Origin of the sequence: Acuticoccus sediminis (assembly GCF_003258595.1) — a bacterium.
Lineage (GTDB): Bacteria > Pseudomonadota > Alphaproteobacteria > Rhizobiales > Amorphaceae > Acuticoccus > Acuticoccus sediminis.
The window spans coordinates 576,451-767,540 of sequence record NZ_QHHQ01000004.1; the positions used below are offsets into that span (position 1 = coordinate 576,451).

Annotated in this window: 165 protein-coding genes, 2 tRNA genes and 1 pseudogene (1 of these 168 running past the window's edge); 74 read left to right on the forward strand and 94 right to left on the reverse strand. The window is 69.6% G+C overall.

The window, feature by feature from the left end:
• Nucleotides 1-845 carry the 3' portion of an alcohol dehydrogenase AdhP gene (gene adhP, locus DLJ53_RS20730; RefSeq protein WP_111348735.1) on the forward strand. Its footprint begins 184 nt before the window's first position, so the window shows 845 of its 1,029 coding nt (coding positions 185-1,029); its start codon lies off the left edge, out of view; the stop codon is at nt 843-845.
• 122 nt (nt 846-967) lie between these two features.
• Here adhP and cobU read toward each other — a convergent pair whose 3' ends face one another.
• The gene (cobU, locus tag DLJ53_RS20735; protein ID WP_111348737.1) at nt 968-1,501 is read right to left on the reverse strand and encodes a bifunctional adenosylcobinamide kinase/adenosylcobinamide-phosphate guanylyltransferase; all 534 of its coding nucleotides are present in this window, start codon (nt 1,499-1,501) and stop codon (nt 968-970) included.
• 64 nt (nt 1,502-1,565) lie between these two features.
• Here cobU and DLJ53_RS20740 point away from each other — a divergent pair.
• The 3 genes from DLJ53_RS20740 to DLJ53_RS36700 all read left to right on the forward strand — a co-directional run bounded on the left by DLJ53_RS20740 (nt 1,566) and on the right by DLJ53_RS36700 (nt 2,810).
• Nucleotides 1,566-1,640 (forward strand) — tRNA-Asn (locus tag DLJ53_RS20740).
• Nucleotides 1,641-1,824: 184 nt separating this feature from the next.
• Nucleotides 1,825-2,094, forward strand: coding sequence for a hypothetical protein (locus DLJ53_RS20745; RefSeq protein ID WP_146620047.1), 270 nt, complete (start codon nt 1,825-1,827; stop codon nt 2,092-2,094).
• Between the two features lie 428 nt (nt 2,095-2,522).
• The gene (locus tag DLJ53_RS36700) at nt 2,523-2,810 is read left to right on the forward strand and encodes a phage antirepressor N-terminal domain-containing protein (protein WP_425320971.1); all 288 of its coding nucleotides are present in this window, start codon (nt 2,523-2,525) and stop codon (nt 2,808-2,810) included.
• Between the two features lie 1,230 nt (nt 2,811-4,040).
• On the opposite strand, the gene DLJ53_RS20755 is transcribed toward DLJ53_RS36700, so the two are convergent.
• Entirely contained in the window at nt 4,041-4,271 is a 231-nt protein-coding gene (locus DLJ53_RS20755) for a helix-turn-helix domain-containing protein (protein ID WP_111348742.1), read from the reverse strand.
• A gap of 110 nt (nt 4,272-4,381) precedes the next feature.
• On the opposite strand from DLJ53_RS20755, the gene DLJ53_RS20760 reads away from it, so the two are divergent.
• Nucleotides 4,382-4,654 carry a hypothetical protein gene (locus DLJ53_RS20760; protein ID WP_111348743.1) on the forward strand — a complete coding sequence of 91 codons (273 nt, stop codon included), beginning with the start codon at nt 4,382-4,384 and terminating at the stop codon, nt 4,652-4,654.
• Complete coding sequence (locus DLJ53_RS20765; RefSeq protein WP_111348745.1) at nt 4,651-4,896, forward strand: hypothetical protein; 246 nt, start codon at nt 4,651-4,653, stop codon at nt 4,894-4,896. Before DLJ53_RS20760 ends, DLJ53_RS20765 begins: the two co-directional genes overlap by 4 nt.
• A 107-nt stretch (nt 4,897-5,003) precedes the next feature.
• On the opposite strand, the gene DLJ53_RS36130 is transcribed toward DLJ53_RS20765, so the two are convergent.
• From DLJ53_RS36130 to DLJ53_RS20825, 12 genes are all read right to left on the reverse strand, one after another.
• The gene (locus DLJ53_RS36130; RefSeq protein WP_111348747.1) at nt 5,004-7,628 is read right to left on the reverse strand and encodes a M15 family metallopeptidase; all 2,625 of its coding nucleotides are present in this window, start codon (nt 7,626-7,628) and stop codon (nt 5,004-5,006) included.
• Nucleotides 7,629-8,227: 599 nt separating this feature from the next.
• Nucleotides 8,228-8,404 carry a hypothetical protein gene (locus DLJ53_RS20780; RefSeq protein ID WP_162409433.1) on the reverse strand — a complete coding sequence of 59 codons (177 nt, stop codon included), beginning with the start codon at nt 8,402-8,404 and terminating at the stop codon, nt 8,228-8,230.
• 44 nt (nt 8,405-8,448) lie between these two features.
• The gene (locus DLJ53_RS20785) at nt 8,449-8,760 is read right to left on the reverse strand and encodes a hypothetical protein (protein WP_111348752.1); all 312 of its coding nucleotides are present in this window, start codon (nt 8,758-8,760) and stop codon (nt 8,449-8,451) included.
• Nucleotides 8,757-8,954, reverse strand: coding sequence for a hypothetical protein (locus DLJ53_RS20790; RefSeq protein ID WP_111348754.1), 198 nt, complete (start codon nt 8,952-8,954; stop codon nt 8,757-8,759). The genes DLJ53_RS20785 and DLJ53_RS20790 overlap by 4 nt, the downstream gene beginning before the upstream one ends.
• Before the next feature lie 256 nt (nt 8,955-9,210).
• Nucleotides 9,211-9,765 carry a hypothetical protein gene (locus tag DLJ53_RS20795; protein ID WP_111348756.1) on the reverse strand — a complete coding sequence of 185 codons (555 nt, stop codon included), beginning with the start codon at nt 9,763-9,765 and terminating at the stop codon, nt 9,211-9,213.
• A gap of 1,005 nt (nt 9,766-10,770) precedes the next feature.
• The gene (locus DLJ53_RS20800; protein WP_111348758.1) at nt 10,771-12,567 is read right to left on the reverse strand and encodes a DUF927 domain-containing protein; all 1,797 of its coding nucleotides are present in this window, start codon (nt 12,565-12,567) and stop codon (nt 10,771-10,773) included.
• 283 nt (nt 12,568-12,850) lie between these two features.
• A complete protein-coding gene (locus DLJ53_RS20805; protein ID WP_111348760.1) occupies nt 12,851-13,180 on the reverse strand; it encodes a hypothetical protein in 330 nt (109 codons plus the stop codon).
• Nucleotides 13,177-13,686, reverse strand: a complete 510-nt coding sequence (locus tag DLJ53_RS20810) for a hypothetical protein (RefSeq protein WP_111348762.1) — start codon at nt 13,684-13,686, stop codon at nt 13,177-13,179. Before DLJ53_RS20810 ends, DLJ53_RS20805 begins: the two co-directional genes overlap by 4 nt.
• A complete protein-coding gene (locus DLJ53_RS20815) occupies nt 13,683-13,937 on the reverse strand; it encodes a hypothetical protein (RefSeq protein WP_111348764.1) in 255 nt (84 codons plus the stop codon). The genes DLJ53_RS20810 and DLJ53_RS20815 overlap by 4 nt, the downstream gene beginning before the upstream one ends.
• Nucleotides 13,937-14,176 carry a helix-turn-helix transcriptional regulator gene (locus DLJ53_RS20820; protein WP_202913263.1) on the reverse strand — a complete coding sequence of 80 codons (240 nt, stop codon included), beginning with the start codon at nt 14,174-14,176 and terminating at the stop codon, nt 13,937-13,939. Before DLJ53_RS20820 ends, DLJ53_RS20815 begins: the two co-directional genes overlap by 1 nt.
• Before the next feature lie 56 nt (nt 14,177-14,232).
• Nucleotides 14,233-14,769 carry a hypothetical protein gene (locus DLJ53_RS34805; protein WP_146620050.1) on the reverse strand — a complete coding sequence of 179 codons (537 nt, stop codon included), beginning with the start codon at nt 14,767-14,769 and terminating at the stop codon, nt 14,233-14,235.
• Complete coding sequence (locus tag DLJ53_RS20825; protein ID WP_162409435.1) at nt 14,766-16,031, reverse strand: tyrosine-type recombinase/integrase; 1,266 nt, start codon at nt 16,029-16,031, stop codon at nt 14,766-14,768. Before DLJ53_RS20825 ends, DLJ53_RS34805 begins: the two co-directional genes overlap by 4 nt.
• Before the next feature lie 910 nt (nt 16,032-16,941).
• Between DLJ53_RS20825 and DLJ53_RS20835 the strand changes: the two genes are divergently transcribed.
• The 4 genes from DLJ53_RS20835 (at nt 16,942) to DLJ53_RS20850 (ending at nt 23,076) form a co-directional block, all read left to right on the forward strand.
• Complete coding sequence (locus tag DLJ53_RS20835) at nt 16,942-17,679, forward strand: GntR family transcriptional regulator (protein ID WP_111348769.1); 738 nt, start codon at nt 16,942-16,944, stop codon at nt 17,677-17,679.
• A 168-nt stretch (nt 17,680-17,847) separates the two neighbouring features.
• Nucleotides 17,848-19,686: a hydantoinase B/oxoprolinase family protein gene (locus DLJ53_RS20840; protein WP_111348771.1), complete on the forward strand. Its 1,839-nt coding sequence runs from the start codon at nt 17,848-17,850 to the stop codon at nt 19,684-19,686.
• Entirely contained in the window at nt 19,673-21,706 is a 2,034-nt protein-coding gene (locus DLJ53_RS20845) for a hydantoinase/oxoprolinase family protein (protein ID WP_211100634.1), read from the forward strand. Before DLJ53_RS20840 ends, DLJ53_RS20845 begins: the two co-directional genes overlap by 14 nt.
• Nucleotides 21,703-23,076: a M20/M25/M40 family metallo-hydrolase gene (locus DLJ53_RS20850; RefSeq protein ID WP_111348774.1), complete on the forward strand. Its 1,374-nt coding sequence runs from the start codon at nt 21,703-21,705 to the stop codon at nt 23,074-23,076. Before DLJ53_RS20845 ends, DLJ53_RS20850 begins: the two co-directional genes overlap by 4 nt.
• 174 nt (nt 23,077-23,250) lie before the next feature.
• Here DLJ53_RS20850 and DLJ53_RS20855 read toward each other — a convergent pair whose 3' ends face one another.
• From DLJ53_RS20855 to DLJ53_RS20865, 3 genes are read right to left on the reverse strand one after another with little or no spacing between them, the layout of a single operon-like run.
• Nucleotides 23,251-23,961 (reverse strand): GntR family transcriptional regulator, encoded by a 711-nt coding sequence (locus DLJ53_RS20855; protein ID WP_111348776.1) that lies wholly within the window; start codon nt 23,959-23,961, stop codon nt 23,251-23,253.
• Complete coding sequence (locus tag DLJ53_RS20860) at nt 23,958-24,974, reverse strand: NADPH:quinone reductase (RefSeq protein ID WP_111348778.1); 1,017 nt, start codon at nt 24,972-24,974, stop codon at nt 23,958-23,960. Before DLJ53_RS20860 ends, DLJ53_RS20855 begins: the two co-directional genes overlap by 4 nt.
• Nucleotides 24,974-26,143: a M20 family metallopeptidase gene (locus DLJ53_RS20865; RefSeq protein ID WP_244935128.1), complete on the reverse strand. Its 1,170-nt coding sequence runs from the start codon at nt 26,141-26,143 to the stop codon at nt 24,974-24,976. The genes DLJ53_RS20860 and DLJ53_RS20865 overlap by 1 nt, the downstream gene beginning before the upstream one ends.
• A gap of 111 nt (nt 26,144-26,254) precedes the next feature.
• Here DLJ53_RS20865 and DLJ53_RS20870 point away from each other — a divergent pair, with 111 nt between their 5' ends.
• From DLJ53_RS20870 to DLJ53_RS20900, 7 genes are all read left to right on the forward strand, one after another.
• Nucleotides 26,255-28,027, forward strand: a complete 1,773-nt coding sequence (locus tag DLJ53_RS20870; protein ID WP_111348782.1) for a M28 family peptidase — start codon at nt 26,255-26,257, stop codon at nt 28,025-28,027.
• Between the two features lie 11 nt (nt 28,028-28,038).
• The gene (locus DLJ53_RS20875; RefSeq protein WP_111348784.1) at nt 28,039-28,812 is read left to right on the forward strand and encodes an aspartate/glutamate racemase family protein; all 774 of its coding nucleotides are present in this window, start codon (nt 28,039-28,041) and stop codon (nt 28,810-28,812) included.
• A gap of 13 nt (nt 28,813-28,825) precedes the next feature.
• Nucleotides 28,826-30,412, forward strand: coding sequence for an ABC transporter substrate-binding protein (locus DLJ53_RS20880; protein WP_111348785.1), 1,587 nt, complete (start codon nt 28,826-28,828; stop codon nt 30,410-30,412).
• Between the two features lie 161 nt (nt 30,413-30,573).
• Complete coding sequence (locus tag DLJ53_RS20885) at nt 30,574-31,584, forward strand: ABC transporter permease (RefSeq protein WP_111348787.1); 1,011 nt, start codon at nt 30,574-30,576, stop codon at nt 31,582-31,584.
• Between the two features lie 4 nt (nt 31,585-31,588).
• Nucleotides 31,589-32,428, forward strand: a complete 840-nt coding sequence (locus DLJ53_RS20890; protein WP_111348789.1) for an ABC transporter permease — start codon at nt 31,589-31,591, stop codon at nt 32,426-32,428.
• A complete protein-coding gene (locus DLJ53_RS20895) occupies nt 32,425-33,420 on the forward strand; it encodes an ABC transporter ATP-binding protein (RefSeq protein ID WP_111348791.1) in 996 nt (331 codons plus the stop codon). The genes DLJ53_RS20890 and DLJ53_RS20895 overlap by 4 nt, the downstream gene beginning before the upstream one ends.
• Nucleotides 33,421-33,430: 10 nt before the next feature.
• The gene (locus tag DLJ53_RS20900) at nt 33,431-34,423 is read left to right on the forward strand and encodes an ABC transporter ATP-binding protein (RefSeq protein WP_162409437.1); all 993 of its coding nucleotides are present in this window, start codon (nt 33,431-33,433) and stop codon (nt 34,421-34,423) included.
• Nucleotides 34,424-34,435: 12 nt separating this feature from the next.
• Here DLJ53_RS20900 and DLJ53_RS20905 read toward each other — a convergent pair whose 3' ends face one another.
• The 10 genes from DLJ53_RS20905 to DLJ53_RS20950 form a co-directional block, all read right to left on the reverse strand.
• Nucleotides 34,436-35,452: an ABC transporter ATP-binding protein gene (locus tag DLJ53_RS20905; RefSeq protein WP_111348795.1), complete on the reverse strand. Its 1,017-nt coding sequence runs from the start codon at nt 35,450-35,452 to the stop codon at nt 34,436-34,438.
• Complete coding sequence (locus DLJ53_RS20910) at nt 35,449-36,468, reverse strand: ABC transporter ATP-binding protein (protein WP_111348797.1); 1,020 nt, start codon at nt 36,466-36,468, stop codon at nt 35,449-35,451. The genes DLJ53_RS20905 and DLJ53_RS20910 overlap by 4 nt, the downstream gene beginning before the upstream one ends.
• On the reverse strand, nt 36,465-37,325 hold the full coding sequence (locus DLJ53_RS20915) for an ABC transporter permease (protein ID WP_111348799.1): 861 nt from the start codon (nt 37,323-37,325) through the stop codon (nt 36,465-36,467). The genes DLJ53_RS20910 and DLJ53_RS20915 overlap by 4 nt, the downstream gene beginning before the upstream one ends.
• Entirely contained in the window at nt 37,322-38,326 is a 1,005-nt protein-coding gene (locus tag DLJ53_RS20920) for an ABC transporter permease (RefSeq protein ID WP_111348800.1), read from the reverse strand. Before DLJ53_RS20920 ends, DLJ53_RS20915 begins: the two co-directional genes overlap by 4 nt.
• Nucleotides 38,327-38,410: 84 nt before the next feature.
• Nucleotides 38,411-39,952: an ABC transporter substrate-binding protein gene (locus tag DLJ53_RS20925; RefSeq protein WP_111348802.1), complete on the reverse strand. Its 1,542-nt coding sequence runs from the start codon at nt 39,950-39,952 to the stop codon at nt 38,411-38,413.
• A 23-nt stretch (nt 39,953-39,975) separates the two neighbouring features.
• Nucleotides 39,976-40,875, reverse strand: coding sequence for a polysaccharide deacetylase family protein (locus DLJ53_RS20930; RefSeq protein ID WP_111348803.1), 900 nt, complete (start codon nt 40,873-40,875; stop codon nt 39,976-39,978).
• An 11-nt stretch (nt 40,876-40,886) separates the two neighbouring features.
• Nucleotides 40,887-41,645: an SDR family NAD(P)-dependent oxidoreductase gene (locus tag DLJ53_RS20935; protein ID WP_111348805.1), complete on the reverse strand. Its 759-nt coding sequence runs from the start codon at nt 41,643-41,645 to the stop codon at nt 40,887-40,889.
• Nucleotides 41,645-43,648: a hydantoinase B/oxoprolinase family protein gene (locus DLJ53_RS20940; RefSeq protein WP_111348807.1), complete on the reverse strand. Its 2,004-nt coding sequence runs from the start codon at nt 43,646-43,648 to the stop codon at nt 41,645-41,647. Before DLJ53_RS20940 ends, DLJ53_RS20935 begins: the two co-directional genes overlap by 1 nt.
• Before the next feature lie 4 nt (nt 43,649-43,652).
• The gene (locus DLJ53_RS20945) at nt 43,653-45,692 is read right to left on the reverse strand and encodes a hydantoinase/oxoprolinase family protein (RefSeq protein WP_111348809.1); all 2,040 of its coding nucleotides are present in this window, start codon (nt 45,690-45,692) and stop codon (nt 43,653-43,655) included.
• Nucleotides 45,692-46,534 (reverse strand): IclR family transcriptional regulator, encoded by an 843-nt coding sequence (locus DLJ53_RS20950; RefSeq protein ID WP_111348811.1) that lies wholly within the window; start codon nt 46,532-46,534, stop codon nt 45,692-45,694. The genes DLJ53_RS20945 and DLJ53_RS20950 overlap by 1 nt, the downstream gene beginning before the upstream one ends.
• Before the next feature lie 101 nt (nt 46,535-46,635).
• Between DLJ53_RS20950 and DLJ53_RS20955 the strand changes: the two genes are divergently transcribed.
• Both DLJ53_RS20955 and DLJ53_RS20960 read left to right on the forward strand, forming a co-directional pair.
• Nucleotides 46,636-47,382: an SDR family NAD(P)-dependent oxidoreductase gene (locus DLJ53_RS20955; RefSeq protein ID WP_111348813.1), complete on the forward strand. Its 747-nt coding sequence runs from the start codon at nt 46,636-46,638 to the stop codon at nt 47,380-47,382.
• Entirely contained in the window at nt 47,370-48,629 is a 1,260-nt protein-coding gene (locus DLJ53_RS20960; protein ID WP_111348815.1) for an MFS transporter, read from the forward strand. Before DLJ53_RS20955 ends, DLJ53_RS20960 begins: the two co-directional genes overlap by 13 nt.
• 48 nt (nt 48,630-48,677) lie before the next feature.
• Here the strand turns inward: DLJ53_RS20960 and DLJ53_RS20965 are convergent, their stop codons facing one another.
• Nucleotides 48,678-49,484 carry a polysaccharide pyruvyl transferase family protein gene (locus DLJ53_RS20965; RefSeq protein WP_111348817.1) on the reverse strand — a complete coding sequence of 269 codons (807 nt, stop codon included), beginning with the start codon at nt 49,482-49,484 and terminating at the stop codon, nt 48,678-48,680.
• A 325-nt stretch (nt 49,485-49,809) separates the two neighbouring features.
• Between DLJ53_RS20965 and DLJ53_RS20970 the strand changes: the two genes are divergently transcribed.
• The gene (locus DLJ53_RS20970) at nt 49,810-50,730 is read left to right on the forward strand and encodes an IclR family transcriptional regulator (protein WP_162409439.1); all 921 of its coding nucleotides are present in this window, start codon (nt 49,810-49,812) and stop codon (nt 50,728-50,730) included.
• A 57-nt stretch (nt 50,731-50,787) separates the two neighbouring features.
• Here the strand turns inward: DLJ53_RS20970 and DLJ53_RS34810 are convergent, their stop codons facing one another.
• The 7 genes from DLJ53_RS34810 to DLJ53_RS21000 all read right to left on the reverse strand — a co-directional run bounded on the left by DLJ53_RS34810 (nt 50,788) and on the right by DLJ53_RS21000 (nt 57,779).
• A complete protein-coding gene (locus DLJ53_RS34810) occupies nt 50,788-51,009 on the reverse strand; it encodes a hypothetical protein (RefSeq protein ID WP_146620051.1) in 222 nt (73 codons plus the stop codon).
• Nucleotides 51,010-51,162: 153 nt separating this feature from the next.
• Complete coding sequence (locus DLJ53_RS20975) at nt 51,163-52,359, reverse strand: CaiB/BaiF CoA transferase family protein (protein ID WP_111348821.1); 1,197 nt, start codon at nt 52,357-52,359, stop codon at nt 51,163-51,165.
• Nucleotides 52,352-53,872 (reverse strand): tripartite tricarboxylate transporter permease, encoded by a 1,521-nt coding sequence (locus DLJ53_RS20980; protein WP_111348823.1) that lies wholly within the window; start codon nt 53,870-53,872, stop codon nt 52,352-52,354. The genes DLJ53_RS20975 and DLJ53_RS20980 overlap by 8 nt, the downstream gene beginning before the upstream one ends.
• A gap of 1 nt (nt 53,873) precedes the next feature.
• The gene (locus tag DLJ53_RS20985; RefSeq protein ID WP_111348825.1) at nt 53,874-54,341 is read right to left on the reverse strand and encodes a tripartite tricarboxylate transporter TctB family protein; all 468 of its coding nucleotides are present in this window, start codon (nt 54,339-54,341) and stop codon (nt 53,874-53,876) included.
• A 3-nt stretch (nt 54,342-54,344) separates the two neighbouring features.
• Nucleotides 54,345-55,292 (reverse strand): tripartite tricarboxylate transporter substrate binding protein, encoded by a 948-nt coding sequence (locus tag DLJ53_RS20990; protein ID WP_111348827.1) that lies wholly within the window; start codon nt 55,290-55,292, stop codon nt 54,345-54,347.
• Entirely contained in the window at nt 55,289-56,605 is a 1,317-nt protein-coding gene (locus DLJ53_RS20995; RefSeq protein ID WP_111348829.1) for an acyl-CoA dehydrogenase family protein, read from the reverse strand. The genes DLJ53_RS20990 and DLJ53_RS20995 overlap by 4 nt, the downstream gene beginning before the upstream one ends.
• Nucleotide 56,606: 1 nt before the next feature.
• Nucleotides 56,607-57,779, reverse strand: a complete 1,173-nt coding sequence (locus tag DLJ53_RS21000) for an acyl-CoA dehydrogenase family protein (protein WP_111348831.1) — start codon at nt 57,777-57,779, stop codon at nt 56,607-56,609.
• Between the two features lie 520 nt (nt 57,780-58,299).
• On the opposite strand from DLJ53_RS21000, the gene DLJ53_RS21005 reads away from it, so the two are divergent.
• The 4 genes from DLJ53_RS21005 to DLJ53_RS21020 are packed head-to-tail and all read left to right on the forward strand — an operon-like array spanning nt 58,300 to nt 63,896.
• Nucleotides 58,300-59,973: an ABC transporter substrate-binding protein gene (locus DLJ53_RS21005; RefSeq protein WP_111348833.1), complete on the forward strand. Its 1,674-nt coding sequence runs from the start codon at nt 58,300-58,302 to the stop codon at nt 59,971-59,973.
• Nucleotides 59,974-59,980: 7 nt separating this feature from the next.
• Nucleotides 59,981-60,940: an ABC transporter permease gene (locus DLJ53_RS21010; protein ID WP_264194729.1), complete on the forward strand. Its 960-nt coding sequence runs from the start codon at nt 59,981-59,983 to the stop codon at nt 60,938-60,940.
• Nucleotides 60,937-61,815, forward strand: a complete 879-nt coding sequence (locus DLJ53_RS21015; RefSeq protein ID WP_111348835.1) for an ABC transporter permease — start codon at nt 60,937-60,939, stop codon at nt 61,813-61,815. The genes DLJ53_RS21010 and DLJ53_RS21015 overlap by 4 nt, the downstream gene beginning before the upstream one ends.
• Nucleotides 61,812-63,896: an ABC transporter ATP-binding protein gene (locus DLJ53_RS21020; protein WP_111348837.1), complete on the forward strand. Its 2,085-nt coding sequence runs from the start codon at nt 61,812-61,814 to the stop codon at nt 63,894-63,896. The genes DLJ53_RS21015 and DLJ53_RS21020 overlap by 4 nt, the downstream gene beginning before the upstream one ends.
• A 221-nt stretch (nt 63,897-64,117) precedes the next feature.
• Here the strand turns inward: DLJ53_RS21020 and DLJ53_RS21025 are convergent, their stop codons facing one another.
• Nucleotides 64,118-65,122: a LysR family transcriptional regulator gene (locus DLJ53_RS21025; RefSeq protein WP_111348839.1), complete on the reverse strand. Its 1,005-nt coding sequence runs from the start codon at nt 65,120-65,122 to the stop codon at nt 64,118-64,120.
• A gap of 104 nt (nt 65,123-65,226) precedes the next feature.
• Between DLJ53_RS21025 and DLJ53_RS21030 the strand changes: the two genes are divergently transcribed.
• From DLJ53_RS21030 to DLJ53_RS21050, 5 genes are read left to right on the forward strand one after another with little or no spacing between them, the layout of a single operon-like run.
• Nucleotides 65,227-66,558, forward strand: a complete 1,332-nt coding sequence (locus DLJ53_RS21030; protein WP_111348841.1) for an aromatic ring-hydroxylating oxygenase subunit alpha — start codon at nt 65,227-65,229, stop codon at nt 66,556-66,558.
• The gene (locus DLJ53_RS21035) at nt 66,555-67,820 is read left to right on the forward strand and encodes a cystathionine gamma-synthase family protein (protein WP_111348843.1); all 1,266 of its coding nucleotides are present in this window, start codon (nt 66,555-66,557) and stop codon (nt 67,818-67,820) included. The genes DLJ53_RS21030 and DLJ53_RS21035 overlap by 4 nt, the downstream gene beginning before the upstream one ends.
• A 37-nt stretch (nt 67,821-67,857) precedes the next feature.
• Nucleotides 67,858-69,429, forward strand: a complete 1,572-nt coding sequence (locus tag DLJ53_RS21040; protein WP_111348844.1) for an FAD-dependent oxidoreductase — start codon at nt 67,858-67,860, stop codon at nt 69,427-69,429.
• A complete protein-coding gene (locus DLJ53_RS21045) occupies nt 69,429-70,619 on the forward strand; it encodes an NAD(P)/FAD-dependent oxidoreductase (RefSeq protein WP_111348845.1) in 1,191 nt (396 codons plus the stop codon). Before DLJ53_RS21040 ends, DLJ53_RS21045 begins: the two co-directional genes overlap by 1 nt.
• Nucleotides 70,616-71,782 carry an NAD(P)/FAD-dependent oxidoreductase gene (locus tag DLJ53_RS21050; RefSeq protein WP_111348846.1) on the forward strand — a complete coding sequence of 389 codons (1,167 nt, stop codon included), beginning with the start codon at nt 70,616-70,618 and terminating at the stop codon, nt 71,780-71,782. The genes DLJ53_RS21045 and DLJ53_RS21050 overlap by 4 nt, the downstream gene beginning before the upstream one ends.
• Nucleotides 71,783-72,187: 405 nt before the next feature.
• Here DLJ53_RS21050 and DLJ53_RS21055 read toward each other — a convergent pair whose 3' ends face one another.
• Nucleotides 72,188-73,048 (reverse strand): helix-turn-helix domain-containing protein, encoded by an 861-nt coding sequence (locus DLJ53_RS21055; protein ID WP_111348848.1) that lies wholly within the window; start codon nt 73,046-73,048, stop codon nt 72,188-72,190.
• 199 nt (nt 73,049-73,247) lie between these two features.
• On the opposite strand from DLJ53_RS21055, the gene DLJ53_RS21060 reads away from it, so the two are divergent.
• The 5 genes from DLJ53_RS21060 to DLJ53_RS21080 all read left to right on the forward strand — a co-directional run bounded on the left by DLJ53_RS21060 (nt 73,248) and on the right by DLJ53_RS21080 (nt 77,759).
• A complete protein-coding gene (locus tag DLJ53_RS21060; protein WP_202913266.1) occupies nt 73,248-74,174 on the forward strand; it encodes a fatty acid desaturase in 927 nt (308 codons plus the stop codon).
• Nucleotides 74,175-74,328: 154 nt separating this feature from the next.
• Nucleotides 74,329-75,165: a phosphate/phosphite/phosphonate ABC transporter substrate-binding protein gene (locus DLJ53_RS21065; RefSeq protein ID WP_111348852.1), complete on the forward strand. Its 837-nt coding sequence runs from the start codon at nt 74,329-74,331 to the stop codon at nt 75,163-75,165.
• Between the two features lie 241 nt (nt 75,166-75,406).
• Nucleotides 75,407-76,114 (forward strand): ABC transporter permease, encoded by a 708-nt coding sequence (locus DLJ53_RS21070; RefSeq protein ID WP_111348854.1) that lies wholly within the window; start codon nt 75,407-75,409, stop codon nt 76,112-76,114.
• Nucleotides 76,107-76,886, forward strand: a complete 780-nt coding sequence (locus tag DLJ53_RS21075) for an ATP-binding cassette domain-containing protein (RefSeq protein ID WP_111348856.1) — start codon at nt 76,107-76,109, stop codon at nt 76,884-76,886. The genes DLJ53_RS21070 and DLJ53_RS21075 overlap by 8 nt, the downstream gene beginning before the upstream one ends.
• Before the next feature lie 42 nt (nt 76,887-76,928).
• On the forward strand, nt 76,929-77,759 hold the full coding sequence (locus tag DLJ53_RS21080; RefSeq protein WP_111348858.1) for an ABC transporter substrate-binding protein: 831 nt from the start codon (nt 76,929-76,931) through the stop codon (nt 77,757-77,759).
• A gap of 24 nt (nt 77,760-77,783) precedes the next feature.
• Here DLJ53_RS21080 and DLJ53_RS21085 read toward each other — a convergent pair whose 3' ends face one another.
• The 10 genes from DLJ53_RS21085 to DLJ53_RS21125 all read right to left on the reverse strand — a co-directional run bounded on the left by DLJ53_RS21085 (nt 77,784) and on the right by DLJ53_RS21125 (nt 87,767).
• Nucleotides 77,784-78,659 carry a helix-turn-helix transcriptional regulator gene (locus tag DLJ53_RS21085; protein WP_111349136.1) on the reverse strand — a complete coding sequence of 292 codons (876 nt, stop codon included), beginning with the start codon at nt 78,657-78,659 and terminating at the stop codon, nt 77,784-77,786.
• Between the two features lie 167 nt (nt 78,660-78,826).
• Nucleotides 78,827-78,961, reverse strand: a complete 135-nt coding sequence (locus DLJ53_RS36420) for a hypothetical protein (protein ID WP_264194708.1) — start codon at nt 78,959-78,961, stop codon at nt 78,827-78,829.
• A gap of 8 nt (nt 78,962-78,969) precedes the next feature.
• Nucleotides 78,970-80,337, reverse strand: a complete 1,368-nt coding sequence (locus tag DLJ53_RS21090) for a c-type cytochrome (protein WP_244935118.1) — start codon at nt 80,335-80,337, stop codon at nt 78,970-78,972.
• Nucleotides 80,321-81,601 carry a formate dehydrogenase subunit gamma gene (locus tag DLJ53_RS21095; protein ID WP_226580269.1) on the reverse strand — a complete coding sequence of 427 codons (1,281 nt, stop codon included), beginning with the start codon at nt 81,599-81,601 and terminating at the stop codon, nt 80,321-80,323. The genes DLJ53_RS21090 and DLJ53_RS21095 overlap by 17 nt, the downstream gene beginning before the upstream one ends.
• Nucleotides 81,602-81,699: 98 nt before the next feature.
• Nucleotides 81,700-82,296 (reverse strand): formate dehydrogenase FDH3 subunit beta, encoded by a 597-nt coding sequence (fdh3B, locus tag DLJ53_RS21100; protein WP_111348860.1) that lies wholly within the window; start codon nt 82,294-82,296, stop codon nt 81,700-81,702.
• Between the two features lie 10 nt (nt 82,297-82,306).
• Nucleotides 82,307-85,300, reverse strand: a complete 2,994-nt coding sequence (locus tag DLJ53_RS21105) for a formate dehydrogenase subunit alpha (protein ID WP_111348862.1) — start codon at nt 85,298-85,300, stop codon at nt 82,307-82,309.
• A gap of 87 nt (nt 85,301-85,387) precedes the next feature.
• On the reverse strand, nt 85,388-85,585 hold the full coding sequence (locus DLJ53_RS21110; protein WP_111348864.1) for a twin-arginine translocation pathway signal protein: 198 nt from the start codon (nt 85,583-85,585) through the stop codon (nt 85,388-85,390).
• A complete protein-coding gene (locus DLJ53_RS21115) occupies nt 85,582-86,256 on the reverse strand; it encodes a TorD/DmsD family molecular chaperone (protein ID WP_111348866.1) in 675 nt (224 codons plus the stop codon). The genes DLJ53_RS21110 and DLJ53_RS21115 overlap by 4 nt, the downstream gene beginning before the upstream one ends.
• 126 nt (nt 86,257-86,382) lie before the next feature.
• Complete coding sequence (locus tag DLJ53_RS21120; protein WP_111348868.1) at nt 86,383-87,177, reverse strand: DUF3306 domain-containing protein; 795 nt, start codon at nt 87,175-87,177, stop codon at nt 86,383-86,385.
• Entirely contained in the window at nt 87,174-87,767 is a 594-nt protein-coding gene (locus DLJ53_RS21125; protein WP_111348870.1) for a DUF3305 domain-containing protein, read from the reverse strand. The genes DLJ53_RS21120 and DLJ53_RS21125 overlap by 4 nt, the downstream gene beginning before the upstream one ends.
• 103 nt (nt 87,768-87,870) lie before the next feature.
• Here DLJ53_RS21125 and DLJ53_RS21130 point away from each other — a divergent pair, with 103 nt between their 5' ends.
• From DLJ53_RS21130 to DLJ53_RS21155, 6 genes are all read left to right on the forward strand, one after another.
• A complete protein-coding gene (locus DLJ53_RS21130) occupies nt 87,871-89,880 on the forward strand; it encodes a 4Fe-4S binding protein (protein ID WP_111349141.1) in 2,010 nt (669 codons plus the stop codon).
• Nucleotides 89,881-89,910: 30 nt separating this feature from the next.
• Entirely contained in the window at nt 89,911-90,135 is a 225-nt protein-coding gene (locus DLJ53_RS21135; RefSeq protein ID WP_111348872.1) for a DUF6494 family protein, read from the forward strand.
• A complete protein-coding gene (locus tag DLJ53_RS21140) occupies nt 90,125-91,246 on the forward strand; it encodes an Mrp/NBP35 family ATP-binding protein (protein WP_111348874.1) in 1,122 nt (373 codons plus the stop codon). Before DLJ53_RS21135 ends, DLJ53_RS21140 begins: the two co-directional genes overlap by 11 nt.
• The gene (locus DLJ53_RS21145) at nt 91,243-91,944 is read left to right on the forward strand and encodes a biotin/lipoate--protein ligase family protein (protein ID WP_111348876.1); all 702 of its coding nucleotides are present in this window, start codon (nt 91,243-91,245) and stop codon (nt 91,942-91,944) included. The genes DLJ53_RS21140 and DLJ53_RS21145 overlap by 4 nt, the downstream gene beginning before the upstream one ends.
• Nucleotides 91,941-92,414, forward strand: coding sequence for a DUF6505 family protein (locus DLJ53_RS21150; RefSeq protein ID WP_111348878.1), 474 nt, complete (start codon nt 91,941-91,943; stop codon nt 92,412-92,414). Before DLJ53_RS21145 ends, DLJ53_RS21150 begins: the two co-directional genes overlap by 4 nt.
• A 171-nt stretch (nt 92,415-92,585) precedes the next feature.
• The gene (locus DLJ53_RS21155; protein ID WP_111348880.1) at nt 92,586-93,785 is read left to right on the forward strand and encodes an NAD(P)/FAD-dependent oxidoreductase; all 1,200 of its coding nucleotides are present in this window, start codon (nt 92,586-92,588) and stop codon (nt 93,783-93,785) included.
• A gap of 51 nt (nt 93,786-93,836) precedes the next feature.
• Here the strand turns inward: DLJ53_RS21155 and DLJ53_RS21160 are convergent, their stop codons facing one another.
• Nucleotides 93,837-94,667 (reverse strand): IclR family transcriptional regulator, encoded by an 831-nt coding sequence (locus DLJ53_RS21160; RefSeq protein ID WP_162409441.1) that lies wholly within the window; start codon nt 94,665-94,667, stop codon nt 93,837-93,839.
• A gap of 225 nt (nt 94,668-94,892) precedes the next feature.
• Here DLJ53_RS21160 and DLJ53_RS21165 point away from each other — a divergent pair, with 225 nt between their 5' ends.
• The 5 genes from DLJ53_RS21165 to DLJ53_RS21185 all read left to right on the forward strand — a co-directional run bounded on the left by DLJ53_RS21165 (nt 94,893) and on the right by DLJ53_RS21185 (nt 101,844).
• The gene (locus DLJ53_RS21165) at nt 94,893-96,293 is read left to right on the forward strand and encodes a flavin-containing monooxygenase (protein WP_111348884.1); all 1,401 of its coding nucleotides are present in this window, start codon (nt 94,893-94,895) and stop codon (nt 96,291-96,293) included.
• 99 nt (nt 96,294-96,392) lie between these two features.
• A complete protein-coding gene (locus DLJ53_RS21170) occupies nt 96,393-97,892 on the forward strand; it encodes a phosphomannomutase/phosphoglucomutase (RefSeq protein ID WP_111348886.1) in 1,500 nt (499 codons plus the stop codon).
• A gap of 761 nt (nt 97,893-98,653) precedes the next feature.
• Nucleotides 98,654-100,015, forward strand: a complete 1,362-nt coding sequence (locus DLJ53_RS21175) for a leucyl aminopeptidase family protein (protein WP_111348888.1) — start codon at nt 98,654-98,656, stop codon at nt 100,013-100,015.
• Nucleotides 100,012-100,884 carry a C40 family peptidase gene (locus DLJ53_RS21180; protein ID WP_111348890.1) on the forward strand — a complete coding sequence of 291 codons (873 nt, stop codon included), beginning with the start codon at nt 100,012-100,014 and terminating at the stop codon, nt 100,882-100,884. Before DLJ53_RS21175 ends, DLJ53_RS21180 begins: the two co-directional genes overlap by 4 nt.
• Nucleotides 100,885-101,034: 150 nt before the next feature.
• Nucleotides 101,035-101,844 (forward strand): enoyl-CoA hydratase/isomerase family protein, encoded by an 810-nt coding sequence (locus DLJ53_RS21185; RefSeq protein WP_202913267.1) that lies wholly within the window; start codon nt 101,035-101,037, stop codon nt 101,842-101,844.
• A 35-nt stretch (nt 101,845-101,879) separates the two neighbouring features.
• Here DLJ53_RS21185 and DLJ53_RS21190 read toward each other — a convergent pair whose 3' ends face one another.
• From DLJ53_RS21190 to DLJ53_RS21250, 13 genes are all read right to left on the reverse strand, one after another.
• Entirely contained in the window at nt 101,880-102,137 is a 258-nt protein-coding gene (locus DLJ53_RS21190; RefSeq protein WP_111348892.1) for a YjiS-like domain-containing protein, read from the reverse strand.
• 284 nt (nt 102,138-102,421) lie between these two features.
• Complete coding sequence (gene fliQ, locus DLJ53_RS21195) at nt 102,422-102,688, reverse strand: flagellar biosynthesis protein FliQ (protein ID WP_111348894.1); 267 nt, start codon at nt 102,686-102,688, stop codon at nt 102,422-102,424.
• Between the two features lie 2 nt (nt 102,689-102,690).
• A complete protein-coding gene (gene flgD / locus DLJ53_RS21200) occupies nt 102,691-103,110 on the reverse strand; it encodes a flagellar hook assembly protein FlgD (RefSeq protein ID WP_111348896.1) in 420 nt (139 codons plus the stop codon).
• 52 nt (nt 103,111-103,162) lie between these two features.
• The gene (flbT, locus tag DLJ53_RS21205) at nt 103,163-103,771 is read right to left on the reverse strand and encodes a flagellar biosynthesis repressor FlbT (RefSeq protein ID WP_202913268.1); all 609 of its coding nucleotides are present in this window, start codon (nt 103,769-103,771) and stop codon (nt 103,163-103,165) included.
• Nucleotides 103,768-104,118, reverse strand: a complete 351-nt coding sequence (gene flaF / locus DLJ53_RS21210; RefSeq protein ID WP_111348900.1) for a flagellar biosynthesis regulator FlaF — start codon at nt 104,116-104,118, stop codon at nt 103,768-103,770. Before flaF ends, flbT begins: the two co-directional genes overlap by 4 nt.
• A 14-nt stretch (nt 104,119-104,132) precedes the next feature.
• Nucleotides 104,133-105,170: a flagellar hook-associated family protein gene (locus DLJ53_RS21215; protein WP_111348902.1), complete on the reverse strand. Its 1,038-nt coding sequence runs from the start codon at nt 105,168-105,170 to the stop codon at nt 104,133-104,135.
• Complete coding sequence (gene flgK / locus DLJ53_RS21220; RefSeq protein ID WP_111348904.1) at nt 105,170-106,555, reverse strand: flagellar hook-associated protein FlgK; 1,386 nt, start codon at nt 106,553-106,555, stop codon at nt 105,170-105,172. Before flgK ends, DLJ53_RS21215 begins: the two co-directional genes overlap by 1 nt.
• A 10-nt stretch (nt 106,556-106,565) precedes the next feature.
• On the reverse strand, nt 106,566-108,005 hold the full coding sequence (locus DLJ53_RS21225) for a flagellar hook protein FlgE (protein WP_111348906.1): 1,440 nt from the start codon (nt 108,003-108,005) through the stop codon (nt 106,566-106,568).
• Between the two features lie 121 nt (nt 108,006-108,126).
• Complete coding sequence (locus DLJ53_RS21230) at nt 108,127-109,473, reverse strand: FliI/YscN family ATPase (RefSeq protein WP_111348908.1); 1,347 nt, start codon at nt 109,471-109,473, stop codon at nt 108,127-108,129.
• A gap of 390 nt (nt 109,474-109,863) precedes the next feature.
• Entirely contained in the window at nt 109,864-111,978 is a 2,115-nt protein-coding gene (locus DLJ53_RS21235) for a molybdopterin-dependent oxidoreductase (RefSeq protein ID WP_111348910.1), read from the reverse strand.
• A gap of 125 nt (nt 111,979-112,103) precedes the next feature.
• Nucleotides 112,104-112,532 carry a DUF2141 domain-containing protein gene (locus tag DLJ53_RS21240; protein ID WP_162409443.1) on the reverse strand — a complete coding sequence of 143 codons (429 nt, stop codon included), beginning with the start codon at nt 112,530-112,532 and terminating at the stop codon, nt 112,104-112,106.
• A gap of 159 nt (nt 112,533-112,691) precedes the next feature.
• Complete coding sequence (locus tag DLJ53_RS21245) at nt 112,692-113,615, reverse strand: hypothetical protein (protein WP_111348914.1); 924 nt, start codon at nt 113,613-113,615, stop codon at nt 112,692-112,694.
• 112 nt (nt 113,616-113,727) lie between these two features.
• A complete protein-coding gene (locus DLJ53_RS21250) occupies nt 113,728-114,240 on the reverse strand; it encodes a GNAT family N-acetyltransferase (protein ID WP_111348916.1) in 513 nt (170 codons plus the stop codon).
• Nucleotides 114,241-114,281: 41 nt separating this feature from the next.
• On the opposite strand from DLJ53_RS21250, the gene DLJ53_RS21255 reads away from it, so the two are divergent.
• The 6 genes from DLJ53_RS21255 to DLJ53_RS21280 all read left to right on the forward strand — a co-directional run bounded on the left by DLJ53_RS21255 (nt 114,282) and on the right by DLJ53_RS21280 (nt 122,632).
• Complete coding sequence (locus DLJ53_RS21255; RefSeq protein ID WP_111348918.1) at nt 114,282-115,184, forward strand: AAA family ATPase; 903 nt, start codon at nt 114,282-114,284, stop codon at nt 115,182-115,184.
• A 696-nt stretch (nt 115,185-115,880) separates the two neighbouring features.
• Nucleotides 115,881-117,119, forward strand: coding sequence for a vWA domain-containing protein (locus tag DLJ53_RS21260; protein WP_111348920.1), 1,239 nt, complete (start codon nt 115,881-115,883; stop codon nt 117,117-117,119).
• A 413-nt stretch (nt 117,120-117,532) separates the two neighbouring features.
• The gene (locus DLJ53_RS21265) at nt 117,533-119,569 is read left to right on the forward strand and encodes a hypothetical protein (RefSeq protein WP_111348922.1); all 2,037 of its coding nucleotides are present in this window, start codon (nt 117,533-117,535) and stop codon (nt 119,567-119,569) included.
• A 177-nt stretch (nt 119,570-119,746) separates the two neighbouring features.
• Complete coding sequence (locus DLJ53_RS21270; RefSeq protein WP_111348924.1) at nt 119,747-121,177, forward strand: alpha/beta fold hydrolase; 1,431 nt, start codon at nt 119,747-119,749, stop codon at nt 121,175-121,177.
• On the forward strand, nt 121,174-121,443 hold the full coding sequence (locus DLJ53_RS21275; protein WP_111348926.1) for a DUF1294 domain-containing protein: 270 nt from the start codon (nt 121,174-121,176) through the stop codon (nt 121,441-121,443). Before DLJ53_RS21270 ends, DLJ53_RS21275 begins: the two co-directional genes overlap by 4 nt.
• A gap of 295 nt (nt 121,444-121,738) precedes the next feature.
• Entirely contained in the window at nt 121,739-122,632 is an 894-nt protein-coding gene (locus DLJ53_RS21280; RefSeq protein ID WP_111348928.1) for a sugar kinase, read from the forward strand.
• Nucleotides 122,633-122,691: 59 nt separating this feature from the next.
• On the opposite strand, the gene DLJ53_RS21285 is transcribed toward DLJ53_RS21280, so the two are convergent.
• Entirely contained in the window at nt 122,692-123,933 is a 1,242-nt protein-coding gene (locus DLJ53_RS21285) for a glycosyltransferase family 32 protein (RefSeq protein ID WP_111348930.1), read from the reverse strand.
• A 308-nt stretch (nt 123,934-124,241) separates the two neighbouring features.
• Here DLJ53_RS21285 and DLJ53_RS21290 point away from each other — a divergent pair, with 308 nt between their 5' ends.
• Both DLJ53_RS21290 and DLJ53_RS21295 read left to right on the forward strand, forming a co-directional pair.
• Nucleotides 124,242-124,856, forward strand: coding sequence for a flavin reductase family protein (locus DLJ53_RS21290; RefSeq protein WP_111348932.1), 615 nt, complete (start codon nt 124,242-124,244; stop codon nt 124,854-124,856).
• A gap of 413 nt (nt 124,857-125,269) precedes the next feature.
• A complete protein-coding gene (locus DLJ53_RS21295) occupies nt 125,270-126,685 on the forward strand; it encodes an MFS transporter (RefSeq protein WP_244935119.1) in 1,416 nt (471 codons plus the stop codon).
• A gap of 21 nt (nt 126,686-126,706) precedes the next feature.
• Here DLJ53_RS21295 and pqqE read toward each other — a convergent pair whose 3' ends face one another.
• From pqqE to pqqA, 4 genes and pseudogenes are all read right to left on the reverse strand, one after another.
• Nucleotides 126,707-127,774, reverse strand: a complete 1,068-nt coding sequence (pqqE, locus tag DLJ53_RS21300; protein WP_280525520.1) for a pyrroloquinoline quinone biosynthesis protein PqqE — start codon at nt 127,772-127,774, stop codon at nt 126,707-126,709.
• 70 nt (nt 127,775-127,844) lie between these two features.
• A pseudogene (gene pqqC / locus DLJ53_RS21310) lies at nt 127,845-128,881 on the reverse strand (pyrroloquinoline-quinone synthase PqqC).
• Nucleotides 128,878-129,798: a pyrroloquinoline quinone biosynthesis protein PqqB gene (pqqB, locus tag DLJ53_RS21315; RefSeq protein ID WP_111348938.1), complete on the reverse strand. Its 921-nt coding sequence runs from the start codon at nt 129,796-129,798 to the stop codon at nt 128,878-128,880. The pseudogene pqqC and the gene pqqB overlap by 4 nt, the downstream one beginning before the upstream one ends.
• Nucleotides 129,799-129,826: 28 nt before the next feature.
• Nucleotides 129,827-129,922 carry a pyrroloquinoline quinone precursor peptide PqqA gene (gene pqqA / locus DLJ53_RS21320; protein WP_111348940.1) on the reverse strand — a complete coding sequence of 32 codons (96 nt, stop codon included), beginning with the start codon at nt 129,920-129,922 and terminating at the stop codon, nt 129,827-129,829.
• Nucleotides 129,923-130,436: 514 nt separating this feature from the next.
• Between pqqA and DLJ53_RS21325 the strand changes: the two genes are divergently transcribed.
• From DLJ53_RS21325 to DLJ53_RS21335, 3 genes are read left to right on the forward strand one after another with little or no spacing between them, the layout of a single operon-like run.
• Nucleotides 130,437-131,147 (forward strand): response regulator transcription factor, encoded by a 711-nt coding sequence (locus tag DLJ53_RS21325; protein ID WP_211100635.1) that lies wholly within the window; start codon nt 130,437-130,439, stop codon nt 131,145-131,147.
• Nucleotides 131,148-131,193: 46 nt separating this feature from the next.
• Nucleotides 131,194-132,351, forward strand: a complete 1,158-nt coding sequence (locus DLJ53_RS21330; protein WP_111348942.1) for an FIST N-terminal domain-containing protein — start codon at nt 131,194-131,196, stop codon at nt 132,349-132,351.
• Nucleotides 132,348-134,567 (forward strand): hybrid sensor histidine kinase/response regulator, encoded by a 2,220-nt coding sequence (locus DLJ53_RS21335; RefSeq protein WP_111348944.1) that lies wholly within the window; start codon nt 132,348-132,350, stop codon nt 134,565-134,567. Before DLJ53_RS21330 ends, DLJ53_RS21335 begins: the two co-directional genes overlap by 4 nt.
• Nucleotides 134,568-134,718: 151 nt before the next feature.
• Here DLJ53_RS21335 and DLJ53_RS21340 read toward each other — a convergent pair whose 3' ends face one another.
• Complete coding sequence (locus DLJ53_RS21340) at nt 134,719-136,017, reverse strand: hypothetical protein (RefSeq protein ID WP_162409445.1); 1,299 nt, start codon at nt 136,015-136,017, stop codon at nt 134,719-134,721.
• A gap of 141 nt (nt 136,018-136,158) precedes the next feature.
• On the opposite strand from DLJ53_RS21340, the gene secG reads away from it, so the two are divergent.
• Both secG and DLJ53_RS21350 read left to right on the forward strand, forming a co-directional pair.
• On the forward strand, nt 136,159-136,602 hold the full coding sequence (gene secG / locus DLJ53_RS21345) for a preprotein translocase subunit SecG (RefSeq protein WP_111348948.1): 444 nt from the start codon (nt 136,159-136,161) through the stop codon (nt 136,600-136,602).
• Between the two features lie 220 nt (nt 136,603-136,822).
• Nucleotides 136,823-138,448: a CTP synthase gene (locus tag DLJ53_RS21350; protein ID WP_111348950.1), complete on the forward strand. Its 1,626-nt coding sequence runs from the start codon at nt 136,823-136,825 to the stop codon at nt 138,446-138,448.
• Nucleotides 138,449-138,600: 152 nt separating this feature from the next.
• Here the strand turns inward: DLJ53_RS21350 and DLJ53_RS34815 are convergent, their stop codons facing one another.
• Both DLJ53_RS34815 and DLJ53_RS21355 read right to left on the reverse strand, forming a co-directional pair.
• Complete coding sequence (locus DLJ53_RS34815) at nt 138,601-138,891, reverse strand: hypothetical protein (protein ID WP_146620052.1); 291 nt, start codon at nt 138,889-138,891, stop codon at nt 138,601-138,603.
• Nucleotides 138,892-139,032: 141 nt separating this feature from the next.
• Nucleotides 139,033-140,418 (reverse strand): TrkH family potassium uptake protein, encoded by a 1,386-nt coding sequence (locus DLJ53_RS21355; RefSeq protein WP_211100637.1) that lies wholly within the window; start codon nt 140,416-140,418, stop codon nt 139,033-139,035.
• A gap of 128 nt (nt 140,419-140,546) precedes the next feature.
• On the opposite strand from DLJ53_RS21355, the gene DLJ53_RS21360 reads away from it, so the two are divergent.
• Nucleotides 140,547-141,788, forward strand: a complete 1,242-nt coding sequence (locus DLJ53_RS21360; protein WP_111348951.1) for a Zn-dependent hydrolase — start codon at nt 140,547-140,549, stop codon at nt 141,786-141,788.
• Nucleotides 141,789-141,995: 207 nt separating this feature from the next.
• A complete protein-coding gene (locus DLJ53_RS21365) occupies nt 141,996-143,363 on the forward strand; it encodes an amidase (RefSeq protein ID WP_111348953.1) in 1,368 nt (455 codons plus the stop codon).
• Between the two features lie 45 nt (nt 143,364-143,408).
• Here the strand turns inward: DLJ53_RS21365 and DLJ53_RS21370 are convergent, their stop codons facing one another.
• Nucleotides 143,409-144,344, reverse strand: coding sequence for a LysR family transcriptional regulator (locus DLJ53_RS21370; protein ID WP_202913269.1), 936 nt, complete (start codon nt 144,342-144,344; stop codon nt 143,409-143,411).
• A 111-nt stretch (nt 144,345-144,455) separates the two neighbouring features.
• On the opposite strand from DLJ53_RS21370, the gene DLJ53_RS21375 reads away from it, so the two are divergent.
• Nucleotides 144,456-145,193, forward strand: a complete 738-nt coding sequence (locus tag DLJ53_RS21375; RefSeq protein ID WP_111348957.1) for an SDR family oxidoreductase — start codon at nt 144,456-144,458, stop codon at nt 145,191-145,193.
• A 67-nt stretch (nt 145,194-145,260) separates the two neighbouring features.
• On the opposite strand, the gene DLJ53_RS21380 is transcribed toward DLJ53_RS21375, so the two are convergent.
• From DLJ53_RS21380 to DLJ53_RS21400, 5 genes are all read right to left on the reverse strand, one after another.
• Nucleotides 145,261-147,534: a hypothetical protein gene (locus DLJ53_RS21380; RefSeq protein ID WP_146620053.1), complete on the reverse strand. Its 2,274-nt coding sequence runs from the start codon at nt 147,532-147,534 to the stop codon at nt 145,261-145,263.
• A gap of 97 nt (nt 147,535-147,631) precedes the next feature.
• Nucleotides 147,632-149,041 (reverse strand): dihydrolipoyl dehydrogenase, encoded by a 1,410-nt coding sequence (gene lpdA, locus DLJ53_RS21385; RefSeq protein WP_111348961.1) that lies wholly within the window; start codon nt 149,039-149,041, stop codon nt 147,632-147,634.
• A gap of 2 nt (nt 149,042-149,043) precedes the next feature.
• Complete coding sequence (locus DLJ53_RS21390) at nt 149,044-149,325, reverse strand: cupin domain-containing protein (protein WP_111348963.1); 282 nt, start codon at nt 149,323-149,325, stop codon at nt 149,044-149,046.
• Nucleotides 149,326-149,358: 33 nt separating this feature from the next.
• Nucleotides 149,359-151,539: a glycine--tRNA ligase subunit beta gene (gene glyS / locus DLJ53_RS21395; RefSeq protein ID WP_111348965.1), complete on the reverse strand. Its 2,181-nt coding sequence runs from the start codon at nt 151,537-151,539 to the stop codon at nt 149,359-149,361.
• Between the two features lie 37 nt (nt 151,540-151,576).
• On the reverse strand, nt 151,577-152,314 hold the full coding sequence (locus DLJ53_RS21400; protein WP_162409447.1) for a trypsin-like serine peptidase: 738 nt from the start codon (nt 152,312-152,314) through the stop codon (nt 151,577-151,579).
• 70 nt (nt 152,315-152,384) lie between these two features.
• On the opposite strand from DLJ53_RS21400, the gene DLJ53_RS21405 reads away from it, so the two are divergent.
• Nucleotides 152,385-153,590, forward strand: coding sequence for a glycosyltransferase family 4 protein (locus DLJ53_RS21405; RefSeq protein WP_162409449.1), 1,206 nt, complete (start codon nt 152,385-152,387; stop codon nt 153,588-153,590).
• Nucleotides 153,591-153,936: 346 nt separating this feature from the next.
• On the opposite strand, the gene DLJ53_RS21410 is transcribed toward DLJ53_RS21405, so the two are convergent.
• From DLJ53_RS21410 to DLJ53_RS21420, 3 genes are read right to left on the reverse strand one after another with little or no spacing between them, the layout of a single operon-like run.
• A complete protein-coding gene (locus DLJ53_RS21410) occupies nt 153,937-154,383 on the reverse strand; it encodes a DNA polymerase III subunit chi (RefSeq protein WP_111348969.1) in 447 nt (148 codons plus the stop codon).
• Between the two features lie 7 nt (nt 154,384-154,390).
• Nucleotides 154,391-154,999 carry a glutathione S-transferase family protein gene (locus tag DLJ53_RS21415; protein WP_111348971.1) on the reverse strand — a complete coding sequence of 203 codons (609 nt, stop codon included), beginning with the start codon at nt 154,997-154,999 and terminating at the stop codon, nt 154,391-154,393.
• 6 nt (nt 155,000-155,005) lie between these two features.
• Nucleotides 155,006-156,502 carry a leucyl aminopeptidase gene (locus DLJ53_RS21420; protein ID WP_111348973.1) on the reverse strand — a complete coding sequence of 499 codons (1,497 nt, stop codon included), beginning with the start codon at nt 156,500-156,502 and terminating at the stop codon, nt 155,006-155,008.
• 207 nt (nt 156,503-156,709) lie between these two features.
• On the opposite strand from DLJ53_RS21420, the gene lptF reads away from it, so the two are divergent.
• Genes lptF through rsmA form a run of 5 tightly spaced genes read left to right on the forward strand, consistent with a single transcriptional unit; the run spans nt 156,710 to nt 163,170 of the window.
• The gene (gene lptF, locus DLJ53_RS21425; RefSeq protein ID WP_111348975.1) at nt 156,710-157,879 is read left to right on the forward strand and encodes an LPS export ABC transporter permease LptF; all 1,170 of its coding nucleotides are present in this window, start codon (nt 156,710-156,712) and stop codon (nt 157,877-157,879) included.
• Nucleotides 157,876-158,976 carry an LPS export ABC transporter permease LptG gene (gene lptG, locus DLJ53_RS21430; RefSeq protein WP_111348977.1) on the forward strand — a complete coding sequence of 367 codons (1,101 nt, stop codon included), beginning with the start codon at nt 157,876-157,878 and terminating at the stop codon, nt 158,974-158,976. The genes lptF and lptG overlap by 4 nt, the downstream gene beginning before the upstream one ends.
• A complete protein-coding gene (locus DLJ53_RS21435; protein ID WP_111348979.1) occupies nt 158,977-161,301 on the forward strand; it encodes an LPS-assembly protein LptD in 2,325 nt (774 codons plus the stop codon). It abuts the gene before it with no gap.
• Between the two features lie 49 nt (nt 161,302-161,350).
• Nucleotides 161,351-162,256 carry a SurA N-terminal domain-containing protein gene (locus DLJ53_RS21440; RefSeq protein ID WP_111348981.1) on the forward strand — a complete coding sequence of 302 codons (906 nt, stop codon included), beginning with the start codon at nt 161,351-161,353 and terminating at the stop codon, nt 162,254-162,256.
• 11 nt (nt 162,257-162,267) lie between these two features.
• Entirely contained in the window at nt 162,268-163,170 is a 903-nt protein-coding gene (rsmA, locus tag DLJ53_RS21445) for a 16S rRNA (adenine(1518)-N(6)/adenine(1519)-N(6))-dimethyltransferase RsmA (protein ID WP_111348983.1), read from the forward strand.
• A 56-nt stretch (nt 163,171-163,226) separates the two neighbouring features.
• Here rsmA and DLJ53_RS21450 read toward each other — a convergent pair whose 3' ends face one another.
• The 15 genes from DLJ53_RS21450 to DLJ53_RS21520 form a co-directional block, all read right to left on the reverse strand.
• Nucleotides 163,227-164,240: a phytanoyl-CoA dioxygenase family protein gene (locus DLJ53_RS21450; protein ID WP_162409453.1), complete on the reverse strand. Its 1,014-nt coding sequence runs from the start codon at nt 164,238-164,240 to the stop codon at nt 163,227-163,229.
• A 151-nt stretch (nt 164,241-164,391) separates the two neighbouring features.
• Complete coding sequence (locus DLJ53_RS21455; RefSeq protein ID WP_244935120.1) at nt 164,392-165,027, reverse strand: MarC family protein; 636 nt, start codon at nt 165,025-165,027, stop codon at nt 164,392-164,394.
• A 273-nt stretch (nt 165,028-165,300) separates the two neighbouring features.
• Nucleotides 165,301-169,509 (reverse strand): DNA-directed RNA polymerase subunit beta', encoded by a 4,209-nt coding sequence (gene rpoC, locus DLJ53_RS21460; RefSeq protein ID WP_111348989.1) that lies wholly within the window; start codon nt 169,507-169,509, stop codon nt 165,301-165,303.
• Between the two features lie 328 nt (nt 169,510-169,837).
• Nucleotides 169,838-173,977 carry a DNA-directed RNA polymerase subunit beta gene (gene rpoB, locus DLJ53_RS21465; RefSeq protein ID WP_111348991.1) on the reverse strand — a complete coding sequence of 1,380 codons (4,140 nt, stop codon included), beginning with the start codon at nt 173,975-173,977 and terminating at the stop codon, nt 169,838-169,840.
• A 156-nt stretch (nt 173,978-174,133) separates the two neighbouring features.
• The gene (gene rplL, locus DLJ53_RS21470) at nt 174,134-174,526 is read right to left on the reverse strand and encodes a 50S ribosomal protein L7/L12 (RefSeq protein ID WP_111348993.1); all 393 of its coding nucleotides are present in this window, start codon (nt 174,524-174,526) and stop codon (nt 174,134-174,136) included.
• Between the two features lie 51 nt (nt 174,527-174,577).
• Nucleotides 174,578-175,132: a 50S ribosomal protein L10 gene (gene rplJ / locus DLJ53_RS21475; protein WP_111348995.1), complete on the reverse strand. Its 555-nt coding sequence runs from the start codon at nt 175,130-175,132 to the stop codon at nt 174,578-174,580.
• A 344-nt stretch (nt 175,133-175,476) separates the two neighbouring features.
• Nucleotides 175,477-175,767 (reverse strand): hypothetical protein, encoded by a 291-nt coding sequence (locus DLJ53_RS21480; protein WP_111348998.1) that lies wholly within the window; start codon nt 175,765-175,767, stop codon nt 175,477-175,479.
• Nucleotides 175,768-176,051: 284 nt separating this feature from the next.
• Complete coding sequence (gene rplA, locus DLJ53_RS21485; protein WP_111349001.1) at nt 176,052-176,753, reverse strand: 50S ribosomal protein L1; 702 nt, start codon at nt 176,751-176,753, stop codon at nt 176,052-176,054.
• The gene (rplK, locus tag DLJ53_RS21490; protein WP_111349003.1) at nt 176,746-177,177 is read right to left on the reverse strand and encodes a 50S ribosomal protein L11; all 432 of its coding nucleotides are present in this window, start codon (nt 177,175-177,177) and stop codon (nt 176,746-176,748) included. Before rplK ends, rplA begins: the two co-directional genes overlap by 8 nt.
• Before the next feature lie 136 nt (nt 177,178-177,313).
• Complete coding sequence (gene nusG / locus DLJ53_RS21495; protein ID WP_111349005.1) at nt 177,314-177,850, reverse strand: transcription termination/antitermination protein NusG; 537 nt, start codon at nt 177,848-177,850, stop codon at nt 177,314-177,316.
• A 43-nt stretch (nt 177,851-177,893) separates the two neighbouring features.
• On the reverse strand, nt 177,894-178,079 hold the full coding sequence (gene secE / locus DLJ53_RS21500; protein WP_202913270.1) for a preprotein translocase subunit SecE: 186 nt from the start codon (nt 178,077-178,079) through the stop codon (nt 177,894-177,896).
• 276 nt (nt 178,080-178,355) lie between these two features.
• A tRNA-Trp gene (locus tag DLJ53_RS21505) sits at nt 178,356-178,431 on the reverse strand.
• A 145-nt stretch (nt 178,432-178,576) separates the two neighbouring features.
• Nucleotides 178,577-179,359 (reverse strand): hypothetical protein, encoded by a 783-nt coding sequence (locus tag DLJ53_RS21510; RefSeq protein ID WP_111349009.1) that lies wholly within the window; start codon nt 179,357-179,359, stop codon nt 178,577-178,579.
• 195 nt (nt 179,360-179,554) lie between these two features.
• The gene (gene prpE, locus DLJ53_RS21515) at nt 179,555-180,400 is read right to left on the reverse strand and encodes a bis(5'-nucleosyl)-tetraphosphatase PrpE (protein WP_111349012.1); all 846 of its coding nucleotides are present in this window, start codon (nt 180,398-180,400) and stop codon (nt 179,555-179,557) included.
• Nucleotides 180,401-180,596: 196 nt separating this feature from the next.
• On the reverse strand, nt 180,597-181,133 hold the full coding sequence (locus tag DLJ53_RS21520) for a TetR/AcrR family transcriptional regulator (RefSeq protein ID WP_342353605.1): 537 nt from the start codon (nt 181,131-181,133) through the stop codon (nt 180,597-180,599).
• 228 nt (nt 181,134-181,361) lie between these two features.
• On the opposite strand from DLJ53_RS21520, the gene DLJ53_RS21525 reads away from it, so the two are divergent.
• The 6 genes from DLJ53_RS21525 to DLJ53_RS21550 all read left to right on the forward strand — a co-directional run bounded on the left by DLJ53_RS21525 (nt 181,362) and on the right by DLJ53_RS21550 (nt 188,611).
• Nucleotides 181,362-181,856: a (2Fe-2S)-binding protein gene (locus tag DLJ53_RS21525; RefSeq protein ID WP_111349016.1), complete on the forward strand. Its 495-nt coding sequence runs from the start codon at nt 181,362-181,364 to the stop codon at nt 181,854-181,856.
• On the forward strand, nt 181,853-182,923 hold the full coding sequence (locus tag DLJ53_RS21530; RefSeq protein WP_111349019.1) for an FAD binding domain-containing protein: 1,071 nt from the start codon (nt 181,853-181,855) through the stop codon (nt 182,921-182,923). Before DLJ53_RS21525 ends, DLJ53_RS21530 begins: the two co-directional genes overlap by 4 nt.
• A complete protein-coding gene (locus tag DLJ53_RS21535) occupies nt 182,916-185,168 on the forward strand; it encodes a xanthine dehydrogenase family protein molybdopterin-binding subunit (protein ID WP_111349021.1) in 2,253 nt (750 codons plus the stop codon). The genes DLJ53_RS21530 and DLJ53_RS21535 overlap by 8 nt, the downstream gene beginning before the upstream one ends.
• Before the next feature lie 663 nt (nt 185,169-185,831).
• A complete protein-coding gene (locus DLJ53_RS21540; protein ID WP_162409455.1) occupies nt 185,832-186,818 on the forward strand; it encodes a TRAP transporter substrate-binding protein in 987 nt (328 codons plus the stop codon).
• A gap of 15 nt (nt 186,819-186,833) precedes the next feature.
• Complete coding sequence (locus DLJ53_RS21545; RefSeq protein ID WP_226584029.1) at nt 186,834-187,325, forward strand: TRAP transporter small permease; 492 nt, start codon at nt 186,834-186,836, stop codon at nt 187,323-187,325.
• Nucleotides 187,322-188,611: a TRAP transporter large permease gene (locus tag DLJ53_RS21550; protein WP_111349027.1), complete on the forward strand. Its 1,290-nt coding sequence runs from the start codon at nt 187,322-187,324 to the stop codon at nt 188,609-188,611. The genes DLJ53_RS21545 and DLJ53_RS21550 overlap by 4 nt, the downstream gene beginning before the upstream one ends.
• 107 nt (nt 188,612-188,718) lie before the next feature.
• On the opposite strand, the gene DLJ53_RS21555 is transcribed toward DLJ53_RS21550, so the two are convergent.
• Complete coding sequence (locus DLJ53_RS21555; RefSeq protein ID WP_162409459.1) at nt 188,719-189,699, reverse strand: LacI family DNA-binding transcriptional regulator; 981 nt, start codon at nt 189,697-189,699, stop codon at nt 188,719-188,721.
• 388 nt (nt 189,700-190,087) lie between these two features.
• Here DLJ53_RS21555 and DLJ53_RS21560 point away from each other — a divergent pair, with 388 nt between their 5' ends.
• Nucleotides 190,088-190,966, forward strand: a complete 879-nt coding sequence (locus tag DLJ53_RS21560; RefSeq protein WP_111349031.1) for an isocitrate lyase/PEP mutase family protein — start codon at nt 190,088-190,090, stop codon at nt 190,964-190,966.
• Nucleotides 190,967-191,090 lie beyond the last annotated feature (124 nt).

Sequence of the window (191,090 nt, forward strand, 5' to 3'; positions counted from 1 at the left end):
TCCCCGGCCACGAGGGCGTCGGCTACGTCGCCGCCGTCGGCGCCGGCGTGACCACCGTCAGGGAGGGCGACCGGATCGGCGTCCCCTGGCTCCACACCGCGTGCGGCCACTGCGAGCATTGCCGCACCGGCTGGGAGACGCTCTGCTACGACCAGCAGATGACCGGCTACACGGTGAACGGCGGCTTCGCCGAGTACGTCCTCGCCGACCCGAACTACGTCGGCCACCTTCCCGATTCGCTGGAGTTCGGTGCGGCCGCGCCGGTGCTGTGCGCCGGCGTCACGGTCTACAAGGGCCTCAAGGAGACCGAGGCCCGGCCCGGCCAGTGGATGGTCATCTCCGGCATCGGCGGCCTCGGCCACATGGCGGTGCAGTACGCCAAGGCGATGGGCATGAACGTGGTGGCGGTGGACGTCGCCGAGGACAAGCTGGCGCTCGCGAGGAGCCTCGGCGCCGACGCGGCGGTCGACGCGCGCAACAACGACGCCGTCGAGGAGGTGCGCCGCATCACCGACGGCGGCGGCCACGGCGTCCTGGTGACGGCGGTCTCGCGCGCTGCGTTCGCGCAGGCGCAGGCGATGACGCGGCGGCACGGCACGATGTCGCTGGTGGGCCTGCCGCCGGGCGACTTCCCGCTGCCGATCTTCGACGTGGTCCTCAACCGCATCACCGTGCGCGGCTCGATCGTCGGCACCCGGCAGGATCTCGTCGAGGCGCTGCAGTTCGCCGGCGACGGCAAGGTCGCCTCGCACTACAGCTGGGACACGCTGGACAACATCAACGCGATCTTCGACCGCATGAAGGAAGGCAAGATCGACGGCCGCGTGGTGATGAAGATCGGCTAGACGCCGGCAATCCGCACCGGAACACGCCCTACGGGAGCAAAGAGGCCGCGGGACGACCGCGGCCCCGTTCACCCCGCCGGCCCCGAATCGTTACGCCGGCCCCGAACTGCCGCATTGCGTCGTCAGAGGACGATCGCCGGATCGGGCGCCGGTTTGACGACGAGGGGGCAGCCCGCGACCATTTTGACCACCGTCGTCGCGCGGCGCGCCATCTCCTGATTGAGGATCCCCTGTTCGTCGCGGAAGGCGCGGCCGAGCGGCGTGGCCGGGACGATCCCCTCGCCCACCTCGTTGGCGACGGCGATGACGTCGCGCGTGCGCGCCTCCAGCGCGTCCGCGAGCGCGGTGCGGTGCGCGGCGACATCGTGCTCGCCGAGCATGACGTTGGTGAGCCACAGGGTCAGGCAGTCCATCAGCAGCACGCCCTCGCCGGGGACGGTCCGGGCGAGGTCCACCGGCGCTTCCACCGTCGTCCAATGGGCGGGGCGCCGGACCCGATGCGCGGCAATGCGCGCCTTCATCTCCTCGTCGCGGGGCGGCCCTGCGGTGGCGACATAGGTCACCGGCCGGCCGGATCGGGCCGCGATCTCCTCGGCATAGCGGGATTTGCCCGACCGGGCGCCGCCGATGACAAGGATGAATTGGGGCTTGTTGATGACTGATCTCCCTGTTGCACGATCAGAATCAGCTTGCTATATCGCCCCAACGCGAGCGCGTCATTCCCCGGTAGCTCAGCGGTAGAGCAACCGGCTGTTAACCGGTTGGTCGCTGGTTCGAATCCGGCCCGGGGAGCCACTCGCATCAAGGGGTTAGACGCCACCCCTAAAATCCCTAAACCGAATGATCTACGCAGTTTCTACGGAAGAGCCCGTAGCTACGAGCAGATGCGATCACGGTGAGCGGATGCCGATCCAGCAATCTGCAGTCACCCTACCCGCGGCCACCAAGCTACGTTGTGGCTTGGCGAGTCTCCCGGCCCGTGATCGCCATCGACGCACCTCCTCCGATGCGGCACACTCAAAGCGCGCCGAACGCAATCGGATGGTGGAAACCAGTGATGGGATTTTCCAGGGGCGGCACAATCGCCACGAACGGTGACCTCAGCGTGGTCGAATGGGTCGGCAGCAATGTCGACCTGGGCTTTCAGAAGCCCTACGAGGGCCTAGTGAGTGGGCGCCGTGTCCAGGAGTTCGACACGAAGGAAGAGGCCCTACGCTGGCTCTATGGCGACGACACTGGCAACCGGTAGCCCACTTCAGCCGACCGTCATCGCAACGATCGGCGATCTGATAGACCACCGCTACACGCTGACTGCGCACTGCCGACACTGCGTGCGGTCAGCCCTACTCGACTTGGATGCGCTGGCTGCACGCTTGGATCGGGATCGATCCTACGTCGCCCCCATGCCGCTCAAATGCAGAGTTTGCGGAGCGCGAGATATTGCGGTGATCCTACATCCGCCGCGGCGGTGACGAGATCAGCGCGTAGCACAAAGTTGTGCTGAGCCTACATGAGGTGCTCCCCGAAACTGGGACAGCGGCGATCACCCAATGCCGTCCATCCGCCGGCGTCACTGAAGGCGCGAAGCCTATCGCAAGGCATGGGGGCGGGCCTTCAAATGCCTCCACCGAGCGGCCCCGGACCGGTGAGGCCCACTTTTCACGCTAAACCGTAACAATTCTAGTTGAAGCAGGTCGACTCGGAAGCGACCCCGCTCATGCGCGAGATCGGAACCGCGAGCCGCATGTCGCGCTGAAGCCGATCGTCGAGGGGATGGGGCTCCAATGGGAAGCCCAGCAAAAACGTGTCCGACGCGATCCGGTTCTCGGAACCTGCATGTCCATTACGAACATGCAGGTCGGAGGGCAGGGGCGCCAGGTCACGACGATTCCTTTGCGCTACCTCAACGGCTTCCTTTCCGGGATCGACGTGAACCGCGTGCGTCGCACATATGGTTGCACCTGACGGATAGCCTCTGGCCCCGCTGGCCCCGCTGCGGAAACGGCAAGCGGGGCCAGAAAACACCAATGATTTCAACGTGGCCCCGCTTGGCCCCGCTGGCCCCGCCTCAAAACTAGGGGTCGGGGCTGGGCCAGCGCTGGGCCAAACCCAGTCCCGCTTGGTCCCGGTCGGTCCCGGTCGGGAAATCCGAGTGGGACCGGAAAAACCTCAGGGTTTCTGCGGCCGGTCCCGCTGGTCCCGCTCGGTCCCGCTAAATTTCGATAGAAACCGCATTTCACTCGGAATTGCGCGCGAGAGACCCCCACCGGTCCTGGCCCGTTCTCGGGAAAGCTCAGACCCACTCCTCATTGCTCATGCGAACTACAGCAGTCTAGTCTTGCTTTGTCATGACCACCAAGGATCTGAGAATTGCCACTTTTCCTAAGGCCTCTCATTGCGTGTACGCGCGCTTGCATAGTCGCTTCGGTCGTTGCCGTCGCAACGTCGTCACTGGCACAGGAAGTCAAAACCCTTGGAGATTGGAGTGACGCTACAAAAGAATCCAGAGTGAAGTTGTCAGTCAGGTGGGCGCTGGCAGTGCTGTCGGAGACAGAGCAGCAAGAGCTTGGTCGCCTAGGTACAGCACTTTTTGCATCGCAAATTATGACGTGCGTCGACGAAGTCGCTACAGGTGACGAGTTCTCGACGATGAACTTAAACGACGTAGTGGTCGGGTGTGTTGTTCTGCTGCGACAGTAAATGGAAGTCGCCGCACATCGACCGCCATCGCAAGCGCTTTGAGGAACGGCGGAGTTCCTTCGCCTGTCCCGCGAGATACCTCTCGCCCCGGCTCCGAGGAAGGACCCCGTATCGAGCTTCGTGCCACGGATGACGTCCATGGCCTCTTGGGAGACCTTGGAGCCGCGCTCAGCGTCCCGCTGTACCTTGCGTTCGGACTGCCCGGTGGCGCGGGCGGTGTCGGCGGTGAAGCGGTCAGCCGAGGAGTCGCCAACTTGGCGACTCCTCGTGTGCTGGTTCTCCCCGTGCGTCGTCTCCGGGTGCATCCTCTCGTAGATCGCCTTGCGCCGCGCCGTAAGCTCCGCCCGTTCGGACGGAGAGAGTTCGTTGCGGCACAGGTTCTCGTCGATCTCCCACAGTTCGGCATCGACGCTACCGTCACGGACGATGAAGTCGGCTGACTCGGTGCCGAGTCGCTTCATCAGCCTCTCATTGGATTCGCCATTCATGGCTACGTCAGCGGCCCTTCTTCAGCCTCACCCCAGCCCCGCCACCGTTCTCGGCAATGAACTCGACGCCAGCGTCCTCAAGAGCGCGCTGGATCGCGACGAGATTGTTGATCGACGGCAGCCGCCGACCCTTCTCGAAGTCCCTGATGGTGCTCTCGCTCAGGTTGGAGCGCCGGGCAAGTTCAGCCTGGGTAAGGCCGATGAGCCCACGGGCGCCTCTTGATTGTGCCGGTGTCATCGATCCGTCCGCGTCTAACGTATTTCGTATAGCACAAACGAAAAGCGTTGACAGGTAACGAAATACTCGGATACCGTCACCTATCAACGAAAACCGTTGGAGGTATCGAGATGCCCAAGAGCAATGCAAGCGAAGCGGTCCTCGCCAAGGACGACACCGTCGAAGTGCCGACGCTGCTCGACCTAGTCACCGAATGGGACTCGCTGGAGGCGCGCATCAAGTTCTACACGGCGGGAGCGGAATCCGTCGCTGGAGATGGCACCCGCCACTCGTGCGGCGACGCGATGCTGCGCGCGAGCGACGACCTGATTGAGTTCGTCGACCAGTTCGAAGAGATGCTCAACGCTTACGCCGATGCGCATAAGGCGGAGGCGGCGCGATGACGACCGACCTGAACGGCATCGAAGATCTCCGCAGCGTAATCGCTGAGGTCCTGGACGAGCTTGAGGAGACGCGGCAGCGCGTGTTTCTCATCAGATTGGCGGTCACAAGTGATCTTCTGGGAAGCTACGGATCGGAGCCCATCGCTCAGGGCCTCGACGATCTTCATGTCGACATGGACCGCCACATAGCCTTGCTACGCAGCGCAAGGACGGTGGCGAGGCAAATTGCGCAGATGTCGTGACGGCTGACGTCGCCAACGCCGAAATCAAAGAGGGTGGGCGCCGAACTCGTGCCCACCCTTTACTATCTTAGGGCCAAGTAGAGACTGAGGCGGGATCGCCCCTCCCCTCAGTCAGGAACTCCCCACCCTCGCAGCGTGCGTGTCTTCCGGGTCTCTTTGTCGTGGCTTCTGGCGTCGGAGATGCTCGGAACGCTTCTGGCGACGCGGTCCGATGCCTTCCGGCTTTCCGCTCGGGCGATCGGCCCGGCTGTGCGCTCGACCGCGGAGTCGAAGCCGCCGTCAGCGTCGAAGCGGGATGCGATCTCAATCACCAGTTTCTCGATACCGCTCCCCGGCGCCGAGGCGGACGCTCCGGCCATCGACGGCGTCATCATCCGATCCATCATGGACTTGGTGCGGTTCGCGTCGAGGATCGTCCCGTTTGCGCCGGGGACGAACAGTTCCTTGCCCTGTTCGCCGACCATGTACGGCTGACCAGCGCGTACGGGGCCACCAGACGCTCGGCCTAGCAGTCCACCAAGAAGGCCACCGCCGAACAGGTTGCCGAGCGGCCCCTGACCGAACAGGGCGCCTTGCAGCACCATGTTGGCGATCTGCTTCGCGAGCTGCTTGAATTTCTCACCGGCATCCTCGGCGCCATCTCCAAGCGACAGGAGCGTGTCGAGGATCGGTTGCCCGATGGCCTGCGCCGCAGCCCCAACATCCTGCTGCGCCTGCTCCAGCTTCTGCTGTGCCGCAGCCGCTTGATCGGTCGCGTCGCGAAGTTCGAAGAGCTGCGAGACGAGCGCGCGGATCTTCTCTTCCTGCTGAGCGTCGACCTCGATGCCGGCAGCCTTGAGCTGGTTCAGCTTCTCTCGGACCAGCGCCTCTTCATCCAGGGCGTTGTTGATCGCATCTTGGTCGAACCCTGCCGCCTGAAGTTCGGCGCGCTTGTTCTCGATCTCCAACTCGCGGGCGAGTTCCTCGTTGACCCGCGCAAGCGCCTCGGCTTGGCGCATGGCATCGTCGGCGACCTTCGCACGATCGGTCTCCGCGGACTGAGCGGCCCGTTGCAGCTCACGCTCGGTCCCAGATCCCGGCGCCTCGAAGTGCATGGCGTCTTTTCGGGACTGCCAGCTTCCGCCCCATTCAAGGCCGTGCTTCCGCGCCAGCTCCGCAACGTTCACGGGCAGGTCCGTGACGAGCCTGTCACCCATCGGGTTCTGAGCCGGATTGATGTCGATCGCGTTGCCGAACGCATGGTTGGAGAGCGTGTTCGTGCCGGCGATGTTGCGGTTGTTGTACCCGCCGAGGCTTCGGATTTGGTAGCCCTGCCGCTCCAAGTCGTCGATCAGGCCCTGAAAGCTTCGCGCGTGCTCGGCGTTCACCATCGCCGATTGACCGCTCGCTGTGCTGATCCTCACGAGGCGCTGGCCATGCGCGCCCATGGTCCCCTCGATCGGCTGCGGCAGTCCTGAGGCCGTGGTGCTTCCAGTCGGCGATGGATGAACCGTGACAGACGTTGGCGCCGTCGTCGAAAGCTTCTGCAACTGGGCATTGGCACGGGACAACTCATCCGTCAGAAGCGCCGCCTGACGCCTCGCAGCATCGATCGCCGTCGCGCCGGCATCGGCATCTTCAAGGCGCTGGACTTCGTCGTTGGCCGCCTGCCATTGCGACTGAAGCTGCTCAACCCTTTCAGTCTGCTTCGCGACCGCCGTCGCCTTGAGATCCGGGTCCAGGAGTGTGACGCCCGAGGTGTCGGCTATCCCCATGGCGATGAGCCATTGGTTCAGGGAGCGGTTGGAGTCAGTGTTGCCGAGCGCCGAGAGGAACTTCTCGGCCGCGGCCTCCCACGTGGCGATGTTCCGACCGATCTTAAGCACCCAGCTCGAAGTGTTGGTCAGGGCGGCGTTCACCCGCGACTCGATGATCGCGGACATTTCGGTGAAGGCATTGTTCACCTCGGCGGCACGGTCGGCGACGTCACTGGACAGGACGATCCCGAGGTCGCGAGCGCGCTGGATGTTCGCGCGAAGCTTCCCCTCACCAGCATCCAGGAGCTGCACGAACTGCTCACCGCCGGTTCCGCCGAAGATTTCGTCCGCAATACGGATCTGCGCGGCGCGGTCGAAGCCTTCCAGCCGCTTGATGATGTCGAGAAAAAGTTCTTGCGGGTCCTTGAGCTTGGCCGCCAGCTCGTCTGCACCGTACCCGAGGCGGGTGAAGGCCTCAGCCGCAGAACCCTTGCCGGTGACCGCGAATTCGTCAGCGCGAAGCTGAAGCTCCTTGATGCCATCCGTCAACGCATCGATGCTGACGCGTTCGCGGGAGAATGCGTATCCGAGTTCCTGAAAGGCCTCGAACGAGATGCCGGCGCGCTTCGCCGCATCTGCCATGGCCGCGATGGCTGCGGTGGTGCGATTAATCTGTGAGATGGCGGCGCCGGCACCGACACCACCAGCAAGGCCGGCGAGGCCTGCCGCAGGGCCAAGACCCCCCAAGAGGTTCCGCGCATCGCCAAAACCGTTGCGCAGGGCCGCGAGCTTCCTTGAGACACCCGTCGTCGCCTGAGCGAATTCCCTCTCCATCACGTCAGCGGCACGCTTGGATGCCCGCTCGACACCCTTCATATTGTCGTTGACGCCCTTCCCCATCTTGTCGACCTTGCGCTCGACAGATTTGAGGGCTTTCTCGAAGTCGGCAACGCGGCCTTCGACGAGGATCGCTAATCTTTCGCTGTCGTCCGCCATGTCGTCTGTCTCCTCTGACGGTTAGTTGAAGTAGCAGGTAAGGGGATCGTCGTCGTTCTGCGGGATATCGACCCGGCTACGATCCGCTGGTGTCGCGCCCATAGCGCTAAGACACATTCGGAGCTGCGCTATCGCGTTCACGCTCATCGCCGGATCTGTCGCAAGCCGCGCACGAAGCGTCGAGGCAACCTCGACAAGCACGCGATCCGCTTCGGTCAGCCAAGGGATCTCGGCGCGGAACCTGTCCCAAGCCGCCCTCTCGACCTCGCCGAACCAACTTGGCGCCTCAGCCAACGGCTTGAGATTGGGTTCTGCTCGGTCTTTGAAGCGGGCCGGATTCTTTGCAGACGCCCCGGTGACCCGAGCTTTCCCAGTAGGTATTCTTGGACGAGGCATGTGCTGTTTGTCCTAAGATCTGAATTGCAGATGGGTGTAAAAGGGACCCCCGCCGGTCCGTGACTTGCGGGCTGCAGACCTCGAACATGCCCCCCCGGGGGGACTTGTTGCGGCGCTTCCGAAAACTTGCCAATTAGGGTGGGAAAGGACCCCCGCCGGTCCAGCGGATCGCGGCCCTAACCTTTGCCAATACCCCCCACCCGTCACTGATGTGCCATCCCGGGCCAGCACGTTCGGACGTGGGCTCGCATCGCCTCACGGGTTTCATCGAGCCATGCCTGCTGCTCATCGAGCATCACGCGGCGTTCTTCGGATGTTGCGCCCAAGCGATCGGCGAGGTCATCGACGCGGGACATCACGGTTTCCTCGTGATCGTCCATTCGAGCGTCCACCATATCCATGGCCTGAGCGAGAGTGCTGGGCTTCATCGGGCATCCTTCCCATCGCGGCCGGCCTTAACCGCCAGTTGCCAGTTGTTTGAGGCGCCAGGGGCCTCACCGGATCGGATGTCGGTCAGAGCGATCCACAGACTGCCCGAGGCGGTGACGGCATCGCCGCGGCTATAGTCGGCCGCCTTCTGATGGACGCCGCGGTACGCCAACCCCTTCGCCTCTGATGCTGCGACGCGCGCCTCCAGGACAGCGATCTTGCCAGCAAGGCGCGCCGTCTCTCGATCGACGTAGCCTTTGACGGCACTGACGATCTCGGCGCCGAACGCTTCACCATCGAACTTCATTGCAGGCCCTCGTGAATGGCCTTCACTGCCGTCTGCGCAGTGTGGGCGGACCAATGGTCATTCCGCACCTCGGCATCACGCTGCAGGGCGTCTAGACGAGCCGCGAGCGGGGCGATCTCATGAGCAACAAGCTCTTTGATCGGCGAAGCGATCCCTTTCACCAGGATCGCCAAATCGTCGTTTGTCAGCGGCATCTACGCAGTTCCTCTCCGAAACGACGGAGGTGACCGACAGCGATGAGGTCCACAACGGTCTGGCAGTCCCGGCGCTGCTCAGCGAGGGTGGCGCGCCTCAGGTTGTCTTCAGCACGCCGAAATTGAGCGATGCTCTCCGCTCTGGTCGGGGGGCCTGCGGTGCTTTTCGATGCGGCTCTGGTGCCCATCAGATGCTTCCGCGCCCGATCATTGGCGGCGAAATGTTCTCGACCCATCGATTTGTTCAGGATCATGTTCAGTCCTTCCGGCTTGTGTTGTTGAACTTCGGCTTGACGGCGCCGACGAGCTTCTCTGCCTCTTTGATCAGAGTCAGAACGTGAGGCGTAATTTCGAGAAGCTTGCTGTTGAGCGGAACACGGGAAGCTTTGCTCGTCTGGTTAAATACGGCCCCGACCAACAGCAGATCGCGTATATCTACGAGCCGACTTGCGAGGGCCTCGTGATACCGGGTCAACGGATCTTCGAGGTCCGCCTTCGTCGCCGCCACATAGTCGGCGCGGCGCTTATCGCGCTCGGTCTTCGCCGCCTTCTCGGCCTCGATCGCCGGAGCGAGACATTCCCCCAGTTCGTCGACCTCTCGGTGCGTTATTACGGGGGCTTGACCGAACTTGGTCGACGCGAGCGCACGCTGGGCATCTTCAAGGCGCTTCGCCGCCGCCTCGCGTGACGCCGTGGCGGCAGTCAGGGCGTCATGAGCTTCGGCGATCGACGCCGGCTCATCCGGGATACGGAGGTCCTTAAAGAAGGAATACCAGCCGTCGCTCGGCTCAACGATCTCTGTCAATGTCAACGTAGCACCCTCAGTGTTTACGTTGACGATTTTATCCGTATTAGCGCTAGTCTTTAAGTAACGCGTTACGAAGAAGCGTCGATATTGCCTTGGCTATACAATCTTCTTCTTCGCCAACCAAATCCCCTAACAGTCCGTCGTCGAACAATCGCTGTCTCAGCTCATCCGAAACCTCGACGGGTATGACGCTGACGCCCTCCTTTTGGCGCCTGCGCCAGCGCCTCTGACGCTCGGCGTTCGCGGCCTTGGCGCTACTCCCCATCGTTGCCGGTCCCGCTGGTCCCGCTCGGGAAATCAGAGTGGGACCAGCAAAAGCCCAGCGTTTCTGCGGCCGGTCCCGCTGGTCCCGCTCGGTCCCGCTCATTTTCAAGAGGGGGCAAATTTTGAACGACGTCCCAGACGTAGGCACCCTCACCTCCACGTCGGTCACGCCACACTCGGCGGGTGCCGTTGCGCGAGGATCGCAGGACCATTGCCTCATCGCTGATGGCTGCGACATTCGTTGCGAGGAAGGCGGCACCGATACGATCGAAGCGGAGCCACGGTGCACGAGGATCGACCTGGAATAGGCGCTCCAGCGTCCACCCGAGACTGAGAGCACGCTCAGCCCATCCGAGGCGGATAAATCCAATCGCGTTCTCGATATACCTTCGGCCAGCGCTGCAGAGATCGCCCTCCGTCGTCAGCCGTTCCAACTCGGCGAGCGGCTGACGAAGTTCCTCAGCGACCTTGGTCCCGAAACTGTTTTGGGCTCCTCGTTTTTGACCGGGACCAGCGGGACCAAGCGGGACCGCGTTGAAATCATTAGGGTTTTTTCGGTCCCACTCCGAATTCGCGAGCGGGACCAGCGGGACCGCGTTGAAATCATTGGTGTTTTCTAGTCTCGGCGTCCTATTCGGCACCGGTGCACTGTGATGTTCGGACACGGGGGTCTGGCACCGCCGCACCGCTAGGGGCGCAAGCGCGGCCCTGATCCGCTCCCTAATGTCAGGGCTGAGAAGCACTTCATACGTCATCGCCAGCTCCCAGGATCTGCGCGCGAACCGCGTAGGCTCGCGGCCTGTTAGGCACGGAATGGGGTGTGCGGCGCTTCAACCGCCCGTCAGTGTCGGCATCGAGCCAACCAGCCGAAATGAGGTACTTTGCGGCCCGGCTTGGGTCCGCCCCTGCGTGGATCTCGCGCCATGCATCTACGGCGATGTAGTAGTGCCTCTCCGTGGCCCAGCCGGCCCGGTTGAGGACCGGGAGGCGTTGTGCTGTGAATGAGTCGCCCGCGGTCCCGGAGTTGCTATCGGCTTCGTTGACGCGCTCGAAGCGGGACGGTCCATGCGTCGTCAGGAATGCGCGGGTCCGCTCGATGGCCTCGCGCGCTTCGTCGGAACCGGCCCCTCCCCGCCCATTGATCCAAAGTTCGAGGGCCGTCACAGCTGCGGCGAACGAGTCGCCCTCGTCCCATCCGGTCAGACCGAATTGAGTAGCCAACTCGCCCGCTGCCGCGACGATACCGAGCCGCTGAACTCCGCGTTCGGCCTGTCCGCTCTGAAGTGACTGCTGTGCGGTAGCTTGGGCACGAAACTCCTCGATCAAGGTCCGCGCTGTCGCCTTTACCCCCGTGGGGTCTTTAAGGATCTCGCCGATGAACGCAGGCCCGGCGGAGCCGAAGTGGCTGGCAGTTGCCGCCCGCAGTGCGTCCGCGAACTCTGCACCATCCGCCCGACCGTGCAGTTCGTCGAAAGCTCCGAACCGGCGCGTATCGGCAGCGATATCGAGAAGACGGACCTGCTGCCCAGCCTTCACCCGCCGGCCAGCCTCGGCCATCTTGTCGGCAAGTCCGATCTCGCCGCTGGACAAGAACATCACCCGCCAGCGGATCGGGCTGCGAGCGCGCCCGGTTCGGTCCGCCCGCTGCCTGCCGGAGCCGTTTGCCAGCATATAGCTACATTCACCAGCGTCGCGCCCGTTCACCTCGCCAAGTTCGTCAAGAACGAGGATCGTCGAGTTGCAGGACGCCGCGATGCCCTCGAGACCGTTTGAAGTACTTCGCCACGTTGAGACGAAGCGTGGGCTGCCCCAGACGGATGCGGCGAGACGCTGAGCAGAAGTCTTGCCGCTCGACGAGGCGCCTCGCAGATGAATACCACCACCGTCGAGACCGAGCAGTTCTAGCAGCGGACCGGCAAAGGCCGCAGAGACCGCCAACACCAGCAGCGGGTTGCCGCGGCAGAGCGAGGCGACGTTCTCAGTCCATTCGGCGACGGTTCCCGCCTCTCGCATCTCTGTGGCGGCAGCAACGTTGCCGTGCTCGTGCTGGAACACAATCCGAGCGTCACCCAGCGTGCGACCATCACCTAAAATGAACGCCTCGCAACTTTCATCCGTCCAACCGAGGCGGTCAGTCTTGAGCGCTCGGGCGGATGGTTCCCATCGTGATAGAAGGTCGGAGAACGCGGCCTTGGACCGGGCGCCGGATGCTAGACGGAGCCCGCGGTCGAGGAATTCGGCGCGCATCTCGGCCCCGTCCCCAGCGAGCATCCGAGCCGGGATAGACCATGTGTGCGTTCGGCCATCGGCATCGATGATCTCGGTGTGACGGCCCCAGCCTTCGCCGGAACGATCACGGGTCAGAGCGACCACACGAAGCGGCGAACAGAGCCATCTCCATTCGGTTGCGCCTTCGGCCGCCTCCTCCTCGCGGTCAACGCCGTTGGCCCGGACCTGAAAACCAGCCGGAAGACCATCAGGTTTGGTGTTGTCCGACACGAGACGCGCGGCCTTCTTTGGTCGACCAGTCATCGCGTTCATGCGGCGGCACCTCGTTCCCAGGCACCGCACCAGTCGCTGCGCGAGACGCTCGGCCAGACCGGATCTTCGGTAACGTCGAGCACTACCGGAGGGCGGCGCCGGCACAAACCGAACCGGCGAGGCGCGTCAGCAGCGGCGAACCATCGGCACGTCGCGCACGTCCCTTGTCGCGCATCGCTTGTCGCGTTACTTTTGCCGTCGGTACAAGTTGCCACTGTCAAAGAAGCGAGACTGGTCCGGCGGTCGTGGGCAGACGGCGCCGGGCCATTTTCGTTGTAGCCGCTCATTCGGCAGCCTCCCGTGCCGCGGGTTCCGCCGCGTAAACTGTCTCCATATGGCTTTCCGAGCGATCGAGGCGGCGCTCGATCGTCGAGGCAAGGTCCTCCTCGACGCCCAGCCGCTCCAGCATCAGTCGGACGCCATTGCGGTTCAGGCAGAGCGTGTTTCCGCACTCGTTGAAGTGGGTTCGGCGGACCTCGCCATTCGTGTCGACGATCCACCGGGCGACCTCGCTCCGGACGTCGTCGAAATCGACATCAGCAGCGGCGGCGAGCTGCTCTAGCGTCATCGCCGCCCCACCCTGAGTGACGTAGCATTCGAGGGCGAGGGTCATCGGGCGCCCTCCCCATCGGTGGGCGATGCGTCCAGCCGGAGCTGCAGCGCGATGGCTTCGGCGGTCAAACGCTGCAGCGCACGCAGTTCGAGCGAAGCGACGTCGGCAGGCGGCTCGCCTTCCAAGATGTCGCTCTTGAGCGCGTCAAACAGGGCGCTGAAGTACCGATCACCCAGGTCAGCAGTGTCGAAGCCGGCTTTGTTGAGAGCGCCGATGAGGGTGATCGCACCGCTGAGCGAGGCGACGGGCCGGACCTCCGGAAAACCATCGACCGTGCGGCCGGTCGGAGCGAACAGGATGCTGTCCGGATTGTTCGCAAGATCCTCTAGGATCGCTTGCGCGCTTTCGTCACCGAGGCCACCCGCGATTTCGACTAGCGAGTTAGCATCGACTGCCGGGCAGGCCTCGGGCAGCGACGGGATGCGCCAGAAGGACATCTCGCCGCCGTTGATGCGGCCGAGGTGAACGAATTCGAGCGGCCGTTCGTCTTCGACGATAAACATCATTCGCCCTCCCCGCGGAGGATGCAGAGCGCGGCTTCGAGATGGGGCCTCGCCTGCTCAAGCGCCGAGCGAAGGTGATCGTCCGGCGAGGGGATGGTGGAATTCTCGGAAGCCGCCTTGAAGGCGGTCGTACCGTGCTCGGATGCGGCCAATGCCATCTCGATGAAATGGGCGCATTTGCGATAGTTCGCGCCGGCCTCGGCGCTGAGGATGCGATTTTGCTCGCGGGTCGACGGCTGGATGTTGTCGTTCATCACGCAGCCCCCTCTTTGCGGGCCGCGGCGGCATGTTCGAGGAGCGCGACGATTTCGCTGCGGCGCCAACGGGACGTGCCGGCGCCAAGCTTCAGCGGCGCGGGGAACCGCCCACTTTTAACACCGCGGTAGAGGGTGGATGGGGTGATCGGCGACATCATGCCACCGATCAGCTCACATGCGACCTTCGCCGTAACGAGGTCGTCTTCGTCCGGGAGTCTTGCGTGTTGGGTCTGCACTTCCTTGCCTCGCATTGTGTTGCGACAAGGAGCAAGGTGGCCTGTTCGACGTCCGATTAATCCCGTTTGCCGGACAATTTCTTGAGCGCGCGGTCGATTGCTTTGATGGCACTCGAACGCTTGAGGTCATTCCTCTTACCGATTTGCGCCTTCAGTGCTGACGCCGAGCGGTGCCCGGCAGGGTCGTATTGGGCAAGAAACTCCCTCGCCATGGCCATATCTCGCGCATCATTTGCACCGGATGGCCTGCCGCCCCCTGAGTGGCGCACTTCTTGCCCAGTTCGAATATAGACCTGAAGATATTCTTGCTTTAGGTAGTCTAAACTCATTCGAAGTCGGCAGATATCTGTCGTGGCCTCCTGTTTTTGACCCGATAGGAGTCGATGTCGGGCACGAAAAAGGCACGCCCCAACGTTCTGCTCAGTAAATTCCTGCAAAAAGAAGTCTCGCCTTGCCCAATCTTGGCTTCTCGCAGCAATGATTTTCGCCGCTTGTCGAAACGCGGCGCCATTCCGAGAATATTCGGTCTCGACGGAGACAATCATGGCGTCGATCTGCTCGTCAGATAAATCGGTGTCAAACAGAACGCTCATTCAGTCAACTCCCCAGCGTTGAGGTGAACTATTCGACAAAGGTGATCTGACCAACTCTCAAGAGCTTCCCGTTTCTCGACGCTGTAGTCGTACCGGGCATAGACGCGGGTCGTAATGCTCGCCCGCGTCACGCTGATGTGGTTGAGGACGTGCCCGATCACGAACGGGTTAACCCCGAGTTCTTCCATCCCGGTCGCGGCTGATCGCCGGAGATCGTGGGGCGTCCATGGGGAAATTCCCAAAATCTCCGGCGCCGCGTCTGGTGTCTCGCCTGCCTCCTGACGCTTGACGGCCTTAGCGACCGCGGCCCCAGTAATTGATGCGCGAGCACCCGGCCCCGGAAACACGAACGGCGGAATGCCCCTACCCTTCCGTTTCGCCAAATCGGCTGATGCCTGCAGCTGTGCGTTGATGATCTCGCAGGCAAAGTCCGTGAGAGGGACAATGTGCTCGCGCTTGTTCTTCGATCTGGCGGCTGGGATTGTCCAAAGTCGCGATGCGAGGTCGACTTCGTCCAGCGTCATGCCGGAGACCTCGCCAACGCGCTGAGCAGTGATGAGGCAAAGTCGAATGATGCGCCGTGTCGCTTCCTGCATTTCGGAGACGGACAGGGCTTGCCACATCGTGCGGATCTCGGTCGCCGACAGAACACGGTCCCGTTCGATGACCACCGTCGGGCGCTTCATTCCCTCTGTGAGATTGCGATCGAGGTCGCCCCGCCCCTGAGCCCATCGCACCATTGCGCGGAGGTCCTCGAAAACACGGTTCGCCTCGACGCCAGCGCCGCGGTCCTTGACCGTGTCTATGCATTGAGTGAGGTCGCGTCGGTGCAATTGTTCCAGCTTCACCGAGCCGATAACCTCACCCACGTTCTTGCGCAGCCGGCGCGCAATTTCGTCAGCAGAGCGCTTTGTTGAAGCATGCCGCGTGAGATAGTTCTCAATCAGGTCGTCGACCGTCTGTGCAGCGGCTGCAGCGCGCTTCTCAATGATCGGGTCCGTACCTTCGCCGATGTCTGCACGCGTGTCCCGGGCCTTTGCTCGCGCCTTCGCAAGAGACAGTTCCGGATACCGCCCCAGCTTCAACCAAGCACGGTCCTTCGACCCAGGCTTTGTGTAGACGAGGTAAAAGGTCTTGGAGCCTCCGGCCGATACCTTAAGACAGAGGCCCTTGACGGTGGCGTCGAAGTGATTTGTCGAGCGCGCGCCGTCGACCACCTTCGCCGCTTGGCACGCTCGATCGGTCAATTCTGATACCGCCACGCACTGATCCCCTCGACCAACCGGTTCCCGTGTTCTACGGAATGATCTACGCGGCAACGTGCGCTTTGTCGATATCCCTCGCACTAGCTCGCAATGCTACGAGACACAAAACCCCAGAGATTTTGCGGCGTTCAGGAAGAAGAAGGGTGCGAGGCGTTGCAACGAATTGCAGTGGAAAACCTCTGTTAACCGGTTGGTCGCTGGTTCGAATCCGGCCCGGGGAGCCACTCGTTCGTGGCTGTGTTTCCTGAAAATGCAGCCGCAGTGGTCATCGCGCTCGATCCGCTGAACCATCAGCACTCCAGAACCTCACCCGGTCTCTGGCGCCTCACGCGGCGGCACCTCGGCTCGTCCGGAAACCGCCGTCGGCCAGCGCGAATCCCGGATGGCGAGGTCGGTGCTCGGCCTGTGGCCGAACGCTTCCGCTCCGCCTCGCCGCGATGGCCGCGAACGCGCTTCGCTGCACGATCCCGCCCTGCACCCGGAAGATGCCGCCGAAGCCGCGGTCCCTGCGCTCCGCCGTCATGTGGTGGCAGCCCGCAGTCGATCAGCTGAACCGCAGCCGCTGGCCCCCCCCGATGCACGCTGCCTTGCGGCGCGCCGCGCCGACGGGACCGCCCCGGCTCGCGGGCGCCGGCAGCGCGGCTGCGGCCGGCAACGTTGGAGTTGCACGCGGCCACCGGAACGAACGCCAGAGCATCAGCGCCCCTCCGCAGCTTTCCAGCACGGGGCGGCGCACTTCGGGTTGGAATGTATGTACATTTGGCGGATCGATCGCGTGATACGGCCGCTCCTGCTGTTGACTTTCCGGGCTCGATCGAGGGAAATCACCGGGCGTTCAGCGATATGATGCGGCTTTCCGCATCGCCTGACGCGCGACGTAAATGTACGAACATTTCGGCCGAGGTGCATGCCCGACGAAGCCGCCAGACCCGCCGGCGCGCCCCTCTACAAACAGGTCGAGGGCCTGCTGCGGGCGCAGATCGAGGCCGGGAAACACCCCGTCGGCACGGCGCTGCCGCCGGAACAGGACCTCGCCGCCTCCCTGCACGTCAGCCGCGCGACCGTCCGCAGCGCCATCCGCGTCCTCGCGGAGGACGGCCTCGTCAAGCCGACGCCCGGTGTCGGCACGCTCGTCGTGCGCAGCCGCACCCCGGCACGCAACTCCACCCTGCTGGGGCTGACTGAAGACCCCCGCCTCACCGGGCTGCCGTCCCGCGCGCGCACTCTCGTCGCCGAGCTCTGCACCCCGACCGCGGCGGTGCGCGACACGCTGGCGCTGCGCGACGGGGAGCGCGTCCTGCACCTCCTTCGCCTCAGGGACCTCGCCGGCGCGCCCTTCACCGTCATCCGCTCCTACGTGCCGGAGTGGGTCGGGCTGACCCCGAAGGACGACTTCAGCGGCGCGATCTACGACCTCATCGAGCGCTCGCGGAAACTCCACATCACCCACGGACACGACACCGTGGCCGCCCGCCTCGCCACCGCCGAGGAGACCGACGTGCTCGAGATCGCCCCGGCCACGCCCGTCCTCACCATCCGCCGCACCTCCTACGTGGAGCCGAACCGGCCGGTCGAATACGCCGAGGCGGCCCTGCGCAGCGACCTGTACGAGTACAACGTCACCCTCACGCGAGCCGGCCGATGACGCCGCCCGCCTCGTCCTGCCGTGCCCGGCGAGGCGCGGGGCCGTGAGCGACGCGCCAACGATGTACCGGCCCGCGCCATGACACCGCGCGCCGCTTCGGACCGCCCGGTCCAAGGCGGCCTTCCACGACCCTCCGTTCCCGACCTTCCGACCCAAGGACATCGCCCCATGCGCCACGACGCAGAAACAGGACCCGGCGGCACCCGCCGCCCCCCCGGGCAGCCGCCCGTCTGCGATCCTGTCACGCTGGAGATCGTGCGCGGCGCCATCTCCGCCGCGCAGAGCGAGATGGAGGCGCTGATCGAGCGGACTGCCATCTCCGCCTTCATCCGCGAGAAGAAGGACTTCTATACCGCGCTCTTCGACGCCGACGGCGTGATGGCGGTCGGCTCCAAGGTGCCGATCTTCGGCGACCTCACCGGGCCGGTCTTCGCCTCCTTCCCCAGGGAGACGATGCGGCCGGGCGACATCTACTGGTACAACGACTGCTACGGCTCGCGGGGCGCCGTCTCCCACTCCAACGACCAGGTGCTGCTGGCGCCGGTCTTCCGCGACGGCGCGCTGACCGCCTTCGTCATGTCCTGGGCGCACTTTGCCGACATCGGCGGCCTCCGCGCCGGGTCGATCAGCCCGGACGCGACGGAGATCTTCCAGGAAGGCATAATCGTGCCGCCGACGAAGCTCGTCGACGAAGGCCGCACCAACGAGGCCACCCTCGCCATCTTCCACCGCAACTCCCGCTTTCCCGACCAGAGCGTCGGCGACATGAGCGCGCTCGTCGCCAGCGTCGGGCTCGGCGTGACGCGCGTCGGCGAGATCGCCGAGCGCTTCGGCCGCGAGGTGTTCGCCGACGCCCTCGCCCAGCTCCTCCAGCGCACACGTACGCTGGTCCGCCAGCGCCTCGCCGAGACCTTCGACTACGGCACGCACCGCTTCACCGACGCCATCGACACCGACGGCCACGGCAACGGCCCCTTCAGGATGCGCTTCGCCCTCACCCGCGAGCGCGGCGCGGACGGCGAGGACCGGTTCATCTTCGACGCCACCGAGAGCGACGACCAGGCGGCCGGGCCGGTGAACCTCATCATGAACCCCGGCGTGCCCGGCGCCGCGCTCGGCCTCTACTATCTCGGCGGCGATCCGGCGCAGGTCTGCAACGCCGGCGGCCCCCTCGCCATCGACGAGGTGCGGCTGCGCGAGGGATCCATCGTCCAGCCCAAATGGCCCGCGCCGCTCGGCCTGCGCGGGCTCACGATGATGCGCATGCTCTCCGCCCTCAACGGTCTCGTGAACGTCGCCGGCGGCGGCGCGCCGGCGGCCCAGTCGGCCTACGTCGTCGCGATGATCCGCGGCACCGCGGCGAACGAGGACGGCACGCTCTCTCCCTACCTGCTGTCGGACGGCATCGGCGTCGGCTACGGCGCGCGGCCGACCGCCGACGGCATCGACGCGGTCTACTTCGTCGCGCAGGAGAACTACCCGATCGAGTTCCTCGAGCTCGGCTACCCGGTGCGCATGCGCTCCTACGGCATTGCCGTCGACTCCGGCGGACCGGGGCGCTACCGCGGCGGCTGCGGCATCGTGCGCGAGTACGAGATCCTCGCCGAGACCGCCATGCTGTCGATCCGCATCGACAGCGTGAAGAACCCGCCGTGGGGCTATGCCGGCGGCATGTCCGGCGGGCCGGGCCGCGTCGTCGTCAACCCGGGAACGCCGGCCGAGCGCGAGCTCGCGCCCCTTTCCGACGGCAACGCCATCAAGAAGGGCGAGATCCTGCGCATCGAGACCGGCGGCGGCGGCGGCTACGGCCATCCCTTCGACCGCCCGGAGGCGGACGTCCTCGAGGACGTGCTCGGCGGCTTCGTCACGGCGGAGGCGGCGGCGCGGCACTACGGCGTCGTCGTCGCGGACGGCACCCTCGACGCCGCCGCGACCGCGGCCCGCCGCGCCGAACGCCCTGCCGTCGCAGCCTTCCACCGCAATGAGTATGTCGATGTCCTCGTCTAGCCCGGGCCTCTCCGTCGCCGTCGATATCGGCGGCACCTTCACCGACGTCGCGCTGGTGGACCACGCGACCGGCGCCAAGTGGCGCGCGAAGACGCCGAGCGTCCCCGCCGACCCGTCCGAGGCCTTCCTCACCGGCATCCGCCTCGCCCTCGCCGACGCCGGTCGCGAGGCGCCGGCGCTGACGCAGGTGCTGCACGGTACCACCGTCGCCACCAACATGATCCTGGAGGACAAGGGTGCGAAGACGGCCCTCGTCACGACGCGCGGCTTCCGCCACGTCCTCGCCATCGGCCGCCAGGACATTCCCCGCTCCGCCAACCTCTACACCTGGGTGAAGCCCCGCCGGCCCGTGCCGCCGTCGCGCATCGTGGAGGTGGACGAGCGCATCCTCGCCGGTGGCGCGGTCGGCACGCCGCTCGACGAGGAGAGCGTTCGCGCCGCCGCCCGCGCGCTCGCGGCGATGGACGTCGCGGCCGTCGCCGTCTGCCTCATCCACGCCTTCGCCAACCCCGCCCACGAGCGCCGCACCGCGGAAATCCTCGCCGAGGCGCTGCCCGGCGTCGCCGTCACCACCTCGACCGACGTCCTGCCGGAGGTGCGCGAGTACGAGCGCTCGCTGACGACCGTCCTGAACGCCACCGTCATGCCGGGGATCACCACCTATGTCGGCCGGCTCGAGGAGCGGCTCAAGAGCGAGGGGATCGCCGCGCCCCTGCTGCTGATGCAGTCGAACGGCGGCGTCGCCGGCGCCGAGGCGATCCGCAAGGCGCCTGCGCTGACCGCCCTCTCCGGCCCGGCGGCCGGCGTCGTCGGCGCCGCTGCGGACGCGGCCGCCTGCGGCATCTCCGACATCATCACCGTCGACATCGGCGGCACCAGCGCCGACATCTGCCTCATCGAGGACGGCCGCGTCGGCCTCACCCAGAAGGGGTCGGTCGGCACCTGGCCGCTGCCGCTGCCGATGGTCGACATGGTGACGATCGGCGCCGGCGGCGGCTCGCTCGCCAAGGTCGAGCGGTCCACCCTCTCCGTCGGCCCCGAGAGCGCGGGTGCGATGCCCGGCCCCGCCGCCTACGGCCGCGGCGGCACCCAGCCCACCGTGACGGACGCGCACGTCGTCCTCGGCCACCTCCCCGCCCGCCTCCTCGGCGGCAAGATGGCGCTCGACGTCGAGGCCGCCCGCCGCGCCGTCGCCGAGCACGTCGCCGGGCCGCTCGGCCTCGACCTGACGACGGCGGCGCGCGGCATCCTCGCCATCGCCGACAACCACATGGTCGGCGCGGTGCGCGTCGTCTCCGTCGAGCGCGGGCACGACCCGCGCGACTTCACGCTGGTGCCGTTCGGCGGCGCGGGACCGCTGCACGGCTGCGCCCTCGCCGAACTCCTCGGCATCAGCCGGGTGATGATCCCGACCGCGCCCGGCGTCCTGTGCGCGGACGGCCTCCTCGCCGCCGACCTCAAGGCGGAGTTCAGCCGCACCCTGCCGAAGGCCGGCGCGGTCGAGGTCGGGACCGCCGGGAGCATCCTCGCCGAACTGAAGGCCCGCGCCGCCGCCTGGTTCGACGCGGAGGGCGTCGCCGACGCCGACCGCCGGACCGCGTCCGTCGCGCTGCTGCGCTACCACGGCCAGGGCAACGAGCTTCCCATCCCCTGGGACGCCACGCGCGAGGCGGTGGAGGCGCGCTTCGCCGAGCGCCACAAGGCCCTCTACGGCTTCGCCCTGACGGCCCCCATCGAGCTCGTCACCCTGCGCATCGAGGCGACCGGGACCGCCCCCGAGCCGACGCGCAATCCGCTCCCCGAAGGCGGCGCGCCGACCGCGACCGAGACCGTTGCGGTCCACTTCGCCGGCGGCGCGCGCGACGTGCCGGTCTACGACCGCGCCACCTTCGGCGCGGGCACGAGCTTCGACGGGCCCGCCATCGTCAGCCAGTTCGACACCACCACCCTCGTCCCGCCCGGCTGGAGCGGGCGCGTCCACGCCTCCGGCGCGATCCTCCTCACGAAAGAGCCCGCATGAGCACCGAACAGCCCCCCATCGACGGCGTCTTCGCCCACATCGACGCCAACCGCGACAGCTTCATCGCCCGGCTGATGGACTACGTCCGCCACCCGTCGATCAGCGCGCAGAACAAGGGGATCCGCGAGGTCTCCGAACTGCTGGTCGAGATGCTCGCCGGCCTCGGCATGGAGGTCGAGGCGGTTCCGACGAATAACCACCCGATGGTCCTCGGGCGCCGCGGCTCCGACCCGTCCAAGCCCACCGTCCTCCTCTACGGCCACTACGACGTCCAGCCGCCCGAGCCCTACGAGGAGTGGCTGAGCCCGCCCTTCGAGCCCACCATCCGCGACGGGCGGATCTACGCCCGCGGCGTCGGCGACAACAAGGGCCAGCACTTCGCCCAGCTCCTCGCCATCGAGTCCCATCTCGCGGTCAACGGAACGCTGCCCTGCAACGTGATCGTCCTGCTGGAGGGCGAGGAGGAGATTGGCAGCCCGCACATCGCCGAGTTCGTCGCCGAGCACGCCGCGCGGCTCAAGGCCGACCTCGTCGTCACCTCCGACGGTCCGCTCCACCCCTCGGGTGCGCCGATGGTCGTCTTCGGCGTGCGCGGCATGGCGAGCTTCGACCTCGTCGCCAGGACCGCGGGCAACGACGCCCACTCCGGCAACCACGGCGGACTGATGCCGAACGCCATCTGGACGCTGGTGCACCTCCTCGCCACCATGAAGCGCCCGGACGGGACGATCACCATCGACGGCCTCCACGACCCGGTCCTTCTCGTCTCCGAGCAGGAGCGGGCCGCGGCGGCCGCCCTGCCGCTGGACGTCGAGGGCTACAAGCGGGACATGGGCCTCACCGCCCTCGACCAGCCGGACGACCGGCCCTTCTACGAGCGGCTGATGTTCTACCCGACGCTCACCATCAACGGCCTCCACGGCGGCTACGGCGGCGAGGGCTCCAAGTCCGTCCTCCCGTGCGAGGCGACGGCCAAGTGCGACATCCGCCTCGTCGAGGCGATGACCCCGGATCAGGTCCTCGACGCCGTCGAGGCGCATGTGAAGCGCCACGCCCCCACCGTCCGGATGATCCGGCGCGGCGGGATGCTGCCGTCGAAGACGCCGATGGATTCGCCTTTCACCGCCCCGCTCGTCGACGCGGTCGTGGCCGCGCGCGGCGTGGAGCCGCTGCTCGTCCCGAGCCTCGGCGGAAGCCTCCCCGACTACGTCTTCACCAAGACGCTCGGCATCCCCGCCTTCGTCATCCCCTACGCCAACGCCGACGAATCCAACCACGCCCCCAACGAGAACCTGAAGATCGACCTCTTCATCGCCGGAATCCGGACCGGAGCGGCCCTGCTGGACCAGCTCGGGCGCATGTCGCGCTGACGGACCTGACCGGCGGCGTCCCTGCGGCGGCAACGCCGCGGGGCGCTCCGGTTCCACCAGGGAACAGGCTGAGGCACCGCCTTGCGTGGTTTCGGGAGGGGGTAGGCTTTGCGGGATCGGGGATTGGGACGGAGGATGCTGGGAGGGTTCGGGGTCGGCGGGCGGCGCGCCTGCTCAGTCCGGGAGCTGCTCCAGGGCGGCGTCCCGGGCGTTGGTCACGTAGTGGCGCACGCTGCGGACCGCCGCCTCCGGGTCGCCCGCCTCTACCGCCGCGACGATCGCCTCGATCTCCCCGAGGCTCGTCTCCACGCGCCCGGGCTTGGACATCGACGTCATCCTCAGCCAGCTGATGCGCGCGTTCACGTGGTCCAGGATGTCGTCGAAGATCTCGTGGTCCAGCGCGTGCACGATGTGCTTGTTGAAGCGCACCATCACGGCGACCAGCCCCGGGAGGTCCATGCGTCCGGCGGCCTCGGTCAGCTCGCCGAAGATCGCCCTGAGACCGGCCCTCTGCTCCGGCGTCGCCCGTGCCGCGAACGCCTCGATCAGGCGTTCCTCCAGCATGCCGCGCAGCTCGTAGATCTGCGCCGCCTGCTTGCGGTTGAGTACCGCCACCGTCGGCCCCCGCTTCGGCCCCATGTCGATGAGTCGCTCGGCCTCCAGCCGGCGGATCACCTCGCGGATCGAGGCGCGGCTGACCCCGAGCGCCTCGCACAGCTCCCGCTCGATCAGCCGCGTGCCGGGGCGCAGCTGGCCGTTGATGATCGCGTCGCGCAGCCGTTCGAACGCCTTCTCCCGCACCAGCGTCGGCGGGCCGACGGCGTCCAGCGCGTCGGCGACACGCACCTCGAGAACGCCCGCGTCGGTTCCGGTGTCGTCCTTCATGGATCGATTGCCACCACGATGTTGCCGATCGTCCGGCCCCCCTCCATCTCTTCGTGCGCCGCGGCGACCGCGCCCATGGAGTGCACCGAGGCGACATGGGGGACGAGGCGCCCGTCGTGCAGCAGGGCGGCAATCAGCCGCCCGCCCTCGCGCCGGACCTCGGGCGGCATCTTCCCGCCCTGCACAAAATGAAGCGTCACACCCTTCAAGGCAAACGCATAGTAGTCCAGCTCCGGCGTCCGGTTGCTGGTCGACGAGTAGGACGCGACGCGCCCGTTCTCGGCCACCGCCGCCGCGTCCACTCGCAGGTTCGCGCCGAAGTCGACGTCGACGACGAGGTCCGCGCCGCGCCCCGCCGTCACGGCTGCGACCGCGGCGGCGACGTCGTCGCTGCGGTAGTCGAGCACGTGGTGCGCGCCCGCCTCCCGCGCGATGGCGGCCTTCTCGGCCGAGCTGACGGTCGCGATCACCGTCGCGCCGCCGTAGCGGGCGAGCTCCACCGCGCAGCGCCCGACGCAGCCGGCGCCGCCGTGGATCAGCACCGTGCGGCCGGCGACCGGGCCGGCGTGCAGCACCGCGAAGTAGGCGGTGAAGGCGGGGATGCCGACCGAGGCACCCTGCTCCCAGCTCAGCGTCGCCGGCAGGGGGAAGGCGTTGTCGGCGCTCGCGACGGCGTACCGGGCGCAGGTCCCGTCCTTCGGCCCGACGCCGACCAGGAAGACGCGTTGCCCGATGCGGGTCTCGCAGACGCCCTCGCCGACCGCCACCACCGTGCCCGCCCCGTCGCTGTGCGGGATGACGCCGCCCCCGGGGAGCGGCACGCCTAGCCAGCCGGAGCGCTTCTTGGTGTCGTGCGGGTTGACGCCGGACGCCCGCATCTCGACGAGGAGCTCGCCGTGGCCGGGCGCAGGGACGGGGACGTCCTCGAGCCGCAGGGTCTCGCCGGCGGGACCGAAGGCGGTGTAGCGCACCGCCGTCATTCGCGCGGGGAGCGCCGGGTTCCGGCCGCCCATCAGGCCGTCTCCGGGCCCAGCCGCGAGATGGCGAGCGCCACCGCCTGCGCCCGCGGCACGACGGTGTCGATCTCGAGGTACTCGTCCGGCCCGTGGGCGTGGCCGCCGACCGGGCCGATGGCGCAAATTGTGGGCACGCCCTGCGCCGCCGTGAACCCGGAATCGGCGCAGGAGAGCGTGAACTCGCCGTCGAGCGCGATGCCGAGATCGCCCGCCGCCGCCCGGTAGTGCCGGAAAAGCGCGTCGCCCGCTTCGGTGGGCGCGACCGGCAGGTACTCGCCACGGATGGTGATCTCGCCGCGGGTGCCGTCGATCACCTGGGTGGTCGCGATCTCCTCGACGGCGGCCACCAGGTCGTCGCGGTCCTGCGGCGTCCTGTACCTGAGGTCGATCTCGCACCGCGCGTACGGCGCGACGGAGTTGACCGACTGGCCGCCGGAGACGAGGCCGACGTTGATCTGCATGTTGCGGTCGGCGAAGCGCTGGTTCATCGCGAACCAGCGGCCGATCTTGTCGGCGATCTCGGCGATCGCGCTGCGGCCGAGGTGGAAGCTGTTGCCCGAGTGCGCCGCCTTGCCGAACACCTCGGCGACGAAGAAGACGCCGCCGCGCCGGCCGGTGACGACGTTGCCGCTCATGCGCCCCGGCTCGGCGTTGAAGACCGCCCGCGCCCGCTTCGCCTCCGCCTCGATGATCGGGCGGGAGTGGAAGGTGGCGATCTCCTCGTCGCCCGTAAACAGCGCGGCGACGGGACCGGGCGCCCCGCCGAGCTCGGCAAAGGCGGCCAGGATGAAGGCGTTCTGCACCAGTCCCGCCTTCATGTCGCATACGCCGGGGCCGTACGCGCGTCCGTCCCTGGTCGAATAGGGCCGCTTCGCCACCTCGCCCTTGCCGAACACCGTGTCGCGGTGACCCATCAACAGGATCTCCCGTCCCGGCGCGTCCTTGTGGGTCACCGCGCGGATCGCGTCGCCACGCTCGGCGAGCGGGATCCACTCGCATTCGATGCCGCGCGCCTCGAGCCAGTCGGCCAGGACGCGACCGACCGCGTCGACGCCTTCCTTGTCGTAGCTGCCGCTGTCGATGTTCACGAGAGTCTCGGTCAGGGCCAGCATTTCCGGGCCTTTTTCCTCGAACCACTTCGCCAGTCGCTGTTCCTGTTCGGTCAGTGCCACGGCTCCGAAACCCTCGCGCTCAATCTTTGTGCAAGACCCAAATTGACACCAAATTGCGCACCCGTCAGTATTTTTATCAGACTGTCTGACAAAAAGGATCTGGCAATGGCCACGGTCGCGGTGATCGACGAGGTGAATGCAGCGAACGTGCGGCGGCACGTGGAGACGATCGTCACCGAGATACCGCACCGCGCCGCCGGCTCGGCGAACGGCAAGCGCATGGCCGAATACAGCTGCGCCGCGATGAAGGAGGCGGGCGTCGCCGACACCCGCGTCCACGAGCTGCCCGCCATCGTCAGCTTCCCCGAGCATGCCGACTTCGCCGTCAGGTCGCCGGCGCAGATCTCCATCCAGGCCAACACGCTCGGCCACAGCACCCTGACGATGCCCGAGGGGATCACCGGCGACCTCGTCTACGTCGGCTCCGGCGCCTTCGCCGACTACGAAGGCAAGGACGTTCGCGGCAAGATCATCCTGACCGAGCTCTCCTATTCGCCCGCCCGGCACGAGAAGCAGCGCATCGCCGCGCTCATGGGCGCCATCGGCTGCGTCATGATGAACTGGGGCCATCCGGAGAACGAGGCGGTCCCGTTCGGCTCGGTGAAGCCCGTCTGGGGCAACCCGACGCCGGAGAACTACGACACCGAGATGGCGACGCTGCCCTGCATCGGCATCTCGCGCGCCGCCGGGCTGAAGCTGAAGGACATGTGCGCCGAGGGACCGGTGCGCGTATGGCTGAAGACGCACGTCGAGAACGGCTGGCGCCCGGTGCAGATCACCGTCGGCGAGATCGCCCTCGACGAGAGCCCGGAGCCGGGCGACTTCGTCCTCGTCGGCGGCCACCAGGATTCCTGGCCGGGCGAGGCGGCGACCGACAACGCCGCGGGCAACGCGTGCATGATCGAGCTCGCCCGCGTCTTCAACCAGCACCGGGGCGAATTACGCCGCGGCCTCGTCTTCGGCTTCTGGACCGCGCACGAGACCGGCACCATGGCCGGCTCCTCGTGGTTCGCCGACCGCAACTGGGACAAGCTGCGCGACCACGCCGTCACCTACTTCCAGATCGACCAGCCAGCCTGCGTCGGCACCACCCGCTGGGCCACCGCCTCCAACGCGGAGCTGAAGAGCTTCCACGAGCGCATCGAGAAGCAGCTCCTCGGCGGTCGGGAATACTACTGGAAGCGCGCCGCCAAGAGCGGCGATTCCTCCTTCTTCGGCCTCGGCATCCCGATGTTCCACGGCCAGGGCGCGTTCACCGAGCAGGAGCTGAAGGACACCGCCCTCGCCACGCTCGGCTGGTGGCACCACTCCATCGAGAACAAGCTCGACAAGCTCGACTGGGACTGGATGCAGGTCCACCTGCAGGTCTACGCGGCGTACCTCTGGGAGCTGTGCACCGCGCCGGTGCTGCCGTTCGCCTACCGCCCGGTCGCCGACCAGATCCTCGCCCGCCTGGACGAGCTTGCCGCCGCGGGCGAGCCGGTGGGCCTCGCCAGCGTCGCGGCGAAGGCGAAGGAGTTCGCCGCCGCCACCGACCGGCTCGACGCCCTCGCCGAGAGCTGGCGGGCGAAGTTCGCCGCCGGCGACGGCGACGAGGACGCCGCGCGCGCCCTCAACGGCGCGTTCAAGAAGCTCTCGCACATGCTGGTGACGCTCCAGAGCAGCGCCAAGGGCACCTACGGCCAGGACACCTACGGCTACACGCCCCAGACGACGATGATCCCGTGCCTTTACGATATCCCCCAGCTCGGCAAACTGCCCGACGGGGAGGAACGCTGGATGCTGGAGACCAAGCTGGTACGCGACCGCAACCGCGTCGCCGACACGATCGCCGACGCGCTCGCCGTCATCGGCGACGCCGAACGCACGCTGGTCTGAGGCGGACGGGGATGGGCCAGCCGCACACCATCCTCTACCAGCTCGTCGCGCCGATGGAGGTGACGGCGGGGCCCGAGGAGATCGAACGCCGCCGCGCCTTCCTGGAACGCTACGCGGCAGCCGGAACGGCCATCGAGGTGCGCTCGGTCGCGAGGGGCACCGCCGGCATCGAGTGCCACTACGACGCGGCGCTCGTCGTGCCCTACCTCCTCGAGAGCATCGAGGCGGCCCGGACCCGGAACTCGGCCGACGCCGTCATCGTCGGCTGCTTCTCCGATCCCGGCCTCGACGCGGTGCGCGAGCGCCTCCCGGTGCCGGTCGTCGGCCCGGGCGAGGCGGCGATGGCCCTCGCGATCCAGCTCGGCGACCGCTTCTCGGTGATCTCTCCCGGCTCCGCCAATCCGGCCCGCATCCGCGCCCGCGTCCGCCACATCGGCCTCACCGAGCGGTACGTGTCGTGCCGCGGCATGGGGCTGAGGGTGCCGGACCTTGCGAGCCGCGCGCCGGGCGCGCTGGAGCGGATCGAGGCGACCGCCATCGCCTGCCTCGAGGACGGCGCGGACGTCCTCGTCCTCGGCTGCATGAGCATGGCCTTCCTCGGCCTGACCGACGAGCTGCAGGCGCGGCTCGGCGTACCGGTCGTCAATCCCGTCGTCGCCGGCCTCAAGACGGCCGAGGCGATGCTGTCCCACCGCATCACACCAAGCCGCCGGACCTGGCCGCAGCCGCCCGACAAGCCGCTGCTCGACCGCGCGACCCGCAGACAAACCACAACGACACCGTGAGGGGTAATCGGCAATGAAGACATCCCTGTTGAGGAGCGTGGCGCTCGCCGCGACGCTCATGGCGGCCCTGCCGGCGGGAGCGCAGGCACAGGACAAGCCGTCCGAGATCGTCTGGGGCGATACGCTGCCCAAGGGCCTCGACCCCCACGTCGTCTATGACGTGCCGATGCAGTTCATCCTGCTCAACAACTACGACGGCCTGTTCCGCTACGTCGGCAACCCGCCGGAGCTGCAGCCCTGGCTCGCCGAGGGCTACGAGGTCAGCGACGACGCCCTCACCTGGACGATCACGCTCAAGCCGGACGTCACCTTCCATGACGGCAGCGCGCTGACCGCCGACGACGTCGTCTACTCCTTCAAGCGCCTTCTGGAGATGGGCCAGGGTCCGTCCGGCGCGTTCAAGCCGGTGCTGAAGCCCGACAACGTCACCAAGGTCGACGACCTGACGGTGCAGTTCGTGCTCGACAAGCCGTACACGCCATTCCTCGCCGCGCTCCCGCTCGTCGCGATCGTCAACGAAGATCTCGTCAAGGAGCACGAGAAGGACGGCGACTGGGGCGCGGAATGGCTCGCCTCCAACGAGGCCGGCTCGGGCGCCTACTCGATCGACCCCTCCACGTATCGTCCGCAGGAGAACGTGGACATGATGCGCTTCGAGGATCACTTCTACGGCTGGGACGACAACGCGAACCCGGTCGACATCGTGCGCGCCGCGCCGGTGAAGGAGACCTCGACCCGCGTCCTCGCCCTGATCCGCGGCGACATCGACGCCACCGACTCCTACCTGCCGACCGACCAGGTCGAGCGCGTCGAGAAGGCGGACGGCGTCCACGTGGCGCAGGACGAGTCCATGCGCGTCATGCTGATCCGCATGAACAACCAGCGCCCGCCGTTCGACAACAAGAACTTCCGCAAGTGCGTCAGCCACGCCTTCAACTATGATGGCTTCATCTCGATCATCCTGAAGGACTACGCGATCCGCAACGCGGGGCCGATCCCCAACAACCTGTGGGGCGCGCCGGCCGATCTCGAGCCGTACAGCTACGACATCGAGAAGGCGAAGGAGTTCTGCGACGCCGCCCGCGCCGAGGGGGCCGACCTCGACCGGCCGATGGAGATCCAGATCCAGTCGGCGCTCGACCAGACCACGCAGTCCGCGCAGCTCCTGCAGGCGGGCTTCCAGGAGCTCGGCCTGACGCTGAACCTCGTCCCCTCGACCTGGGCGCAGCTCACCACCGACGCCGCCTCCGTCGAGACGACGCCTGACATGTGGGTCCACTGGGTCTCGACCTACTTCGTCGACCCCGAGAACTGGATCGGCCAGATGTACGACAGCCAGTTCCACGGCACCTGGAAGGCCTCGTCCTGGTACCAGAACGACAAGGTGGACGAGCTCCTGCGCGAGGCCCGCGCCGAGACCGACCAGTCCAAGCGCGCCACGCTCTACGAGGAGGCGTCCCGCATCGTCGTGGAGGATGCCGCCGACGTGTGGATCTACAACACCGTCCAGCTCCGCGGCCTCAGCGACAAGGTGCAGGGCTACAAGTTCTCCCCCGTCGGCTCGGGCGGCGACATCCGCTGGATCTCGATCGAGGACTGAGCTGGCGCTCGGATCGCACGTCCCGGCCGGTCACCGGCGGGGACGCCCATGACGGGCGCGCCGCCCCTTCCCGGCCGGCGCGCCTCGCCTGTTGTCGGATCCGCCGCGCCGCGGCGGCGCCATTCGGTGGGCGGCCGGGCCGCCACGAACCGGAGACGGTCATGTTTCGCTTCGTCCTTCGACGCATCCTCCTGATGGTGCCGGTCCTCTTCGGCCTGCTGCTCCTCACCTTCGTGATGCTGCAGATGGTGCCCGGCGACCCCGCCGCGACGCTGGCCGGCGAGAACGCCACGCCGGAGCAGATCGCCGAGATCCGCCAGAAGTTCGGCTTCGACGACCCGATCGTCGTCCAGTTCGGCCGCTACCTGGGGCAGATCGCGCAAGGCGACTTCGGCGTCTCGGCCTACTCGCGCCGGCCGGTCGGGGACGACATCGTGCTGCGCCTTCCGGCCACCCTCGAGCTGACCCTCGTGGCGCTCGGCATCGCCGCCGTCGGCGGCATCCTCGTCGGCACGCTGGCGGCGGTGTGGCACAACTCGCCGTTCGACCACGGGGTGCGCATCCTCTCCGTCGCGGGTCTCGCGGTCGCCTCGTTCTGGTTCGCGATCATGCTGCAGATGCTGTTCGCGATGGAGCTCGACTGGCTGCCGCTGCGCGGCCGCCTTCCCACCGGCCTCGCCGCTCCGCCGGACGTCACCGGCCTCTACCTCGTCGACTCGCTGGTCGCCGGCCAGTTCGGGACCTTCTGGCAGGCGCTGCAGCACCTCATCCTGCCCGCCTTCACGCTCTCCCTCGGCGGCCTCGCGACCATCGCCCGCTTCACCCGCTCGTCCATCATCGAAACCATGCAGCGCGACTTCGTCACCTACGAGGAGGCGGTCGGCTACCCCAAGAGGCGCATCATCCTGCCCTACGTCCTGCGCAACTCGCTGGTCTCGCCGGTGACGCAGATCGGCCTCCTCTTCGGCCAGCTCATCGCCGGCGCGGTCGTCGTGGAATCGATCTTCGACTGGCCCGGCCTCGGCTCCTACCTCGTCGAGGCGATCTTCACCTCCGACTACAAGGCGATCCTCGCCGTGACGCTGGTCGTCGGGGTCATCTACGCGGCGGTGAACATCGTCGTGGACCTGATCCACGGCATCATCGACCCGCGCGTCGCGGACCAGATGTAACGCGATGCTGGTCCTCAGGAAGCTCCTGCGCGACGTGCCGGCGGTGATCGGCCTCGTCATCATCCTCACCATCGTCCTGTCGGCGATCTTCGCCTGGCAGATCGCGCCCGACCCGGACGGCGTGTTCCGCGCCAACATCCTCGCCCGCCTCCAGCCGCCGAGCTGGGAGCACCCGTTCGGCACCGACAATCTGGGCCGTGACGTCCTCAGCCGCGTCATCGTCGGCAGCCGCACCGCGCTCACCATCGCGATCGGCGTCGTCGTCGTCTCGATGCTGATCGGCATCCCCCTCGGCCTCTACGCGGGCTACGTGTCGGGCTGGGTGTCGGAGGTGATCATGCGCCTCACGGACATCTTCCTCGCCGTGCCGCAGCTGATCCTCGCGCTCGCCGTGGCGCAGATCCTGTCGCGGGGGATCGAGAGCGCGATGCTGGCGCTCGCCCTCACCTACTGGCCCTTCTTCACCCGCACCGTCTATTCCGAGACGCGGCGGCTGCGCTCCTCCCTCTTCATCGAGGCGATGGAGGGGCTCGGCGCGAGCCGGCTGCGGATCATCGTGATGCACATCCTGCCCAACGTCGCGGCGCCGATCATCGTGCGCGCCACCATCGGCATGGGCTTCACGATCCTCACCGCGGCGACGCTCGGCTTCCTCGGCATCGGCGCGACGCCGCCGTCGCCGGACTGGGGCCTCGCCATCGCCGAGAGCCGGCAGTACCTGCCCGAAAGCTGGTGGTTCGCGACCTTCCCGGGCCTTGCGATCCTCCTCACGGTGCTCGGCTTCAACCTCTTCGGCGACGGCCTCAGGGACCTCGTCGACCCGCGCCTGAGGCGCTCGCGATGACCGCCGCCGCGCTCACCGTCGAGGGCCTCAAGATCTCCGTCCCGACCGACGAGGGCCGGGCAAGGATCCTCGACTACGTCGACTTCGAGCTGCCGCGCGGCCACGTCCTCGGGATCGCCGGCGAATCGGGGTGCGGCAAGTCCACCCTGATCAAGACGATCCTCGGCATCCTGCCGCGGCAGGCAGTCGTTGACAGCGGCAGCGTCTGGTTCCGCGGCAAGGACCTCCTGACCCTGCCGCGCAGGGAGATGCGCCGGCAGATCCGCGGCAGCGGCATCGGCTTCGTCCCGCAGGACCCGTACCTGGCGCTCAACCCGGTCTTCAAGGTCGGCAAGCAGCTCATGGAAATCCTGATGTGGAACGGGATGCCGGGCGAGGCGCCGGACGGGCGGATGACCCACGCCAGGCAGAAGCGCTACCGGGCCCACCTCGTCTCCCTGCTGCGCCAGGTCCAGGTGCCGGACCCGGAGGACGCGCTGGAGCGCTATCCGCACCAGTTCTCCGGCGGCCAGCGCCAGCGCCTGCTGATCGCCGCCGCGCTCGCCTCGCAGCCCGAGCTGATCCTCGCCGACGAGCCGACCACCGCGCTCGACGTGACGACGCAGATGCAGATCCTCAAGCTCCTCAAGGAGCTGGTGGAGAAGTTCCAGGCCTCGATGCTGTTCGTCACGCACGACTTCGGCGTGCTGGCGCAGATCTGCGACTCGGTGTCGGTGATGTACGCGGGGCAGACGATCGAGTCCGGCCGCGCCTCCAGCGTCATCGGCGCGCCGCTGCACCCCTACTCGCGGCGCCTGATCGGCTGCCATCCGGAGCGCTCGGAGGACATCGCCGGGATCCCGGGGCAGGTCCCCTCGCCGCTCGACCCGCCCGGCGGGTGCCGCTTCAACCCGCGCTGCGACTTCGCGAGGCCCGCCTGCTCCGCCGAGAGGCCGCCGCTGCGCCAGCCCGAGGCGGGCGAGAACCGCGTCGCCTGTGTCCTTTATGAGTGATCGTCCCGCCATGCGCGAACCCGTCCTTCAGCTCAGCCGCATCGTGACCGAGTTCCGCGGCACGAAGCGGTTCCTCGCGCCGGCGCCGCCGCCGATCGTCGCCGTCAACGACGTGAGCCTCGAGGTGAACGAGGGCGAGGTGCTGGGCCTCGTCGGCGAATCGGGCTGCGGCAAGTCCACGCTCGCCAAGACGATCCTCGGCCTTTACCGGGAGAAGTCCGGCGACATCCTGCTCAACGGCAAGGAGGTCTCCGGCGTCGAGCCGCGCCGCGCGCGCCGGCTGCGCAGCGACATCCAGTACGTCCACCAGGACCCCGGCGCGGCGCTCGACCCGTGGTGGCGCGTCGGAGGAATCCTGCACGAGTCGCTGCGCATCAACGGCATGACGGACCGCGGCGAGCGCGACCGGCTGATCGACGAGATGCTGGAGGCGGTCGGCCTCGCGCCGTCCTTCAAGCGGCGCTACCCGCATGAGCTCTCCGGCGGCCAGCAGCGCCGCGTGGGCCTTGCGAGGACGCTCATCCTGCGGCCGCGGCTCATCATCCTCGACGAGCCGACGTCGGGGCTCGACCTGTCGGTGCAGGCGACGGTGCTGCGGCTGATGCGCGACATCCGCGAGCAGTTCGGGCTGACGTACATCTTCATCAGCCACGACCTTTCCGTGGTGGAGCGCATGTGCGACCGGGTCGCCATCATGTACCTCGGCCGCATCGTCGAGCTCGGCACCACCGGGGAGGTCTTCGCCCGGCCGCGACACCCGTACACCCACGCCCTCCTGGAGGCGGCTCCCTCGCTCGAACCCGGTCAGCTCGACCGCGCGAAGATGATCGAAGGCGACCCGCCGAGCGTGCGCAAGGTGCCCGCCGGGTGCGCCTTCCACACCCGCTGCGACTACTCCGAGGCGGCGTGTGTCGAGGCCGTGCCGCCGCTGGAGGAGACCGACGGTCACCTCGTGCGGTGCATCCGCTGGCCCGAGCTGCGCGCCCGCCTCGCCACGGCCTGACCCGGATCGGCGTTACGCGGGCGCCTGAAGCGGCGCCCGTCCGGTGGCCGCGCCGCCGTCGAAATCGGTGTGGTGGCAGGCCGCGGACTGGGCGCCCTTGAGCTCCAGCGCCGGCTCGACGCGCCTGCATAGATCGTCGGCCCGCGGGCAGCGGGTGTGGAACCGGCAGCCCGGCGGCAGGCGGCTCGCATCCGGCGGCTCCCCCTCCAGCCAGAACGTCTCCGTCACGCGCCGCCCGCCGATCCGCGGGACGGCGTCGAGCAGCGAGCGCGTGTAGGGGTGCTGCGGGCGGTGGAAGATGTCGGCCGTCTCGCCGATCTCGACGATGCGGCCGAGGTACATCACGGCCACGCGGTGACACATCATCTGCACTACGGAAAGGTCGTGGCTGATGAAGATGTACGTGAGGTCGAACGTGTCCCGAAGCTCACGGAAGAGGTTGAGGACCGTCGCCTGAACAGAGACGTCGAGCCCCGATGTCGGCTCGTCGAGGATCACCACGCGCGGGTTCAGCATCAGCACCCGGGCGAGCCCGACGCGGCGCTGCTGGCCGCCGGAGATCTCGTGCGGGTAGAGGTCGAGGTGGCCGGCGGGCAGGCCGACGGCCGCGAGGATCTCCTCCACCTTGGCGATGCGGGCCCTGGCGGAGAGGTCGGTGTGGACGATGAGCGGCTCCTGCAGCGACCGGCCGATGGTCCAGCGCGGATCCAGCGAGGCGCCGGGATCCTGGTAGGCATACTGAAGGTGGCGCCGGACGCCGCGCGCGGCGCGGGGCGAGAGGCCGGCGATCTGCTCCCCCTCGAACCAGATCTCGCCCGCATCCGGCTGCTCGATCCCCATGATCGTCTTGCCGAGCGTGGACTTGCCGCAGCCCGACTCGCCGACGAGGCCGAGGATCTCCCCCGGTCGCAGGTCGAAGGTGACGTCGTCGAGCGCGCGGATCTCGCCGACGCGCCGGCCGAAGAGGCCCCGGACCGGGAACCAGCGGCGCAGCTTCTCGACGCGCAGGATGGAGGGCGCCGCGCTCATGCCGCCGCTCCCAGCGGCTGCACGGGGTGATAGCAGCGCACCCCGTGCCGGTCGGGATCGCCCGTGACGCCGGGGCGCACGGTCCGGCACTCCGCCGTCGCCCGCTCGCAGCGCGGGTGGAAGCGGCAGCCCGCCGGCGCGTCGGTCAGCGACGGCACGGTGCCGGGGATGCCCGATACCGACCCGTCCTCGGACGGAAGGCTGGCGAGGAGCGCGTTGGTGTAGGGGTGCGCCGGGCGGGCGAAGAACTCGTCGATGGGGGCGGCCTCCACGTCCTGCCCGGCGTACATCACCGTGATCGCGTCGCAGATCTCGTAGGCCGAGCCGAGGTCGTGCGTCGTCAGCATGACCGCGACGCCGTTGTCGTTGGCGAGGCGCCGCAGCAGGCCGAGGATCTGCGCCTGAATGGTCACGTCGAGCGCGGTCGTCGGCTCGTCGGCGATGATGAGGTCCGGCTCCGGCAGCAGCGCCATCGCGATCATCAGCCGCTGGCGCTGCCCGCCGGACACCTCGTGCGGGAACTTCTTCAGCAGCCTGTCCGGCTGGGGCAGCTGCACCTGCTCCAGCACCTCCATGAGCCGCGCGCGGTCGGCCTTGCGGCGACGTCGCGGATACGGCGCGAACAGCGGGAAGCGGACCGGGCCGGCCTTGCGCCGCGGCGACTTGAACTTCATCAGGTCCATGATCTGGTCGCCGATCCGGAACAGCGGATTGAGGCTCGAGAACGGGTCCTGCGGCACGAAAGTGACCGCCCGGCCGCGCAGGTCCGCGCTCGCCCCCGGCGACAGCATGTCGACGCCCCGGAAACTGATCCCGCCGCCGCGGATGCGGGTGGAATGCGCCGGCAGGACGCCCAGGATCGCCCGGGCGAGCGTGGTCTTGCCGCAGCCCGATTCGCCGACGACGCCCATGATCTGCCCCGGCCCGATGGAAAGGTTCACCCCGTCGAGGACGTGCGCGAAGCTGCGGTCGCCGGCAAAGCCCAGCGAGAGGTCGGTGACCGAGAGCAGGCTCATTTGACCCCTCCGCGCCGGAACTTCGGGTCGAGGATGTCGCGCAGCCCGTCGCCGAGCAGGTTGAAGCCCATGACGACGACGAAGATCGCGAGGCCGGGCGCCGTCGCGTACCACCACGCGTCGGGCAGGAACTCGCGCGATTCCGAGATCATGCGGCCCCACTCCGGCGTCGGCGGCGGCGCCCCGAGGCCGAGGAAGCCGAGCGCGGCGGCGGTCAGGATCGTCGCCCCCATGCCGATGGAAGTGCGCACGATGATCGCCGAGGCGATGTTGGGCAGGATGTGCAGGACGGCGATGCGCAGGTCCGACGCCCCCATCGCCGACGCCGCCTCGATGAACACCTCGTTCTTGACCGAGCGCGTCTCCGCGTAGACGAGGCGCGCCCAGAACGGCCAGTAGGTGATCGACAGCGCCAGGATGACGTTCTCGATCGACGGCCCGAGGGTCTGCGCGATGGCGATGGCGAGGACGATCTGCGGCACCGCAAGGAAGATGTCCGACACGCGCATCAGGAGGTCGGAGAACCAGTTGCGGTAGTAGCCCGCGAGGAGGCCGATGGGCACGCCGATGACGACCGCCGTCCCGACCGCGACCACGGCGATGGTGATCGTGATGCGCGCCCCGAAGAGGATGCGCGAGTAGATGTCCGCGCCCATCCGGTCCGTGCCGAAGAGGTGGGAAAGGGACGGCGCCTCAAGCCGCTCGGTCAGGTGGAAGGCCCACACGTCCTCGGGATGGGTAGCGAGGATCGGCGCCAGGATCGCGGCGAGGACCAGGAGGGCGATGAGGACCGCGCCGCCGGCGGCCGCGCGGTCGGCCATCAGGCGCCGGCCGAAATCGAGCGCTCCGCGGATCATCGCGTGCTCCTCGGGTCGATGAAGGTGTGCAGGATGTCGACGGCGAGGTTGGCGAGGATGAACACGACGCCGACGACGAGGGTGAAGCCCATGATCGCCGCGTGGTCGTTCTGCAGGATCGACTGGACCGCGTAGGCGCCGAGGCCCGGCCAGTCGAACACCGCCTCGACGACGACGGCGCTCGAGAACAGCACGCCGAAGATCAGCCCGATCTGCGTCACGGTGGAGACGAGCGCGTTGCGCAGCACGTACTTCCAGGTGATCAGCGCCTCCGGCATCCCCATCGCCCGCTCGTAGAGGACGAAGTTGGAGTTGATCACCTCGAGGACGCCCGAGCGCGTGAAGCGCAGGATGGTCGCCGCGGCGGGGAGCGCCAGCGTGATCGCCGGCAGGATCAGGTGGGCGAGCGCCGAGCGCAGCGATTCCCAGTCACGCGTGATGAGCGCGTCGATCACCATGAAGTCGGTGATCTCGTCCGGCCCGAAGCCGGACATGCGGCCGTTGAGCGGCGTCCACCCGAGGCGGGTGGAGAAGATCATCTGCAGCTCCATCGCCAGCCAGAAGCTCGCCACCGCGAGGCCGGCGACCGAGAGCACGCGCAGGAGGTGGTCGATCCACGTGTTGCGCCTGAAGGCGGAGATCACGCCCATCGGGATGCCGATGGCGATCGCCAGGATGATCGCCGCGAAGGTCAGCTCCAGCGTCGCCGGCAGGCGGTGGGCGAGATCGTCGGAGATCTGCCGGCGGGTATAGAGGCTGCGGCCCATGTCGCCCTGCGCGAGGTCGACGAAGTAGCGGTAGAGCTGGACCGTGAGGGGCTTGTCGTAGCCGAGCTCGACGCGGAGCGCCTCCACCTGCTCGGGCGTCGCATTCTCGCCGGCGATCACGCGCACCGGGTCGGTCGGCACGACGTGGCTGATCACGAAGACGATGACGACGAGCCCGACGAGGGTGGGCACGAACCAGGCGATCCGGCTGAGGACGATTTCGAGGCGACGCATGGGGGGCCCCTTTCGCGCAGGTCATGGCCGCGGCCGCGTCCCCGCGGCGCCGGCCGCGAGGACGGACCACGGGGACGGGAGACGTCAGTCGGCCGGGTAGGCCCAGCGCATGTCCTGCCCGTTGCCGATCGGGCAGAAGCGGATGCCGGCGACGCTCGTCGCGTAGGGACCGAACCACTTGGTGTTGTAGATCCAGATGCCGGCCGCATCGTCGTAGATCTGCTTCGTGGCGGCCTGGTAGAGCGGCGCGCGCTCGGCCTGGTCTGTCAGGGTGAGAGCCTTGTTCAGCTTCTCGTCGACCTCGGGCACGGAGTAGCCCGACACGTTGCGGATCGGGATGTAGCGCGAGCCGTAGAGCTCACCGACCCAGTTGTTGGGGTCGGCGTAGTAGGTCGATTTCCAGTACGGCACCATGTCGTACATCTCCTCAGGATTCTGCATCCGCGAGTTGACGACCGGCCAGGGCGCGGACTCGATCTCGATCGTGAGGCCGAGCTGCCGGCCCGCGTTCTGCAGGAGGGCGGCCGCCTGCTCGGTCTCGGAGAAGCCGGCGAGCGTGCCGATCTTCAGCGTGCGCATGTCGCCCTTGACCTTGCTGAGGTACTCCTTCGCCTTCTCGAGGTCGTAGTCGTAGCCCTCGACGTCCGGCGCACCCCACATCGGGTTGGGGATGATCGTCGGGTTGCGCACCACCGAGCCCTGCAGGATCTCGTTGATGAAGCCGTCGTAGTCGAACGCGTGCGCCAGGGCCTTGCGCATGTTGATGTCGTCGAGCGGCGGGCGGCGGTTGTTGATCGCGAAGTGGAAGACGCGCATCGACTCCTGCTCGATGATCTGCACGTCGTCGTCCCGCCGGAGGCGCGCGATCTGGTCCGGCGCGAGGTAGCCGTCGAGACCCTGGTACTCGCCGCTCATCAGCCCCTGCACGCGGGTGTTGGTCTCCACCACGGTCCGGAACTCGATCTCGTCGTAGTACTTGTCGCCCCAGCCGGCGAAGTGGTCCTCGAACCGGTCGGCGGAGAAGCCGATGGCGGGGTCGTAGCGGTCCAGCATATAGGAGCCGGTGCCCGCCTCGTGATCGATCAGGTAGGCCTGACCCCAGTCGCCGTCGACCTCGTTCTCCTGCACCAGGTCCTTGTTGACGACGTAGATGTCCGCCACCAGCGCGCCGAAGATGGCGGAGGGCTCCTTGAGGGTGAACTGGACGGTCGTGTCGTCCAGCGCCTTGGCGGTGCCCGGGTCCATCATCGGCAGGAAGAGCGTGCCGGCGCCGCGCTTCACGGCGAGCATCCGCTCCATGGAGTAGACGACGTCCTCGGCCGTCATCGTCGAGCCATCATGGAACTTCACGTCATCGCGCAGGGTGAAGGTCCAGGTGAGGCCGTCGTCGGAGACCTCGTGGCTCGTCGCGATCCAGGGGATGAGCTGGGGCGGATTGTCCACCCAGCGATAGAGCCCGTCGTAGAGATTGAGGCGTGTGGCAACGCGCGCCACGTCGAACACCGTATGCGGGTCCAGGGTGTCGTAGGCCGAGTTGTTGGCGTGAACGTACTTCTCGGCGTGACCGACCGTCGGGGCGGCGGCCGTGAGCGCAGCGACGAGGGCCGCTCCGATCCATCTCTTCATCGGCAACTCCTTAATCTCAGCGGTCAGAGGGAGGCGGTGTTGGCGTGACGCACGATGTCGGCGTGCGTCGCGAACCACACGTCGGCGTGGCCGCGGATGTGGTCGACGAGCGTGTCGAGGATCCACATACGGGAGCGGTAGCCGATCATGTGCGGGTGCATGGTGAGCTGGAAGAGGCCGCCTTCCTCGTAGGCAGCATCGAACTCACGACGGAAGATGTCGAAGACGGCGTCCGGCGGCGTGTAGGGACGCAGGCCCTGGAAGCGCGCCATCGCGAAGTAGACCGCGTCGTCGCGGATCCACTCCACCGGAAGCTCGGTGACGCCGGTGGGTACGCCGTCCAGCATCAGCTCGTAGCAGTCGACGTCCGCCATCAGCGAGGAATCGTAGAGGAGGCCCATCTCCTTCGTGATGGCGAGCGTGTTGGGGCTGAAGTCCCACGAGGGGGTGCGGATGCCGACCGGGCGCACGCCTGTCACCGCCTCCAGCGTGTCGGCGGCGCGCATCTGGAGGTCGCGCTCGGCCTCCAGCGGCAGGACCGAGTTGCGCTCGTGGATCCAGCCGTGGATGCCGACCTCGTGGCCGCCGTCGACGAAGCCCTTCACCTCGTCCGGATAGAGGAGCGCCACCACCGCCGGAACGTAGAACGAGGCGGGCACGCCGTGGCGCCTCAGGAGCGACAGGATACGCGGGATGCCCTGGCGGCTGCCGTACTGTCCCTGGCTCATGCGGCCGATGGAATGGCCGCCGTCGCGCAGCTCGTTGGTCTCGTGGTCGACGTCGAAGGACAGCGCCACGGCGCAGCGCGCCCCGCCCGGCCACGTCTCGGGACGCAGGGTCCGGCCGGCCCGCACCCGGCCGACGATCCGGCGCCACTGCTCTTCGGGCCACTGCCAGGGTTCGAGGTCGGGGGCGCGGTCCATGGGAGGCTCCTTTAGGGGAAGGGATGACCGGAGACGGGCAGGACCTGTCCGGTGATCCATCCGGCGAAGGGGGACGCGAGGAACATCACGGCGTGGGCGATGTCCTCCGGCGCACCGAGGCGGCGCATGGCGATGGCGTTCACCATCGCCTCCTGCCGCTCGGGGCCGTAGGACGCCCACTGGCGCTCGTAGTCGGGGCTGGTGCGCAGGAAGCCCGGCGCGACGGAATTGACGGTGATCCCGAACGGCCCCAGCTCCAGCGCGAGCTGGCGGGTGAGCCCGACGAGGGCGTGCTTGGCCGAGCAGTAGGCCTGGATGCCGGTGAGACTCGGCTTCAGGCCCGCGCCGGAGGAGATCGTCACGATCCGCCCCTCCCCGCGCGCCTTCATCGCCGGAACGAGCGTCGTCAGGACGTTGACCGCGCTCGTGACGTTCGCGTCGTAGATGTCGCGCCAGCCGTCCGGCGTCGTCGCCTCGAACGGGGCGGGCAACTGGCCACGCACGCCGCCGGCGGCGTGGACGACGACGTCCGCCTCGACCCCGGCCAGACGTTCCGCCACCGCCGCCCGGTCGGAGAGGTCGAGCGCGACGGTCTCGCAGTCGCCGGCGACGGCGCCGAGCCGCGCGCCGAGCGCATCCAGTTCATCGGCGAGGACGTCGAGGGCGACCACCCTCGCGCCACGGGCGGCGAAGCCCTCGGCGATGGCGCCGCCGATCCCGCGGGCGGCACCGGTGACGACGACAGTCTTCGCGGCGAACTCGATCAGCATTACTCGGCCGCCTCCTTCATGGGTGCGGCGAGCTGCGGGTGGGCCTTGAACGTCTCGGCGAGGGCGGCGCGGACCTCCGTGCCGGTGCCGGTGATCTGCTCCTTCGGGAGGGCGGCGATCGCCTCGAACACGCGGCGCTTCACGAAATGGCGCCAGTGGACCGGCATCGCCAGCAGCGCCTCCATGAGGGCGGCGTAATTCGCCTCGGTCCACACCGCCTCGTAGGCGTCGCGGTTGTCGTTGTAGGCGAAGTGTTCGCCCGTCGGTGCGGGCGCGGCCGCGCGGAGCGCTGCGGTCGCGGCCTGGTCGACCGTCCGGCCGTCGGTGGCGACGCCGTACGCGCGGGCGGCCGCCTCGGCGGTGACCTTGCCGGTCGCAACGTCGAAGGCGACGGCGGCGGGGTCGCGGGTGAAGGGATCGCCCCACCCTCCTCCGCCGCCGGAGGTCGTCCAGAAGACGTCACCGGGGTCGAGGCGCACGACGTCGGTGTTGCCGAGGTCGGTGACGGTGCCGTCGGCGGCGGTGCGGGTGAAGTGGCTGGAGCCGCCGGCCTGGCCGCCCGCGGTGCCCCATGCGGCGAAGAAGGTCCGGTCGCGGTTGCGCGCGGTGACCACCGTGTCGGGCGAGAAGACCTCGACCTCCAGCTCGGTGGCGAGGCCGCCGCGATGCTTCCCCGCGCCGCCGGAGTCCGGGATCAGCCCGTAGCGGCGGAACTTGATCGGCACCTCCACCTCGTTGATCTCCACCGGGGTGTTCTTCAGGAACGAGGAGGTGGCGCCCGAGCCGTCGGTCCCGTCCCCCCGGGCCGAGCCGCCCGCGCCGCCGGTCACCGGGTCGATGGAGGCCATCACCGTGCGCCCGGCGCGCGGGTCGTAGGTCCGCACGTTCATGATGCCGCCGCCGCCCGCGGGACCGGCCGGCAAGCGGTCGGGCAGCGCCTTGGAGAAGGCGCCGACGATGAGCCCCTGCAGCCGGTTCGCCGTCATCGAGCGCATGCCCACGGCGGCCGGCGCGATCGGGTTCAGGATCGACCCCTCGGCGACGCGGCACTCGGCCGGGCGCGAGGTGCCGCCATTGAGCGGCATCGTCGGGTCGAGCGTGTAGAGGACGTAGTTGTAGCCCACCATCAGCAGGATGTGCCGCGGATTGCCGCCCGTCGGCACGTTGAGGGCCGAGAGGAGCTGCGGGTCGGAGCCGGTGAGGTCGAGGATCGCCCGGTCGCCGCGGATCTGCAGGTTGAGGGCGAGCCGTGCCGGGACGCCGCCGACGCTGTCCTCGTCCATGTAGTCGGCGAAGAAGTAGTCCCCGTCGGGGATGCCGGAGAGGACGGCGCGCGCGTGGCTCTCGCCGAGGTCGAGAAGGTCTTCGGTGCCGCCCTTGAAGGTTTCGACGCCGAACTTCCCGATCATCTCTTGGACCTCGCGCTCGCCGGTGTTCACCGCCGCGATCTGCGCCTGGAGGTCCCCGTGGTTCTGCTCCGGCATCCGCACGTTCGTCATCATCGTGTCGAGGAGCTGATCGTCGAACCGGCCGTCGGAGTAGAGCTTGGTGGGGCGGAAGCGGATGCCCTCCTGGTGCACCTCGGTGTTGGCGCGCGACAGCGACGCGGGCACGGCGCCGCCCATGTCGGTGTTGTGGATATGGCCGACCGCGAAGGCGACGATCTCGCCCTCCCAGAAGATCGGTTTCCAGATGTGCATGTCCGGCGTGTGGGTGCACACGTAGCCCGAGTACGGGTCGTTGGTGATGCAGATGTCGCCGGGCTTGTAGTCCGGGATCATCGAGATCGCGCCCGAATAGTCGAGGCCGACGAACCAGGTGGCGCCGAGGTCGCGCGGGCTGGCGAACGTCATCCCGGAGGGCGTCGTGAGGCCGGTGGTGAAGTCTTCCGTTTCCTTCACGAACGTGGAGTGGGCGGTGCGGAAGAGCGTGTAGGCCATGCTCTCGGCGACCGCCTGGGCGTGGTTCTCGAAGACGCGCAGCTTGACCGGATCGATGCGCATGTCCTCAGCCCTTCCGCGCGATGACGAGGTTGCCGTGCGGATCGACGGCGACGGAGAAGCCCGGCGGCACGCAGGTCGTGGTGTCGTCCTGGGCGACGATGGCCGGGCTCTCGAAGGTGTGCCCGGGCGCCAGCGCGTCGCGGCGGTAGAGCGGGACCGACCGCAGCGCCCCGTCCAGGTAGACCTCGACGGTGCCGGAGGGGACAGCCTCACCCGTCGCGGCGGGAGGCGGTGCGAGACGCGGCTTCGGCGTCGCCCCGAGGACGACCATGTTGAGCTGGATGATCTGGATCGGCGCGGCCTCGTCGGCATGGCCGTAGAGGCGGCGGTGCTCGGCGTGGAAGGCGGCGGCGATGGCGGCGACGTCGCCGGACGTCACCCACTCGTCCTTGAGCGCGATCTCGATCTCGAAGGACTGGCCGCGGTAGCGCATCTCGGCGGAGGGGCGCAGCTCGGCGGCGGCGAGGAAGCCCTGCTCGCGGATCCAGGCGAGCGCGTCCGCCGCGAGCGCGTCGACGGTCGCGCGGATCTCGGGCATCGCCTCGCGCGACAGGAGCACGTAGGCCGTCGCCACGAAGTCGTTCTTGGCATCCGATGTGAGACCCCCGAGAGCCGACAGGACGCCCGGCGTCCGCGGCACGACGACGGTCGAAATGGCGAGCTCGCGTGCCAGCAGGCACGCCATCATCGGCCCCGCCCCGCCGAACGCGAGGAGCGCGAAGTCGGCGATGTCGATGCCCTGGCGCGAGGCGAGCTTGGAGACCTCGCGGTACATGCCGGAGACGGCGATCTCGATGATCCCCTCGGCTGCCTCCTCCACCGACCGGCGGAGCGGGCCGGCGAGCGCGCCGACCGCGAGGCGCGCGGCCTTCCGGTCGATCCCGACCATGTCGTAGCCGAGCTTGCCGTGGCCGATGTAGCCCAGGACGGCGAAGGCGTCCGTGATCGTCGCCCGCTCGCCGCCGCGGCCGTAGCAGGCCGGACCGGGCGTCGAGCCGGCGCTCTCCGGACCGACCGCGAGGAGCCCCATGTCGTCCAGCGACGCGACCGAGCCGCCCCCCTCGCCGATCGACGTCACCGACACCGTCGGCACGTAGACGGGGAAGTCGCCGACCACCTCGGCGCTGCCGAAGCCCGGCTCGCCACCCATGATGATAGCGACGTCCGCGCTGGTGCCGCCGATGTCGAGGCTGAGGACGCGCGGCAGCCCCGCCTCCCGGGCGACGTACGCCGCCCCCATGACCCCGGCCGCCGTACCCGACAGCAGCATGTCGATGCACTGCGTCTTGCCGAGCTCGGCCGTCATCACCCCGCCGTTCGACTTTGTGATCATCGCCCGCGCGCCGACGCCGATCTCCGCGAGGGCCGCCTCCAGCGAGGTGAGGTACGCCGCGACCGGCGCCTGGACGTAGGAGTGGAGCACCGCCGTCGAGGTGCGCTCGTACTCGCGGATGATGGGGCGGATGCGATGCGAGGCGTACACCTCGAGCTCCGGCGCGATCTCCCCGATCATCGCCGCGCAGTCGATCTCGTGCGCCGGGTTGCGGTAGGAATGGAGGAAGGCGAGGACGATCCCCTCGCACCCCATGGCCCGGGCCCTGGCGACCGCCGCCTCGACGCTCTCGCGCCGCAGGGGCGTGTCGACGCGGCCGTCGGCGAGGATCCGCTCGGCGATCCCCATCACCCGGTCGCGGGTGACGAGCGGCTCCGGCCGGCGGGACATGAGGTGGTAGGGATCCGGCTGCTTGAGCCGCGCCAGCTCCAGCACGTCGACGAAGTTCTCGGTCGTGAAGAGCGCGAGGCGGATGCCCTTGCGCTGGATGATGGAGTTGATGCCGACCGTGGTGCCGTGGGTGAACCACGTGATGTCGCCGGGGGCGATGCCGAAGCGGGTCCGAAGCTGGTTCAGCCCCTCGATCACCTCCTGCCCCGGCGTCGCCGGCGTCGACAGCACCTTGACGGTGGCGATCGCGCCGCTGTCCTCGTCGAAGGCGCAGAAGTCGGCGAATGTGCCGCCGATGTCGACGCCGACCCGATAGCCCATCAGTGCGTCTCCTCGCTTGCGCCGGCTTCCGTGCCTGCGCCGGGGCGATGGCCGAGCCGGGCCGAGATCTCGTTCGCGGCGGCGACGGCGGCCTGGATCATCGCCTCCCGCGCCGTGGCGAAGCGCTGCACGATGGTCGCGATGTCGACCGTCGCGACCACGGTGCCGTCGGCGTCGAAGACGGGCGCGGCCACGCCGCAGCCGCCTAGCGCATACTCCTCCTCGACGATCGAGTAGCCGCGCCGGCGGATGTCCTCGAGCAGCGCGCGCAGCTCGCCCTCGTCGGTGATCGTGCGCGGCGTGAAGGGGTGGAGCGGGGTGCGCGCCAGGTACTCATCCACCCGCGCGGGGTCGGTGTGCGCCAGCAGGACGCGGCCCATCACCGAGGCGTAGCCCGGGACCATCTTGCCGAGCTCGGAGTCCCAGCGGAGCGGCTGCGGGCTGACGCACTTGGCGACGAGCCGCGCGTCGAGCGTCGCCTCCTGCACGGCGAGGATCACGGTCTCCCCCGTCGCGTCGCGCGCGACCTCCATGATCGGCATCGCGTAGGCGACGAGGCGGTCCTCGAACCGGGAGGGGCGCAGGAACGCGTCCCGGAAGGCGGGGTGGATGGCGTAGCGATCGTTGCGGTCGCGAACGACGTAGCCCCGGCTCACCAGCGAACGCATCAGCGCGAAGGTCGAGCTCTTCGGGAACTTGAGGTTCCGCACGAGGTCGCGCAGCGCCAGCGGCTCACCCTGGTGGGCAAGGTGCTCCAGGATGTCGAGCACCCGGACGGCCGACTTCACCGTGCTCACGCCCGGGTCACCGCTGCCGTCGGAGATGCCGATCATCTTGTTCATATATGAGAACAACGTTTCTGTTGCTGAACAAGACTGATCGATGGAAGATGTGCCGTCAATAGAGGCACGACTAATTCGCAAGCAGGCGGAAGGAGCGGGCGATGGAACGCAAACGCGCGATCGTCACCGGTGGGGCGCGCGGGATCGGCCGGGGCTCCGCGCTCGCCCTCGCCCGCGCCGGGTTCGACCTCGCCATCGTGGACATCGCCGCCGACACGCTCGCCGCCACGCGCGAGGAGCTCGCCGACGAGGGCGCCGACGTCCTCGCCTACGAGGCGGACGTCGCCGACCACTCCCGCGCGAAAGCCGTGGTCGCCGACGTCGTGGCCCGCGCCGGGCGGATCGACGTCCTCGTCAACAATGCCGGCCGGTCCGCGCCGCAGGGGATCCTCGAGATCACAGAGGCCGAGTTCGACGCCGCGATCGCCGTCAACCTGAAGAGCTGCTTCAACTACATCCAGGCCGTCGCCCCGGTGATGCTGGAGGCCGGCGGCGGGCGCATCGTCTCGATGTCCTCCCTCAACGCCCACTCCGGCGGCGTCACCAGCGCGGTCAGCCGGTTCGCCTACGCCGCCGCGAAGGCCGGCATCCTCGGCATGACGCGAGCCCTCGCCAAGGAGCTCGCGCCCACCATCACCGTCAACGCGATCTGCCCCGGCGTCATCGCGACGGAGGCGACGGGCCACATGATCGCCGCGCGCGAGGCGGAGCTGACGAAGGGCATCGCCCTCGGCCGACTGGGAACCCCGGCCGACATCGCGAGCCTCGTCGTCTTCCTCGCGAGCGCCGAGCCGTGCTTCATCACAGGACAGGACTTCGTGGTCGATGGGTTCCAATGGGTGATGTGACCGCCGCGGTCGAGCGGCCCAGACCGTGGATCGCCGCGCTCGTCGTGGCGACGGCGATGCAGACCGTGCTCGCGATGCTGACGCGGGCGCTCCCGGTGATCGGCCCGCCGATCACCGCGCTCGCCGGGGTGCCGGACGAGAATGTCGGCTACCTCGCCGCGCTCTGCTCGTTCGGCACGATGGTCTTTCTCCTCGGCGGCGCGCCGCTGATCTCGGTGTTCGGCCCGGTCCGGCTGCTGCAAACCGGGGCGGTGCTCGCCGGCGGCGCGATGCTCCTCGGCCTGACCGGGTCGTGGACGATGATCCTCCTCGCCTCGTTCCTGATCGGCTTCGGCTACGCGCCTTCCGCCCCGGCGGGGAGCGAGGTGCTCCAGCAGCGCGTCCCGGCGCGTCGGCGCTCGCTGATGTTCTCCATCAAGCAGTCCGGGGTGCCGCTCGGCGGTGCCATCGCCGGGGCGATGCTGCCGCCGCTCCTCATCTGGGGCGGGGTGCCGGCGGCCGTCGTCGGCGCGGCGACGCTGGCGTTCGTCGCGGCGCTCGCGGCCGAGCCGCTGCGCCACGCCATCGACGCCGACCGCCCGGCCCCGCCGGAGACGACGCCGGGCGCCTTCGCCCCGCGCCTCGCAGCCCGGCTCCTCGCCCCGTTCCGGATCGTCCTCGCCGATCCGGGGCGGATCATCATCACCTTCGCCGGCGTCTCCTTCGCGATCGCGCAGGGCGCCCTCTTCACCTTCTTCGTCACCGCGCTGCACGTGCGCACCGACCACTCGCTCGCCGCGATCGGGGCCGCCTTTGCGCTGATGCAGAGCGTCGGCGTCGTCTCGCGCGTCGCCGTGGGGTGGATCGCCGACCGCGTCGGCTCGGCGCATCTGACGCTCATCGGCCTCGCCTTCGCGTCGTCCGCGACCATGGCCGTCATCGCCTTCGCGGGCGCGGGATGGCCCTATTTTGCGCTGAGCGCCGTCGCTGCCGTGTCGGGCTTCGCGGTCGCGTCCTGGAATGGCGTGCTGCTGGCCGAGGTGAGCGCGCTGGCGCCGAAGGGCCGCGTCGGTGAGGCGACCGCGGCGACGACCTTCTTCGTCTTCGCCGGCTACGTCGTCGGCCCCCTCGCGATCAGCGCCATCGTCGCAGCCACCGGCAGCTACGTCGCCGGCTTCCTCTTCGCCGCCGTCCCCCCCTTCCTCTCCGGCACCCTCCTCCTCTTCGTCCGCCGGAGCGAAGGGCGCCCGGGTGCGGGACCGGAGTGAGGCGTACGGCGGGGCGCCGAACGTCCTGCCGACCTGACGTCGGCCGGATTACGCGGCTTTGAGTTCAGCCGGGAAGGCTTCGTATACGCGCGCCTTGCATGCATCGACCTCGTCGAAGTACGCGACGTCATACTGGGACTCTTCGATCGTCAGCATATTCTTCGCCGGGTTGCGCACCTCGATCTGCTTCGCAACCTTTCGCTTCAGCGAAGCGAAATAGTCGTAGAACTTGAATGCACTCGCGCGATGCGGCTCGTTGCTGCGCAGCCAGAGATTCGGGATCTTGTAGGAGTCCGCGAAGACGATGCCGTGGAGACTGGTGCTGGCGATCCGCTCGCAGCTGCTGATCAGCTCGAAGGTCTGATCGATGTCGGGCGAGGTGAGATCGATCAACGTCGCCCCGGGGGTGCTCTCACAAAGGCCCGTCCAGAGCTTGTCGCCCAGCTGTGTGTGGTGCGGAATGATGCCTATGGAGTACCGCTTCTCGCACGCCGGCTTCCAGATCTCGGACACGAGGATCCCGGGATCGCCCAGGGGAAGGTCTCGGCGCACTTCGGCGATGCACCGCGTCAGCGGACCACGGACCGCGTGATAGTGCACGTATTCGCTTTCGGGCAGGTATTCGGGCTGCATCAATCCGGAGCCCCAGACGTGGACCGGAGACCGCCGGCCCTTGATGCGACCGAAAAGGTCCTGAAGGACGCTGCCGATCGCGGCGAGTTCGCACGACCGAAGTTCACTGCGCTCGACCTCGCGACCCGACACATACGACACGATGTGACGGTTGACCTCGTCGCCAAGATTGATCTTGCCCTCTGCGACGGGTCTCCACCAATAGACGGTGAGCGGCTTCAAGTCGGGACTCTCCTCGTCTGGACCGGCGCCTTCCCGCAGATCGTCCTGTCGCCGGCGCCGGGATACGATGCCGGACCGTGTCGCGGTCGGCGTTGGGCGGCGGCCGGCACGGCGTCTCGTCGGCAGGGCAGCGGACCTCTCATCTGTGGGTAATTGAAGGGTATCGGCGGGCTTGGCAAGCCGTCCTTTGCCCCGGTGCAATGGCCAAATCCGGGCAGCATCGGGCCGCCGGAATGACACCTTTACATCCGAAATTTTTCGGTATTTGAAAAACTCGGGTGATCCGGCAGAATTGCGCCGGTTCCGTTCGGAAGAGAGGGTTCTGGTGGCCGGTCCTGACTATCAGCTCAAGACGCTTACGCGGGGGCTCCAGGTGCTGGGAACCATCGAGCGCGCCGATCAGCCGCTCACCCTCACCGAGATCGCCGAGGCGATGGACGAGCCGGCCCCGGTGGTCTTCCGTGTCCTGCGCACGCTGGAGGCCGGGGGCCACCTGCGCCGCAACGGCAAGCGCTACACCGCCGTCTCGAGCGGCGACGGGCTCACCTCGGCCCGCTGGCTCATCTCCGCACTCGGCCAGCTCTCGGCCGCCGGAACGGAGGGGATCGCCGCCGCGACCATCAGCGCGGCCATCGACGCCGACGCCGAGGCGACCCAGTCCCTCCTCGCGCTGATGCGCGACGGCGGGCTCGCCGACGAGAAGGGCGAGCGCTGGGTGCTCTCCCCCCGCCTCCTGAAGCTCGCCCGCCCGCTGATCGCCGACCGGACCATTACCGGGCTGCGCGGCCTGATGGAGCGGGTGCGGGCGCACACGGGCGAATCGGTCGGCCTCTTCGTGCGCTCGGGAACGCAGCAGGTGCTTGTGGAGATGCTGGGTTCGCCCCAGCCGATCCGCTACGAGCTGGAGGTCGGCTCCACCTTCCCGGTCCATCGCGGCGCCGGCGGCCGGGCCGCCCTGATGCCGCTGGAGCCGGAGGAGACGCACCGCCTCCTGACCGAGCTCGACCTCGGCGAGGACGCGCTCGAGGCGGTCATGGCTGCCGTCGCGCTCAGCCGGGAGGCCGGCTACGCGTCGTCGCTCAGCGAACGTGTGGAGGGTGCGGGGGCGGTGGCCTGCCCGGTGCTCGACCACAAGGGCGAGCCGGTGGCGGTGATCAACATCATGTACCCCGCCTTCCGCCTGCAGGACACCCAGGTCCGGGCCTTCGGCGAGTACCTGCGGGGCGAGACCACCTCGCCCCTCTGACGCCGCGCCGCCGCGATGGCGGCGTTCCGGTCCGCCGGGTCGGGACCGGCGGGCGGGTCAGGCGTCGGACTTCGCAGCGCTCATCGCCGACTTGCGGGCGGTCGCCGGGCCGGGGCCGCGCATGTAGTGCTTCTCCGGCAGGTAGCGGTTGCGGATGGGGTCGGTCGCCCTGGAGGCCAGCGCCGTCGCCGGCACCGAGAGCGCCCCCCAGGCGGCGCGCATCCGGCCGGACAGACGATCGACAAGGATAGACGATTGAACCGAGAGCATGTGCGACATGTGCTTAACCGCGTGAATGCTTTGCTTTCGGTTGAAATGGATACGCACGGGCGTCGGCTTCGTGTTGGCAGTCACAGGTCGCTGGATTTGCCGCGGCTCCCTCGCCGCGGCCTCCGGTGAAGTGGCCCCCGGTAAAGGGGGCGGCCGACGGCCTCAGGTCCCGGTCGGCGCGGGTGCGGCCCCGAAGGCGGCGAGCACCTCCTCGGTGTCGCGCCCCAGCGCCCCGGCGGACCGGCGCACCCGGCAGGGCGAGCGGCTGAAGCGCGGCACCACGCCCTGCATGCGCACCGTGCCGAAGTCGTCGTCCGGCACCGCCACGATCGCCTCGCGCGCGGCGTACTGCGGATCGGCGAAGATCATGTCGACCGAGTAGATCGGCGCCAGGGTGCCGCCGGCCCTCGCGAAGCTGTCCAGGATCTCGTCGAGGTCGTGGGCGGCGAACCAGGCGCGGAAGACCTCGTCGAGCGCCGCGCCGTTCTCCACGCGCGACTTGTTGTCGGCGAAGCGCGGGTCGGCGCCGAGGTCCTGCCGGCCGATCGCCCGCAGGTTCGCAGCGAACGTCGAATCGGTGCTGCCGGAGAGCGAGACGTACTGCCCGTCGCGCGTCGGGTAGACGTCGGATGGCGCCGAATAGGGGTTGGCATTGCCGCTGCGCTTCGGGACCGTGCCGAGCTGGTCGTAGGCGATTGCCGGGTAGTCGAGCAGGCGGAAGACGGCCTCGGTCAGCGAAAGGTCGATGACCTGCCCGCGCTTCTGCGGATCGGTCTTGATCGAGTGCAGCGCGGTCATCACCGAGAGCGCCCCGAAGAGCCCGCCGATGGCATCGCCCATCGGGTAGGCGGCGTGCATCGGCGGGCCGTCCGCCTCGCCGATGAGGTGCGTCAGGCCGCTCATCGCCTCGAATAGACGCGCAAAGCCCGGCCGCTGCGCGCTCGGGCCGTCCTGCCCGAAGCCGGTGACGCGCAGCACGACGAGGCTCGGGTTCTCCTGCATCAGGACGTCCGGGCCGAGGCCCCACCGCTCCAGCGTGCCGGGGCGGAAGTTCTCGATCACGACGTCCGCCTCGCGCACCATGCGACGGAAGGTGGCCGCGCCCTCCTCCGTGCGCAGGTCCAGCGCGGCGAAACGCTTGCCCCGGTTCGTCGTCTTCCACCACAGCGACTTGCCGTCCTTGAAGGGCGGGAAATCGCGCATCCCGTCGCCGCGGCCCGGCAGCTCGATCTTCACCACGTCCGCCCCGTAGTCCGCGAGCAGCGTCGCGGCGAAGGGCGCGGCGATGATCGTCGCGATGTCGAGGACGCGCAGGCCGGCCAGCGGGCCGGTGGCCGCCTCGGGGGTCGGGTCAGTCATGGGTGGGCCTCGGCTCGGTCGGATGCGAGGCCAACGTGCGCCGCGCCGCGAGGACGGAGCGCACGATCGGCCACAGGAGGAACATCGCGGTGAGGGCGAACAGCGTCGCCGCGATGGGCTTTTCGAAGAAGGCGAGAAGGCTGTCGTTGGTGAGGATCAGCCCGCGCCGCAGGCTGGACTCGATCATCGGGCTCAGCACGAAGCCGATGACCACCGGCGCCAGCGGAATCTCGAGGTAGCGGAACGCGAAGCCGACGAGCCCGGCGGCGAGGAGCACGAGGAGGTCGAACCCGCTCTGGTTCACCGAGTAGGTGCCGACGACGACGAGCGCGACGAGGCACGCGATGAGGAGCGGTTCCGGCAGGCGCAGGATGCGGCTGAAGATCGGCCCCAGCGTCGCCCCCATCGCGAACATCACGATGTTCACCACGAAGAGCGCCATGAAGATGTAGGTCACCAGCGCCGGCTGCTGCTGGAAGAGCGTCGGGCCGGGGATGATGTTCTGGATCGTCAGCGCGCCCAGCATCACCGCCGTGATCGGATCGCCCGGCACGCCGAGCGCGAGGGTCGGCACCAGTGCGCCTGCGGTCACCGCGTTGTTGGCCGCCTCCGAGGCGATGATGCCGTCGGGCGAGCCCTTGCCGAAGCTGGCGCGGTCGGGCGAGGAGCGCTTGGCCTCGGCGTAGCTGACGAGCGAGGCCGCCGTCGCGCCGACGCCCGGCAGGCTGCCGATCCACGTGCCGATGAGCGATGACTTCACCAGCACCTTCCAGCGCCGCGCGATGTCGCCGACGGGCGGCATCGCAAAGCGCACCTTCTCGGTCAGCGGCTCGGTGACGCTGCCGCGGTCGGCGACGCGCCAGAGAACCTCGGATAGCGCGAAGAGGCCCACGAGGACGGGGATGAGGTTGAGCCCGGCGGCGAGGTCGTAGTTGCCGAAGTCGTAACGGGTGATGCCGGTGATCGGGTCGAGGCCGACCATGGCGATGAAGAGACCGAAGGCGGCGCCGAAGACGCCCTTCAGCAGGCTCTCGCGCGCCACCGAGACGATGCAGGTGAGCGCGAAGATCCCCAGCGCGAAGTATTCGATCGGCCCGAAGCGCAGCCCGAAGCGGGCCAGGAGCGGGGCCCCGGCCGCCAGGATCAGGCAGGCGAGGATGCCGCCGAAGGCGGAGGCGAACGTCGCCCACCCGAGCGCCAGCGCCGGCTGGCCGCGCCGGGCCATGGGGAAGCCGTCGAAGAGCGTCGCGGCCGACTGCGGCGTCCCCGGCGAGTTGATGAGGATCGCCGGGATGCAGCCGCCGTACACCGAGCCGCAGTAGGTGCCGAGCAGCAGCGCGATCGACACCGACTGGTCGAAGACGAACGTGAACGGCAGGATCACGGTGATGCCGAGGACCGAGCCGAGCCCGGGGATGGCACCGACGAAGATGCCGTAGAGCGTGCCGATGGCGATGGCGGCGAGGGCCTCGAACGAGGCCAGCATCGCGAGTGCGTCGAGAAAGGAGGTCATGTCATGCCCCCGGCCACGGCATCATGCGCACGTTGAGGATCTCGGCGAACACCACCCAGGTGATCGCCGCGAAGCCGACGGTGGTCGCAGCGACCGCCAGCGGCCGGCGGTAGCCGAAGACCACGCTGAAGAGCGGCACGATCAGCAGCATCGCCGGCCAGTAGCCGAGCCACACGAAGGCGGCGATGAAAGCGGCCGTCAGCCCCACCGCCAGAGCGAAGCGGGCCGGGCTGATGTCGGCGAGCCGTCCGGTGTCGACCGAGGCGAGGAGCGTCTCGGCGGCGCCGCGGACCACCATCGTGCCGGCGCAGGCCGCCGCCACGATGAGCCAGATGCGCGGCATCAGCGCCGCGTCGTAGGCGGAGCCCTCCCCCATCTGGTAGTCGGCGCCCGCCGTGTAGATCAGCAGCGCGACCGCTCCGATGGCCAAGACGAGCCCGCCCGCAATATCTCCCGTCGAGCGCCGCATGGGTTACTTCTTGCCCATGCCGAGCGCGCCGATCACCTCGGCGTTCGCCGCGCTGTCCTCGGCGACCACCTCGCGGAACCCGTCCGGGTCGGCGTAGGCGGCGCGGCTGGCCATGCGGGCCATCTCCTGGTCGAACGCCTCGGTCTCGACCACCGACTGGCAGGCGGAGGCGAGCCGCGCCCTGGCCTCGTCGGGAATGCCCTTCGGCGCGATGATCCCGCCCCAGAGCGACATGTTGACGTCGAGGCCGACCTCCTTGGCGGTCTTGGCGTCCGGCACGGACTCCATCCGCTCGTCGGAGAAGACGGCGATGGTCTTGACGTCCTTGCCGACGACCGAGCTGCCGCCGACCGCCGCAAGGTTCACGTGGCCACCCTGCGCGGCGGTGACGGCGCCGGCGTCGCCCTCCATCGGCACGTGGCGCATCTCGACGCCGAGACCCTTGATGGCGCGCACCATGCCGATGTGCGGCAGGCTGCCCGGACCGGCGGAGGAGTAGGTCAGCTCGCCCGGATGCGCCTTGGCGTACTCGACGACGTCCGCGAAGTCGGCGAATTCGGAATCGCCGGCGGTCGCCAGCACGATGGGGGCGTCGAACACGCGGCAGATGTAGTCGTAGGACGACAGGTCGTAGCCGACCGGGCGCAGGTGCGGCTGGATGATGAGGGGCGCGGCCGGCACCATCGCGATGGTGTAGCCGTCCGGCCGGTCACGCGCGACGGCGGTGAGGCCCACGGTGCCCGCCGCGCCGGCCTTGTTGACGACGACGATGGTCTCGCCGAGCTCTTCCTCCAGCATCCTCGCGGTGGCGCGGGCCATCACGTCGGTGATGCCGCCCGCCCCGTAGGGCACGACCATGGTGATCGTCTTGGACGGGTAGTCCGCCGCGAGGGCCCCGCCCGCGAGCCCGAGCGAGGCGAACGCAAGGGCCGCTGCAAGTGTCTTTCTCATTGTGTCCTCCCAGTCTTGTTGTCGTTGGGGTGGCCGGCGGCGCGCCGCGCCACGTAGCCGCTGTCCTGCAGCGCGCCCTCCGGTACGGGCTCGCTGCGGAAGATCTGCCTGAGGTGCACCTCGTCCGGCCCGTCGGCGATGCGGAACATCCGGGCGTAGACGAAGGCGTGGTGGATGAGGTGGTCGTCCGAGCCGCCGGCCGCGCCGAAGAGCTGCAACGCCCGGTCGGCGATCTCCTGCAGCATGCGCGGCACGTGCACCTTGGCCATGGAGATCGCCCGCCAGCTCGCCTTGAAGCCGTTCGCGTCGAGCTCGGCGGCGGCGTGGTTCAGGAAGTGGCGCGACATGTCGATGCCGATGCGCCCCTCGGCGATCCACTGCTGCACGCTGTCGTATTCGGCGAGGCTGCGGCCGAAGGCGGTCCGCTCCCGCATGCGGCGCTTCATGAGGTCGAGGAGCATCTCGGCAAGGCCGATGCAGCGGAACGCATGGTGGAGCCGCGCGGGGCCGAGGCGCACCTGCGCCGCGTCGAACCCGCGCCCCGGCTCGCCGAGCATGTTGGCGGCGGACACGCGGACCTCGTCGAACACGATCTCGCCGATGGGCGCCACGTGGTCGTCCCAGCCGAGGAAGCGCAAGGTCCGCTCGACGCGGATGCCGGGGGCGTCCGCCGGGACGAGGACGGCCGAGTGCCGGGCGGTCCGCGGTGCCTCCGGGTCGGTGACGCCCATGACGATGTGGAACGACAGGTCCGGCGCGGCGGCGCCGGTGATGAACCACTTGCGGCCGGACACGACGAGGTCGCCCCCGTCGGCGCGGATCGTGGTGGCGATGTTCGTGGCGTCCGACGAGGCGACGTCGGGCTCCGTCATCGCGAAGGCGGACGCGGCCCGGCCCTCCAGCAGCGGGACGAGGAAGCGCTCGCGCTGCCCGGGCGTTGCCAGCGCGTCGAGCATGATCATGTTGGGAAGGTCGGGCGCGTGGCAGTTGAAGACCAGCGACGCCCAGGGGAGCCGGCCCGTCAGCTCGGCGATCGGCGCGAAGTCGCGATTGGAGAGGCCGGGCCCGCCGCTCCCCGCGCGCGGCGGGATGCCGAGGTTCCAGAGCCCCTCGGCGCGCGCCTCCTCCCGCAGGGTGGCGACGAAGGCGGGCATCCGCTCGCCGGCCTGCGTGGCGGCGACCCAGTCGGCGTGCCGGGGCAGGATGCGCGTCGCGAAGAACCGCTCTGCACGGGCCGCTATGCCGGCCCCTGCCCCGCCGACGCCCGCCCCCCCGATCTCCGCACCGTCGATGTCGGACCGAGGCGCCTCCATCTCAGCTCGCCGCGCGAAGGGAGGGCGCCGCCGCGCTCAGGGTGCGCTTGGCGATGTTGAGCTGGTGAATCTGGCTCGTCCCCTCGTAGAGGCGGAAGAGCCGCGCGTCGCGGTAGAGCCGCTCGATGCAGCTGTAGTCCGCCACATAGCCCGAGCCGCCGAAGATCTGCACCGCGCGGTCGGCGACGCGCCCGCACGCCTCCGACGCGTGGTACTTGCAGATCGAGGCCTCCATGGTGACGTCCTCGCCCGCGTCGCGCCGCGCCGCCGTCTCCAGGATGAGCGCGCGGGCGGTGTGAACGTCCGTCTGGCAGTCGGCGATCATCGCCTGGACGAGCTGGAAGTCGCCGATCGGGCGGCCGAACTGCTTGCGGGTCAGGGCGTGCTGGATCGCCTCGTCGAGCATGCGCATCGCCGAGCCGGTGCAGAAGGCGGCGAGGTTGATGCGCTGCTTGTTGAGCGCCTTCATGACCGTGTCGAACCCGCTCCCCTCGACGCCGCCGATGAGGTTCTCCGCCGGCACGCGGCAGTCCGCGAAGGTGATTTCGGAGACCGGCGAGCCTTCCTGGCCCATCTTGCGGTAGGGCGCGCCGGGGACGAGGCCGGGCGTGCCCTTCTCGATCAGGAAGGCGCTGAGGCCGCCCTTCTTCGGGTTGTCCGGGTCGGTGCGGGCGATCACGGTGAAGAGGTCGGCGATCGGCGCGTTGGTGATGAACGCCTTCTTGCCGTTGAGCACGTAGGCGTCGCCGTCGCGCCGCGCGGTGGTGGCGACGGCGATGGCGTCGGAGCCTGCGCCGGGTTCGGTCAGGGCCAGGCACGAGGTGATCTCGCCGGAGGCGAGGCGCGGCAGCCACGCGTCCCTCTGCGCCTCCGTCCCGTCCTGCACGAGGCCCTCGGCGCCGATGCCGGTGTTCGTGCCGGCGCGCGCCCGGAAGGCGGTGGAGGCCTGCGCGATCTCGAAGTTGGCGCGGGCGAGCTCGGTCGTCGTGAAGCCGCTGCCGCCGTACTGGCGCGGGATGGACCAGCCGAAGAAGCCGAGCCGGCGCATGTCCTCCACGAGACGCTCGGGGATCTGGTCGCTCGCGACGACCTCCTCCTCGGCGGGAATGGCGACGGTCTGGACCCAGTGACGGATCTGCGCCAGCCGCGTGGCGAACCCTTCGCTCCCGGTCATGCAATTCCTCCGGATTTGTATTTTCCGGAACGGTAGCACGTTTTTCTGTATATGCAATTTTTCGGATTAAGGTTTTTTCGCTCGATCCGACAGCGACCCGGGTCTCGGATCGAAGCCATCGCCGCGCTAGCCTCTCAGCTAAACGCCACAATCGGTTCATTATATCAATGCTTTGTCCATCCCACCGCCCGCTCCGCGTCGATACGGCGAACGCCTGGACGCCGTACGGCATGATCGCACCCAGCAAGTGATTTTTTCTCCATGTGTAATCTCCGGGCGGGCGGGGAACGCCTCGGCCGACGGCGGACGCAGGTCGGGACAGCGCGATCCGTGCGCGAAATTTCCCGCCGTGCGCCCATTCGCAAACCGCCCGCCGGACTGGCGAAAACGGCACCGCGGCCGCGCCAACTCCCCCGCGGGAGGGCAAACGCGGCAACAAACTCCACCGGGCGCCCTTGCCTTCGCAGGCGAACGGCACGCAAATTGCGTGAATTAGCGGGAACAAAAACCGGGGGGACGGATGTCTCGGCTGCCCAATACCACCGCTTTTAAGATCCTGGAGCGGCTCCGCCAGGACCGTTCGGATCTTGAAAACAACGCCATCGATCAACTGCTCACCGGCCGGATCGACCGCCGCGCCTTCCTGCGCCACGGCTCGCGTCTCGGCCTCTCGGCGGCGCTGATGTCCTCGGCGCTCGGCACGGTCGGCCTGATGGGCCTGCGTCCGGCCCGCGCCCAGGGGGCACCGGGCGCCACCATCCGCGTCGCGCAGATCACGCCGTCCGGCGCCATCAACCCGGTCACCGTCGCCGACCAGGGCGGCCTGCTGCCGCTCCAGATCGTCGGCGACTTCCTGGTGATGGACGGCCCGGACCTCGTCCTGCGGCCGATGCTCGCCACCGAGTGGACGCCCAACGAGGACGGCACCATCTGGACCTTCAAGCTGCGCGAGGGCGTCAAGTTCCACGACGGCCGCACCATGAGCGCGGACGACGTCGTCGCCTCCATCAAGCGCCTCGCGGACCCGGCCAACGGTTCCAACGCACTCTCGGCGTTCAAGGGCGTCCTGTCGCCGGAGGGCATCCGGAAGGTCGACGACCTCACCGTCGAGTTCAGCCTCGAGGCGCCGAACGGCAACTTCCCCTACTACGTCTCCACCGACAACTATAACGCCATCATCGTCCCGGCCGACACCGATCCGGCCGCCTTCGAAGGCTCGATGATCGCCACCGGCCCGTTCAAGCGCGAGAGCTACACGCCCAAGGTCGGCGCCACCTACGTGCGCAACGAGGACTACTGGGGCGGCCCCGCCCTGCCGTCGCGCATCGAGCTCAACTTCTACGACGACCTGCAGCCGCAGGTGCTGGGGCTTCTGGGCGGGCAGATCGACGTCATCCAGCAGGTCAACGTGCAGGGCGCGCGGCCGCTGCTCGACAATCCCGCGGCCAAGATCCTGCGCCTCAAGGCCAACACGCACCGCCAGGTGCACATGAAGACCCAGTCCGGCCCCTTCGCCGACAAGCGCATCCGCGAGGCGATGGCCCTAACCATCGACCGCCAGAAGCTCGTCGACGGCCTGTTCCAGGGCATGGCCTCCGTCGGCAACGACTCGCCCTTCGCGCCGGTCTTCCCGTCCACCGACACCACCGTGCCGCAGCGCACGCGCGACATCGACAAGGCGAAGGCGCTGATGGCGGAGGCGGGCGTCTCCACCGTCGACACCACGCTGACGACGATGCAGATGCAGGAGCTGCCCACCCTCGCGACGCTCCTGAAGAACTTCGGCGCCGAGATCGGCATCAACATCAACCTCAAGATCGAGGACGTCGGCGCCTACTACGGCGACGCCGTGCCCGGGAAGTCGGACTGGCTCGATTCCGAGTTCGGCATCACCGACTACGGCCACCGGGGCACGCCCAACGTCTTCCTGTCGGCGCCGCTCCTGTCGACCGGCACCTGGAACTCCGCGAACTTCAGCAATCCGACCTACGACCAGCTCGTCGCCGACTACATCGCCGCCGTCGACCTCGAGACGCAGACCGAGATCGCCGGCAAGATCCAGCGCCTCCTCCTCGACGAGACGCCGATCATCTTCCCCTACTTCTACGACTACCTCTCGGCGACCGGGCCGACGGTGTCGGGTGTCGAGACCACCGCCATGGGTCAGATCTTCCTGAACCAGGCGTCAAAGTAGCGTGGCGCTGGGGCTCCTGCGGACCATTGGGAGGAGGCTGGCTCTCGGCCTCCTCACCCTCTTCCTGCTGTCGATCGTGGTGTTCCTCGGCACGCAGGTGCTCCCCGGCAATCCGGGCCGGGCGATCCTCGGCCCCCTCGCCGACGCCAGGGCGGTGGCGGCGCTGAACGAGCAGCTCGGCGCCAACCGCCCGCCGGTCGAGATCTATCTCGACTGGATGGGCAACATGCTGCAGGGCGACCTCGGCCAGTCCTACACCTTCCGCCAGCCCGTCGCGCCCTTCATCGGCGCGGCGCTGGTCAACTCGCTGAAGCTCGTCGCCGTGATTTTCGTGATGGTCGTGCCGCTCGGCATCGGCGCGGGCGTGATCGCGGCCCTCAACGCGGGCAAGACCGTCGACCGCATCGTCTCCATCGCCAGCCTGTCGCTGACGGTCATCCCCGAGTTCGTCTCCTCGATCGTCCTCATCCTCGTCTTCGCGGTCTTCCTGCGCTGGCTGCCGCTGACGGCCTCCTGGCCGCCGGGCTCGGGCGTGCTGGTGCAGATCCAGCACCTCATCCTGCCGGCGCTGCCGCTCGTCATCGTCCTCTTCGGCTACATCGCCCGCATGGCCCGGTCGGGGACCATCGAGGCGCTGTCGGCTGACTACACCCGCACCGCGATCCTGAAGGGCCTGCCCTGGCGCACGGTCCTCAACCGGCACGTCCTGCGCAACGCGCTGCTGCCGACCATCACCGTCATCGCCACCCAGGCCGGCTACGCGCTCGGCGGCCTCGTCGTCGTCGAGACGCTGTTCCGCTACCAGGGGATCGGCAACCTCGTCCTCACCGCCGCCAAGGGCAAGGACTTCGCCATGCTGCAGGCGGGCGTCCTCACCATCGGCGCCTTCTTCATCCTCGTCACGCTGATCGCCGACACGCTCGTCGTCATGCTCAACCCGCGGCTGCGCGCGGGGCTGAAGCGATGACCGACGCCACCGTGACGCCCGCCTCCGCGCACGCCGAACCGGCCCCGGCGAAGGGCCGCTCGAGCCTCGCGATCCTCGTCACGACGCCGACCTTCCTCGTCGGCGCGGCCATCGTCCTCTTCTGGGTCTTCTGCGCAATCTTCGGCTATGACATCGTGCCGTACGACCCGTTCGCCGACGACCTCCTCGCCACCCTCGCGCCGCCGTCCGCCGAGCACTGGTTCGGCACCGACACCATCGGACGCGACGTCTTCTCCCGCGTCATCGCGGGCTCGCGCGACATCCTGCTGATCGCCCCGCTCGCCACCCTCATCGGCACCGTCACCGGCACCGCCGTCGGCCTGGCGATGGGCTACTTCGGCGGCTGGGTGGACGCCATCATCGGCCGCATCATCGAGGTGATGCTGTCCCTGCCGCTCATCATCGTCGCGCTGCTGGTGCTCGTCGCGCTGGGGCCGTCGACGCCCACCGTCGTCGTCGTCGTCGGGCTGGTCTTCACGCCCATCGTGGCGCGCACCGTGCGCGCCGCCGTCCTCGCCGAGCGGCACCTCGACTACGTCGCCGCCGCCTCCGTCCGCGGGGAGAACGCCTTCCACATCATGTTCGTCGAGATCCTGCCCAACATCTGGCCGCCCATCATCGTCGAGGCGACCGTGCGCCTCGGCTACGCGATCTTCACCATCGCCTCGCTGTCCTTCCTCGGCTTCGGCGTGCAGCCGCCGGCGCCCGACTGGGGGCTGACGATCTCGGAGAACTACGGCGTCCTCGTCGGCGGCTTCTGGTGGACTGTCGTCCCGGCCACCGTCGCGGTCGCCTCGCTGGTCGTCGGCGTCAACCTCGTCGCCGAGGCGGTGCAGAAGGCGCTCGCCGAATGAGCGCGCCCTCGCCCGTCGTCGCCCCCGCGAGCCCGGAGCCCAGGCCGGAGCGGCACCCCGCGCTGGAGCTCGACCGGCTCTCGGTCGACTATCGCGTGCGGGGCCGCGACCTGCCGGTCCTGAAGGACGTCACGCTCACCATCCGCCGCGGCGAAGCCTACGGGCTCGTCGGCGAATCGGGGTCCGGCAAGTCCACCGTCGCGCTGGCGCTGCAGCGGGTGCTGCCGGCGAACGGGCGCATCTCGTCCGGCACCGCGAAGGTGCGCGGCTACGACATCGCCACCCTCGACCCGCACGAGCTGCGCAAGGTCCGCGCCCGCGAGATCGCCATGGTCTTCCAGGACCCCGGCAAGGCGCTGAACCCGTCCCTCACCATCGGCCGGCAGATGTCGGAGGTGTTCGAGATCCTCGGCGCCAGCCGCGGCGACGCCTGGACACGCGGCGAGGAGATGCTCGCCAGGGTCCGCATCTCCGGCCCATCTCGCGTCATGGCGAGCTACCCGCACCAGCTCTCCGGCGGCATGCAGCAGCGCGTCGTCATCGCGATGGCGCTCGCCAAGGACCCCGCCCTCCTCATCCTCGACGAGCCGACGACGGGTCTCGACGCCACCATCGAGGCGGAGGTCCTCGACCTCGTCCAGGCGCTGCGGCGCGAGTTCGGCGCCTCGATCCTCTTCATCAGCCACAACCTCGGCGCCATCGCGGGGCTCTGCGACCGCGTCGGCGTCCTCTACGCGGGGCGGCTCGTCGAGGAGGGCGACGCGCGCGAGATCTTCGCCCGGCCGCGCCACCCCTACACCGCCGGGCTTCTGCGCTGCCTGCCGCGCGCGGGAATCCGCAAGGGCGAAGGCCAGCTCGACACGATCCCCGGCTTCCCGCCGCCGCCGGGCTCCATCCCCGTCGGCTGTGTCTTCGCGCCCCGCTGCGGCCTCGCGCGCGACCGCTGCCGTACCGAGACGCCGCCGCTCTACGGCGTCGGCCCCGGCCACGGCAGCCGCTGCCACTTCCACGACGAGGTGCACGAGCTGCCCCATGTCGGCACCGTCGCCGCCGTCGCCGAGACGCACGGCGACGCGCCGCCCGTGATCGAGCTCGAACACCTATCCAAGACCTACATGCTGGGCTCGCGGCCGATCTACGCGCTGCGGGACGTCAACTTGACCCTCGGCGCGGGGGAGACCCTCGGGCTCGTCGGCGAGTCGGGGTCCGGGAAGTCGACCCTCGCCAACCTCCTCCTCGGCCTCGTCGAGCACGACGACGGCGGCGCCATCAGGATCGACGGCCGCACGGTGCCGCCGAGCGTCAAGAGGCGCACGCGGGAGCAGGTGAAGGCGCTCCAGATCGTCTTCCAGAACCCGGACTCGGCGCTCAACCGCGCCCACACGGTCCGGCACCTCATCGGCCGGGCGGTGAAGAAGCTGGCGGGGCTGACAGGCAAGGCCCGCGAGGCGGAGATCACACGCCTCGTCGAGGCCGTCCGCCTCACCCCGCGCCAGCTCCCCGCCCGGCCGCGCCAGCTCTCCGGCGGCATGAAGCAGCGCGTCGCCGTCGCCCGCGCCTTCGCCGCCGCGCCCCGCGTCGTCGTCTGCGACGAGCCGACCTCGGCACTCGACGTCTCGGTCCAGTCGGCGATCCTCAATCTCCTCACCGAACTGCAGCGCGAGCGGGGCGTCTCCTACATCCTCATCAGCCACGACCTCGGCGTCGTGCGCCACCTGTCGGACCGGATCGCGGTGCTCTACCTCGGCCGGATCATGGAGATCGGGCCGGCCTCGGCGGTCCTCGAAGGGCCGCACCACCCCTACACCGAGGCGCTCCTGTCGGCCGCGCCGACCATCACCGGCGAGCGCGGGACCCGGATCCGCCTCACCGGCGAGATCCCGAGCCCGCTCAACCCGCCGACCGGCTGCGTCTTCAACACCCGCTGCCCGCGCAAGTTCGGCAGCATCTGCGAGACCGAAGAACCGCCGCTCGCCACCGACGGCGACGGGCACGCGATCCGCTGCCACCTCCCGCGCGAAAGTCTCGGCCGCGTCGGCGGTCCGCCGCCGGACCCGCGGCACGACCCAGCCGGCGCCTGAGGCGTCCGGCACCGCCGGTCGAGGGGGTTCCCCCCTCGCGCTCCCTCCGTCTCGCCGACGGGCAGGGGTTGGGGAGAGATGACCGCTCCGCGGTCCCTTCCCCAACCCCGGGTCCAGCGTGGGCCGGGCTGCGGGCCTGTCAATGGTAAAGGCTTCGCCCGCCGCTGCGCGGCGCCATTGACAGGCCCGCATCCCTCCGGTCGCCACACCGTTCGGCGGCTCTAGGGGGCCGGCGCCGTCGGCGGGAGCGGCGGCCGGGGGCCGCCGCCGGCGAAGCGGTTGATCAGGAACGAGCGGAACAGCGCGATCGCCGGATCGTGCAGGTCGTCCGGATGGAGCGTCAGGTAGTAGCCGTAGGCGGTGTCGACCGTCGGCCCGACGGTGACGAGGCGGCCCGCGTCGACCTCGCGCTGCCACGTGCCGTCGTCGATCAGGACGACGCCGCCGCCGGCCATCGCCCACTGCACGGCGAGCGCCTCCGTGTCGAACGCGAGGCCGCGCCGCTCGTCGACGCTCAGCCCGCGCTGGCGCGCGTAGTCCGCCCAGAAGACGCCGAACGGCTCGTTCTCCAGCTTCACATGCAGCAGCTCCGCCTGCTGCAGGAAGTCGTCGAGCGACCGGCCCGCCGCCGCGGCCGCCACCTCCGGCGAGCACGCCGGCGTGCAGCTCACCGTCCACAGGAGGTCGCGCACGCGGTCGTCGACACGCGGCTTGTCGAACACCACCGCGACGTCGAGCGCGCGCGAGGCCGGCAGCCCCACCCCGTTGGAGGACGACACGTCGATCAGGACGCCCGGGAACGCGGCACGGAAGGCCTTGAGGAGGTCGACGCCGAAGACCGTCAGGAACGTCGGCGGCATGTGCACCCTGAGGAGGCGCGGGCCGGCGCCCTCCTGCCTGAGGCCGCGGATGGTCTGCTCGATCCGGTCGAACGAGCCGGTCAGCACCGGCAGGAGCGCCGCCCCCGCCGGCGTCAGCGCCACCCCGCTCGGCCTGCGCTCCAGGAGGCGCCGGCCGATCAGCTCCTCGAGCCGCCCGACATGCCGCGACAGCGCGCTCTGCGACACGTGCAGCGACGCCGCCGCCGCGGTGAACGAACGCTCCCGCGCCACCGCCTCGAACGCGCGCAGCGCGTTGAGGGGGAGCCAGATGCGCTGGCTGGCGGCGCTGGGCGCGCCCTCCGGCCCGCCCGCCCGGTCCTCCCGCTCGCTTGCCCGTCGCGACATCCGTTGCCTCAATTCGATGGCGCCATGATAAAATAGAATTGGAGCGCCTCTGACATCCCTGCTTAAATCTTAGCGTCGCACAGGATGTGGGCAGGGAGACGGGGATGCTCGACCTAGCGAGGATCGGCGGTCTTTTGGGCGAGTGCAAGCCCGGGCACACGCTGCCGCAGGATCTCTACAACAGTCCCGAAGTCTACCGGTTCGATCTGCAGGCCGTCTTCGCCGGCACCTGGCTGCTGGCCGGCTTCTCCTGCGAGGTCGCCTCCGCCCGCAACTACCTGGCGCTGACCCTCGCCGGATCCCCCGTCGTCCTCACCCGCGGCATGGACGGCGTGCTGCGCGGCTTCCACAACGCCTGCCGCCACCGCGGCGCCCAGGTGTGCCCGGACGGTGCCGGCCGCCGCGCGCGGCTCACCTGCCCCTACCACCAGTGGGTCTACGACCTCGAGGGCAAGCTCGTCCACGCCCGCAACATGCAGCCCGGCTTCGACCCCGCCGGGCACGGCCTGCGTCCGATCCACGTGCGGGAGGTGGCCGGCGCGATCTTCGTCTGCCTCGCCGACGAGGCCCCGGCGTTCGAACGGTTCCGCGCCGAGCTCGAACCGCTGCTCGCCCCGCACAACCTCGGCAATGCCAAGGTCGCCTACGAGAACACCCTCCTCGAGCGCGGCAACTGGAAGCTCGTGATGGAGAACGCGCGCGAGTGCTACCACTGCGCGACGGGCCATCCGGAACTCTGCCTCACCTTCCCGATCGACGACCTCGGCGACACGATGGCCCAGGGCGGCAACGCGCACTACGATGCCTTCGCCGCGCGCGTCCGCGCCAACGGCCTCGGCATCGGCCCCTACTTCGGCCCCTGGTGGCAGATCGAGCGCTTTCCGCTGAAGGCGGGGCACCTCTCCCTCACCATCGACGGCAAGCTCGCAGTGAACAGGCTGATGGTGGACGCCGACACGGCCGACATCGGCTCGCTGCGCTGGGCGGTCGAGCCGCACTCCTTCTGCCACTCCACCGCCGACCAGACGGTCTACTTCTCGGCGATGCCCATCGCGCCGAACGAGACGGTCGTCACCTGCAAGTGGCTCGTCCACAAGGACGCGGTCGAGGGCGTCGACTACGACGTCGAGCGGATGACGCACCTCTGGAACGTCACCAACATGCAGGACCGCGACCTCGTCGAGAACAACCAGCGCGGGGTCAACTCGTTCGGCTACGTGCCGGGGCCGTACAACGGCGCGGACGAGAGCTACGTGAAGCGCTTCATCGACTTCTACCTCGACACCGCGTGCCGCTACGTCTCCGCCCGCGCCGGGTTCGAGCCGCTGCCGGAGCGCCTGGTGCGCAACGACCGAGACGAGCTCGTCCCGCTGGCGTTGCGGGACGCCGCCAACGACGAATACGCCGCCTACCACCCGGGTGCTGCCCACCTATGACCGAACGACCGGAGCGGCCCGCCGGGCCGCAGCCGCACCACCCCGAGACGATGGCGGTCGGCCACGGCTACGACGCCGCGGCCGCCTTCGGCGCGATCAAGCCGCCCATCGTCCTCACCTCGACCTTCACCTACCCGACCGCAGGCGCCGCGAAGGAGGCGCATCGCACCTTCTTCGAGACCGCGTCGCCCGACGAGGCCGAGTACATCTACGCCCGCCTCGACCATCCGAACCTCAGGATGGTGCAGGAGCGCTTCGCCGCGCTCGACGGTGCCGAGGCGTGCGCGGCCTTCTCGTCCGGGATGGCGGCGATCTCCGCGACGCTCCTCGCCACCGTGCGCCCCGGCGACACCGTGGTGCACACCGCACCGCTCTACGGCGGCACGCTGGGGCTGCTGACCGGCCTTCTGGCGGGTCTCGGCGTGCGTTCCTTCGCGATCCCCGACGCGCTCTCCCCCGCCAGCATCGCCGAGACGATGGGCGTCGCGGTGACCAAGGGCCGCCTCTCGGTCGTCCTTGTCGAGTCGCCGGCGAACCCGACCGCGGGGCTCGCCGACATCCGCGCGGTCGTCGGAGCCGCCAACGCACTGGGCCGCAGCGACCACCGGCCGCTGGTGCTGGTGGACAACACCTTCCTCGGCCCCTTCGGCCAGCGGCCGCTCGAGGAGGGCGCCGACCTTTCTGTGACCTCGCTCACCAAGTACGCCGGCGGCCACTCCGACCTGCTGGGCGGGGCGGTCACCGGCTCGGCCGCCGCGGTCGTGCCGGTGCGCAGGCTGCGCACGTCGCTCGGCACCCACCTCGACCCGTTCTCCTGCTGGATGATGCTGCGCTCGCTGGAGACGCTGCCGCTCCGCGCCGAGCGGACCGCCCGCAACGCCGCGACGGTCGCCGCCTTCCTGAGGGACCACCCCAAGGTGCGCGACGTGACCTACCTCGGCTTCCTCCCGGAGGGCTCGGCGGCGCGGGCCGTGTTTGAGCGGCAGTGCCGCAGCGCGGGCTCCACCTTCTCCTTCCGCATCGCCGGCGGCGAAAGGGAAGCGTTCGCGATGCTCGACCGCTTGCGCGTCATCCGGATGGCGGTCAGCCTTGGCGGGACGGAGACGCTGATCTGCCACTCCGCCACCACCACGCACTACTCCGTCGCGCCGGAGGTGCGCGCGGCGGTGGGCGTCGACGATTCGGCGCTGCGCATCTCGATCGGCATCGAGCACCCGGACGATCTCGTCGCCGACCTCGACCAGGCCCTCGCGGCCGTCTGACCCCATCCCCGGACCCGAGCGCATGACGACCCGACGCATGACACTGACACTTCCATTCCCCGACCGCTTCAACGTCAACGGCAAGCTGACGCCGCCGTCGGAACGGGCCGAGATCGTCGTCGTCGGGGCCGGCGCGGCCGGCGCCGCCGCCGCCCTCGAAGCCGCGCGCGCCGGGGCCTCCGTGATGCTGATCGACGAGAACCCGGTCTCGCCCGGCCTCATCGGCATGGACGTGCCGCTCCAGTTCGGCGGCCGCGCGACCAACGCGGTGCAGACGCCGGAGCGGCTCGTCGAACAGATCCTCGCCGCCTCGCCCGTGCTCGCCGAGGCGTTCGAGGCGGGCGTCGACGTGCGCCTCTCCACCTCCGTCTGGGGCGCCTGGGCGAACGGGGCGGGCATGTCGGGCTTTCCCGGCCCGGTCGTCGGCCTCGCGGACGAGACGCGGAGCTGGCTCGTCGGGTTCGACCGGCTGATCGTCGCCACCGGGGCGCGCGACCTCAACTTCACCTTCGCCGGGTCCGACCAGCCCGGCGTCATGGGTGCGATGGCGTTCGAGTCGCTGCTGACGCGCTACGACGCCTTCGCGGGGAAGCGCATCGTCATCCTCGGCAGCGGCGACGTCGCGGCCGCGACCGCGGCCCTCGCGGCCGAGCACGGCGTCGAGGTCGCCGCCATCGTCGAGGCACGCGCGACGCTGCAGTCGTCCACGCTCGACGGAACGGGGTTCACCACCCTCGTCGGCCACGTCCCGCTGGCGGCGCAGGCGGGTGCGGACGGCGTGACCGGTCTCACGGTCTGCGACGTCGCCGACGCTGCGGCCAGGGAGGAGATCGCCTGCGACACGGTCGTCGTCGCGGTCGGCGCGGTCCCGGTGATCGAGCTGTTCGACGTCCTCGGCGCCGCCCGCGTCATGGACCCGGCGCGCGGCGGCCACGTCCCGGTCCTCGGCCCGGACGGCGCGACGTCGCTGCCGGGCGTCTGGGCCGCGGGCGATTGCACCGGCCTCGGCGGCGACGCCGTGGCCGAGGGCCGCGCCGCCGCCCGCGCCGCGCTCGCCTCGCTGGGCCGCGCCGCCGCGCCGGCCGCTCCGGTGGGGCGCCCCGCCGGCCCCGACGCCATCGCCTACCAGTTCGACTGGGCGAAGGCGCTCCTCGACACCGGCGGGCGCGAGGTGATGGCCTGCATGTGCGAGGAGGTGACGCGCGGCGAGCTCCTCGACGTGCAGCCGCCGCGCTATCTCGGCTGGCGCTCCAACCAGATGGCGCAGCGCGACCTCAGGACGCTCGCCGGGGACGGCCCCGTCAACCAGGACCAGATCAAGCGCCTCACCCGCGCCTGCATGGGCCCCTGCCAGGCCCGGCGCTGCCGCGAACAGGTGGCGCTGACGATGGCCATCGGCGCCGGCGAGCGGCCGGAGGACATCCCCCTCGCCGGCTACCGCGCCCCGGTGCGCCCGCTGCCGCTGTCCGTCCTCGCCGATCTCGAGGAGACGCCGGAGGCAAGCCGCGACTGGAACGTCTGGTTCGGCATCGTCACCCAGTGGATCGGCTACGAGGACATCGGCACCGACCGCGAGAACGAGCAGATCAACGCCGGGATGCCCTACTGATGGACACGAGACCCCTAGCGAACGGCGGCGAGGCGAAGGGCGCCTCGGTGGTGATCGTCGGCGGCGGCGTCACCGGCCTGTCGGCGGCGTGGTGGCTGGCGCGCGACGGCGTCGACGTGACCGTGCTGGAGAAGGGCATCGTCGGGTTCGAGGCCTCGGGCCGCAACGGCGGCGGCTGCACCCACTACCAGAGCCCGCTGTTCCACGAGGAGCAGCGTCTCTGGCCGCAGATGGACGAGCTCCTCGGCTACCCGACGGAGTTCCAGAAGACCCGCATCGTCTTCCAGATCGACCCCGCGAAGGAGGACTTCGCCGAGGGTCTGAGGATGCGCATCCCCGCCGGCTACGAGCTCGAGAAGCTCGGCCCCGAGGAGGTGCGCCGGCGCGTGCCGCTGGCGGGCGACAACGTGGTCGCCGGCGTCCACCTCCATTTCGGCGGCCACGCCAACCCGCAGCGCACCAGCCAGGCCTACGCCTGGGCCGCCCAGGACCACGGCGCCAGGATCCGCCAGCACGTCGCGGTGACCGGCGTCGTCACCAACGGCGGCAGGGCGGTGGCGGTGGAGACGTCCGAGGGCCGCATCGCCTGCGACCACCTCGTGCTCGCCGCCGGGCCGCTGACCGGCAAGCTCCTCGCGACGATGGGGATCGACCTGCCTATGGCGCCGGCGCGGGCGGAGATGATCGTCACCGAGCCGCTGCCGCTGATGCCGCTGACGGGCGTCGACGGCAACGGGATGTACGGCCGGCAGACGCTGCGCGGCAACCTCGCCTACGGCGGCGGCTGGCACGAGTGGTACGACGACGTGCCGCTCGACAGCGCCCCGCCGCGCCCGTCGGGGACGGCGCTGCGCGGGCTCGCCAAACGGGTCGCCGAGCTTCTGCCGAAGGCGGCGCACGCGCGGGTCATCCGCTCCTGGTCGGGCGTCATCGAGAACACGCCGGACGGACGGCCGGTGATCGAGCGGCTCACCGCGCCGGACAACGTGACGGTGGCGACGATGTCCTCGGTGGGCTTCGGGCTGTCGCCGGCGACGGGACATGCGCTGCGGGACCTTGTCATCGACGGCAAGCCGTCCTTTTGTGATCTCGCCAAACTGTCCCTCGCCCGGTTCGAGGGTCTCGACCCGAACTGGCGCGAAACCCTGGGCTGGGTACCGCCGAAGCCTGCCGTACTGGAGATGCAATGAGCCGTTCCGCCATCGTCGTCGGCGCCGGGATCGCCGGCCTGTCCACCGCCTGGGCGCTGAACCGCCGCGGCTTCGACGTGACGGTGATCGAGCAGGGCCCGATCCCGAACCCCCGCGCCTCGTCCTACGACGAGCACCGCATCACCCGCTACGCGTACGGCCCGTGGGAGGGCTACGCGTACATGATGCCGGCGGCCTTCGCGATGTACGACCGGCTCTTCGCGGACATCGGCGCGAGGCACCTCTCCCCCTCTCCGGTCGTCTACTTCGAGCGGGGCGACAGCGACTGGTACGAGCCGGTGAAGCGCAACCTCGCGGAGATGGGCCGCTGGGCGCGCGACATTCCCCTCGCGGACGTCCCCGACCGCTTCCCGATGATCAACACCGAGGGCCTGACCCGCGCGGTGGAGACCGAGGGAGGCGGCGTCCTCTTCCCGATCCGCATCCTGACCGACCTCGTCGTGCGGCTCGGCAATCTCGGCGTGCGGCTGATCCCCGACACCGAGGTGACCTCGGTCGACCCGGACGGCGGCGTCGTCGTCGCCGGCGAGCGCGAGTTCAGGGCCGACCACGTGGTGATCGCCGCCGGCGCGTGGGTGAACCGGCTGACCGACGCGGTGGCCGACCGGGTGGTCGCCTCGCGTCAGGCGGTGATGTTCCTGGCGCCGCCGCCGGAGCTCGCCAGCGTGTGGGCTGAGATGCCGGTATTGTGCGACCTCGGCACCGAATCGGGCACCTACACGCTCCCGCCGCGCCCGGGGACGCGCCTCAAGGTGGGCGACCACGTCTTCACCCGGCGCGGCGACGCGACCGGCGACCGGATCGCCAGCGAGGACGACCTCGCCCGGCTGATGCGGGCGGCGCCGCTCGCCTACAACGACTTCGACCGGTACCAGATCCTCGAAAAGAAGGTCTGCTTCTACACGGTGACGATCGACCCGTCGGAGGAGTTCCAGGTGCGCCCGTGGGGCTCCAGGGCGTGGATCCAGAGCGCGTGCTCCGGTCACGGCTTCAAGCTCGGCCCGCTGATCGGCGACAGCGTCGCGGCCGCCATCGCCGGCGAGCGCGACCCGGCCGAGACGACCCGCTGGGCGGCGGGACGCATGACGAAGCCGGAATGCGAGGCCTTCCTGACCCCGATGACCGAGGCGGCGGCCCAATAGGGCCCGCCCCACCGTCGCCGCCGGCCAGTCGCCCGGCTCGCCGCTGAGCCGATCTGCCGGCCGCGACCCCACATCGCGCCGTCGTCCATCCTCCTCCGGTACGGACGTCCCGTCCTCCTCCGGCACGCACGTCCCGTCCTCCTCCGGCACGGACGTCCCGTCCTGGGGCGCCACCGCAGGTCCCGGCCTGAGCCTGTTCCCCGGAGCCAGCCATCGCTGAAGCCCGAAGAGCGCCGGGGCGGGACGGGGTGCAAGGCCGAAGAGCGGAGCGTGCCTTGCGGCCCGTCCCGACCCGGCGCAGGGCTTCAATCAGCGATGGCTGGCTCCGGGGGACAGGCGCCCAGCCCTGTTCCCTGGTGAAGCCTGAGCCCCGCGGCCGTCCCGCTCGCCGGAGCCGCCATGCCTTCACCGCACCTCGTCCGCCAGACCGGCGATCACGTCGCAGACGTCGTTCGGCTGCACGACCGCGGCGCGGATGAGGTCGTCGAAGCGGCGGTTGAGGGCGCGCACGTGCTCGGTGGCGGTGAACATGAAGAACAGCGCGCCGATGTAGATCATCGCCCGCTGGGGGCTGAACACGGTGAACGGGGCCGAGTAGGTCTGCTTCAGGTCGTAGAGGTGGAAGGTGAGGCTCGGGTAGAGCTCGCGGCAGATCTCGGACATCTCGCCGAGCTGCTGGCGGCGGATCTCGGCGGGGAGGTCCTGCCACTGGCCGGTTCCGCGGGCGAAGGCCTCGAGCGCCTGGAGGGGCACGCAGGACTCCTGCGAGAGGGCGGACTGGCGCATCTGCGCGCGCCGCTCCATGGCCCAGCGGACGGTGGCGGCCTCGTCGATCTCCGGCCACTGGGCGTACTCGTAGCGCATCACCTCGGCGGATTTCAGGAAGTCCGGAAAGCTGCGGGGCACGGAGCGGATGCGGTAGCCGGCGGTCTCGGCCTCGGCGTACCAGCGCAGGAAGCGGTCGTCGATGGGCGAATGGGCGCCGCCCTCGACGCTGACGGGCTCGATGACTTCCGCGCCCGGCCGCTCCTGGCTGGTGAGGCCGAGGAGCCAGTCGACGGAGACGCCGGCGAGGGTGGCGATGGCGGCGAGGGTCTCGGCGCGGGGGAGCCGCTCGTTGGCGGGGGCGAGGAGCTGGGCGAGCGTCGAGCGGTCGATCCCGACGGTCCGGGCGTAGGCGGAGGGGGTCAGGGCCGACCGGTCCATGACGACCTGCAGCCGCTCGCGGAAGCTTTTGACGACGGCGCGGCGCTGGGCAATCAACATCCCCTCCTCGCAATATCGCGTTTCCGGATAAATATCACGCTTTGGCCGAAAGGCGCGACAACTCCCTCGGTTTCTCTCGAAGTCCCTCGTTGCGGGTGCCCCGGGAGCGCCACATTCTGGGCACATGCCCCAGGTCGCGATCCTACCCCCCTCTTCGGACGACCGGTTTTCGGACCGGACCGCGGTCGAATGGCCGACCGTGGCCCTCACGGCCGCCGTCTACGGCGGCTGGCTGACGCTGACGTACTTCCACGCTGCGGTCCCGGCGCTCATCCTGGTGCCGGCCCTCGTGTGGGTGGTCGCGTGGCATTCGTCGCTGCAGCACGAGATCGTTCACGGGCATCCGACGCGCTGGCGGGCGGTGAACCGGGCGCTCGGCTTCGTGCCGCTGTCGCTCTGGGTTCCGTTCGCGCGGTACCGGATGCTGCATCTCGCGCACCACCGGGACGAGCGGCTGACGGACCCGCTCGACGACCCGGAGTCCTACTACTGGGCGCCCGCCGACTGGTCCGCGCTGTCGCCGTGGGCGCGGTTGCTGGTGGGCGCGCAGACGACGCTCTCGGGGCGCATGCTGATCGGCCCGGCGTGGTGCATTTCGCGGTTCATCGCGTCCGAGATGTGCGCCATCCGGCGCGGCGACCGCGTGATCCGGCGGATCTGGATCCGCCATGGCCTCGGTGCCGCCGCCGTCCTCGCATGGGTCTCGGTCGTCTGCGGGATGTCGCCGTGGGTCTACCTCGGCATCGTCTACGCGGCGACGTCGCTGCTGCTGGTGCGCTCATTCGCGGAGCATCGGGCGGAGGACGACGTGTGCCACCGGACGGCAATCGTGGAGAAGGCGCCGGTGCTCGGGCTCCTCTACCTGCACAACAACCTGCATGCCGCGCACCATGCCCGACCGACGTTGCCGTGGTACCGCCTCCCGGGGTGGTATGCGCAACATCGCGAAGCGTTGATTTCCCGCAACGGAGGGCTGGTCTATCGCGGCTACGGCGAGATCGCGCGGCGCTTCCTCGTTCGGCGGCACGACATGCCGCAGCATCCGGCGGGCCGTGTCCCGGGGGACCCCGTGGCGACGGGCGGCCCCGCGGTGGCGCTGCAGGCCGCGGCCGCACCGGAGCGGTGAACCGCTGCCTACCCATGCGGCCGGCCGGACGCTACACTCCTGAACGACCCGCCTCCTTCGACACCAGGTCCGAAGGCTGGCCGGTGGCCGATGCTCCCTGCCCGGCCGCGTCTCTGGACTGCCCCCATGATCGCAAACGGCTGACCCGATCCTAATGACCGCGACCCATCCGGCGCCGGGCGGCGCGCAAACCGCGAGCCTCGGCATGTACGACGCGCCGTGGGTCTCGGCGGCCAACGACCGCATCTGGACCGCCGTCGCATTGCGGCTGCGCGACGCCGGGGTCCCGGACGTGCCGGCGGTGCTCGACCGGGACCGCTCGCACGACGCGATCTGGCACGACCCGAACCTCCTTCTGGCGCAGACGTGCGGCTTTCCGCTGGTGACGTCGCTCGCCGGGGTTGTCCGGCCGATCGCGGCGCCGGTCTACGCCTGGCCCGGCTGCGACGGTCCCCGCCATGTCAGCGTGATCGTCGTGCGCGAGGAGGCGCCCGCCCGTTCGCTCGCCGACGTCGCGGGGACGCGCGCCGCGATGAACGGCCGCGACAGCAACACCGGCATGAACCTCTTCCGCCACGCCCTGGCACCGCTCGCGGGGGGCAAGCCGATGTTCGCCTCCGTCCAGGAAACGGGCGGCCATGTTGCCAGCCTCACCGCGGTGCAGCAGGGCGAGGCGGACGTCGCGGCCGTCGACGCGGTGACCTTCGCCATCGCGGCGCGCCACCGGCCGGATCTCGTGGACGGCCTGCGGATCCTGGCGGAGACGGCACCGAGCCCGTCCCTCCCCTTCGTGACGCGGGGCGACGCGGATCCCGTGCTGCGTGTCCAACTCTTCCACGCGCTGCGCGGGGCGGTGGCCGATCCCGCCATCGCCGACGCCCGCGCCGCGATCGGCCTCGTCGACGTCGTTCCCGTGACCGTCGACGACTACGCGATCGTGGCGCAATACGCCGCCGAGGCCGCCGCGCTCGGGTACTCCGAGCTCGCCTGACGCCGGACCCGGCGCCCGTAACCATCTGTTTCCCCGATCGCTTCCCGGCCCCGACAAGGGTAGACGGCGCACGGCGCACCTCCCGGCGCCGCACGAGTGCCGTCATGCGTCACACCGCATCGGCCGCAGAGCCGGCCGTGCGCGCGGCGCCTCGCCGCGGTGTCGAGTGGCGCGCAGGCATCTTTGGGGGTGAAAAAAGTGTCGTTCTCATGCATTCTGTGCGTGTGCTCGGGAAGAATGCATGGAAAGCCTAGGTAGCGCAGTGGCCGACGCGTTCGGCCTCGTCCTCTCCGGTGACCCGGCTCTCATGGAGATCATCGGGCTGTCGCTGCGCGTGACCCTCTCGGCCGTCGTCCTCGCGTGCCTCTTCGGCCTGCCGATCGGCGCGGCCGCCGGCGCCTTCCGCTTCCCGGGCCGGACCGCCCTCGCCGTCGTCCTCAATGCGCTGATGGGGCTGCCGCCCGTCGTGGTCGGCCTCGGCGTCTACCTGACGCTCTCCGCGTCGGGACCGCTCGGCGTCCTCGGGCTTCTCTACACGCCGACCGCGATGGTGATCGCGCAGACGATCCTCGTGACCCCCATCGTCGCGGCGCTGACCCGGCAGGTGATCGAGGACCTCAACAGCGAATATGCCGAGCAGTTCGCCTCCCTCGGGGTGCGCGGGACGGACCGCGTCGGCGCCCTCCTCTGGGATGCGCGCTACAGCCTTCTCACGGTGGCGCTCGCCGGCTTCGGCCGGGCCATCGCCGAGGTCGGCGCCGTCATCATCGTCGGCGGCAACATCAACCACGTCACCCGCGTGATGACGACGACCATCGCGCTCGAAACCTCGAAGGGGAACCTCAGCCTCGCGCTGGCGCTCGGCGTGGTGCTCCTGGCGATCGCTTTCATCGTCAACGCCCTCGTGATGGCGGTACGCGCCTCCGCGGCCCGGTCGGCCTATGCCTGAAGCGCTGCGCCCCATCGCCCCGGAGCCCGGCGCGAGTGTCGTCCCCCTCGCCGCCCCGCTCGTCGAGGCGCGTGACGTCACCTTCGCCGTACGCGGGCGGCGGCTGGTGGATGGTGTGCGCCTCGCCGTGCGCCCGGGCCGAAGCACCGTCGTGCTCGGTGCCAACGGGGCGGGAAAGAGCCTCCTGCTGCGCCTTCTCCACGGCCTCATCGCCCCCACCGGCGGTGCCGTCCTGTGGCGCGGCAGCCCGCTGGACCGCGCTGCGCGGCGCCATCAGGCGATGGTGTTCCAGCGCCCGGTCATGCTGCGCCGCTCGGCCCGGGCGAACGTCGCCTTCGCCCTCGGGGTGCGCGGCATCGCCTCCCGCGACCGCGCCGCCCGCGTCGACGAGGCGCTCGAGCGTGCCCGCCTGACGGCTCTCGCAGCGCAGCCCGCCCGGCTCCTCTCCGGCGGCGAACAGCAGCGGCTGGCCCTCGCCCGTGCGCTGGTGACCGAGCCCGAGCTCCTGTTCCTGGACGAGCCCACCGCGAGCCTCGATCCGGCCTCCACGCATGCCATCGAGGGGCTGATCGACGACGCGCGCGCCGCCGGGGTGACCATCGTCATGGTGACCCACGACCGCGGGCAGGCCGAGCGGCTCGCCGACGACGTCGTCTTCCTTCACCGGGGACGCGTCGCCGAGCACGGGCCGGCGAGCCGCGTCCTCGACGCGCCGCAGTCCGAGCCGTTCCGCGCCTGGCTCGACGGCCGGCTCTACCTTGATCCCGCCTGACGCGCCCTCACGAACACGAAACGACCAACGGGAGGCTTCCTGATGATCCGACGCCAATTTCTCGCCCTCGCCGCGGCCGGCCTCTTCGCCGTGTCGCTCGCCGGCGCCGCCGACGCGGCGGACGACTTCATCGTCGTGCAGTCGACCACGTCGACGCAGAACTCCGGCCTGTTCGACTTCATGCTGCCGAAGTTCACCGACAAGACCGGGATCGAGGTGCGCGTCGTCGCCGTCGGCACCGGGCAGGCCATCAAGAACGCCGCGAACGGCGACGGCGACGTCCTCTTCGTACACGCCAAGCCGGCGGAGGAGAAGTTCGTGGCGTCCGGCGAGGGCGTCTCGCGCCACGACGTGATGTACAACGACTTCGTCATCGTCGGCCCGCCGTCCGATCCGGCCGGGATCGCCGGTTCGAAGGACGTCGTCGCCGCCCTCTCCAGGATCGCCGGATCCGAGGCGCCGTTCGCCTCGCGCGGCGACGACTCGGGCACCAACAAGGCCGAGCTCCGCCTCTGGAAGGAGGCCGGCATCGACGTCGCGTCAGCCTCCGGCGGGTGGTACCGCGAGACGGGCTCGGGGATGGGCGCCACGCTCAATACCGGCACCGGCATGGGCGCCTACATCATGACCGACCGCGCCACCTGGATCGCCTTCGGCAACAAGGGCGACTACGCGATCGCCGTCGAGGGAGACCCGAAGCTCTTCAACCAGTACGGCATCATCCTGGTGAACCCGGAGAAGCATCCGAACGTGAAGGCGGAGGCGGGACAGTCCTTCATCGACTGGGTCCTCTCCGACGAGGGCCAGGACGTCATCGCCGACTACAAGGTCGACGGGCAGCAGCTCTTCTTTCCCAACGCCCGCCCCGACTGATCCGCCGGTCGGGCGCGGCCCGCATCAGGCGGAGAGCCAGCGGACCGTTCCGACCTCGGAGACGTCGTAGCCTCCCATCGCGTCCGCCTTCGCGGCGAAGGCGGGCGTCCGGCAGAACGCCATCAGCTGCTGCACCGGAGGGGTGAAATAGGCGTGGCGGTCGACGAGGAGGTCGAACCGCTCCTCCACCAGCGGCAGGAAGTCCAGCCGGAACTGCCGCGCCACCGCCTCGAGGCCCAGCGCGGCGTCGGCGTCGCCGGCATAGACCGTCGCGGCGGCGTCCGTCTCGGTCCGTGCGACGGTCTCGTGCGCCACGATGGACCCGGCCACGCCCGCCTCCTCGCAGAGGCGGTCGTGCAGCGAGCGCGTGCCGGACCCCGGCTGGCGCAGGACCACGCGCCGCCCCGCGAGATCGGCGAAGCCCGACAGCGGCCCCGTCGCGGCGCTGGAATGGATGAGGCCCTGCCGCCGGCGGGCGAAGGCGATCAGCACGACGTTCGTCGGCCGCGCCGCGGCGACCGTCTCGATGTTCCAGCCCTCGTCTTCAGGGACATGCATGGCCGCGAGCGCCGCCTCCCCGCGCAGGAAGCGCTCCAGCCCGTCGCCGCTGCCGTCCAGCAGCGCCGCGAGGCCCGAGCGCGACTCGCGCAGCGCCCAGTCGAGCAGCGGGTCGTGCGAGCCGACCACGACGGCCGGCCGCTCGGCCTGACGCGTCCCGACCGGCTCGCCGCTGATCCAGGCGTCGATCTCGTCCTTGGGGAAGAGCAGCTTGCCGGTGACACGGCGGTGCGGGATCTCCCCCGCGGCGGCAAGCTCGTAGACCTTGCGTTCCTTCACGCGCAGGAGGTCGGCCACCTCGCGGGTGGTCAGGTAGACTGGTGCTTTCGTCTCTCGCTCCACGATCGTCAACGTGTGTCCCCAACGCGCCGGAGCGTTCCCCTAGCGCATCACCCGCCCGAAATGAATCAATTCGCGCAAGATGATGATACGCCAAAATCGCGGTGCGGACGCCCGCACGCGCATGCCTCGGGGCTCGGCGCCCCGCGGCCCGGCTCCGGCTCGCGCGGTCAGTTGAGGCGGACGGAGTCCGGGGCGGCCGTGCGCTCGGCCGTGGACCAGCCCACGAGCTCGCTGTTGAGCACGTAGTACGCCCCGACCGAGATCACGGCGATCATGACGAAGGAGAGAAGCATCGCGCGCATGGGGTGTGTCACTCCGTGTTCTGGCGCAGGAAGTCGATCAAATCGTGCCGGTCCCTGGCATCGGTGATGCGCTGCATCGGCATGTTCGAACCCGGCACGTAGTGCTCGGGACCGAGGTCGAAGAGCGCGCCGAGGGTCGCCTCGGACCAGATGATATCGCTGTGGGACAGCATTTCCGAATACCGGTAGCCCGGCACCGTGCCGGCCGGGCGGCCGATGATCCCGGCGAGGGTCGGTCCGGCGCGGCGGTCGCCGCCGCCGGTGAGGGTGTGGCAGACGCTGCACTTGCGCTGGAACTGCCGCTCCCCGTTGTCCATCTCCTCCGGCGGACGCAGGAACGGGCGCTGCACGGCGCCGAGCACCGGAGCCGTGATGCCGGTCGCGGCGATGACGGCGGCGCTGTCGTCGATCCCGCCGGCGACGAGGTGGGCGTCGTCCGCGAAGGACAGCGCCCACACCGGCCCGCGCGCGGTGGCCGCGCTGTCGGAGGTGACCGTCCACCCGTTCGTCTCCACCACCATGACGTGGCCCTCCCCGTCGCCGATGGCGAGCTGGCCGCAGTCCGGCGAAAGGGCCAGCGCCAGCACGGGCCGGCGGCCGGCGGAGAGGTCGGCGACGGTGGTCCCGTCCGCGAGGGAGGCGACGCGCGTGACCCCGTCGACGGCCCCGTAGGCGATCCAGCCGGCGGCGGCGTTGACGGCGAGGACGTTGATGGCGAAGCCGTGCCGGGCGAGCACCCGCGTCTCCGCCCCGGTCGCGAGCGACCAGACGCGCAGGCTGCCGTCCGCCGAGGCGCTCGCGAGCGTGGCATCGTCGACGAACGCGACCGCGTTGACGGCGCCGTCGTGCCCGGTGAGCCAGCGTTCCAGGGCGCCGTCCGCGGACCAGATGCCGATCCTGCCGTCCCACCCGGCCGTGGCGATCCGCGTCCCGCCGGGCGACACGGCGACGTCCGCCACCGTCCCCTGATGCCCCTCCAGCCGGTGGATGGGCGTGCCGGCCGCGAGGTCCCAGACAATCGCCGAGAAGTCGTCGCCGGAGGAAACGGCCTGGGTCGGCGAGAGCCGCGTGACGGACTTCACCGCCGCGCGGTGGCCCTCCAGCCAGCGCGCCGTCCCGGTCGCGAGGTCCCAGTAGCCGACGGAGTTGTCGAACGAGGCGGTCAGCGCGTCGGTCGGGGTCGCGGCGACGTCCATGACCGGGCCGCCGTGCCCGCTCAGGCGCTCCGCGAAGGTACCCGCGGGAGGGTTCGCTGCGGCCGGCCGCGGCAGACCGGCCAGCGCGGCGGCGAGGACCGCCGCCACCACGGCCGCGCACAGGACGGGCGCGACGGGGACCGCGGGCCGCAGCGCGCGCGGACTACTCGGCCGGGGCAACGGCTCCGTCCGGTGCGCCGCGCCTGGCCGCTTCCGCCTCGCGCTTGGCGACCCACAGGTCGTGGTGCTCACGCGCCCAGTTGATGTCCACCTGCCCGGTGCCCATCGCGTCGAAGGCGCCTTCCATGCCGATGGTGCCGATGTAGATGTGGGCGAGGATCACCGCCATCATCCCGAAGGCGACGATGGAGTGCCAGAGCTGGGCGAGCTGCTGCTCCTCCTGCGGGGCGAGCTGGGTCGGCAGGTGCCAGCCGAAGAGGCCGGGGATGCCGGTCCAGTCGATCGCCTGGAAGGTCTTGGCGAACATCGGCATCTCGAACGGGAAGAGCAGCGCGAGGCCGGTCAGCGAGACCGAGGCGCCGAGCAGGATCGTCACCCAGAAGACGACCTTCTGGCCCGCGTTGAACTTCTTCGAATGCGGGTGTCCCTTGCCGATGATGCCGCCGCCGGCCTTGATCCACTGCCAGTCGGTCCTGGACGGGATATTGTGCCAGACCCAGAACAACAGCACCATCACGAGCCCCAGCATGAAGGCCCAGGAGACGTTGTTGTGCACCCACTTGGTGGCGGTGACGCCGGCCGAGTAGGCTTCCTTGCCCATCACGTCCATGAGGTAGCTGCGGCCGAAGAGCATGAAGAGGCCGGACAGCGCCAGCAGCACGAACGAGCCCGCCAGGAGCCAGTGCGCGAAGCGCTCGATGAAGGTGAAGCGCAGGATGGTCCGGCCCGCCTTGCCGGCGCGGATGCGGATCCGCCCGCGGATCAGGAAGAACAGCGCCAGGATGCCGATGACGCCGATCAGCAGGTAGCCGCCCCACTCCCGCAGCGGTCCGCGCCGCACCTTGAGCCACTCCATGCCGCCGGTCTGGATGAGGACGCCCGCGGCCGGGGTGTGCGCGGTCGTGCGCACGTCCTCGGTGCCGTAGCGGATCGCGCGGTAGGCGTCGGGATAGGAAAGGCCGGAGCCGAGCTGGCCGGCGATCGTCGCCGCGGAATGCGGGTCGGCGCCCCCTGCCGAGCCGGCCTCGGGCGCGGTGCGCAGGACGGGCTCGAGGGCGTTCTCGCCGCGCTGGCGCGCGAGGATGCGGTTGAGCTGGTCGTCGGCGGACGGGCTGTCGGCGCGGCTGAGGCCGCCCGGCTGCCGCGCGATCCCGCTCTCGGGCTTGCTCGGAAGCTGCTCCTGCGCCGCGGCGGGCTGGAGGAAGAGGCCCGCGAACATCGCGAGAAGAACGGCGGCAAGCCAGCACTTTTCGAGCCAGCGCATGAGCGTCTCCTTGTTGTCGTTGCCGGCGGCGGGGGCGCTGGGGCCTCCGCCGGACCGCCCATGGGCGTGGGTTCGATGCCGCGTCGGTTCTGGCCGCGTCAGTTCTGCTGCTGGTCGCCGTAGGCGGTGCCCCAGCCCCACGCACCGGAGCCGAAGCCACGGGCGACGACGCGCTCGCGGTAGATGTCGGAAACGTCGTCACCGTCGCCGGCGAGGAGCGCCTTGGTGGAGCACATCTCCGCGCAGAGAGGCAGCTTGCCCTCGGCGATGCGGTTGCGCCCGTACTTGGCGAACTCGGCCGCCGAGCCGTCCGGCTCCGGACCGCCGGAGCAGAAGGTGCACTTGTCCATCTTGCCGCGGGAGCCGAAGTTGCCGGCCTGCGGGTACTGCGGCGCACCGAACGGGCACGCGTAGAAGCAGTAGCCGCAGCCGATGCACAGGTCCTTGGAGTGCAGCACGATGCCGTCGGACGTCTGGTAGAAGCAGTCCGTCGGGCAGACCGCCATGCAGGGGGCGTCCGAGCAGTGCATGCAGGCCACCGAGATGGACCGCTCGCCCGCCTGACCGTCGTTGATCGTCACCACCCTCCGGCGGTTGATCCCCCACGGCACCTCGTTCTCGTTCTTGCAGGCGGTGACGCAGGCGTTGCACTCGATGCAGCGCTCGGAGTCACACAGGAATTTTGCGCGTGCCATCGGTTTCCCCCTACGCTGCCCAGATCTTGCAGAGCGTGGCCTTGGTTTCTTGCATCATGGTGACGCTGTCGTAGCCGTAGGTCTGGGCGGTGTTGGTGGACTCGCCCAGGACGTACGGGTCGGCGCCCTTCGGGTACTTCGACCTCAGGTCCTCGCCCTCGTAGTGACCGCCGAAGTGGAACGGCATGAAGGCGACGCCGTCGCCGACGCGCTCGGTCACCAGCGCCTTCACGCGGACCTTGCCGCCCTCCGGCCCCTCGACCCAGACCCAGCCGCCGTCGCGCACGCCGAGGTTGTTGGCGTCGCGCGGGTTCACCTCGATGAACATCTCCTGCTGCAGCTCGGCGAGCCACGGGTTGGAGCGGGTCTCGTCACCGCCGCCCTCGTACTCCACCAGACGGCCGGAGGTGAGGATGATCGGATACTCCTCGGAGAAGTCCTTCTCCTGGATCGAGGCGTAGAGCGTCGGCACGCGCCAGAACTTCTTGTCCGCATACGTCGGGTAGTCGGCGACGAGGTCGCGGCGGCTCGAGTAGAGCGGCTCGCGGTGCAGCGGCACCGGGTCCGGGAAGGTCCACACCACGGCGCGGGCCTTGGCGTTCCCGAACGGGGCGCAGCCGTGCTTGATCGCGACGCGCTGGATGCCGCCCGAAAGGTCGGTCTTCCAGTTCACGCCGCCGACCTTCTCGTTGTAGTCGGACGGGCGGTCGCCCTGGAACTCGGTCTCGCCGACCTCCTCCCCGCCGGCCTCGGGCCGCTGGTCGGAGAAGCCGGAGACGAACTCGATCATCCTGCGCTCGTAGGGCGTCAGGTCCTTGTCCCAGCCGAGCTCCTGGAGCATCGCCATGGTGAACTCGGGGTAGCCGTCCTTGATCTCGGAGTCCTTGGAGTAGACGCCCTCGGCGAGGAGGTTGTCACCGTCGCGCTCGACGCCGAAGCGCGCGCGGAAGGTGAGACCGCCCTCGGCCACCGGCATCGACATGTCGTAGAGGTTGGCGGTGCCGGGATGGTTCATCTCGGGCGTGCCCCAGGCCGGCCAGGGCATGCCGTAGAAGTCGCCGTCGCAGGGGCCGCCGTTCGCCCGCAGCGTGGTGCGGTCGAAGGTCTGCTGGTTGGCCATGTGCGCCTTGAGGCGCTCCGGCGACTGCCCGGTGTAGCCGATCGTCCACATGCCGCGGTTGAACTCGCGGGTGAGGTCCTCGATCAGCGGCTCGTCGCCGTTCATCTCGATGTTGCGGAAGATGCGGTCGTCGAACCCGAACTTCTTGGCGAACTTCGCCATGATGACGTGGTCGGGCAGGCTCTCGAACAGCGGCTCCACCACCTTCTCGCGCCACTGCAGCGAGCGGTTCGACGCGGTCACCGAGCCGGACGTCTCGAACTGGGTCGAGGCCGGCAGGAGGTAGACGCCGTCCTTGCGGTCGTGAAGCACCGCGGTGACCGTCGGATAGGGGTCGATCACCACGAGGAGGTCGAGCTTGTCCATCGCCTCCTTCATGTCCGGCAGGCGGGTCAGCGAGTTCGGCGCGTGGCCCCAGAACACCATCGCCTTGGTGTTGTCGGGCTGGTCGATGTTCTCCTTCGGCTCCAGCACGCCGTCGATCCAGCGGCTGACGGTGATGCCGTTCTCGTTGATCATCATCCGGTCGGCGCCGTCCTTGCCGGCGCCCGGCATGACCGCGAAGCGGTCCTTCAGCCAGCCGAGGTCCTCCTCCCAGACGCGCGCCCAGTGGGCCCACGATCCGTCGGTGAGGCCGTAGTAGCCCGGCAGCGTGTCGGCGAGGACGCCGAGGTCCGTCGCGCCCTGCACGTTGTCATGGCCGCGGAAGATGTTCGTGCCGCCGCCCGCGACGCCCATGTTGCCGAGGGCGAGCTGCAGGATGCAGTAGGCGCGGGTGTTGTTGTTGCCGTTGGTGTGCTGCGTGCCGCCCATGCACCAGATGACGGTGCCGGGCTTGTTGTCCACCAGCGTCTTGGCGACGCGCTCCATCTGCGAGCCGGGAACGCCGGTGACGCGCTCGGTCTCCTCCGGCGTCCACTTGGCGACTTCCTCGCGGATCTGGTCCATGCCCCAGACGCGCGTGCGGATGAACTCCTTGTCCTCCCACTCGTTCTGGAAGATGTGCCACAGCAGGCCCCAGACCAGCGCGACGTCGCTGCCGGGGCGCATGCGCACGAACTCGGTGGCGTGGGCGGCGGTGCGGGTGAAGCGCGGGTCGCAGACGATCAGCGGCGCGTTGTTCTGCTCCTTGGCCCGCAGCACGTGGAGCAGGGACACCGGGTGCGCCTCGGCGGGGTTGCCGCCGATGATGAAGATCGCCTTCGAGTTGTGGATGTCGTTGTAGGAGTTGGTCATCGCGCCATACCCCCACGTGTTCGCGACGCCCGCGACGGTGGTGGAGTGGCAGATGCGCGCCTGGTGGTCGACGTTGTTGGTGCCCCAGTACGCGGCGAACTTGCGCATCAGGTACGCTTGCTCGTTCGAGTGCTTGGCCGAGCCGAGCCAGTAGACCGAGTCCGGACCCGACGTCTCGCGGATCTTCAGCATCTGGTCGCCGATCTCGTTGATCGCGTCGTCCCAGGACACGCGGGTCCACTCGCCGCCGACCATCTTCATCGGGTATTTCAGCCGGCGCTCGCCGTGGGCGTGCTCGCGGACCGAGGCGCCCTTGGCGCAGTGGGAGCCGAGGTTGAAGGGGCTGTCCCATCCGGGCTCCTGCCCGGTCCAGACGCCGTCCTGCACCTCGGCGATCACGGTGCAGCCGACGGAGCAGTGGGTGCAGACGGACTTCTTGATCACCGTCGGCGTCGCCGGGTCGATCGTCTCGCTGGCGGCCCTGGCGGTTCGGCCGGGGCGCAGCGCGCCGAAGGCCGCGAGACCACCGACCGCGAGGCCCGATCCCCGCAAGAAGGTCCGCCGATCGACCGTCTTCTGCGCCGCTCGGGCGAAGATGGCGCCGCCGCGCGGTGCCGTTGCCGCCCCGGTGGAAGTCTTCCTCAGCATCGTACCTCTCCCTCGCGCCGTTGGCGCCCGCTTCTCGGTGGTCGGCCGAACCAGCGCGGCCGACACGTCATGTGACCGGCGTCCGGCTCAGAACCGGGCGGTCTCCAGGTATTTCGACACGTGCGCGGTCTTGCGCAGTCCGGTGGTCTCCGGCGTCTCGGTGGTGGCCTCGGCCGGTGCCGCGCCCGCCACGGTGGCCGCCGCGACGGCCGGTGCGCCGAGCCCGACGAGCTTCAGCGCATCGCGCCGCGTGGCGCCGGCGGGCTTGTCGCTCTGTTGTGTCATTGCGTTCTCCCTGAAGCGGATGAAGCCGCGGCGGAGGCCATCCGGAAGGCCTCGATCTCGATGTCCATGAAGGCCCGCCCCATCGCGCCGACGGGCGCGTAGAGGAGCGAGCCCGACGCGCCCTCGAGGTCGGCGAAGAAGTGGCCGGCCCAGGGGGCGATGTGGGTGTTGAAGAAGGCCTCCTGGTCGGCGACCGACAGGCGCGTGCCGTAGTCGCCGCGGATCAGGCCGGCCATCATCTCGCAGAGGCTGGCGACGTGGTCCTCGGGGTCGCGCGTCGCGTCCGAGCGGGCGATGCCGAGCTGGCGCATGTGGCCGCGCAGGACCGCGAGCGGCTTCTCGTTGAGGAATCCCGTCAGGTAGTAGCTGGCGTAGGGCACCAGTTCGCCGCGGCCGATGCCGATGAAGAGCGCGTTGTATTCGCGCTCTGCGGCACGCGGCTCGGTCTGCGCCGCGACCTTCGACAGCGCGGTGACGGACTGGCCGATCGGGCTCTGGTCGCCGGACAGACTTGCAAGATGGCCGAGCGTCGTCGCATCCGGCGGATCCGAGAGGAGCGCCGCGAGCAGACCGTAAAGGTCGGCCCGCACGGCCTCTTCGTCCGCGATCGGAGATTGATCGACGTTGGCAGGCGCCTCCCGCCTGGGATCGTGGGCCGTCTGAGCAGGCATTCTCAGAATTCTTTTAATTACACACCTGACTTGAATTAAGGCTAAACTTGATCCGGGATCGTGGCAAGGTTGTGGTGCCGTCGAGCCGGACTTGTCCCGGATCCCGGCGCGAACCGCGACGGACTCTCAGGAGACCTCGAAGCGCATGCGCGGTGCGCGCCGCACCGGCGTATCGGCCACGTTTTCGCCATCATGAGGCGGCCCGGCGGGCCGGGCCGTCGGCCCGTTCGCCGCCGATTCCGCGCTTTCGCCACCCTTGCCGCCACGTGTCGGCTGGCCGCCCCCGGGGCCGTCCTGCGAGGCGGGGATGAGGCCATCTGCCGCGGCATCCCCGCAACCAGTCCGGGAGGCATCGACGGTTCGCGCGTCGCCGCCCGGGACCGCGCCCGGTCCGCCGCCAGCAACATCGGACAAATGCGACCCGGCCGGTGCGTCCATCCCCTCGGTCGTCGCGGATGTGTCCGGGGCCGGGGCGTCCGCCGGCAACGCGGCATCGACCCTTGCGGCCGCCCTTCGAAAGCCTCGGCCGATCGCGTAGGCCGTCTGCAGGACGCCGGGCGAGGTCGCCGCGTCGGTATAGTCCTCGGCGTAGTCGACGAGGCCGTCGAGGTTGGCGAACACGGGGTTGCTGCGCCAGAGCCGGCGCATCGCGCGGCGGCGGATGGCGTCCGGCACCGCGCCCTTCAGGTAGGCAGAAAAGTCCGCGTCCGGCGCCAGCGCGTCGGGATCGGCGAGCCCCGTCCGCTCCAGGAACTCCGCCTCCGACTCCGGGCCGGCGGGAGCGGTTTCCGTCGTCCCTCCGGTCTCCGGCGCGAGCGCCTCGGCCGCCTCGGCCGCCTCGGGCGCCAGCGGCGGCTCGGCTGCCGGGTCCTGCTCGAGGCCGCGCTTGCGGCGCGACCAGCGCTCCAGAACGCCCGTCATCCGCCGGGCCCCCGCTTCTGCTGGCTCGGCACGCGGTAGACGTCGGCGAGCTGGCGGATGCGCTTGTCCCCGACCCCGTCCTCGACGAGGTCGACGCGCTGCTTGTCACGCCGCCGCTTCACGAACTCTTCGTCGACGTAGTGGGCGGTCACGAACGCCTCGACGAAGGCTGCGAGGCCGTCGGGCATGGCCACCGGCTCGACCTGCATCTCGCCGCTGTCGGTATAGTCCTGCGCCTCGTACGCGGAGGCGGTGAGCGCGACGAGCTCCGGCCGCTCGTCCCGGCGTGGCCCGGTCGGCCGCATCACGACGAAGACCGAGGGCGGCGTCATCGACAGCGACACGCGGTAGGCCTCGACGTCGGTGCGGAAGAGGTCCAGCGAGAGCGTCGCGGCATGATACTCGGCGGCGTCGTCCTCCTCGCGCAGGGTGCGCCAGTCGGCCGAACCCGCGCCGGGGAGAAGGGCGACGGGCATGTAGACCCACCTCGCCCAGCGGGTGCGGCCGGGCGTGCGCCGAACGACCACCCCGACCGGCAGCTTCGCCGTGCGGGACGGGATCGGCTCCGGACCGGTCGCCGCGTCGTCCATGTCGCTCCCCCTTTGATCGTTCAAGGTAGAATTATGATTTAGACAATGTCAAAGGAAGGACCCGGCAAGCCGCACGCCCCGGTTGATCCGTACGGAGTTCGCCATGTCAGTCGATCACCTGCTCCTGTGCACCTGCGGCGCCAGCCAGTCCGTCGATGCGGACACCGCCGGCGCGGCGGTCGGTGCCAAGGGCGTGCGCGTCTGCGAGCGGCTCTGCACGGCGGAGATCGCCGTCGCGGAGGGCGCGCTGGCGGCGGGTACGACGATGATCGCCTGCGGCCAACAGACGCGTCAGTTCACCGACCTCGCGAGCGAAATGGGCGCCGGCGACCGGCTCCAAACGGTGGACATCCGTGACCGCGCCGGCTGGACCGACGCGGCGGAGGCCCACGCCAAGCAGGCCGCTCTGCTGGCGCTCGCCGCGCTCCCCGTGCCGCCCGCCCCGGCGATGGAGATCACCTCGGGCGGCGTCTGCCTGATCCTCGGCGGAACGGCGCCGGCCGGCGGGGACGCCGCGCTGCATGCCGCCGCCAAGCTCGCGGAGACGCTCTCGGTCACCTGCCTCCTCGCCGAACCGCCCGGCGACCTCGTGCCGACCGACCTCTTCGACGTCGCGCTCGGCCGCGTGCGCAACCTCGGCGGCGCCCTCGGTCGCTTCGACGTCACCGTCGACGGCTACGCCGCCGCCGACCCGGCGGGGCGCGGCGGCGCCGCGTTCGGCCCGGCCATCGACGGCGCCCGCTCGGCTTGCGACATCGTCCTCGACCTCACCGGCGGCCCCGCCTTCGTCCCGGCACCCCACAAGCGCGACGGCTACGTGAGGGCCGACCCGAAGAGCCCCGCCGACGTCGCCCGCGCCGTCGCCGAGGCGGCCGAGCTGGTCGGCACCTTCGAGAAGCCGCTCTACGTTCGGTTCGACCCGGCGCTGTGCGCCCACTCGCGGGCCAGCCAGACGGGCTGCACCCGCTGCCTCGACCTCTGTCCCACAGGCGCCATCACCTCGGCCGGCGACACGGTGGCGATCGACCCGCTGATCTGCGCCGGCTGCGGCGAGTGCGCGGCGGTGTGCCCGACCGGCGCCGCATCCTACGACGCTCCGCCGGTCGAGAGCCTCTTCGCGCAGCTCTCCACCCTCGCCCGCGCCTTCCGCAGGGCCGGCGGAACCGCGCCGCGCGTCCTCTTCCACGACGCCGCGTTCGGGAGCGAGATGATCGCCCTCTCGGCGCGTTTCGGGCGGGGCCTGCCGCCGGACGTCATTCCGCTGGAGGTCCCCAACGTGGAGCTCGTCGGCCACGCCGAGCTGATGGCCGCGCTCGGCGTCGGCTTCGCGTCGGCGGCGGTCCTCGAGAGCCCGCGCACCGACGCCGACAGTCTCGCCCGCGAGATCGCGACCGCCCGGGCCATCGTCACCGGAACCGGCGGGGATCCGGGACGCATCGCGAGCCTCGCCCCGTCCGACCCGGACGCCCTCGAGGAGGCGCTGTGGACCGCCGCGCCCGCCCCGCCCGCGACCGAACCCATCCTGCCGCTCGGCGGCCGGCGCGAGGTGACCCGCCTTGCCGCGAAGGCGCTGGCGAAGGCGGCCGGCGGGGAGGTCCCCGGTCCGATCGCTCTCACCGAACGGGCCCCCTACGGCGCCATCGCCATCGACACCGGCGCCTGCACGCTGTGCCTTGCCTGCGTCTCGCTCTGCCCCACCGGCGCGCTCGCCGACAACCCGGACAAGCCGCAGGTGCGCTTCCAGGAGACGGCCTGCGTCCAGTGCGGCATCTGCCGGACGGCCTGTCCCGAGAACGCTATCGCGCTCGTGCCGCAGCTCGACCTCGCGAACGCGGCGATGACGCACCGCGTCCTCAACGAGGAGGAGCCGTTCGAGTGCATATCCTGCGGCAAGCCGTTCGGCGTGCGCTCGACGATCGAGCGCGTGGTGGAGAAGCTGGCGGGCAAGCACTGGATGTACTCCGGCTCCGACAATGTGCGGCTGATCCAGATGTGCGATGATTGCCGGGTGAACGCGCAGTACCATTCCGACAGCTCGCCCTTCCGCATGGGCGACCGGCCGCGGATCATGACCACCGCGGACGAGATCGAACGCAACAAGAAGATGAACTGACGGGCCGCACCGGCCCACCGGAGAACCCGAATGACCGACACGACGCCTGACGCCTTCAACATGAGCCTGCGCAAGTTCCTCAAGACGGTCGGCGTCACCTCCCAGCGCGAGATCGAGGAGGCGGTGCGCGCCGCGCGCGAGGCCGGCGCCCTCCCCGCCGGCCCGGTCAGCGCGAAGGTCACCCTGACGGTCGAGTCGCTCGGCCTCACCCACGAGGTCGACGGCTCCATCGACATGCCCGCCGATGGTCGATGAGGCTGCCGTCCGCGCCGCGCTCGCCCAGATCCTCGATCCGGGGCGCGGGACGGACATCATCACCGCCGACCAGGTCAAGGCGCTGACCATCCGCGACGGCCAGGTGAGCTTCATCCTGGAGGTCGACGCCGCGCGCGGAGCCGCGATGGAGCCGGTCCGCGCGGCGGCCGAGCGGGCCGTCGCGGCGCTCCCGGGCGTGGAGCGCGTCAGCGCGATCATGACCGCGCACGCCGTCGCCGGCGCCCCGCGCACGATGCCGCACGCCGAGAGCCCGGCCCCGCCGCGCCCCCACGCGCACTCGCACGCGCACACGGCCGCCGCCCCCGCGGCGCCGCAGAAGCCGCAGAACCCCGCCGGTGTGAAGACGGTGATCGCCGTCGCGTCCGGCAAGGGGGGCGTCGGCAAGTCGACGGTCGCGGCGAACCTCGCCGTCGCGCTCGCCGCGCGCGGCAAGAAGGTCGGCATGCTGGACGCGGACGTCTACGGACCCAGCCAGCCGCGCATGCTGGGCGTCTCCGGCCGTCCCTCGAGCCCGGACGGCAGGATCATCCTGCCCCACCGCAACCACGGCGTGACGCTCATGTCGCTCGGCCTGATGGTGGGCGAGGACGAGGCGCTCGTCTGGCGCGGCCCGATGCTGATGGGGGCGCTGCAGCAGATGCTGAGCCAGGTGCAGTGGGGCCGCCTCGACGTCCTGGTCGTCGACCTGCCGCCCGGCACCGGCGACGTGCAGATGACGCTCTGCCAGAACGCCGACGTCGCGGGTGCGGTCGTCGTCTCCACCCCGCAGGACATCGCGCTGATCGACGCGCGCAAGGGCATCGACATGTTCCGCAAGATGGGCACGCCCATCCTCGGCCTCATCGAGAACATGTCCGCCTTCGTGTGCGACGGGTGCGGCAAGGTCCACCACCCCTTCGGCCACGGCGGCGCGAAGGCGGAGGCGGAGAAGCTCGGCGTCCCCTTCCTCGGCGAGATCCCGCTCGACCTCGACATCCGCGTCGCCGGTGACGGCGGCGCGCCCATCGTGGTGCTGAAGCCGGAGAGCCCGCAGGCGGAGGCCTTCTTCGCGGTCGCGGACGCCCTCATCGCCTCGGACGCGCTCCGGTGAGCGACCTCGCCGACGCCCCGCTCTTCCCGCCGCTCCTCTCCGGCGAGGCGGTCGGCACCGACCCGTTCGCCGCGGCGGTGGAGCGGGCGGCGGCGGGGGTGCGGCCTGGGACCATCCTCTACCGCGAGACGGAGGGCGCGCTGTCGGCCGCCATCGTCCTCGCCCCGGAGCTGCCGCTGGCGGACGCCGTCGGCGTGGTCTTCGCGCTGCAGCTCGCGCTGGTCGACAGCCTCGGCGCGCTGGGACCTCCGGAGCTGGCGGTCCACCTCGTCTGGCCCGATCGCGCGCGGCTCAACGGCGCCGTCGGCCCGGTCTGGCGCGCGGCGGCGAGCCACGACGACCCGGACGCCGAGCCCGACTGGCTGGTCGTCGCCGTCGACATCCCGCTCTACACGCCGGGCGACCGTCCCGGCGACACCCCCGAACGCACCACCCTCGCCGAGGAAGGGTTCGAGCCGATCGGCGGGAGGGCGATCCTGGAGAGCCTGTCGCGCCACATGCTGGTCTGGATCAACCGCTTCGTCGACGACGGCTTCGCCGCCATCGGCCCGACCTGGACGGCGGCCTGCGACGACGTCGGCGGCGAGATCGCCGCCCCCGTCGCCGGACGCATGCTGGGCATCGACGAGCGCGGCGGGCTCCTCGTCTCGTGCGACGGCCGGACGCGCACGCTCCCTCTCACGACGATGCTGCAATGACCCATCTCGCCCGCGTGATCCGCCTCGACGAGAGCGACCTCAACGTCTTCGAGCATGCCGCCGAGCCCGGCGAGTGGGTGATCTCCGGCGCGTTCGCCTACTCCAACTGGACGGAGGCGGACCTCACCGGCAAGCGCCGGCAGGCGTTCGCGCACGGCTGGCTCGGCCTCGAGACCTTCGGCCGTGCCTCCGTGGTGGCGGTCGCACCGATCACCGAACGCGAATGGCAGGCGTGCGCCGAGGCCCTCGCGGACCATTTCGTCGCCCACTACGGCGCGCCGTCGCGACAGGCGGCGATGCCCGTCGCGCTGGAGGAGCTCGGCTACGCCCGCGACCTCTGCAACGACTACGAGCCCAACACGCTGATCCTGGTGGAACGGACCCTCGAACCGGTCGGCGTGCGCGAGCGCTTCCGGCCCATCGCCCCCACCGCCGCCCCGCTGGAGAGCTTCGCGGTGCACGGCTCCTAGCACGGTCGCGGCGGCCGCAGCCGGGACCCTCCGTCCAAACCGATTCCACGGCGCATCGACGCGGGCGCACTCGAGCGCCGCGACGACGGGCTTTGAACGTCGCCCGGAACCGGCGTACCAGTACGCCGCGCCCGGACCGGAGCCGGGCGGCGGCAAGGGAGTGAAGGCGACGTGGAGAGCGGTCGGATCGTCATCGTCGGTGCGGGGCAAGGGGGGTTTCAGGCCGCCGCCAGCCTCCGCCAGGAGGGGTTCAGGGGCGAGATCGTCCTGATCGGCGACGAGACGGGGCTGCCCTACCAGCGCCCGCCGCTCTCCAAGGCCTATCTGAAGACGGGCGTCGCCGACGAGCTGGAGCTCCGCCCCGCCGCCTTCTTCGAGGCCCACGACATCACGCTCGTCAACGCCACGCGGGTCGAGGCGATCGACCGCGAGGGCAAGGCGGTCGTCGCCGGTGACCGGCGCTTCCCGTACGACCACCTCATCATCGCGACCGGCACGCGCAACCTGCGCCCGCCGATCCCGGGCCTCGAGCGGACCGTCGACCTCAGGACGCTCGCGGACGCGGCGCGGCTGCGCGACCACCTCGCCGGGCCGCGACGGATCGCGGTCATCGGCGGCGGCTTCATCGGGCTGGAGTTCGCGGCGGTCGCGCGGGCGCTCGGCCATACCGTGACGGTCGCGGAGGCGGCGACGCGGCTGATGGCGCGGGTCGTCTCGCCGGAGGTCTCCGCCCGCTTCCTCGACATGCACCGCGGGATGGGGACCGAGGTGCTCCTCGGCCAGCCGGTGGCCGAGGTGACCGAGACGGGAATCGCGCTCGCGGACGGAACGGTGATCGCGGCGGACATGGTCCTGCTCGCCGCCGGCGTCCGGCCCAACGCGGAGCTTGCCGCGGCGGCCGGCCTCACGGTGGCCAACGGCGTCGTCGTCGACACGCAGCTCGCCACCGCCGACCCGGACATCTCCGCCCTCGGCGACTGCGCGGTTTTCCCGGACCCGCGGACGGGCCGCCCCGTCCGGCTCGAAAGCGTGCAGGCGGCGGTCGACCATGCGCGGACGATCGCGAAGCGTCTCGTCAAGGGATCGACCGACGCCTACGCGGCGGTGCCCTGGTTCTGGTCCGACCAGGCGGACTGGAAGCTGCAGATCGCCGGGCTCTCCTCACCCGAGGACGACAGCGTGCTGCGCGGGGACGGCGCGGTCCTGCGCTTCGACGGCGACGTGCTGACGGCGGTCGAGACCATCAACGACGGCCGAACCCACATGCAGGCCCGCCGCCTGATGGCCGGCGACGCGCCCCTCACGCGCGATGCGCTCGCCCCGCTCGACTACGACCTCGGCCCGCTGATGAAGGCCTCGCGCGGGCGCTGACGCCGTGACGGCAAGCCACCGCCCCGCCGGCGGCCGAGGCGCGCCAGGTCGCTACCGGACAGGGGCCGGGGGGCAGCCGGCGAGGCGCGCCTCGATCCGCGCGCAGGCGTCGACCACGAGACGCGCCACCTCCTCTCGCCGCGATCCCTTGAGGCGGTCGCCCACGCCCGCGACCGAGACCGCGGCGACGATCAGCCCCGACGGCTCGCGAACCGGGGCGCCGATGCCGGTCATCCCGGTCACGACGTAGTCCGGCAGGTAGGTGTAGCCCTCGCGCCGCGCGACCTCGGCGTGGTGGCGGATCGAGGCGGGCGTGACGGAGCGGTAGGGGTCGAGCCGGGGCCCGAGCGCGTCGATGATCGCCTCGCGCTCGTCCTCCGGCAGCCAGGCGAGGAGCGCGAGGCTGCCGGCCCCCGCCCCCAGCGGGCGCCGCCGGCCGACGTCGAGCGACAGGGCCTGCAGCGGGTAACGGCCGACGTGCCGGTCGATGCACAGCGATTCAAGGCCGCTGCGGACGGAGACGAGCCCCGTGTCCTCCACCTTGTCGACGAGGTCCATGACCTCGGCGTGGGCGCGCTGGCGCAGTGTCCCGAGCGAGACCGGAAGGCCGAGCGTCTCCAGGAACTGCGGCGCGATCCGGTAGCGGCGGTCGTCGTCCCGGCGCAGCACGTCGAGCTCGGTGAGGCTCGCGAGGGCGCGGGCGGCGGTCGCCTTGTGGAGGCCGATCTCGCGCGCCACGTCCGACAGGCGCCGGCCCTCGGCGCCCGCCCGCGCGACGCAGCGGATCGCCGCGACGGCCCGCGAGACGCTGGCGACGGTCTCGCCCTGCCGGTCGGCCCGCTCCTTCGTCTCGCGCTGCGTGACACCCGTCTCGCGCTGCATGACACCGCCTCCTGCAATGAAGACGCCGAGAATAGGCACTTCCCCGTCGAAGGCGAGCCGAATTCCCGCATTGTCTCGCTTGGCGGTACCAAAGAACGGCGGCGCGCATTGACCTTGCATGCGCCGTTTCAGATGGTTCGCCGCAAAGCGATGCGGGACTTTCCCGCGAGGACGGCGGGCCAACCCGCCGCTCGGCAGCAACCGGTGACGAGGGAGCGAAGTGCCATGGCAGAGACCGCAGTCTCACGGGGCGAAACCGCCGGGGCGGACGTCTGCGTCATCGGCGCGGGCGTGTCCGGCCTCACCGCGATCAAGGCGCTCGCCGAGGCCGGCGTGGCGGTCGAAGGCGTCGAGCGCGGATCCGACATCGGCGGGATGTGGCGCTACGAGAACGACAGCGGCACCTCCTCGGCGTACCGCAGCCTGCATATCGATTCCTCGCGGCAGAGCCTCGCCTGGCCGGACTTTCCGCTCGCCGAGAGCCTGCCGGACTACCCCTCGCACGGCCAGATGCTCGCCCATTTCGAGCGTTATGCGGACCGCTTCGCGCTGCGCGACCGTATCCGCTTCGGCACCACGGTCGTCGCGGTCACGCCCGCCGGCGAAGGGTTCGACGTCACCACCGAGCCGACCGCCGGCGGCCCGCGCACGACGACGCACTACCGGACGGTGATCGTCGCCAACGGCCATCTCTCCGACCCGCGCATGCCGGACTTCCCCGGAACGTTCGACGGGACGGTGACCCACTCCCACCACTACCGGACCGCCGGGCCCTACGCGGGAAAGCGCGTGCTGGTGGTCGGCATCGGCAACTCCGCGGTGGACATCGCGGTCGACGTCGCCAAGTCGGCGGAGGCGACGCTCCTGTCCACCCGCCGCAGCGCGTGGATCATGCCCAAATATGTCGGCGGCATCCCGACCGACCGGGTTCTCGGCGCCCTGATCCGCCGGTTCAGGCTTCCGGTCCCGGTCGCGCGGTCGGTTTTCGCCAGGCTCGCCCGCCTCACATATGGCCGGCAGGAGCGGTTCGGCGTGCCCCTCCCCGAGCACCCGGTGTGGCGCGAGCACGCGACCCTGTCGCAGGACCTGCTGCCCTACCTCGGACACGGCTGGATCCGCATGAAGCCGAACGTCTCCCGCCTCGAGGGCGGCGAGATCGCCTTCGTCGACGGCACCCGCGAGAAGGTCGACGCCATCGTCTACGCCACCGGCTACAGGACGACCTTCCCCTTCCTCGACCACGCGGTGTTCGCGGTCGGGGAAGGCGTGCCGCCGGCGCTCTACCGCCGCATCGTCTCCACCTCGCACCCCAACCTCATGTTCGCCGGCCTGCTGCAGCCGATCGGCCCGACGATCCCGCTGGTGGAGGTGCAGGCGCGGTGGATGGCGGCGCTGCTGTCGGGCCGGCTGTCACTCCCCGCTCCGGCCGAGATGACGGCCGAAGTCGAGCGGCACCGCCAGTCCGTCGCGAAGAGCTACCTCAACGCCGCGCGCTATACCCTCGAGGTCGACGCGCGCGAGTATGCGGGGGCGCTGAACGCGGATCTGGCGCGCGTCGCGAGCGCGCAACCGGCGGGCGCGGCATCGCGACCCGCGGCGCAACCCATTGAGAAAACGGCAACCTGATCATCGAATCGGCACCGTACAATACAACCCCCTTTATATGCCGAGGGATACCGGCTACGGCTCAGGCGAGATGACTCGCCGCCGGAGCTGAGCCCTAGCATGTTTCCAAAACCGCAGCCGCAGCTGACACCGAACACGTACGCGTACGAGTCGGAGCCCATGGTGAAGCCGACCGGCTTCCGCGAGTACGACGCTCGCTGGCTCTTCGGCAAAGAACTCAACCTTATGGGCGTACAGGCCCTTGGCATGGGAATCGGGACGATTCTCGGCGAGATGGGCAAGCCGCGTGAAGTCGTGACCGGACACGACTTCCGCTCCTACTCCTCGTCCATCAAGCTTGCCCTGATCCAAGGCATGATGGCGGCGGGGTGCAAGGTGCACGACATCGGCCTCGCCGTGACGCCGATGGCCTACTTCGCGCAATTCGCGCTGGACGTCCCCGCGGTTGCGATGGTCACGGCCTCCCACAACGAGAACGGCTGGACCGGCGTGAAGATGGGCGCCGACCGCCCGCGCACCTTCGGTCCGGACGAGATGGGCCGGCTGAAGGAGATCGTCCTCAACGCCGCGTTCGACTTGCCGGGCGGCGGCTCGTACGTCTTCGTGAACGACTTCCCGAAGGTCTACATGGACGACCTCGTGAAGGACCGGAAGATCAAGCGGAAGCTGAAGGTCGTGGCGGCCTGCGGCAACGGCACCGCCGGTGCCTTCGCCCCGCAGACGCTCGAGCGGCTGGGCGTGGAGGTGATCCCGCTGGACGCCGAGCTCGACTTCACCTTCCCGCGCTACAACCCGAACCCCGAAGACATGGAGATGCTCCACGCCATCGCCCACGCGGTGAAGGAGCACGGCGCGGACGTCGGATTCGGCTTCGACGGCGACGGCGACCGCTGCGGCGTGATCACCGAGACCGGCGACGAGATCTACGCCGACATCATCGGCGTGATGCTGGCGCGCGACCTCTCCAAGCTGAAGAAGGGCTCGCAGTTCGTCGTCGACGTGAAGTCGACCGGCCTCTTCATGACCGATCCGGTCCTGAAGGAGAACGAGGCCAAGACCGACTACTTCAAGACCGGCCACAGCTACATCAAGCGCCGCGTCAACGAGCTTCACGCGGTGGCGGGCTTCGAGAAGTCGGGGCACTTCTTCTTCAACGAGCCGATCGGCCGGGGGTATGACGACGGCCTCATCTCGGCCATCGCGATCCTGGAGATGCTGGACCGCAACCCGGACAAGACGATGTCCCAGCTGCGCGGCGAGCTGCAGAAGACCTGGCAGACGCCGACGATGTCGCCCCACTGCGACGACGAGATCAAGTACGACGTCGTCACCAGGGTGGTGAAGCGCTTCGAGGACATGCAGGCGGCGGGCGAGGCGGTCGCCGGGCAGCCGATCAAGGAGCTGATCACGGTGAACGGCGTGCGCGTCGTCGCCGAGGACGGCACCTGGGGCCTCGTCCGCGCCTCCTCCAACAAGCCCGAGCTGGTGGTCGTGGTAGAGAGCCCGACGAGCGAGGAGAACATGCGCGCGATGTTCAAGGCCGTCGACGGCGTCCTGCGCGAGAACCCGGAAGTCGGCGCCTACAACCAGACGATCTGACCGTCCGCTCACCGGCCGTCGCCCGCGACGGCCGACCTGGCCGCGGCTTGCGAGCCGCGGCACACGTTGGACGACCCGCCCGGCCCCAAACGGCGGCACCGGGGCCTCAGCCGCCCTGGCCGCCGGACCGTCCGGCAACCCGGACTTCCGCGGCCGATTCGCCGTCATGGCGCCCGAACACCCCCTCCCCCCGGCGAAAGCCGCGACTCGCACCGCCCGGAGCGGCGTGCGAACGCGCGTTTTGTTGCCTGCGACCTCTTGTGCACGCGGTGGCGCAGAAGTGATGGGCGCGTTAACCGCGCCTGTTCCCGGTTCCGTCACGCCGGATCGGGCGGCCCGGGCAGGCGGCGCCGAACTCCGCGATTCGCCGCGGATCCCCTGACGATTCTGCAACGCCGGTCAGGATTAAGCGGCTCGTCTCGCTTTGACGGAACGCGAATACCACTGGTTTACCGTAACGCGCTAAAGACCCTCGCCAAATTCGCGGAAACGCCGACGTTAACCTCGCAACAAGACGAGCCAGTGAGGTTCGTGGGCGATGAAACCGGCGGACGAGGGTCGCAAGGACATGGCAAATGGGGCCGACATGCCGAGAGTGCGTCGTGGTGCGAAGGCACCGCGCGCCGAGGCTTTGAGCGAGCTGCCCATGGTTGCTGCCCTTCTTGTGGCCGCCGTGGTCATCGCGCTTTTCGCGGCTGGAGGCCCGGTCCTCGACATGCTATCTGGTCTTGGATGGACCTCCTGAAGTCACAATAGAGCCTATGATCGTCGGTCGACACGAAGCGGAGCGGCCGGCCCCGGTCCATTCCGTCCCCAAAGCGAAATCCGAAGACTTCCTCGCCCGCCTGTCGCGTGAACACGCCGCCTTCGCCGAGGCCAACGGCTTCGACGGGTCCGCGGGCCAGGTCCTCGCCCTCCCCGACGTGGCCGGACGCATCGCCATGGTGCTGGTCGGCACCGGCGACGACAGCGACCCCTTCGCCGCGGCCGCCCTCGCGAGATTCCCCGGAGCCACCTTCGCGCTCGGCGAGAACTGGCGCGATCCGACGGCCGCCACCCTCGCCTTCCTCCTCGGCCTCTACCGCTACGACAGCTACAAGACGGTCCCCGAGCGCACGGCCAAGCTGGTCGCGCCGGAGGGGGTCGACGCGGTCGACGTGCGGCGCGTCGCCAGGGCCGTCTCGCTGACGCGCGACCTCATCAACACCCCCGCCAACGACCTCGGCCCGGCCGAGCTCGCCGACGCCGCGCAGGCGCTCGCGCGCGAGTACGCCGCGACGGTCGAGATCACCGACGGCGAGGACCTAGAGACCGGCTTCCCCATGATCGCGGCGGTGGGCGCGGCGTCGAACCGCCCGCCCCTCCTCATCGACATGACCTGGGGCGACGAGAGCGCGCCGAAGGTCACGCTGGTCGGCAAGGGCGTGGTGTTCGACACCGGCGGCCTCGACATCAAGCCGGCGAGCGCGATGCTCCTCATGAAGAAGGACATGGGCGGCGCGGCGCAGGCGCTCGGCCTCGCGCAGATGATCATGGACGCGGACCTGCCGATCCGGCTGCGCGTGCTGATCGGCGCGGCGGAGAACGCGATCGGCAGCGCCGCCTTCCGGCCCGGCGACGTCCTGCGCTCGCGCAAGGGCCTCTCGGTCGAGATCGGCAACACGGACGCGGAGGGCCGCCTCGTCCTCGCCGACGCCCTCACCTACGCCGACGCCGAGGCGCCGGAGCTCCTGATCGACTTCGCCACCCTCACCGGCGCCGCGCGCGTCGCCCTCGGCCCGGACCTGCCGGCGATGTTCACCCACGACGACGTGCTGGCGCAGGAGCTGACCGTCTCCGGCGAGGACGTACACGACCCGGTGTGGCGCCTGCCGCTCTGGCCGCGCTACGACAAGTGGCTCAAGTCCGAGATCGCGGACGTGAACCACATCTCCTCCCAGGCCTTCGCGGGGTCGATCACGGCGGCGCTGTTCCTCAACCGCTTCGTGGCGGAGGCGCACTCCTACGTGCACTTCGACCTCTACGCCTGGAACGGCGAGGCACGGCCCGGCCGTCCGAAGGGCGGCGAGGCCCAGGCGATCCGCGCGCTCTACCACTGGCTGGCCGTCCGGTACGGCGCGTGAGCGACACGCTCGACGCCCGCCGCAACGCCGTCCGTCCCGACCTCGCCGACGCGGCTCTCAGGGGCCGCGTCGACGCGCAGCGCTTTGTCGCCGGCGAGCCGCGGGTGGTCGCCGCGCCGACGGTCGCGCTGCGCCGCCGCCCCGCCCCGGACGCCCCGGTCGACACCGAGCTTCTCTATGGCGAGCGGGTCAACGTCTTCGACCGCGACGGCGACTGGTGCTGGGTGCAGAGCACGGCCGATTCCTACGTGGGCTACGTCGAGCACACCGCGCTGGCGCCCGAGGCGCCGCTGGAGGCCAAGCAGTCGCTCCACAAGGTCTCCGTCCCGCTGGCGCTCGTCTTCCCGGAACCCTCGATCAAGGTCTCCCCGGTGATGCGCCTCCCGATGGGCGCGGTCTTCCCGGCCGGCGACATGGAGCGGCACGGCAGCGAGAACTTCCACAAGGCCGCAGCCGGCTACGTGCTGACGCAGCACTGCACGCTCGCGAACCGGGCGGCGCGCGACTGGGTCGCGGTGGCGGAGACGTTCGTCGGCACGCCGTACCTGTGGGGCGGCAAGTCGTGGCTCGGGATCGACTGCTCCGGCCTCGTGCAGCTCGCACTGCAGATGGCCGGCCGGATCGCTCCGCGCGACAGCGACATGCAGGCGGCCGAACTCGGCGAGATGCTGCCGCACGACCCGCTTCCGGACCTCGAACGCGGCGACCTCGTCTTCTGGCGCGGCCATGTCGGCATCATGCTGGACGAGTGTCGCCTGCTGCACGCGAACGGCTACCACCACCGCACCGCGATCGAGCCGCTATCGGAGACGATCGCGCGCCTCAACGCGCTCGGCCTCCTCCCGACCCGCTACCGCCGCATCCCCTGACCCGCGCCGACCGGCGGTCCCCGGCGTGTTCCCTGGTGACGCCCCGATGTCCCCGGGTGACGCCCGTGCCCTTCGGCGCCGGCCCGACGGCACGGTTGCGCCGGCACCTGCAACAACCTAAGCCCTGCAAGCGCCCGGCATGGCGGGCGGATGGAATTCGAAAGGCTGACGATGTCCGAGATGCCCCACGTCGACGTGTCCCGCGATGGCGCGGTCGTGACCGCGACGCTCGTGAACCCGGCGCGGCGCAACGCGATCTCGCTCGGAATGTGGCGCGAGCTTGAGGACTTCGCGGTCTCGGTGAGCGCCGACGCGGACGTGCGGGCGGTGATCTTCCGCGGCGCGGGCGAGGTGTTCTCGGCCGGGGCGGACATCACCGGCTTCGCCGACGACCGCTCGGACGCCGCCAATGCGCGCGTCTACGACGACCAGCTCGAGCTGTCCTGCCGGGCGATCGAGGCGATCCGCCAGCCGACGGTGGCGCGGCTCGAGGGCCCGGTGGTCGGGGCCGGCGCGGCGCTGGCGCTGTCGTGCGACGTGCGGGTGGCGACGGAGGACGCGTTCTTCATGGTCCCGGCGGCCCGTCTCGGCCTCGGGTACGACCCGCGCGGGGTGGCGCGGCTCATCCGGATCTTCGGTGAATCGATGGCGCGGTGGATCATGCTGACGGCCGGCCGCCTGCCGGTTCAGCGCGCCTTCGTGATGGGCGCGGTCCACGAGGTTCTGTCGGACGAGGAGGTGGACGACGCGCTGGAGCGTCTGGTCGCCCGTCTGGCGGAGAATGCGCCGCTCAGCCTGGCGGCGGCGAAGGTGGCGGTCCGCGCAGTGGCGGACGGGGCCGAGCCGACCCTGATGGAGGAGGCGTGGCGCCTCGTCGATGCCGCCGATGCGAGCGACGACTACGTGGAGGGCCGCGCAGCGTTCGCCGAGAAACGGGCCCCTCACTTCGAGGGCCGTTAGTCAGCGACCGGCGCGGCCGTCCCCGTATGCGGCTTTCAGCGGCCGTACCGGCGGTCGGCGATCCGCTTGTTGCGGACGACGACGGCAGCGTTCTCCTCGAGCGGAAGGGACATGCCCCAGTAGATGTCGGCGCGGGTCAGGCCGATGTCCTCGAGGACGTGATGGTCGAGGTTCAGCATCCGCGCGAACGCGGCGCGACGGCGACGGATCGTGTAGGCGTGACGCAGCTTCTGCGCGATCGCCCCGAGGATGGACGTGCCGCGCGAGCGGGCCACGGTCGTGTTGGTCGTCATGGTTGGCCTCCTAACGGCGCAAGAAGCTGCCCGTGGCCAGGCGGGAATCGCCTGTCCAGGGACAGCACTTTTTCGATGGTTCAGAGCAGCGGGTCGGGTCCGCAGGAGAGGACCGGCTGGTGACTTGAACCGTAGATGGGCTCGCTCTCGTTCGTAGTCGAACGAATTGTTTTGATGGGTCCCAACAAAAAAACTGAACGTTCGAAGGGCACTGCCTGCCCGCCTTCTGGGCACCGCCCGCGGACGAGGGCGGGCCGCAGAACCCCCGTCCGGCGGCGGTTCGCTCAGAACCCGGTGGCGATCCTCGAATAGATCTCCTCGGTCATGGCGTAGATATGCGCACCGATGAAGCTCGCGGAGAGGGCCGCGACGACGAGGATGGCGATGATCTTCGGGATGAAGGTCAGCGTCATCTCCTGCACCTGCGTCAGGGCCTGGAGCAGCGAGATGGTGACACCGACGACCATCGCCACCGCCACCACGGGCGATGACGCGATGAGGACGGTGAAGATCGCCTGCTGGACGATGTCGATGGCGTCGACCTCGGTCATGGTCAGCTGATCGTCGCGCCGGCGCCGACGGGCGCGGTGGTGCCGTCCTCGAAGACCACCGTCATGCCGGACGAGGTGACCTGCACCTCGCTCACGACGCCGGACTGCCCCTCCGCCGTCGTCACGGTCCGGCCGATCATCGCGCCGGCGTCGCCGAGGGCCTGCGCGGTCAGCACGGCGTCGAGGCGCTGGTTGGTCATGATGTTCTGCTCGACGTTCGAGAACGTGGCGAGCTGGGCGATGTACTCGGTGTCGTCCATCGGGTTGAGCGGGTCCTGGTGCTGCATCTGCGTCACCAGGAGCTGCAGGAAGGAATCGTAGTCCATCGACGACGCGCTGGTGGGCGTGAAGCCTTCGGTCGCGGTGGTGGTCGTCGTGGCGCCGGGCGGCGGGGTCGCGGGCACCGAGGTGACGGAATACATCGCATCGCTCCTTGGTCGCCGACCGTCGATGGTCGGGTCCGGTGGTGGCGGATCAGTGGGACGGAAGGTTCGCGGCGGCGGCCCGGCGCGGCTCGCCGGCGGTTGCGAGCGCGGCGTCGCCGACCACGCCCTGGCTCCGCGCCGTCGTGGCGTCGGTCAGCGGCTTGGTCGCCTCCGCCAGCGGCTTCGGGCGCTCCGGCGCGGGCGCCAGGACGGTCCCGGCGAGGACGTCTGCCTCCTCCGCGAAGAGGCCGCGCAGGGTCTTCAGGGCATGGAAGGGCCGTTCGGCCATCACCTGCCGCATCGCCTCCTGGATGCCGGCCTTCAGCGCCGGAGAGCGGAAGATCGAGGCGACGTCCGCCGCCATCGCCTCGAAGAGCGTACGGCTCGCGGCCGCGTTGGCCGGATCCATCAGCATCGCCTGCACGGCGAAATAGAGCTGCCGGATCGGCGTCTTGGTGTCGTCCACCTGGAGGACGTGGTTCTCCAGCAGGAAGGTCGCGTCGTTCAGGAGCTCCAGCGTCACCTTGCGATCGACGCGCAGGACCGCCCCGTTGAGGAACAATCGCTCACCCGCGCGCAGCGAGATGTGCATGGGACGGGGGCTCTCGCGCCGGCCCTCGTCGGCCTGCGGGGAGCGTCGAGTGGTCGAGGCGTTCATGTGGCCAGTCCTTCGCGCACGGTTCTGTTGATATCGATGACGGGGGTCCAATCGGACTTGTGGCCTCCAAGGATCGCGTCGGTCTCGCGGATGACCCAAAGGCCGATGGAGATGAGGTTCGCCTTGAGCTCCTCCGAGAGGTCGTTGGCAGGCTGTGACAGATCCTTGATGAGGAAGCCCCAGAGGGTCTGCACGTGGCGGGCGGCGTCTCGCGTGCGGTCGAAGCTGTCGGGCTCGGCGCGGGCCGCTTCCATGAGGGCGATGCCGATATCGAAGGCCTCGCACTCCTGCTCGCGGCCGACGGCGCTGGAGCCCATCGTCACGTCCGCATAGATACTCGCCGTCAAAGCAGGCTCTCCTTTTAGGCGTAGTTGAGGATGGACAGCCGCGAGAGCTGGTTGGTGAGCGCGTAGCTCATCTCGATCTGCGTCGTGATGAGGTCGATGCGCACCTTGGCATCCACCGGGTCGGCCCCTTCGAGGTCGGCGGTCTTCTGGGTGAGGATGTCCCGCGCGAGGCTCATGCGCTCGTTGGCATGGGTGATCGCGTTCTCGGCGAAGCCCAGCATCGACTTGAGGCTGACGACGTCGGTGATCGCCGTGCCCATGATGATGCGCGCCTCGGAGACGATCGTGTTGCGCACCTCCTGATTGAAGGAGGAGAAGTCCATCCCGGCGATCATCGCGAAGGCTTTGGCCATGGTGCGCATGGCGTCCTCGTTGGCGGTCACGGACGACACGATCCGCTCCGACGGCGCGATGCGGCTCACCATCCGGTCGGACGAGGCGCTCGACCAGTTGGTCGTCCAGGCGCCGATATCGAACTCGGCGGCGAACTCGTTGGCGAGGAAGTCCTGCATGTCGGCGACCGTGATCGACGCAGCGGCGGGATCACCGACGGGGAAGCCGAACTTCGCCTGGAACGCCGCCTCGATCGCCGCCTTCGGACCGTCGTCGAAGCGCTCCATCGGGGTGACGTCGCTGCGCTGGCCGCCGAAGAGGTAGGAGCCGCCGTCGGAGGCGTTCAGTCGGTCGGCGAAGCGGTCGAGGTAGGAATCGGCCTGGATCTCCAGCGTGGTGGCGGCGGCGTTGCCGGGCGGCAGCGCGACCATGGACGCCAGCATCTCCGAGGCGATGGTCTCGAGGTCGGCAAGCGCGGTCTGCGTCTGCTCGAGGCGGGCCGTGGCCGAGCCGTTCGCGATCAGCAGCGTCTCCACCAGGCCGAGGTCCATGCGCGTCGACACCGTGCGCCCGGTGTCCGCCCCCAGGGCGAGTCCGACGTCGGCGTGCCGCTGGGTGGCGATCTCGATCGTCCGGTCCGCCAGCTCGGACTGCAGACGGACGATTTCCGAGCGCGGCGCGTTGCGAAGGGCCGCCGTCGACACGTAGTTCGTTTGCATCAGAAGATCCTCAGAAGCTCGTCGAACATTTCGTCGATGAGCGTGATCAGCCGCGACGAGGCGGCGAAGCTGCGCTCGATGGCGAGTTGCTGGGCATACTCGTCATCCAGGTTGATGCCGGTGACCCGGGACAGGGCGTCCGACGCTCCGGTGAGGATGGAGCGCTCGCGCGTCGCGAGGTCGGTCGCCTCGAGGCGGATCTTCTCGATGAAGCCGACCGACTCGGTGGCGAAGTCCTGGATCGTGGTCTCGCCGGAGAGCTGCGCGTCGGCGTCCCACAGGCGCAGGTCCGCAAACGCCTCGCCGATCGCCATCAGCCGGTCCGAGTAGGCCGCGAGGCCGCTCGGGTTGCCGCTCCCGTCGCGCAGGTTCTCCACCGAGCCCCCCTGCAGCGGGTCGACGTCGGCGGCGACCGCGATGGTGCCCGCGTAATCTGGCCCGCCGCTGGTGACGAAGAGGCTGCCGCTCGTGTCGGAGAAGATCTCCTCGAGCGCGCGGGCCATCTCGTCGATCTGCAGGCGGTAGGTCGGTGCCACCTCGTCTCGCACGCGCGACTGGCCGACGATCAGACCGTTCTGCAGCGGCATCGTCGCGTCGGGCCCGGTCACTGGCATGCCGTCGATGAGGACGATGCCGCCCTGGGTGTCGACGGTGTAGACCGGGGTGCGGGTGAACTCGACCGTGCGCGGGGACTGGTCGTAGAGGGTGATGCCGCTGTCGGTGAAGAGAGCCATGTCGCCCCCGTCCCGGCGCAGCACGGTCACGCCCATGTAGATCGACAGCTCCGCGATGATCGCGTCGCGCCGGTCCTCGTCCATCGTCGGGTCCTGGCCGAGCGACATCGCCTTGCGGACGGCGTCGTTGGCGTCGTCGAAGTCCTGCAGCAGGCGGTTGGCCTCGGTGACCGAGTTGGAAAGCTCGCGGTCGGCCTGCTCGCGCAGCAGGTTGAGCTCGCTCGCCGCGCGGTTCAGCGCGTTGGCGAGATTGCGGGCCGCCTCGATGGAGGCCTGGCCGAACAACGGATCGTCCGGCGCGTTGGCGTAGTCGGCGACGGCATGCTCCAGCTTGCCGATCAGCGCGGCGACGGAGGTGTCGTCCTCCGGGTCGCCCACCGTGTCGGCAAGGACCAGCATGTGCTCAAGGACGGCGTCGGCCTCCGCCGTGCGGCTGGTCGCCGTGATCATGCGGGTGAAGAGCGCGATGTCCTCGGCGCGGCGCACGCTGGTGACGTGGACGCCGCCGTCGATGGTGGTGGTGAGCCCGGCGTTCGCCCGCGAGCGGGTCGGGTCGCCGGCCGCCGCGACGTTGCGGCTCGAAAGCGCGATTTGCTGCTGCGCGACGATCAGCGACTGCCGCGCGACGTTGGCTGCAACGTCGAGGCTCATGCCGGGTCCCTTAGCGCTTGAGGTTCATCAGGACTTCGAGAAGCTCGTTGCCCGTCTGGAAGCTCTTGGAGTTGGCGGTGTAGGCGCGCTGGGCGATGATCATGTTGGTCAGCTCGGACGCCAGATCGACGTTCGACTGCTCGACCGCGCCGACCACCAGCGAGCCGTTGCCGGCGTCGTTGGGCAGCCCGATCCGCACGTCACCGGACGAGGGTGTGATGCGGTAGACGTTCCCCGGCAACGGCTCCATCTGGTCCGGCGAGGGGACGTTCGCGAGCGGCAGGCGGTAGAACTCCACCTCCGCCCCGTCCTCGTAGACCGCGTAGACGCGCCCGTCGTTGGAGATCCCGACCGACTGCACCGTCGCCGGCGCATTGCCGTTGATGTAGACCTCCAGCGGCTCGTAGTCGGCGGCGAGCTGGGTGGTGCCGGTGATGTTCAGCTCCAGCCGGTCCTCGGCGTCGGGGAGCGCGAGGGAGAGGATCGCCTGCTCGTCCGGGTTGTTCGGGTCGACCGCCATCGCGCCGGAGGAGTTGCCGTTCTCGTCGATGGTCTCGATCTCCATGATCGAGCCGTTGGTCGGGTCGAAGGTCACGTTGGCCTTGCCGAGCCAGGCCTCGCTGGCCTGGGCGGCACCCAGCGGCGGGTTCGGGATGTCGTAGGGGAAGTCCGTCTCGTAGGCGGTGTTGCGCTTGGACTGGTCGTAGATCACGACCTCCCACTGGGGATCGGTGGGGGCCAGCGGGTCGTAGTCCTGGATCTTGGTCCAGTAGACGTCGAGCGTCTTCTCGCGGCCGAGATCGTCGTAGGCGACGATGGAGCTCTTCACCGTGTAGGCGACGTCGAGGGTTGCGTTGCCGCCGGAGTCGATGCCGTTAGAGCCGGGCGTCGAGATCGTGTTCGGCGCGTTCTGCGGGTCGATCACCTCGGCGCCCGCGTCGAGGTTGGCACGGAAGGTGCCGGTCGTCGACGGCGTCGCGCGCATGTTCATGTAGTCGAGGTTGACCTTCTCGAGGCCGGCCGTGTCGTTCAGCGTGATGACCGGCTCCTCGCCATCGATGGAGGCGAAGCCCATCAGCGCGAAACCGGCGGAATTCACGAGGTCGCCGGACTGCCCGTCGACCACGAAGGAGCCGGCGCGGGTCAGGTAGTGGCCGCCCTTGGAGTCCTCGACGACGAAGAAGCCGGCGCCCTGCACGGCCACGTCGGTCGACGACAGCGTGTAGGTCAGCGCGCCCTGCTTCGTCACCTCGTAGTGGATGTTGGCCGTCACCGCGCCGGACTGGTAGTTCGCCGGCCCGGAATCCAGGATCAGGGACGAGAATTCGGCGTCCGCCCGCTTGTATCCGACTGTATTGGCGTTGGCGATGTTGTCCGCCACGGTGGCCAGGCGGTACGAATGGGCATTCATACCCGACACGCCGGTGCGAAGAATATTGTAGAGGCTCATGGACTTTCCTTTTGTCGGCGCCCGAAGTTGGAACAGGGCGCCTCGCCGATCCGATTAGCGATCGCGGGCCGACATGCCCGTCCACTCGACACGCATTCTGTTTTGCGTGTTCCTGCTTGTGTCAGGCTGATGGCGGGTCGGCCTCGCCGCCGGCGGTGCGGCCGGTGAGAAGCGCGGCAAGCTCGGCGAAAGCGTCCTCGGACGGCTTGTCGGCCGGCATCTGCACCAGGGCCTCGTAGACGTGGGGGACGACCTGCACGGCCTTGTCGAGCTCGGCGTCCGAGCCCGGCTTGTAGCCCCCGAGCAGGCGCAGGTCGCGCGTGTCCTCGAACCGCGAGATGAGCGCGCGCAGGCGCCGCGAAAGCTCCCACTCGTCGTGCCGGAACGCCTTGTCGGCGAGGCGCGAGAGAGAGGCCAGCGGATCCACCGCCGGCAGCCTCCCCTGCTCGGCGATGGCGCGGGAAAGGACGATGTGCCCGTCGAGGGTGCCGCGCGCGGTGTCGGCGACGGGCTCGTCCATGTCGTCGCCGTCGACGAGGACGGCGAAGACGCCGGTGATGGAGCCCAGCAGGCCCGTCCGCCCCGCCCGCTCCACGAGCCGCGCCATGTCGGCGAAGACCGACGGGGGATAGCCGCGCGAGACCGGCGGCTCGCCGGCGGCGAGGGCCACGTCGCGGGCGGCGTGGGCGTAGCGGGTGAGACTGTCCACCACGAGGAGGACGCGCTTGCCCTGCTCGCGGAAATATTCCGCGACCGCCATCGCGGTCATGGGTGCAAGGCGGCGCATCATCGGCGTCTCGTCGCCGGTGGAGACGACGGCGACGGTGCGGTCCCGGTGCTCGGCGAGCGGGCCGTCGAGGGTCTCCATCACCTCGCGCCCGCGCTCGCCGACGAGGGCGGCGACGACGACGTCGAAGGTCGCCGCCGCGCCGATCATGCCGAGGAGGGTCGACTTGCCGACGCCCGATCCGGCGAAGATGCCGACCCGCTGGCCCTCGACGAGCGGGGCGAAGATGTCGAGCACCTTCACCCCCGTCCTGAGGGCGCGGTTGAGGGGCGCGCGCTTCATCGCCTTCGGCGGATCCGCGTCGACACGGCGAACCGGACCGAGGGGGAGCGGCTCCCCGTGGTCGAGGGGCCGGCCGAGGGCGTCGACCACGCGGCCCAGCCACTCGTCGCAGGGGCGCAGCTCGAAGCGGCCCACCAGTGCCGCCCCTGCGCCGATGAATGCCGCGTGCCGCCGCTCGTAGGGCGAGGCCGTGACGCGCTCGCGGTCGATCCGCACCACTTCGGCCAGCGCCGCGCCGTCGTGGTGGTGGATCAGGAGCTGGTCGCCGAGGGCGGCGTGCCGGGAGAGGCCGCGTACGAAGCGGTCGGTGGGATTGGCCTCGCAGACCACGCCGGAGAGACGCACGGCGGGTTCGGTATATCCATCCAGCACGTCGGCGAGGCGCTCAAGCGCTCCCATCGCGGGACCTCCATGGTCGCAAACCTTGCATGAAAGCTGGTTTGCACGCCGAAGGTGGTCCGGGGCTGTCGCGGCGGTTGCCGGCCGCGCCGCCGGCCCCACCGGGGCACGCCCGCGACGTCTCCCGGCCGGTCAGGTGCCGGAACGGTGGTGGATGCGGTGGATGCGCGGCCATCGCGCCGTGCCGGGAGCGCTGGCGTCGGCCCGCGCCCCGACCCGTCGCTCATACCGGCGGGGGACCTCCGGCGACCGGCGAGACGGCCGGCCGCGCAAGGCGCACGCCTTCAGAACGATGACCGGCCGGAGGCGCCATCGATGCGCGCGGGCCTGCCGGCCCTGCCCTCATGTTCGCGACCCGCTCCTCGCGGACGTCCGCCGGCGCGCGTACGGTCAGACCGGCTCGGCGACCGCGGCCTCCTCCAGCACCTCGTCGGCGACGGCCTCCAGCGCGACGCGGACGTCGTGGAAGGCGGCGCCGCCGTGGGGAGCGACAGCGTCCGCGCCGGTCAGCATGTTGATGCCGCGACCGTCGCGGAAGTCCCCGTTGCGGTGAAGCCCCTCGCAGATGAGGGTGCCGCGCACGACCCCGTCGAACACCTTCGCCTTGAGCCGTACCGCGCCGCGGGCGTTGACGAGCCGCACCAGCGAGCCGTCGGCGATGCCCGCCGCCGCGGCGTCCTCGGAGTGGACCATCACCACCGGCTCGCCCTCCTTGGCAAGGGAGCTCGGCGTGTCGTTGAAGGTGGAGTTCAGGAACGAGCGCGCCGGAGCCGTGACGAGGCGGAACGGCTCACGCTCGGTGGCCGCCTCGATGACGTCCCACTGGTCGGGAAAGCGGGGCATCTCGCCGACGGGGCCCATCGGGCCGTTGTTGTTGTGCGGGATCTTCGTCCAGTCCGGGCTGAACCGGAACTTCCCGTCCGGGTAGCCGAACCCGTCGAGGTAGTGGGCGGTCTCGAAGTCCGGATTGAGGTCGACGAAGCCGTCGCGGTCGAGCGCCTCCATGTCGTAGCCGGAGGCCTTCACCATCCACTCGATATGCTCCCGGGCGGTCATCCGGAAGCCGGGGTGCTCGGCGCCGACCCGCCTGGCGATCTCGCACAGCACGACGTGGTTCTCGAGCGCCTCCCCCGGCGCGTCGACGAGCTTGGGGCCGAGCATCAGGTGCGTGTGGCCGCCGCCCTTGTAGATGTCGTCATGCTCGGTGAACATCGTCGCCGGCAGGACGATGTCGGCCATCCGGGCGGTCTCGGTCATCATCTGCTCGTGGACGACCGTGAAGAGGTCCTCGCGCCCGAACCCCTGGCGGACCAGCGCCTGCTCGGGCGCCACCACCATCGGGTTGGTGTTCTGGATGAGCATCGCGCCGACCTTGGGACCGCCCTGCAGGGCCTCGGCGTCGCCGGTGAGGATGCGGCCGATCTGCGACTGGTCGAGCCGGCGCGTGGTGGGGTCCAGCGCGTCGGAGCCTTCGATCATCGACTTGTCGAGCTGATAGAGGGCGCCGTTGATGTGGAACGCGCCGCCGCCCTCGTGCTTCCAGGAGCCGAGCACCGTCGCGATGGAGGTCGCCGCGTGCATCGCCGCCGTGCCGTTGCGCTGGCGGGTGAAGCCGTAGCCGAGGCGGAAGTAGGTCTTCGGCGTGGTGCCGACGAGCCTCGCGAACTCCTCGATCGTCTCGACCGGCAACCCCGTGATGGTGGCCGCCCACTCGGGCGTGCGGGTCGCGAGGTGCGCCTCGAGGCCGGCCGGGTCGTCGGCGTGGCTGGCCATGAACTCGCGGTCCGCGTAGCCGTCGCGGAAGGCGACGTGCATGACGGCGCAGGCGAGCGCGGCGTCGGTGCCCGGCCGCAGCACGAGCCCCATGTCCGCCTGCCTGATGGTGTCGTTGGCGTAGACGTCGATCGCCACGACCTTGGCGCCGCGCGATTTGCGGGCGGCCATGGCGTGGGTCATGACGTTGACCTGGGTCGACACCGCGTTGGTGCCCCAGATGACGATGCAGTCGGAGACGCGCATCTCGCGCGGGTCGGGTCCGGCGAGCCGCCCCGTCGCGGCGACGAACCCGGTGTAGGACATCGCGGTGCAGATCGTGTCGTACTGGCGCGAGTAGCGCTTGGTGTTGCGCAGGCGGTGGAGCCCGTCGCGCTGCACCTGGCCCATCGTGCCGGCGTAGTTGTAGGGCCAGACCGCCTGTGAGCCGTGCTCGGCCTCGACCTTCAGGAATCCCTCGGCGACGCGGTCGAACGCCTCGTCCCAGGTGATCCGCCTGAAGTCCGCCGAGCCCTTGGGACCGACGCGGAGCAGCGGATGCAGCACCCGGTCCTTGTGGTGCGAGCGCTCGGCGTAGCGGGCGACCTTCGCGCAGATGACACCCGCCGTGTAGCTGTTCGCGGCCGAGCCGCGGATGCGGCCGATCCGCCCGTCGGCCACCTCCACCTCGAGTGCGCAGCATGAAGGGCAGTCGTGCGGGCACGTGGAGCGGTGGCGAACGGGCGCATTCATCGGCGGGCCTCCAGATTGGAACGAGACGAACCTTAAGGGAGTCCACCCGGCGTGCAAACGCCGGGCCGTTTCACGTCCCGTTGCAGCCCTTTCACGGAAACCGCGGACCCGGCCGCCGGGGCGCCCTACATCGGGTAGGCGATGGTGACGGTGACCTTGTTGTCGCCGTCCTCGCTGACGACGATCTTGGAGGACTCGAAGGTCGGATCGCCGAGCTGGTCGCCGGAGACGCCCCACGGTTCGAGCGGTGCGTCATCGCCGAGGGCGAAGGTGCCGTCGCCGTTCTCGTCGTGCACCACGGCGACCGCGTATTCGCCCGGCACGACCCCTTCGAGGACGGTCGTCAGGGTATCGGCGTCGGCCGGGACCTCGGCGGAATAGGTCCCCTCGCCGGAGAGGAACTCGTCCTCCGTCTGCAGGGCGACCAGGATGTTGCCGGTTCCCGGCTGGATGCCGTCGACGGTGATCGTCACGTCGGCGGCCATGGCCGCGCAGGGTGCCGCGACGGCTCCGGCCACGACGAGCGCGATCGGAAGAGCTCGCAGTCGGTTCATGATTATCCCCTTTGCCCGCGATGGGCGCCTCAGGAGATAAATGCGCCTTCCTGAAGTTGGGTCCAGCCACTCCATGCCGCAGGCGCGATGCATTTCGGAGGGATGCCGTGCGCCGGCGGGGCGCCGCTTACGGCGCGGCCCCCCTCCGCAGGCGCGGTATCAGTACGCCGCGCCGTCGTTCGCGCCCTTCAGCCCCGCGCCCAGGATCCGGGCGAGCAGGCTGCGCCGCCGGGGGGCCATCGCCGGCGCGGGGGCGCCGGTGCGGGCCTCGGAGAGGTCCGGCCGCACGCACAGCGTCTCCGCCTCGACCAGGGCCCCGGCCGGAAGCAGCACCGCCATCGGCACGCCGGGGATCAGCCACTCTGCGACCAGGCGGACGAGCATCGTCCCGGCGTCGGTCTCGATCTCCTCCCGGTCGCGCAGCGGCACGCCCTCGACGAGCTGGCGGCGGACGGCGGCAGCGGCGCACTGGTACATCTCCTCCGAGCCGCCGGTCAGCGTCGGAGCGACGGCGATCTCGAAGCCGGTCAGCGGCAGCAGCCCCTTCGTCATCATCCCGACGGTGCCGTGAAGCCCGTCGTTCTGGGGATGGTAGGGCGCGTACTGCACCAGGATCTCGTGCGGAACCTCGCCCGAGCCGAACGCGGCGAGCACCGTCTCGACGACGTCGGGCGGCAGGAAGAGATCGTTGGGGAGGCTGTGGATGGCGAGGACGTCGCCGCCCGCCTCGGCGATCGCGGCTGCCAGCGTGAGCCCGACCTTCATGCCGAGGAGAGCCGCGAGCTCGCTGGAATCGCGCGGGGTCACGGTCATCCTGACATGCGACTGGTGCGCGCCCAGTGCGGCGGACGGCTCCCAGACCCGGATCGGGTCGAGCCCGTCGTCGGGGGCCTCGTAGCGCGCGCCGACCTGTTCGAGCCGAACCCTGGTGCCGCCGACGACCATGTCCAGCGCATCGCCGCACACCGCCGACCCGGCGTTGCGGAAGATCAGCTCGCGCGTGACGATCTCGAGAACGGCTGCCCAGTCGAGCGCACGCTCCTCGGACCGAAGGACCGTGAAGTGCTGCAACATGCCGTTCATCGTTCGTCTCCTGGCCTTGTTCATTGAGACGGAGGTTTGCCCGCCCCCGATTACCGCCGGCTCAAATCATTCGGTAAAGGAGGGCTGGGGTTGGCGCGGAAAATTGACACGATCATCCGCCGAACGCGCGGTGATAGTCGACCGTTCCGCCCGGCCCGAGCGCGCCGGGCCGCAATTCCAGCGCCATCAGATGCGGCCCGGCGTAGCGGCAGCCGAACCGCGCGGCGACGTCTGCCCTGAAACCGAAGCGTCCATAATATTGCGGATCGCCGAGGACGAAGACGCCGCCATGGCCCGCCTCGCGGGCGGCCGCGATCGCCGCCTCGACGAGGCGCGCGCCGACGCCGCGCCGTCGGAACGGCCCGGCGACCGCGAGCGGGGCGAGCCCCACGGCGTCCACGCCGCGCATGGGGGAGGTCATGACGTGTCCGACGACCGCGCCGCCCCCGCCCTCGATGGCGACCAAGGCGAGCGCATCCGGACGGAGACGGTCGACGAGCTCGGCCTCGTCCGCGCGGCCGAACGCGGCCGTCACGAGGCGTCGCACGGCTGCGACATCCGCCGCGTCCTCCGGCCGGATCATGACAGGGGACAGCACCTGACGGTTGTCCTCATCCTCTCCCATGGGCTACCCCTCACCGTCCACACCAACCGTTTAGGCCGTTCGTGACCGCCCTGCCCCAATCCATCGACGAGACCGAGGCGCTCCTCGCCGCGGCGGACTACATTGCCGACCGGTCGCTCGCCACCGTCCTGTTCCTGGCGCTGCGCCTGCAACGTCCTCTCTTTCTCGAAGGCGAGGCGGGCGTCGGCAAGACCGAGATCGCGAAGGTCCTCGCCAACGCGCTGGGCCGCAAGCTGATCCGCCTGCAGTGCTACGAGGGCCTCGACCAGGCCGCCGCGCTCTACGAGTGGAACTACGCCGCGCAGATGATCGCGATCCGCCAGGCCGAGGCGACGGACGGCGCCACCGAGGATGTCTTCTCGGAGCGTTTCCTGATCAAGCGCCCGCTGCTCGAGGCGCTGGAGACACCGCTCGAGGGGGCCCCCGTCCTGCTGATCGACGAGCTCGACCGGGCCGACGAGGCGTTCGAGGCCTTCCTCCTGGAAATCCTGTCGGACTTCCAGGTGACGATCCCCGAGCTCGGCACCGTTAAGGCGCGCGAGGCGCCGATCGTCATCATCACCACGAACCGGACGCGCGAGATCCACGACGCGCTGAAGCGCCGCTGCCTCTATCACTGGGTGGACTACCCCTCGCTGGCGCGGGAGCGGGAGATCGTGCGGCGGAAGGTGCCGGGCGCCGGTCAGCGCCTTGCCGACGAGGTGGTGTCATTCGTCCAGCGGCTGCGGTCCGGCGACCTCTTCAAGCCGCCGGGGGTGGCGGAGACGCTCGACTGGGCGCAGGCGCTGGCGGAGCTCGACCAGCTCGTGCTGGAACCGGGCGTCGCGGATGACACGCTGGGCGTCCTCCTGAAATACCAGGACGACATCGCCAAGCTGCGCGGTTCGGAGGTGCAGCGCATCATCGAGGAGCTTCGCACGCAGTCCGCCGGCAGCGCGATCTGAGACCGGCTGCGACCCGCGCGCCGTCCCCCCGGGGCGGCGCCGGCCCGAACGGCCCGGTCGGCTTGCTGCGCGGCGGCCGGCATGACATAATTCCTCGATAACCGAGGACATCTAGGTCAGTGCCGATGTTTCACAATATTCCTCGCGAAGTTGTCGCCATCGCGCTCCTCGCCAGCCTCGTCGGCCAGGTGGCGCTGTTCAAGTATTTCGCCTTCGCGATCACGCTCTGACCCCGGAACGCCTACGCGCGACCTCGCCCGAACGCTCCACGCCCGACGCGACACTCCACGCTCCCTGCCCCTGAACGCACCCACGGCGCCGCCGCTCGCGCGCCCAAGGCACGGCGGATCCCGGAGCCTGTTCCCTGGAGCCAGCCGTCGCTGAAGCCCGACAGGAGACGGGCGGCGGCCGGGTCAAGGGCCGGCGCAGCCGGGCGAAGCGAACCCTTGACGCGGCCGCCGGCCGGCTCAGGGCTTCTTCAGCGTCGGCTGGCTCCGGGGAACAGGCGCCGCGCCACTGTTCCATGGTGAAGCCCGAGCCCCCCGGGCCTTCCCGCAATGCACCGCCGAGGTTCACACCGCCCCTTCGCCTCCTTATGTTCACTGAACGCGCGGCGGTGGCCGCGTCCGGCTCCCGTTCCTCACAAGGTATCCCCGTAGCGCCATCGATGACCCGCGTTCCACGAGTTCCGCGCGCATGACCTCAGCGTCCCTTTCGCCTCGGCCGGTCGACGACACCGTGCCGTCCGGCACCGCCGTGCCGGCGGATCCCTCCGCCGACCCGACGGGGCGTCTCGCCGAGAACATCGCCGTGTTCGCCAGGGTGCTGCGCGATTCCGGCCTTCCGGTCGGGCCGGCGCATGCGGTCGACGCGGTGCGGGCGGTCGAGGCGGCCGGGATCGGCTCGCGCACCGACGTCTACGCCGCGCTGCAGGCGGTGTTCGTCCACAAGCGCGACGAGATCGCGGTGTTCGACGCCGCGTTCGACGCGTTCTTCCGCGGCCGCAACTTGCTCGACAAGATGATGGAGCTGCTCTCGCCGGTCGTCGATGAGCGCAAGAGCCCCGAAAAACCCCGTGCCGGCGCGGCCCGCGTCTCCGAGGCGCTGAAGCCGCCGCAGCGCAACGACCGGCCGATGCCGCCGCAGGAGGTCGAGGTCGACGCGCGCCTCACGTCGTCCGACCGGGAGATCCTGCGCAAGAAGGACTTCGCGCAGATGACCGCCGTCGAGCTCGACGAGGCGCGGCGGGCGCTCACGCGTCTCGCCTTCGACGCGGACCGCGTCGTGACGCGCCGCCGCGTCGCCGCCCCGCGCGGGCGCTTCGACGCGCGGCGCTCGATGCGCTCGGCGATGCGGACCGGCGGGGAGCTCATCACGCCGCGCCTCAGCGCGCGGGCGGTCAAGCCGCCGCCCATCGTCGCGCTGTGCGACATCTCCGGCTCCATGGCCGACTACTCGCGCATCATGCTGCATTTCCTGCACGCGCTGGGCGAGCGGCGGCGCGTCTCGACCTTCCTGTTCGGCACGCGGCTCACCAACGTCACCCGCGCGCTGACGCGGCGCGACCCGGACGAGGCGCTGACCCTGTGCTCGGACCAGGTGGCGGACTGGTCGGGCGGCACGCGGATCGGCGAGGCGCTGGAGCGGTTCAACCGGGACTGGTCGCGGCGCGTCCTGTCCGGCGGGCCCATCGTCCTCCTGGTCACCGACGGTCTGGAGCGCGACGGCGACCTCGACCGGCTGGCGCAGGAGGCGGACCGTCTGCGGCGCTCCTGCCGGCAGCTCGTCTTCCTCAACCCGCTCTTGCGCTACGACGGGTTCGAGCCGCGCGCACAGGGGATCCGCACGCTGCTGCCACACGTCGACGCGATGCGCCCGATCCATTCGGTGGAGAGCGTCGCCGAACTCGCGGCGGTCCTGACGGCGCGCCGCTAGCGCATCGACCGCCCGGTCGAGCGCACCAGGCGCCGGTTCCATCGGACCCCGCGCCCGGCCCTGCCCCACCCCGACGACATCCCGCCGCCGGTCCCGCGCCGGCCGGCCACGAGCCGCCGACGGGAAACGATCCACAGGGTGCATTCCCGCCTGGCAATTCCGATCCGTCCCGCCCGGATCCGCATCATCAAAATGTGACGATGTGTCATGCCCCCTGCCGAGGCACTTGCCCGCGCTTTAAGCGGTGCCGCGGATTGGCGAAAAGCGCGGGGGCTCGCGCGCGATCACGAAGTTGTTCATTTTGTTGCAGAAACTGGGCGGGTTTTACGGACTTGGTAAAGGTCCGCACGTGTGCCAGAAGTCGGCTGGACCGTGTCACCCGAGACACACTGTCGACCAACAAAGGGACTCATATGCGGCTCCGCACGATTGCAACAGCAACATTCGCCGTCACCCTCAGCTCCGCCGGTGCCTACGCTCAAGATGCCTCCGGCAGCTTCGACGCGAAGAGCGCAATTGAAACCTTTTTCGACAACGCTGCCTCCATCGGTGCCACGACCAGCACCTATGGCTCCATCGATACCGAAGGCGACACCGTCACGGTCAGCGACGTCGCGCTGACCTGGACCTGGAACTTCACCACCGACCAGGGCGCGGGGAACGCCGTGAACCTGTCGGTGAAGGTGCCCAGTCTGCAGCTCACCTCGCTGGGCTTCGACGGCACGCTCTACAGCGCGGACCGCATCGCGCTGCCGGAGACAGACGTCTCGCTGACCCTCGACAGCGAGGACGAGGACTTCAGCTACCAGTTCGTCATGAAGGACTACGTCACCGAGAGCCCGTCCTGGGCAGCGGTGCCGGCGCTGCAGGAGAACGCCGCGGCGCCGATCTCCCGCTTCGCGCCGATCATCGACGCGGTCCTCAAGCAGAACCACGCGGGCGCCAGCATCGGCGGCATGACCGGCTCCTTCACGGCCGGCCAGGAGAAGCAGACGTTCGAGTACGGCGCGGCCACCTACGGCAAGCTCGAGAACGGCTACCTCGAGTCCTTCTCCATGGACGGCGCCACGACCACCCAGACGATGGCGCCCGAGACGTCCGACCCGACGCTCGCCGGCATGCCGACCTCGATGACGATCACCTACGGGCCGATGAAGGGCGAGGCGATCGACATGAAGCCGCTGGTCGCCCTCCTGACCGGGACGGGCGCCACCGAGGGGCCGCAGCCGGTCGTCGGCTCGATGAGCTTCGGCGACATGCAGCTCGAAGCGGGCGACATGGCGAGCTTCACCATGGGCGAGACGAAGATCAACGACGTCACCATCGACCCGAGCCGCGGCCCGATCCTCCCTGAGGTGGACTCGATCTACAACGCCGTCCAGAGCGGCGAGGAACCGGAATTCCCGACCCTCATGGGCCTGATCCTCGACGTCTACGGCGCGATGGGGCTCGGCTCCTACACCGTCGACGGCATGGACGTCAGCTTCCCGCAGGGCAGCGCGACGCTGGGCAACTTCTCGCTGGCGAACCTCAGCTCCAGCGGCCTCGGCCTCGTCTCGCTGAGCGGCATGAAGTTCGAGGCGCCGAACGCCCAGGGCGAGCTCGGCAAGGTTGAAGTCGCGGACGTCGTCTTCCCTGAGCGTGACAACTTCATCACCGCGATCATGGCCTCGATGGCCGCGATGGAGCCCGATCCCCAGATCGTGATGAAGGCGATCCCGTACCTCGGCCGCTTCACCATCGGCGGTCTCGACATCGACTCGGACGACGTCGGCAAGATCGCCCTCGGCGTCTTCGAGGCGCGCGCGGCCAACTTCATCGACGCCATCCCGACACAGATCTCCCTTGCGCTGGAAGGGCTGAGCATTCCGGCGATGCTCATCCAGAACCCGATGGCGCAGGGCGTGCTCACCGCCGTGGGCGCCGACCCGGTCCAGGCCGACGGCTCGCTGACGCTCGGCTGGGACGAGAACTCGCAGCAGGTGGCGCTCGACGAGGACTTCCGCATCGCCAGCATCGGCCGCCTGCAGCTCTCCGCCCAGCTGTCGGGCATCCCGCGGTTCGTCTTCGCCGAGCCGCAGCGCATCCAGGAGGCGCTCGTCACCGCCGCGATCGACGGCGTGACGGCCACCTTCGCGGACGAGGGCATCACGGGGTTCGGCATCAACATGATGTCGCAGCAGTCGGGCATGCCGCCGGAGCAGTTCCCGTCCATCGTCGCACAGCAGGCCGAGATGCAGATCAGCGCGATGACCGGCAACGCGGACCTCGCCAACTCGGTCTCCTCCGCCCTTACCACCTACCTCAGCGATCCGCAGTCGATCTCCATCGCCGCGGCCCCGAACAACCCGGTTCCGCTGGCGCAGGTGATGGGCGCGGTCATGACCGCACCGCAGGCCCTGCCCGGCCTGCTGGGCTTCTCGATCATGGCGAACGGCACGTCGCAGTAGACCTCGCCGGAACCAACCTGCGACCGCCGAGTTGAGCGGTCAGGGCGCCGCGTTCACCTTTGGGTGCAACGCGGCGTTTTTGTTCGGACCGGTCGCAGACCGCGCGAGGCCCTCGCCATCCCGCCCCATGGCGGGCGGCACCTCTCGCGCGCCGACCGGCAACTGAGGGGGACGAAGATGGCCGAGCATGGACCGTACAGGGCTGCACCGCAGCGCCCCCAGGTGCACGACGTGATACCGGACGACGCGCCGCACGGCCTCGAGGCCATCCGCGACGCGGTCGCCCACGGCCCCGGCCGGCTCCTCTCGGAGTGGCGCCGGCGCGGCCTTCCGCGCGGCGGCTGGGTCGGCGCGGCCGCGGTCTACGGCGGCGCGGCGCTCCTCGGCGCGTACATCTTCCAGTCCCGCACGCGCAGCAAGGCGGAGACGGAGCGCCCGCCGCTCGGCCGCTTCCTCGACGTCGACGACGCCACTCTCCACTACGTCGACATCGGCTCCGGTCCGCCCGTGGTCCTCATCCACAGCGGCGATGCGACCCTCGAGGACTGGTTCATCTCCGGGATCGCCGGGCGGCTCCTGCCGAACCACCGGCTGATCCTCGTCGATCGGCCCGGCTACGGCTATTCCACCCGTTCGCGCTCGGTGAACTGGGCGCCGGAGCGGCAGGGACGGGCCGTCGCCCAGCTTCTTCACCGCCTCGGCGTGCGCAAGCCGACGCTGGTCGCGCACGGCACCGGCGCGCTGCCCGCCATCGCGATCGCGCTGCAGCACCCGGCCTTCGCCCGCGCGCTGGTCCTGATCGGCCCCGTCGTCTTCCCGAGCGACGGCTCGCGCGGCATCGCGGCGCGGATCCCGGGGCTCCCCGTCGTCGGCCCGCTCGCCAACGCGACGGCGCTGCCTTCGGTGGCGCGGGCGGCCCTCCCGGCGCGGATCGACGCCGCGTTCGAGCCCCAGCCCGTGCCGCCCGGCTTCATGGAGGCTTTCCCGGCCGGCCTGGTGACGCGCCCGCGGCAACTCGAGGCGACGGCGCAGGACAACGCCGGTCTGGACGAGGCCACCGTGCGCTTCTCGCGCCACTACAAGCGCCTCGCCCTCCCCCTCACGATCGTCGCCGGCAGCGGCGACGGCATCGCCGATCCGGACCGTCAGGCGCGCCGTCTCGCCATCACCGCGCCCGGCGCGCGGCTCGTCGTCCTGCCGGCAATGGGGCACATGGTGCACCACACCGCCCCCGACCGCGTCGCCGCCGCGATCATCGACACGGCTGCCGTGAAGGCCGATAGTACCCGCTCCACCCCACGGGGCGCCACGGCGCCGCGTGGCGACCGAACGCCGGGCGATGTCCGGACCGAAGGCGACGAGCGTGCGAACATGACGGCCCCGCCCCGCCCCGAAGCGGCCTCCACCGACGCCGCGCCGGAACCGGCAGCGGCGAGCCGCCCGGACGATGCCGGGCCGCCCGCCCCGAAGACGACGGCGACGCGCCGCGCCGGCACCGCGACCCCCGCCAAGCGCTCCTCGACGGCACGCGCGACCGGCGGCGCCAAGCGTTCCCCCTCCAGCAAGCGGCCGCCCACCAAGCGCGGTTCACCGAAGAAGACCCCTTGATCACACTCATCCTCGCGTGGCTCGCCATCATCAACCTGGCGGGCTTCGTCGTGTTCTGGAGCGACAAGCGTGCGGCCATCGGCGGCCGCCGCCGGGTGCCGGAACGCGCGCTCTACAGCTTCGCCGCCCTCGGCGCGACGCCGGCCATCCTCCTCGGCGCCAGCCTCATCCGCCACAAGACGCGCAAGCAGCCGTTCCGGTCGATCGTCATCACCATCGCGGTGCTGCAGTTCGCCGCGATCGTCTCCTGGTTCACCCTGCAATAGGTTAGCCCCAACCGGCTGAATTCCCGGCCCCTTCCGCGGCGCCCCGTCTCGGCGGCTGTGCCCGGCGCGCCGACCGCGGCCGGGGAGTGCCCGGGTCTTTCCGCCGGCGCTCGAGGGTCGTGGCGACGCCTTGCGCGGCGCACGCGGCTCGGCAACTCTACGTGTGGGTGCCAACTGGCATCGCGCGTGCCTTCACACCGTCGCGGCCCGCGCGGCGCCAATTCACTGTCGCGACCCGCGCGACGCCTCATCACAGTCGCGGCCCGAGCGACGCTGGCGACACATGGAGTTTCGTATGGAGGCCCTTTTCATCGGCCACGCATACATCGACATCACGTTCCTGGCCGATACCCTGCCGACCGGCGACGACAAGACCATCGCCGACGACTACGCCGTCGCCTTCGGCGGCAACGCCACGACGGCGGCCTTCTGCGCGGCCAAGCTGGGGCTGAAGTGCGATCTCCTCTGCCAGCAGGCGGACGACTGGCTGGCGCGCATGTTCCTGGACATGGCCTCGCGCTACAAGGTCTCGGTGCACGGGCGCAAGGTCGCCGAGTCCTCGCTGTCGTTCATCATGCCGAACGACGGCAAGCGCGCCATCGTGCGCTGCCGCGACGCCAACTTCCTGCACCCCTATCCGACCCTCAACCTCGACGGGATCCGCGGCCTCCATATCGACGGGCACATGCACGACGCGGCGCTGCACTACGCCAGGGCGTGCCGGGAGAAGGGCGTCCTCACCTCGCTCGACGGCGGGTCGGCGCGGCCGGGGACGGACGAGCTCCTCAACTATATCGACGTCGCCGCGATCTCGGAGCGGATGTGCGACCAGATGCACCTCAATCCGCTCGCCATGCTCGACTACCTGCGCTCGCACGGGGTGAAGACCGGCGCGGTGACGCTCGGCGAGCGCGGCCTCGTCTACTACGAGAACGGCGGCGAGGCGAAGACCATGCCGGCGCTGCCGGTGCCGCATTCGGCGGTGGTCGACACCTCCGGCGCCGGCGACGTCTTCCACGGCGCCTACTTCTACTCGGCGCTGGAGCGGCCGGGCCTCAGCTGGGCCGACCACTTCGATTTCGGCCGCGCCGCCTCGGCCTTCGCCGTCCAGCACCTCGGCAACGAGGAGTCGCTGCCGAGTCTCGCCGACATCGACGCGATGCGCACCGCCTTCCCCGTCGCCGCCTGAGGCCTACGGGTCCACGCGCTGCGGGCCCGTGGACCTGCCCCAGTGCCCTGCCGCCGGCGCTACGACGTCGCCTCGCGGCGCCAGTGCAGCCCCTCGCGCTTGTATTGCGGCGCGTGGGTGAAGGCGCGGGCCGGCGCGACGAAGCTGTGGCACCACTTCACCGGCATCACCGCCGCCACGGGCTCGCCCCGGTGCTGGCCGAGATAGTCCTCCACCGCGCGCGCCACGATCGCCGGACCGGTGAGCTTCAAGAGATTCGACTTCACGAACGAGCCGTCCGCCTCGCGCTTCGCGGTGGCAAGGTTCTCGCCGATCCGCTGCAGGATGGCCGCGAACGCCGGGTGGTTCGGCGGAGACGACAGGAACCAGTTGGCGACGTTCTGGCGCGTCTCGCTCACCCACTGCGCGAACAGCGGCACCGTCGGCGGCGCGTAGGGAATCGGGCGCACCAGCGTCATGTCCGCGTCCACGTAGGTTCCGCCGTGGTGGTAGAGTTCAAGGACGCGGAAGATGTCGGCCTGCATCGACGGGTGGAACGCGTCGTCGAAGTGCTTCAGCCAGACCGGATCGGCCATCGCCGCGATCCGCGCCCGTGCGCCCTCGAGATCGTAGACGACGTGCTCGTAGCCCGTCTTCCGGCAGATCAGCTCCACCTGGTCGAAGAGACGGCGGATCTCGTCCGGCGGCGACCTGTCCCAGAACTGCACGACGCGGCGCGGCGTCTCCGACCCGGCGGCGAAGTGCGCCGCCCAGTCGAGGCGGGTGATGTCAGGCAGCCCCTTCGCGTCGAGCGCGGCGAGGCCCATCGTGTACTGGCGCGCGGCGTCGGTGTTGGCCCAGCGCGAGGCCGGGCTCTCCGCCCTGCCGGCGCCCTTCCGCTTGCGCTTCTTGCCCTTGCCGCGCGGCCCGCCCTCCGCGTCCCGCCCGGATCTCGCGCCGCCGGCCGGTGTGTCGCCCGCCGAGGCCCGCCCGGCCTCGCCGCGCTCGGCCGCGGCCCGCTTGGGCCCGGCACGTTTGGCCCCGGCGCGCCTCGCGTTGGGACGGTTGGCCTTGCGGCGCTTGGCGCCGGCACGTCCGGCGTCGTCGGACCCGGCCTCCGCGGCACCGCCGTCAGGATTGTCCGTCGCCGCCGCCTCGCCTTTCGGCCGGTGCCAGGTCCTGGGTTCTTCGGCGCGTTCGTCGCGCGTGGCGGGCCACGGCTCAGCTGCCGCCCGGCCCGTCGCCGGGGTCGGGGCTCCGGCCCCTTCCGCCGACGGGCGATCCGCACCGCGGTCCCGCCGGCCCCATTTGAAGATACTCACATGTCGCCTCGTGACGCCGCCCGAGCGGTCGCTCAGGTGCGCGGACGTTAGCCGGAGCGCGCCTAAAACTCCATCACCCCTTCCGACGGGGGGTGGCCCCCGGAGGGCCCATACCGCTCGCCATCGACGGCCGGGCGCCGGCCCGCCGCGCAGCCGGCACCGGCCGCCGGTGCGCGTGCGGCTCGTCGCTGCCCGGCGGTGCCTGCGGCGCAGGGGTGATTTCACCAATCGGCAAACCGCGCTACGTCTCGACGCCGGCCCGACCGCGGGCCGATTCCAGGCGCGACAACCCAACCCGTGGAGGCCCCATGTACTACGAGTCCGAGCTGCCGAGCGCGCTCAAGTTCGACCCCTTCAAGGCCATCGTCGCCCCGCGGCCCATCGGCTGGATCGGCACCCTCAACGCGGACGGCGTCCCCAACCTCGGCCCCTACTCGTTCTTCAACGCGATCTCGACCCGGCCCAACCTCGTCGCCTTCTCCAGCGAGGGCTACAAGCACTCCACCGCCAACGCCCAGAACTGGCGCGAATTCACCTTCAGCCTCGTCACCCACACCCTGCGGCATCAGATGAACGCGACCTCCGCGCACCTGGAGGACGGCGCCAACGAGTTCGAGGTCGCCGGCCTCGAGATGGGCCAGTCGCGGATCGTGAAGGCGCCGTTCGTGAAGGCGAGCCCGGCGGCCTTCGAGTGCAAGGTGGTGGACAGCTTCGAGCTGAAGGGGGTCGACGGCGAATCGGCCGGCAGCTTCCTCACCATCGGCCAGGTGGTCGCGGTGCACATCGACGACGCCTACATCGTCGACGGCCGGTTCGACGCCGAGCGCGCCCAGAGCATCGCCCGCTGCGGCTACCGCAACTACGCGACCGCCTCGACCCTGTGGGAGCTGGAGCGGCCCGACGGTCCCGTCGTCCCGGTCTGACGTCCGCGAGGGCCCGGCGGCATCCTGCGATCACCGCAAGGTTGCCGGGCCCTAACCCCTGGGTGCAGACCCGTTATGCAATCGCGTGACCGGCGCTCGACACTCTGGTCGCCGACGCCATATCGCTCTAGAACGACGAAAAGGCCGCGGCGCGACAAGTCGCCACGACCGCGTCGACCCGCCCGTACCCGCCTCCCCATCGGCCCGCACGGACGACCCCGCCGGACCACTCCGGTGACTGTCGCGCGGAGATCAACCCCGTGCGCATCCGAGTTCTGCCGACTGCACAGCGAGCAAGGCCCACCGCCTGCGGCCGACGGCGTTTACAAACGATGTTTCGACCCGCGATGCCTTGATCGCGATCAACCGAGGTGCAGGTCCACCGCGCCTGCGCCCGCCAGGACGTACCCTTCGTGCTTCGCCCCAATGTCACCGCGCTCATCATCGCCTCGGCCCTGTTCATGGAGAACCTCGACTCCACGATCATCTCGACGGCCCTCCCGACGATCTCGGCAGACATCGGCTCCGACCCCATCCGCCTGAAGCTCGCCCTCACCGCCTACCTCCTCAGCCTCGCCACCTTCATCCCGATCTCGGGGTGGGCGGCGGACCGGTTCGGCGCGCGCCTCGTCTTCCGCTGCGCCATCGCGATCTTCGTCGTCGGCTCGGTGATGTGCTCGGCGTCCAGCTCGCTGGCCGAATTCGTGGTCGCGCGCATCGTCCAGGGCGCGGGGGGCGCGATGATGACGCCGGTCGGCCGCCTCGTCCTCCTGCGCGCGACGGAGAAGTCGAAGCTCCTCGACGCGATGGCCTGGTTCACGACGCCCGCCCTCCTCGGCCCGATGATGGGCCCGCCGGTGGGCGGCTTCATCGCAACCTACTTCGACTGGCGCTGGATCTTCTGGATCAACGTCCCCGTCGGCATCATCGGCATCACCCTCGTCACCCTCTTCATCGAGGAGGTGCGGGCCGAGGAGCGGCCGCCGCTCGACGTCGTCGGCTTCGTCCTGTCCGGCGTCGGCCTCTCGGGCCTCGTCTTCGGTCTCTCGGTGCTCGGCCAGGGGATGCTGCCGCTGCCGATCGCGCTCGGCATGGTGGCGGTCGGGCTCGTCTCGGGCGGGCTCTATCTCTGGCACGCGCGGCGCGTCGTGCACCCGCTGCTCGATCTCGACCTCTTCCGCACGCCGACCTTCTTCACCGCCACGGTGGGCGGATCGCTGTTCCGCATCGGCGTCGGCTCGATCCCGTTCCTGCTGCCGCTGACGCTGCAGCTCGGGCTCGGCATGACGGCGTTCGCGTCGGGTAGCCTGGTCTTCCTCAGCGCCGCGGGTGCGCTCCTCATGAAGATGAGCGCCAAGCCGATCGTCGCGCGGTTCGGCTTCCGCACCACGCTGATCGTCAACGGCGTCATCGCCTCCGGGTGCATCGCGGCGATGGCGAGCTTCGTCAGCCAGCCGGGGCCCATCGCCATGGCGTCGATCCTGCTGGTCGGCGGCTTCTTCCGCTCGCTGCAGTTCACCTGCATCAACGCCCTCGCCTACGCCGACGTCTCCTCGCAGCGCATGAGCCGGGCGACCAGCCTGTCGAGCGTCGCGCAGCAGGTGTCGCTGGCGCTCGGCGTCGCGGTCGGCGCGTTCGTGGTGGAGATCCAGCGCGCCTCGCGCGGCGGGCACGAGATCCTCGCGAGCGACTTCGTGCCGGCCTTCCTGACCGTGGCGGCGATCGCCGTCTCGGGTCTCGTCCTCTACCTGCACCTGCCGCGCGACGCGGGCGCCGAGGTCAGCGGCGCGACCGTCCGGGCCACGCGCACCCCGGTCGCCAGCGCCTGACGCACGGCGGCGGGCCCTGCCTCAGGCGAAGGCCCGCGGCGTGAACGCGGCGTCGCGGGGCATCGCGGCGTCGGCCTCGGCGACCCGCCGCATCTCGTCGTGCAGCGGCGAGCGGGAGCAGGCCGGGTCGGTGTTCGCCGCGTCGCCGGTGAAGGCGAAGGCCTGGCAGCGACACCCGCCCCAGTCGACCTCCTTGCGCTCGCAGCCTCGGCACGGCTCGGGCATCCAGTCGGTTCCCCGGAAGGCGGTGAAGGCCGGCCCGTCCGCCCAGATCGCGGCGAGCGGACGCTCCCGCACGGTCTCGAAGCGGAGCGTCGGGATCGTCTCGGCCGCATGACACGGCAGGACGCGCCCGTTCGGCGTCACGTTGAGCCCGAAGCGCGCCCACCCGCCCATGCACGGCTTGGGGTAGCGGCCGAGATAGTCGGGCGGCACGTAGTCGATCACCATCGCGCCGGCGAGGCGGGTACGCGCATCGTCGACGATCCGCGACGCGCGAAGCGCCTGCTCGCGCGTCGGCATCAGCGCCGCGCGGTTGACGTAGGCCCAGCCGTGATACTGCGTGTTGGCTACCTCGAGGCGCTTGGCGCCGAGCCGCTCGGCCAGGGCGATGATCTCCGGCAGGTCGTCGAGGTTCTGCCGGTGCACGACCGCGTTCACCGTGAGCGGGACGCCCTCGGCGCGGATCCATTCGGCGACGCGCAGCTTCGTCTCGTGTCCGGAGCGGTAGCCGCCGATGCGGTTCGCCTGCGCCGCGTCCGCGCCCTGGATCGAGAGCTGGACGTGGTCGAGCCCGCGCTCCACCAGCGCCGCGACGCGCTCCGCCGTCAGCCCGACGCCGGAGGTGATGAGGTTGGTGTAGAGGTCGAGGGTGGAGGCGGCGGCGGTCAGCTCCTCGAGGTCGCGCCGCGCGGCCGGCTCGCCGCCGGAGAGGTGGAGGTGCAGGACGCCCATCTCCGCCGCCTGGCGAAAGACGTCGATCCACTCCTCGGTCGAGAGCTCCTCGTTGCGGCGCACCAGCTCCAGCGGGTTGGAACAGTAGGGGCACTTCAGCGGACAGCGGTGCGTCACCTCGGCGAGCATCGCCATCGGGATCGGGGCGGAGCTGGTCGGACCGGAGGCGTCCGTCGCATCGGCGCCGGCATCGGTGGCGGCCATCCTAGCGGACCTCGACCATGCGGCGGCCCGCGAGGTCGGCGACGAACGCGCCGACGTCGGCGAGGACCGTGTCGGGCGGGGCGCCGAAGTGGGCGGCAAGGTCCGCCGCGATCGCCTCGATGGAGCGCACCCCGTCGAGCTCGCCGAGGATGGCGACGCCGATAGGGTCGAGCTCGATCGCCCGCTCGGGCGCGAGGAGGAACGTCGCGCCGCGCACCTTGCAGGCCTTCAGCCGCACGCCGCGCGGAAGGTACGGCACCGCGGTCTGGTCCGCGGCGACGGCAGCGCTCATGAGCGCGCGGCCATGCCGAGCCCCGGCCGCCACGCCCCCGGGAAGGGGTTGCCGTTGACGTAGACGTGCTCGATCGCGTCGAGCTGGCACCACAGCATGCCGCACTTGAACTCCAGCGCCTGGAGCGCGGCGCGCTGGGTCTCCGGCGTGCGCGCGTGCGTCGTGACGTAGTCGAGCGCGAACTCGGCGTCGCGCGGGGCCTGGTCGAGCCGGTGGCCAAAGTAGCGCAGCACGCTCTCGTCGACGAAGTCGTAGTGCTGCAACATGCCCGAGACCCGCTCGGATATGATCTGCGGCGAGAACAGCTCGGTCAGCGACGAGGCGATAGCCTCCAGCAGGGTCTTCTGGCTGACGAAATTGACGTAGGCGTCGCAGGCGAAGCGCACGGCCGGCAGCGCCCCCTCCAGCGACATGACGTAGGCGCGATCGAGGCCCAGCCCGTCGGTGAGCGCCAGCCAGCGGCGCAGGCCCCCCTCCGGCGCGTCGCCGATCTCGCCGTCGTGGTCGACGATGCGCTGGCGCCAGACGCGGCGAAGCTCGACGTCGTCCATGCGCGCCAGGACGGCGGCGTCCTTGAACGGGATGATGCGCTGGTAGCAGTAGCGGTTGAGAGCCCAGGCGCGCACCTCGTCGATGCTGCACTGACCCGAATGCAGGCGCTTATGGAACGGATGGAGGTTGTGATAGCGCTCGGCGCCGATCCGGCGGAGGGCCGCGGCCAGCTCGTCGGGCGAAAGAATGTTCATAATATGAGCTCCATGCCGTCGTGGCCGATCTGCCAGCCCGCGGCCTCCGCTTCCTTGCGCTCCGGCCCGTCGCGCCAGAGCGGGTTCGTGTTGTTGAGGTGGACGAAGACCCGCCGCCCGACCGCGACGTCCTTCCACGCGGCGATGGAGCCGTCCGCGCCGGAGACGGACATGTGCCCCATGCGCTTGCCGGTCTTGGCGCCGACGCCCGCCCTGATCATCTCGTCGTCGACGAAGAGCGTGCCGTCGAAGAGGAGCGCGTCCGCGCCGTCGACACGGCGGCGCAGCTCCTCCGGCACGGCGGCGCAGCCGGGAATGTAGTGCAGCGTCGCACGGTCGTCGGACACGGCGACGCCCACGGTCTGCTCGCCGACGAGGTCGGTGACGACGGTCCCGGTCTCCATGAAGAGCGGAACCTTGCCGGGCACGGGATAGACGGAGACGGTGAGGCCGGGCAGCGCCTCGAACCTGTCACCGAGGGTGATCGGCCGTCGCGGGACGATGTCGCGGCCGAGCGCGTCGAACACAGGGTTCGCGGCGAGGACGTCGAGGATGCTCTCGGTGGCGTAGATCGTGAACGGCTGGCGCTCGCGCAGGGTGAGCAGGCCCGAGATGTGGTCGAGGTCGCCGTTGGTGAGGAGGACGGCGGCGATCGGGCTGTTGCGCAGCCCGGCGCCGTCGAGGCCGGGTCCGCCGACCCGCGGCTGAAGCTGCGGCAGGGCGAGGATCTGCGAGCGCAGGTCCGGCGAGGCGTTGATCAGCAGCCATCGCTCGCCGTCAGCGCTGACGGCGAGTGAGGATTGTGTCTGGGGCGGATGGATCGGCTCGCCGCGCCAGAAGCTCGCGCTATTGGGTGCGGCGCAGTTCCATTGCGGCAGGCCACCGCCAGCGGCGGCACCGACGACAAGAGCGTGCATCGCCTGTCCTCATCATCGGTGCGTCGGCTTACAGCGACTCTTGGCGATCGTCGTCGGCGGGGAGATAGCGGGTGACTTCCATCCCGCAGGTGATCTCTTTGATCTTCGGAGCAGTCCAAGCCATTTCGGCCTCCCTCGGTGTTTTCACCAAAGGAATAGAGAACGGAAATACAGTCCGACAAGCGTCCGGCCATGCGACAATGGTCGCAACAGTGCCCAGCACCTGGGCACCGCGTGCGGCCAATCGCATCAGCCGGGCCGGGCACGAACGCCTCCAACGAGACGGAATCGGCTCGTTTTCTCAGCGTATTGCAGTCCCAGGCGCGCCGCCCAATCGTGAGGCACACCTCCGACAGGGTCATGGCTGTCATCGATGTGGGCATGGATGTCGATCGACGCCATTCTTCGACGGTCGCAACCGTTGCGTTAGGATACGACCAACGTCGCATTTCAGGGTGTTACCGCACAGGCTGATACTTCTGGACGCATTTGAAGCCCACGACGCGACAGGATGGCGGAGGACATGGATGGCATTCGATTCGATGACCGAACGGTCCCACCGCCCCGTGTCGCAGCCTTAATTCCAAAGCCACGGGCGGCGATGACGGGTTCGCCGTGGCCGCATCGGTGTCCGCCCCATGACCATCATGCCTACGACTGAGCTGACGCCCGCACACGCCACATTCTCCTCGGCGCTCATCGTCGAGGACCATCCGTTGTTCTGCGACGCGCTCGCGATGACGCTGCAGGCCGCATGCGGGATCACCGTCGTCGCGACCGCCGACCGACTCGACCAGGCCGTCGCCCTGATCGACAACGGCGTCGACGCCGACATCATCGTCCTCGACCTCCAGCTGCCTGATATCGAAGGTCTCGAAGGCCTCGCGCGGCTGAAGGCCCGCGCCCCGCGGACGCCGGTCCTCATCGTCTCGTCGGTGACGGACGCGCGGGTGATCGCCTCGGCGATCAGGATGGGCGCGGTGGGCTACGTGCCGAAGCACAGCCCGCGCGACATCTTCCGCCAGGCGTTCGACGCGATCGGCCGCGGCGAGCCCTACTTTCCGGAGGAGCCCCTCCTCCTCGCCCAGACCGCCGCGCACAAGGCCGACGGGATCGCCGCCAAGCTGTCCAGTCTGACGCGCCAGCAGGGCCGGATCCTCGACCTGATGTGCGAGGGCAAGCTGAACAAGCAGATCGCCTACGACCTGTCGATCGCCGAGACCACGGTGAAGGCGCACGTCACCGCGATCATGCGCAAGCTCGGCGTGCAGAACCGAACCCAGGCCGTCCTCCTCGCCCGTGAGGCGGGACACGCGCTCCACTTGCATGAAGGGCCGGACAAAGCTTAGGCTTGAGCAAAAGATAAAACTCAAAGTCTGAGTAGAGGAAACCCCCGTGGACGCGGCCATTGGTCCGTCGATCAGGGAACGGTCTGTCCGCCGGGCGCACATCTCGTGCGATGTCCCGGACCCGGTGGCTTGTCTGCGAAGCCGGCTCGGGCAGGGTCCGTTTGCACTGGTCGCGCTATTTGTCTCTCCGCGATCCGACTTCGAGCGGGTCGTCCACGACGCCAAGGCGGCCTTCGGGGCCGCGGAGGTGATCGCGTGCACAACCGCCGGCGAGATCGCCGACGGCGGCTACACCGAAGGCACCATCGTCGCCGTCGGCTTTCCGAGCACCGACTTCGCGGCCAAGGTCGTCGTCGTGCCGGACCTTTCGGACTTCGCGCACCACAGCCTGGTCGACCAGATCACCACCACGCGCGCCGAGCTCGCCCGCGAGTTCCCCATGTTCGGCGAGGAGTTCGGCTTCCTGATGGTCGACGGCCTGTCGCGCATGGAGGACCAGCTCACCGCCACCCTCGCCATGGGCCTCGGCGCGACGCCGATCTTCGGCGGCTCGGCCGGCGACGGGGCGAACTTCCGCAAGACGCTGGTCTCCGCCTCCGGGCGCACGCTGCGCAACGCCGCCGTCGTCGCGCTGGTGCGCACATGCTGCCGCGTGAAGGTCTTCAAGACCGACCATCTCCGCCCCACCGACACGCGGATGGTCGTCACCGAGGCCGACCCCGAGCGCCGCCTCGTGCGCGAGATCAACGCCGAGCCGGCGGCGCGAGAGTACGCCCGGATCCTCGGCCTCGACCCGGAGCAGCTCACAACCTTCACGTTTGCGGCGCATCCAGTGGTTGTCCGGATGGGCGGGCAGCACTATGTCCGCGCCATACAGAAGGTCACCGACACGGGCGAACTGATCTTCTTCTGCGCCATCGACGAGGGCCTCGTGCTGACACTGGCCGACGCGAAACCGATGGTCGAACACCTCGCCGGCGCGCTGGACGCTCTGGCGGTCCACGGCCGGCCGGCCGTGATTCTGGCGGCGGACTGCATCCTGCGCCGCAAGGAGGCGGAGGAGAAGCAGCTCACCGGCGCCATCTCCGCCCTGCTCTCCTCGCACAGCGTCGTCGGCTTCTCGACCTACGGGGAGCAGGTCAACGGGCTGCACGTCAATCAGACCCTGACCGGGGTCGCGATCTACCCGCCGGCCGCGCCATGATCCAGACCAGCCTCGACCCGCAGGCGCCGCTGGAGCAGCGTTACGAGAAGCTGCTGAAGATCACCAGCGCCCTCATGCGCCGCGTGGAGCAGTCGACGGCTGGAAGCGGCGCCGCCTACGCCCAGTTCGAGCGTTCGGCGCGGCTCGAGAAGGAGGTCCGCGCCAGGACCAGCGACCTCAACAGGGCGCTCGACCTCCTCAACGACTCCAACGCCCGCCTCGCCAAGGCGACCGAGACGGCGCGCCGGGCGCAGACCGACCTCGCCAACGCCATCGAGACCGTGAAGGAGGGCTTCGGCCTCTTCGATTCGGACGACCGGCTGGTGATGTACAACAGCCGCTTCTGCGCCACGATCGGCGACGTGAAGAGCCGCCTCGTCACCGGCCTCTCGTTCGACGAGTACGTCGACCTCATCGCCGCCAGCACGCACCTCGCCCTTCCCCCGGGCGAAACGAAGCAGACCTGGGCCGCCAACCGCCGCGCCCGGCACAAGGACGAGCACGTAAACTTCTCCGTCCGCCTCGCCGGGGAGCGCTGGATCCAGGTGAGCGAGCACCGCACCTCCGCCGGCGGCACCGTCATCCTTCAGACCGATGTCTCCGACATCATCCGGATCGAGCGGCGCGAACGGGAGCGGCTGCTCGACGATCAGGCACGCATCATCCACGCCACGCTCGAGCACATCAGCCAGGGCGTCGCCATCTTCGACGCCAAGGCCCGGCTCGTCGGCTGGAACACGCACGTGAGCGAGCTTCTGGCGATCCCCATCACCCGGCTGTGGCTCGGCGCCCCGTTCACCACCGTCTTCGCGGGTATGCTGGAGAACGCGCCCGGCGCGCGGGGCGGCAGCCTCGACCCGCTGCACCGCTGGGCGTACGACGCCGAGCCGGGCCCCGGCGTCACCTTCGACGCGCGCTGCGGCCCCCTCACCCTCTCGGTCTCCGCCCGGTCGATGCCGGACCACGGCTTCGTGGTCTCCTTCTCGGACGTGACCGCCGAGCGCGAGGCGGTGCGCGTCACCACCGAGGCGAACGAGATCCTGGAGCGGCGCGTCGCCGAACGCACCGCCGAGCTCTCCGAGGCCGTCGCCGCGGCCGAGCGCGCCAACGCCACGAAGTCCCGCTTCGTCGCCGCGGCGAGCCACGACCTCCTGCAGCCCCTGTCGGCCGCGAAGCTCTACCTCTCCGCGCTGGAGGCGGACCCCGCGTCGGTCAGCGTGCGCGACGTCGCGCGCAAGGCGCAGGGCGCCCTCGGCAGCGTCGAGGCGATCCTCGACGCGCTGCTGGAGATGTCGCGCCTCGAATCGGGCGCCACCACGCTCGAGATCGCCGACGTCTCCCTCTCCGCGCTGATGCGCCAGCTCGCCGACGAGTTCGGCCCGCTCGCCGCGCGCAAGGGCCTCGACCTGCGGGTGATCCCGTCCTCCGGCGTGATCCGGACCGACGCGAAGACCTTCCGCCGCGTCCTGCAGAACCTCATCGCCAACGCGGTGAAGTACACGGTATCGGGCCGCGTCCTGATCGGCGCGCGCCGCTGCGGGCCGCTCTGGCGGGTCGAGGTCCACGACACCGGCCCGGGCATCCCCGCCTCGCAGCGCGAGAACGTCTTCAAGGAGTTCCGCCGCCTCAACGCGACGGCGAGCGCCAGCGAGGGGATGGGCCTCGGCCTCGCCATCGTCGAGCGGGCCTGCAATCTCCTGCGCCACCGCCTCGATCTCCACTCGGTGGAGGGGCGCGGCACCTGTTTCGCCGTCAGCGCCTACGCCGCGGCGGCGGGCGTGCAGCCGGTGGACAAGGACCAGCACGGCGACTTCGTGTGCGACTCGGAGCTTTCGGGCCGCGTGGCGCTGCTGATCGACCCGCAGGTCGCCACCCGCGAGGCGCTCACCGCGCTGATGGAGTGCTGGGGCCTCACCACGCTGGAAGCGGCCTCCGGCGAGGAGGCCGAAGCGCTGCTGGAGGAGATCGGCATCGTGCCGGACGCGGTGCTCGTCGCCTCCCGCCACACCGAGGCGCGGGCGGCGATCCAGACCATCCGGCAGCTTCGCGACCTCGCCGGGCCGGTCCCGGCGTGCCTCATCACGTCGGACCGCTCCCGCGCCAACCAGGACGCCTGCGCCGCCGAGGGCATCGTCTTCATCGCCAAGCCGATCGACCCGGCGGCGATCCTCACCGCGCTCTGCAGCGACCTGCCGGACAAGCTCAAGGTCGCCTGAGCCGCCGGCGCCGGATTCCAGCCGTCACGATGCGACCGCACGGAGGCTCATCCCCCGTGCGGTCATCGCCAGGTAACGTGTGTGATGGATGCACGCGTGGGTTCGGCCACCCCGCAACGGTGCGCGACCGCGCGGGGTTCGGGCCACAACCCTACGCGATAAACAGCCAGTCGCCGTGACCGTGGTCCGCGGCGCCTTGCAGTGTGAGCGTGCCCGTCCCGGTGTCCAGCACCAGGTCCCCGCGCGTCACGACAAGCCGGTCCGCCGCCTCCGACGCGCTGAGATCGAGATCGGCGATGTCGATCCGGTCGCCCTCGCGCGGATCGAAGTCCACGACGACGTCATGGCCGCGACCGGCGTCGAAGACGTCCGCGCCCGGACCGCCGCGGTAGACGTCGTCGCCGCGCCCGCCGATCAATGTGTCGGCGCCGAGGCCGCCATTGAGACGGTCGTGCCCGCCGCCACCGTCCAGAAGGTCTTTCCCCCCGCCGCCGCAGAGGACGTCGCGCCCGGTCCAGCCGTCGAGGCGGTCGTTGCCCGATCCGCCCCCCAGGGTGTCGTTGCCGCGGCCGCCCATCAGCACGTCCCGCCCGTCCGAGCCGGACAGCCAATCGTGGCCCGGGCCGCCGACGAGGCGGTCGTCGGCCGCGCGCGCGATCAGCACGTCGTTGCCGCCGAGGCCCTTCAGCACGGTGACGCCGTTGACGCCGATCAGCGTGTCGCCGCCGGCGGTCCCCTTCGCGACGACCACGTCGGTCGCGGCGCGATAGTGCGTCACAACCCCGTCGAGCGTCGCGGGGCCGCCGTAGAGGTGGCGGAGCGCGGCGACGTCGAAGGGCCGGTACGCCTCCTGCGGCGCCTCCATCCGGTTGTAGCTCATGACGGTGTGGGCCGAATCGTCGAGGCCGGTGTCCAGCCTCGGGGCGCCTTCGTGCGGGTGCTTCAGGCCCAGCGCGTGCCCCAGTTCGTGCAGCAGGATCTCGAAGCCCCACGCACCTGGGGAAAAGTCCGTCATGGTGTCGCCCATGAGGAGGCTGCCGCGGGAGTTGGGCGAGCCGGTGGACACGGAGGGATAATGCGCCCAGGACCAGCCGCTCCCGTCGGTGATGTACTCGACGCTGATCATCGGATCGGCGTCCGCGTCCACCTCGACGAAGCGCACCCCCGCCGCCGTCTCCGCCGCCGTGACGCCCGCGTGCATCCCTGCGACCAGCGCCGTGTCGGCCACGGCCCGCTGGATTCCGGCGCCCTTCTCGGGCGCGAATGCGTAGGTGACGATGGCTGGCGAACCGATATCGGCCATGCCGTTGAAGCGGGCCTGCCCCCCGGCGAGGATGGCCTTCCAGGGCTCGGCCGGCTGAGGCGCTCCGGCGCCCTCCGGCAAAAAGCTGCCGGAATCCCGCGACGGCGAGCCGCGCCCGACCGATTTCGCTTCACTGATGGTACGCACTACTCTATACCCCATCCACACACACAGACGAGGGTGGTCGCCCCGCGGCGACGCCAACGCTGAACTTTTGCTCCACCGCACAGATGACAAGCGTCGACGCGGTCTCTAAATGCGACTGGTTAGGTACCCACAGGCGTTCGCATGCAAACCGTCATCATAGTCATCCATCTCATGATCGTGATCGCGCTCATCGCGGTCATCCTCATTCAGCGGTCGGAAGGCGGCGCGCTCGGCATCGGCGGCGGTGGCGGCGGTGCCATGTTCTCCGCTCGCGGCAGCGCCAACCTGCTGACGCGTGCCACGACCATCCTCGCGGCCATATTCTTCGTGACGTCACTTGCGCTGGCCTTGCTCGCCAAGCAGCAGTCGGGCGCGCCGTCGATCCTCGATCTGACGGGCGAGGAAGCCGCTCCCGCAGCCGGTTCCGCGCTCCCCGGCATCCCGGCCGACGGACCGAGCCTCCTCGACCAGCTCAATACCGAGTTCGGGTCCACGACCCCGGCCCCGCCGTCGGACGACACGTCGGCACCGGCCCGTTCGACCCCCGCGGCACCGGCCGCTCCGGAGGTCCCCTCGGGCAACTGATGTGAATTGCGGCGCGCGTGCCCGTCCCGGACGATGACAATCCGGACGGGCCGCGTTAAGCGTCGGTGCGGAACAAAGGATCCGCCGATGCTGCACACGCGCGCCGACGTCACCCCGCCCGCACCTGCACCGGCTGCCCTCGCACCACTCGCGCGGGCGCTTTCTGTTTCCGCCCCCTCCCGCCGCCCCGCGGCATTCCCAGCTTCGACCGAGGTTTGACGTGACGCGCTACGTCTTCATCACGGGCGGCGTGGTCTCTTCGCTCGGCAAGGGCCTCGCCTCAGCAGCGCTTGGCGCACTTCTCCAGGCACGTGGCTTCAAGGTCCGCCTGCGCAAGCTCGACCCCTACCTCAACGTCGATCCGGGCACGATGAGCCCCTATCAGCACGGCGAGGTCTTCGTGACGGACGACGGCGCCGAGACCGATCTCGACCTCGGCCACTACGAGCGGTTCACCGGCCGTCCCGCCAACAAGCAGGACAACATCACCACCGGGCGCATCTACCAGGACATCATCGCCAAGGAGCGCCGCGGCGACTACCTCGGCGGCACCGTCCAGGTGATCCCGCACGTCACCGACGCCATCAAGCAGTTCGTGCTGGACGACAACGACGGCTACGACTTCGTGCTGGTGGAGATCGGCGGCACCGTCGGCGACATCGAGGGCCTGCCTTTCTTCGAGGCGATCCGCCAGCTCGGCACCGAGCTGCCGCGCGGACAGTGCCTCTACATCCACCTCACGCTGATGCCGTGGATCGCCTCTGCGGGCGAGCTCAAGACCAAGCCGACCCAGCACTCGGTGAAGGAGCTGCGCTCCATCGGCATCCAGCCCGACATCCTGCTGGTGCGCTGCGACAGGCCGATCCCGCCGTCCGAGCGGCGCAAGCTCGCCCTCTTCTGCTCGGTGCGCGAGACGAGCGTCATCCCGGCGCTCGACGTGTCGACGATCTACGACGTGCCGATCGCCTACCACAACGAAGGCCTGGACGACGAAGTCCTCGACATCTTCGGGATCGACGCGCCGGCGCCGCAGCTCACCGGCTGGGCCGAGATCTCCAAGCGCGTGCGCAACCCGGAGGGCGAGGTCACCATCGCCGTCGTGGGCAAGTACACCGACCTGAAGGACGCTTATAAGTCCCTCATCGAGGCCCTCACCCACGGCGGCATCGCCAACAACGTGAAGGTCAACCTCGACTGGATCGAGTCCGAGATCTTCGAGACCGAGACGCCCGCGGCGCACCTTGAAGGGGTCCACGGCATCCTCGTCCCGGGCGGGTTCGGCGAGCGCGGCGCAGAGGGCAAGATCGCCGCGGCCGGCTTCGCGCGGCGTCACAAGGTGCCGTACTTCGGCATCTGCTTCGGCATGCAGATGGCCGTCATCGAGGCGGCGCGTCACATGGCCGGCATCGAGGCCGCGAGCTCGACCGAGTTCGGCCCCTGCTCCGAGCCCGTCGTCGGCCTGCTGACGGAGTGGCTGCGCGGCAACGAGCTGGAGCGGCGCCTGGAGGGCGGCGACCTCGGCGGCACGATGCGCCTCGGCGCCTATCCGGCGGACCTCGCGGACGACACGCTGATCTCGAAGGTCTACGGCGCGACGCGGATCGAGGAGCGCCACCGCCACCGCTACGAGGTGAACATGGCCTACCGCCAGCGCCTCGAGGCCGTCGGCATGCGCTTCTCCGGCACCTCCCCCGACGGGGTGCTGCCGGAGACGGTGGAGCTGATCGACCACCCGTGGTTCATCGGCGTCCAGTTTCACCCCGAGCTGAAGTCCCGCCCGTTCGAGCCGCACCCGCTGTTCGCGGGCTTCGTCGCCGCCGCGGTCGAGCAGTCGCGCCTGGTCTAGTCCCGTCTGGTCTAGTTCCGGCAGCGCCCGCCGCGCCGGCCGGACCGAAGGCGGCCGCCCCACCGGGCGGCCGCCTTTTTCATGTCGTCGGACGGGGCGCGGCCCGCCACCCACGACCCCGTCCGGAACGCCCGGAGGGGGTCGGCGACGGTTCAACGCGTGCGGCTCTTCCAGCTGCAGACGCTCTTGCCCTTCGGACATTTCTTCTTGTTGAGCGTCGAAGCGCCCACGTCGTCGGGATCCGATATCTTCTCGGTGAATTCTCGCGGCCCCCACGGGCCGCCCGCGTCGCCATCGCGCACGGTGCGGGTCAGCCCGCTCGACGGACCCGGGCCAGTTGTCTGAACTGTCGACGATATTTCGTGGTCATACGCCGCGCTGGCCGCCGAGGCGACCAGCAGACAACAGAAAATAACGAGACCCAAGCTAGAGCGGAGCGCCATATAACCTCCATCAAAAATTATAAAATATTGCGATACAGCAAGACATAACTGAGTATTGGGGCGCCAACAACATATCAACGTCGCTGAATTCGGGTAATTTTGTTTCGCGGCACACTCTGCCGACGGACCGCCGCCCCCGCGCTATTCCGGACCGTCGAGCATCACAGTCTTGTCGTCGGCGAGGCTGGCGGTGCGCGAGCGTGTGGAACGGCTTCCCGGAAGGGCCAGCGCGAGGCCGAAGGTGAGGATCCCGACGCGGCCCGCGGCCATCAGCACGATGATCACCACCTTGCCGACGTCCGACAGGTCTCCGGTGATCCCCAGCGACAGGCCGACCGTGCCGAGCGCCGAGATCGCCTCGAAGAGCAGCGCCTCGAACGCCTTGTGCACGTCGCTGTGCGCCAGGACCAGCAGACCCGTCAGCAGCAGGCCGCAGTAGAACACCAGCGCCGCCGCCGCCGAACGCACCGTGCGCAGCGGCACCTCGCGGCCCAGGACGATCACCTCGTCCCGCCGCCTGAGCACCGCCGAGACGATGCCCCAAAGGACTGCGAACGTCGTCGTCTTGAGGCCGCCGCCGGTGCCCGACGGCGAGGCGCCGACGATCATCAGCAGCATCAGCACGACGATCGCCCCCATCCCGAGCGAGTTGATCGGCACCGTGTTGAAGCCGACCGTCGTCGAGGCGCTCATCGCCTGGAAGAAGGCCGCCAGCGCCCGCTCGTCCCACGGCCGCGCCACCAGCGTCTCGTCGGTGAAGAGGATCACGAGGAACGCCACCGAGACGATTGCCAGCGTGAAGAACAGGATCGTCCGGCTCGTCTCGCCGAGCCGCCGCTCCTGACCCGACAGCGCGCGCCACATGTCCGACACCACGATGAAGCCGATCGCGCCCGACAGCGACAGCAGCGACACCACCACATTGACGCCGACATTGCCGACATACGCCTCCAGCCCGTTGGGATTGAGGCTGAAGCCGGCGGTGCAGAAGGCGGAGACGGCATGGAAGATCGCGCTCCAGAGGGCGTTGTCGTCCCCCGCCCCGGCGAAGAGATAGTAGAGCGCGGCGGCGCCCAGCAGTTCGACGGTCAGGGTGAAGACGACCACCGCGCGCAGGAAGCCGGGCACCGAGATCTCCGGCGGGAGGTCGAACGCCGCCCGCACCGTCCTCTGCCGCCCACGGCTCAGCTTCTGCCGCAGCGCCAGGACGAGGTAGGACGAGAAGGTCATGTACCCGAGGCCGCCCACCTGGAAGAGCGCCAGGATGACGATCTCCCCGGCGAGATTGTAGCTCGAGCCCGGGTCCACCGTGACGAGGCCGGTGGTCGAGACCGCGGAGGTCGCGATGAACAGGTTGTCGAGCGGCGCCACCGGCGCGTTCTGCAGGAACGGCAGCGACAGGAGCACGAAGCCGAGGGCCATGTAGCTCGAATAGCCGACGAGCAGGAGCCGCGCCGTCGACATGCGGTTCAGTCGCGACAGGACCGCCGTCGCGATCCGACGATGCATCGGTTTGAAGGGGGGCATGAAGGTCAACCAAGCAACAGGCACATAAAGTGCCTCTTTTGTGTAGGATGACCCCGAACGAACCAACGGCGGTCCCGTTCCATCGCCCCGCACCACGGGGCCGGGACGGGCGCCGACTCGGAGAGCGAATGTCGACGAACCTCACCATCAATCCAGAGCGACTCTGGGACACCTTGATGGACACCGCCCGCTTCGGCGCCACCCCCAAGGGCGGCGTGAAGCGCCTCACCCTCTCCGACGAGGACAAGCTGGTTCGCGAGTGGTTCACCAGCGCGTGCGAAGCGGCCGGCCTCACCGTCGCCGTGGACCAGATGGGCAACATGTTCGCCACCCGCCCCGGCGCCAACCCCGACGCGCTGCCGATCGCCGTCGGCTCGCACCTCGACACGCAGCCCGCCGGCGGCAAGTTCGACGGCATCCTCGGCGTGCTGGGGGGCCTCGAAGCCATCCGCACCCTCAACGACGCGGGCTACGAGACCAGTCGCCCCATCACGCTCATCAACTGGACCAACGAGGAAGGCGCCCGCTACGCCCCCGCGATGTCCGGCTCCGGCGTCTATTCCGGCGAGATCGGCTACGACGACATGATGGCCCGGCCCGACCGCGACGGCATCAGGTTCGGCGACGAGCTGAAGCGCATCGGCTATGCCGGCGCCGAGACGGTGGGCGCGCGCCGCTTCGCCGCCTTCGTCGAGCTCCACATCGAGCAGGGGCCGATCCTGGAGGCCGAGGGCAAGACCATCGGCGTCGTCGAGGGCGGCCAGGGCATCTACTGGTTCGACGGGACCGTGACGGGCCGTGACAGTCACGCCGGCACCACCCCCATGACCCACCGCCGCGACGCGATGATGGCTCTCGCCGAGGCGGCCCTCGCGGTCGAGGCCATCGCGCTCGAGAATGCCCCCGCCGCGGTCGGCACCATGGGCGAGGTCGCCGTGCTGCCCGGCTCGCGCAACACCATCCCTGGCCTTGCCACCTTCCTCGGAGAGCTGCGCCACCCGGACGGCGGCACCCTCACCGCCATGGCCGAGGCCCTCGACGCCAGGATCGCCGAGATCAACGCCCGCCGCAGCCCGGTCGAGATCGTCCTCACCCGCAAGTGGCGCAAGGACCCGGTCGCGTTCGACAAGCGCATCGTCGACGCCGTGCGGGGCGCCGCCGAGAAGCACGGCTACTCCAACAGGCCGATGATCTCCGGCGCGGGCCACGACGCCTACTACGTCGCCGACACCTGCCCCACCGGGATGATCTTCATCCCCTGCTGGGAAGGCATCAGCCACAACGAGGAGGAGAGCGCGACCCAGTCAGACTGTGCCGCCGGGACCCAGGTGATCCTCGACACGCTGCTGAAGCTCGACCAGACCCTCTAGCGCGCCCTCCGGTCCGCCGGCGACGGCGGACGACCCGAAACCGACCTCCCAGACCCGGAGTGCGTCCGGCCGATCCGCATCGGACGGACGCCCTCCAGCCGCAGCCGATCCCCCCGCCCGACGCGCCCCGGCCACCCCGCCGCACGCTGCGACATTGAACTCGGGGCCCGCGGGGGGTACTTCGCTCGCGACCATGCCAGGTGACGAATGACTGATCTCGCCCCCGAACGCGCCGCCGACCTCGCCGCGGTGCCCCTCGCCCGTGCCTACCTCACCGGTGACGCCGACCCCGTCGCCGTGACGGAAGTCCTCCTCGAGCGCATCGCCGATGACGACAATGCCGTCTTCATCTCGACGGCCGCCGAACGCGCCCTGCGCGAGGCGCGCTCCGCCAAGGCCCGGTACGATGCCGGCCGGCCCGCCTCCTCGCTCGACGGCGTGCCCGTCGCCTGGAAGGACCTCTTCGACATGGCGGGCGAGGTGACCACCGCCGGCTCGAACCTCCTTCGCAACGCCACCCCGGCCGAGGAGGACAGCCCCGTCGTCGCCTTCCTCGCCTCCGCGGGCATGGTCGCGCTCGGCAAGACGAACCTCACCGAGTTCGCCTTCTCCGGCCTCGGCCTCAACCCGCACTACGGCACGCCCGCCAATCCGCACGACAAGGACACGCCCCGCATTCCCGGCGGCTCGTCCTCGGGCTCGGCGGTCGCGGTCGCGTCCGGCCTCGCCACCACCGCCATCGGCTCGGACACCGGCGGCTCGGTGCGCATCCCCGCCGCGGTAAACGGCCTCGTCGGCTACAAGTCCTCCGAAGGGCGCATCACCAAGGAGAAGGTGGTCCCGCTGTCGGTGACCCTCGACACCGTCGGCCCCATCGCCAGGACGGTCGAGGACTGCGTCCACCTCGACGCCGCGCTGCGCGGCGTCGCGCCCACCATCCGCCGGGGCAACGTCGCCGGGATGCGCCTCATCGTGTGCGAGACGCTGTGGCTCGACGACTGTGAGGAGGTCGTCACCGACGCCTTCGAGAAGGCGATCAAGCGGCTCGAGCAGGCCGGCGTCACGGTCGAGACGCGCAACATCCCGCAGGTCGCGGAAGCCGCGCGCATCGGCGCCGAACACGGCACCATCACCGCCGCCGAGGCCTACGCCTACCACCGCGAGAGCGTCGAGGGCGCCGACGTGGAGGAGATGGACGGCCGTGTCGTATCGCGCATCCTGCGCGGCAAGACCATGACCGCACAGGACCTCCTCGCCAACCAGACCGCCCGCGTGACCCTCTCGCGCCAGCTCGGCCAGGAGATGGAGGACGCCTTCATCGTCGGTCCGACGGTCCCGCACGTCGCCCCGGAGATCGCGCCGCTCGACGCGGACTGGGAGGTGTTCAACCGCGTCAACCTCAAGACGCTGCGCAACACGATGACCGGCAACTTCCTCAACATGCCCGGCGTCGCGATGCCGATGGCGAGCACGTCGTCGCTGCCCGTCAGCTTCCTCCTGAACGCCAAGAGCAACGACGACGACCGCCTCCTCTCCGCCGCTCTCGCGATCGAGCACATCGTCCGCGGCGAGTAAGGGCACGCTGGGGGTGCGGGCGGCGGGCACACCGCTCGCCGCCCGTTATCGCCCCGGCCCCTCCGGCGCGGCGCTCCGGCCCGCGCCGGGCGGCACCGGACCGTCCCCGGCCAGCGCCTCGGTCAGGATGGCGATGAGGAAGTCGACGAACGCCGCCACGCGCGGCGCCCGCCGCCGGCCCTCCGGATAGAGCACCGTCACCGGCGTCGGCGTCGGCGCCCAGTCGGCGAGGATCTCCACCAGCGCCCCGCTGCGCAGCAGCGGCACGAGACGGTAGCGCGGCATCTGGCCGATACCCCAGCCGAGCCGCACCGCCTCCACGAGCGTCGCCGCGCCGTCGACGCTGACGCGCTGCGGCAGCAGCATCTCCCGCCGCTCCTCCCCCTTCACGAACTCCAGCGGCATCGGCGCGCCCGTCAGCGACGAGACGAAGCTCACCATCTCGAACCCGTCGAGATCGTCCGGGTGCGCCGGCGTCCTGCGCCCGGCCAGATAGCCGGGACTCGCGAAGGTCCCCTCCGCCAGCACGCCCACCCGCCGACCCACCAGCGACGAGGCGGTGAGGTCGCCGGCGCGCACCACGCAGTCGATCCCCTCGCGCACCAGATCGACCATCCGGTCCCCCTCGCCGATGTGGAGGCGGATGCCGGGGTGGCGCCTCAGGAATTCCGGCAGTCGCGGCAGGATCGCCGCGCGCAGCATGTCGCCGTGGGCGTGGAAACGGATGAAGCCTTCGAGGTCGCGGGAGGCGATCTCGGTCTCCGCCTCCTCGACGTCGCCGAGGATCGCGATGCAGCGGCGGTAGTAGGCTTCGCCCTCCGGCGTCGGGCGGACGACGCGTGTGGTCCGGTCGAGGCAGCGAACGCCGAGGCGATGCTCCAGCCCCTTCACCGCTTCCGTCACGGTGGCGCGGGACAGGCCGAGGTCCTCCGCGGCGCGCGCGAAGCTCTGGCGCTCGACGACGCGGACGAACACGGCCATGGCATCCAGGCGATCCATATGTTCGGAATATACGAATAGTGCATTCGCCACTATTCGCTTTTCGGAAACTCGAAGCCGGCCCATATCCGGCCCAGCGCACAGGAGACTGCAATGACCGAGACTGCCAAGGTCGCGATCGTCACCGGTGGGTCCCGCGGGATCGGGGCCGCCATCTCGAAGAGGCTCGGCCACGACGGGTTCGCCGTCGCGGTCAACTACTCCGGCAACGCGGAGGCCGCGGGCGAGGTCGTCGACGCGATCACCGCCGCCGGCGGCAAGGCGGTCGCCATCCAGGCCGACGTGACCGATCCCGCCGCCGTCGTGCGGCTCTTCGACGAGACGGAGAAGGCGTTCGGCCCCGTCGGCGTCCTCGTCAACAACGCCGGCGTGATGCGCCTCTCGCCGATCGCCGAGACGGACGACGCGGCGCTCGACCGCCACCTCGCGGTCAACGTGCGGGGCCCCTTCTTCGCGCTGCGCGAGGCGGCGCGGCGGATGGGCCCGGGCGGGCGCATCGTCAACCTGTCGACCAGCGTGCTCGGCAAGTACCAGCCGACCTACGGCGTCTACGCGGCGACGAAGGGCGCCATCGAGGCGCTCTCGAAGGTGATGGCGAACGAGATGCGCGGCCGCGAGATCACCGTCAACGTCATCGCCCCCGGCCCCACCGGCACAGACCTCTTCCTCGACGGCAAGAGCGAGGAGCTGATCGCGGCCATCGCCAAGCAGGCGCCGATGGAGCGGATCGGCACGCCGGACGAGATCGCCGACGCGGTCGCCTTCCTCGCCGGCCCGGACGGCCGCTGGGTCAACGGCCAGGTGCTGCGGGTCAACGGCGGCCTCGTCTGACCGCCGCCGAAACGAAAAACGCCGCCCCGAGGGGCGGCGTTCTCCTTGGATGGGATCGGCGGGCCGATCAGTTGAAGGACTGATCCTCCAGCCCCGCGATCTGGTCGTCGTTCGCCAGCAGCGGCGTAATGCGACGGACCGTGACGCGGCGGTTGATGCGGCTGTCGCCGGCAGTGTCCTCCTTCAGGAACTGCTCGCCGAAGCCCTGCGTGACGAGGTTCTCCGGCGGGATCTCGAAGTACTCGGTCAGGATCTGCGCCACGCTCTCGGCACGGGCATCCGACAGGGTAAGGTTCGATTCGGCCGAGCCGACCGCGTCCGTGTGGCCCTCGATCAGGAAGACCTCGGAGGGGTTCGCGTTGACCGCCTCCTCGATGGCAACGCCAAGCGTCTCGAGGCTGCCGATCTCGCTGTCGTCGATGTCCGCCGAGCCGGTGCGGAACGTGATCGTGTCCACGTCGATCCGCGGCATCAGCGCGCGCAGGTCCTCGTTGTAGAGCACCTGGTTCAGCGTGTAGGCGCGGTCGAGCTGCTGGACCGGTTCGGCGGTCACGGTGTCGTAGACCACCTGCACCGGGGCGCGCGACGGCTCCACGATGTACCGGTCGTACGGGATGCCGACGTTCACCGGGCCGACGTCCACGTCGAGGCTCGAGTCGTCGCCCCACCAGACCGGCATGTTGTTGAACAGCGTGACCGACTGGCCGCCCGGCAGGACGCGGTAGCGGCGGATCGGAACACCGTAGTTGTCGATCACCGTCACGACGCGGCTGCCGTCCTCACGGATGACGACCGATTCGGTCCAGCCGTTGTTGAGGTCGCGGACGTTGTAGTTGTCCGCGCGCCAGTAGAAGCGCTCCGGGTACTCGTCGACGATCAGCGGGCGGCCATCGACCACGTAGGTGGTGCGGCCCTGGGTCGTGGCGGCGACGATGGCGGCACCGGCGAAGACGCCCAGACCGGCCCAGGCCGCACGTTCCCAGTTGTTGTTGCGACGATAGTCACGCTCCCAGTCGCGATAGCGGTCGCGGCGGCGCTCCTCCTCGCGGACCCAGTCGCGACGCTCGTCACGACGATCCTGGCGGATCTCGCGGCGGATTTCCTCGCGGCGATCGCGGATGGCAGCGGCGCGCTGCTCCTCTCGGCGATCGCGGCGGCGGGCTTCCTCGCGGTTTTCCTGACGCTGCTCGCGGGCGATCTCCTGCCGGCGCTCCTCGCGGAGACGCTGACGGCGATCCTGATCGCGGTTCGCCTGCTCGGTGCGACGGTCGCGCTCCATGCGCTGACGCAGGGACTCGCGATCGCCACCGTTGGCGCGGTTCTCACGGGCGGCGGCGCGGCGCTGCTCCTGAGCCTCGTTGGCCTGACGGTTCTCGCGGCGCTGCTGGTTGTTCTCCTGCTGGCGCTGCTCGCGGGCGTTCTCGCGGCGCTGCTCCTGCTCCCGATTGGCCTCGCGGTTCTCGCGGCGCTGCTGGTTGTTCTCCTGCTGGCGCTGCTCGCGTGCGGCCTCGCGGCGCTGCTCCTGAGCCTGATTGGCCTCGCGGTTCTCGCGGCGCTGCTGGTTGCTTTCCTGCTGGCGCTGCTCGCGGGCGGCCTCGCGGCGCTGCTCCTGGGCCCTGTCGGCCTGGCGCTGCTGCTGCGTGTCCGCCTGACGCTGCCTCTGCGCCTCGGCCTGACGCTGCTTCTGCGCCTCCGCCTGACGCTGCTTCTGCGCCTCGGCCTGGCGCTGCTTCTGCGCCTCAGCCTGGCGCTGCTTCTGCGCCTCGGCCTGGCGCTGCTTCTGCGCCTCGGCCTGACGCTGCTTCTGCGCCTCGGCCTGACGCTGCTTCTGCGCCTCGGCCTGGCGCTGCTTCTGCGCCTCGGCCTGACGCTGCTTCTGCGCCTCGGCCTGACGCTGCTTCTGCGCCTCGGCCTGACGCTGCTTCTGCGCCTCGGCCTGACGCTGCTTCTGCGCGTCGGCCTGGCGCTGCTTCTGGGCGTCGGCCTGACGCTGCTTCTGCGCGTCGGCCTGGCGCTGCTGCTTCTGCTGCTCGGCCTGGCGCTGCTTCTTCGCTTCCGCCTGGCGCTGCTGCTTCTTCTGGTCGTTCTGCTGCGCCTGGTTCTTCTTCTGCCGCTCCTCGCGAGCCTTGGCGCGGCGCTCTTCCTGCTTCTGGTCCTGCTGCGCGACCACGATCGGCTCGCCGGCAAACACACCGGAATCGCCCGGAACGGCGGTGCCGTTCCAGTCCTGCACGGTGAGCGTGTTGAGATCAGCGGCGCTCGGCCTGCCGATGTCCGCTGCCGCCGGGACGGGACTCGCTGCCATCGCAGCGATCACCGCCCAGCTCGTCATTTGTCGCATGCTGCCTTCCTCTCGGCTTACGTCCAGCCGGAATGAACCTTCCGGTGTGTATATGACCTGAACGCACCGCTGCCGAGAGTAGTTCAGCCCGGAATCGTCAAGTGTGGATCACGCGGCCGTACGCATCGAGGACGCTCTCGTGCATCATCTCCGAGAGAGTCGGATGCGGGAACACGGCGTCGATCAGCTCTTGTTCCGTGGTCTCGAGGTTCATCGCGACCACGAAACCTTGGATCAGCTCGGTCACTTCTGCACCACACATGTGCGCGCCTAAAAGTTGACCAGTCTTGGCATCGAACACCGTCTTCACGAAGCCATCCGGCTCGCCGAGCGCGATCGCCTTGCCGTTGCCGATGAAGGGGAACCGGCCGACACGGACCTCGTAGCCCGCGTCCTTGGCCTTCGCCTCGGTCAGGCCGACGGAGGCGACCTGCGGGTGGCAGTAGGTGCAGCCGGGGATCTTCAGCTTGTCCATCACATGCGGCTTTTTGCCCGCGATGGCCTCCACGCAGATCACGCCTTCGTGTTCCGCCTTGTGCGCCAGCATGGGCGGGCCGGCGACGTCACCGATGGCGTAGATGCCCTTCACGTTGGTGCGGCCGTACTCGTCGATGACGACGCAGCCACGATCGGTCTTCACGCCGAGCGCCTCGAGCCCGAGGTCCTCGATGTTACCGACGACGCCGACGGCGGAGATGACCTTGTCCACCTCGATCGTCTCGGTCTTGCCGCCGACCTCGACCTTGGCCTTCAGTGTCTTGCCCTTCTCGATGCCGGCGACCTTGGCCGACGTCATGATCTTCAGCCCCTGCTTCTCGAGCTGCTTGCGGGCGAGCTTGGCGATCTCGACGTCCTCGACCGGCAGGATCTGGTCCATCACCTCGACGACGGTGACCTCGGACCCCATCGAGTTGAAGAACGAGGCGAACTCGATGCCGATGGCGCCGGAGCCGACGACCAGAAGCCGCTTGGGAAGCTCCTTCGGGACCATCGCCTCGAAGTAGGTCCAGATGTTCTCCTTGTCCGGCTCCAGGCCCGGCAGGGCGCGCGGGCGGGCGCCGGTCGCGACGATGATGTGCTTGGCCTCGTACGTGCCGCCGCCCTTGGCGCCCTTCGGCGCGTCGTCGGCGGCCACGACGTCGACCTTGCCGGGACCGGTGATCTTGGCCGTGCCCCAGATGACGTCGACCTTGTTCTTCTTCAGCAGGAAGCCGACACCGGTGTTGAGCTGCTTGGACACCCCGCGCGAGCGCTCCACCACCTTCGACATGTCGAAGGAGAACTCCTTGGCCGACAGGCCGAAGTCCTTGGCGTGCTTGAAGTGGTCGTACACCTCGGCCGACCGCAGCAGGGCCTTGGTCGGGATGCAGCCCCAGTTGAGGCAGATGCCGCCGAGGTGCTTCTTCTCCACGACCGCCGTCTTGAGGCCGAGCTGCGCGGAGCGGATGGCGGTGACGTAACCGCCGGGGCCGGAGCCGATGATGAGGACGTCGTAGGAGTCGGCCATAGTCACTTCATCTCAATTTCGACGAACGACACGACGGCATCGGAGCGGTTGACCACGTCGTGCGAGACGCCTTTGGGGCGGGAATAGCTCTCACCGAGCTTCATCTCGGCGATGTGATCGCCGTTCGCATCCACCATCGTCAGCGTCCCGGGGATGACCGGGACGACGACGTAATCGTACTCGTGGACGTGCGGTCCGGTGGATGTGCCAGGCTCGAACGTCCACCGGGTGACGCGCACGTGGGGCTCGTCGATCTGCACCGTGGCGCTCGCCTTGATGGCCATGTCGTCTCGTCTCTGTCTCAGTTGGCGGTGATGTTAGCCGGAGATCGCGGAAAAGTCCGCCACCTCCCGCGTGGTGTCGCGAAGGGCCGCGAGGAGGCGCAGGCGGTTGGTCCGGAGCGCGGCGTCGTCGGCGTTGACGAGGACCGCCTCGAAGAACGCGTCGACCGGCGCGCGGAGGGCCGCCAGCGCCGACATGGCGCCGGCATAGTCCTCATCCGCCACCGCCCCGGCGACGGCCTTGCGAGCGGCCGCGACCGCGTCGAACAGCGCGATCTCCTGGGGCTCGACGAGGGCGTCGCGGGCCGGCTCGCCGGTGACGGGGCCGCCGTCCTTCTTCTCCTCGGCGCGCAGGATGTTGGTGGCACGGCGGTAGCCGGCCATCAGGTTGGCGCCGTCGTCGGTGGCGAGGAAGTCGGTCAGCGCGGCGATGCGGTTGACGAGGTCGACGAGGTCGACGGTCGTCACCATCGGGCGGACGGCGCGCACCGTATCGGCGGCGACGCCCGCGTCGCGCTGCTGCACGACGAGGCGCTCGACGACGAAGTCGGACAGTTCGGCCACCGGGCCGCGCAGGGCGCCGTAGCCGCCCTCGTCGATCCGCTCGTAGTCCTTCGCGCCGATCGCCTTCCACTCGGTGTCGAGCGGGGTCTCCTTCCAGAGGCCCCAGGCGGTCATGAGGAGCCCGCCCATCTCGCCGTCGTCGAGCGGGAGGCGCAGGCCGTTCTCCAGGATCAGGCGGATGATGCCGAGCGCGGCGCGGCGCAGGCCGAAGGCGTCGCCCGAGCCGGTCGGCTTCTCGCCGGCGGCCCAGAGCGAGACGAGCTGGTCGACCTTGTCGGCGAGCGCCAGCACCACCGACAGCCGCGCGGTCGGAACCGCGTCGTTCGGCCCCTGCGGCTGGTAGTGCTCCTCGATGGCGAGCGCGACGTCCCCCGGCGCGCCGTGCGCCTCGGCGTAGCGGCGGCCCATGTAGCCCTGCAGCTCGGGGAACTCGCCGACCATGCCGGTGACGAGGTCGGCCTTGATGATCGCCGCCGCCTCGGCCGCCAGCGCGGGGTCGACGCCGAGGGCCGGCGCAATCGCCTCGGCGAGCGCCGTGATACGCGCGACGCGGTCGGCCTGGGTGCCGAGCTTCTCGTGGAAGGTGACGCCCTTCAGCTTCTCGGCGTGAACCGCGAGGCGCTGCTTCATGTCCTCGTCCCAGAAGAAGCGCGCGTCGGCGAGGCGGGCCCGGACCACGCGCTCGTTACCGGCGATGATCGCCGTGCCGCCGTCGTCCGCGACGAGGTTGGCGGTCAGGATGAACGCGTTGGCGAGGTTCCCGGTGGCGGGGTCGCGCGTCACGAAGCACTTCTGGTTCTCGCGGATCGTGAGGCGGATCACCTCGTCCGGCAGCGCCAGCGTCGCCTCGTCGAAGCGGCCGACGAGGACGACGGGCCACTCCACGAGCCCGGCGACCTCGGTCAGCAGGGCATCGTCCTCGACCAGCTGGAGGCCGAGGGCGAACACCGCGTCCCGCGCGTCGTGCAGGATCTGGTCGCGCCGGCGCTCGTGGTCGACGACGACATAGGCCTTCTCGAGGCTCGACTTGTAGTCCTCGAGGCGGCGCACCCTGATCGGCTCCGGCGCATGGAAGCGGTGGCCGACGGTGGTGTCGCCGACCGGCACGCCCGGCAGCTCGACGGGGACGATGTCGGGGTCCTCGTTCTCCGGCCCGAAGGTCGCGACGATCGACGTCAGCGGCCGAACCCAGCGCAGCGCCGCGGGGTCGGTGGACGCCTCGCCCCAGCGCATGGTGACGGGCCAGGGGAACCGGCGGATGGCGTCGACGATCGCCTCGGCGGCGATCTCGATGGCGGGGCGGCCGGGGACGACGGTCCGCGCGACGTAGAAGTCGCCCTTCTTCGGATCGCTCTCGATGGTCGCCTCGTCGATGGATGCGAGGCCCGCGGCGCGCAGGAAGCCGGCGACCGCCTTCTCCGGCGCACCGACGCGCGGACCCTTGCGCTCCTCGCGACGGTCGGCGGACTGGGCGGGCAGACCCGTCACGCCGAGCACGAGGCGCCGCGGGGTGGCTGAGGCGTAGGCGCCCTCGTAGGTCAGCCCGGCATCCACCAGGCTGTTGGTGACGAGGCGCTGGAGATCTTCCGCCGCACGCCTTTGCATGCGCGCCGGAATCTCCTCCGAGAGAAGTTCGACGAAAAGTTCGGGCATCGGTCGGCCGCTTGAGGTCAGTCCGGCTCGCCTAGCATCAGGGGTCGTGCGGCGAAAGCCCCCGGTGCAGTGCGGCGCGCCGTTCCGGCGCCCGGCGGGGCGCCTCGCCGAGCCCGCCCTCGCACATCGAAACGGCCTCGCGGGGGATGAGCGCCACGTAAAGGTCGGTCGCGCTGGTGGCGCTCACCACCCCGACGACGGTGCCGTCCGCGGTGACGACCGGACCGCCGGAGGCGCCCGGCGCCTGCGTGCAGCGCAGCGTCAGGGCGCCGCCTCCCCCCGCCATGGTCCAGTCCCGGCGGTTGACCGGGCCGACGACGGGACAGGCGGTGCGGCTCTGCATGTGGCGCACCGGGCGGCCGTAGCCGATGGCGTAGAGCGTCTCGCCCTCGGCGATCTCGGTCGTCACGTCGAACGGCAGCGCCGCGGGCGCCGGCTCGGACAGGCAGAGGACGGCGACGTCGCCGCCCAGCGGCGTCGCGGCCTTCGGCGTCAGGTGCGCGGCCCACTTCATCTGTGAATAGCCGAACAGGAGGTGGAGCTGGGACGGCTTCAGCCGGCGCAGGCAGTGCGCGGCGGTGAGGACGGTGCGGGGGCCGATGGCGAACATCGTGCACTGGCGCTTGTCGCGGTAGCCGGCATAGTTCAGCCGGCCGACGGCGAGGTTCGGCTCCTCCTGCAGCTCGGGCGCCGACGCGTCCCGGTCTGATGCGTCCTGGGCCGACGCGTCCCGGGCTGCCAGTGGGCAGGCCATCGCGACGAGCAAGGCTGCCATGGCCACCCGCCGCATCATTTCACGCGTTTCCCATCTTGACGCCCGGGGGGCCCCACTGCACTGCCCATCCATGCGACCGATCCTCTTCCTCGACGTCTCCCGCCTTCTGCGACGGTACGAGTTCTTCGGCGGCCCATCCGGCATCGACCGGATCGAGATGCGATACGCGGACTGGATGCTTCGCCAGACCGCGTTCGAGGCCCGTCCCGTCACGCGCATCGGCAAGCGCCTCCTCGAGCTGCGCCCGTCCGCCTACGACAAGGTTCACGACACGCTCGTGACGCGGTGGGCCGACGGGACGCCGCGGCAGTTCCTCGCCGACGGGTGGGGCGTGAAGGGGCAGGTCATCGCCGCGGAGCGTACCCTGCAGCGCCTCGCGGTCCAACGCGGCGCGAAGCCGCTCGACGCGGGCGGACGGGCGAACGTCACGCTCAACGTCGGGCACGACGGGCTCGACGTCGCCGAGCGCTTCGCCGGCCTGCCGGGTCATTTCGCGGTGCTGCTGCACGACCTCATCCCGATCACCCACCCCGAGTACGACTCCGAGCGCGCCACCAGGTTGCACTACAGGCGCCTGGAAACGCTGGAGACGATGGCCGACCACGTCTTCACCGTGTCGGAGGCGGCGCGCGCCGACCTGATCGCCCATGCCCGGCGCGGCGACTTCACCTCGTCGGTGCTGCACTCCGGCCCGGGCCTCGACCCGTCGGCGAGGCCCGTCGAATACGACCGGCCGACCTTCGTCCACCTGTCGTCCATCGACCGGCGGAAGAACCTGCCGCTGCTCCTCCACATCTGGCGCGAGTTCGCGTCCGAGCCCAATCCGCCGCAGCTCATCGTCATCGGCCGCCGCGGCAACGACCAGACCGCGCTGGAGCTGATCGACCGCGCCGCGGCCCTCACCCCGAACGTGGTCGTGACGGGTCCGCTCGGCGACGAGGAGGTGGCCGCGCACATCCCGAACGCGCGGGCGTTGCTGACGCCCTCGTTCACCGAAGGCTTCGGCCTGCCGATCATCGAGGCCCACTCGATGGGCGTCCCGGTGATCGCGTCGGACATCGCGGCCCACAGGGAGGTCGGCGGCCCCGCCGCGACCTACCTCTCCCCGCTCGACGGCCCGGCGTGGAAGGAGACGATCCGCGCCTTCGCCGAGGACGACGGCCTGGTCGCCCAGCAGCGCCGGCTGATCGAGCCCCCCCGCACCTGGGACGACTATTTCGCGCAGACGACGAACGCCCTGATGGAGCTGATGGAGCGCCCGAGACGCCGCCACTGAGCGCGGCCTGGGCACGGCGGGCGCGCCCACGTCGACGCCACGGCGGGGACGACGGGTCACGCCATCGCGTCGCCCATCGCTCCCGTCCCACCCTCCCCCGGCACGGCCCCTCCGCAGGCGCCGCCACGGGCACGGCCCCAGCCTGTTCTCCGGAGCCAGCCATCGCTGAAGCCCGGAAAGACCCGGAGCGGGAGCGGCTGCAAGGCCGAAGAACGCAGTGTGCCTTGCAGCCGCTCCCGCTCCGGGTCAGGGCTTCAATCAGCGATGGCTGGGTCCGGAGGACAGGCGGCACGCCCCTGTTCTCGGGTGAAGCCGGAGCCCTGCGGCGGTCCCGGCGGGGCAAGGCTCAGCCCTTCTTCTCCCAGGCGCCGGACGGGGACTGGCGCCAGTAGGTGACGTCGTGGCCGGCGGCCTTCAGCGGCGGCCAGTGGCGGCGCGCCTCGGTGACGGCGTCCGGGTCGTCGGCGGAGAAGAGCAGCACGACGCGGTCGTAGCGCTCCACCTCCGTCGGCACGGCGCGGTCGGTCAGGAAGCGGACGTTGGCGCCGTTCGGGTTCTGGGATCCGGTCGTGAGCACGATCGGGTGCTCCGCCGCGTTGGCGTCGAGGGTGCCGTGCGGCAGGAACGAGTCGTCGCGGTAGGTCCAGAGGTAGCGGTCGAGGTCGTCGCACCGGATGCGGTCCGGGACCTCCACGACCGCGCGCCAGCCGCGCGCGAGCGTGCGTTCGAGGAGCGTCGGCAGCACGTCTTCGAGCCGCTGACGCTCCAGGTGGTAGAAGAGGACCTCCGCCACCGCCCCGTCAGGACGGCTTGGTGGCGGTGAAGGACGGGCGGGCCTCGATCGGCTTCAACCACTCGGCGAGCGCGGGATAGCTGGCGCGCCAGTTGAGGTCGTCGAAGCGGAAGTCGAGGTAGCCGAGCAGCACCGCGAGGGAGATGTCGGCGACCGTGAGGCTGCCGCCGCCGGCCGGCGGGGCCGCCTCGAAGATGGAGAGCGTCGCGCCGACCTTGTCGAGGAGGTCGGCCAGCCAGGCGTCCCACTGTTTCTCCTGCGGGCGGGCGAAGGTCTCGTAGCGGGCCGCGACGGCCGCCTCGGCCGCGCCGCGCGCCATGGCGTACTGGGTGCGGATGAGCCACTCGTCCGGCTTGCCGCGGCCGAGCATGCGGGTGTCCCCGACGCGGGCGCACAGGTACTCCACGATGACCGGCGAATCGACGATGACGAGCCCGTCCTCGGTCTTCAGCGCCGGGATCTTGCGCAGCGGGTTGACCGCCTGGAACTCGACGTTGGGTGCCGTCGGCTTCACCGAGGTGGGCACCACCTCGATGTCCTCGGTGAGGCCGAGCTCGTCGGCGACGATGGTGACCGTCCGGCCGAACGGCGAGTTGACGACCGAGTAGAGCTGCATCCGGGCTCAGCCTTCGTAGTTGTCGGCGATGAAGCGCTCGAGGAGACGCACGCCCCAGCCGGTGCCGAAGGTGCGGCTGATCTCGTTGGTCGGCCCGCCCATCGCGGTGCCGGCGAGGTCGATGTGCGCCCAGTTGGCGTCGCCGACGAAGCGCTTGAGGAACTGCGCGGCGGTGATCGACCCGGCGCTGCGGCCGCCGGTGTTCTTCATGTCGGCCACCTTGGAGTCGATCAGGCCGTCGTACTCCTTGGCGAGCGGCATGCGCCAGACCTGGTCGCCGGTGGCCGCGCCGGCGGCCGAGAGCTTCGCGGCGACGGCGTCGTCGGTCGCGTACATGCCCGCATAGTAGTGGCCGAGGGCGACGATGATGGCGCCGGTCAGGGTGCACAGGTCGATGGTGACGGCCGGCTGCCAGCGCTCGATCGTGTAGGTCAGCAGGTCGCCGAGGACGAGGCGCCCCTCGGCGTCGGTGTTGATGATCTCGACCGTCTGGCCCGACTTGGAGCGGACGATGTCGCCCGGGCGCTGGGCGTTGCCGTCCGGCATGTTCTCGACGAGGCCGATGATGCCGACGACGTTGGCCTTGGCCTTGCGGCTGGCGATGGCGGTCATGGTGCCGACGACGGCGGCGGCGCCGCCCATGTCGCCCTTCATGTCCTCCATGCCGCCGGCCGGCTTGATGGAGATGCCGCCGGTGTCGAACACGACGCCCTTGCCGACGAGGGCGACGGGCCTGGCGTCGGCCGCCCCGCCCTTCCACTCCATGATGACGACGCGGGCCGGACGGACCGAGCCCTGCGCGACGCCGAGGAGCATGCGCATCTCGAGGCTCTCGAGCTCGGCCGGCTCCATCACCTTGATCTCGACGCCGAGCTCGGCGAGCTTGGCGGCGCGCTCGGCGAACTCGACCGGGCCGAGCACGTTGGCCGGCTCGTTGACGAGGTCGCGGGCGGCCATGGTGCCGGTGGCGATCGCCTCGACCGCCTTCCAGCGCGCCTCGGCCGACGCCGGCGAGGGCACGGCGATGGTGATCGCCCGCGGCGCCGGCTCCGGGTCGTCGGAGTTCTTCTGCTTGTAGCGGTCGAAGGCGTAGGAGCGCAGCTTGATGCCGAGCGCGAGGTCGGCGGTCTGCTCGGCGCTCAACGGCGCATCCGGGGCTTCAGCGAAGACGGTGACGTCGGTGTCGGGCCCCGAGGGGAGCGCGCCGGCGACGACACCGCCGAGCTTGGCCCAGTCGGCTTCGTTCATCTTGGCGACGTCGCCGAGACCGACGATGAGCAGCGAGCGGACGCTGAGGCCGCGCGGGAGCGGTGCGAGGAGCGTCGAGAAGCGCTTCCCCTTGTAGCCCTGGGCCTCGGCCGCGGAGCTGATGAAGCCGTCGCTCGCCGCATCGGCACGCTGGGCAGCCTCGCCAAGCGCCATACCGTCACCTGCGAACACGACGAGAGTCCCCGAAGGCGGCAATTCGACGGGGCGAAACTGGATTGTCGGCAAACTCACGATCGCGGTCCTTTCAGCAGTCCCCGGCGAGGTACTCTAGTTTGTGGCTCTGACACAACACTCGCGAAAGTGAGGCCTCAAGGACACGATGTCAGCTTGTTTGCGCGAATAGGAAAAGGGAATCTTCAACCCTGTGGACCCTTAGTGTAGGCCCATTGTCGATGGGCCGTATCGTCGACCCGTTTGTCGAATCACGAGTTTGGATGGTGCATGCCGCTCATCAGTCGGTATACGGCAAAGCGCATTCTGACCCTGTTTCCGGCGGGACTTCTGGTGCTGACTGGGATCATCTGGTCGACGCAAGCTTTGCAGAGGCTCGACTTGGTGACGGCCAAGGGTCAGGCTTTCCTGGCCTTTTTCGAGCTGACCGCGCTCGCCGTCCCGTACCTCGTCACCCTCCTCGCGCCGATCGCCTTCGTCATCGCGATGGTCGTCGTCTACGACACGATGAACCGCGATTCCGAGCTGGTGGTCATCGGTAGCGCGGGCGCGGGACGCATGCGCCTCCTCCAGCCGGCGCTGGTGTCGGCGGCGGTGTGCGCGGTGGTCGTCACCGTCGGCGCCTTCTATTTCGGGCCGCTCGGCCTCGCCAAGGCGCGCGTGATGATCACGCAGATCCGCGCCGACGTCGTCAGCTCCATCGTCCAGCCCGGCCGCTTCATCGAGATCGAGGACGGCCTCACCGTCCACATCCGCGACCGGACGGCGGACGGCACGCTGCGCGGTCTCGTGCTCGACGACCGCCGGTCGCAGGACTTCGACACCACCTACCTCGCCGAGACCGGGCGCGTCGTCGAGTCCGACGGCAACACGCTCCTCGTCATGACCAACGGCAGCGTGCAGCGGATGGAACGTCCGGCCAACGAGCTGACGGTCGTCGCGTTCGACGCCTATGCGTTTGATCTTTCGGCATTGAACTCGGGTCCGGTGTCGACCACCTTCCGTCCGTCGGAGCGGACGTTGTTCGAACTGTTGCAGCCACTCGATCCGGACGACACCTATCGCGCCCAACGCGAGGAGCAGTTCCAGATCGAGATCCACGACCGCCTCTCGCAGCCGCTGGCGCCGTTCGTGTATGCGCTGGTGGTGTTCCTGTTCGTCGGCGACCCGCGCATGCATCGGCAGAGCCGCATGGCCGGGATCATCGCCGCGGGGATCTGTGTCGCCGCCGTCCGGGCCGGCGTCTACGGGACGCTGCTGGCCGCCGAGCAGCAGCCGGAATTCGCCTACCTCTCGTACGTGCTCCTCGCCGCCGTCGGCGCGGGCGCCTTCGCCCTCATCGCCACCGACCGGCACGTCACGTTCCATGAGGAGTGGGCGCATTCGGCGGTGGCCTTCGCCTCGCGCATCGCCAAGCCCCGCGAAGGGACCACGACATGAGCGGCCTGGGCACCGGCCGGGTGCTCTCGATCTATGTCGGCACGACGTTCCTGCGCTGGATCTTCGGATTTTTCGTGCTCGGCACAGCGATCATCTTCCTCGCCGATGCGGTGGAGCTCATCCGCCGCACCGTCGACCGCGATACCTTCAGTGCCTCGACCGCCGTGCTGGCGTCCTTCTACAAAACGCCCTCCCTCACCGAAGAGTTCCTGCCGTTCGCGGTTCTTTTCGGCTCCATCGCCGCCTTCCTCGCACTCAACCGGCGCCTCGAGCTCGCGGTGATGCGCAGCGCCGGCATCTCGGCCTGGCAGTTCCTCGCCCCGGCGGTGGTCGTCGTGATCGGCATCGGCATCGCCACCACGACGCTCTACAACCCCGTCTCCGCCGCAGGGCGCGAGCGGTCGGACGAGCTCGTCGCGCAGGTCCTCGGCAAGGAGGCGCTGACGCTGACGGGCGGCGAGTCGATCTGGTTCCGCCAGGACGGCGCAGACGGCCCGTCGATCATGCACGCCGTGGCGGCCTCGTCCGACGGGCTGACCCTCTACCGCGTCGAGATCCACCGCTTCGACGATGCCGAGCAGTTCATCGGCCGCCTCGAGGCCGACAGTGCGACGCTGGGCGACGGCAAGTGGCACCTCGAGAACGTCTCGAGCTACAACGCCGACGGCAACCGCACGATCGAGCCGACCGCCGAGCTCGCGACCGCGCTCACACCGGTCGAGGTCCACGAGGCCGTGGCGCGCCCCGACGCGATCTCGTTCTGGAACCTTCCGGCCGCGGTCCAGCTCGCCGAGCGCGCCGGCCTTCCCGCCCATCGCTTCGCGCTGCAGTTTCAGGTGCTGCTCGCCCGTCCGCTGCTGCTCGCGGCGATGGTGCTCATCGCCGCGTCGGTGTCGCTGCGCATGGTGCGCCTCGGCGGCGTGACGCGGGCGATCACCGGCGGCGTCGTCGCCGGGTTCTCGCTCTACATTGCGTCCGCGGTCGCGTCGGACCTCGGCGAGGCGGGTGCGGTGGCGCCCGTGCTGGCCGCCTGGCTGCCGGGCCTCGCGGCGACCCTCTTCGGCGCGACGGCGCTTCTCTACAGCGAGGATGGGTAGATGCGCCGTCCCCGTCTAGCCGCAGCCCTCGGGCTCGCCCTCCTGACGTCGGTGTCTGCCGGCCCCGCCTCGGCGCAGATCGAGCAGTACGCCAACATCGCGCAGGACGAGCCCCTGATGCTGGAGGCGGACGAGCTCGTCTACGACACCAACAGCGGCAACGCCGTGGCCCAGGGCCAGGTGTTCATCTCGTACGGCGGCTACCAGCTCTTCGCCAACCGCGTCGTCTACGAGAAGGCGACCGACCGCTTCTACGCGACCGGCGGCGCGCGCCTGGAGGAGCCGGACGGCAACATCGTCTTCGCCGAGTCGGTGCAGCTCTCCGACGACTTCAAGGAAGGCTTCCTCGACGGCCTGCGCGTCGACACGGTCTACCGCACGCGCATCGCCGCCAACCACGCCGAGCGCAAGGGCACGGTCACGGTCTTCAACGAGGCCGGCTATACCGCCTGCTACACCTGCCGCCGCCGCCCGGACAAGGCGCCGAACTGGCAGATCCAGGCCCGCCGCATCGTCTACGACGAGGTGGACCGGACGCTGAAGTTCGAGGAGGCGCAGTTCGACCTCTTCGGGCAGACCGTCGCCGTCCTGCCGACCTTCAAGATCCCCGACCCGACGGTGCGGCGTCAGTCCGGCTTCCTGGTGCCGACGTTCATCGCCTCCAACCTCCTCGGCGTCGGCGCGCGCGTCCCCTATTACCAGACGCTGGGCCCGTCGGCGGACGTGACCGTGGCGGCGACGCCGCTGTCCTCCCAGGGCCTCTTCGGCGACATCGAGTACCGCCAGCGTCTCGCCAGCGGCGAGTTCATGGTGCGCGGCACGGGCATCTACCAGCTCGACCCCGGCGCATTCGAAGAGTCGAGCGGTAACCGCCGGTGGCGCGGCTCGATCTCGACCGAAGGCGACTTCGACATCAACAAGTACTGGAGCTGGGGCTGGGAATCGACGCTCACCACGGACCGGCTCTACCTGTCGGACTACAAGCAGGGCACCGGTGACCAGCTGACGGCTCCGTCGACGCTCTACCTCGACGGCCTCGGCGTCCGGAACCACTTCGAGGCGCGGCTGTGGGCGTTCCGCATCCTGCAGGACGACTACGATTCCAGCGAGCTCCTCGACCCCCCTGCCCCGTTCAGCCCCGTCGGCTCCAAGCTGCAGGGCAAGCAGGCCTACGTCCATCCGACGATCGACTACGAGGGCGTCTACGACGGCGCGGTGCTGTCCGGCGAACTCGCCTACAAGTTCAACGTCACGTCCCTGTCGCGGCAGGAGACCGACGCGTTCGGCGCCATCGTCGACGGCACGCTGACGCCGCGCTTCCGCGGTGTCGAGGGCACCTTCTCGCGCGCCAGCGCCGAGGTGACGTGGCGCAAGCAGATGATCGCCCCGCTCGGCCAGGTGATCACGCCCTTCGCCGGGGCGCGCGGCGACTTCTACGTCCTCAACAACCGCGACCCGAACGTCACGGAGCTGAACGACGACGCGTACCTGCGCGCCATGCCGTGGGTGGGCGTCAACTATCGCTGGCCGTGGCTGATCTCGTCGAGCTGGGGCACGCAGACCATCGAGCCGATCGCCGAGCTGATCGTGCGGCCGGACGAAGGCTACATCGGCCGCCTGCCGAACGAGGACGCGCAGAGCGTGGTGTTCGAGGACACCAACCTGTTCGGCCCGACGCGCTTCTCCGGCTACGACCGCGCGGAAGGCGGCATCCGCGGCACGCTCGGCGTGCGCTACACGGTGCAGACCTACACCGGCGGCTTCCTGACGGCGATGGTCGGCCAGACCTACCAGCTCGCCGGCCGCAACTCCTACGCCGACCCGGACATCCTCGATTCCACCGGCAACTCCGGCCTGTCGACCGACCGGTCCGACATCGTCGCCGCCCTGACGCTCGACACCAACGGCGGCCTCGCCGTCTCGGCCAAGGGCCGGTTCGACGAGTCCTCGCTGAGCCTGGAGCGCGCCGAGGTGTCGGCCTCCGCCCGGACCGGACCGCTGTCGACCCGCCTCGTCTACGCCTTCCTCGCCGCGCAGCCGGACCTCGGCCTGGTGGACGACCGCTCCGAAATCCACGGTGCGGCCTCGCTGCGACTGTTCGACCGGGTGCGACTTTTCGGCCAGATGCGCTACGACCTTGAAGACAAGGACGTGATCCGCGAAGGCGTCGGCATCGCCTACGACGACGACAGCATGTCGGTTTCTCTGGCATATTCAGAAGATTACAGCGGCGCGCCGGATGAACCGGTCGACAGAACGCTGTTCTTCCGGATCGGACTGAGGACCATCGGCGACGGCACGATCACCACCGGACTTGATAACTAATGGCGATTGGCGCTACCTCGCATTGTCCCCTTTAGCGCAGAGTAACGCCATGTTTCGCATCGTATGTTGCTTGGTTCTTGCCCTTTTCGTTGTGGCGCCCGCCTCGGCCCAGACCACCATCAAGGCGATCGTCAACGGCAAGCCCATCACCAGCTATGATGTCCAGCAGCGAGAGCGCCTCCTTCGGGTCACCGGCGGCAAGGGCAACCTCAGCCGCGAGGCGCTGGACGAACTGATCGACGAGCGGCTCCAGCTCGAGGCCGCGGCGCAGAACCGCGTCAACGTCTCGACCGCCGCCGTCGACAACGCCATCGACAACATCGCCCAGCGCGTGAAGCTCAGCCCGTCGCAGCTCGCCCAGGCGCTCGGCCAGTCCGGCGTGAACATCCAGACGCTCCGGGACCGCATCAAGGCGCAGATCGCCCTCGCCCAGCTCACCCGCACGCGCTTCGGGTCCGCCCTCAAGGTGACGGACGCGGACCTTGTCGCCGCCCTTCTGAAGAAGAAGGACGCCGAGACGGTCATCGACTCGTTCGAGTACGACCTGACCCGGGTGGTCGTGGCGCTGCCGGAGGATCCGTCCAGCGCGCGCATGGCCGAGGCCGAGCGCATCGCGAACTCCGTGCGCAGCAAGTTCTCCTCCTGCGAGACGGGCCTGCCGATGGCCAAGCAGACGCGCGAGGTCGTCGTCCTCCCCTACGGCCGCCGCAGCCAGGCGGAGCTGTCGAGCCAGATTTCCGATGCACTCGAGGGCGTCGAGCATGGCAAGCTCTCCAAGCCCGTGCGCACGGGCGACGGCCTGATGATGCTCGCGGTCTGCAAGAAGACCGCCGTCCGCTCCACGAACGCCGCGATGCGCGCGCTGGAGCCGGAGATGCAGCAGGAGCGCAACGAGACCTTCACCCGGCAGTTCGTCCGCCAGCTCCGCCGCGACGCCGTGATCGAATACCGCTGACGGACCCGACGATGACCACAAGCGCTCTCGCCGGCCTGCGGGAGCGGATCGACGGACTGCCGCCGCTGCGCGAAGTGGCGGCGGCCTCCCTGCCGGCCCGCAAGTCTCTCGGCCAGCACTTCCTGTTCGACCTCAACCTCACCGACAAGATCGCCCGCACCGCGCGGCCCGCCGGCGCGACGACCGAGGCCCCGCTCGAAGGGACCACGGTGGTCGAGGTCGGCCCCGGTCCGGGCGGCCTCACCCGCTCGCTCCTCAAGGCGGGCGCGAATGTCATCGCCATCGAGAAGGACCAGAGGGCGAGCGAGGTGCTGGCGCCCTTGATCGAGGCCGCAGACGGACGCCTGACGCTGATCACGGCGGACGCCCTGTCGGCCGACTGGACGGCGATCGCGCCGCCCGGGACGACGATCTGCGCCAATCTCCCCTACAACGTCGCGACACCCCTCATCGTGGACTGGCTGACCGGGCCGTGGCCGCCATGGTGGGCCAGCGCGACGGTGATGGTCCAGCGCGAGGTCGCCGACCGCATCGTCGCCGCGCCCGCCTCCGCCGACTACGGCCGCCTTTCCGTCCTGACCGGGGCGCGGGCATTCGCGACGTCGGTCTTCGACGTGTCGCCGGCCGCGTTCGTGCCGCCGCCGAAGGTCTGGTCGAGCGTCGTGCGGATCGACCCCAAGCCGGACACCGGCGTGCCGCTGAAGGCGTTGGAGCGCGTGACGGCGGCCGCCTTCGGGCAGCGCCGCAAGATGCTGCGCTCGAGCCTCAAGGCGCTGACGCGCGAGCCGGAGACCCTCCTCGCCGCCGCCGGCATCGAGCCGACCGAGCGCGCCGAGCGGATCAGCGTCGAGGACTTTATCCGCCTCGCCCACGCCTGGGAGGCGACGAACGAAGACACCCCGGCCGCGCGCTGACGCCGCCGGGGCCCGATGGCCGCACGCCGCCCCGGTCGCAGCGGACCGGCCCGCCTTCAGCCGACGCTGATGTCTCCGGCGAGCTTCTCGCCGACGCTGCGGTACTTGTTGGGCTTGCCGATCCGCGCCATGGCGTCGCGCGAGGCGAAGAGCAGCCAGATGAGCCGCCCGTCGACACCCGGGATCTCCGACGGGTCGGCCCCGTTCCACGGCAGGAATGGATTGCGCCGCAACATGCCGTGGATCGCCACCCGCGCGTTCGGCTTCTGCGCCGCGGTGCGGCGGTGGAAGCCGTAGGTATCGGCGACGACGAACGTGTTCGCCTTCACCGGCAGCGGCGTGACGGGCCGGTCGTACCCGAGCGCCTTTAGCCCCTCCTCGCTCATCCGGAAGGAGCCGCCCGCGTGGTGCTCGTTGTGGCCCGCCGAGGTCGCCTTGAGGGACTGCTCGTGCTCCCAGGCCAGCCGCTCGGGCGTCAGCCTGTGGGAGCCCGGCGCGAAGGCGAACGGGCCGTCCTCGATGTTCACGTCGTGCAGGAACAGCCAGAACTTGGCGGTCGGATGGAAGGTGTCGGCATGGAGCGTCACCTGAGGGTCCGGCCGGGACGGGTCCGGGTTCACCGCCACCGTCTGCAGCACGGGGTTGTACCCGCCGCTGCGGCCGGCCGCGTAGCCCGTCAGGTCGCGAAAGATCGGTGAACGCAGGTAGGACCGCACCTTCGCGCCGGCCGATCCGTCGGACACCGGGAGCGGCATCAGCCGGGTCGCGGTGTCGCCCTGGACCATCTCCCAGGCCTTGCGCCGGTTCGCCTCGAGCTCCGCCGAGAACGCCTCGAAGAGCTCCGGCGGCAGGGCATTCTCGCGGATCACGTAGCCGTCGCGGTCGAAGGCCTCGCGCTCCGCCGGGTCGAGCTTCGCCGCCATCGCCGCGCGACGGCGGTTGCTCATCGCGTGCGACCGCTCGACGCGCCAGCGGTGCAGCCCGCGCTCGTTGAACTGCGCGGATCCGATCACGGGATTCGCGGTGAAATTCTTCTTGCTCGACAACACGGCGGGCGCCGCAAGTGTCATCGACAACGCTTCACGAGCTTTCATGTCTGCTCGACCCTCAAGCCATGCAGGTTCAATCGAGGCCGGACTATAGCGGCAATTGCGCGTCCGTTAAATTCAACCAGATCAACCGACCACAGTCAGGGTCGGTCCGGGGCGGTCGGCGCGGTGCTCAGCTCCCGGCGAGCGCGGGGATGATGCCGATCGTGCGCATCCCCTCGATCGCCGCGTCGACGGCGACGGCGGCGAGGATGAGCCCCATGACGCGGCTGATGATCGCCGCGCCCGTGTCGCCGATGACGCGCATGATCGGCCCGGCCGCCAGCATGATGCCGAGCGTGATCGCCAGGACGACGGCCATCAGGACCGCCGTGATCGTCTGGTGCGGGACCGAGAAGCGGGCGTTGTCGGTGAGGATGACGATGGTGAGCATCGCGCCCGGGGATGCGATGGACGGCATCGCGAGCGGGAAGACGGCGACGTCCGGTCCCTGCTCCGTCTCGAGGTCTTCCGCCGGCTTGCCCGGGCCGAAGATCATGTGCATCGCGAACATGAAGAGGACGATCGCGCCGGCGATCTGGAACGAGGCGAGCGGCAGGCCCAGCCCCTCCAGGACGATCTGGCCGACGACGAGGAAGCCGAACAGCACGCAGAAGGCGATCAGGATCGCCTTCACCGCCGTCTTGCGGCGGCGGGCGGCGGTCATCCCCGCGGTGACCGCGACGAACACCGGCAGCGTGCCGATCGGGTCGATCACCACCCACATGATGATGAACTGTTCCTGGATGATGTCCAGCAGTGCGCCCACGCTCGCCTCGTCGTCTATTGGGCCTTCGCGGCCGGATGGGAGATGGCCTGACGGCCCGGATGGATGCGGCCCCGGAAAAGGGAGCCGTGGGGAGCGGGCGCCGCGGACGGGCGCCCGGCGGGGGCGGAAACCGGAGTCCAAACAAACGAAGGGCCCCGTTGAACGAGGGCCCTTTGCAAGCGGGACCGCGGGGGTCCCCATGCGATCGGGGGCCCGGCACGGGCCCCCTCTCGTGATGTCAGGCGAGAACGCCGAGGCGGCGGGTGGCCGGGACTATTCGCCCGGCTCGACCTGACGCATGTCCTCGATCATCTGCGCGCCCTCGGAGGCGCCCTGCGCGGCCCGCTCCGCTTCCGCGATGAGGTCGTCGCGCTTGGCGGCGATCTCGCGGATGCGGTTGATCATGCCGCCGGTACCCGCCGGGATCAGACGACCGACGATGACGTTCTCCTTGAGGCCTTCCAGCTGGTCGGCCTTGCCGGAGACGGCCGCCTCGGTGAGCACGCGCGTCGTCTCCTGGAACGATGCCGCGGAGATGAACGAGCGGGTCTGCAGCGAAGCCTTGGTGATGCCGAGCAGAACCGGATCGCCCGAGGCCGGCTTCTTGCCGTCCGCGAGCAGGTCGTCGTTCAGCTCCTGCAGCTCCTGACGGTCGATCTCCTCGTTGACCAGAAGGTCCGAATCGCCCGGATCGGTGATCTGCACCTTCTGGAGCATCTGCCGGACAATCACCTCGATGTGCTTGTCGTTGATGCCCACGCCCTGGAGCCGGTAGACGCCCTGGATCTCGTTGACGAGGTAGGCGGCGAGCGCCTCCACGCCGTGGATCGCCAGGATGTCGTGCGGCGCCGGGTTGCCGTCGAGGATGTAGTCGCCCTTCTCGATCGGGTCGCCGTCCTGAAGGTGAATGTGCTTGCCCTTCGGGACCATGTACTCGATCGGCTCGAGGCCGGAGTCCGCCGGCGGATCGATGATGATCCGACGCTTGTTCTTGAAATCCTTGCCGAAGCGGATCGTGCCGTCCATCTCCGCGATGACCGCGTTGTCCTTCGGACGACGGGCCTCGAAGAGCTCGGCGACGCGCGGCAGACCACCGGTGATGTCACGCGTCTTGGCGCTCTCGAGCGGGATACGGGCGAGCACGTCACCGGCGTGGACCTTGCCGCCGGTGTCGACCGACAGGACCGTGTCCACGGACAACAGGTACCGGGCCTCGCCGCCGCGCGGCAGCTTCACCAGGTTGCCTGAACCGTCCTTCACGACGACCGCCGGACGCAGCGAGGAGCCACGCGTGTGGGTGCGCCAGTCGGTGACGATGCGCTTGGTGATACCCGTCGCCTCGTCCGCCGCCTCGGAGACGGAGATACCGTCCACCAGGTCCTCGAAGTCCACCACACCGTCGACCTCGGTGAGGATCGGGCGGGTGTATGGGTCCCACTCGGCGATGCGCTGGCCGCGCTTGATGCTGTCGCCGTCGTCAACGTGGAGCTTGGCACCGTAGGTGAGCTTGTAGCTCGCCCGCTCGGTGTTGTCCGCGTCGATGACCGCCACCTGCACGTTGCGGCCCATGACCATCAGGTTGCCGTCCGAGTCGCGCACGACGTTGCGGTTCTTCACCTTGATCGTGCCCTCGAAGGAGGACTCGATGAAGGACGAGTCGACCACCTGCGCCGTACCGCCGACGTGGAAGGTACGCATGGTGAGCTGCGTGCCCGGCTCGCCGATCGACTGCGCCGCGATGACGCCGACGGCCTCGCCCATGTTGACCGGCGTACCGCGGGCCAGGTCACGGCCGTAGCAGGCCGCGCACACGCCGTTGCGGGTCTCGCAGGTCAGCACCGAGCGGATCTTCAGCGACTGGACGCGCGCGGCCTCGATGGCCTCGACGTCCTTCTCGTCGAGCAGCGTGCCGGCCTTGGCGATCAGCTCGCCCGTGCCCGGCTCGTGCACGTCTTCCGCCGCGGTGCGGCCGAGGACGCGGCTGCCCAGCGTCGCGATGACCTGACCGGCGTCGACGATCGGCTCCATGGTGATGCCGCGGGTCGAGCCGCAGTCCACCTCGGAGATGATCGCGTCCTGCGCCACGTCCACGAGACGGCGGGTGAGGTAACCCGAGTTCGCGGTCTTGAGCGCGGTGTCGGCGAGGCCCTTACGCGCACCGTGCGTCGAGTTGAAGTACTCGAGAACGGTGAGGCCCTCTTTGAAGTTCGACGTGATCGGGGTCTCGATGATCTCGCCCGACGGTTTGGCCATGAGGCCGCGCATCGCCGCGAGCTGACGCATCTGGGTCGGCGAGCCACGGGCACCCGAGTGGCTCATCATGTAGACCGAGTTCATCTGCTTGGTGCGCCCGGTCTCGGCGTCCTTCTCGACGGCGGAGATCTTCTCCATCATCGCGGCGGCCACCTTGTCGGTGCACTTCGCCCAGGCGTCGATGACCTTGTTGTACTTCTCGCCCTGGGTGATCAGGCCGTCGAAGTACTGCTGCTCGAACTCCTTCGCCAGCTCCGCGGTCTCGGCGACCGTGGTGTACTTGGAGTCCGGGATCACCATGTCGTCCTTGCCGAACGAGATGCCGGCCTTGAACGCGTTGGTGAAGCCGAGGTTCATCACGCGGTCGCAGAAGATGACCGTCTCCTTCTGACCGGTGCCGCGGTACACGGCATCGATCATCTTGGAGATGTTCTTCTTCGTCATCAGCTGGTTGCAGATGTCGAACGGCACCTTCGTCGAGCGCGGCAGCAGATCGCCGATCAGCGCGCGGCCCGGGGTCGTCTCGTGGATCTGCGAGATCGGGTTGCCGTCCTCGTCGACCGTCTTGTAGCGGACCTTCACCTTCGAGTGGACGGTCACGACCTTGGCGTCGAGGGCGTGCTGCAGCTCGTTGATGGACCCGAAGGTCATCCCCTCGCCCGGCTCCTTCTCGGACATGATCGACAGGTAGTAGAGGCCGAGAACGATGTCCTGCGACGGCACGATGATCGGCTGACCGTTGGCCGGGTGCAGGATGTTGTTCGTCGACATCATGAGCGTGCGCGCCTCGAGCTGGGCTTCCAGCGAGAGGGGAACGTGCACGGCCATCTGGTCGCCGTCGAAGTCCGCGTTGAAGGCGGTGCAGACCAGCGGGTGAAGCTGGATCGCCTTGCCCTCGATGAGCTTGGGCTCGAACGCCTGGATGCCGAGGCGGTGGAGCGTCGGCGCGCGGTTGAGCAGCACCGGGTGCTCGCGGATCACCTCGTCGAGGATATCCCAGACCTCGGGCTTCTCCTTCTCGACGAGCTTCTTCGCCTGCTTCACCGTGGACGAGTAGCCCTTCGCGTCGAGGCGCGAGTAGATGAACGGCTTGAACAGCTCGAGCGCCATCTTCTTCGGCAGGCCGCACTGGTGGAGCTTCAGCTCCGGACCCACCACGATCACCGAACGGCCCGAGTAGTCGACGCGCTTGCCGAGCAGGTTCTGGCGGAACCGGCCCTGCTTGCCCTTCAGCATGTCCGACAGCGACTTCAGCGGGCGCTTGTTGGCACCCGTGATGACGCGGCCGCGGCGGCCGTTGTCGAACAGCGCGTCCACGGACTCCTGCAGCATCCGCTTCTCGTTGCGGATGATGATGTCCGGCGCGCGCAGCTCGATGAGGCGCTTCAGGCGGTTGTTACGGTTGATGACGCGGCGGTACAGGTCGTTGAGGTCCGACGTCGCGAACCGGCCGCCGTCGAGCGGAACCAGCGGGCGCAGGTCCGGCGGGATGACCGGGATGACCGTCATGATCATCCACTCGGGACGGTTGCCCGACTCGAGGAATGAATCGACGATCTTCAGCCGCTTGGCGAGCTTCTTGGGCTTCAGCTCGGAGGTCGACTCCGCGATCTCCTTGCGCAGCTGCTCGGACTCGCGCGGAAGGTCGAGCTGCAGGAGCAGCTCGCGGATCGCCTCGGCGCCGATCAGCGCGGTGAAGGTCTCGCCGTGGGTGTCCTGCAGGTCGAGGAACTCGTCCTCCGACAAGAGCTGGCCGCGCTTGATCTCGGTGACCATGCCCGGGTCGGTGACGATGTAGGACTCGAAGTAGAGGACGCGCTCGAGGTCCTTCAGCGTCATGTCGAGCAGAAGGCCGATGCGCGACGGAAGCGACTTCAGGAACCAGATGTGCGCGACCGGGGCGGCGAGCTCGATGTGGCCCATGCGCTCGCGGCGCACGCGGCTCAGCGTCACCTCGACGCCGCACTTCTCGCAGATGACGCCCTTGAACTTCATCCGCTTGTACTTGCCGCACAGGCACTCGTAGTCCTTGATGGGACCGAAGATGCGCGCGCAGAACAGGCCGTCCCGCTCCGGCTTGAAGGTGCGGTAGTTGATGGTCTCCGGCTTCTTGATCTCGCCGAAGGACCACGAGCGGATCTTCTCGGGGCTCGCGATGGAGATCCGGATCCGGTCGAACGTCTGCGTGGGCGCCTGCGTGTTGAACAGGTTCATCACTTCCTGGTTCATACGGCGACTCTCCTTTGCCCTCGCGTGTCGCGAGCCATTTTCATGCGCGCCTGGCGCGCCCAATCCTCAAGAGCCACGGGCGGCTGAACCGTCCGAGCTTCGGCGTCGGCCCCGTCGTTTCGGACGGTTGTCGCCAGACGCGCCGCAATCCCGTCGATGCCACGCACAGCACCCGGCGCGCCTTGTGAGGCACACCGGGTCGCCGTGAGGCACCGTTCTGAGGCGGGATGAGATTTGCGCAAGGTACAACCTATATAGGCGATCCTGCGCGCTCCCGCCAGCGGGCGATGTTCGCCCGCCTCACATGTCGTTGCCGTCAAGCCCGGCCCTACTCCGCCGCCAGCTTGCGCGCGTCGATGTCGTTGTTGATCACCATGTCGCGCTCGACGTCGGTGAGCTCGACGTTGAGACCCAGCGAGCGGATTTCCTTCACGAGAACGTTGAAGCTCTCCGGGATACCCGCCTCGAACGTGTCGTCGCCGCGCACGATGGACTCGTAGACCTTCGTGCGGCCCGCGACGTCGTCCGACTTCACCGTCAGCATTTCCTGCAGGGTGTAGGCCGCGCCGTACGCCTCGAGCGCCCAGACCTCCATCTCGCCGAAGCGCTGGCCGCCGAACTGCGCCTTGCCGCCCAGCGGCTGCTGGGTGACGAGCGAGTACGGGCCGATCGACCGGGCGTGGATCTTGTCGTCGACCAGATGGTGGAGCTTCAGCATGTAGATGTAGCCCACCGTCACCGGCCGGTCGAACTGCTCGCCCGTGCGCCCGTCGAAGAGGGTCGACTGGCCGGAGCCGTTGAGACCCGCCTTCTCCAGCATCTTGACGATGTCCGGCTCGCGGGCACCATCGAACACCGGGGTCGCGATCGGCACGCCCTTGGTCAGCTGCTCGCCCAGACGCATCACCGAGTCGTCGTCATATTCGGCGATCGGCTCGGAGGTGCCGCCGTCGTAGACGTCGAGCATCGTGGTGCGCAGCTCGCCCGTGTCGCCGGACTCCTTGGCCAGACGCACCAGCTCGCCGATCTTGCGGCCCATGCCCGCACACGCCCAGCCGAGGTGCGTCTCCAGGATCTGGCCCACGTTCATGCGCGACGGCACGCCCAGCGGGTTCAGCACGATGTCGACGTGGGTGCCGTCCTCGAGGAACGGCATGTCCTCGCACGGCACGATCTTCGACACGACACCCTTGTTGCCGTGACGGCCGGCCATCTTGTCGCCCGGCTGGATCTTGCGCTTCACCGCCACGAAGACCTTGACCATCTTCATGACGCCCGGGGGCAGCTCGTCGCCGCGCTGCAGCTTCTCGACCTTGTCCAGGAAGCGCTCCTCGAAGCGCTTCTTGGCCTGGTCGTACTGGTCGCGCATGGCCTCGATGTCGGCCTGGAGCTGCTCGTCGGCGAGGGCGAACATCCACCACTGCGAGCGGGGGGTGTTCTCCAGCGCGTCGGCGGTGATCTGCGAGTCGGCCTTGAAGCCGCGCGGGCCGGACACCGCGACCTGACCCTGCAGCATCTCGGAGAGACGGGCGAAGGTGTTGCGGTCGAGGATGGCCTGCTCGTCGTCGCGGTCCTTGGCGAGACGCTCGATCTCCTCGCGCTCGATCGCCTGGGCGCGCTCGTCCTTCTCGATGCCGTGGCGGTTGAAGACACGCACCTCGACGATGGTGCCGACCACGCCCGGCGGGACACGCAGCGAGGTGTCGCGCACGTCGGAGGCCTTCTCGCCGAAGATCGCGCGGAGAAGCTTCTCCTCCGGCGTCATCGGCGACTCGCCCTTCGGCGTGATCTTGCCGACGAGGATGTCACCCGCCTGCACTTCCGCGCCGATGTAGGCGATGCCCGCCTCGTCGAGGTTCCGGAGCGCCTCTTCCGAGACGTTCGGGATGTCGCGCGTGATCTCCTCGGGGCCGAGCTTGGTGTCACGGGCGGCGACCTCGAACTCCTCGATGTGGATCGAGGTGAAGACGTCGTCGCGCACGATGCGCTCGGAGAGGAGGATCGAGTCCTCGAAGTTGTAGCCGTTCCACGGCATGAACGCGACGAGCACGTTCCGGCCGAGCGCCAGGTCGCCGAGCTCCGTCGACGGGCCGTCGGCGATGATCTCGCCCTTGGCGACCGCGTCGCCCACGCGCACCAGCGGACGCTGGTTGACGGTGGTGTTCTGGTTCGACCGCTGGAACTTCATCAGCTGGTAGATGTCGACGCCCGACTTGGTGGGGTCGAGATCTTCCGTGGCGCGGATGACGATACGGGTCGCGTCCACCTGGTCGACGACGCCGGTCCGCTTGGCGGCGATCGCGGCGCCGGAGTCCCGGGCGACGATCGGCTCCATGCCGGTGCCGACGAACGGCGCCTCGGCACGCACCAGCGGCACGGCCTGACGCTGCATGTTCGAGCCCATCAGCGCGCGGTTGGCGTCGTCGTTCTCGAGGAACGGAATCAGCGCCGCGGCGACGGACACGAGCTGCTTGGGCGACACGTCCATGTACTCGACACGGTCGGCCGGCATCATCGTCACGTCGCCGGCGTGGCGCGCGACGGTGAGCTCGTCGGCGAAGCGGCCGTCCTCGAGGAGCGGCGCGTTCGCCTGCGCGACCGGGTGCTTCTGCTCCTCCATGGCGGAGAGGTAGACCACCTCGTCCGACACGACGCCGTCCTTCACCTTGCGGTAGGGCGCCTCGATGAAGCCGTACTTGTTGACGCGCGCGAACGTCGCCAGCGAGTTGATCAGGCCGATGTTCGGGCCTTCCGGCGTCTCGATCGGGCAGATGCGGCCGTAGTGGGTCGGGTGCACGTCGCGCACCTCGAAGCCGGCACGCTCGCGGGTCAGACCGCCCGGGCCGAGGGCCGAGAGGCGGCGCTTGTGCGTCACCTCGGACAGCGGGTTCGTCTGGTCCATGAACTGCGAGAGCTGCGAGGAGCCGAAGAACTCACGCACCGCGGCCGCGGCGGGCTTCGCGTTGATGAGATCCTGCGGCATCACCGTCTCGATCTCGACGGAGGACATGCGCTCCTTGATGGCGCGCTCCATCCTGAGGAGGCCCAGGCGGTACTGGTTCTCCATCAGCTCACCGACCGAGCGGACACGGCGGTTGCCTAGGTTGTCGATGTCGTCGATCTCGCCCTTGCCGTCGCGCAGGTCGATCAGCGTCTTGATGACCGCCATGATGTCCTCCTTGCGCAGCGTCCGCTGCGTGTCGGGGGCATCGAGGTCGAGGCGCATGTTCATCTTCACGCGGCCGACGGCGGAGAGGTCGTAGCGCTCCGGATCGAAGAACAGCGAGGCGAACATGGCCTCGGCGGTCTCGATCGTCGGCGGCTCGCCGGGACGCATCACGCGGTAGATGTCGAACAGCGCCTGCTCGCGGGTCTCGTTCTTGTCCGCGGACAGCGTCTTGACGACGTAGTCGCCCTTCGTGACGTGGTCGATGTCGAGGACGGTGATCTCCTGGAGACCGGTCTCCAGCAGCTTGCCGAGGCCCTTCTCGTCGAGCTCCGTGCCGGCTTCGGCGTAGATCTCGCCCGTCTCGAAGTTGACGATGTCGTCGCCGAGGTAGCGGCCGTACAGCTCGTCGTCGGAGACGCGGAGCGCCTTCACGCCCTTCTCGGTGAGCTGCTTGATCGTCCGGGCCGTGATCTTGCGGCCCTCCTCGATCACGAGCTCGCCCGTGTCGGCGTCGACGAGGTCGGTGTTGGCCTTCTGGCCCTTCAGGCGGTCGCCCTCGAACGGCATGCGCCAGCCGTCGCCGTCACGGGTGTACGTGACGCGCTCGTAGAAGGTGTGCAGGATCTCCTCGGGCGAGAAGCCGAGCGCCATCATCAGCGAGGTGACGGGGATCTTGCGGCGGCGGTCGATACGCGCGTGGACGATGTCCTTGGCGTCGAACTCGATGTCGAGCCAGGAGCCACGGTAGGGAATGACGCGGCCGGCGAAGAGCAGCTTGCCCGACGAATGGGTCTTGCCCTTGTCGTGGTCGAAGAAGACGCCCGGCGAGCGGTGCATCTGCGAGACGATCACGCGCTCCGTGCCGTTGACGATGAACGTGCCGTTCTCCGTCATGAGCGGCATGTCGCCCATGTAGACGTCTTGCTCTTTGAATTCCTTGGGGCTCTTGGCACCCGTGTCCTCGTCGACGTCGAACACGACGAGACGAAGCTTCACCTTCAAGGGCGCCGCGAACGTGATGTCGCGCTGGCGGCACTCGTCGACGTCGAACTTCGGCGCCTCGAACTCGTAGTCCACGAACTCCAGCATGGCCGTGCCGGCGAAGTCGGAGATCGGGAAGACAGAGCGGAACACGCCCTCCAGACCCTCGTCGCCGCGGCCGCCCTCAGGCTTGTCCACCATGAGGAACTGGTCGTAGGACGCTTTTTGCACCTCGATCAGGTTCGGCATCTCCGTGACCTCACGGATGGAGCCGAAATATTTTCGGACCTGCTTACGACCTGAGAACGCCTGCGTCATACCTTGCCCCCTCTCGGCGCGGGGTGATCCCGCGGAACGCGTCGTCGCCCATTACGACGCGAAAGGCCGGCGCTCGCGTCGGAGCGCCGGCGATTGATCGTCGGCCGGGCGAACCCGGCCGGACGGCGGCCGGAGGCCGCCAACGCCGAGGCGTGCTTACTTAAGCTCGACCTTCGCGCCAGCTTCCTCGAGCTGCTTCTTGATCTTCTCGGCCTCGTCCTTGGACGCGGCTTCCTTCACCGTCTTAGGAGCGCCCTCGACGAGGTCCTTGGCCTCCTTGAGGCCGAGGCCCGTGATCGCACGGACTTCCTTGATGACGTTGATCTTCTTGTCGCCCGCGTTCGCGAGGACGACGTCGAACTCGGTCTTCTCCTCGGCCGGGGCCGCAGCCTCGGCACCGCCGCCCATGCCCATCATCGGCATGGCCATCGCCGGAGCGGCCGCAGCAGCGGTGACGCCCCAACCGTCCTCGAGACGCTTCACGAGGTCGGACACTTCGAGGACCGTGAGCTGCGACAGCTGCTCGTACAGGCTTTCGATATCTGCCATTTGATTTGATCTTTCCAGGTTGTCGGTTCAGTGGGCCAGGTCCAGTCGGACTTAAGCCGCCGCTTCCAGTTTCGCCTTGTAGGCTGCGAAAACACCGATGAGGTTCTGAGCAGGCGCGTTGAGCTGCGAGGCAAGCTTGTTGCCCGGCGCGTTGAGCACCCGTGCCAGGTTGGACCCCGGCATGAGGAGGACACCCAGAAGCTTGGAGCGAAGCTCTTCGATCGGGGGCATCTTGGCGAGCGCCTCGACACCCTTGTCGTCCATCGCCGACGATCCGAGGATGCCGCCGATGATCTTGAGCTTGTCGTTCTTCTTCGCGTACTCAGTCAGAACCTTGGGCGCCGCGACCGGATCGAGACCGTAGGCGATGCCCACCGGCCCCTTGAACATCTCGGACGCGACACCGCGATCGCCGTTTTCGAGCGCGATCTTGGCGAGCCTGTTCTTGATGACCTTGAACTTCGCACCAGCGTCTTTCATCTGGCGGCGGAGTTCGGTCACTTCGGCGACAGTCATCCCGATATACTGGGTGACGACCACGGAGCCCGAATTGGCGAAGACTTCTTCGAGGAAGCCCACCATTTCGCGTTTTTCGGCTCTGTCCACCGTTCTCTCCAAGACATGGGCGGTGCGGTGAGGCACCTCCCGGCTCAATGAGCTCACCGGGCCGAAGCCAGATGAGCGGTTTACACCCGTCCCGAGAGCGAACGGTCATCCCGTTCCGACCCCCGTCTATGCAGGACCATTAAGAGGCATACCGTACGCTGCCCCACCTGCAGTCTCGGACAGGCTGCCCTTCCCGGAGGAAGGGCGACCCTCGCGAGGCGACCCCGCGAAGTCCTGACGCCCGGCGCACCGGGCGAAACTCGTTGCCCGGCGCACCGGGCGGAAACCTTGCCGCGGAGATCGCCTCCGCTATCTGCCGTCCCTGCGGCGCGGTCCGGAGCCTCTCAGCCCGCGGCGCGTCCGGCGCGCTTGTCGCCGGTGATCCAGTCGAGCACGCCGGTAACGGCGCTCAGACCGAGGATCACGACGAAGGCGGCGGCGAACACGGCGACCGCCGAGACGCCCACGGTGGCGAACGAGGCGAGATGCCACTCCCCTCGCTGCCCCTCCGGCGACCACATCGCCGAAACGCCGTACAGCACCAGGAACACCGGCACGTAGGCCAGGAGCTGGAAGCCCGCGAACACGAGGGCGAACCTGACGTCCCGCCCCCGGATCAGTGCTTCACCGGACATGAGGCGAACCGCTCGTCATGGGCGGAACCGCCGTGGCCCCGTCCGTCGCGATCCGTGTCCTGTCCGTGCCTTTCGCCACCCGACGCTCCACGATGGACCGGCCCCGGGGCCGGTCGTCCCAACAGGCGCCGAGAACGGTCCCGGCGCCCATGCTCGTCGTCGTCGCGGCTGGCCGCGTCAGCTCATCAGCCGCTGCGCCAGTTGCAGTACGAACACGGTGGACGCCGCGACGAGCGCGGCGAGCACCATGCGGCGCCAGCGCGGTTGAGGCTGGCCTGCCACCCTTACTGCTCCGCAGCCATCGTCGACAGATCGACCTTCAGGCCGGGGCCCATGGTCGACGTCATCGACGCCTTCTTCATGTAGGTGCCCTTGGCACCCGTCGGCCTGGCCTTGCTCACCGCGTCGTAGAAGGCGCGGATGTTCTCGACCAGCTTGGTCTCGTCGAACGAGAGCTTGCCGACGCCGCCGTGGACGATACCGGCCTTCTCGACGCGGAACTGCATGGCGCCGCCCTTGGCGTCCTGCACGGCCTTGGCGACGTCCGGCGTCACGGTGCCGACCTTCGGGTTCGGCATCAGGCCGCGCGGGCCGAGCACCTTACCGAGGCGGCCGACCAGCGGCATCATGTCCGGGGTGGCGATGCAGCGCTCGAAGTCGATCTTGCCGGCCTGGACCTCGGCGACGAGTTCCTCGGCGCCGACGATGTCGGCTCCGGCGGCCTTCGCCTCCTCGGCCTTGTCGCCACGGGCGAACACGGCGACCTTCACGGTCTTGCCGGTGCCGTGCGGCAGCAGGCAGACGCCGCGGACCATCTGGTCGGCGTGGCGCGGGTCGACACCAAGGTTGAAGGAGACCTCGACGGTCTCGTCGAACTTCACCTTCGTGCGGTCCTTGAGGAGCTTCACGGCGTCGGACAGCGAGTAGGTGGCGCCGCGGTCGAGGCCCTCGTAGGCCGCCTGCATGCGCTTCGCGAGCTTAGCCATCGACGACCTCCAGACCCATCGAGCGGGCAGAGCCCATGACCATCTTCGCCGCCTGATCGATCGTATCGGCGTTGAGGTCCTTCATCTTCGCTTCGGCGATCTCGCGGCACTGGGCCATCGTGACCGTCCCGGCCTTCTCCTTGCCCGGCGCCTTGGAGCCGGAGGCGAGACCCGTCGCCTTCTTCAGGAAGTAGGAGACCGGCGGGGTCTTGATCTCGAACGTGAAGGACTTGTCCGTGTAGTACGTGATGACGGTCGGACAGGGCGCACCCTTTTCCATGTCCTGCGTCTTCGCGTTGAAGTCCTTCGTGAACATCACGATGTTCAAGCCGCGCTGACCGAGCGCCGGGCCGATCGGCGGCGACGGGGTCGCGGCGCCGGCCGGCACCTGCAGCTTGATATAACCGGCAATCTTCTTTGCCATCTGCTCTCCTTAACGGGCCGAGGCCCTGCCAAAGTCGGGCCCCATGCCCGTCTGCGGTTGTGGCCTGGGGATTGGCCGTCCCCTCACCTCCCGCAACTCGTCGGCCCAGCGCCAGGCGCACGGGCCGTTCAGCGCATCACTGCGCCATCTTCTCCACCTGGCCGTACTCGAGCTCGACGTTGGTGGGTCGGCCGAAGATGGACACCGCCACCTTCACCCGCGCCCGCTCGTCGTCGACCTCCTCGACCAGGCCGTTGAACGAGGCGAACGGACCGTCCGCCACGCGAACCTGCTCGCCCACCTCGAAGGTCACCTTCGGACGCGGACGCTCCACCTCCTCGGTCACCTGGTGCAGGATCCGCTCGGCCTCGCGGTCGGGGATCGGCTGCGGGCGCTGGGTGGCGCCCAGGAACCCCGTCACCTTGGGGGTGTTCTTGATGAGGTGGAAGACCTGGTCGGTCAGCGCGCACTTGACGAGGACGTAGCCGGGAAACGTCACCCGCTCCGTCTCGACCCGCCGGCCGCGCTTGACCTCGCTCACCTTCTCCTTCGGGACCAGGACGTCGTCGAAATACTCCGTCAGGCCACGCAGCTCAGCCTCCGCAAGGATCGCCTCGCGGACCTTGTTCTCAAAGTTCGTATACGCGTGGACGATGTACCAACGCTTGTTCATGTCGTTTGCCTCGGTGATCCGTCGGGGCAGCTAGCCAAGCGCCTCAACCGAGGATCTGACCGACACCCCACCCGAGGATGCGGTCCACCAGAAAGAAGAACACCGACGTGAAGGCGCACATGATGAACACCATCACGGTGGTGATGATCGTCTCACGCCGGCTCGGCCACACGACTTTCGCCGCTTCGGTCCGGACCTGCTGGAAGAACGTCAACGGATTCGTTGCCACTCAGACCCCTTTTGCCGCTTGGGCCAGACCCAGACGGCGTTCGTTCTGTTGTCGACGCAGTGAAGCCCCGCAGCACCGCCGCAGGGCTTGCCCGACACCGATCGTCGAAACATCAAGGCGCACGACCCCCGTCGGCGCCTCGCGGAGGCCGTACCTAACAATCGTTCGATTGAGATGCAACCCCTGGAAGGGCATCTGCGTTGAAGCGCCCAACAAAAAAGTGAGCCGGCTTCGACGGGCACCTTCGGCGGGCGCTGGCGACCGGCGCTTTACGACTGGCAGGGGCGGAGGGACTCGAACCCCCGGCCTACGGTTTTGGAGACCGCCGCTCTACCAACTGAGCTACACCCCTATCTGAGCCCTGCAATAAGGGGTGTCGGCCCGCGCCGCAAGATCATTCGGCACCGATCCGCGCATTGCGTGACCCTGCGTCCCCGATTCCGCCCCGCGGCGCGTCCCGGACGGGCGGCGATCCGCCCCTAGATCCGTACCCGCCGCTACTTCTCGAACCGCCAGCGGCGGCGGCCCGAGTCGGTCAGGCAATCCATGATCGCCTTGTGGTCGTCCGGGTGGAACCGGTCGAGGATGTCGCCGTCGTTCAGCCTGCGGCGGCCGGGCGGCGGCGGATCCGGCGGCGCGACCCCGAGGATATCGGTGCACCGCGGGTAGGCCGACCCGTCCGCGACCTGCAGGCAGCCGACGAAGAGCACCTTCCCCTGCACCCGCTTGCGGTACCAGGCGAACGTCCCGTGCTGCGCCTTGCAGTAGCGCTTGAAGTAGTCGGTATCGAAGCGGACCAGGTCCGCGGCGTAGGCGTCCACGGCCTCGCCGGCCGGAAAGGAGTTGTACACCCCCGTCTTCACCGCCTTGCGGGCCGAGGCGTAGACGGCGAGCTTGTTGCGGCGCTCCAGGACGATCTTCACGACGTCCGGGTCCCGCAGCAGACGGGCGCATACCTCCTGCTGCTGCGACCGCCAGATCTTGAAGCCCACCACCGCGGCCTGGCCGGGATTATGGGCCAGCGCCTTGTACGCATAGGCGACGGGTTCGGCATCGCGCAGGCTCAGCGGCAGCTCGGCCAGCATGTCCGGCGGGATGTGGACCTGTGGATTGACCGTGTGGAAGATATCCGAATAGGCGCGGACCCCCGGCGTCTTCCCGAGCTGGCTGAGGAGATTCGCGGTGCCGCTCCGTCCGGTGCTCAGAAGCACGAACGCCCTGTGACCACACTCCGGCCGGTCGTCGTCGGCCACCACGTCGAGATTGCTTTCAATCGCCACGCGTCACACCGCTTCCGCCCCGCGCGCGTGTCCAGGGGAGCACGACCGGGCGCGCGGACATCCCCGCGGCCACCGCGCCCGGCGGGGACCGAACCCCATCCCAGCCCCGGTGGCCGGTGGCCGGTGGATGACAGTCATAAAGCCCCGTCCCCCGCGACCAATCACAATCGCGCCGGCCGGGGGCCGCGCCGCGGATCAGGCTGTCTCCGCCGGCAGGATCTCGGCGGTGTCCGGCACCTCCAGCGGGCGGCGCGCGACACGATAGCGCTCCGCCGCCGGCACCGACATCACCCGCATCTCCGGCCACGTGATCGCCGAGAGCGCGTTGCCGAAGACGCAGCCCGTGTCGATGCAGATCGCCCGGTTGACGCTCCGCACGCGGGTCATCGGGGTGTGACCGTAGACGATGGTCGCCTCCCCCCGGTAGTCGCGCGCCCAGTCGCCGCGGACCGGCATGCCGTTCTCGTCCACCTCCCCGGTCACGTCGCCGTAGAGGGCGAACCGGCGCACCTCGCCGGACGTCGTCCCGAACATCTCCTCCCTCAGTCCGGCGTGGACGACCATGAGCGCCCCGCCGTCGAGCCACAGATAGTCCGCCATCCCCTCGATGAGCCGGAGCGCCGCGTCGCGGAACGTCTGCGAGGTCCGCTCCAGCTCCGCCGCGGTCAGGTCGAGACCCTGGTTCAGGACCACCGGGTTGCCGGCGAGGTAGCGCCGCAGCTTGTCGTCGTGGTTGCCGCAGACCGCGAGCGCGGTGCCCGACGCCACCATCCCCATCGCGAGCCGCAGAACGTCGACGTTGCGCGGCCCCCGGTCCGTCAGGTCGCCGACGAAGATCACCCGCCGCCCGTCCGGGTGGCGCGCCGCGCCGAGACCCTCGCCGGGCGGCAGCGGATCGACCTCGTAGCCGAGCGTCTTCAGCAGCGACACCAGTTCGTCGAAGCAGCCGTGGATGTCGCCGATGATGTCGAACGGCCCGGCGTCGTCGCGCCGGTCGACCGGCGGCCGCGCGGCACCCGCTTCGGCGCGCCGGCGCGCCATCGTACCGCCGCGCCCGCGCCTGCCGGATGAATGATCGTTCAAGAGTCTCGGCCCCTCACTGTTGCCCCGGCGGCCAATCGGGACGCCGCAGGTCGCTGCCCGCACCGGGCCGGATCAGGCGAACCTAGCGCCCCTTTATCCCGGGCCCAGGTCGCGCCGTGGCGGTCGCCGCCCCTTCGGGCCCGTGAGGAAGCGCCTACCCGGCGTCACCACCGCTGTCGCCGGGCGGGGCGACGAGACCGTCGAGGAAGACGTCGAGCAGGCGGATGACGCTGTCCTGCCACCCCGGCTGATCGCCGGAATAGCAGAGGCTGATCATGACCCGCAGCAGATCCTCCGAGGACACCCCGCTCCGGATCGCGCCGGCCGCCACCGCGCGCTCCATCATCTCGGCGAGCGCCTTGCGGATGCGCGCGCCGGAATCGACGTAGATCTCCGCCGAGCTGTCGAGGGCGGGCGCGAGCGCCGCCACCATCCCCCGCTTGGTCGCCACCATCTGGACGCTCGCGCGCAGCCACGTCCTCAGCGCCGCCACCGGCCCCTCGGTCTGCGCCAGCCGGTCGGCGAACTCCACCAGCTCGTCCACCTCGTGTCGGTAGACGGCCTGGAACAGTGCTTCACGGGTCGGAAAATGGCGGTAGAGCGTGCCGATCCCGACGCCCGCCTTGCGCGCGACCGCCTCGAGGCTCGCCTCGGGCCCGCCGGCGAGGAACACCTCGCTCGCCGCCTTCAACAACTTCTCGCGATTGCGGATCGAATCCGCCCGCGGTTTGCGTTTAGGCTCGGGTCTGTTCAACGCACCACCGATTTTGACATCCTCCAACTTGAAAACGGAGGGTGCCTCCGTATATAGCCCCTCGGGCCGTGGCTTCGGCCGGGACATTTCCGCACTCTGCGTCCCCCTACCAGACCCGAAGCCCCTCCCCCATGCCTCAGGACACATGCCTCGATCGGAGGGACGATGACCCTTTCCCTGAGTTTAACAGTCAACGGCGAACGCCACGACATCGAACTGGAGGATGCACGGCCGACGCTGCTCGATGTCCTGCGCGAGCGGCTCGGTCTGACGGACACCAAGAAGGGGTGTGACCGCGGCCAGTGCGGCGCCTGCACCGTCCTCTTGGACGGGCGGCGCGTCAACTCCTGCCTCACCCTCGCCATGAGCGCCGACGGCGCGGCCGTCACGACCATCGAAGGCGTCGCGGACGGCGGGACGCTCCATCCCGTCCAGGCCGCGTTCATCGAGAACGACGCGTTCCAGTGCGGCTACTGCACGCCCGGCCAGATCATGAGCGCCATCGGCCTCATCGCCGAGGGCGACGCCGGCACCGACCCGGAGCGCATCCGCGAAGGGATGAGCGGCAACATCTGCCGCTGCGCCGCCTACCCCGGCATCACCGATGCCGTCCTCGACGCCCAGACGCGCCTCGCGCAAAGCCAACGGAAAAGCGCATGAACGTCTTCGACTACGTCCGTCCCGCCACGGTCGCGGAGGCGGTCGCGGCGGCATCGGCCGGTGACGCGGCCTACCTCGCCGGCGGCACCAACCTCCTCGACCTCATGAAGACCGGCGCGAGCCGCCCCGCCCGCATCATCGACATCACCCGCCTGCCGGGTCTCGACCGGATCGAGACGCTGGCCGACGGGTCGATCCGCATCGGCGCCCTCGTCCGGAACGCCGACCTCGCCCGCAACCCCGACTTCGCGCACGCCGCGCCCGCCGTGGCCGAGGCGCTGCTCGCCGGCGCGTCGGCCCAGCTCCGCAACGCCGCGACTGTGGGCGGCAACCTCCTGCAGCGGACCCGCTGCGCCTACTTTGCCGACCCCCACAGCGCCTGCAACCGCCGCAAGCCCGGCACCGGCTGCGACGCCGCGGGCGGCGACACGCGCGGCGCGGCCATCCTCGGCTGGAGCCGCGCCTGCATCGCCACTCACCCGTCCGACTTCTGCGTGCCGCTCGTCGCGCTCGACGCGGTGGTGGAGATCGAGGGGCCCGCCGGCCCGCGCGAGGTGGCGCTCGAGGACTTCCACAACCTCCCCGGCGACACCCCCTCCGAGGAGACCCAGCTCGGCGACGGCGAACTCATCACCGCGGTGCGCCTTCCCGCCGAGGCCCTCTCGTTCCGGGCCAACGCCCGGTACCTGAAGCTGCGCGAGCGCACGTCCTACGCCTTCGCCCTCGTCTCGGCCGCGGCGGCGCTGCGCCTCGACGGTGACACGGTGACCGACGCCCGCCTCGCGCTCGGCTCGGTCGCCGCCAAGCCGTGGCGCGCGCGGCATGCCGAACAGGTGCTCGTCGGCGCACCGGCGACGGCCGAGCGGTTCCGCCGCGCCGCCGAGGCCGCCCTCGAGGGGGCGACGCCGTCCGGCGACAACGGCGACAAGATCGAGCTCGCGATCCGCGTCGCGACCCGCGCCCTCACGCTCGCCGCCGCGGGCACGCCGGAGCGCATGCCGGCGCTGCCCGGGTCCGTCTTCGCGCCCGTCGCGGCCCACGCCAACGGAGGCACAGTCCATGGCTGAGACCCTCGAATTCCCGACCGGCCACGTGCGCCTCGGCTCCAGCGCCGGCCAGCCGATCACCCGCCGTGACGGGCACCTCAAGGTCACGGGCGCGGCCCCATACGCGGCGGACAACCGGCCGGACGGCCTGCTCCACGCCGTCTACGCCGTCAGCACGGTGGCGCGCGGCCGCGTCACCGAGCTCGACGTCGCGGCGGCCGAGGCACACCCCGGCGTCGTCGCCGTCTATACGCCCGCGAACCGGCCGGCGCTGATGCGCGATCCGGACGAGAAGGTGCACATGTTCTCCTGGCGCATGGAGGCGCTGCAGGACGACACCGTGCGCTACGCCGGCCAGCCGATCGCCCTCGTCATCGCCGAGACGTTCGAGGCGGCGACGGAGGGGGCGCGCCTGCTCGCGCCGAGCTACGCGTCCGAGCCCGCGCGCATCGGCTTCGACCGCGGCGTGAGCTACGAGCCGGAGGCCGTCGGCGTCGGCGCCCCGCCGCGCCTCGAGAAGGGAGACGTCGCCGCCGGCCGCGCCGCCGCCGCCCGCACCGTCGAGGCGACCTACGTGACGCCGCACCAGTACCACAACGCGATGGAGCCGCACGCCATCGTCGCGGAGTGGGACGGCGACCACCTGACGATCGACGTGCCCAACCAGGCCATCGACATCGCACGCGGCGACTTCGCGTCCTTCTTCGGCATCCCGGCCGAGAACGTCCTCCTGCGCAGCCCCTTCATCGGCGGCGGCTTCGGCTCGAAGGCGATCCTCAACGGGCCGCAGGTCCTGTGCATCCTCGCCGCGCGCGAGCTGCAGCGCCCGGTGAAGCTCGTCATGCGGCGCGACCAGATGTTCGGCCCCGTCGGCCATCGCGGCGCGACGCGCCAGCACCTCAGCCTCAGCATGGACGCCGAGGGCCGCCTCACCGCCCTCGAGCACCACGCCGAGTCGACCACCAGCAGCTTCGACGACTTCCTCGAGCCCGCCGCCAACGCGTCGCAGAACCTCTACGCGACGCCGGCGCTGCTGACGCGCCACACCGGCATCCGCGTCGACACCGGCACGCCCGGTCCGGTACGCGCGCCGGGCGAGGCGAGCGGGTCCGCCGCGCTCGAATGCGCGATGGACGAGGCGGCCGAGGCGTGCGGCCTCGACCCGCTGGAGTTCCGCCTGCGCAACTACGCCGAGACGGACCCGGCGACGGGCCGCCCCTTCTCATCCAAGGCGTTGCGGCAGTGCTACGCGGAGGGCGCCAAGCGCTTCGGCTGGGCCGGCCGGCCGCTGGCCCCGCGGCAGATGCGCGACGACGCCGGCTTCCTCGTCGGCTGGGGCATGGGCACGGCGATGTTCCCCTGCCCGATGTTCCAGGCCGACGCACGCGCGGTGCTGCGCGACGACGGCACCGCCGTGGTCTCGCTCTCGGCCGTCGAGATGGGCCAGGGGGCGCTGACCTCCATCGCCCAGATCGCCGCCGACGGGCTCGGCCTGGAGGCCGACAAGGTGGAATTCCGCGCCGGTTCCTCCGACCTTCCGAGCGGCGGCATCGCCGGCGGTTCGGGCCATACTGCGACCGCGGGCAGCGCGGTCTTCGCCGCGGGCAGCGACGCGATCCGCCAGCTGTCGGAGATCGCCACGCAGGATCCGGCCTCGCCCCTCTTCGGCGCCGGCAATGCCGGTGTGGTCGGCCGGGGCGGCCGCCTCCACCGCGCCGACGACGAGAGCCGGTCGGAGAGCTACGCCGCGATCCTGTCGCGCGCCGGGCGCCCCCACATCGAGGGCAACGGCACCGGGGCGCGCAACCAGACGGACGCGGACGAGTACGCCATGTTCACCCACGGCGCGGTGTTCGCCGAGGTGAAGGTGGACCCGGACCTCTACCAGATCCGCGTCAGCCGTCTCGTCGGCGCGTTCGCGGCCGGGCGGATCATCAACCCGCGCCTCGCCAGGAGCCAGCTCACGGGCGGCATGATCTGGGGCCTCTCCTTCGCGCTCCACGAGGAGGCGTTCCACGACCCGCGTACGGGACGGCCGATGAACGGCGACCTCGCCGGGTACCACGTCCCGGTGAACGCCGACGCACCGTCGGTGGAGGCGCTGCTGATCGACGAGGAGGACCGCCACGTCAACGCTCTCGGCGTGAAGGGCGTCGGCGAGGTGGGCATCACCGGCTCGGTGGGGGCGATCGCCAACGCGATCTGGCACGCGACGGGCGTGCGCGTCCGCCGCTTCCCGATCCATATCGCCGACATCCTCGGCTGACCCGGTCCGGGCCGGCCCGCTCCCCGAGGCGGGCCGGCCCACACATTTTCGTAGGGCGCCCCCGACACGTTTAGGGGAACCCCTCCTCGAGAAGTTGCCTATCCTCCCGGCGACGATGTCGGCCGCCGCCGCGCCCGATCCGTCGGGCCCGGCCCACCCGTGCCCGGCCCACCCGGCCCGGCGATCGCCTCCGGTGAGCCGTATCTCCCGGCAGGGCCCCGCCTGACAGACGGATTGCGCACGCTCCGACGGAATTCGTGTGCGCGCCCTGTGCCGCCGGTCCTCCTCGGCGGTCCGGCCCGTCTCGATGGCGGGGGACCGCCTGAGCGGCACACGGCCGCGACGACGACCGTCGTTCTGCCACCCTCTCCGCCCTGGAGGTCCACCCGCCTCCGCGACGGCCCCGGGCCGCGCCGCGTTGTCGCGGAGCGCGGGCGAGACCACCCGCAATCCGGCACTTCGTCCCTCCGACACCCCGCAAAACGCGCCGCCGCCGCCCGGTCCGTCGTCGCGCCCGGCCCGCGAAAGGTCGCGGCAACGGCCGGAACGCCTCGGGCCATTGAACGTTGCATGGCATGATGATATCGATAACATGACACACAACAGGGGGGTTCCCTGCCCGGCGTCCGGCCGTGCATGGCTCCCGAGAACAGGAGGAAACCCGTGTTCCGATCCATGCTCGCCGCATGCGTCCTCGTCACCGCCATCGCCCCGGGCGTCACACCCGCCCGCGCCGAGACCGTGGCCCTCGCCACCTCCGTGCCCGACACCGGCACCAACAAGCTCTTCGTCGACACCTTCATCGAGGAGCTGAAGAAAAGCGCCCCCGACCTCGAGGTCGAGCGCTTCATGGACAGCCAGCTCGGCAACGAGCGCGAGCTCATCGACCTCATCAAACTCGGCGAGATCGAGTTCTTCATCGGGTCGATCCACTCCGCCCAATACTACCCCGAGCTCGACGCCACCGCCGTGCCCTACCTCTTTGGAAACTGGGCGGAAGTGAAGGCCTTCCTCGACGGCCCGATCGGCGAGCGCATGAGCGAGGCGCTGCAGCAGCGCGGCAACGCCGTCCCCCTCGCCTACTACTACCAGGGCGCCCGTTGGGCGACGACGCAGGGCCGCCCCTTCCGCACCGTGGCGGACCTCAAGGGCCTCAAGATGCGCATGTCCGAGATCCCGCTGTGGATCGACATCTGGTCCGGCCTCGGCGCGACCATCGCGCCGATGCCCTCCAACGAGGTCTTCTCCGCCATGCAGACCGGCGTCATCGACGCGCAGGAGAACATGCTCGCCAACATCTACGGCCGGCAGATCCACACGGTCTCGGACTACCTCATCAACACCCAGCACCTGCAGAGCTACATGACCCTGATGGTCAACAAGGACTTCTGGGACGGGCTCGGCGAGGATGAGCAGAGCGCCGTCAAGGCGGCCGCCGTGAAGGCCGGCGAGGTCACCGACGCCGCCGCCGAGGAGGTCGTCAAGGAGATCGTATCCGACATTGCCGCCACCGGCGTCGAGGTCGTCGAGGTCGATCCCTCGTTCCGCAAGGACGCGATGCCGGTCGTCGAGAAGGCCGCCCAGAGCCTCCTGGCGGACGGGGTCTGGGAGGCGGCCGTGGCCGCCGGCTCGAACGGCTCGGCCGACTGACCGATGGGTCTGGTGATGAAACGTCTCGCGAGGGCCTCCCTGGCCCTCGCCGCGGTGAGTTTCGCGTGCTTCATCGTGATGATTCTCGCTCAGGTGAGCTACCGGTACGTCGGCGTTTCCATGGTCTTCAGTGAGGAGGCCGCCCGCCTCTTCAACGTCTACGCCGTCTTCTTCGGACTGGTCTATGTCGTCTACGCAAGCGGCGACGTGCGCATCAACCTGATCGACGCCTTCTTCGACAGTCGCCCCCGGCTCGCCGTGGCCCTCTCCCTCGTCTACACCGTGCTGGCGATCATCTTCATGGCCATCCTGTGCGTCGGCTCCTGGCGGCTGATGAACTCCAACTGGAGCTGGCCGCTGCCCTCCATCAGCTTCCTCAGCAAGGGGCACGTCTACCTCGCCCCGTTCATCGGCTCCGTGCTGTCCCTCATCATCCTCGTCGGACGCGTCATCGAAACGCTCCGTCTGCGCCAACCGGTTTTCCCGCTGACGGAGGACGTGGAATGATCGCCGCCGTATTTCTCCTCGTCGGCCTCGTCGTCCTGCTGCTGCTCGGCGTCTCGGCCGGCCTCGGCATCGGCACGGCGAGCGTCGCCTACTTCGGCTTCACGCGCGGGTTCGACAGCCTGCCGTTCGAGGTGATCACGCAGCGTCTGGTCGGCACCATCGACTCCTTCACGCTGCTGGCGATCCCCCTCTTCCTCTTCGTCGGCCACATGATGAACGAGTCCGGTTCGGCCTCGCAGCTCTTCCGCTTCGCCAACTCGCTGGTCGGGCACTGGCGCGGGGGCCTGGCGCAGGTGAACGTCCTCGCCTCCATGCTCTTCGCCGGCATGTCCGGCTCCGGCACCGCCGACGCGGCCGGCCTCGGCGCGATGGAAATCAAGGCGATGCGCGAGGCACGCTACGACGACCGCACCACCATCGGCGTGACGGTCGGCAGCGCGCTCATCGGGCCGATCATCCCGCCGTCGATCGCCGGCATCCTCTACGCCGTCCTCGCCGGGGTCTCCCCCGCCGACGTGCTGCTCGCCGGCGTCATCCCCGGCATCCTGATGGCCGTCAGCATGATGGCGCTGGTCTTCTTCCTCGCCCGCCGGCGCAACCTCCCGCGCGAGACGTTCCCCGGCTGGTGCAGCCTCGCCCGGGACCTGCGCAGCGCCTTCCTGGCCCTGATGACCCCGGTGATCCTGATCGGCGGCATCATCAGCGGCCTGTTCACGGCGACCGAATCGGCCGCGGTGGCGGCGCTCTGGGCCGTCCTAATCTCGGTGTTCGCCTACGGCGGACTGTCGTTCAGGCGGTTCGTCAAGGTGCTGCAGCGCTCGGCCTTCGATTCGGCGATCATCATGTTCATCCTCGCCTGCTCGGGCCTTCTGGGGTGGATCCTGACGCGCGCGCAGCTTCCCCAGGCCATCGCCGAGGGCATCGCCAGCATCACCACGAGCCCGATGCTGACGATGCTCATCATCATCGTCTTCGCCCTGGTGGTGGGCTGCTTCATGGCCGTCGCGGTGGCGATAAACATCCTGACGCCGATCCTCGTGCCGATCGTGGTCGGCCTCGGCATCGACCCGGTGCACTTCGGCATCGTCTTCATCATGGCGCTGGTCATCGGCGAGGCGACGCCGCCGTTCGGCATGGTGCTCTTCGTCATCACCCGCGTCGCTGCGGTGCCGTTCGACTTCGTGGTGCGCTCGGCGTGGCCCTTCCTTGCCGCCATCGGGGTCGTCGTGCTCCTGGTCTGGCAGATCCCGCAGCTCGCCCTTTGGGTGCCGAACCTCGTCCGCTGAGACGGACGCGGCGCACGCACCCGAGACCCGCCGGTCCTCCCACCGGCGGGTCTTTTCATGTCCGGACCCCCGCGGCCCGTGCCGCGAGGATCGCGCAAGGACAGGGGTCAGTCGCTCTCGCGCTCGATGATGCGGAAACCGAGGTCGACGACCGCCGAGCCTTCCGACCGCCCCGTCACCCGGTCGATCAGGATGTTGGCGGCGCTGCGGCCGATCTCGTAGCGCGGGAAGCGCAGCGAGGTCAGCGACGGGGTGACGTGCTCCTGCAACTCGTTGTCGTCCGAGCCGACGATGGCGATCTCGCCCGGCACGTCGATCCCCCAGCGGCTCGCCGCAAGAATCGCCCCCGTCGCGAGGACGTCGCCGGTGAGGAACACCGCCTCGGTCTCCGGCGCGCGCTCGCGGATCGTGCGGAGCGCGTTGCCGCCGCCCGCAAGGCCCGGCGGCGCCTCGAGGACGACGTCGGGGTTCACCTCGAGGCCGGCCTCGGCCATCGCCGCCTCGAAGCCGGCGCGCCGCTCGGCCGCGCGGTCGTTCTCTTTCAGAGGCAGGCTCACGAAGCCGATCCGCCTGTAGCCGCGGGCGATCAGCCGGCGCGTCATCGCCCGAGCCGCCTCGATGTTGGAGAAGCCGACGCAGGTGTCGATCGGCGTCGAGGTCAGGTTTCCGGTCTCCACGCACGGCACCCCGGCCACCTTGATCATCTGCCGCGTGCGCGGTGTGTGGCGGACGTTGTGCAGCACCAGCCCGCAGACGCGCTGGCTGAGGAAGGCCGCCACCGCCGCCTCCTCCCCCTTCAGCGTGTAGCCGGAGTTGGCGACGAGGAGGTCGTAGTCCGGCCTCAGGATGTCGGCGACCCCCTGAATCGTCTCCGCGAACAGGGAGTTGCGCAAGCTCGGCACCACCAGTCCGACGATGTTGGAGCGGCTGGAGGAGAGGTTCCCCGCCATCCGGTTCGGCAGGTATCCGACGGTGCGGATCGCCTCCTCGATCCGGCGCAGCGTCTCGGGCGTGACGATCCGCGGATTGCGCAGCGCGCGGGAGACCGTCATCGCCGAAACGCCGGCAAGCTCGGCGACATCGGCCATGCGGGCCCCGCGGCGCGCGGTCTCGGGCGCCGCCGGATCCGCGCCGTCCTCAGGCTCTGCGCCGGGCTCGATGCCGCCCGAATCACCGGTCGCGGCGTCATGGCGCGGGGCCTCCGGGGCGCCCGCCGCACGACGGCGTCGCGGCCGCGTCGCGTCGGATGATCCCGGGACCATCTTCTTTCTTGCCATTGCGTCCTTTCCGGGCGGTTCGCCTGCGACACGGATTATGCAGCGCCAGTCCGAAAACCGCATCCCCGCAGGTCCGAGCCTCTTGCTCGCGCCGCTGGACCGAGTGTATGTTTGCGATAACATAAGACGTCCGGAAGCGCGACGCCAACGCGCCGGCCAGCCCCGTCCTGAGCCGCCGGTCCCACCCCAAGGAGCATCCATGTCCCGATCAGCCCGTTTCCGCGAGCTCCTGAAGTCTCCCCCGTTCGTCTGCATGGGCGCGCACGACGCCGTCAGCGCCAAGCTCGCGGAGCAGGCCGGCGCGAAGGCCCTCTACGTCAGCGGGTTCGCCGCCACCGCCGTGATCGCCGGACAGCCCGACTTCGGCGTCCTCACCCAGACCGAGATGTACGAGCACATCCGCCGCATCTGCCGCGTCACAAACCTCCCCGTCTTCGCCGATGCCGACACCGGCTACGGCGGGATCATGGACGCCCAGCGCACCATGCGGCTGTGGGAGGAGGCCGGCGCCTCCGTCCTGCACCTGGAAGACCAGAAGATGCCGAAGAAGTGCGGCCACTTCGCCGGCAAGGAGCTCGTCTCCATCGAGGAGATGTGCCAGAAGCTCAAGGCGATGAAGGACGCCCGCCGCGACCCCGACTTCTTCATCGTCGCCCGCACCGACGCCATCGCCGTCGACGGCATCGAGGCCGCCATCGAGCGCCTCACCGCCTACGCCGGCACCGGGATCGACGGCCTCTACGCCGACGCGCCGGAGAGCATCGAGCACCTCAAGATGCTGTCCGGCCGGCTGAAGCCTCTGGGCCTCCCGCTCCTCTTCAACATGGCCCGCTCCGGCAAGTCGCCGTACCTGTCGCTGCAGGAGGTCTACGAGCTCGGCTTCGACTACGCGCTCTGCCCGATCGAGCCGCTCTTTGCGATGCACAAGGCCGTCAAGGAGATGATGGAGACCTTCATGCGCGAGGGCCAGTCCACCAACGCCGTCGCCGACCGCCTCACCCCGTTCGACGAGTTCAACGAGTTCGCCGGACTGAAGGAGGTCATCGAGACCGAGCAGCGCTACGCGACGGCCGACTGACGGGCCATGGCGTATTCCGACCCGCCCGGAGGCTCCGGCATGAGCGACCGCCCCGCCCGCATCGTCGTCCTCGACCGCGAGACGCTGCCGCCCGAGATCACGCTGCGCGACCCCTCGTTCGCGC

Excerpts from the sequence above, each read along its gene's own strand:
- DLJ53_RS20755 (WP_111348742.1), bottom strand. The coding sequence starts at position 4,271 with ATGACACCGGCACAATCAAGAGGCGCCCGTGGGCTCATCGGCCTTACC.
- DLJ53_RS20760 (WP_111348743.1), top strand. The coding sequence starts at position 4,382 with ATGCCCAAGAGCAATGCAAGCGAAGCGGTCCTCGCCAAGGACGACACC.
- DLJ53_RS20765 (WP_111348745.1), top strand. The coding sequence starts at position 4,651 with ATGACGACCGACCTGAACGGCATCGAAGATCTCCGCAGCGTAATCGCT.
- DLJ53_RS36130 (WP_111348747.1), bottom strand. The coding sequence starts at position 7,628 with ATGGCGGACGACAGCGAAAGATTAGCGATCCTCGTCGAAGGCCGCGTT.
- DLJ53_RS20780 (WP_162409433.1), bottom strand. The coding sequence starts at position 8,404 with ATGGACGATCACGAGGAAACCGTGATGTCCCGCGTCGATGACCTCGCC.
- DLJ53_RS20785 (WP_111348752.1), bottom strand. The coding sequence starts at position 8,760 with ATGAAGTTCGATGGTGAAGCGTTCGGCGCCGAGATCGTCAGTGCCGTC.
- DLJ53_RS20790 (WP_111348754.1), bottom strand. The coding sequence starts at position 8,954 with ATGCCGCTGACAAACGACGATTTGGCGATCCTGGTGAAAGGGATCGCT.
- DLJ53_RS20800 (WP_111348758.1), bottom strand. The coding sequence starts at position 12,567 with ATGAACGCGATGACTGGTCGACCAAAGAAGGCCGCGCGTCTCGTGTCG.
- DLJ53_RS20805 (WP_111348760.1), bottom strand. The coding sequence starts at position 13,180 with ATGACCCTCGCCCTCGAATGCTACGTCACTCAGGGTGGGGCGGCGATG.
- DLJ53_RS20810 (WP_111348762.1), bottom strand. The coding sequence starts at position 13,686 with ATGATGTTTATCGTCGAAGACGAACGGCCGCTCGAATTCGTTCACCTC.
- DLJ53_RS20815 (WP_111348764.1), bottom strand. The coding sequence starts at position 13,937 with ATGAACGACAACATCCAGCCGTCGACCCGCGAGCAAAATCGCATCCTC.
- DLJ53_RS34805 (WP_146620050.1), bottom strand. The coding sequence starts at position 14,769 with ATGAGCGTTCTGTTTGACACCGATTTATCTGACGAGCAGATCGACGCC.
- DLJ53_RS20835 (WP_111348769.1), top strand. The coding sequence starts at position 16,942 with ATGCCCGACGAAGCCGCCAGACCCGCCGGCGCGCCCCTCTACAAACAG.
- DLJ53_RS20840 (WP_111348771.1), top strand. The coding sequence starts at position 17,848 with ATGCGCCACGACGCAGAAACAGGACCCGGCGGCACCCGCCGCCCCCCC.
- DLJ53_RS20845 (WP_211100634.1), top strand. The coding sequence starts at position 19,673 with ATGTCCTCGTCTAGCCCGGGCCTCTCCGTCGCCGTCGATATCGGCGGC.
- DLJ53_RS20850 (WP_111348774.1), top strand. The coding sequence starts at position 21,703 with ATGAGCACCGAACAGCCCCCCATCGACGGCGTCTTCGCCCACATCGAC.
- DLJ53_RS20855 (WP_111348776.1), bottom strand. The coding sequence starts at position 23,961 with ATGAAGGACGACACCGGAACCGACGCGGGCGTTCTCGAGGTGCGTGTC.
- DLJ53_RS20860 (WP_111348778.1), bottom strand. The coding sequence starts at position 24,974 with ATGGGCGGCCGGAACCCGGCGCTCCCCGCGCGAATGACGGCGGTGCGC.
- DLJ53_RS20870 (WP_111348782.1), top strand. The coding sequence starts at position 26,255 with ATGGCCACGGTCGCGGTGATCGACGAGGTGAATGCAGCGAACGTGCGG.
- DLJ53_RS20875 (WP_111348784.1), top strand. The coding sequence starts at position 28,039 with ATGGGCCAGCCGCACACCATCCTCTACCAGCTCGTCGCGCCGATGGAG.
- DLJ53_RS20880 (WP_111348785.1), top strand. The coding sequence starts at position 28,826 with ATGAAGACATCCCTGTTGAGGAGCGTGGCGCTCGCCGCGACGCTCATG.
- DLJ53_RS20885 (WP_111348787.1), top strand. The coding sequence starts at position 30,574 with ATGTTTCGCTTCGTCCTTCGACGCATCCTCCTGATGGTGCCGGTCCTC.
- DLJ53_RS20890 (WP_111348789.1), top strand. The coding sequence starts at position 31,589 with ATGCTGGTCCTCAGGAAGCTCCTGCGCGACGTGCCGGCGGTGATCGGC.
- DLJ53_RS20895 (WP_111348791.1), top strand. The coding sequence starts at position 32,425 with ATGACCGCCGCCGCGCTCACCGTCGAGGGCCTCAAGATCTCCGTCCCG.
- DLJ53_RS20900 (WP_162409437.1), top strand. The coding sequence starts at position 33,431 with ATGCGCGAACCCGTCCTTCAGCTCAGCCGCATCGTGACCGAGTTCCGC.
- DLJ53_RS20905 (WP_111348795.1), bottom strand. The coding sequence starts at position 35,452 with ATGAGCGCGGCGCCCTCCATCCTGCGCGTCGAGAAGCTGCGCCGCTGG.
- DLJ53_RS20910 (WP_111348797.1), bottom strand. The coding sequence starts at position 36,468 with ATGAGCCTGCTCTCGGTCACCGACCTCTCGCTGGGCTTTGCCGGCGAC.
- DLJ53_RS20915 (WP_111348799.1), bottom strand. The coding sequence starts at position 37,325 with ATGATCCGCGGAGCGCTCGATTTCGGCCGGCGCCTGATGGCCGACCGC.
- DLJ53_RS20920 (WP_111348800.1), bottom strand. The coding sequence starts at position 38,326 with ATGCGTCGCCTCGAAATCGTCCTCAGCCGGATCGCCTGGTTCGTGCCC.
- DLJ53_RS20925 (WP_111348802.1), bottom strand. The coding sequence starts at position 39,952 with ATGAAGAGATGGATCGGAGCGGCCCTCGTCGCTGCGCTCACGGCCGCC.
- DLJ53_RS20930 (WP_111348803.1), bottom strand. The coding sequence starts at position 40,875 with ATGGACCGCGCCCCCGACCTCGAACCCTGGCAGTGGCCCGAAGAGCAG.
- DLJ53_RS20935 (WP_111348805.1), bottom strand. The coding sequence starts at position 41,645 with ATGCTGATCGAGTTCGCCGCGAAGACTGTCGTCGTCACCGGTGCCGCC.
- DLJ53_RS20940 (WP_111348807.1), bottom strand. The coding sequence starts at position 43,648 with ATGCGCATCGATCCGGTCAAGCTGCGCGTCTTCGAGAACCACGCCCAG.
- DLJ53_RS20945 (WP_111348809.1), bottom strand. The coding sequence starts at position 45,692 with ATGGGCTATCGGGTCGGCGTCGACATCGGCGGCACATTCGCCGACTTC.
- DLJ53_RS20950 (WP_111348811.1), bottom strand. The coding sequence starts at position 46,534 with ATGAACAAGATGATCGGCATCTCCGACGGCAGCGGTGACCCGGGCGTG.
- DLJ53_RS20955 (WP_111348813.1), top strand. The coding sequence starts at position 46,636 with ATGGAACGCAAACGCGCGATCGTCACCGGTGGGGCGCGCGGGATCGGC.
- DLJ53_RS20960 (WP_111348815.1), top strand. The coding sequence starts at position 47,370 with ATGGGTGATGTGACCGCCGCGGTCGAGCGGCCCAGACCGTGGATCGCC.
- DLJ53_RS34810 (WP_146620051.1), bottom strand. The coding sequence starts at position 51,009 with ATGTCGCACATGCTCTCGGTTCAATCGTCTATCCTTGTCGATCGTCTG.
- DLJ53_RS20975 (WP_111348821.1), bottom strand. The coding sequence starts at position 52,359 with ATGACTGACCCGACCCCCGAGGCGGCCACCGGCCCGCTGGCCGGCCTG.
- DLJ53_RS20980 (WP_111348823.1), bottom strand. The coding sequence starts at position 53,872 with ATGACCTCCTTTCTCGACGCACTCGCGATGCTGGCCTCGTTCGAGGCC.
- DLJ53_RS20985 (WP_111348825.1), bottom strand. The coding sequence starts at position 54,341 with ATGCGGCGCTCGACGGGAGATATTGCGGGCGGGCTCGTCTTGGCCATC.
- DLJ53_RS20990 (WP_111348827.1), bottom strand. The coding sequence starts at position 55,292 with ATGAGAAAGACACTTGCAGCGGCCCTTGCGTTCGCCTCGCTCGGGCTC.
- DLJ53_RS20995 (WP_111348829.1), bottom strand. The coding sequence starts at position 56,605 with ATGGAGGCGCCTCGGTCCGACATCGACGGTGCGGAGATCGGGGGGGCG.
- DLJ53_RS21000 (WP_111348831.1), bottom strand. The coding sequence starts at position 57,779 with ATGACCGGGAGCGAAGGGTTCGCCACGCGGCTGGCGCAGATCCGTCAC.
- DLJ53_RS21005 (WP_111348833.1), top strand. The coding sequence starts at position 58,300 with ATGTCTCGGCTGCCCAATACCACCGCTTTTAAGATCCTGGAGCGGCTC.
- DLJ53_RS21015 (WP_111348835.1), top strand. The coding sequence starts at position 60,937 with ATGACCGACGCCACCGTGACGCCCGCCTCCGCGCACGCCGAACCGGCC.
- DLJ53_RS21020 (WP_111348837.1), top strand. The coding sequence starts at position 61,812 with ATGAGCGCGCCCTCGCCCGTCGTCGCCCCCGCGAGCCCGGAGCCCAGG.
- DLJ53_RS21025 (WP_111348839.1), bottom strand. The coding sequence starts at position 65,122 with ATGTCGCGACGGGCAAGCGAGCGGGAGGACCGGGCGGGCGGGCCGGAG.
- DLJ53_RS21030 (WP_111348841.1), top strand. The coding sequence starts at position 65,227 with ATGCTCGACCTAGCGAGGATCGGCGGTCTTTTGGGCGAGTGCAAGCCC.
- DLJ53_RS21035 (WP_111348843.1), top strand. The coding sequence starts at position 66,555 with ATGACCGAACGACCGGAGCGGCCCGCCGGGCCGCAGCCGCACCACCCC.
- DLJ53_RS21040 (WP_111348844.1), top strand. The coding sequence starts at position 67,858 with ATGACACTGACACTTCCATTCCCCGACCGCTTCAACGTCAACGGCAAG.
- DLJ53_RS21045 (WP_111348845.1), top strand. The coding sequence starts at position 69,429 with ATGGACACGAGACCCCTAGCGAACGGCGGCGAGGCGAAGGGCGCCTCG.
- DLJ53_RS21050 (WP_111348846.1), top strand. The coding sequence starts at position 70,616 with ATGAGCCGTTCCGCCATCGTCGTCGGCGCCGGGATCGCCGGCCTGTCC.
- DLJ53_RS21055 (WP_111348848.1), bottom strand. The coding sequence starts at position 73,048 with ATGTTGATTGCCCAGCGCCGCGCCGTCGTCAAAAGCTTCCGCGAGCGG.
- DLJ53_RS21065 (WP_111348852.1), top strand. The coding sequence starts at position 74,329 with ATGACCGCGACCCATCCGGCGCCGGGCGGCGCGCAAACCGCGAGCCTC.
- DLJ53_RS21070 (WP_111348854.1), top strand. The coding sequence starts at position 75,407 with ATGGAAAGCCTAGGTAGCGCAGTGGCCGACGCGTTCGGCCTCGTCCTC.
- DLJ53_RS21075 (WP_111348856.1), top strand. The coding sequence starts at position 76,107 with ATGCCTGAAGCGCTGCGCCCCATCGCCCCGGAGCCCGGCGCGAGTGTC.
- DLJ53_RS21080 (WP_111348858.1), top strand. The coding sequence starts at position 76,929 with ATGATCCGACGCCAATTTCTCGCCCTCGCCGCGGCCGGCCTCTTCGCC.
- DLJ53_RS36420 (WP_264194708.1), bottom strand. The coding sequence starts at position 78,961 with ATGCGCGCGATGCTTCTCTCCTTCGTCATGATCGCCGTGATCTCGGTC.
- DLJ53_RS21095 (WP_226580269.1), bottom strand. The coding sequence starts at position 81,601 with ATGCGCTGGCTCGAAAAGTGCTGGCTTGCCGCCGTTCTTCTCGCGATG.
- fdh3B (WP_111348860.1), bottom strand. The coding sequence starts at position 82,296 with ATGGCACGCGCAAAATTCCTGTGTGACTCCGAGCGCTGCATCGAGTGC.
- DLJ53_RS21105 (WP_111348862.1), bottom strand. The coding sequence starts at position 85,300 with ATGCTGAGGAAGACTTCCACCGGGGCGGCAACGGCACCGCGCGGCGGC.
- DLJ53_RS21110 (WP_111348864.1), bottom strand. The coding sequence starts at position 85,585 with ATGACACAACAGAGCGACAAGCCCGCCGGCGCCACGCGGCGCGATGCG.
- DLJ53_RS21115 (WP_111348866.1), bottom strand. The coding sequence starts at position 86,256 with ATGCCTGCTCAGACGGCCCACGATCCCAGGCGGGAGGCGCCTGCCAAC.
- DLJ53_RS21120 (WP_111348868.1), bottom strand. The coding sequence starts at position 87,177 with ATGACGGGCGTTCTGGAGCGCTGGTCGCGCCGCAAGCGCGGCCTCGAG.
- DLJ53_RS21125 (WP_111348870.1), bottom strand. The coding sequence starts at position 87,767 with ATGGACGACGCGGCGACCGGTCCGGAGCCGATCCCGTCCCGCACGGCG.
- DLJ53_RS21130 (WP_111349141.1), top strand. The coding sequence starts at position 87,871 with ATGTCAGTCGATCACCTGCTCCTGTGCACCTGCGGCGCCAGCCAGTCC.
- DLJ53_RS21135 (WP_111348872.1), top strand. The coding sequence starts at position 89,911 with ATGACCGACACGACGCCTGACGCCTTCAACATGAGCCTGCGCAAGTTC.
- DLJ53_RS21140 (WP_111348874.1), top strand. The coding sequence starts at position 90,125 with ATGGTCGATGAGGCTGCCGTCCGCGCCGCGCTCGCCCAGATCCTCGAT.
- DLJ53_RS21150 (WP_111348878.1), top strand. The coding sequence starts at position 91,941 with ATGACCCATCTCGCCCGCGTGATCCGCCTCGACGAGAGCGACCTCAAC.
- DLJ53_RS21160 (WP_162409441.1), bottom strand. The coding sequence starts at position 94,667 with ATGCAGCGCGAGACGGGTGTCACGCAGCGCGAGACGAAGGAGCGGGCC.
- DLJ53_RS21165 (WP_111348884.1), top strand. The coding sequence starts at position 94,893 with ATGGCAGAGACCGCAGTCTCACGGGGCGAAACCGCCGGGGCGGACGTC.
- DLJ53_RS21170 (WP_111348886.1), top strand. The coding sequence starts at position 96,393 with ATGTTTCCAAAACCGCAGCCGCAGCTGACACCGAACACGTACGCGTAC.
- DLJ53_RS21175 (WP_111348888.1), top strand. The coding sequence starts at position 98,654 with ATGATCGTCGGTCGACACGAAGCGGAGCGGCCGGCCCCGGTCCATTCC.
- DLJ53_RS21185 (WP_202913267.1), top strand. The coding sequence starts at position 101,035 with ATGGAATTCGAAAGGCTGACGATGTCCGAGATGCCCCACGTCGACGTG.
- DLJ53_RS21190 (WP_111348892.1), bottom strand. The coding sequence starts at position 102,137 with ATGACGACCAACACGACCGTGGCCCGCTCGCGCGGCACGTCCATCCTC.
- fliQ (WP_111348894.1), bottom strand. The coding sequence starts at position 102,688 with ATGACCGAGGTCGACGCCATCGACATCGTCCAGCAGGCGATCTTCACC.
- flgD (WP_111348896.1), bottom strand. The coding sequence starts at position 103,110 with ATGTATTCCGTCACCTCGGTGCCCGCGACCCCGCCGCCCGGCGCCACG.
- flbT (WP_202913268.1), bottom strand. The coding sequence starts at position 103,771 with ATGAACGCCTCGACCACTCGACGCTCCCCGCAGGCCGACGAGGGCCGG.
- DLJ53_RS21215 (WP_111348902.1), bottom strand. The coding sequence starts at position 105,170 with ATGCAAACGAACTACGTGTCGACGGCGGCCCTTCGCAACGCGCCGCGC.
- flgK (WP_111348904.1), bottom strand. The coding sequence starts at position 106,555 with ATGAGCCTCGACGTTGCAGCCAACGTCGCGCGGCAGTCGCTGATCGTC.
- DLJ53_RS21225 (WP_111348906.1), bottom strand. The coding sequence starts at position 108,005 with ATGAGCCTCTACAATATTCTTCGCACCGGCGTGTCGGGTATGAATGCC.
- DLJ53_RS21230 (WP_111348908.1), bottom strand. The coding sequence starts at position 109,473 with ATGGGAGCGCTTGAGCGCCTCGCCGACGTGCTGGATGGATATACCGAA.
- DLJ53_RS21235 (WP_111348910.1), bottom strand. The coding sequence starts at position 111,978 with ATGAATGCGCCCGTTCGCCACCGCTCCACGTGCCCGCACGACTGCCCT.
- DLJ53_RS21240 (WP_162409443.1), bottom strand. The coding sequence starts at position 112,532 with ATGAACCGACTGCGAGCTCTTCCGATCGCGCTCGTCGTGGCCGGAGCC.
- DLJ53_RS21245 (WP_111348914.1), bottom strand. The coding sequence starts at position 113,615 with ATGAACGGCATGTTGCAGCACTTCACGGTCCTTCGGTCCGAGGAGCGT.
- DLJ53_RS21250 (WP_111348916.1), bottom strand. The coding sequence starts at position 114,240 with ATGGGAGAGGATGAGGACAACCGTCAGGTGCTGTCCCCTGTCATGATC.
- DLJ53_RS21260 (WP_111348920.1), top strand. The coding sequence starts at position 115,881 with ATGACCTCAGCGTCCCTTTCGCCTCGGCCGGTCGACGACACCGTGCCG.
- DLJ53_RS21265 (WP_111348922.1), top strand. The coding sequence starts at position 117,533 with ATGCGGCTCCGCACGATTGCAACAGCAACATTCGCCGTCACCCTCAGC.
- DLJ53_RS21270 (WP_111348924.1), top strand. The coding sequence starts at position 119,747 with ATGGCCGAGCATGGACCGTACAGGGCTGCACCGCAGCGCCCCCAGGTG.
- DLJ53_RS21280 (WP_111348928.1), top strand. The coding sequence starts at position 121,739 with ATGGAGGCCCTTTTCATCGGCCACGCATACATCGACATCACGTTCCTG.
- DLJ53_RS21290 (WP_111348932.1), top strand. The coding sequence starts at position 124,242 with ATGTACTACGAGTCCGAGCTGCCGAGCGCGCTCAAGTTCGACCCCTTC.
- pqqE (WP_280525520.1), bottom strand. The coding sequence starts at position 127,774 with ATGGCGATGCTCGCCGAGGTGACGCACCGCTGTCCGCTGAAGTGCCCC.
- pqqB (WP_111348938.1), bottom strand. The coding sequence starts at position 129,798 with ATGCACGCTCTTGTCGTCGGTGCCGCCGCTGGCGGTGGCCTGCCGCAA.
- pqqA (WP_111348940.1), bottom strand. The coding sequence starts at position 129,922 with ATGGCTTGGACTGCTCCGAAGATCAAAGAGATCACCTGCGGGATGGAA.
- DLJ53_RS21325 (WP_211100635.1), top strand. The coding sequence starts at position 130,437 with ATGACCATCATGCCTACGACTGAGCTGACGCCCGCACACGCCACATTC.
- DLJ53_RS21335 (WP_111348944.1), top strand. The coding sequence starts at position 132,348 with ATGATCCAGACCAGCCTCGACCCGCAGGCGCCGCTGGAGCAGCGTTAC.
- secG (WP_111348948.1), top strand. The coding sequence starts at position 136,159 with ATGCAAACCGTCATCATAGTCATCCATCTCATGATCGTGATCGCGCTC.
- DLJ53_RS34815 (WP_146620052.1), bottom strand. The coding sequence starts at position 138,891 with ATGGCGCTCCGCTCTAGCTTGGGTCTCGTTATTTTCTGTTGTCTGCTG.
- DLJ53_RS21355 (WP_211100637.1), bottom strand. The coding sequence starts at position 140,418 with ATGCCCCCCTTCAAACCGATGCATCGTCGGATCGCGACGGCGGTCCTG.
- DLJ53_RS21360 (WP_111348951.1), top strand. The coding sequence starts at position 140,547 with ATGTCGACGAACCTCACCATCAATCCAGAGCGACTCTGGGACACCTTG.
- DLJ53_RS21365 (WP_111348953.1), top strand. The coding sequence starts at position 141,996 with ATGACTGATCTCGCCCCCGAACGCGCCGCCGACCTCGCCGCGGTGCCC.
- DLJ53_RS21370 (WP_202913269.1), bottom strand. The coding sequence starts at position 144,344 with ATGGCCGTGTTCGTCCGCGTCGTCGAGCGCCAGAGCTTCGCGCGCGCC.
- DLJ53_RS21375 (WP_111348957.1), top strand. The coding sequence starts at position 144,456 with ATGACCGAGACTGCCAAGGTCGCGATCGTCACCGGTGGGTCCCGCGGG.
- DLJ53_RS21380 (WP_146620053.1), bottom strand. The coding sequence starts at position 147,534 with ATGCGACAAATGACGAGCTGGGCGGTGATCGCTGCGATGGCAGCGAGT.
- lpdA (WP_111348961.1), bottom strand. The coding sequence starts at position 149,041 with ATGGCCGACTCCTACGACGTCCTCATCATCGGCTCCGGCCCCGGCGGT.
- DLJ53_RS21390 (WP_111348963.1), bottom strand. The coding sequence starts at position 149,325 with ATGGCCATCAAGGCGAGCGCCACGGTGCAGATCGACGAGCCCCACGTG.
- glyS (WP_111348965.1), bottom strand. The coding sequence starts at position 151,539 with ATGCCCGAACTTTTCGTCGAACTTCTCTCGGAGGAGATTCCGGCGCGC.
- DLJ53_RS21400 (WP_162409447.1), bottom strand. The coding sequence starts at position 152,314 with ATGGCAGCCTTGCTCGTCGCGATGGCCTGCCCACTGGCAGCCCGGGAC.
- DLJ53_RS21405 (WP_162409449.1), top strand. The coding sequence starts at position 152,385 with ATGCGACCGATCCTCTTCCTCGACGTCTCCCGCCTTCTGCGACGGTAC.
- DLJ53_RS21415 (WP_111348971.1), bottom strand. The coding sequence starts at position 154,999 with ATGCAGCTCTACTCGGTCGTCAACTCGCCGTTCGGCCGGACGGTCACC.
- lptF (WP_111348975.1), top strand. The coding sequence starts at position 156,710 with ATGCCGCTCATCAGTCGGTATACGGCAAAGCGCATTCTGACCCTGTTT.
- lptG (WP_111348977.1), top strand. The coding sequence starts at position 157,876 with ATGAGCGGCCTGGGCACCGGCCGGGTGCTCTCGATCTATGTCGGCACG.
- DLJ53_RS21435 (WP_111348979.1), top strand. The coding sequence starts at position 158,977 with ATGCGCCGTCCCCGTCTAGCCGCAGCCCTCGGGCTCGCCCTCCTGACG.
- DLJ53_RS21440 (WP_111348981.1), top strand. The coding sequence starts at position 161,351 with ATGTTTCGCATCGTATGTTGCTTGGTTCTTGCCCTTTTCGTTGTGGCG.
- rsmA (WP_111348983.1), top strand. The coding sequence starts at position 162,268 with ATGACCACAAGCGCTCTCGCCGGCCTGCGGGAGCGGATCGACGGACTG.
- DLJ53_RS21450 (WP_162409453.1), bottom strand. The coding sequence starts at position 164,240 with ATGACACTTGCGGCGCCCGCCGTGTTGTCGAGCAAGAAGAATTTCACC.
- rpoC (WP_111348989.1), bottom strand. The coding sequence starts at position 169,509 with ATGAACCAGGAAGTGATGAACCTGTTCAACACGCAGGCGCCCACGCAG.
- rpoB (WP_111348991.1), bottom strand. The coding sequence starts at position 173,977 with ATGACGCAGGCGTTCTCAGGTCGTAAGCAGGTCCGAAAATATTTCGGC.
- rplL (WP_111348993.1), bottom strand. The coding sequence starts at position 174,526 with ATGGCAGATATCGAAAGCCTGTACGAGCAGCTGTCGCAGCTCACGGTC.
- DLJ53_RS21480 (WP_111348998.1), bottom strand. The coding sequence starts at position 175,767 with ATGTCCGGTGAAGCACTGATCCGGGGGCGGGACGTCAGGTTCGCCCTC.
- rplA (WP_111349001.1), bottom strand. The coding sequence starts at position 176,753 with ATGGCTAAGCTCGCGAAGCGCATGCAGGCGGCCTACGAGGGCCTCGAC.
- rplK (WP_111349003.1), bottom strand. The coding sequence starts at position 177,177 with ATGGCAAAGAAGATTGCCGGTTATATCAAGCTGCAGGTGCCGGCCGGC.
- nusG (WP_111349005.1), bottom strand. The coding sequence starts at position 177,850 with ATGAACAAGCGTTGGTACATCGTCCACGCGTATACGAACTTTGAGAAC.
- prpE (WP_111349012.1), bottom strand. The coding sequence starts at position 180,400 with ATGGCGCGCCGGCGCGCCGAAGCGGGTGCCGCGCGGCCGCCGGTCGAC.
- DLJ53_RS21525 (WP_111349016.1), top strand. The coding sequence starts at position 181,362 with ATGACCCTTTCCCTGAGTTTAACAGTCAACGGCGAACGCCACGACATC.
- DLJ53_RS21530 (WP_111349019.1), top strand. The coding sequence starts at position 181,853 with ATGAACGTCTTCGACTACGTCCGTCCCGCCACGGTCGCGGAGGCGGTC.
- DLJ53_RS21535 (WP_111349021.1), top strand. The coding sequence starts at position 182,916 with ATGGCTGAGACCCTCGAATTCCCGACCGGCCACGTGCGCCTCGGCTCC.
- DLJ53_RS21545 (WP_226584029.1), top strand. The coding sequence starts at position 186,834 with ATGAAACGTCTCGCGAGGGCCTCCCTGGCCCTCGCCGCGGTGAGTTTC.
- DLJ53_RS21550 (WP_111349027.1), top strand. The coding sequence starts at position 187,322 with ATGATCGCCGCCGTATTTCTCCTCGTCGGCCTCGTCGTCCTGCTGCTG.
- DLJ53_RS21555 (WP_162409459.1), bottom strand. The coding sequence starts at position 189,699 with ATGGCCGATGTCGCCGAGCTTGCCGGCGTTTCGGCGATGACGGTCTCC.
- DLJ53_RS21560 (WP_111349031.1), top strand. The coding sequence starts at position 190,088 with ATGTCCCGATCAGCCCGTTTCCGCGAGCTCCTGAAGTCTCCCCCGTTC.